This is a genomic window from Chryseobacterium lactis, assembly GCF_003815875.1.
Lineage (GTDB): Bacteria > Bacteroidota > Bacteroidia > Flavobacteriales > Weeksellaceae > Chryseobacterium > Chryseobacterium lactis.
This window is the reverse complement of record NZ_CP033924.1, coordinates 230,458-461,143: the sequence shown is the minus strand read 5'-3', so window position 1 is coordinate 461,143 and position 230,686 is coordinate 230,458. Positions and strand designations below refer to the sequence as shown.

The window sequence follows — 230,686 nt, the reverse complement described above, 5'->3', positions numbered from 1 at the left end:
CATCGGCCACTGCTTTAATATCATCAGCATATAATTCGCTTGTCCAGCTTTGTCGGGACGAATCAGATTTACCATGTCCTGCCAAATCCATTTGAAGTATGTGATATTGATCTTTGAAGTAGTTTTGCTGATCGTTCCACCATTCGGAATTGCCCAGCCATCCGTGAACGAATAGTAAGGCGGTTGCGCCGTTGCCGGATTCTTTATAATGTATTTTCTGACCGTCTGAAGAGAGTGTGTATTTTTCCATGGTTTGGTGTTGTTGATTTTTTTTAATAAACTAATTTACAAAAAGCTCGATGAAGGCAAGGTTTTTTGAGATTAATAAAACTAAGCTGAGGTGCTGTGTGATCTTTCGTGGTGGTTTTTAATAAAAAAGTCTCACGCAGATCTGGCAGATTACGCAGATTCTTCCACAGACATCTGCGTAATCCGTTTAATCTGTGTGGCTCAATAGTAGTAGATGGTATTGCAATGATAAATTACCATTTCCAGATCTGCGGCTCATCTTTCCAGATTAATAATCTGAATTCTTCATAATGGTCTGTATTTCCTATGGTATGGGTGTCTCGTAATCCTTTTCCTAATTGCAGCTTATGTAAAATACCGGAATGTGCGCCTACCCAAAGTGTTTGTTCATCATCAGAAAGAGTCATTCCGCTGATAGTGGATCCCAGGAAATGTCTCCAGAGGCGATTCCCGTTTTTATCAAAAGCTTTAATGTAACCATAGGCATCACCAAGAATGTAATAATCCTTTGTGGCAACGCCTGTGTAGACTCTCATTTCTTCATCAATGAGCGTGAAGTCGTCACTTTCGGTATAGGCTTCAATATCTGCTCCAACAAATTGATTGGAGTTAATGCCGATTGTAATCCCGTTATAAAAATGGCAGGAATTGGTAATTAATTGGCTGTCATCTTTCGCAAACAGACAAAAATGCGGATATGAAGATTGTGGTCCAATGGTGCCTAAGGTATTGCCTTCTGCGTCTAATATTCTGTGATCATACCCTTGATCTCCAACGGCGATATAAGAATTATCGTGAGAAAGAGCTGCATTTTCCATATCAATTTGTGAGGTCCATTCTTCATCATTGTCTTCGTTGAGAGGGTGGATTAATTTTTTTTCATTGTTTGAAAGCAGATAAATTCCCTCTGAAGAAACAATCAGAATTCTACTTCCGTCATTGAAAGGAGTCATCTCTGTGATTCCAAAATCCGGGTTTTCATCAAGTTCGAATTCGTTGATGAGGTCTCCGTCCCAGCCTTTATAGATTTCTATTTTATTGTTTTTAGCGATTGCAAAAATGTTTCCTTGCTTGGACTTTCCGATGGCGTTGATGTTTTCGTCAAGTAGAGCCACTACATCATGATCCAACAGGTAGGCTTGTCTCTTTTCGTACGAAGTTCCCGTAATGAAAACCATCTTTTGATCGTTGATAAAATGAAGGTGCTCGATGCTTTGAGATTTGTCTTTCAACAAAGGAATGATGGGCCCGTGAGCCGGAGGAAAGTGTTCTCTGAACCTTTTCGTATCTCCGTTTTTATTCGCTGTTTTAAGAAGTTCAAAAACTTCAGGAGATAAATTCTCTCTTGTATCCTGTGGTTCTTCTCCCTGCCAGTTTTCCCAGCCGTTTTTTTCACCAAATTCAATCATTTTATTGACTTCTATTGCATAGTGTTCTCCTTCCGAGAACCATTCTTTCTGGATTTTAGTGTCGTACATTACTCCTCTATTTTTTTATGATGTGATTTTATTTGAAGGATATCCATTTCTCATGATAGCCGTATATTTTTACATAACTTCCTTTGAGTAGGCGAGGATTAATGACTCCTTCTTTTTGTGCTGTAAATTTAAAGCCTATTTTACTCAATCTCTTTCCTCTTTGAGATAATTGTTCTTTCCCGATTATGTAATTTCCATCCGCATTGATTTTGATCGTGTCTCCTGGTTCTTCTATAAAAGTCTGAATATTGGGTTCTTTGTCATTTTTAATTTTAAAACTTTTAGAGATATAAAGCGTGTTGACCTCATGAAGATTTGACCAGGAAATTGGAAAGTCTTCATCCCTGGATGCTTCCTGAGTGGAAATGATGTTTTTAGGATTGCTTAGCTGTATTGTTGAGGCGCTTCCCAGAAAAATTTTTTTCCCATTTTTCAATTGGATATCAAGAGTATATTGTTTGTTTTCCGGTAGGATATTTTCAATGCGGTAATAATAATTTTTGGAATAGTACAGGTGCTGCATAACCTTGTACTCGGTTTTCTTCTGATTGACCCATACAATGATGGAGTCGCTGCCGATTTCTTTCCCTTTTTGGTCATATAAAATAACGGAGACAGAATTATCTTTTTCGTTTGATAAACTCTGGTAGATATCAATGTCAGCTTTTACCTGTGAAATGTCTGTGATTTTTGAAGCAGGAGCCGGGCCTGAACATGAGGTGAACAGAAAATAATTACAAAGTAGTAAAAAAATAAAAAGAAGCCTTTTCATTATTTTGAGAGTTGGTATTTACGAAGGTTAAGTTACGGAAAAGATACAAGTCGAAGTGTGTCTGGAAAACTTATCCACATAAGTTATCCACATGGTTTTTTATTTGTGGAAAAGTCTCTGTTCAGATTAGTATTTGAAATAAGATATTGTTTATAAGCTAAATTTGCATTGTTTCAGATGCTTTTAAAAAAGATATTCATATTTTATCCCCACGGATTTTGAGGTTTTTTAAAAGTTATCCACAATTCAATCGTTGTTTGTATTTTCGGTGAATCTTATTTCTGATAATAATTTTTAAAATCTTTTCTTTCGATTATTTTCCAGTTTTTCCTGGTGATGTCAAATGTACTTCCTTCATATACTTTTCCATCTGCCTTTAATTCATAGAAATCACATCCCCAGTTTCTGTTCATCATGGTAAAATGAGCTCTGACAAGATATTTGAAGTCATACAATTTTTTGACAGGTTCATTTTTTATTTTGATAAAAACAGTGTCGGTTAACTTAATCTCATTTTTGAGGTAATAGGTTCTTTGATGCCGTAAAGAATCTGAAATGATCGTTGGAATGGGATCGGAATAGTTTTTAACAATATTATTGCCTCTCTTTATCTGAATACTAACAGAATCCACATCTTTCGGAAAGTATCCAAAGAAGGAAATTGTAAGACCGTCAATTTTAGTTTTGGCAGCACACTCTTTTTCCGCTCTGGCTAATTTTGCTTCATCGCTTTCACACGAGAAGCAGCATAAAAGCAGTAAAAACAGAAAGAATGCAGTTGAAGCTTTCAATATGAGATTTTTTCTAGTTCTGATCTTTATAAATATTCCAGAAATTAAAATCAGTCATCGGAGCATCCGTTATCCCGACATTTCTTCCCATCGTTACAATCTGACCTCTGTGATAAGTGCTGTGAAGTATGGCATGCTGGATGTATTCATACTTTGAAAAATCACATTGAAACCATTGGGAATCAATTTTTACATTTTTTGAAAGATCATCTTCGGACAAGTTTTCCACATAGTCTACCAATCTTTGGGAATTGTTTTTAATAGCGTTGAAAATATCCTCTTTAGTATGTAAGGCTGTTGTTTTCTCAAAATCAAATTCATTGTTTTCTGCGATATGGCTCCACCAATATTCCTGGGTTTGCCAGATGTGATGTAAGGTTTTTAAAATGGTCGGAAAACTTGAAATCACTTCCTGATTAAGCTGTTCGTCGGACTTTGTGGATAACCAGTCGATGTATTTGTTGACTACCCAATTATTGTACTGAACGCTTTTGGTGGTTAATGTTTTTAAGCTCATAATAATTTGTATTTTGTTGATTTGGATGTTTTGGTCAATAGGATTATAATCCGAAATGCCTGTCTTTAGTACTATTTTCCGGATTAATAAGGGCTTTGTTGCTGTAGGTTGCTGCCTCGAATTCATTGATATTAACAGAAAGGAAATCGATTTCGGGAAGAATTTCCGTAAGCCGGATACTGATCTGCCTGGATAAGTTGGCTTTTTGTTCTGTATTTCGGCCTTCCATAATATATCCGAAGACATGCAGGAAGTTCTTTTTATGAGTTCCCAACCGATAATGTTGATAAGGTTGCAGTCTCACTTTTATATCATTGGGAGCAAACAATCCGGTTGCATCAGCCGTTTCATATACCGCATTCATAATTTCATCAGGTTTTTTTTGCTGAAGAATATCGTCTGAACATTCTATGATAAAGTGAGGCATGAAAAAAATATTTTGTGTTGATTTTGAGTAATATAAAAGTAATAAAAATATAAATCGGTATGATAAAAAAGTAACCATCCGGAAGAGAATGATTACTTTTTTACTTGTAGCTTACATGAAATCAGGAATTATTTTTTTTCGGTGTAATCTAATAATTCAAAACACAGTTTGTCAACCGAAGCATTAATTTCAGAGACATTAGTGAGAATGATTACCGCCGTTTTATCATTAGTATTAACTGCCATAGAAGATGAATATCCACCAGTTCCTCCGTTGTGCCATACAAATTCTTTCCCCCCTTTTGATTTGAGTATATGCCAGCCCAATCCGATTTTCATTGCCTCATCTATGGTAAAATCGGGTTTTCTTGTTAAGGCCAATTCTTTGTTAGCCGGATCAAATTGGGCGATTGCGAATTTTGCTAAATCTTCCGTAGTAGATAAGATTCCACCGGCTCCAAACAAAACATCAAAATCCCAGTTGGAAGTTGTCTCCCCATTTTTTTTGAGTCCTTTAACGAGTCTTGTTCCGAGATTTTCAGAAATAGTGAAAGAATTAGTCATTTTGTATTTATCAAAAACGGTTTTTTGCAACAATTTCTGAAAAGTGGTTTTTTGGGATAACCCGAGCGTATATCCTAATAATCCTGTCCCCAGATTTGAATACGAATAGCCTTTAGTTTCTATTGTCAAGAGGTCTTTAAGGTATTCTTCCAATTCCTTTTGTTGATAATTTTTATAAGGATTAACCTCGTCTGACAAATCAAGATTGGTAGGCAACCGGGGCAATCCGGATGTTTGATTGGCTAAACTTTCAAAATTTATTTTAATATTATTTTTAAAAGGAAAAGAATAATATGAATTGATATGATCGGTTAATTTAATGGTATGGTTTTCTACAAGAGAGGCCAATACCGATGATGTGAATACCTTGGTAATGGAGCCGATTTCAAAGATTTTATTTTGATTTTCGATGGGTTTTATCATCCCGTTTTCCTTTATCATTCCATAATAATTGGTTTTATTATTTTGAATAATGGCTACCGAAAACTGTGCATTATCCGGTATATCCTGAGATTTTGAATAGATGATTTCGGCAATTTCCTTTGGATAGGTGGTCAGAGCATTTATTGCTTTAGTTTGATGCTCTTTTGTTTCTTCATACGGCTTAATGGAAATCCTATTTATTTTATTCTGACTGTCCACTGCAATATTGATGGCAAGCACTCCCTTTTCAAATTGTGTTTTGTAGACGGCGAAAGATCCTTGCTGATAAGTAATGAACTGTTTACTTTTTATTGCTCCGGCACGGGTTTTCAAATCTGCAAGGAATTGTTTGATATTTACCAAGGGAAATGCCTTCTTCATTTCAGGTGAAAAAGTATTAAAAATATCATCATATTTACCCGCATTATAATTCTCCTGAAATTGTCCGATAGCGGTAGTGTAATTTTCAGTTTGAGCAAATAAATTACTATTTATCATTAGTAAAATTAAAAAGAAGAGTAGTTTTTTCATGTCTGATATTGTATTTTTTGTCCTATATATAATTGTATCGTTGTCATTAGCTACGCCGAATCTTCGATTTCTGACGAAGGAAGAATCTCATTTATTTCACTTCTGAACTATGTTCTCAAACCTTCAGTTTGTATTCAGAATGACAAGGCGAAATAACTAAACAACAATGTAAAATTGTATATAGTTACCCTATTTTTTTACCATTATTTTTATTTTCAATTGTAAACCTATCTTTTAATCTTTTGGCATAGGTATGTGCAAACTTTTCTTTTTCACTTTTTGGAAGACTGAAGTAGTAGTCCATCCTTTGTTCTCTTTTATCATAATCATCATGATCATCTTCTGTTCTTTCTACGATTTCTAAGTAGTGAACGTAGTGGCCAAATTCATGGGGCAAAGTTCTATACAGTTGAGTATTTTTTACAATTTCAGGCTTCAATTCTGTTGTGAAATTTCTTTTTGTTTCTATAAAAAGATGTCCATCTTCTTTTAATCTTTCAAATTCCTGTTGATCTTCAATGCTTTGTTTTCTGGACCAGGATAATTTTTTATTTAAATCAATAGCATCTAAAATTATAGCAGGAAAGTACTCTTCTTCAAATTCATAACTGTAAATCAATCTTCCCCATACAGGCGAGAGTATTTCTTCTTTTCGCTTAGGTTGTCTTAAAATAATAAATCTCAATTCTCCATAATCTTCTGAAGGAATCTGTTCAATTATCTTTTGAATATCATCTACTGAGCAGGAATGGATTGAGTTGTCACGGGTTTCTTCAACAGCAAATACAAATTCATGATTGTTGATTATTCGAATTTCTTTTTGATAATGGGTCAGTCTTTCGTAAAATGACTTTACATTTCCATGCGGTGAGGGAATTGTCAATTTATTGCTTTGCCCATACCCTTGATTTTCTGTTCCTATATTTTTGCTTCTTCTGGTTGGATTGTACATTGTATACTAGTGTTTTTGGGAATTACTTTCTAAATTACATAAAGTCTTACCACGTTTTTTTAATTCTATCAACGATTTCCTCCGCTTTATCTTTTGTAATCCAATCCACAATTCTTGTTTCTTCATCGGTTTTCACAAGAACAACAGAGTAGGTGGAACCGCTCCAAGAGATATGATAACGAACGCCCAATTTATATTCTTCTACGGCAAAGTCTTTTGCCTCAATATGCTCAACTTCTTTTTTCAAATAGGTCTTGGGATTGCTGAATAATTTGTTCTTGTATTGCACCGTAATTGTATCCGGTTTTATATGGAGTTTAGTTTTTCCAAAAGTGTTCCATAGCCAAATATAAAGCAATACCGTAAAAAAGCCGATAAAAGGCAGTACAGAAAAAATATAATGTAAAACAGTAAGAAAATAGGTGTTCTGAGCACTGATAAAAGGAATCACTACTAAAATAATAAACAAAGAAATCAATAAGCCCATACTCGTGATAAAGGTTATGATCCAGTTGGTTTTATTTTTTATTTCAATAGTCATTAGGAGGATTGTTGTTTTCTTTGGTAAGTTCCTGCTTTTTGCACTCTTTTGCCTTATTTATCAGCTGTTTCAATTAAGCTTCATAAATAAGCTGTACCACTCCGGATTTGAAAACATTGGTTTTAATAAGTTTCAGATTCAGTCTTTCTTTAAGATCTGCAAATAAAGGTTTACCGCTTCCTAAAGCAACTGGATGAACTGATATTCTGTAGATATCAACCAAATTATTCTGGATAAATGTTTTGATAAGACTTGCACCACCATACAGCCAGATGTCTTTGCCGCCCTGATTTTTTATTTCCGAAACTTTTTCTACAATATCAGAATTTATAAAAGTTGCTCTGTGATCTTCCCGGTTCTGATTTGAAAATACAAACTTATTTTTTGAATGCACTCCTTTCCAAAGTTTTTGCTCTTCGGGGCCTGCTGTTTGATCAGGTTGATAATTTCCCCATAAATCATAGCTTATTCTTCCATAGAAAATGGTATCAATATTTGATAAGAATCCATCAAAATCCATGTCATCATCCATAATGCACCAATCAACTTCTCCGTTGGGGCCTTCAATAAATCCGTCTAATGTAATGGCCAGGTCTAAGATTATTTTTTTCATTTTTTAGGGGTGATTATTTTATTTTTTACTTTTCAACTGAAACACATTTCCTTCAGGATCCGCTCCGTCGCATAACCAGAAGTCATAGTTTTCGAATGTTTTAATGTCTCTCATTCTGACATTTTTTGACAAGAACTCATTTCTTGCAGACTCAATATCCTTATCAATTTCAAAAACTATTTTTGTGTTGTTATCAAAGATATGATTTGTATCTATTTTTTCAAGGTATTGTTCCCCGATTTTATGCAAACCGATTTTTGCACTACCGGCATTCAACAAAGCCCAGATGGGGTCTTCTTCAAGAATTTTCAGATTGAAATTTTCAACGTAGAAGTTGGTAAGCAGTTCAACGTTTTTTACGTATAAAATAATAGTGTCTAATTTTGCATTCATGATTCTGGATTTCTGTTAAAATATCAATTTACTTTTTCCATTGCAGAAGCTGTTTTCAGATCTTTCATAATGTCTAATAAGGTCTTTTTCATTCGGAAGTATTTCCTGCTGATAAGATAAGGATAAGTATTCATGGCTTTCATAAGAAGTTGAAGGTGGCTCTCCATATACTGGTCATTATTAAAGTATACCAGCTCATTGTCAAGATAATAGTTGAGATCTTTTATATCCTGTTCGTCTAAATCAAGAGCAATTGTACTGCTTTCCAGATAGGGTCTGATTGCATTTTTCAATTTTTCTTCCAGAGGTTTCAGGTTTTTAAAATTTTGTCTGATCTGGTCAAATGCCGTTTTCGCATTCATGAATGCAGTAGCCGCAGCAATTTCCATATAAATATTTGACTTTTCGTCATATTGAAGGTCATAGTCAGCCAAAAGTTGATAAGCTTGTACGAATTCCTTCTTTTTGTCGTCATTCTCATTGGAAATGAAATAGTTGTAAATGTCAGAATCGTTCTGCTGGATGAGGATCTTTATTTCTTTAATAGAGTTTTCGATTTCAGGAATTAATTTTTTAGCTTCCTTAGAGGTGTATTTATTTCCGTCATAATCGAATGTTTTTAAAACCAACTCCTTATTGATAATGGCTTCTATTGTTTTTTTATCATTTTCAAGAGCGATCATGGTGTATACCAATTCCACCTTTTCTTTACTGAAAAGTTCATCAAAGGACAAGTCTTTTGCTGCAGGATTTTCCTGAACGGTAAAATCAGGATTTTTGTTATCATAATAGCTGTTAAACACTTTGTCAAATGAATCTTTTTCGTACTGTTCCTCAAATTCTGTTTTAAAAACATGGAGCTCCAGATCAGTTTTTCCATTCTGATATTTCACCTTTGAAAATAATTTTGCAGTGAGCTTTTCCTCAATCTGATCGAAATCTTTAAACAGCTCTTTTGCAGGTTCATGATCTGCTTCTTTTTGAATATTAAGATTTCTGAGTTTTGCAATACGTTCTTCGTGAGACGGATGCGATGCCCACTGATTTTCAATCACCAGTTTTGATTTGTTAAACAGACCGGATTCAGAAAGTTTTACGTTGGGAAAGCCATGTTTTAATTCCAAATCATTCAGATGCGCAAAGAAATTCATCACAACAGATTGCTCCTTATAGATATTTCTGCTGGATTGATTTTTTGAAATTTTAGTTTCATAAAAATTAAGCACATGATTATAGGAATTACTTGCCAGTTCTATTCTCAACAGAGATTCTTCCAGGGCAGCGGACCCTGCAATATGAGCCGCCACTTCATCAGCGTGAAACTCCATTTCCCTGGAAAGAGCCATATGACGGATGTTGACAAAGGAATACATTTTGGTAAGAACCCACTGTATCTTCTGTGTAATGAAAAGGGAAATGGAAGCAAAAATGGAAAAATATCCACTCATACTCGCCCAGCTTTCAATAGAGTTACGATAAGATTCATCGTCATTCACCAGATTAAAAATGATCTTATTAACATTATAAACATAACTTCCCACTTTCATGGAGCGTTGAGAGAAATGTCCGAACTCATGGGAAAGTACAGCCTTCAGTTCTTGTTTTGTAGAAGTATTGATCAATCCGACCCCGATGGTCAAATTCTTTTTAATGGGAAGAAACATGCTCCAGAAACTTGAATCATAAAAGACACTGGCATTCACATCGTACGATAAATATATTTTTTTCGGAAAGTCAGTTTCTGTTTCTTTTACAATCTCATCGATCATTTTAAAAAGTTCGGGTTCCTGCGTTCGGTTGATCTCTGTAAGGTGGCTTCTGTCATTAATATGTTTTTTAAATAAAAATTTAATGATAAAAAAGAAAATGAAAACACCGGTTCCTATCGCTCCGGCTCCCAGCATTAAGGTTAAAAACATAGGTTTTGCGATGATCAGCATAATTCCTCCGCCAATGCAGGCCGCCGTCAGTAAAACAGTAAAAAGAAACAAAAGAACATAAACAATGACGAAAATGGTAATGGCCAGAATAGCCGATTTGCTCTTCTTTTTGAAGTCTTCAGAAACTTGAATATACATGGAAATAATTTTTTACAATATTACATTGATAATGGTAACAAAACAAACAACCACTCTATTTTTTAGAGCGGTTGTTATCTATTTTCAGGTTTGTGAATCTTTTTCAGCTGTCCAGGTATCAAAAGCAATTTCTGCCCCTCCGATTTCTATAATCCTGTCTTTGTAAGTCATTACGCCTAATCCATGTTCACTATCCCATGAGCAGGAAAATCCAAATCCTATATAGGGATAATCTTCTTTAATGACGGAAGTGACATAGAAATAAGTTGGGGATAAAAGATCTGCAAATCCTTTAATGTTTTGCAAATCGGGCATAAAGTCCGGTTTGTCCTTTTCAGAATAAGAATACTTTTTTTGTAAATCCGGATAACTTACCAATAATGTATTCAATATGTTTTCTAAAATAACGGTCTGATTGTCTTTCAAATAATCTAATCCGTTTTGTTGCTCTTCAGTAGGTTCATCCACGTATTCATCGTCCTCATCAAATATTTCATAGTAAAATTTTTCGTCTTCCTGATTGAAGAATGTTTTCCAATGTTCTAATTCGATGGAAGGATCAGAATATTCGTCCTCATCTTCATCAGGTAATTCTCTCGGAGTCTCAAGGTGTTTGTTGAAAAACTCATAGCAAAACGGAGCTCGTGAAAAAATATATTCCTGATTTTCATCGTAAGATAAGTTGAAATAATCAAGTGCTTTTTCTTCGTTGCCACACTCCAGACAACATTCTCCTTTGTAATAATTCGTAATATAGGATTCGTCTTTCTGAGAAGCAGAATGCAAATCCAGCCTATCCAGCCATCTCATCATATTTTCAAAATCTTTTGCCCGAATGTACTCGTTAACCATCCGGCTATTGATGATATAAGCCTGATAGATACTATACTTCTCATCATCTGCTTCATTCCATTTTTCTTCTATAAAGTTGATGAGTTCTTCCGGAGTGATTTTGGAAGTTTTCAGCATTGATTTATCTAAAAACAAATCGATGTCGTTGATTATCTTTTCTGCGTTTGACATTTTTTAGCTAACTAAAAATTTGGGTCATTGTTTTTATTCTAGCTTTCCATGGACATATAGTCCAGCTGGCCATTTTCATCGGTATTTATCGTAACCAGATAGTCTGTGATTTCCTCACCGATTGAATAATCAAGGATTGCAAAATGATCCTCACTGTCAGGATAAAGTCCTACTCTTACTAATTCCAGTTTGGCCAGCAGTTGTTGTTCAGGTTTTGTGTCCGGATCATCAAAATTAATCAGGGTTGAAAGCTCATCCTGGTCAATTTCTTCTAAATGATGCTCGATGTAATATTTCACGGTATCACCGTCCTGATCATGGTAATCTTCTACAATATAGGTTTTGTTAAGCTTATCGAACTTCTCAATATTTTCAAGAAAGTTTTTTACTTTGTCCAGCTTTGGAGTGTCAATACTTGAGTTTTCAAAATTCAGGTCCAGCAGGATTTCATTGCCTTTGAAATCAATATTAACATCATAATATTCTTCTAAATTTTCTGTTGAGACCTGCCCGAAATGGGGTAATGTGTATTTTGTCATGGTGTTATTTTTGTATGCTTCGACGTAGTGCCGGCATTGGGTATATAATTTTTGCTGCCTAATGTACGGATTTTATCCAAGGCTATTTGATTAATAAATGATTATCTGTAAGGTGTATTAATTTTATCAATTTCTTTTCGTAAATCTCCAATATTGAATTTTTCCGGATCACATTTTATTGATGGAATTTCATGTTCGAATAAAAAATCATTTAAATCATCGCAGTTTTGCAGAATATTAAATTCTTTATTTTCCACATCTAAGACAATTCCTTTTGTTCTTCCATTGATGGAATAGGTGAGTGGGCTTACCGCTCCAAGGAATGCTTTTGACCATGTTCCTCTCATATTTTCTTCAAAATATATAAACCTGCCATAATTGATCACCTTGCAAAATCTTGAATATTGATCCGGGTCATAGCCTCTGTCATCTCTATTGGTATATTTTCTATACGTCTGAAAATAGAGTTCTCCTTTATGGGAAACAGCTAGTGGAATTTTAACCTTTTTATCTTTTTGTTTAAAATAAAAAAACGTTTTTTCCGGCAGATTGATAGAGTCACACTTTTCACAGGCTTTGAAATACACCTCTTCAGTTGATGAAGGAACTTTATTTAAGACATCCTGCAAAGTCATATAAATGCCTTCCGGGAAATCTCCTTTTTTAATCGATGGGTATTCCTTTTTCTGCCCGGCTGCGATATTAAATATTAAAAAAATGCAGATAAAAATATACAGCTTCATGTGATGTTTGTTTTGAATTGGGGTTATTAGTTTTTCAAACGTTAAATTACAAAAAAGCATCATAAAGAGATAAAGCATGAAGCAAGGTTAATGTTTATTTAATGTAGGTGTTTTTTTTTAAATTAAATAAGATTGCATGCTTTTGATTTGTAGTGTTTTATATATGTGTTAATCTAATAAATTGTTATTATGTAAGTAATAAAATATTATTTTATCAACTTCAGATGTTTTATCCTTATCTGAGTAGGAAAGCCACTTCATTTCTTCGATTTCTGAACTTGCCTTTAATTCTCCTGAGTACTTTGCAGCGTAACAGGTCATTTTTACAATTATTCCTTCTGCGTGACCGTGCGCCTGAGCTTCAAATGTTCCGATATATTCTATTGTACTGCGGTCAATTTCTACATTGAGCTCCTCATTGATTTCGCGCATCAGTGCTTGTTCATCATTTTCGCCGGCCTCTCTTTTACCTCCCGGAATATAGTATTTATCTTTTCCATAGCTTTTTGTGGAGAGAATAGATTTGTTTTTTAATTCTATCCAGGCAAGTTTATCAATGACGACGGGCTTTACAGATTGTCCGCAGTTTGGGCATTCATCGAGTTCCGTTTCAATATTACAATTTTTACAATTCATATTTTCTTTTCAGATATTAGTTGATGGATGATTTAGAATCAAATCATCAGTTTTCGAATTTACATATTATCCAGATATCATTGAATATGAAATTTTTTCAATTTTATTCTCATTAAAAATGAAAACCGCCTTGCAAAACAAAGCGGTATCTAAAAATTTATTTGTCGATCATTATTTTATCCTTTTCTTTTTGGAATTCTTCTTCAGACAATACGCCTGAATCTTTTAATTCCTTAATTTTTTTCAGTTTATCATATTTCGTTTCCGATGTTACATTCTGAGATTTTTCTTTGGGTGAAAACTCATCAGGAATGATCAGCTCACCGGATCTGATGGCATTTTCCAGGTCAATTTCATAATTGATGAGACCACTTCCGATTTTAACGTAATAAACAAAGCCATTTCGTTTGTTTCCTCTCAGCATGATTTTCTTGACTTTAAAAGTCAGACCGGAATTGCTCCTTTTAAAAGAATTCGCCTGATTGGCCAAGCCCTGATATCCGATTGTAGAATAATAATTGAACATGGAAGAAGCGTTGGTTCGGATAAATTTAAAATCTCCGTCATTCATGGAACCGGTTCCGATCTTTAAGTCTAATCCTTCATACACCTTAAAACCTGTCGAAGTAGTGAGTGTATCATTTTCAAATTTGGGTGCAGTTTGGGCAGAAGTGATTCCAAAAATCAGAAAGGTAAATAAGAGTACTAATCTTTTCATTGTTTTATTTTTAATGTTCAAAATTGAACACCAAAAGTAAAACAAGCCATGGGGCTTACCTTACGGGAATCCTTATCTGTGGGGAATTCTCCTTTTTAAAATAAAGGTTCTCCATTCATGTCCGTTGTCAGTACTTCACTCATATAATTAAAAAATGGACGCATAGCCAGTAAAGTAAGAAGGACTTCCTTTTGAAAATTATCTGCCAGAACCTCCTTATCGGTAAATTTTCGCATAACGACGAATTGTTTTTTCCGGATTAAATCTATGGCCGGATGATTTTTATCAAAACCTCTCGGAGCTGTTTTCACCGCATCACCTTTAAGCTCCCCGAAATATTTTACGAAGGTCTCATCAGAAGTAATCTTTTCAATTTCTGTGGTGCTGATTTCAAATTCTTTACGGATACGAAGCAAATCCCTGGCTTCAGGTCCCCAAAATCCACCGCCCACAAAACTGTTGCCGGGTTCCAGCTGAATATAATATCCACCTCTTAACATTGGTTTTGAACGGGAATATCCAACGCCAAAATTATTTTTATACGGCGTTTGATCCTTGGAAAAACGAACATCTCTGTAAATTCTGAAAATATGAATTCCTTTTAAATTGTCGTATTCCTGAAGTTCATTGTAAATCTGGGTGAAAAATGTTTTATTTTCTTTAGTTACCGAGTCAAATTCTGTTTTATGCTGGGCAAACCATTCGCGGTTATTGTTTTTTTCCAGCTGTTTAAGAAATTCAAATGTTTTTTTCATATCCGGATTACGATTTTCCTTCGTTAATATAATCTTTATAATCTTGTTCTAAATTATTAATTTCCTGAATTAAAAAATCGTACAAATTTCCGTCAAAAACTTCGTGGTCATCATCATATTTATCATACTCAATTTTTATAATTCCGCTGTCGGTATACGCTCTGTAAAGGTTTCCACTTCGTTTGAAAAATAGCTGGCCCAAAGGGTTTTCTTTATATTCAAGTGCTTCCTGATGTTTTTCTTCAAATCCCATCCATGAAGGCATCTCTTCGTCCTGTGAAAGGCCATACACAAAAAAGCCATATCCAAATTTCCAACTCGGAAGAACGTCAAATTCCTGAGGCCTTTTCCATATTTCTTCTTTAACTTCAAAAACCAAGGAACCAAAGGTGGTCAGAAAGTCTTTAATATCTTCACTGAAAGTAAAACCCGTGCTTTCTTCATACTTTGCAATTTGTTCTTCTGTAGCCGGGTTTGCCACAGAACCCATCACGAAAAAGTCATCGTTTAACTGCTTTTTTCTTGCCCAGAATTCTTCTTGTGTCGCCATGTTTTTTGTTTTAATACCGTTGGTTACTCGGTTATAGAAACAAATATAGGGTAAACTTTAGAGATAAAAAACGGGGAAGTAGAGGAGATGTAGCTGTAGAGAGCTGATAGATTGATTAGCCGTCACTCGATATCCGTAGTTTTGAGACTTTGCGCTTTTATTTCAAATAGATTTGTTCAAGAAGTTCAACTGATTCCGTTTCAGTTAATGCCTCCTTTTTATCTGTGTTATTTGTTAAATTTAAGGAAATAAGGTTATTATTTCGAACAGCATAAAGTAAATATGAAGTTTGATCTTTATGATCATTTTGAGGTGCATTTTTTATGATTATTTTCCAAATAATATAATTTTTTTCTTCGTTTCTTTTTACTTCGGAAACTTCAGCTTTCACTCCATTTGAAGATGCCCAATAATCATATTCCCATTTATAAAATGCATTCAGCAGTTCTTTTTCTGTTAAACCTTCTTTGTAAAATTCGAATTTTTCAGGTTTTCTTACTGAAATTGACAAACTTATTTTTTCAGTTTTATTAGTTAAGTGAAACTGCCCGGATTGTTTAAGCTGGTTTCTATATTCCCATTTTCCGGGAACCTCAAATAATTCTCCATTTATTTGAAAAGGCGTCTTCTTTTGTGCAAAGGAAAATGTTGAAACCAAGAGAAGAATTAAGATTGAAAAAAGGTTAAAGTTTAATTTCATTTTTTCACTTTTTTTTAGTTGAAGACTTAAGGGTTTTAATCCACTTGATGACATTTTCAACGGGTTCCTGGTCTTTTGCAAATGCTGTATTATGACCTAAGTTAGGAAACAATTGATATTCATATCGATTGTTTTTCGATTTCAATGTATTAAGGTGTTCTATTGACAACTGTACCGGAACCTGAATATCTTTTCCACCATAAATCCATAATCCGGGTATTGAGAGTTTGGAAAGAGTAGGCAATGGATCAGTGTCTATAAATTGATACTTGTCCGGGTCATTGAGTGTATGTTGACGGGCATCTTCTTCGGAGTGGGTATCCCAAAAGCCACGATCATTGTTAGTATAAAACTGAAATCTTAATTGTTGCCGAGCGGTAACCAATGCTCCACTGAATATGGCCATGAAATTGACATTGTTATTCTTCTTAGCAGTCAAAGGAATGATCCATCCTGCCTGACTGGCACCTATTAACCCAATTTTAATCTGCTTGTCAGCTAAATCCTTCTTCAAAGTATTGACGGCTGCACTTGCATCTAAAGACAGGAGATTAAGGTTTGCAGAATCAATGTTATTGGTACCCACTTCCGGTCCGGCGTACACACCACCGGATTCTCCAACGCCTCGTTTATCATAAGTTAAAACAGCGATGCCATTTTGGGCTAAAAGAGTGGCGAATTTCATCATCCTTTTTTCCTGACCGGATCCATGCACAATGACCAGGGCAGCAACAGGATGTTCAGGTTTTATAATGGTACCTGCAAGAGTATCTCCATTACTTACAAACTTTACATCTTTTGTCGTAAAGTCAGGAGGGATAGCGAATACTTGAATAGTGGTGAACAATAGTAAAAATAGGGCTAGTATAAAGGACTTGCAATAGAAATTTTTAGCTCTGATGTCTTTTAATAAAGAGTCAATATTTTTTTTGTAAATCATAATAAATTACGGTTTTATAATCCATTTAAAGCTTAATTTGTCCATATTCAGAAGCTGGATAACTTTCAAATCTGGATAAAATGGGGTTAAATTATGTAGGGTGATAAGCTGGCTTGCTGTTATTATCTTACAATTCTAATCTGTTGTAAAACTCCTTTCTCATTTTTAAAACTGAAAATGTAAGTTCCACTTGGTACTTTTGTTAAATCTATATTTCGGTTATAGTAGGCAAAACCTTTGCTGATTAGTTTCCCATCTATTGAAAAAACAGTGAATTCAAACTGATTGCTGTTATTTTTATTACTGATAAAAAAACCATCTCTATGAGCATTGCTATAGACGCGGGTTTTATCCTCATGATCGTCAGTGCTTACATTGGCTGCGAGTACACTATCACTAATATCTGCCACTTGTGTACTTTTAATGGAGGAATTGGAGATAGAAGTTGTATTTCCGCCTGTGATGTATAATTTATTGTTATAGACTTCAGCGGTGGAGTTTCTTCGGGGAATCATATTGGATGATAGTTGATGTAATTCGTTGGTTCTGGTATCAAAATACGCCAGAAAAATCAGATTATCATAATCCCCAACAATAAAAATCTTATCACCGGATACGGCTAATGCGTGGCCGGATATGCCAACAGGCATCTTATATTGATCGGTCCAACGGTTGGCGGTAAGATCGTAGACATTGATCAGATTAGAGGACTTTCCGTTAAAACCACCTATTACATAAAGTTTATCATTAACAATTTTTCCTTTTGTTTCCCTGGCTGTGGGCATATCCGGTAATGAATGCCAGGAATCGGAAGCAATATCATAATACTGAAATTTCTTAGAAAATACATTTTTTGCCCCTCCGTTTAATCCGTTGCCTCCAAACACATATATTTTACCATCATGTATTGCTGAACCTGAATTTCCTGTATCCAAAGGATTATCTGCTCCTTTTGTCAAAGTGTTGGTAGTAAGATCTAAAATTTCAAGACGGTTATTTCCCCAGCCGTTAAAAATGTAAATTTTATTTTGATAAGTTTCCGAATTGGCAAATCTTTTGGGAATCAACTTAGAATTGAGAACGCTCCAACGGTTATCGGTAATATTATATTTCTCAATATAGTTGGTGTCTTTATTCGCTGTATAGCCGTTGGTTACGTAGATGTTGTCATTCACGATGACACTTGTTATGGCGCCTCGGTCTGCAGACATATCTGCGAGCTTTTGAAAATTAAGTGTTTGTGCATGGGCTAAGAAAGACCCGAAAAATGAAAGGAGAAATAATTTTGTTTTCATTGGTATTAAGGCATTCGTTTTTGGTTTTAATCCATGTTCTATAAATGATTCGGGGGATTGTTTTTTGTGCCGAATTTTAATAAAGCATTGTGTTTCAAAGATAGAGAAAAGTTTAAAAGTTTTTTTTAGTTTATTTTAGATTAACATAAAGTTATTTTGAGGAAAACCGTTATATAAAAAATGGATTTACTATTGAATAAGCTTCGTTATCATATTATATCTTCTGTTGCTGCAAAATGGAGAGGCTTTGTACAGCGAGGGAAATTTTGGTTTGGCCAATGAATATTATTGTCTTTAAAATCTTTTTAAACTTTATCAACATTAATTTTGTCTATCACATCAGAATTATAGCTCCAATCCAGCTGTATCTTTTTACTCATTCTCAAAAATAAACCCACTTTCCTTGTCCATTTGTTCGCGCTCTTCCTTTGATATTCTTTTCCTTAAAACTCTCGTAGTATACGCTCCTTTTACAATGTTTTTATCAATATACATCCAATCCGTAATATCTTGAGGATTAATTTCAATAGTATCTCCCAGTTTTACCGCTGTTGTTGAAATGGGCTCCCCATCTACAATTCCGTAGAATTTATGGTCAGCATATTGCACTTCGCTTATCCAGATATGCTCACCTCCGGAATCAGGAGTAGTAAATCTTTCTTTCAAAGCAAAATTATAATAATCCGGATTGTGACTTTCTATTGCTTGTTTAAACTGGTAAAAAGAGTTTTGTGCATTTTGTATTGCAGTATTCATTTCATTGTCTTCTCCCTGTAAAATGTGAATACCGGGCTCATTATCTACTTTTACAATTTGATCCTTTTTCTGACAGCTTAGTATGGTAAGACATGAAAATAGATAGATAGGAAATTTAAAATGCATAATTTAATCTAATAATATTAATTGATTTTCTAAAGAGCTATCCATTCTTCTTATTCGTTGCTTTTTTTATCATATTTTTAATTCGTACTGGGTGATGAGTTGGTTGGCATTCTTTAAAATGATACCGCGGGGATGCTTTTCAGCTCCAAGTTTTTTCTCAATATAATTTTTAAGCTTTCTTTGATCGGAGCGAATGAGTTGCCAATCTAATTGATGAGCTTCTTGTTCATGATCCGGATGTATTGAATCTTTTGTTATGGCTCCTTTTTCGTTAAATCCCATAAACTGTGATGAATTGAGAAAACCATTTTGGATTCCGCCAAAATATAATCTTTGTATTCCCCAGCCTTCACTTGTGTATCGAAATGTGTGACCGTTACAATATTTAGGATCTAACATCACTTTTCGAACGATATTTTTGGTTTTGTCTAGCGGATTCCAAAGGCCAAATGTAACTGCATTTTGTTTACCATTGTTTAAATCAAATTTTTCCAGAATTTCGCTGGTTGAAAAATACTGTTTTAATTCTTCTCCAAATTCAGAATAATGATCAAAAAGCAGATAATTAGTTTCTGAAAATATAAAATCCAATATTAATTTTTTATCCTCTACTATTCCGAAAAAATCTGTTTGCATGATATTGTATGGTTACTAATATTCAAATTTATCCATTGTTTTAATATTATTTATGCACAACTACATTACCATTATATTATTTTTTGCGATCTGAAGCTTTCTAATTTTGGGAGTATGCCTTGGAATTTTTGTTCAAAGTCGGGAGATTTTGCGCAGTGAGTACACTTTCGCTGATATCTGCCACCTGTATGCTTTTAATAGCTGAGCTGGTGACAGACGTTGTACTTCCACCGATGATGTATAGTTTATTGTTATATACTTCTGCTGTGGCATGCCTTCTGGGAATCATATTGGATGATAACTGGTGGAACTTATTGGTTGTCGTATCAAAATAGGCCAGAAAAGCTTGATTATTAACACCCCCCGCAATAAAAATTTTATTATCGGATACTGCTAATGAATGGCCTGATATACCAGCAGGCATTGTATATTGCTTGATCCAGAGATTAGTGTTGAGGTCGTAAACATTGATCAGACGGGATGGAGTACCGTTAAAACCACCAATGACATAAAGCTTGTCATTCACAATTTTGCCCTTTGTTTCTCTGGCTGTGGGCATGTCGGGTAATGGATGCCATGTATTGGAAGCAATATCATAATATTGAAATCTATTGGAAAATTTAGTGGTTGCAGCGCCGTTTAGTCCGGTGCCGCCAAACACATATATTTTACCTTTATGGATGGCAGAACCTGCATTTCCTGTATAAGAATGATTAACAGCTCCTTTCGTTATGGTATTGGTTGCAAGGTCTACAATTTCAAGATGGCTGTTTCCCCAACCGTTAAAAATATAAATTTTATTATCGTAAGTCTCTGAATTAGCAAACTTTTTGGTAAGTAGAGTAGCATTGAGAATGCTCCATTTATTGTCAGTAATATTATATTTCTCAATATAATTGGCATTACCTCCCTTATCCTGATACCCATTGCTCACATAGATATTATCGTCCACAATTACACTGGCTGTAGCACCTCTGCCTGCAGACATATTGACGAGGTTTTTAAAATCAAGAGTTTGGGCTTGGGCTAGTAATGTGCTCAAAAAAGAAAGGAATACTAATTTTGTTTTCAAGGGAAGGCGTTTTAGTGTTTGGTTCTATTTGATTTTTTTTAATTGAATAACGTGGTTTAAAGATAGGTAAAAGTTGAAGAGATTTATTTATTCCTTCTCTTTTCAATAATAAGGTACGCTGCATCCAGCATTTTGATGAGATGAATGTACGGACTTATCAAGTTCCTTTCCGGTAGCTTGTCATAGATTCCCATTGAGAAATAGACCATCCCGGAAATAAAATAATCAAATTCCTTGATGCTGTATTCTTTGAAAGCTTTTTTAAAGACCAGCAGAGGATTTTGATATTCTTTCTCCGAAAGTAAGCCAAGAGCCAGTGGTGAAACATCTTCCAACTGAGTATTGACTGTATATTTCTTTTCCTTCATTGCTATGACATAGCCCGCCCGGATGAAGGACCGCATTGCCTGGTGAAAATGATAAATAACGGGCGGTTCTTCTTTTATCCAGCTATTTCTGTTAACCGCATAATGCATGATATTATTTAGCAGTTCTTTGGAGGCTGTCAGGTCATTGAGCTGAAAAAATATTTCCATTAGCTGTAAGCCGTAATGCTTCTTCCGGCCTTTCCCAAGCCGGGATTGAAAGTCTGTTCTGATTTTTTTCATGAGTGTGTATTTTTAATAATTTTTTAAACCATTAAGAGTTTTTAAGCAATTAAGAATAGTTAAGATCATAGCTGAAGCTATGTATTCAGCGGGCTGCTACATCCATCTTTGATGGATCTTAACTTATCTTATTGTCTTCATTTTTCTTAATGGTTTTAATTTTTTGTTTTTATTGTACGATTTTACTGGCCGTACAGGAGAAATCCTGAACTTCCTTTCCATACAAGCCGAATGAATATGATAGAATTTGTGTTTTTCTAAAAGCCCGAAAGCCGCAATGGATTGTACACCCCATTGTACCGTATCATGATACTTGATGTGGTAAAGCAGGCTTAGAAAAAGATGATTGTAGAAAAGCAGAACAGCATGAAAATAAAAACGGCATGAGACTCTACAATATCCGAACAGAGGTACTGGTATACCATGCATACAGATAAGAGAGCCCACGCCTAGGTCGTGAGCTTCCTGCTTATCGTCTCGTATGCTAAAAATTACCAGTTTTCTGTTCGAGATTCTAAGCAATAGCTTCTATTATTCTTTGAAGTATCGCAAAATTACTCTAATGAGTAATCTTTTCCAAATATAAGAAAAATATCTTTATATTACCGAATTCGGTAATGGTAATTTATGCTAATAATTACAATTTGCGCTAAAGAGTGCAATTATGAACGAGTTCAAGACAGATGAAATAAAAAAAATGGTCTCAGAAAAAATAAAAGAAATAAAAGGAGATACTCCTTATTCTCAGATTTCTGAAAGATGTAATGTTACAGCTGCAAGAATTAGTGATGTGGCTAATAACAAGATTGATTGTCAACTCAGCACTTTCATTGAAATTGCAACTGGACTAAGAATACATCCAAAAGAATTATTTGATATTATTTTTGATTTTGAAGAGTATTATTCTGAATTAGATAAATAAACCAATCTCCGAAGTCTGAAGACTTCGGAGATTGGTTTATAGTAAGTATTTTATTTTACTATATTAATATCAAGCTTGTGCAGTGAATAAAGATCTAGCAGTGTGTTGAAAAAATAGAACCCCACACCCACACGAATCTTTTCGTATGGTTTTAATAATATGAATTAATAATATTATCTAAAAGCTAAAGCCACACGATACAATCGTACAGCAACTCAGAAGTAATATCAAAACCTACTGTCAATATTTACTTCCCTAGTAAAACTATCTAGGAGTGATTTAAACGATTCGCTTGTAGATTTACCTGCAGAGATGTCATAAATTAGTTTTTCGACGTTAAATTTACAATATGTTCCTTTTCTTGGATTATATAAACCTGCATATTTCCATTTATTGCTATATTGGACATGGGATAATGCTAAATAAATAATAAGTTGTTTAATATCTGAGGAACGAAAACTTCTTTGTACTGTCTTGATTTCATATAATGTATCATCAATCTCTAAGTCGCCAACTAAATCTGAAATGATACCATATCCTGGAAATTTTGGTTTAAATGAATTAGAAGTAATTGTTACTTTATCTTGAAATTCGAAAATATTGTTACATATATTTTGGCAATCATTTTTTTCATTTTCTGAAAAATTAATTTCTTTATAAGTTAAGGTTTCATTTCTCCAAATCTCATATGCGGTTTGTTCAAGAACTGGCGTTAGATTTTTTTCTTTCCAAATATCATTATAATTCACTTTCCTTGACGAAACTTTTTCTACAATATTAAATGCTAACTGTGATACTAAATCATATCGTATTTCTATAGAAGGATTAATCATAACCCCTTTGTTTATAGTTATGATTTTAGACTCATTAAATACTTTCATATAGCTTGCAGTTAACAATGGAAAATGTTGTTTCCAAATATCAGTAAACTTTTCAGCTAAATCTCTTTCACTAATCATACTAATATTTTTTGTTTTGCTTGACTTTTTTTACTAAACCATTCTTTGATAAGATTTTCTTCTATAGTAAAACGCTTCTTATTGTGATCTCGCCAATGTTGGCCTTCATCTCCTAACACATAAGAAGAAAACATGAAAGCTCTTCGTTCCCACATAGATAAAGTAGAAAAATTACTTTTTACATCAATAAGCCAATAGTGACAATCCCAGTTTGACATTGCAATAATTATTTGTCTACGTAATAAGTGATTCGTTGTTGTGTCATATAGTTTAATAAATAGTGATTCTTTACTATAAGAATGCCTTAACGATAAAATTTGAACAATATAATTAACATTTAATTCAATTTTTGTTAAGTAGCTATCAATTTGAAAAAGATTAAATAATTCTTTGTCAATAAAATCTTGAATGTAAGTATCTAAATCATCGTAAATACCTCGGATTAGTCTGAGTATAGAAGGAAATACAGGTGATAATGTTAAGAGATTACTACTATCAAGTAAAATTTTTATTGCAGATATTTGATGATGAGAATCCATAACTTTTATAGCATTTATAGCTTGTTTTGTAACAGTTTGATCTATTGTTGATTTATTAACTTCTTTGGAAAGAATGCCAATTATATCAATCTCTTGTACTGCTTTTTTAAGATCTTCGTAATCATCAATAGCTGTAGGAGAGTATGGATCAAATCTAATTGAGATATTTAACAATTTTTGTTCATCATCACTTTCAATAGATTCAATATTTTGTGGATCTAAGAATTTATGTATATCTTGAAATTCCTGTGATGTAAGAATTTTTGTTTTGCCTTTTTGTAATTCTAATTGGTCATTAGCTAATTTTTCTGAAAGAAAAATTAAATTTTTATAACCTTCTGATTCTGAACTGCAAAAAATAGTATAGTCATCTGCATATCTGCAAAATACAATATTCTGAGATTTTAGATGTTTATCAGCATGATTTAAAGATAATTCCGCTAAAATGCGAGCTGCGGGTCCACCAACAGGTAAACCATAAGAAATAGTACCCGAAAAGTGGCTTAAAAGTGTAGAAATTTTTTCAGTAGTATTTGAACTATTTAATCTCTTTAATTCATTTTCTAGTTTGTGATGGTTAATTCGAGGATAAAAGTTTGATATATCTGTTTGAAGTACAAAAGGATATTGTAAAGATAATTCAATGCACTTTTTCTTATAGTCAATCCATGTAGTATTTTGGAACAATGTGTTTTTTGTTTTATCCCATTTATAACGATAAGAAAATATTTTATTTTCTGAAATAGGTATTCTAATGTCTTCTATCTTTTGTGCGATTGAAATTACTAAACCTAAAAAATAAGCGTTCCAAAAGGGTTCTATTAATGTTGCGCGTCTAAATCCATAGTAACCTACTTGACTAGCTTTAACAATAGTTAATGGTGGGGAGCTTATTAAATGACTGGAGAAATTTTTGTGAATATTTTCTAAAATATTTAATGTATCTTCAATTTTATCTTCAAATAAATTTCTTTCAAATGGAAAAGGAAATACGTCTGTATCTCCATGAGCAATGATATTTTTTAAAGCTTTTCTAAAGTTTTCTCTCATTTTAAAGTTTTACATGGTTATAAATTTATTTCAGCATTGTTTATTGATATTAAATTTTAAATCAGTTTATTTTACTAAGTTAAAATATTTCTGTGGTATTCTATTATGGTAAACCATAATTCAAACGAAAAACCGCCCTATAAAATAGAATAGTTAGTATATTAAATTGCTTCGGTCGCTGACCATTACATCATTCCTAGCATTCCACCACCAATTGGCATAGCTGGTTCAGCGCTCTTGACTTCAGTGATTACACATTCAGTTGTTAAAAGCATTCCAGATACTGAAGCTGCGTTTTCAAGAGGAGCTCTTGTTACTTTAGTCTTTATAAATTGCTAATCTTATTTGATCGAACCCATTTTTTCCCCTAAAACGAAATAGATAGGCATTCAATTTCTGACTTTGCCATTTGATATCATCTCTTACCGTTTCTTCTTTAGATTTTTCCAAATCTTCATATATTTCCAGGTATGGTTGTCCAAGATTTTCATTTAAATATTTTTTGATTTCTTGGAATTTTTCATCAAACTGATTAGTAGATATTTCAGCTTTTTCATTTTCATTCCATTCATAGAACTTGAAAAGGGTTTGGTCATCTTTTGAAAAAAAATAATCTACTTTAAGAATGAAGTTATTTTCATTTCTTTGATAAGATTTAGGAATTTCAAATGTATGCTTTTCAAAAGTTGGATAAATATCTTGTCCAATTTCCCAAAAATATCCAAGCGTGATATCTTTTGATTTTTTACTTATTTCTTCTTTCTTAATTTCAGAGAATTTTTTAAAAGAAAGATCAATTTCATTTTGAACAGGAACATTATTGAATCTACCTAATGAACAACTGTAAGATATTAGTATAATAAAGACAAAGAGAATTGTGGATTTCATTATAGCATTATGTTGTTGTGAGATACTACGTATATTTTTTTCATAGTTAGACTTTTGTACTTATAATTAAAGTTACTTATGATAACCCAATATACAAAAACTCAATATAAATCTAAAAAACAAAAAAACCGCTCTACAAAAGCAGAACGGTTTATATATTAAATTTGTCTTAGCGACTTGCTACTACATCATTCCTGGCATTCCACCACCCATTGGCATAGCTGGTTCTGCGCTCTTCACTTCAGTGATTACACATTCAGTTGTTAAAAGCATTCCAGATACAGAAGCTGCGTTTTCAAGGGCAACTCTTGTTACTTTAGTTGGGTCAATGATTCCTGCTTCAAGCATTTGAACATACTCGTCAGTTTTAGCATTGTATCCGAAGTCTCCTGTTCCTTCTGCTACTTTAGCAACGATTACAGAACCCTCACCACCTGCGTTAGCAACGATTTGTCTTAATGGCTCTTCGATCGCTCTTTTCACGATTTTGATCCCTGTAGTTTCGTCAGAATTGATTCCAGTAAGGTTTTCTAAAGCTGAAATTGCTCTTACTAAAGCAACACCACCTCCAGCTACGATACCTTCTTCAACTGCTGCTCTTGTAGCGTGAAGGGCATCATCAACTCTGTCTTTTTTCTCTTTCATTTCTACTTCAGAAGCAGCACCTACGTACAATACAGCAACACCACCAGCTAACTTAGCTAATCTTTCCTGAAGTTTCTCTCTGTCGTAGTCAGAAGTTGTAGTTTCCATCTGAGCTTTGATTTGAGCTACTCTTCCTTTGATTTTCGCTTCGTCACCACCACCGTTTACAACAGTTGTGTTGTCTTTGTCGATCGTTACTTTCTCAGCAGTTCCAAGCATATCTAAAGAGATGTTTTCCATAGTGAAACCTTGCTCTTCAGAAATTACCTGTCCACCTGTAAGGATAGCGATATCTTCTAACATTGCTTTTCTTCTGTCTCCGAATCCTGGAGCTTTTACAGCTGCAATTTTAAGAGAACCTCTTAATTTGTTTACTACCAAAGTAGCTAAAGCTTCACCTTCAACTTCTTCAGAGATGATTAATAGAGACTTACCACCCTGTGCAATTGGCTCAAGAACTGGAAGTAATTCTTTCATTGAAGAAATTTTCTTCTCTACTAAAAGGATATATGGGTTTTCAAGTTCAGCTAACATTTTTTCAGGGTTAGTCACAAAGTAAGGTGACTGGTATCCTCTGTCGAACTGCATACCTTCTACAACATCAACTGTTGTATCGATACCTTTAGCTTCCTCTACAGTGATTACTCCTTCTTTTCCAACTTTTCCGAAAGCTTCAGCGATTAAAGCACCGATTGTTTCGTCGTTGTTAGCAGAAACAGAAGCTACTTGCTTTACCATTTCTGTAGAATCTCCAACAGTCTGAGACTGAGTTTTTAAGTTTTCAACAACAGCAGTTACTGCTTTGTCGATTCCTCTCTTAAGATCCATTGGGTTAGCACCAGCAGCTACATTCTTAAGACCTTCTCTTACGATAGCCTGTGCTAAAACAGTAGCGGTAGTAGTACCGTCTCCTGCGATATCATTAGTTTTGGACGCAACTTCTTTTACCATTTGCGCTCCCATATTTTCTACTCTGTCTTCAAGTTCGATTTCTTTTGCAACAGACACACCATCCTTAGTTACGTGTGGAGCACCGAAAGATTTTTCGATTACTACATTTCTTCCTTTAGGACCTAAAGTTACTTTTACTGCATTAGCCAATGCATCTACACCTCTCTTTAAAGCGTCTCTTGATTCAATATCGAATTTTATTTCTTTTGCCATGTTGTTAAATATTAGATAATAGACGTCAGATAATAGACGCCAAGCATTATTTTGAAATTTTTAAATCTGGAAATTTTTGTCTCGAAGTTTATCCGATTATCCCTAGTAAGTCAGCTTCTTTTACAATTAAGTAATCTTTTCCTTCTAACTTCAATTCAGAACCTGAATATTTTCCATAAAGAACTTTGTCACCTACCTGAACAGTTGTAGGCTCATCTTTTTTACCAGGACCTACTGCCACTACAGTACCTTCTTGCGGCTTTTCTTTTGCCGTGTCCGGAATAATAATACCTGAAGCTGTTTTAGTTTCTGCAGCGATTGGTTCTACCAAAACTCTGTCTGCTAATGGTTTAAAGTTTACTGACATAATATGTTTATTTATTAATTATTTCTGTGTTGAAATTCTCTAAATGTATGCCATGAGACACTGATGGCTGAAATGGCAGACTTTTATTCGTGAATGTGAAAATTTGGCAGAAAAATAAAAAACAGAAAGCCGGAAATTTTCCGGCTTTTATCTCACTCATGAGTTGATTTTTACTATGGACAACTTTCTCCAGGTCCTATCCAAAGGATACATCTTCCTTTGTAGTCTCTTTCGCAACAGTAGCGCTCTACAGCACCACCGTTGATTGCCTTTTGAGCATCTCTGCTTAAAACTTTAGCATTTTTCATAGTTAATAATTTTTGGTGTGTACAAAATTCCTGAACATTTAAAGTCAATCAGATTCTTGACATTTGGTGTAAAAGAAGTAGTTCAAATATAAAACTTTTTCCTTAATTGGTGATATATTTTATAATTTTTTATAAAAATAATTAACTGGTTGTCAGATTTTAATGGATTTTATTTTTGTTTTAATTTAAATGTATACTGATAAGATATAAAAGAGAAAGCCGGAAAACTTCCGGCTTTTATTCTAATTGTTATGGGATAATTATATTACGGGCAAAATTGTCCCGGTCCGATCCAGCGGATACATTTCATATGGTCGTCGTAATCACAACAAACAAGTCTTGCAGCTCCTCCGTTAATGGATTTCTGAGCATCTCTGTTTAATAGTTTAGCGTTTTTCATAAATAATACCTTTGAGTTTTTTAATCCTGAACATTTTATGTCAATCAGGCATTTTGACAATTGGTGCTTTATAGTTGAATCAAAGGTAATTGTTTTTAAAACAGGTGGTTATGTTGTTTGTAGACAGAAAAGTAGTATTGATACTTTGATGAGTTATTTTTTATTTGATTACCTCTAAAAACATTTTTCTTCCTTTCATATCCATCTCCTGTTTCACAACTTTTCTGGTTTCAGGATCAATATAGTATGTCGTTGTAGAAGTTTTGTTGGATATATCATCGGTCGTTTGTACAGCCCACACCGGTTTGTCTTTGTATTCTGCTTTTTTGACACTTGTAACGTAAGCTTTGATGACTCCGTTTTTTTCGGCTTTTGGATTATAATCGAAAATAGAAATTTCAGAAGAATAGTTTTCTTGTAAAGGTAAAAACCTGATCAGTATCGGATAGCTGCTGCTATCGAAATAATGCACAGCTTCGGTATCAATAAGATCTTTTTTTCCGGACTTTTTATCAAGATAATATCCGGTTACTTTATTTTTCCCGGATTTCAGGACCATATCTCTCATTGAATTATAAGATGAATGGTAGGAAGGTAGGAAATTAGCTGTTTTCACAATGGTTGAATCAGTCCATTTGGCATCCGGCATCTGTTTCATCTTTACCATTGTTTTGATGAGCAGATCAGTTTTATTCAATTTTTTAAGCTCTGTGATAATGCTACCTATTTCTATTTTCTGTCCTGCATTTTCAGCATACCACACCGACTCGGTGGTTTCGTCTTTTATCATCTTCTGATCAATATTGACGTTTTCGGGGGTAATAATTTTTTGTGAAAATAAAGAGGTGCTGCTTATCAGTAAAAGTACAATAAATGATTTCATAGCTTTTTTAACAATAGGTAGTACTGATTTTCAAAAAGTTACACATACCGTTAAGGCTCTTAAATTATATTTTTCTGACGTTGATTAACCTTGGAAATAACGGCCGCTGAAATGGCAATCCCTATAAAATTGGTAACTGATCTTGCTTCATTCATAAAACGATCTACGCTATACAGCAATGCCAGATCTGTTACAGGGATTTTTCCAAATCTACTGAGCGTAAACATCAAAGCCAGAAAACCTGATCCGGGAACTCCTGACGCTGTTTTTGAAGCCAGGGAAATAATGATAAAAAGCCAGAAATAATCTGCCGTTGTAAGAGAAAGATTGTAAAACTGAACCAGAAAAATGCATGAAATAGAAAGATAAATACAAGCACCAGCCAGATTAAAATTATATCCGAGAGGAATTACAAAACGGAGGATTTTCAGATCATAGCCCTGGGATTCCATTTTTTCAAAGATCATCGGAAAGGCTGTTTTTGAAGAAGAAGTAGCGACTACAAGGATAATTTCTTCTTTAATGCTGATTAAAAAATCCCACAGATTGATTTTAAAAAAAGCAGTTAATGGACCTAATATTCCAAATATAAAAACCAGACACGCAAGATATACGGTGGCCACTACTTTACTTAAGGGAAGTAGAGTATTGATGCCATAGACTGCAATTCCATAGGAAATATTACAAAAAATAACTACCGGAAGAAAAATGTATACATATTTTATGAGTTTAAAAAAAATATTTTTACCCTCGTCTAAAATACGAAGCAGCCTGTTTTTACCTTTGGACAGGCCAATAATCACTCCGGCAGAAATGGATATGAAAATAAAAATGATATAATTGATAACATACAAAGGATTTGTAGTGTTGGTCAGAAAACGCTGCGGAATTTCTTTATGGATCGCAGCCATGGAGATTCCCGTATCGGCACCCGGCTTTAAGAGAAAGCCAAACCCAATTCCCAAGGCAATACTTATGGAAGTAATGATCAGAAAATAGAGGATCATTTGTCCTACGATTTTAAAAGCATTTTCAATACTGAAAATATAGCTGACTCCGTAGGTAACGGCAATAAAAATAACGGGAACGATCAACACCTCCAGAAGCATAAAAAAATAGTGACTTACCTTTTCCAGATGCCTGCCGATCTCAGGGAAATAATAACCTGTTAATGCTCCACCGATAATAGCAGTGAATACATACAGGCTAAGATTCCTCAGATATGAGTCTGTAAACGTTTTTTGTTTGGATAAGGAATTCATCACTTGTTTTTATACAATAAGGATACAAAATTAATAAATAGTTCGTGATAGAAAATGAAAGTTCCTGGTTCAGAAATTTCTTTCTTCTGACTTTCAGCTTCCTTTCTTAAATAATATGCAGTATCAAAGCTCCCAGCAACATTACAATAGATGATCCGATTGCCCATTTTAAAGTAAATTTTAAATGATCTGAAAATTCTACACCGGCTAATGATACCAACAAATAAGTGGAAGGAACCAAAGGACTTAGTAAATGCGAAGCCTGGCCAACAAGGCTTGCTCTTCCCAAGACATCAGGAGAAATCCCGAGCTGATGCCCCGTGGCGGTAATCACCGGTAAAATTCCAAAATAATAAGCATCATTCGTAAGGAAAAAGGTCAATGGTACACTGAATACAGCAGTAATAATATTCAGATAGCCGCCCCAACTTTGTGGAATAATATTAATAATGCTGTTTCCCATAGCCTGCATAATACCGGTACCATTCAGAATTCCTGTAAAGATACCGGCTCCGAAGATCATTCCCGCTACGGATAATGCATTTCCGGCATGTTTTGAAATAATTTTTTGCTGATCTTTAAGCTTTGGATAATTAATCACAGAAGCAATACAAAAAGCAATCATAAAGGCAATTCCTAAAGGGATAATATCCAGAATCATTACGCTTAAAAGAACGATTGTCAGGAGAAGATTGATGATAATCAATTTGGGACGGCGTAATGCCGGGTCGGCTTCTCCTATAATATCCTGTGGATTGTATCGGGTATATTTTCCGTGTTTATTGATTCTTTTTCTTTCTTTAACTCCTAAAATATAAGCGACCAAAAACACCCAGGCAAGTCCGATTAACATGACAGGAATCATGGGGACAAATATTTCCGTATGGCCGAGTTTCAAAGAACTCATGACTCTTGCTGTGGGGCCGCCCCAAGGTAAAATATTCATAATTCCACCGGCCAGCATAATAATACAGGTCAATACAAGCGGGTTCATTCCCTGCCTTTTATACAGCGGAAGCATTGCTGCTACTACAATGATGTAGGTGGAAGAGCCGTCGCCATCCAGAGAAACCAATGTGGTAAGAATAGCTGTTCCAATCGTTGTTTTTACAGGATTATCTCCTACAGCTTTTAAAATGGCATTCACCAGCGGCTCAAAAAGCCCGGTATCAATCATCAAACTGAAATATAAAATCGCAAAGATCAGCATGACACCGGTAAGTGCAATTTCTTTCACACCTTCTTTCATCATTTTACCAAGATCAGGCCCGAAACCAGCCACTATGGCTATAAGAACAGGAACAAGTACCAAAGCGGTGAGTGGGGTCAGCTTTTTGTTCATGATGAGAATCATGAAAATGAAAATCATTAAGAAACCAAGAAATGTAAGCATAAGTATAGAGATGTAGGTGAGGTTATTATTGTTCTTTTTTTCTCCAGTCGAATGTATTGCGGAAACCGACGTAAGCGTAATTGTCGGTTCTCTGATTGCCGAGCTGGTTGATATAGGCGACTTCAATAGCGGAAGCTTTGCTTAGTTTTATCCCAAGCCCTGCCGTGATACGATTGCTGTCGAATATATCTGTTTTGGTAGCATTGATACGGATTTCATTTTTTACAATCCCATAATATTTTCCCAGTTTTCCAAAGGGAATTCTCATGGAAAGGAGATATCTCAATCGTACTTTAAATTCATCAGGATTACTGAGGAAACGTTCTTCTACCCGAAAACGATGATTGACCAGCGTTCTTCCTATATTTCCTGTCAGAGTAACCTGTTGAAAAGGTCTTGTTTCATAGCGGGTTACTTTTTCTCTTTTGGAGTTGTAAGAATTCAATATGAGAAACATGGCACCGGCACCGGGTTCTACTCCGGGAGCAACCTGATATTCAAGGTAGGCATTCACGAGAAATAATCTTCCGTCCGCAGCAAGATCAAATGACCGGTATTGGGAAAGAGCTGTCAACGTAGTTTTATTAGTAAGCTTTGCGTTCATAATGTATTGATACCACATATTGTAATTATCAATACTTTGGCTTTTTACGTTAATACTGTTGATAAGAATTAATAAGAAAGTGAGAATTAATTTTATGGTAAGGTTCATATAATATTTGATTAACATTGGAATGTTTCAAATATATTTATTAGAAGAAGCGGCTTTTGAATTTTTCAATCAATGACAGTTTTTATCAACGAACTGCATTTTGAGATAAAAAGATATTATATTTGATGAGGCCCAAAATACGGCTTACAATATGTTTTTAATCATAAATTTTATTATTATATTATTGATTATCAGGGTTTTATTTAGTGGTAAAATTCTTGAAAGCCTGATGAAATACCGCTGGAAGTTTTTATTGAGGTTTCAGCACGTTTTTTTCTTTTTAGTCTTCATTTTGATGACTTATTTTACCGAAAATTACTTCCTTGATTCCTTTGAGCTGATCTGGAGTATTATTTTGAACGTATTTTTCAATATCGGAATTTATTATCTCGTCTATTATTATCTCGTTCCCTATTTTTATTTATCCAATAAATATCCTGAGTTTATATTATATGCTTTAATCTGTTTTTTGGTTTCCAGTCTTTTTAGAATTCTTTGGGAACCGGCAGTTTTTGAAATGAATTTTACTCCCAAAGGATTTCATGTCAGTTTTCTTTATAATATTTATATTTCTCAGGGAATTGTGATTCTTGTGGCCTCTTTTTTGGGGATTACCAAAGATAAATTTTTAATAGAGCAGGATGTCATCGACCTCGGCGAGGAAAAAGAACAGCTTTATCTTGACCTGTTAAAATCTAAGCTCAATCCGCATTTTCTATTGAACACCCTCAATAATATGTATGCCAACAGCTTTACCCATTCAGAGAAAACATCAGATTCTATTTTGCAGCTGAGTAAACTTTTGCAGTATATTATTTATGATAGCGGAAAGGACAAGATTAGTCTTACCCAGGAATTTTCTTCTTTAAAAGCCCTGGCTGCCTTATATCAGTTAAAATATAATGATCAGCTTGATATCGTTTTTAATATAGAAGATCAGGATGAGTTTGATATTGTTGAAATTCCGCCTTCTGTTTTTCTTACTTTGTTTGAAAATGCTTTAAAACATTCTGCTATTGGAATAGAGGAAAATAGTTTTATCAAATTATCCTGTACCATTAAAAATTCAGATTTATTTTTTGAAATTGTGAACTCTGTAGCCCAAAATCGGGAATATTCTGCCGAAACAAATTATAAAGGATTGGGAAATGATGCGGTTATTCATATATTAGAAAAATATTATTCGGGAAGGTTTGATTTTATTTCAGAACCTCAAGAAAATAATCAATATAAAATGTTTTTAAAAATTAAAATACATGGCTAATCTGACCGTCGTAAATGTTGATGATGAATATCCCGCATTACAGCTGGTCAGACAATATTGCAGCCGGATTGAAGGGGTAGAACTGCTGGAATCATTTCAGGATCCAAAGAAAGCCCTGGAATTTCTGAAGGAAAATAAAGTAGATCTGGTCATCTTCGATATCAATATGCCCGGAATAAACGGAGTAGAGCTTTTACAGCAGCTTCCCGAAAAACCCTTATGTATTTTTCTCACGCTGGAGTCCAAATACGCCGTAAAAGCTTTTGAATTGGATGTCGTTCATTATCTGGTTAAACCTGTGGATTTTGATACCTTTAAAAAAGCAGTTTATAAGGCTAAGGATTTTTTGCAATTTAAAAATTCTGCTCCTCAGCAGGAAGATTATATCATGTTTAAATCCAATTATGTGATGAACAAGGTATTTCTGAAAGATATTTTGTGGATACAAGGATTTGGAGAATACATCACGCTAATTACCCCATTAAAAAAATATATGATCCTGGAAAGAATGTCCAATTTTGAAGAAAAATTTCAGAGTTTCGGATTTATCAGAATTCATAAATCATACATCGTTTTATCATCCCATATCAAGTCTTATGATGTTGGCCATGTATATTTGAATGGGGGAGAGCAGCTTCCACTAGGCAGAACTTATAAAAAATTAGTAAAAGAGTATTTGGGATAATAAAAACAAAAAAGTCCACTTAGTGAAAAGTGAACTTTAAAGTTAATTGTATTGACAAGTATTTTTATATTCGTCAAAGAATTTTTTAGCTTTTTCCTCCTGCCTGCATCGGGTTTACTTTCCCATTAGCACCTCCTCGAACAGACCCTGCCTCCTGTTTTTGCTTGAATAACTGGAATTTTGAAACTTCCGCATTACCTCCTGCATTGCTCCAGAAGTTATTAGAGGTATCAATATCCGCTGTTTCTCTCATTGGATCAAGCTGAATAGAGGTTAATTTTTTATCAAAATAATAGGTCTTGGAAACCTTTTGTTCATTGAGTCTCCAGATTTGTGCAGATGATTTGTCATATAATTTTGAACCGTCTGCAAAAGTGAATTCAAGAATAATAGGCATTACCAGACCTCCCTTATTGGTAAAGTCTATCTGATAAGCGGTAATATTTTTAAACTTCTCTTTATCCTTTGCTTCTAAAGGAAGAGTTGCCTCAGTTTTAAGCGAATATTCTTTATTCGGATCTACTTTTTCCTGGCCTCTGTCATATCGGTAGTAGAAGTCCTGAGCCTCTTTATCTTTATCAACGTAGAAGGTAATATTTTTATCCTCTCTGTTTCTGATTTTTGAAATATCTTCAAAACTGCTTACTAAAGGCTTTTCTACCTGATATTTCATTTCAGCTGCTGCTTTCGGATTGGTTTCCAGATTGGGAGTGGCTACTGTTACTTTATCGATGGCAATATCCACAGGATCTGTTCCGTAGAACCAACCTCTCCAGAACCAATCCAGGTCTTCGCCACTGGCATCTTCCATAGTACGGAAAAGATCCGCAGGTTCAGGATGTTTGAAAGCCCATCTTTTAGCATATGTTTTAAATGCTTTATCAAAAAGTTCTCTTCCCATGATGGTTTCACGAAGGATATTCAGACCTGTTGCAGGTTTTGAATAAGCATTCGGGCCGTACTGAACAATATTTTCAGAATTACTCATAATCGGTTCCAGCTGGTCTTTCGGGAGTTTCATATAATCTACGATAGTCCATGCCGGTCCTCTTTTAGAAGGGAATTTATTGTCCCATTTTTCTTCGGTAAGATATTCGGTGAAAGTATTTAACCCTTCATCCATCCATGCCCATTGTCTTTCATCTGAATTGATGATCATCGGGAAAAAGTTGTGGCCTACCTCATGAATTACAACACCGATCATTCCGTTTTTGGTGGCTTCGGAATAAGTTCCGTCTTTTTCTGTTCTTCCGAAGTTGAAACAGATCATCGGATATTCCATTCCGTTGGCTGCTTCTACAGATTGTGCTACAGGATATGGATAAGGAATTGTAAATTCCGAATATGTTTTAATGGTATGTGCAACGGCTCTTGTGGAAAACTTTCTGTAAAGTCCATAAGATTCCTTAGGATAAAAGCTCATTGCCATTACTTTATTGTTGTTTTCAGGAATCGTGACACGCATTCCGTCCCAGACAAATTTTCTGGAAGAAGTCCACGCAAAATCTCTTACATTATTGGCTTCAAAAACCCATGTTTTTCTTTGCTTGGAATGGTTTTTCTCCGCTTTTTTCGCGTCATCTAAAGTGACGATTTCTATAGGTTCAGCAGCACTTTCTGCTTTTTTATATCTTGAAAGCTGATCTGAAGTTAATACCTGATCATAGTTTTTACATTCACCTGTACCTCCTACAATGTGATCAGCAGGTACATTCATGGAAACTTTAAAATCTCCGAAAACCAGCGCAAACTCACCCCTTCCGGTAAACTGATGATTTTGCCAGCCCTGAAAATCACTGTAGACACACATTCTCGGATACCATTGAGTCATCGTGTACAAATCATTGCCATCTTCCGGGAAATTTTCATAGCCGCCACGGCCACCCATTTTTATTCTGTTGGAAATATTATAATTCCAGTCTACTTTGAATATAAATTTTTCTCCCTTCTTTAAAGCCTTCGGAAGATCAATGCGCATCATGGTTTTATTCACTGTATACTTTAGGGGAGTTTCCGAAGCATCAGTTACTTTTTCAAGACTTACACCATATCCGTTATCTTTTGCCGGAAGCTCTGTAACTTTGAGTTGCTGATCATTCACAGACGGACGTAGTACAGAAGAATTTTCATACCCTGCATTTCTTACGTTTGAATGCTCATTCTCATCCAGCTGAAGCCAGATATAATCCAGTTCGTCCGGAGAATTGTTGTGATAAGTTATCGTTTCAGAACCTTTCAGATTTCTTTTGTCTTCATCAAGATAGGCAGAAATAGTATAATCTGCTCTGTTTTGCCAGTATCCGTGTCCCGGAGCTCCTGAAGCAGTTCTGTAAATATTGGGTGTTGGAAGAATGCTTCCCAGCTGCTCAAACTTATTTCCATGATTGCTGCCAGGATTATTCTGAATATTTTGTGCGGTGAAACCTGTACAGGTCAATACAGAAAGCGAAAGTGTAACAACTTTTAGTTTCATAACCGAAATGATTTAATAATTGTCAAAGATAATAATAAGCGGTTGAAATAATGAAAATATTTCACATTTAGAAAGGAATTCTTTCCAAAGTCATTTTTAAGGATAAAGCAAATACTCCGGAAGAGACAAAAAGCACCCAATCCTTTTTATTAACCTTGAAAATATTGAGCAAAATAAACAGCACTGCCAGAATCGCGAGAACAATAACAATTTGTCCCAATTCCAGCCCGATATTAAAGCCTAATAAGGGAACAGCAATACTTTGGCTTTTTGCAATCATCACTCTTGCCGTATTGGCAAATCCCATCCCATGAACGAGCCCAAAGATAAGCGCGAGATAATAATTGGCCCGCATCAGGGTTTGTTTTTGATTTTTCATAATGATATTATCCAATGAAGTCACCACGATAGTCAATGGAATTAAAAATTCCACCCAATCAGAAGAAACCCGGAAAATATCAAGAATACTAAGAGCTAAGGTAATAGAGTGCCCGATTGTAAATGCTGTAACAAGGATCAGAATTTTTTTCCAGTCACTGTACGAGTAAACAGCAATTAATACGAGTACAAACAATTGATGATCCAGGGCATCAAGGGAAATAATATGCTCCCAACCCAGGTTTAAATAAAAAAGAAAATCCTGCATCATAGCGTAAAAATATAATGCGTACGAAAATAATGATTAATTTTGGACAAATTTTATTTCTATGTTAGGGTTTATGAAGAATTTTTGGATGCTTTTAATTCCTGTTGTTGTTTTAATGTCGTTCACGACAATGAAGCATCCATATCATGTGGGTTCCGTAGAAATTAATTATAACTCAAAATCTAAAACTTTTGAAGTTACAGGGAGGTTTTTCCTTGATGATCTGGAAAATGGGTTAGGTAAAAAATATGGTGGATCTTTTCATTTTAATGATGAAAAATATAAAGCCCGGCTCAACGAAGCTTTACAAAAATATTGTTCGGAATATTTTAAATTAAAAACTGACAATAAATTTTTGAAGGTTAACTATATTGGTTACGAAGAAGATGAAGAATCAGTCAATGTTTTCCTGGAATCAGAGCCTGTGGCCAATCCCAAAAAAGTAGAGACCGCAGTAAGTTTTCTCTATAATTTATTTGATGATCAGATTAATATTGTGCATATCATTGTCAATGGTGATCGGAAAAGTGAAAAATTAACCTATCCTAATCGTTATCTATACAAACAATTTTAACAGAAAAGAGAATTAAATAATAGTAAGTGATGCTGCTTTTATTGAAGTGGAGTGAAATTGTCTGATTTTAATTCACTTTTAATGGATTAATTTTGTATTATTGTTATTTCGTAAAATTTTCATGTAAATTGTTTTAACTAAAACACATTTATTGCTTTTTATTTTTAATTTATTAATATTATTTAATGTTAATTGTTGTATTATTAATTTGATTATTACGTTTATTTTTTATATTTGTTTAAAATATGTTGAATGAATTTTGTGTTGATTTAATAATTTATTGATGAAAAAAATTATAAAGTAAGTCTGAATAGTTTTAAGTAACCGAATCAAATCAATCATATTATGAAAATGAAACATTACTATTCTGCAATAGCAGTGCTTATGCTAGGCTTTTCCTCTTTTGCGCAGGTTGGGGTAGGAACGCCAAACCCACAAGGTGTCTTTAATATTGATGGAGCAAAAGATAATCCCGCTACCGGAGCGCCTAATGCGACTCAACAAGCCAATGATGTTGCTGTTACAGCAGCAGGGAATATGGGAATCGGAATTACAGTTCCTACCAACAAACTTCATGTCAATGGGACCGACCCCTTGCGATTACAGGGAACCACAGCCGGAAATACTACTACAGATCCATTAATGGTTTTGGATGCTACGGGTGTCGTGAAGACAATAGGTACATTGGGCGCTTTGTCTATCCCCAATCCTGCGGTATTCCGACTGGAAACAGCACAGGCCAATTTTTTAAATGGAGTGGGAGCGGGTGGTTCACAGGTAGTTCCGATGTCTGTTGTGAAAAACTCAATTCCCGGTTTAACTTATAATGCCGGAACGAGTACAATTACTTTTCCTGCAGGAACTTATCAGATGACCGTAGTATATGAAGCTACTCATAATAATACCGGATGTACAATCAGTTCTTATTTTGTAGATTTTCCCCTCGATGCTACAACAACAAGAATCCACAATACGGCAGCTCACTCTGAAGGTGCTTTATCCAATCATGGAGGTACCGTTACCTATGCTACCACAATTCCGCTTAACAGAGCCTGGCAAATTCAGTTAGGAAGAGGACAGTCGGGTAATTGTAGTGGTACAGGAATGAGTTTGGCTGCCAATTCTACCCAGTTATTGGTTTTCCGAATAGGAGATTAAACCGGAGATTAATTCTTTAATGAAAGATTCAGGCTACGAAGGTAAAAGTTCCCATTACCTGCCTATATGTAAGGTGAAAATTCTAACAACACAAATACGTAAACACTTGCTTAATGCAGGTGTTTTTATTTTTACAGATTAATTTTCCAGTTGCAGCAAGGTATTTATTCCTTTAGCATGAGCCAGCAGATCAGGAAAGAAATCATCATAACATTTCTGAAGTTCAGTCTTATGGTCTAAAAAAGCTTCAAATACAGGAATATCTTTATCCAGATATTTTGCTTTATTAAGAACATTCTGAATGCTGAATTTAATGCCCCAATCTTCGCGGTAGTTATAAAGCCAGTCATCCTGTTCCATTTTTATCAGCATTCTTTTAAAATTTTCAGGAAGCCATTGTTCGTGAGCATTCAATACTCTATAGGCACGAAGTGAATGGGCTTTCCATGCTGCAGGAGAGTTCAGGGAGAGATCATTCGCCACAAAATAATCCATAGAAACATCTACAAAAGCACCCGCATATAGCCTTACCAAAGGAGCGAAAACTTTTTTAGCTTCGTGGATAGCAGGGTGGGAATCTGTAAAAGTATCTATGGCTCTATGCATGGTAATCCCGTCCTGGATATCTTTCGGAAATGTAAAACGATCTCTGTTACGAATAAAGTCTTCGAGAAACTGTCCCACGATCTGCCCGTCGGTAAAAGAAAGAAAAGAATGCGCCAGGTAATTCATAAATTAAAGGTATGAATTAAAAGATAAAAGATAAAAGATAAAAGATAAAAGATAAAAGATAAAAGATAAAAGATAAAAGATAAAAGATAAAAGATCTTGTCCTAAATCTCAAAATTGGCTTGGCTCCATCAATAGGGCTGGGCTTTAGCCCAGCCAAACAAATGAAATAAACAAATAATTCCATTTGGCTTTAGCCAAAACTTAAAAAATAAAACATTATTTTTCAACTATCAACTATCAACTATCAACTATCAACTATCAATCATCAAAAAAGTCTCTCATGAAAATCTTCAATCTTACTCACTTCTTCAATCTTGATTCCGAATTTTCTTTTGGGTATTTTATTAAGATTAGACACAAATATCTTTTCATAGCCGAGTTTTTCGGCTTCTGTAATTCTTTGTTCGATTTGTGCTACCGGTCGGATTTCCCCGCTTAATCCAATTTCACCGGCAAAGCAGTAATGTTCAGATATGGCAATATCTTCGTTGGAGGACAGAACAGAGGCTATGACAGCCAGATCCAGTGCTGGATCATCTGTTTTTATTCCACCTGTAATATTTAAGAATACGTCTTTTGCTCCTAATTGAAATCCGGCTCTTTTTTCCAAAACAGCAAGAAGCATATTCAGTCTTTTGGAATCAAATCCTGTACAACTTCTTTGTGGAGTACCATAAACAGCTGTGCTTACCAAAGCCTGAATTTCCAGAAGCATAGGTCGGTTTCCTTCCAGGGTTACCGCCACAGAATTTCCGGATAATTCCTCAAATTTTTTGGTGATCAGAATCTCAGACGGATTTTTTATTTCTTTTAAACCTTGAGAAACCATTTCATAAATTCCAATCTCGGCAGTGGAACCAAAACGGTTTTTATTTGCTCTCAATAATCTGAAAAGATGATTCCTGTCTCCATCGAAATTTAAAACGACGTCTACCATGTGCTCCAATACCTTTGGTCCGGCAATTTGACCATCTTTTGTGATATGGCCAACTAGAAATACCGGGGTATTATTCTCTTTAGCATACTTGATGATCTCATTGGAACACTCCCGTATCTGAGAAACGGTTCCCGGAGAACTCTCGATCAGTTGAGACTGAAGAGTTTGAATAGAGTCGATGATCATAAAATCCGGTTCGAGCTTTTTAGCCTCATGAAGGATCTTTTCCAGTGATGTTTCAGTAAACAGAAAACAGTTTGGGTTTTGGATATCGGTAAGCCTGTCGGCTCTCATCTTAATCTGAGAGGCACTTTCTTCCCCGGAGACATAGAAGATTTTCTTCTTCATCTTTAGGGCAAGCTGAAGCAAAAGAGTTGATTTTCCGATTCCGGGTTCCCCACCAATTAATGTAACGGAGCCTAAAACGATTCCGCCACCCAGAACGCGGTTAAGCTCCTCAGAAGGTGTTTTTATTCTCGGCTCCTCGCTGGTTTCCACTTCAACGATATTGATGACGTGTTGTTTGTTTTTTGAAAAAGGAGGTGTTTTATGGGAAGTCTTTTCAACAACTTCTTCCACTAAAGTATTCCATTGTCCACAATTTTTACATTGCCCCATCCATTGAGAATATTGGGAGCCGCAGTTTTGACAGAAATATGCTGTTTTCAGTTTTGCCATACCGCGAAGTTATAAAAAAGCATTTTTCTTCCGAAATTTAACTTGATCTAATATTTAAATTATACATAAACCATGTTAGAAATATCTTTCATAAATTAGCTTTGTTTAAATCAAAATATTAATGTAAAATATAATTACAATGAAAAAAGTCTTTTTATCCTTCGTATTTGTATTGTTCAGTATGATGAGCTTTGCACAGAATAATTGGGAAATCGATCCGATGCACTCTTCTGTAAACTTCAATATTAAACATATGGGAATCAGTTTCGTTCAGGGCAGATTTGATAAGTTTAATGGAAAAGTAGTAACGAAAGGTGCTAATCTTGATAATGCAACGTTCAATATAGCGATCCTTGCCGAATCCATTAATACCAACGTGGAAATGAGAGATCAGCACCTTAGAAGTGATGAGTTTTTCGCTGTGGGAAGATATCCCGAAATCTTGTTTGAAAGCACTTCCGTAACAAAAGATAAGGAAGGCTCTTATACATTTAAAGGTAAATTAACGATTAAAGGAAATACAAATGATGTAAGTATACCGGTAACATTTGGTGGAATCACTAAAAATAAAAGCGGTAAAGAAGTAATGGGACTACAGGCAAAATTCAATATTAACCGTTTAGATTATAAAATTGATTACGATCCTTCAGGAGCAGGAATTGCAAAAGATGCTGAACTTAGCGTATATCTTGAATTGGTTAAAAAATAAATTTTTATATTTTGTTTTAAAAAGGTTTTCCAATCTCATGGAAAACCTTTTTTTGCTTGATGGAATTAAAGTCAAAGGAATACTACTTTTAATTACCTATTTAAAAAATGGATAAAAAAAATTCAGGTTTAATAGTTGTTTGAAGGTTGTTTTCTTATTTTCAAAATCTAAAAGATTGCTTTGTATTTCTTTTTCCCCTAACTTTGCACAAACCTAATCTAATGAGTAAAAAGAATACAAAGTACATCTTTGTGACAGGAGGTGTAACTTCATCTTTGGGAAAAGGAATCGTGTCTGCTTCTCTGGGGCTATTGCTAAAATCACGCGGTTTTAACGTAACCATCCAAAAACTTGATCCTTATATCAATATCGACCCGGGAACATTGAATCCTTATGAGCACGGAGAGTGCTATGTGACTGAAGATGGTGCGGAGACGGATCTGGATTTAGGCCACTACGAGCGTTACCTTGATGCTCCTACATCCCAAAACAACAACGTTACTACAGGAAAAATCTACCAGACTGTAATTGAAAAAGAAAGAAAAGGAGACTTCCTTGGAAAAACAGTTCAGGTAATTCCTCATATCACGAACGAAATTAAACGTAGAATTAAAATCCTTTCAAAACAGAACTACGATATCATCATTACTGAGATCGGAGGAACGGTAGGAGATATTGAATCTTTACCATACATTGAAACTGTTCGTCAGTTGAAATGGGAACTGGGAGAAAGCAATTCTATGGTAATCCACCTTACATTGTTGCCATATCTGGCTTCAAGTGGAGAATTAAAAACAAAACCATCACAACACTCTGTACGTCAGTTGATGGAAAGCGGAATCATGGCAGATGTCCTGGTTTGCAGAACAGAGCATAAAATTCCAAAAGATCAGAGAGCAAAACTGGCTCAGTTCTGTAACGTACCTTTAGATAACGTTATCGAATGTAAAGATTTGGAAACGATTTACGAAGTTCCAATGTACCTTCAGAAGCAAAACTTTGATGATGTAGTCTTGAAAGAGCTGGATCTGAAAAGTGATAAAACAGCTGATCTTAAGGACTGGAAGAACTTCCTTAAGAAATTCCAGAACCCTAAAAAGACGGTTGAAATTGCTCTGGTAGGAAAATATATTTCTCTTCAGGATTCTTATATCTCTATTGCTGAAGCATTCAAGCATGCAGGAGCAGATCTTGAAACTGAAGTAAAAGTGAGATGGGTATACAGTGGAGATATCACTGAAGATACTATCAAAGATCAACTGAAAGGAGTAAACGGTATTCTTGTAGCACCGGGCTTCGGTGACAGAGGAATTGAAGGAAAGGTGCTTACCGCAAAATATGCAAGAGAAAACAAAATTCCAATGTTGGGTATCTGCTTAGGAATGCAGATCATGACGATTGAATTTGCAAGAAATGTTCTTGGACATACAAAAGCGAACTCAATGGAATTTGATACTGCTACTCCGGATCCTGTAATTTCAATAATGGAAGAGCAGAAGAATGTAGTAGATAAAGGAGGAACGATGCGTCTTGGTGCATGGAAATGTGCTTTGAAAAACGGTTCGAAATTATTTGATATCTATGGAAATAAAAATATTTCTGAAAGACACCGTCACCGTTATGAATTCAACAGTGAATATCTTCAGGAATTTGAAAAGAATGGTTTCCTTGCTACCGGTACAAACCCGGAAACAGGTTTGGTAGAGGCGCTTGAAATGCCTGATCACCCATTCTATGTCGGGGTACAGTATCACCCGGAATATAAGAGTACGGTGGCTACACCACACCCTTTATTCAGAGCTTTCATCAAAGCTTGCGAAAAGAAATAAGGTAAATATTTATCATAAACGTCTACATATAAACTCAGGCTGATTATTCTCAGCTTGAGTTTATTATATACTAACGTATTATAGTATAAAGATTTGATAAAAAAACAGTATTTTTGTCAGCTCAAAATTGCTGCAAATTTATAAGTCTTATTATACTTTGGTAGTAAATTGAAATAGGGAATTTTAATTATAACAAAAATAAAATGCAACAAAACAACGGAATCGATAAGAAGCAAATGATTAGTTTCGCGGTTTTATGCCTGGTTCTCTTTGGTTTTATGTTCTATTTCCAGAACAAACAGGCTAAAGAAGAGCAGTTGAAAGCGCAACAGCAGAAAACTGAACAGGTGAAAAACGCTGTAAAACAAACTCAGGTAACCAATATCAATCCAAATGTAACTCCGAATGCTATTCAGACAGCCAGTCTGGGAAATAATGAATTGAAATTGGAATTTTCAAGCCTAGGAGGACAGGTTTCAAAAGTTGAACTCGTAAAGTATAAATCATACAACCATAAAACAGATAATGCAGATCAACCTCTTTATCTGATCAACAAAAACAATTCAAACTACGGTTTCCAGTTTAAAGACAAAACAGGTAAAGTTATTAATACTAAAAATTTAGTTTTTACTCCAACTGTTAATGGAAATGCTGTAACTCTTACCGCTGATTATAACGGAGCTGTGATCCAGTTTATCTATACATTACTTCCAAAATATACTGTAGATTTTAAAGTAAGAACACAAGGGCTTTCTAAAGTTACTGCTGATAATAAAGCCGATTTTATCTGGGATTATAACGTAAGAAACCTTGAGAAAGGTAGAGCTCAGGAGCAGTCTCACTCAGAATTCTCATACGCATTCAATAATTATAAAGATTATGATTATGATGGAAGAACGACGATGGATGAAGAAAAAGAGACGCTTAACTGGATTGGAGTGAAGCAACAGTTTTTTACTTCTGTAATCGAAGCTAAGAACGGATTTACTCAGAGTAAAGGAAATCAGGAGTCTGTTGAAGAAGGAGAATATTTGAAGAAATTCAATTATGAAGGTTTTGTGCAGATGACAGGAAGCGAGCTTAATCAGGACTTCACGTGGTATTTTATGCCATTGGATTTGCCATTGCTTAAATCATATGATAAGAATTTTGATGAAATTCTACCATTAGGATGGTCTTTCATCGGATGGATGAACCGTGGTTTCTTCATTCCAATGTATAATTTCATTGCATCTTGGGGGTTAACTGCAGGTTGGGCTATTTTCTTATTAACGATTATCGTGAAACTGATCTTATCACCAATCATGTACAAACAGCATAAGCTAAGTGCAATGATGAAGGTGATTCGTCCGGAAATTGATGAGGTAAATGCTAAGCTGAAAGATGCTGATCCAATGAAAAAGCAGCAAGCTACGATGGAGGTCTACCGTAAAGCCGGAGTGAATCAGATGGCGGGATGTTTACCGGCGTTAGTTCAGATTCCTATCTTCTATGCATTATTCCGTTTCTTCCCGAACTTTATTGATTTGAGAGGACAGGGATTCTGGTTTGCAAAAGACCTGACAGCATATGATGATATTATCAAGCTTCCATTTAAAGTTCCATTCTTGGGAGACCACTTAAGTATTTTTGCATTAGCATGTACCGTAGTTATTTTAATTTATACGGTAATGACTTCGGGAAATATGCAGCAGCCACAACAGGAGGGAATGCCAAATATGAAAGTATTGATGTATATTTTCCCTATTACATTCTTATTCTTCCTGAATACTTCAGCATCGGGTCTTTCATGGTATTATTTTGTATCGAATGCAATTAACATTTTGATTATCCTTGTTATTAAATATGTGATTCTGGATGAGAAGAAGATTCATGCTCAGATTCAGGCCAACAAGGAAAAACCAAAAACAGAAGGTAAATTCCAAAAGAGAATGAGAGAAATGATGGAGAAAGCTCAGGAGCAACAAAAGACTCAGGAGCAGATTAAAAATAAAAAGAAATAATCTATATCACCATATAAAAAAAGAGAAGCAAATATTGCTTCTCTTTTTTTATATGGTGGCTTATCCTTGCCAAGGTTTTAAACTTTGTCAAGGATACTAATCGTATTTAAGTCTGAAAGATTGTCTGTGATATATCGTAGGTCCGTGCTTGATCAAGGCTTCCTGATGTTTTTTAGTGGCATACCCGAAATTCGTATCCCAGCCATATTCTGGGAATTCTTCATGCAACTCTATCATCAATTTATCTCTGTAGTTTTTGGCAAGAATAGAGGCGGCGGCAATAGACAATACCTTTGAGTCTCCCTTGATAATACATTGATGAGGAATATAATTATAAGGATGAAACTTATTCCCATCCACTAAAATAAGTTCAGGGATGATAGTGAGCTGGTCAAGAGCGCGATGCATCGCATGAATGCTTGCGTTAAGAATGTTATGTTCATCAATAAATGAAGGTGGCAGCTCTGCGATTGCATAATTTTTGACATTATCCTTTATGTAGCTGTCGAGTTCCATTCGGGTCTTAAACGTTAGCTTTTTTGAATCATTCACAAGGTTTTGTTTAAAGCTTTCATCTAAAATAACTGCAGCTGCAACAACCGGCCCGCTTAAGCAACCTCTGCCTACTTCATCACATCCTGCTTCGATGTAAGTATCCGTCCATTTTTGTAATAATTCCATTCTTGTATTCGAAAATAAGAGCTGTAAAATTAGAAAAAACAAATTGATTAATGGTCTGTTTTAATTCATTTGTGAAACGACTAATGAAATCAATTTTTATCTTGTTAATTCTTGTTTTATAGTGTATATTTTTGCGTTTTTAATGGTTGTTTGTGCCTTGTTTCTTTTATATTATTTTGTTAAAATTAAGTATATTTTTAAGTATTGATATGAATGTTTTTATTGTGTTATAGTATTCCTATTTTTTTAATTTTAATGTTGTAATTATTTTGTTTTGACGACGATTTGTAGATTTTTTTTCTCTTTCTGGTGAAAATAAAATATATGCATACCATTCTATATTTTTAAATTAAGATTGTGTTTTTTATCTTTTTTGATTTTTAAATAGCTTATATTCAGTTATTTAAGTGTTTTGTTTTTTAATTTTCTTCGTGTTTGATGGCTTGATTGATCTTATTGATAATTATTAAAAAAAATATCAATTAAATTTTCTTGTTTTTGTTAAAAACATCAACTTTAACTTAAAATGTTAATTTTTTTAATCATATTACTGGTTTATGTTAAAAAATTAATATTTTTTTAAGAAATTGTTTTGTGATTTTAAGAAAGTTTTACAAATTTGTAGGAATACAAAATTAATTTGATATGAAGAAACTAACAACCAGTCTTCTAGTTTTGATGTTGACTTCTTCTGTGGCCATTGCAAATGCCCAGGAAAAAAAGAATGATACCGTGAAGACGAAAGAAATCGAGGGGGTCGTAGTGACTGCACTCGGGATCAAAAGAGAGAAAAGATCTCTTGGTTACGCTACCCAGGAAGTAAAAGGGGACGCGGTCAACAAAAATCCAACAACAAACTTTTTGAATAACCTTTCCGGTAAAGTTGCCGGTCTGGAAATTAAGCAGAGTACTAACTTTGGGGGATCTGTCAATGTTGTGATGAGAGGTTTTAAATCTTTATTGGGTAATAACCAGGCTCTATTCGTTGTGGATGGAATTCCTATTTTGAATAATAATATCAATACAAGCTCCCAGAACACAGGTGGTGGTGGATATGATTATGGTAGTGCGATTTCGGATATCAACCCTAACGACATTGAAACGATGAACGTTCTTAAAGGAGCAGCTGCAACTGCGCTTTATGGATCCAGAGCTCAAAATGGAGTTATTTTAATTACAACTAAAAAAGGGAAGAAAAATAAAGAAGGAATTGGATTGGAATTTTCAAGCTCCATTACAATGTCATCTGTAGATAGATCAACTTTTCCTAAGTACCAAAGCCAGTATGGACAAGGATATAGAGGGACCAGTTTTGCCGGTACTTTAGATGGTAGTCCAATTGTTGATTTTGGAAATGATGCATCTTATGGTTCTCCGTATGATGGATCATTGGTTTGGCAATACGGTGCTTTTACTCCGGGATCACCAACAGAAGGACAAAGGACTCCTTGGCAAATGGCAAAAAATGGCCCGATTAAGTTCTTTAATGTAGGGGCTACCTATGTGAATAATATTGCTCTAAGTGGAGGAGATGATAAGGCAACTTATCGTTTAAGTTATTCAAATACCAATGCTTCTGATATTTTGCCAAACAGTACGCTAATGAAAAATAACTTTAGTGGAAGTGCTTCATATAAATTGACTGATAAGTTGACGGCAAATTTCTACGCTAATTATGTGACTCAGAAAACTAAAGGTAGAAATAGCACGGGGTACAATGATAACATTATGACTAATTTCAGACAATGGTGGCCAACTAACGTTGATGTTAAAGATTTACAATATCTGTACAGTACCTATAAAAAGAATTATACATGGAATATAAACGGTACTGATGATCTGACGCCTGCATTTTGGGATAACCCTTATTTCCAGAGGTATGAAAATTATCAAAATGACTCAAGAGACAGATTTGCCGGAAACTTTAGTTTGAACTATGATGTGAGTAAGGAGTTTAACTTATTACTTAGAATGGGTACGGATGGGTATACTATGATGACAGAGGACAGAAAAGCTGTTGGATCATACATTGGAAATACCTTTGGATTGAATACAGTTGTTCAGCCTTCAGGATATGCTTTAAGCAATTATAAATTCAATGAAACCAACTATGACCTTATCGCTACTTATAAGAAAAATGTAACTGAAGATTTCAATGTTACAGCTTTATTAGGAGGAAACGTTAACGTTCAGAAAGCTTTTTCAAACCAGCAGTCAACATCCGGTGGTTTGTATACCCCCGGAATATATACTATTGCTAACTCAAAATCTAACCCGGTAAGACCATTGATTTCTGATGTTTCAAAATATGTTTATGGTGTTTTTGCTCAGGTTTCATTAGGATATGCTAATACTTACTATTTGGAAGGTACAATCAGGAGAGATCAATCAACAGCATTACCTAGTGTTAACGCTGTTTACTGGTATCCTTCGGTGTCTGGAAGTATTGTGTTTTCCAATTTAGTTAAGGCCAACTGGTTGAATTTTGGTAAAGTACGTGCTGGGTATTCTCAGGTAGGTTCAGATACAACTGCAGATCTATTGAGAGATAGGTATTTTTCACAACCTTCATATGGTGATGTTCCTGTGTATGCATATAATGCGGTGCTTAGAAACTTTGATCTTAGATCTCAAGGACTTAAAAATATAGAAGTGGGTATTGAAACTAAAATGTTTAATAATCGTTTTGGTTTTGATATATCTTGGTTCCAGAATAGGGCATTCGATCAGATCATTGCACTTCCGGTGTCATATGGTACAGGAGCTAGTGCTAAAAATCAAAATGCCGGAGAGCTTACAACAAAAGGTTTTGAAGTAGCGGTTAATGTAACGCCTATTAAAACAACGGATTTTTCGTGGGATCTTAATTTAAACTGGTCTAACCCTTGGACTAAAGTTACTGAGTTAAGTCCGGGTATTGAAAATATTTCAATCGGTAGACTTCAGGGAGGTGCCAGTGTAAATGCCCCGTTAAATGGAGATTATGGTACACTCTGGACATCTGATTTTGTATACGATTCAAACGGACAAAAGATTGTTGGACCAAACGGAGCTTATTTGGTGTCCGATAAAGCGATTTATGATCAGGGAAGTTTCCAGGCAAGATGGAGTGCAGGTTTAAATAATACAATCAATTATAAAAACCTTTCATTAAGCTTCCTGATCGACTGGAGACAAGGAGGAAAGGTGTATTCATTAGATCAATCTTACGGTTATGGTACTGGTCTTTATCCTAACTCTGTAGGATTGAATGACTTGGGTAATCCTGTGAGAAACACTATTGCTAATGGTGGTGGTATAATTCAACCGGGAGTAATGGCGGATCCTAATAATCCTGGTCATTATATTCCAAATACAATTAGATTGGATAAATCTCAATCAAGCCAGGTTTTACAAACGGATTTACCGGGAGCAGCCTATGTGTACGACGCAAGTTTTGTAAAACTTAGAGAAGTTGCAATAACATATAAATTTAATAAAAACATCTTTAATTCTAAATTTATACAAGGAATGTCGATGAGTCTAGTAGGAAATAATCTATGGATTATTCATAAAAATCTACCTTATTCAGATCCTGAAGCAGGTTTGTCAGCAGGAAATATACAGGGGTATCAATCCGGTCCGCTGCCAACTACAAGGAATATCTCGTTTAATGTGAAAATTAATTTTTAAGAAGACATGAAAAAATATATATTAACATCCTTAGTCGCGATGCTGTTCGTTGGATGTCAAACAGCTGATGATGTAAACTCGGATCCTCATGCTACATATGAAACGACTCCTGAGGCTTTAATTACTTATGCGCAAAAGGAATTGAGCGATTATATGACTACACCTAGTGTTAATGAAAATAACTTTAGGTTAACGATGCAATACTGGCAGGAAACGATCTATGTAAATGAAAGTAATTATGATTTTACCAATAGAAACGTTTCTAATAACGTTTGGATCGATAATTATGTGAACGTATTAAAGAATTTGGATCAGGCGAAAAGAATTATAAATGCGTATGTGCCTACTTTTCAGGAAGCTGCAACTTGGCCTGGGATAAAGCAGAATCAATTAGCTGTAATTGATATAATGCAGGTGTATACATTTCAGATTTTAGTGGATACCTATGGAGATATTCCTTATACACAGGCGCTGGATATTGATAAGTATCCATTACCAAAATATGATAAGGCTTCCGATATCTATACCTCACTTATTGACAGATTGAAAACTGATATCACTAATTTATCCGAAGATTCTGATGCTTTTGGAAGTGGAGATGTTTTTTATAAAGGGGATATAAGCAAATGGGAAAAGTTTGGTAACTCTTTATTGCTTAAGTTGGGGATGTCTCTGGCAGATGTTAATCCTACTTTGGCGCAAGCTACAGTTAACCAGGCGATCTCAGGTGGTGTAATGAATGCATCCGGAGATGATTGTAAATTCCAGTATTTAGATTCTTCTCCAAATGAAAATCCTGTTTACCAGGAGGTGACTTCCAGAAATGATTTTATTGCCGGTAAGACATTGGTAGATTATATGAAAAGCACGAATGATACAAGAATAAGTGTTTATTATAGAGGTCCGATTGGTGGTCAATATATAGGGCAGATCATTGGAGCACCTGGAGCATTTGGTAGTTTTTCAAAACCTGGGACTTTTACCAGGGATGCAACTACTCCGGGTATTCTTTTGAGTTATACTGAAGTAGCCTTTTATTTAGCTGAAGCTGCTGCAAGATGGGGAATTGGAGGAAGTCCTTCAGCCTTGTATACCACAGCTGTTACTTCTTCTTTTAGTGATTGGGGTAAAGATGCAGATGCTGCAGCGTATTTAGCAGCCCATCCATATGATGCTTCCAACTGGAAAAAATCAATAGGAGAGCAGGCTTGGGTAGCGATGTATAATCAAGCGGTAACTTCTTGGAACTTTTACAGAAGACTGGATTATCCACAGTTGGTTGCTCCTACAACGGCTATTCCTAATGCTGGTGGAAAAGTTCCTGTTAGACTGCAATATCCTCCAGCTGAAGCTACAACAAATGGTAGCAACAGTGCAGCGGCAAGTGCTGCTATTGGAGGTGATAAATTAACGACAAAAATATTCTGGGACGTTAATTAATAACCGACATTCATTTAACATTCATATTATACCGCCTTCGGGCGGTTTTTTTATTTTCTGGACTGTTAAAAAATGGTGTTGCTCGAAGTTTTGCGGGTTAATAAAATTAATATGCATAGCATTGTATTTTTATTATCTCATTTTTCGTTTTTATCTGTTTTTATTTCATTTGATTGATTAACAGTTGTTTATTAATTTAATCTTTCGTTAATATATAGATAATATCGATTTTATTGATTGTTATTGTTTCTTAAAAAAAAATAATGTTTACTTATGGGGTTTTTGTTAAAAGTTTCTATTTTAACTTAATTTGTTATTTTTTTGTTTAATTAATTTCTTGATTTTTGAATAAATGATAATTTTTTTTATTTTTTCTTTGTGTTGTTAAGAAAGTTTTACAAATTTGTGAGGTACAAAATTAATTTAGATTAGATATGAAGAAACTAACAACAGGTCTTCTTGTTTTAGTAGTGTCTTCCTCTGTTGCTGTTGCTCATGCGCAGGAAAAGAAAGACACTCTTAAAACAAAAGAAATCGAAGGAGTGGTGGTGACTGCACTTGGGATCAAAAGAGAGAAAAAATCATTAGGATATGCTTCTCAGGAGATTAAAGCAGGTGCATTATCAGATGGAACAACTAACACAGGGAACATTGCTGCCCAGTTATCCGGTAAAGTAGCAGGTCTTAATGTTACTACCAATAACAACTTTGGAGGGTCTTCCAATTTGGTAATCAGAGGAGTAAAGTCACTAGCAGGTGGTAATCCGCTAATTGTTATTGATGGATCACCAGTTAACAACACCAGTACTCAGGCAAACTCAATTGACTATGGTAATGCTCTTTCCGATATTAATCAGGAAGATATTGAATCAATCAACGTATTAAAAGGAGCTGCGGCTTCTGCATTATATGGCGAAAGAGGACTAAACGGGGTGATTGTAATCACTACTAAAAATGGAAAAGGAAAAGATGACGGGTCTTGGGGAGTAACATTCTCTTCTGCTGTACAGGTCGGATTTATTGATAAATCTACTTTCCCGGAATATCAGACACGATATGGTGCGGGATATTCTCAGAAATTCGGATCACAGGCATCTGACGGTTTAAATTACGCTAACTTTTCTGCTGATGCATCATGGGGACCAAAATTTGACCCTAATTTGATGGTGTACCAATGGGATTCTTTTAATCCTTTATCCCCTAACTACCAAAAAGCAACACCTTGGGTAGCTGCAAAAAATGGACCTATTAAATTTTTCGAAAATCCGGCTTCTTATATCAACAGTGTAACCTTAGAAAAAGGACAGAAAGGGAAAAACATCAGTTTTACGTATGAAAATATGATGTCTGATGGGTTAATGCCTAATTCTCACCTTAATAAAAATAATTTCTCTTTAAAGATTAATTATGATCTGACCCCTAAATTACACTCTTCTTTTTATTCTACAATGACTTTGCAGGATACTAAAGGGAGAAGTATTACAGGGTACTCAAATAATATCGCAACCGGCTTCAGACAGTGGTGGCAAACCAATGTTGATGTTAATGATCTTCAAAATTTATATTTTGCAAACGTAGATCCGCACGTTGCTAATGCATCCAATAACTATGGTAACGTTACCTGGAGCAGAAAATCGGCTGCAAACGGAGCTCCGGCCTATTGGAACAACCCATATTTCCAGGCCTATCAAAATTATTCTTCAGATAAGAGATACAGAAGCTTCACCTATGGTCAGGTAACGTATGATCTGCTAGATAACATCTCTGTTACTGGAAAGGTTTCTTATGACAGATCAAACCTTATGGCTGAAAGCAGACTGGCTGTTGGATCTTTACCTCAAGCTTTCGGACAATCAAATAACTCTATTGGTTCAGGATATGGGAGACGTGATATTCTACAGACGGAAACCAATTATGACTTAATGGTGAATTATAAATTTGATATTACTGATAATATTAACCTTTCAGGAGTTGTTGGAGGAAATATCCGTAGAAACTATTACAATTCACTGTATGCTTCAACAGAGGGTGGATTGGTCGTACCTGGAATTTATGCTTTATCCAACTCTAAAAAGGCACCTTTAGCACCTGATGAAACTGAATATACAGTACAAACCAATTCCTGGTATGCAACAGCTTCATTTGATTTCTATAAAAAATTCTATTTGGATGCAACATTTAGGGTAGAAGAGACGTCAACATTGCTAAAGGGTAATAATGTTTTTAATTATCCTTCAATAACAGGATCATTAATTATGTCCGAAATTCTAGATACCAAAAGATGGATGAATTTCTGGAAAATCAGAGCAAACTATGCGCAAGTGGGAGGGTCTGCATCTTCTTACCAATTAACCAATAATTACAGATCTGCCGGAATTCTATTTAATACAGGAATTTATAACTCAATCTTAAATCAACCTTATCCGGGGCTTCAGCCTCAAAAGGCTAATGAATTTGAAGTTGGGACTGAAGCTCATTTCTTGAGAGATAGAATTACGCTTGATGTTGCTTATTATAAGACAAAAACTACTCCTCAGATTCTTCAACCACTTCCGACATCTGCAGCGATAGGGTATACTGGTAAAGTATTCAATGCGGGAAGAATAGATAACAGTGGGGTTGAAGTACAATTAGGTTTAGTTCCGATAAAAACAAAAGATTTCACTTGGAATATTGATGCCAACTGGTCTAAAAACCAGAATAAAGTGGTGGAATTATATCCGGGGATCAACAATTATTTATTAAATAGTTTCCAGGGTGGAGTTTCTTTAAATGCTAGAGTAGGTGAAGCTTGGGGAGCATTAATTGGGTCTGATTATACCTATGTGAATGGTCAAAAAGTTATTGACCCGAATACTGGAAAATATTTACAAAATCCAAATCAGGTAATTGGTAATACTACCCCGGATTGGATTGGAGGTATCCGAAACAGCTTTAGTTACAAAGGATTTTCTTTAAGCTTCTTAATTGATATGCGTAAAGGGGGTGATATATTCTCAACAGATATGTATTACGGATTATCATCAGGTCTTTATAAAGAAACTGCTATTGGAGATTACAGAGATAAGCCTATTGTTTTGCCTGGTGTTCTTCCTGATGGTACTCCAAACAATATCGCATTATCTCCGGTTGACAACAGTGGTTCTACAGGATATAAAACACAACCTTCAAGCGCATTTGTTTATGATGGATCTTTCATTAAGCTAAGAGAAGCAAGTATTGGATATACACTTCCGAAATCCTTATTGGCAGGTACTAAGATTTATGATGCGAAAATTTCAATTGTAGGTAGAAACTTATGGATTATTCATAAAAATTTACCATATGCAGATCCTGAAGCCATGGTAGGTGGCGGCGTTAGCTCCTATGGATGGTCTATTGGTTCAATGCCTACGACAAGAGATCTTGGTATCAATGTCACATTTAAATTCTAAATTACTTTAAAAATGAAAAATATTATAAAAATAAGTTTGGTGTCTGCATGTATCGGGTTGGCTTTAAGTTCATGTCAAAGTGATTTAACTTCTCTGAACGAGGATCCTAAGCATCCATCAGTTCTTCCATCAGATAACTTATTAGCTACTGCATTATATCAGTCATCCTATTATATGGATAACCCTAGTGTGAATTTTAATAATTATAGATTTTTTACGCAACAATGGGCTGAAACTCAGTATCCGGATGAAACTCAATATAACCTGGTAACCCGTAACCAGCCACGTAATCATTTTAACAGAATGTATGTGTACAGTATTAATAACCTGAGACAAGCAAAAACCAATCTGAAAAATGAAGTAGAGACGGATGATATCCGTGCTAACAAAATGGCTACTTTAGAAATTGAAGAAATTTTTATCTGGGAGAATTTGGTAGACACTTTTGGTGATGTTCCTTATTCTGATGCATTTAAACCTGATGAAATTTTAACTCCTAAATATGACGATGCCAAAACAATTTATTTGGATCTGATCCGAAGAATTGATGCTGCTACGGCTACTATTAAACCTGCAGCCACTGGTTATGCTGACTTAGTGTACGGAGGTAATATGACCAAGTGGAAGAAATTCGCTAATTCTATTAAACTAAGATTAGGAATGAATTTGGCAGATGTTGATCCTGCATTAGCAAAGACAACCATTGAATCTGCAATTGCCGGCGGAGTTATTGCTTCTGATGATGATGCTTACAAATTCAAGTATGATGGAGGAACATTCTCCAATCCGGTATTTGATAATTTAGTAGCTTCTAACAGAAATGACTTTGTGCCTAGTGAACTAACTATTAAAACGATGAGTACGCTTGCAGATCCAAGAATGGATGTTTGGTTTACCAAAGTTGGAGGAGTTTATAAAGGAGGCGTTTTTGGAGAATTAAATGATCCTTATACTAATTTCTCTCAATTAAGCTCTTACTTCAGAAGTGCGACTACCGCATCAAACTTATTAAGCTATGCAGAAGTAGCATTCTTAAAAGCTGAAGCTGCAGCGAGAGGGTATTCTGCTGGAGGTACAGCAGTAGATCTTTATACAGCAGCTGTTACAGAATCAATGAGAGAAAATGGAGTAAGTGCTGCAAATACCACAACATATCTGGCAGCTAATCCAATTAACATCGCAAACTGGAAACAGTCTATCGGTACGCAAGCATGGATCGCAATGTTCAACAAAGGATTTGCCAGCTGGAACTTTACAAGACGTCTGGATTATCCGATTCTTGTGAATCCTCCAAAATCCAATTTATCTTCAGTTCCATACAGAATGCCTTATTCTGATCAGGAATATGTATTGAATGGGGCTAACGTTAAAGCGGCCGGTGATAAAATTGGCGGTGATAAAGCAACCACGAAACTTTTCTGGGACAAAAACTAGAACACACTTTAATAACATTCATATTATACCGCCCTCGGGCGGTTTTTTTATGCATTAAATCTGACCATCTTTTTTCATAAATGAGACCTATACTTTGATGGTAATATTAACTTTTTTACTAGTATTCAACTGTTTATAGCAGTTTTTTAGTCTTTTTTATAGAAAAAATATAAAAGAATCTGATTTTCTTCACTGTTGATTACTTGTGTTTTTTCTTGATATTTCAAATTTTAGTTTATTTTTTTAATTATTTGATAATATTTTACATGTTTTAATGTTTATTTTTCATTATTTATAATTTTTTCCTTTGACTTGTTAATAATGTTTAACAAATTTGTGCGGATACAAAAATTATTTTGATATGAAAAAACTAAGAACAAGTCTTCTTGTTGCCGTGTTGTCATCTTCTATTGCTGTTGCCCATGCCCAGCAAAAGAAGGATACAATCAAAACAAAGGAGATTGAGGGTGTGGTGGTGACGGCACTCGGAATTAAAAGAGAGAAAAAATCATTGGGATATGCGTCTCAGGAAATTAAAGGGAGTACCCTTTCAGAAGGAACTACAAATACAGGAAACATTGCTTCGCAATTATCGGGTAAAGTAGCAGGTCTTAATGTTACAACGAATAACAATTTTGGTGGATCGTCCAATTTATTGATTAGAGGAATAAAATCACTAAGTGGAGGCAATCCATTAATTGTTATTGATGGTTCACCTGTTAATAATACATATACACAAGCAGGGGGTATCGATTATGGAAATGCTTTGTCAGATATTAATCAAGATGATATTGAATCAATCAACGTATTAAAAGGAGCGGCAGCATCAGCTTTGTATGGTGAAAGAGGATTAAATGGTGTAATCGTCATTACGACTAAAAATGGAAAAGGTAAGGATGATGGATCATGGGGTGTTACCTTATCTTCTGCAGTACAGGTAGGTTTTGTAGATAAATCTACTTTTCCTGAATATCAGACAAGGTATGGAGCCGGATATTCTCAAGAATTTACTGCACAAGGAGCTAATGGTTTGAACGATGTTAACTTTGGTGATGATGCTTCATGGGGACCAAAATATAATAGCAGTTTGTTAGTTAATCAGTGGGATTATTATGATCCTACATCGTCTAATTATGGAAAAGCTACTCCTTGGGTTGCTGCTAAAAATGGACCTATTAAATTTTTCAATCATCCAACTACATTTACAAATAGTATAACATTAGAAAAGGGACAAAAAGGGAAAAATATAAATTTCACTTTTGATAATATGCTTGTTGATGGGCTGATGCCTAACTCTCGCATTAACAAAAATACTTTTTCTTTAAAAGTTAATTATGACTTAACCCCAAAATTACATTCCTCATTCTATTCTACCATGACTATACAAAATACTACTGGACGTAGTATAACAGGATATAATGATAATATTGTTACGGGATTCAGACAATGGTGGCAAACTAATATAGATGTAAAAGAGCAGCAAAGAGCATACTCGCAGAATATAGCAAGTCCTAATGCTGATAATTATTATGGTAATGTTTCCTGGAATAGAAAATCCGGTACTGAAGGGAATGCCGCATATTGGAATAATCCATATTTTCAGGCATATGAAAACTATACTAGTGATAGTAGATTCCGGACTTTTACATATGCTCAACTTACCTATGATCTATTAGATAATGTATCTGTTACAGGAAAGGTTTCATATGACAGATCAAATCTCTTTGCTGAAAATAGGATAGCAGTCGGATCAATTGCTCAAAGTTTCGGTTTATCAGAAAATTCAGTTGGCTCTGGTTACTCAAGACGGGATGTAACAAGGACTGAGACCAATTATGATTTAATGTTTAATTATAAATTTGATATTACCAACAATATCAATGTTTCTGGTGTTTTAGGGGGAAATGTAAGACGAAACTATGTGAATTCTATATATGCTTCCACAGAAGGAGGATTGGTTGTACCAAAAATTTATGCATTATCAAACTCTGTAAAAGGTCCATTAGCACCCGATGAAAATGAATGGACCACCCAAACTAATTCAGGTTATGTAACAGCATCATTTGATTTTTATAAAATGTTCTATTTAGACGGAACATGGAGGATTGATCAAAGTTCTACATTGCCAAGCGGAAATAACGTTTACAATTATCCATCAGTAACAGGTTCAGTTATACTCTCGGAAATTTTTAAAATAAAAAACTGGATGAACTTCTGGAAATTAAGAGCTAATTATGCCGAAGTAGGTGGTACTGCAGATCCTTATCAACTTACTAATTATTATTCATCTGCAGGAATTTTTAGTGGAGCACAAGGTGGTATAGGAATATATAACTCTCTTTTGAAGAAGGCAAATAGCGATTTGAAGCCTCAAAGATCTAAAGAATTTGAATTAGGGACCGAAGTACATTTTCTAAGAGACAGAATTACGTTAGACTTTGCTTACTATAAAACAAAGACGATCAACCAAATCATTCCACTTGCTATATCTTCAGGAACTGGATTTACATCTAAAGTTATTAACGCTGGAAGAATCGATAATACAGGTTATGAAGTACAGTTAGGCTTGGTGCCAATAAAGTCAAACGATTTTACTTGGAATATAGATGTCAATTGGTCCAAAAATACAAATAAAGTAATTGAACTTAATCCTGGTATTGATAACATTCTCTTGAATAGTTTCACAGGTGGAGTTTCTTTAAATGCTAGAGTAGGTGAGGCATGGGGAACGTTGGTAGGGAATGACTATACATATTTAAATGGGCAAAAAGTTATAAATCCAAAGACCGGAAAGTATTTACAAAACTCTAATCAGATTATCGGTAATACTACTCCAGATTGGATTGGAGGTATTAGAAACAGTATCAATTATAAAGGATTTTCTTTAAGTTTCTTAATTGATGTACGTAAGGGAGGGAATGTATTCTCTACTGACATGTATTATGGCTTGTCTTCAGGTCTTTATAAAGAAACTGCAATGGGAGATTTTAGAGATAAAAATGTTATACTTCCTGGAGTGCTTCCAAATGGAACTCCAAATAATATTCCGTTGTCGCCACTTGATAATGGAAGTAGTACTGGATATAAAACTCAGCCGCCTAGTGAATTTGTTTATGATGGCTCATTTGTGAAATTAAGAGAAGCAAGTGTCGGATATACACTTCCCAAATCTCTGTTAGCAGGAACTAAAATTTATGATGCGAAAATTTCAATCGTAGGTAGAAACTTATGGATTATTCATAAAAACCTTCCGTATGCAGACCCTGAAGCCATGATAGGAGGGGGGCTTAATTCTTATGGATGGTCTATCGGCTCGATGCCAACAACAAGAGATATCGGTGTCAATGTAACGTTTAAATTCTAAATTACTCTAAAATGAAAAATATTATAAAAATCAGTTTGGTATCTGTATGTATTGTATTAGGGGTAAGTTCGTGCCAAAGTGACTTAACTTCTCTCAATAACGATCCTAAACATCCATCCGTTCTTGCGTCTGAAAATTTGCTGGCTACAGCTTTATACCAGTCTTCATCCTATATGGATAGCCCCAGCGTAAATCTTAACAATTATAGATTTTTTACACAGCAATGGGCAGAAGTTCAATATCCGGATGAGACTCAATATAATCTAGTCACCCGCAATCAACCACGCAATCATTTTAATGGAATGTATGTTTATACTTTAAACAATATAAAACAAGCAAAGGCAAATTTACGACAGGAAGCTAATTCTAATGATGTTAAAGCTAATAAATTGGCAACTTTAGAAATCGAAGAGATTTTTGTGTGGGAAAATATAGTAAATACTTATGGAGATGTTCCTTACTCTGATGCATTGAAAGCGGACGAAATTTTTTCGCCTAAATATGATGACGCAAAAGCAATTTATGTTGATTTGATTAAGAGAATTGATAATGTAATTTTAACAGTAAAACCGGCATTTTCAGGATACAGTGTTGGGGATTTGGTATATTATGGAAATATGTCAAAATGGATAAAATTTGCTAATTCCATTAAATTAAGATTGGGGATAAATTTGGCTGATGTTGATTCGGTATTATCAAAAGCTACTGTAGAATCAGCTGTTGCTGGAGGAATTATCTCTTCTGATGACGATGCTTATAAATTTAAATATGATGGAAACACATTTATCAATCCGGTATTTGATAACCTAGTAGCTTCAAACAGAGATGATTTTGTTCCTAGTGAAATTGTGATTAATACCATGAATAATTTATCTGATCCTAGAATGGAAATGTGGTTTACTAAAGTTGGAGGAATTTATAAAGGAGGAATTTTCGGAGAGCTGAATACATACGCTAATTTTTCAAAATTAAATTCTTATTTCAGATCATCTACCACTCCATCTAATTTATTAAGTTACGCAGAAGTTGCTTTCATTAGGGCTGAAGCGGCTGCAAGAGGATATTCAGTAGGAGGTACAGCTGTAGATCTTTACACTGCGGCAGTGACAGAATCTATGAGAGAAAATGGAGTGAGTGCGGCAAATACTGCGACGTATTTGGCTTCAAATCCTTATAATGTAACAAACTGGAAACAATCTATCGGAGTGCAAGCTTGGATAGCTATGTTCAACAAGGGATTTGCAAGCTGGAATTTTACACGACGTCTGGATTATCCGATTCTTGTGAATCCTCCGAAATCTAATTTGTCTTCAGTTCCTTACAGAATGCCCTATTCTGATCAGGAATATGTGTTGAATGGAGCTAATGTTAAAGCTGCAGGAAATAAAATTGGTGGCGACAAAGCAACCACAAAACTTTTCTGGGATAAAAACTAACACACATTTTATTAACATTCATATTATACCGCCTTCGGGCGGTTTTTTTATTTCCGTATATTTGTACTTCAAAATTCTGAGATGAAACATGAAGTTAAAATATTACATCTCGGACCATTAAAATTGAATCTAAGAACATGAATATTAAAGATATTATAGAACAAAAGCTTTCAGAGGTTATTTTAAATGTCTATCAGTTAAAAGACATCAAGCTGGAAGTTCAGGAAAATAAAACGGAATTTGAAGGTGATTTTACTATCGTTACCTTTCCGTTGGTAAAACAATTAAAGAAAAACCCTGAAAGCATTGGGGTTGAGCTAGGTGAGGCTTTAACGGAGCAAACAGAATTGTTCGAGAGCTTTAACGTAGTAAAAGGGTTTCTTAATGTGAAAGTTAAAAACCAGTTGTTCATCGATAACTTCAGATCGGTAAGCGATAATTTTTCGACGATAGAAAAGAAAAATGCAACTGTAATGGTTGAATATTCATCCCCAAATACCAATAAACCTCTGCACCTGGGGCATATAAGAAATAACCTGTTAGGATTTTCTGTGGCTCAGATTTTAAAGGAGGCAGGATATGATGTGATCAAAACACAGATTATCAACGACAGAGGGATTCATATCTGTAAATCGATGTTGGCGTGGGAGAAATTCGGAAATGGAGAAACTCCTGAAACAACGAATACCAAAGGCGACAAATTTGTTGGAAACTACTACGTAGAATTCGATAAAAACTATAAAAAAGAAATCGCTGACCTTGTAGCACAAGGAGTAGGGGAAGAGCAGGCTAAAAAAGATGCTCCGATGATCAAAGAAGCCCAACAAATGCTTGTGGACTGGGAAAACGGAGACGATAAAGTAAGAGCACTTTGGGCTGAAATGAATTCTTGGGTATACAAAGGATTCAACGAAACCTATAAAAGATTAGGCGTAGATTTTGACCAGGTTCAATACGAAAGTAATACCTATATTTTAGGAAAAGACCTTATTCAGGCAGGCCTGGATAAAGGAGTTCTATATCAAAAAGAAGATGGTTCCGTTTGGTGCGATTTGACAGATGAAGGGCTGGATCAGAAATTATTATTACGTTCAGACGGTACTTCAGTCTATATGACTCAGGACTTGGGTACAGCAGTAGAGCGTTTTAAACAAGGTAATATCCAGAAGCTGATCTACACCGTAGGAAACGAGCAGGATTATCACTTCCAGGTTTTATTTAAAATATTAAAGAAACTGGGCTATGAGTGGGCAGATCAGTTATTTCACCTTTCATACGGAATGGTAGAACTTCCTGAAGGTAAAATGAAATCCCGTGAAGGAACTGTTGTAGATGCTGATGATCTGATGCAGGAAATGTATGCTACTGCAAAATCAAAAGCTCAGGAACTTGGGAAACTGGAAACGTTGTCTGAAGAAGATAAAGAAGCATCATACGAAACCGTAGGATTGGGAGCCTTGAAATATTTCATGCTAAAAGTGGACCCAAAGAAAAAAATGCTTTTCAACCCTGCAGAAAGTATTGATTTCAACGGAAATACAGGACCGTTTATTCAGTATACCTATGCCCGTATTCAGTCATTGTTAGCTAAGGCAGGTTATGCACAACAAGAAACTGCAGATATTGTCTTAAACCAATTTGAAAAAGAATTGATTATGCAATTGGCTAATTTTAAAACGGTAGTTGCCAAATCAGCAGAAACATTAAGTCCTGCGCTGGTAGCCAACTATATATATGACCTTGTAAAATCATACAACTCATTCTATCAGAATAATCCAATTCTGAATCAGGATGATGAAAATGTAAAACAATTCCGTTTAAATTTATCGGATGTCACTGCGAAGACCATTAAGAAGTCTTTAGAGCTTCTGGGAATCGGAACAGTAAACAGAATGTAAAAAACAGACCTCCTGAACTTTCAGGAGGTTTTTTATTTTTGTGAAAAGTAAATATATAATTCCGGTTAATCGAATCAGAAAAATCTAGCACCCGAGCTTTTATCCCTTTTCATTCTCACCATGCATTTGTTTCAGACTGTCAGCATACAGCTTGGCTGCATTCCATCTTGCATGTTTGGAAAGAACTACAGGATATCCTTTTTTATAGGTATAAACCTTGGTGAATTTTGCTCCAAAAAATATCAGCATACAGGAATAATTAATCCACATCATAATCAGAATAACCGTCCCGGCAGCTCCAAAAGTGGAGGTTGGTTTCATCTGGCTGAAATATAAGCTTAGCAAAAATTTTCCTAATGTAAATAACACGGTTGTAAGGAAAGCACCTCTCCAAACCGATTTCCAGGTGATCTGAACATCCGGAAGAACTTTAAACATTAAAGCAAATAAAAGCATAACAAGTCCAAAGCCTATTGAAAAGTTGACTAATTCTACCAGCATATAGGTTTCAAAACCGAAATATTGGGTAATGATGGTATTAAAAAGGCTGATTAATGAAGAAAGAATCATGGTAATCATCAATAAAAAGCCGAGAATAAGAATCATACCCAGAGAATTGGCTCTATCCAGTAAAAATTTTAATAATGCTTTCTTCGGAGCAGATTCCACATCCCAAAGTGAATTTAATGTATGCTGAAGCTGAAAGAATAGGGTTGTAGAACCGAAAACCAATGCGCCTACTCCTACGGCTTTCATAAAAATATTCTTTTTATCAATGAGTGCTCCGGCGAGCATGCCTTCAATACTTTTAGCAACATCCGGTCCCATAATCCCGCTGATCTGAGTGCTGATCTGTCCCCGGATAGCCTCTTCACCAAAAAAATTACCCAATACCCAAATAATAATGATCAATAATCCCGGAATTGAAAAGATCGCATAATAGGCAAGACTTGCCGAATCTTTTGATGCGGAAGAACTATTCCATTCTGTAAAGGTGTCTTTTAAAACTTCCCAGAAAAATTGAGCATTTTTGATCATATTAAAAAGGATATCCGATGGCAATATTTAAAATAAGATTATCTTTTCTCCAGCTAGGATCTCCGAAATTAATTTTATCGAAAGTCCATCTGTCCCCTTTTTCATAATAAGGAACTCTCAAAGGCATGGCTAAATCCAGCCTTAAAATCAGGATAGAGAAATCAAGTCTCAGACCAACTCCGGCACCCACGGCAATTTCGTTTAAAAAATCTTTTGAAAATGCAGCGCCCGGTCTGTCCTTATCGCTGTTGATTAACCAAATATTTCCGGCATCAACAAAGGCGGCAACATTTAAAAATTTATAGAGGTTGGCTCGGTACTCTGCATTTAATTCCAGCTTAATATCTCCGGACTGATCAAAAAAGCCTCCCTCCGGTAATGTTCTGGGGTCAAAGCTTCCCGGTCCCAATGTTCTTGCACGGAATGCACGGATACTGTTGCTACCTCCTGAGAAAAATTGTTTAGAGAAAGGGATATATTCTGAGTTTCCATAAGGGTAAGCAATTCCTGCAATTAGCCTTGTGGCAAGAGACGTTTTCTCCGTAAATTTATGATAGAATCTTAAGTCATTTTCAATTTTGGCGTATTGACTAAAGGGAATTCCGAAGATTTCTTTTTCCTTGCCTTTTTTGGCATTGGCACCTGTAACAAGCCCTGTAATATTTCCTGCAAGATCCAAAGTTCCTTTATAATAGAAGGTATTTTTTCTCGGAAGCATGGTATTGGTATAAGTATAAGAGTAGGTAGGCCCGAAAATAAGCTGCTCTTGCACAACTCTTTGCATGGCTGCGTTATTGGCGGAGATCGAATCATATAATTTGGTGACCTTAGCGGGCGAAACCAACGTAATATCGATTACTTTCAATTCATGTTCTTTTCTTATATTTTCTTTCCACACATATCCGAATGAGCCGGTAAAATTATTAAGAGTATAATATTGAGTACGGTTCTGGAATTCATATCCCAATGTAATATTGGTTCTTGGTACAAAAGCACTCGAAGAATTAAAACGGAATGGTGCCACAATTCTCGGAATGGAAAGCTGTACATTCGTCCCCGCCCGGAAAATGTTGTTGGCATCTTTGGGTCCTCCCATCTGAAAATCAAAAGCTCCGTAAATTGCTGCTTTAAATTGTTCTGCTCCTCTGAAGAAGTTTCTGTGCGTCCAGTTCAGATTGAGCTCTCCACCTCCATAGTTGGCAGAGTTTGTTCTTCCTAAAGCCTCTAACCGTAGTGACTGGATTTGTCTTGGAGTCAATAAATAATAGGTGTCAAATTTATGATGTAAAGAATCTGAGGTTACAAACTCATTTTTCACAAACTTGAAAACACCAAGACTGATTAATCTATTTAAGGTTAAATTATGATTGGAACGGTTGTAAAGATCTCCCTTTTTAAAATATAAAGCTCTGTCAAAGATTTTTGGTTTGAATTTATGCTGCGGATCAATCACATAAATGTCGTCAAAGGCATATTTTGAAAGAGAATCTTTATTCATCGGAATGCTGTACTTCCCATCTTTTACATCCTGAATATTATAATTAGGAAATACAATAACATTATCAATGCTAAATTGTTGAGTCGCCAGATCAGGAGTATTATCTTTAAGTTTTACGTTAAGCTCAACCTTATGATTTTTGTTTACCGTACTGTCTGCCTGTACAATAATATTATCAGGGTGGAAATAATAGAATCCCCTTTCTTTTAATCCATTATCAATTCTCTCTCTTTCAGTTTTAATGACATCCAGATCAAAAGGCTTTCCATTTTTTAACAATGTTTTTCCTGTTAAATTCTGAATTTCCTGATTAACCAAAGTAGAATCTTTCTGAAATTTAACACCATCGATCAGGTACCTGGCTCCGGGTCTTACCGTATAAATAACTTTGGCTCTCTTATTTTTTGAAACGGTGTCATAGGTTGCTTTTGCATTGAAATATCCTTTGTTTTCAGAATAATTCTCAATAATATCTTTATTGAATTCACGATCTACGTCGCCCAGCAGAACCGGCTTTTCACCTACTTTATATTTGAGCCAATAATTAAAACCTTTATCTTTCTTAGGCTCTTTAGCGATATTGTAGAAATATAATTTGGGACGCAACCCCAAAAATGTAGAATTTGGCTTAGGTCTCAAATTGTCTTCCAGGGCAGACTGAAGGTCTTTTTTCTCCTGTTTTGAAATTGTATCGTTTGCAATTTTTACTTCAGCACCTGTGTACAGCATCTGACCTTCTTTCAAAAATCGGGTATTGCTGCAGGAAATTATTGTAGATACCAATCCGGAAGCCAACAGATATTTACAATATGTATGGAACTTGTTATTCATTATTTAAATTCTACCACTTGGTTATTTTGATTCTTTTTGGTTTTCTTCTCTTTTGATTTTTGGAAAATCTCCCGGAATTTATCGTAATCCAACGTGATGATAAATCCAAGTCCGGTTTCTATGATTTGTCCTTGAAGTGCCACCTGATATTCATCTTTACGGTAAGCACGTAACATATACCGTCCGTCTTTAGAAAGGCTATAATCTACGGAAACATTACCTGCTATATTAGTCATACTTTCATTTTGACGGGCTTGTCCTTCCAATCCGAAATTACTTCCTACGGTTACCTTTAATCGGTCATTGAGTAATTTTTTACTGATATCCACATTAAGGTCGGTTCTGGTATTTTTTTGTCCGGTTGAATAATCTTCTGAAGAATCAAGTCCAAAGTTAAGATCAACTCCTTTAATTAAATCTGCTGCCAGATTATTTAATTGTTGAGAAAGTATTTTACTCACACTTTGTCTTGCCATGGTTTCAGCAGACATTCCGGCACCACTTTCAAATGGATTTTCTCCGATGAAACGATTCAGAAGCAACAGAGCAAAAACCTGTTTATTCATTTCAGACTCCTGAGTTCTGAGCTGAGCTAGTTTTTGATCAATAACATCCTTTACATTGCTCGATATAGAGTTGTTCTTTTCTTCAGTAGTAATGTCAAAACTAAGCTGAGGTTTTAACAGTTCTCCTTTCATTTTTAATAAGGTGTTGAAAGGCACTCTCTGCTTATACTGATTCATTTCCGATGCACTGCGGCCAGTGATTTGCTGTTCCACAAGATCAATTGGCGGAGCTTCAGTTTTATATACAGCGGTAATATTCATCTGGGCCATTGTTGGTTCTCCTGTCCAGGTAATCGTACTTCCTTTCTGAATATCAAACTTACGCTTCAGGAAACTTACTGTTAGGTCATAACTTCCTTTATTTACTTCATAAACGCCTACCAAGGTTGTTTTTCCGGAAGGATCAATTCCTCCGGTTAATTCAGCTTCCCCCTGTAACTGTACAAAATCACCATTGGCCTTATCGATAACTACCGAAAGTTTTGCCTCTTTGTTTACCTCAATATTGACACTTACGTCCATTCCTTTGATACGGCTTTGGGCATTAAGAGAATCTGTTTTGATGGTTTTATTTAAAACCACCTGATCCTGGTCCACAAATTCTACAATACCATCTCTTTCCTGTAGTGACGGATTAGATTGAGGAAGTACAAAAGTGAAATCAGTATCTTCTGAAACACTCAATCTGCCATCTACTTTTGGTAGATCCAGATTTCCACGGATATGAAGTCCGGCATCAATGGCAAGAACACCATACATCATGGCATCGTTCGATTTTTGGGAGTTGACCACCTTGAAATCTTTAGCATTTACATTAAGGTTAAATGCAAAATCTCTGTAAGTCTGTGTAAGAACCTGTCCGTCAACAATCAATGAATTTCCGTCCTTATCGTTGATTTTAAACTTATTGAATTCAATCCCACGGCTGGTGAAATCAATTTCATCGTTGAGCTTTCTGAAATCACTGCCGGTTTTTGCAATTTCCAGACCTGCATCATTCAGTTTTACTTTTCCTAAAATATTCGGTTTATCTGTACTGCCGGTCACTTTTAAATTTCCTGAAAGATAACCTTCGGTATTCGTAATGGCATTCATTGAAAAGCCCTGAAGCGTTTTCATCTGAAGCTTATTGATGGCCATATTCAGATCAAATGAGCTTGAAGACGTATTGTAATCTCCAAGAATTTTCACATCATTATTATTTCCGGAAAGGGCGATATCGGCATTTAAAACATTCGGTGAAGCGTTATTTACTTTTACGGCAAGATTTCCTACAGGACTTCCATATACAATCAAATCGGAAATATTTAAATCAGAATTAAAAGTCATTTTTTTTGTCACATCCCTTAATTGAGCCGTTCCGTTGATGGTTCCTCTTGCCAGTACCGTATCCTTTTTAATCAGTTCTGTAATGGTTTCAATTTTAAAATCTTTCAACGAAACATTTAAAGGACTGCTTGGGCTATTCGTTTCAGACTGAAGTGAAATCTGGCTGTTTCCATTTGACAAAATAAAATTGTCTGCCAGAATTCCTTTGCTGCTGATCTGGATTTTATTGTTTTCGGCAACATTCCAGTCGGTGTAATTCAGTTTTAAACCGTTTGGATTTAAAGATATTTCAGTAATGTCATTCAATGATTTTGCATTTCCTGCAATGAGGAACTGGGTGGCGTCTTTGTTATCCTTTGTAGTGACATTGTAGTTGATGGTATTGTTGGCAACATCTCCGCCAATATTAATTTTATTTAATGAAAAGCTGGAACTTTTTAAAGCGGCAACATTAAGATTATACTGTAAAGCCTGGTTTTCATTGGTGACTTTTAAAGTCCCTTTTTCAATGGAATTTTCACCATACAATAAACGCGGAATCTGCCCGTCAAGCTCAATTTTCTGCGAATCGGCATCATAGTTTCCTGTTATATTGATGGTTTCAAAATCTTTCAGATCAGGTACGAATTTTCTGATTAAATCATCATTTTTGACCTTTGCGGTAAAGGCAAAGTGTTGTCCCGGATCAATTTTTTGCTTTTTGTCAGGCTTCTGAAACTGATAATACTGATTGATGGTCTGCGTTAACGCACCAAAAATCTGGGTTAGTTTATATTTACCTTTCAGCTCAACATCTGCAACTTGTGAGTTGAAAAGAATTTGTGTAGAGTCTTTGGTTGAAGAAGCTTTCAGATTAACTTCCTGTACAGGATATACCTCTTTGGTATCAGAAAAAGCAAAGTCTTTAAGGTTAAGATATCCGTTCAGGTTGTTCGGATCTAAACTTGTGAAATCACCATCTATTTTTCCTGCAATAATCATAGGTTTTTCGTAGAAACCAAGTTTATTGACATCCAGTTTGATGACTTCTCCATTTACTTTTACGGTAGGATTTTTTTCGTCATAAATCCCTGAAGCAGTCAATTGTAAATTGGCATTAGGATCTTTTGAATCTAAAATAACATGATAAGCTCCTTTATTGATTTTACCCGTTAAATTCATATTCTGATAACGATACCCTTTGTAGACTGCAGAGGCAACATGTCCTTTCAGATCTGCATTGGCATTTTTAAAATCAAAACTTTCTCCTTTTGCATTAATTTGTGCAGTGACCGGCCCTATATCTTTATTTTGAATGATTTTTCCAACCTGTATTCCCTGAAGATTGGCTTTTACATCATATAATTCGTGATTTTTTCTACGCATATCGACATTGGCAACAATAGCCGCATTTCCAAGGGTAGAGTAGAGGTTAAGATCCGTGGTAACCATTTTAGTTGTTCCCTTTGCATTCCCTTTTATACTGAAGTTCGATGGAAGGGAAATATTGGAAGGAATGGTATTTTTCGGAACAAGATTGAAAATCGTTTTGGCATTGGAAGAAAGTTCGCCGATTCTCAGATCATAATACAACTGATCAGGATTCATTGCATTTTTGATTTTTCCTGATGCTTCCACCCTTAATTGATCCAATCCAGAAACCTTAAGATCCCGAATCAGAAGATCATTTACACTTCCTTTTACATTGGCGTTTACGTTTAAGATTGTGTTTGGATATTTGTTGAATGGAACCGTATTTTTTAATGTAGGAACCAGGTTTAAAATATCAGAAAAACCTATTCTGGAATCTTTGATATTGGCTGAAATTTTTACAGCGCCCAGATTGGAAGTAAGTTCATCTATTGAATTGTAATTCAGGATAACCTCATTACGTAACAACGTTTTTGGAGTTTGCAGATACAAATCTTTCAGATAAGCCTCTTTTTCAGCATACACAAAATCTGTATTGAACTTTTGAATATCAAGCCCTCTTGATTCCTTTATTTCTGCAGAGTTTACCGTTCCGGCAAAGGTGTTGTTTTCCATTTTGAAACTTCTGACCTCAACATTCATTTTTGAAAAATTCATGTGATTGAAGTCCATTCCCTGTTTTGTAGGAGCAATGGCGGTATTGTTGTAGGTTGCTTTTACATCATTCAAAACTAATTTTCCTAAAAGAAGATGCATTGCTTTATCCTGATCTGAAGCTTTTGAAACTTCCGGTTCTGCGGATTTTTTTGGATTGGCATTTTGGGCAGGAAGATAAAGATTGGCATTAATATCTGCCCCAGAAAGAAATACATTGGCTACGTTGTAAGAATTGTTTTCAAGGTCAAGCTTATTAACTTTCGTACTTAATTCTTTAAATAAAACTTTTGCAAATGTTTTGGTATTTTCATCACCGTAGTCAATGTCAAAATTGGTAAGTTTGATGCCTCTCAAACCAATATTCATCGGTTGCTTTTTATTCAGAGAGTCTACTTTTTTCTCAACTTTTTTGGTTACTTCTTCTACAATATCCTGCTTCAGTTTTAATTTCAATCCGTCCAGATTAATATCATTAACGGCGTAAGTGTTTTTACTGAGATCAAACTTTTTAACCCGGGTATCAAATGATTTAAAGTATAGATTGATATCGTTTTTAGATTGCTGATCATTAAAAGTTACCCCGATATCTTTTAAATTAATTTTATCAAGAGAAATGATAAACGGCTTGGAAGAACTCTCTTCTTTATCGTTAGTGGCAAAAGCATCAATAATATAATCAAAATTGAATTTTCCATCTGCTTTTCTGACCACATTGGCACGGGCACCCTGCATCTCTACGGAAGTGATGTCTGCTGTAGAATTGATGAGCTTCAACATATGGAGACCAACATCCAGCTTTTTGACTGCCAGAAGTGTATCAACATCTTGTCCTTTGAGGTAAAGATTCTCCATGACAAGACTGTTCGGAAATCCTATATAGACCCTTTCGAGGCTTACTTTAGTTTTGATTTTTTTCTCAAGATAAACAACAAGCTTGTCCTTAATAAAGTTTTGAACAGCCGGAAGTCTTAAACTTAAGATCAGTAGGGTAAGTAAAACCACTATTGAAATAAAGGTTATTACAATACGCCTTAAGAGTTTTGTGGTGTTGATTTTCAGTTTCAAATTCGGTGTGGTTTCTAACAAAGATAATAATACTAAATTATTTACACTTTGTTGTGGTACCCTTTACGAATGCAAAAATCCTGCCTTGGCTGCCTTATTATGGAATTTTTAGTTTAGTAGTTGTCAAGTGAATAGTTGAGTAAGACGAGCCAAGGTGTGGATTTTATTCTTTAAAAAAGCCCCCTTTATATCATTTTTTAATGTTGAAAAGGTTAGTTAGCAAAAATGAAAATTCAAATGTTAGTGTAGTTGTAAAGGGGGCTGGCATGGTTTGTTTATATCATTGAGGTAATAAATTTTTAATTGTTTCCGTTTTCCCATTTCACTTCTTCTCCCTGCGGTGCGGCACCACCTTGTGCTGCTGTGATTGGAGAAGATTCCTGATTGATGTGATAAATGTAAGCCGCAATTTTTTCAGCATCTTTTCCTGTGATTGTTCCCTCTTTAATAAAAGGCCTCATCGTAGGGTTGTTGGGTGAACCATTCTCAAGCATCCAGAAAACATTTTTGAATAAGCTTTTTTCTTTGATGTTGATCCAATGCGTGTCGGTAAGATTAGGGCCGATTCCTCCCTTACCACCGTCACCATGACAGGTTACGCAATTGGTTTTGAAAAGTTCCTGACCTTCTGCAATATTGTCTGCGCTGTATTTTGCCGTTTCCAGATTGATCTGGGGAGCTGTTTTTTCATATTCTGCGATGGAAGCCAGCATGGTTTTCGTTTCTTTGGTATATTCGGCTTCCGGATGGGCATAATCTGTGAAAGAAAATGCTGTCAGATATACTACGCAGAAAATACATCCGAACCAGAACAGGCCGATCCACCATTTTGGAAGTGAATTATCAAGCTCCGTGATTCCATCAAAACCGTGGTCAATAAGAATATCTTTTTCTTCAGTGACTGATTGTTTTTTGAAGGCAGAATTCCATAGTTTCTGATAATAAGGAACACTTTTTTCTGCCAGGTACTGTTTTTTTTCTTCCTCTGAAAGTCTGCTGAAGCTTTCATTTTCAATCATATCTCCGATAGAATTCATGATCATCAGAAGAATGATGGCAATTAATATCAGCGCCCAGAAAAACGGCGAAGTAAAATATCCTGAATCACTGGCAAACATTTCAAAGGCCATGATCGTTAAACCTATCGTTACTGCGATATATACTGAAATTGGGGTTCTCGTTTTCATTGCAATACAATTTTAATATTACTCAACACTCGCTGTTTGAATCTGTGTGGTTTTGATATCCGTACCTAATCTTTGCAGGTAGGCAATCATGGCTACAATTTCTCTCTGTTCAAGAGGTACATAAGCAGATCCTTTTGCTGTTTTTTCTTTTACCATCTGATCTTTTACGTCTGTAGCTTCTGAATAAATTCTTTCTACAATTGCTTTAGACTGGTTGTCTGCCCATTGATTGGCAGAGTCGATCTGAGCTTTTGTATAAGGAACATCGAAGGAGTTTTTCATCAGCTTCATTTTATCTACCATTTGAGTCCGATCCAGTTTGTTGGTAATTAACCATGGGAAACGTGGCATGATAGAGCCTGCAGAAGTAATTCTTGGGTTATACATATGTTTAAAATGCCATGAATCCGGGTTTCTGCCACCTTCTCTGTGAAGGTCCGGACCTGTTCTTTTAGATCCCCATAAGAATGGCCTGTCATAAATAAACTCTCCAGCTTTAGAATACTGACCATTTTTTCCTTCAAATCTTAACACTTCATCACGGAAAGGTCTGATCATCTGTGAGTGACAAGAATTACATCCTTCACGAACATATAAATCTCTTCCTTCCAGCTCCAATGGAGTGTATGGTTTTACCGAAGTAATGGTAGGAACACTTTGTTTTAATGACAGAGTAGGAACAATTTCCACAAGCCCACCGATTGCTATGGTAATGAATGCCAGGATAGAAAGCAGTACAGGTGTTCTCTCCAGCCAAAGGTGTACGCCTTCTCCTTCTTTTCTGTTGGTGCCAATGTTAGCCAATGCAGGTGCTTCTGCGGGAACTTCTTTCTGGAATGAACCGGCTTTGATGGTTTTAATAACATTGATGACCATTAAAATGGCTCCGGACAGATAAAGAATTCCGCCCAGGAATCTCATTTTAAAGTAAGGAATAATCGCTGTAACCGTATCCAGCCAGTTTTTCCATAACAAGGTGCCGTCCGGGTTGAATTGTTTCCACATCAATCCTTGGGTGAATCCTGAAATATACATGGGTACTGCATAGAAAATAATTCCTAATGTTCCCAGCCAGAAGTGCCAGTTGGCCAATTTTTTAGACCAAAGTTGAGTTTTCCACATGATCGGAACCAGATAATAGATCACCCCGAAGGCCATGAAACCATTCCATCCAAGAGCTCCCAAGTGTACGTGGCCAATTACCCAGTCGGTATAATGCCCGATTTTATTTAAAGATTTTGTTGCTAATAAAGGACCTTCGAAGGTTGCCATCCCATAGCAGGTAACGGCGACTACAAAGAATTTAAGGATAGGATTTTCTCTTACTTTATCCCAGGCTCCTCTTAAGGTAAGAAGGCCATTCAGCATTCCTCCCCATGATGGTGCAATCAACATGATAGAGAATCCGGTACCTACAGCCTGGGCCCAGGCAGGTAATGCTGTATATTGCAGGTGGTGAGGGCCGGCCCAAAGGTATACGAAAATCAACGACCAGAAGTGGATAATAGATAATTTGTATGAAAATACCGGGCGTTGTGCCGCTTTTGGCATAAAGTAATACATCAGACCTAATACAGGGGTAGTCAGTACGAATGCTACTGCATTGTGCCCATACCACCATTGTACTAAGGCGTCTTTTACACCTGCATATACAGAATAAGATTTCCAGCTTGTGAAAGATAACGGAACCTCCAGGTTATTAAAGATATGCAGCATCGCTACGGCAATCCATGTAGCCAGGTAAAACCAGATTGCAACATATAAATGTCTTACTCTTCGTTTAGCAATGGTTCCGAACATATTGATTCCGAAGATGACCCATGAGAAGGTAATTAAAATGTCGATTGGCCATTCGTGTTCGGCATATTCTTTAGAAGTATTGATTCCCATCAGGAAAGTAATAACGACACTGATAATCATCAACTGCCATGACCAGAAATGAATCCATGAAAGAGTATCACTATACATTCTTGTTTTCAGCAGCCTTTGCATACTGTAATAGGCGCCACAGAAAAAGGAATTACAAACGAAAGCAAAAATTACGGCACTTGTATGGAGCATTCTGATTCTTCCGAAGCCCATCGCTCCCTGAGTATTGATTAATCCCTGAATATTGCCCGATGCTAAACTTTTAATCGTAGTGTCGTCTGTACCGAATAAAAATTCAGGTAATTCAGGATAAAAAAGCATCAATGCGGCAGTAAGCCCCAGCAGAAATCCGACAAGTCCGAATACGATAGTAGCATAGAGGAATGCCCTGACAATATTATTGTCATAATTAAATTTTTGCGTCTCCATAAATTCCAATAGTGTTTACCGAAGTGATATTTTCTCTGAAAGAAGCTTATTTTCGCCTTTTTCTATATTGAAAATAAATATCATGTAACGTGTATAATGTTTTGCCAAAGGTATTTATTAACTTTGTTGAAGGCTAATAGATAATCTTCTAAAGTATACCGAAAACTACTAAAACAAAAACGATGAAAGTATGTGGACAAAATATCAGAAAAATCCGTAGGAGCAGAGATCTTACGCAGGAGTACATGGCCTTTGAAATGGGAATTTCCCAGAAAGCCTATTCCGATATTGAAAACTCCAAGGTGAAGATTAACCTGGATATCCTGACTAAAATATCTGATATTTTAGAGATCAGGCCATCTGATATCTGTAGCATCTCTCATAAATGTGGAGTGGATGACGTATATGAAGATAAATATCAGGGATTGGTAGAGTATATGAAAAAAAATAATATTTCAATTCCGAAAGAATACCTGTAGCTTTTATATTAAATTTTAGTAATATAAAATAACAACCTCCTCATATACCTGAAGGAGGTTATTATTTGTTGCAAAGCTTGTGTTTCTAGTGGTAAGCCTGATTTAAACGCCTGAAGGGGGAACAAGTATTTATTGTATTAAATATATTATAATAGATATAGTATTCATAAATAATTATGTAGAAAAAAATTCACATAATTGTGGATAAATATTTACAATAATTATAATTTTCTATAATATATTTGTCTTGTAAATAATGCCGGCCTAACTGAATGAAGCTCCTGTCCTTTATTTTATTGATGCTTTTTCTATCTGTCAACGGACAAAGCTATACGATTCAATCGTATAATATGGATAACGGTTTGCCTCAAAACAGTATCAAAGACATTGTGAAGGATAGGTATGGCTTTATCTGGCTGTCTATGGAGGGGCGAGTTGTTCGCTATGATGGAAGTCGATTTACGCAATACAATAATTTTAAGTTTGAAAATTTAAGCTTCGGGGATTTCTATGGTAACATTATCAATGACAGGATCACTATTTTTAATGATTCCGAAAAAGACGGGTTGCTGATTTCCCAAAGATATCCTCATCCCGCATCTTCTAATATCGTTACCAACCCGAATACCACTGCGACAACGCACGGCAAAATAGGGAAGAGGCTTGTCAAAAATAATATTACCGTAAGATTCGTTTCCTATATTGATTCTTACTTTATTCAACTGGAAAAAGGTGCTTACTATTTTGAGAACAACAGTATTATTTATGTTGATCAAAAAAATAAAAAAGAAACAAAAGTAGCCCTGGAGTTTTCACGTAATCGGTTAAAACGATTGTTTGTTCATGGTGAATATGTTTTTATTGCTGATCCCGAAAAGAAACAGATATTGCAATTGTATCAGGGGAAATATTCTTATATCAATGCTCCATCTCTTTATACCGATCCCGATACAAAAGTCTACTGGCAGCAGATATCCGGCCAGGTTTTTATGATCAATCATGGGAAGATCTACAAAAGTCAGTTTTCGGATGGCAATCTGAAGCTTTCTTATGTATTAGAATATAAAGAGATTGATAAGGAAATTTCAGGGGCTATGTTCTATGATGAGGTTTTTAATAAATTATATATTGGAAGCTCTATTAATGGATTGAAAATTTTAAGTCTTTCTGATTTTTCTGTTTCTGTAAAAAATCTGCCGTACCAGGATGAGGTCTGTTATGCATCAATTCCGTATGGTAATAGTTCTATACTGACTCAGGAAGGAATCACATATTATAAAGACAGGTCCGAAAGATTGTATAAAGTTCCTCAATCTTATGATAAGCGATATATTTTTCGGGATAATTCAGGAAATCTTGTGTACAGAGAAAACAATTCTATTCATGTACGATATAAAAATACCGGTTTTACTAAGTATGATTCCATTTCGTTTAAAGAAAAAGAGATTGACGGAATATATAAAAGTGGAGGATTGTATATGGCATCTGTTGTAAGTGGAAAGCAGCCGTATCTTTATCTATTTAGTCACGATAATTTTAACAAAATTGAGAGGCGTATTCCCTGTCATGATAATATTGACACGGTTTTAAGGTACAATGAAGATCTTCTTTACCTAGGAGGCAGTAGTGGAGTTGATGTTTTCTCTCTCTCGCAGAATAAAGTAGTGGAGCATATAGGAAAGGGCCTTCCTGTAAAACAAATCATACAAACCGGGGATGGAAATATCTGGTTCACGACCTACAATCGTGGAATTTATCTGATAAAAAATCAGAAAGCAATTAAGCTTCCTGTGGATAAAAATAATTTCCTGGCCAATGCTCATTATCTGTTGGAGGATAAGAATTCCAATGTATGGATCTCGTCTGATAACGGATTGTTTAGAGTCAATAAAAACATACTCCTCCGGTATATGGAGTTTCAAAAAGGAATTGTTACCTACTACCGCTACACTAAAGATCATGGTTTTTTGAATAATGAATTCAATGGCAGTGCTTATCCTTGCGGTCATATTCTTGAGGATGGGCAATTTGTTTTTCCTTCGATGGCCGGGTTTGTATTCTTTACCCCTCAAAATGTTAAAACCTATTATCCCGGAACACAAGATATCTATCTTGAGAAAGCAAGAGTAAAAGGACAAATAGTTCAGATAGGAGATAAGCTTCTTCTAAAACCCGGGTATAAAAATGCTGATATATACATTGATCTTCCTTATTATGCTGATCTGGAGAATATTTATCTTCAGGCAAAATTGATGGGAGGAGAAGACAATCAATGGGTTAATATTAAAAATGATAAGACTTTCAGATTAGCCAATATAGAACCCGGGAAATATAGTTTGCAGATTAGATTTTTATCTTCAGAAGGCGGAAAATTTGTGTATAAAAGTCTGTCGGTGGAGATTGAAGCCTATTTTTATCAGACGCTTACCTTTAGAATATTGATAGTAGGGCTCGTTATGTTGGCTTTTGTCATTATCCTTCAGATCAGAACTAATTTTTTAAGATTAAAGAATAAAGTATTAAAAAATACTCTTGTTCACAGAGACAGGGAATTAAAGGAGACTCATAATAAGCTTAAAAATGAGTCCGATTACCAAAAAAAACTGATAGAGAGCATAAGCCATGATATTACCACCCCGGTAAAATTTATTTCCCTTTTGTCACAGGAATTATACGAATCTGAAGATCCCAAAAATCAGAAAAAATATTTTGACAGTATTTATAAAACTTCCGAACAGCTGTATAAGTTTACTTTAAGCCTTAAAGAATATACGGAATTGTATAAACAAAAAAATACAGAAGAAGAGGAACATATTATTCATGATTTAATTGAGGCTAAAAAGCTCTTGTTTGAAGAGATTGCTGCCCGGAAAAATACATTTATCTATAATTTTTGCGATCATCATGCATCAACAACTGTTAATAAAAATATTCTTCTGGCCATTTTCCATAATATCATTGATAATGCAGTAAAAAACACAACAGATGGAGAGATCGTGATAACATCATCCTCAACTCATTCTCATCTGGAAATCTGTATTGCCGATACGGGCAGTGGGATGTCTGATGACCAGAGAACCTATTATTTCGGTTTGTTTCATAAAAAAGAAAATCTGATTTTCAAAAATTATGGACTCGGATTACACATGGTCGTTCAGCTCATGATGAAAATTGATTCTGAAATGACTTTTCATAAAAATACTCCGAAGGGAACAATCATTAAAATCATTATTAAAATATGACAAAAAAAATATTAATTGCAGATGACCATCATGTGGTAAGAATCGGGACAGCCATGATTCTGGAGAAAAATTTTGATTATTTTGAAATCGGTTTTGCGGAGACCTATCAGGAAGTTAAACAGAAAGTAGAAACAGAAAAATTTGACCTGGTCATCCTTGATATTGAACTTCCGGGAAGTATTCTTAAATCAATGGTTAAAGAAATTAAAAACATATCCGAAGATACCAAGGTTTTAATATTCACTTCCTATAAAGAAAATATTGCCATTCAGTATATTGAAGAAGGTGCCGATGGTTTTTTAAATAAATTGAGTGATTCCGCAAGCTTTGTGAAAGCAATTGAAGGTATTTTTAAAGATGGCTACTATTATACCCCTGAAGTACTGAATGAAATGGTGAAAGGGGCGAAAAACAAAAAAGCGTCGGAACTCCTATCCGAAAGAGAATTGCAGGTTTTTAACCTTCTGGCAAAAGGAAACGGAAATCTTGAGGTGGCCAACATACTGGATATTCAGGAGTCAACTGTTGGAACTTACAAAAGAAGGATTTACCAAAAATTAAAGATTACCAATATAGTTGAGTTACTGGCAATTTACAACGAATTGCATTAACTGTACCACTCAATAATGTCATAATACCAGTACGATCTTGTAAAAAAATGCGTACAGAATCTATAAGCAATATCCTCATTTTTCGCAGTAAGTTGGTCCTGTGAAAAATCCTGTTGCATCAATGAAGTGACGGGTTGATAGTATGATTGATATTAAATTCCCTTAGATTCTAGATTATGAGAAAAAAATTACTTTTCATGACCTTCTTAACAGGTTTAGGCTGTGCGATGGTCAATGCTCAGAGTGGTAATATAGGAGTAAATACTCCCAATCCCGGCAGTAGTCTGACGGTAAACGGTTCTTTTGCAGCGGCATATAAAACAGTCTCTACTGGGGGCTTGGTAGGAGCTAATGATTACTATATCGCTTATAATTCAGCTGGCAACGGAACTCTTACTTTACCTGCAGCGATCAATGGAGCCGGTAATTTTGCAGGACGCACTTACCATTTTAAGAATACAGGAACAGGAGATCTTTTTATTGCTGCTAATGGTTCGGAGCTCATCGATAATCAAAACGGCATCGGTGCCGGAGTTTCTACCCTTACAATTCCTACCGGATATTATGCATTTCTGGTAAGTAAAGGAACTACAACTGGTTCCACATGGGAGCTGGTATTATATTCGAATTCGAATACGATGCCTTCGTCAGACAATACCTATCCTTTTGCTACCCAGGCTACCCAAATCCGACAAAGCTGTGACGCAACTCCCAATCCTTCCAGTCCATGGATTCGAACCGCAATTGTTTACCAGAACACTATTCTTAACAAAGGCGGAGTTGTAAATACAGCTACAGGAGCGTTTAAGGCCCCTACCGATGGCTATTATGTAATTAATGGAAGCACCCAATTTGATAATGGAGGAATGCCAGCTCCTCCTCCAACTTTTACCTGGACAACCTTGTACTTGATTAAAAATTACGCTCCTAATAATGTGGGAACTGTATTAGTTCAGTCTTATCAACCTACGGCAACCGTAGTTTTTGGTTCAAGTGTTTCAACGATGACTTATCTGGCTGCCGGAGATACTGTAACAATGGCTTCCGTAGCGGGTGTATCCACAGGAAGTAAATATGAGGTGGTAACGAGCTCAATGTATGGATATAAAATAGCAAATAAATAATTTTTTTCTAAAATAAGAATAGGCCTCAGCAAATTGTTGAGGCTTTTATTGCACTCTAAAAATTAGATTAAGTAAGAAAATGCAGCTTATCTTTGATTGATGAATTGTCAATTTACCCCATAGAATGTGAATTTCTCTGAAAAGTTTTTATATATTTAGCGACCGAATAATTCATTCAATGAGCAACGAAAATAAAACAGGACAAAACGAGACTTTAGTTAGAGGATTAACAAATCGACACATACAATTAATTGCCCTTGGAGGTGCCATAGGAACCGGATTATTTCTGGGAATCGGGCCTGCTGCCGTACTGGCGGGACCATCGGTTATTTTAGGATATGCCTTAGCAGGAATCATTGCCTTTTTTATCATGCGTCAGCTTGGTGAAATGGTTGTTCAGGAACCTGTTTCAGGAAGTTTTAGTTACTTTGCCTACAAATATTGGGGAAATTTCCCGGGTTTTGCCTCCGGATGGAACTACTGGATTCTCTATATTCTGGTGAGTATGGCTGAACTTACAGCAATCGGGCACTATATTCATTTCTGGTGGCCGGAAATTCCGCTTTGGGTGTCCAGTTTATTTTTCTTTATCATCATTAATGCGTTAAATCTTGCTTCTGTAAAGGTATATGGAGAAACAGAATTTTGGTTTTCCATTATCAAGGTAGTCGCCATTATTGCAATGATTATCTTCGGGGTGTACCTTTTGATAAGCGGAACCGGAGGTGAGAAAGCAAGTATTACGAACTTATGGAATGATGGCGGGTTTTTCCCGAAAGGATTATTCAATAAAACGGAAACCGGATACTCGGGATTATTTGCTGCAATGGCTATGGTCATGTTCTCTTTCGGAGGATTGGAGTTGATCGGGATTACAGCAGCAGAAGCAAAAAATCCTGAAAAAACAATTCCACAGGCAACCAATCAGGTAATCTACAGAATTTTAATTTTCTACGTAGGAGCCTTGGTGATTTTATTTTCATTAAGTCCGTGGAGAGAGATTACGGAGGGATCAAGTCCGTTTGTAATGGTATTTCAGAATTTAAATGGACTGGAATTCAGTGTTTTTGGAAAGATAGTTCAATTCAATACATTGATTGCAAATGTCCTTAACTTAATTGTTTTAACCGCTGCATTATCCGTTTATAACAGTAGTGTTTACAGTAACAGCCGAATGCTTTTCGGGTTGGCTCAACAGGGAAATGCGCCTAAATTTCTGAAAAAATTAAATAAAAATTCAGTACCCACCAATGCAATCATTGTGTCATCATGTTTTGCAGGAATCTGTATTATTATCAATAAACTGGTGCCGGAAAAGGCTTTTGAATATTTAATGGCACTTGTTGTTTCTACATTGATTATCAATTGGTTGATGATATGCTACACTCACTTAAAGTTCAGGAAATCTATCAATGCTTCAGGCATTCAATCGAAATTTCCATCTATATTTTATCCTATATCCAATTATATTTGTATTGCATTTTTAGTATTGATATTAGGATTAATGAGTATTACAGGAATGGAAATTCAGGTGATCTTAATTCCGGTTTGGATAGCATTTTTATTTGTAATGTATAAATTGTATAAACCTAAGTAAAATATAAAGATCCGTAAAAACGGCTTGAAAGATGAAAATCAACTATTGATTTTCATCTTTTTTGTTTTAAGTGAACCTCACGATATAAAGTTTTTCAATTCAAAAAGAAAAATAATAATCGGATTGCTATATTTGGTATTAAAATAGTTTCTTCCTCATTGCCATTTTAAAATAATATAAAATGTACACCAGTATTAATGAGATCCAAAAAATTGTTGATTATATTGAAGTCAATTTCGATAGGGAAATTACAGCTCATGAAATAGAATCAATGTCTCATTATTCTTACCGGAATTTTCAACGGGTCTTTTTCAAAATTTTCAATGAGACTATTTCCGGATTTCAAAAGCGGCTACGCCTTGAAAATGCCTATAAAAAGCTTATCTATACAGAGGATAAACTTTCAGAAATTGCATGGCAGGTGGGTTATTTTAATATTCAGTCTTTTTCAAAAGCATTTAAAAAACAATACTCAATCTCTCCTGTTGAAGCAAGAAAACAAAAGCAGGATATCTTCAAAACCTTTATAGAAAGTAGTAGTGCAAATGTGAATTTTGAAATAAAATATAAAGATGCTATTTCTGTTTATTGTAAATTTATTAAAGCTAAAGATTATAATAATCAGGATATTAATGCTTTGTGGAAAGAAATAGAGCCGGAAGATGAAATATTTGAGGCTGCTTTCGGAATTATCCTTGATCAGCCACTGATTACCAGCCGTTCTCATTGCAGGTATGGTGCCGCTGTAACTTATGAGCATCTATTAAAAGGATTTTTGAAAAAAGAAATTTTTGGAAGGAAATACGTTATGTTTACCCACTATGGAGCGTACGAAAATATTTTAGAAACGTACCGTTCATTTTATCGATTTTGGTTGGAAGAACAGCAATTATTACTGGATAATTCTGAAGTTATTGAGGAGTATTTCTATTCTGAAGACGGAGCACTTACCACTCATATTTATTTTCCTTTGTATGAGTAGAATGTCCTTTTAGGACAATATTTACTTTTCTGGAGACCTAATTTTGCACCAGTAAATGATCATAATGATGGAATTTACCTAGTTAAATTAAGAAGACAGAGCACAATGAAAAAATATGTATTTCTCCTGACTTTATTATTCCCTTTTTATGGACAATCCCAGATTTCTATCCAGGCCTATGGAGGAAATAAAGAATCAGAAATTCTGGGAATTTATAGTAAAGACTTTAAAAGCAAATGGAATTATTTCGCTTCGGGAACTATTGCTTATACCTATGATTCCAAAAAAGTAACTCCGGAGCTTTATCAAAATCTTAATTATGGAATCGGAAAAAATTGGGGCGTTTCGGCGGGAGTCCATATTTCGGATCAGGATATCATGCCATCAGTAGGATTAGCATACGGAAAAGAAAATGACGTTTTTGGAATCAGTATTTTCCCTGCAGTTACCTATTCTACAGATGCGAAACAGTTTGGGCTTGGCTTATATACTTTATTGGAATATACACCGAAAATCAATGAGCGATTCAATTTTTATAGCATGTTGATTGTAGAATCTGATTTTAGTTTTAAGGAACATCAGTCCAGCAGTCAGGTGATCCGTTTGGGCCTGGAAACCAAAAAAAAGATGCAGTTTGGGATAGGAAGCAATATTGCCCAGACCGGAAGTACCTTTGAATCCGAGGCTAATTTCGGAGTATTTATCGGAAAGAAATTTTAAATCATATGAACAAATTATTCACACTCACTTTTGTAATGAGTTTTATAGTAAGTATGGCACAGACCTATCATTTTCCTGAAGAATCGTCCCGCCATGAAGGGACCTGGCTGCAATGGCCTCATCATTATCAGCATGGAGTTACCTATCTTAAAAGAGTGGAACAGACATGGATTGATATGACAAAAGCCCTTCAGACAGGAGAAAAAGTTCACATTATTGCCTATAATAATGAGGAGAAAAACAGAATTGTAAGCCTTTTAGAACAAAATAAAATTCCATTGAAAAATGTTGATTTCAGAATTTATCCTACAGATGATGTATGGGTCAGAGATAACGGACCTATTTTCGTAAAAGACAGCAAAGGAAATGTTGTCATTGAAGATTGGGGTTTCAATGGTTGGGGGGAGAAGTTTGAATCTGAAAATTGTGATCAAATTCCACAACGTATAGGAAAAGACCTCGGAATGAAAGTAATCGACTTGAATGAAGAAATGGTAAATGAAGGAGGTTCTGTAGAAACTGATGGAAACGGTGTTTTAATGGCTTGTAAAAGTTCAGTGATCAGTCAGAAAAAAGGGGCCATCAGAAATCAGGGAATTACCCAGCAGGAAGCGGAAGAAATGTTTGAAACCTATTACGGGGTATCCAAAGTAATCTGGCTCGATGGTGTGACAGGGCTGGATGTGACAGATATGCATATTGACGGTTTTATGAAATTTGTTAATCATAATACAATGATTACAATGAATGAAGATGATCTTCTTGATCTCGGACTTTCTGAAAAGGATGTGAATACGTTATATACAGCTTCCAATACGGATGGAAAAGAATATAAAAAAGTGTATCTGCCGGCTACCAAAAATAAAGTAAAAACTGCCTACGGTAAGCAGTTGGATGAAAAAGGTTCATATATCAATTATTATGTAGCCAATACCGTAGTACTGGTGCCGAATTATGGAGATCCTAATGATCAGATTGCCAACACAATCATTCAGAAACAGTATCCCGGAAGAAAAGTAATCGGAATAGATGTAAGAAACCTTTATGAAAATGGCGGAATGGTACATTGTGTTACCCAGCAACAACCTGCAGGAAACTAATTTTTTTAAATAGATTTTACAAGTAGAATACCTTTAAGCTCTGATAGAATGAATTAAATTACATAATTTATTCCGTCAGAGTTTTTTTTGAATACAACGCTGCTGCTATTTATTATTGAAAAAAATAACAGATAAGCTTTTTTTCTTGGTGAATTATTCACAAAATGTCATCATTGGCTCAGGTATTTTTCGTAAATTAGAAAAAGATATATTTCAAATTTGTGTGAAAATTATACTTTATTTGAAATTTCTGCGGACAGGCCGAACACCGTTATACAAAGTAGGCAGAATTAAAAAACACACCTATGGCCAATTTATTTCAAACTTTTACAAACACGGTAAAACATTGGTATATTCCATTAATCTTTGGAATTTTGTTTCTGATTTGCGGTTTCTATGTATTCAGTGTACCGCTGGCAACTTATGTGACGCTATCTGTTTTCTTTAGTGTCTCATTTTTGTTCTCCGGAATTACGGAAATATTTTTCTCTATACAGAACAGTAAATCCCTGCAAGGTTGGGGATGGTTTCTGGTGAGTGGACTATTGACGACAGCAATTGGTATTTATCTCATTGCTTATCCGCAAATTTCAATGTCTATTCTTCCCTTTGTGATAGGGTTTACTTTATTATTCCGTTCTTTCCAGCTGCTGGGATTTGCCTTTGATTTGAAAAGTATGAAAATAATGAGTTGGGGAAATGTAGCTCTAGCGAGTGTAGGAGGAATTATATTCTCTTTATTATTGATCTTCAATCCAGTATTCACTGGGATTTCTTTAGTGACACTCACCGGCGTTTCTTTTATCTTTATAGGAATAGCTTCCATTATGCTGGCACTGGATTTGAGAAAGGTTAAAAAGATTCCCGGAAAAGTCAGTCAGGAATTAAGAGACAGAATCAAATCGATCCAGGACGAGATTGATGATTTGAAAAAATAATAAACATCGTTTTTATAAACCAAAGCTACTTCGATAAAGGAGTAGCTTTTTTATTGCCAAAACAAGAATTATAAAAATGAATTGGAAATATTCCTAACAAAAAAATGATATTAAAATTAGCTTTTAATAGTAAAAAATAAATGACAGGAAGAATTATCGTTTTGTTTTAAAAAAAAATTTATTATTTATTTCATCGTGATAAATATTTTATCGTTTAAACCTTGTTGTGTTGTTGTGTTTTTATTTAATCTAGTGGATTGAATTTTAAAATTCATTGATATATTCATATTTTCAGAGGATTTTTTAAGACACTAGAAAGTGTAAAAACATGTATTAAATCACGTTAATACGAGTTAATTTTCGTTAATGGAATGTTAAATTTGCGCCTGAAAAAAATTAATAAGTATGAAGAAAACATTACTGTTTGCCGGACTGGCAATTTCAAGTGTGATGTATGCGCAAAATGCACCGGGTTTAACGATTCTTGACACCCGAAATACCAATGATTTGCCGGCTGCTTACAGCCATATCGTTAAGGCGGAATTTAAACTTAGAGATGTAGTTGGAGTTCCGGGAAAAGGAAATTACTCGGGAATGTTGACGATTGCACCCTGGTTTGATAATTCAGGAAATAAACGTCATCAGCTTAATTTTAATGATGGAGGAATCTTTTACAGAAATGGACTTTCAACTGACCCACAATGGGGAACTTGGAGTAAATTATTATTACAATCCAGCGAAGGGAAAGTAAGAATTGGTTCAAATGATCCTGATACTACTTCTGCAGCTCTACTAAGAGTGTATGATCAAAATGATGTTATGATGGAAGTTACCAATTCATATGGCACATTTCAGATTGCTAAATCTGCCTGTAATGGCTGTTATGGAGGCCTTCCTGGTGACACCGTTTTAAGAAATCTGGGGAGTTCTCACAACATCATTATTGCTCAGCCTAACGACAATAACGACGGTAAAACTTTTGTAGGATTCCAGGATGCTACACGTGGTATTTGGATTAAATTCCTGAATAACGGAATTGCCAAATTTGATGGAAAAATCCAAGCTAAAGAAATTGAGGTAAAGGCTAATGTATGGGCGGATTATGTTTTTAAAAAGGATTATCAATTAAAATCTTTAGAAGAAGTAGAACAGCATATTGCCGAAAAAGGACATCTTCCCAATATTCCATCTGCTGCCGAAGTGATTGAAAACGGGATCAATGTAGCTGAAATGAACACTAAATTTCTTGAGAAAATTGAAGAACTGACTCTTTATTCGATTGAACAAAATAAGCAATTAAAGTCTCAAACTGTACAACTTCTACAGGTTCAGGAAGAAAACAAAGCTTTAAAACTACAGATTGAAGAAATCAACAAAAAAATACAAAAATTATAAATAAAAAGTAATATGAAAAGAAAATTACTGCCACTAGCCTTATTGTTTTCATCTTTTGTTTTTGCTCAGCAGCAGATATTTCCTGACATTACCATTCAAAGTTATTCACCAACTTTGTTTTTGAAAAGAAATACTGATGAAGGGGGCTTTACCCGAGGGATTCAAACCCAATACCTCAACGGAGATAAGGGGTGGTTTTTCGGAGATTTACATGGTTCGCAATGGATTGTTTCAAAAGGAGATTATAAAGATCAGAAATTTGTCATTAATGAAAATGGAGATGTGGGTATAGGAACATCTTCACCTTCGACCAAACTTGATGTGAATGGTAACGCAAGATTCTCGGATCTTATTAGTGGGGGAAGTAACTCCTGGGTATTTCATACTCCGGATGACAACAGGAAAACTCTGCATATTGCACCACGAAATACAGCAAATAGTGATTGGGATTGGGGTAAATCATTTGTGATTAACGGTGAAAACGGAAATGCTTTATTAAATGGAAAACTTGAAGCAAAAGAAATTAAAGTAACCTTAATTCCTACTGCGGATTTTGTCTTTGATGAAAAATATGATCTTCCAAAACTTGAAGATGTTGAAAAACATATCAAAGAAAAAAAGCACCTTCCTGAAATTGCTTCTGCTAAAGTAATGGAGAAAGAAGGTGTAAATATGGGAGAATTTCAAATTCAACTTTTACAAAAAATCGAAGAACTTACTCTTTATTCAATAGAACAAAATAAGCAGTTGAAATCTCAATCGGAACTCTTAAAGTCTCAAAATGAAAAAATTGAAAAGCTTCAGGAAGAAAACAGCATCTTAAAAGCGCAGTCTGAAGAGATTAAAAATTTAAAAAAACAAGTACAACAAATTCTTTCTATAAAAAAATAATACGCATGAAAAGAAAATTACTTTCGTTATTTTCTTTGTTAATCGGTTTTCTGGGTTTTTCACAAACCGAGGTCTATTTCAAATACGACGAAGCAGGAAATCAACGATACAGAGGGACTAATGCAACCGGCAAAAAGACTGATGAGCTGATAACAAAAGAAGTTAAGGTACAGGAATTGGCAAAAACCGTTGCTGTTACCCAACAGGCTCCAGCTATGGATGAGAAAACATTCTTGAAAAATATCAGACTGTATCCTGTTCCGGTGAATGATTATTTAACCATCGATTGGACGGAAGAGGTAGACAGTTTAATTGAATCTGTTTCACTCTACCAGCACAGTACTGTTCACTGGAAATTCCAGCAACAGAATACGCCGGGATTAAACCGTCAGGTAAAAATCAATATGACCGGATATGATTGGGGAGTATATATTCTGCGATTTACATTGAAGGATGGAAGAGTCTTTGGCAGAAATGTTACCAAAAGATAAAGTTTAGCGGAAATATAAAAACTAAGGCATTCAATAATTATTCTTTGCTTGTCATAGTATTTCAATTAATTAAAGATTATTAATACAACAAACTAATAACAAAATGAAATTTTTTTCATCATTGATACTGTCTTTGTGTTCAGTAATGGGCTTTTCGCAGACCATACTGTACCAGACAGAAACGGCATCCAGGACGGTGCAGGATCCACAGACGGTGGTTCTGGCTCAGGGATTTCAAGCGCGGGGAGATGTTTCAAATCCATTTGTAGCAAAAATTGGCCCGGCCACGGAGAATCCTGGTGGAGGACCCATAACTTCAAATGCAGGAGCAAATAATCCAACGGGAACATCCGCACCAGATAAACAATCTTTTCATGATACAAAAGGAGAGGTGGATGTTACTGCAGGGGGACAATTGCAATTTACATTGCCCATTGCTTTACCTCCGGGAGTGAAAAGTGTCGCTCCACAAATTAATCTGGTATACACCAGTGGTTCCGGGAATGGAATTGCAGGATATGGTTGGAATATTTCAGGAATTACGGCTATTTCAAGAGTCGGAAAGAATATTGAGAAAGACGGAAATGTCAAAGGGATACAACTTGATTATTCTGATATTTACAGTTTTAACGGGCAACGATTGATTTTAAAATCCGGAGAATATGGTAAAGACGGAGCTGAGTACGTTACTGAAAAATATTCCAGCGCCAAAATTAAATCAATTGGAAATAGTTTGGGAATTTCAGGACCTGACTATTGGGAAGTAACCTACGATGACGGTTCTCAGGCTTGGTATAAAAGAACATTTACCAATCGTCAGGGGGATACGAGACCTGCCTTGGAATATAACATTACCAAATGGAAAGATGCACAAGGAAACTATATCACTTATGAATATAGCTCATTAAGCGGATTTGTAGGACCATTGGACGGCAGGAAGTCACTGCTTACTTCTATATCATGGGGAGGAAATGAAACCTTAAACAAACCTCATTTTAATGATATTCTACTCAACTATACTGATAGAAAGCTTAAAGAGATTAATTATTTACAAGGTGAGGAATTCCAGCAAGATAAATTATTACAAAATGTTGTTGTAATGTCTAATGGAAAACAGTTTAAAAGATATAAAGTTGAATACGAAGAAAACGGGACAACCTATCAGTTTGCCAAAACAGTTACTGAATATAATGCAGAAGATCTTCCGGCTAATCCTGTAACGTTTACCTATGAACAAAATAATACGACCGAATATATTCCTTATGAATCGTTTAGTTCAACCAACGGAACTAAAAAATATGCAGACTTTAATTTGGATGGTGAAACAGATTATATAGAATTTGTTTCTAACGGAGTATTAAAGTATAAAAGCTCTTTATACAAACCGGGATCTGAAGTTACGCTGACCTATGATGCTTCAAAATTTACTTCTTATAATTTTGACAGATCGAGTGCTATTACATTCAGAAAAGATAATTTTATTAAAAGTAATATTGGATTAGTAGTTCCGGTTATTAAAGATAGTTCCGAACCTGATTTATCTGATATTGAACTTCAGGTTTATTCGGTAGACTTGTCCAGTCAGAAGCTTGTTTTTGAATATTCTAAAACACTTCAACATGATCAATATAATGTAGGAGATGCAACAGATAAGATTGGAGGGTGGTTTTGTAACTATGATTTCTTTTTAGCTTCTACTACCTCTTATGATTATAACGGAGATGGGGTTTCTGAAGTTATTTTGAATATAGAAAGAACCTTAAACTGTTCAGATCCGGGTGTTTTATTGCCTACAGATCCGGGTAATCCGGGTTCCGGGTTCCCGTCACAGCCTAGTAATCCTGATGATGATTTGATTACTACTCATTTTTATAGTACGATATTGTATGATCTTAATCAGCAAACTCCTTCAGCTGAAAGTTTCTATGTAATTGGTCAAGGTAGGTGGCAGAAATTTTTTGAAGATACCCGTCCTGACAGACTTTTTGCCGATTTAAATGGAGATGGGGTACAGGATATTATTGAGATCAAACCTTCTACTGGTGAAATTCAGAGTGTTTACAACATTTTAAAATCACCTTCAGGAACCTATGCAAGATCTGCTGTTGGAAACTTTGCCGGACAGTTACTATCAAATATGTATGGACGTAGTTTCTTTGGTGATTTTAATGGTGATAATAAAGCTGATATTATGATGCCTGTAAGCAACCAAAGTAATCAGTGGAAATTATTCATATCAGATGGTAAAAGTTTTAATACATCGACTATTTTACTGGCTCCCTATCTGGCGAACGGAACTGTCTACTTTAAAGATAAACATAGTGGTCTTTTTGGAAATAGCTGTAATAGACAAAAGATCGGATACTTTAATTATGATGTTAATGATATTGATGGAGATGGAAAGTCCGAGTTAATCGTTACAGAAGTTATCTATGAAGAACATGAATGGGAGCATCATAATGATAATGAAAATACACAAACTCAGGTTTCGGTGTATTCACTTAATAAAATAGATAACTATAGTATGCATCAGGGAACGGATACAAGTGGTAAGTATACGTTTTATAAAACAAGAGTATGGACTAACAACTATCCACAAAAAGCTATTGCTTTTAGCCAAATTACAATGAACAACACACACCAGCAGCTGATTCTTGTTGGGAAAAAGGTGAATTGTTCCGGATGTACTGAAAGTTATGCACAGTTTTATAACCATCCTTCATTAAGTACTATTTCAAGAATTAATACAATCGAACAAGGAGGAGTTAAGCTTAATGTAGTTTATAAAGAACTGAACCAGGATGTGAATCCTAACTTTTATCTTCCTGTAAAAAAAGAAAAATATCCTTTTTATGAATCCCCTAAACTACCGAAATCATTTGCTGTTGCCCAGTTAAATAAGACCCTTCCACAGGGGCAGGTATATCAGGATTTCCGTTATAGAGGACTTGTGAATCACAATACCGGAAAAGGATTTATTGGTTACCGTCAAACTGCAAGATCTTCATGGTATGCAAATGGGTTTGAAAATACCAAAATCTGGTCAGGGACAGAAATCGATCCCTTACAAGAAGGCTTACCAGTAAAAGAATGGAGCATACGAACCAATGATGAAAGTAAAATATTTCCTGCTGATATTTCAAAGGATAATACACAATTACTTACTTTTAAATCTACAACTTATCAAGCAGATAAACTATTAAATGGACAAATCATTACCGGTTCCGTTTCATCGGCAGATAGACCAAAAGTTGTTACAGCTATTATTCCTACAAGCACTTATAGTAAAGATTTCTTAACGGGAATAGTATCTTTTGGATCAACAACATACGGCGATTTTTATCTTCCGAAGCAAAGTACGACGAGTATCAATGAGGGATATGCTATTACCACTTCTGACTTTGAATATACTCACAATCTATCAGGCATTGGTAAAGATTATTTTGTAGGCCGTCCCATATCTAAAACAGATATTATCAAGGCTTATGGTGATACTAAATCTTTCAAAAAAGAGTATGAATATGAAGGGAACTTCTTAAAAACATTTAAAACGTGGAACAGAGATAATACCGGTTATATAGCAGAGACTTATGAATATGATGGATTTGGAAATCTTAAAAAGAAAACAGTAAGCAACAATATAGATTCTCAAACTCAGACTGATGCAAATGAATATGATTCTCAAGGAAGATTTGTAATCAAAAAAACTGATAATTTAGGATTAGAAACCAATATTGTTTATAATGATTTCGGACAGATTACTAAAGAGACCGACCCATTAGGTAATATTCTTGAAAATGAATTCGATCGTTGGGGTAAGTTGATGAAATCTAAAGCAAATTTAGGAGGAGTTACTACTTATAAATATGAAAGGGACTCGGATTTAAATGTGAAGATTATCCAGTATGATCCTGATGGTGATGTATCCATAAAATATACTAATAAATGGGGGCAAAATTATAAAACCTCTACTAAGGCTTTTGGACAAGGAAAATATTTTTCAAAAGAAGTTCAATTTGATATATTAGGAAGAAGAATAAAAGAGAGCGAGTCTTATTTTGAGGGAGGAACTGCATCTCAATGGAATATAACAAAATATGATGATAATGTTTTCCCTCCTAAGATTAATGCGATTGCTTTCACAGGCAAAGAAATGGAAACTTCTGTTTCAGGATTAATTACTACAATCGCAGAAGTAAACGGTAATGCAAGGGTTACTTCAAATGCAAGGGATGCCTTGAATAATATCATGTTTTCAACAGATAAGGGAGGAACAATTGTTTTTTCCTATAACGCTGCAGGAGAACAAATCAAAGCTCAATATGCCGAAAATATTGTAACCACAAAGTACGATGCATGGGGGAAAAAATTAGAATTTAATGATCCTTCGAATGGCATTTACAAGTATGAATACGATGGATTTGGGAAGGCTAAGAAAGTTATAAGCCCTAAAGGAACAAAAGAATATACATACAATAATCTTGGACAACTTATTGCTCAAAAAGAAATTTCTACGGTAGATGGTGGACAGGCTACAAATAAGTTAATTTCTTTTGTATATGATGATAAAGGAAGAGTTATTTCAAAAACAGGAACTTCGAAAGGAAAGGCTTACAGTTCAAATGTTGTTTATGATCCGCAAGGAAGAATTTTATCTTCTTCTGAAAACAGTAATGAAAAATATTTTATTCAGAAAGGAATTACTTATGATGATAAGGCAAGAATTATTTCTTACGAAAAGCAGCTGTTCTCTTCAGGAGTATTGACTAAAGTTCAGATAGAAAATATATATAGTGCATGGAACGGAGAATTATATCAGGTTAAGGATAAAAATTCAGGGAAGGTTTTATGGGAACTAAAAGATACAGACTCAAGAGGGGAGGTGCTTAAAGCTCAATTGGGAGCTGCTGAGATTATCCAGACTTATGAGCCTGATGGAACCCTAAGTCAGGTAAATCATGGTTCAGCAGTGAAGCCACACATTTTAAGGCTTTCGTACAATTTTAATCCCATTAAAAATGAACTTGAAACCCGAACTACTGAAGGTGATTTCTATATTACAGAATCATTTGATTATGATAATAATAACCGGTTGATTAATTGGACGAACCCGGCGACAGGCGTTAAAGCACAAAATGGGATACTCAATTCTTATGATGATAAAGGCAGAATTTTAGAAAATGATCAGGTAGGAAAGATTAAATTTGGAAACTCAGCGAAGATTTATCAGCCAACAGGAATGACATTAAATGCTGCAGGAATTCAAAATTATAATAATGATTTAATCCAAAATATTACATATAATGAGAACAATGATCCCGTACTCATTGATGGAATGAAAGGAGATGTTGCTTTCCAATATGGATTGACAGCCATGAGACAACGTGTTACCTATGGAGGTGATTTCAGTAATGACGGAGAAGGGAAATTTACCAAGTTTTATAGTGAAGACGGAAGTTTTGAAGTATTGAAAGACAATAGCACAGGTAAAGAAAAACATATTCTTTATATTGGTGGGTCCCCTTATGAAAGTAGTATAGTATACTTAAAGAATTTTGATGAAACTTCCGGTTCTTATAAATTTTTGCATAAAGATTATTTAGGAAGTATTCTGGCAATCAGTGATGAAACAGGAAATAAACTGGAGCAAAGACATTATGATGCCTGGGGTAACCTGACACATCTTCAGATTGGGACCGGTCCGATTATTACGGATAAGAATACAATTGAGAGTACATCATTATTAATAGACAGAGGATATACCGGTCATGAGCATTTTGCAGAGGTGGGAATTATTCACATGAATGGAAGACTGTATGATCCATTATTAAGAAGATTCTTGAATGCCGATGAAAATATTCAGGACCCTTACAATACCCAAAACTATAATAAATATGGGTATGTAATGAATAATCCTTTGATGTTTAATGATCCTAGCGGAGAATTTTTTCAATTTATAGGATTAGGGGTTTTATTCTGGAAAGCTGTAATAATTGGTGCGTATATTGGCTTTACGTCTTATATGATCACAACAGCAATCACCAATCAGGGAGTATCTTTGGCAGGAGGATTGAAAGCAATATTCTTTGGAGCTGCCTCCGGGGCAGTCACATTTGGAGTGGGAAGTATATTTAGTAGTACGGCAGGAGTTGCAACCCAATTTGCAAAAAGCCTTGGAGAGGCAGCCGTTGTGGCAAAAGCCATTGTACATGGAGTGGCTCAGGGAGCTTTATCTTTAATGCAGGATGGTGGATTTAAACAATCTTTCTTTTCCGGAGCATTGGGAAGTCTTGGAGCATCTGCTTTTGGGGCTGTTGCAGGAAAATTTGCTGACACTGCAGTGGGTACAATTACTTTTGGAGCTTTGGCCGGAGGGATTGGTTCTGAACTTTCAGGAGGGAATTTTTGGCAAGGAGCTTTAATTGGTGGAATTGTAGCAGGACTAAATCATACCCTGCATGAAATGGATGGCGCTTTAGAAGAAAACCTGGGCGATAATGAAGGAGATAAAAAAGGAGATAGTACAAGAGATACGAGACATCATAAACCTGCACCAAAGAATTTAAAAGGATTTCCAGATGCAAAAAGAGTTCCTAATAAAGGAAGAGCGAGATGGAAAAATCCAGATGGACAAACGTTGGAATGGGATAAGCAGCATGGAGATGTTGAAGTGTATAATAAAAAAGGAGGTCATATAGGATCTGCAAGACCAGATACAGGCGAAATTTATAAAGACCCTGTCCCGGGAAGAACATTAAATAAAGTTATTAAAGTAGGAGTTGGAGCAACAATTATAGTTGGAGGAATAAAACTATTAGATTGGGCAGCAAGTAGAATTTCACCTTTTTTGATGACCCCGATAATGCAAATGCAAATGAATCAGGAACCTAATTATAAAATGTATGAAAAATATGGAACATAAAATACGAAGAGTCATAGAAGAATATAGTATAATTGATGAGTTTGTTCATAAAGATTATACATTAAATATTACTGCAAAAGAAATCTTAAAAGTATTAGATGATTTAATACTTTATGAAGATGACAATGAAAATGAAATTTATGACCAATATGACTTAACAAAGGAACAAATTGAGAAATTAAAACCTTTCCTTGAAAATACTTTCAATGAAGATTTTGATAAATATATATATCAATTAGCCTGCTATGGAGAAGATGAATAGCTCCGAAAATTGAGAATACAAGACGTAATGTTTACTATAAATGATAGACACTTAAATATACTATCCATAATATGAAAATGGGAAAGTGTCTTCTTTTTGTAAAGAGAAAATCTTAAAGATAACGTCTATTACTAAACAGCCATTGTAAAAAATTACAATGGCTGTTTTATTCTTTTGTTTATAAATTTTATATAGAATAAAAAATAAGTTAAAATTATATTAGCTCGATTTAGCTCGAGAAAAAAAACTAAATTGCATAGTGAAAAACTAAATTAAAACCATGAGAACAAAATTATTATACTTTCCCCTAAAATTATAGCGGGCTGTCAATACCATACAGCAACCATACTATAATCTTTCTTTATTAGGAAGATTTAGATCTTTTGTGGAATTATTTCACTAAGGAATTACTAAAAATACTAATTTAAAAAACTAATAAACATGAAAAAATTATTGTCAATTATTGGATTAATGGCATTCGGATCTCTATTTTCTCAAGATATCCCTTTCAGCAAATTATATGGAAATTCAGATCCTGCCAATTATTATTTAACCCATTATCCCGTATCCGGTTCAGATGGATTGGATATTAAATGGTACGGAGGAATAAGACTTCAAACCACCGGTACGGTTGTTCAATTACTAAACAACGGAAATGTAGGAATAGGGACTACTACTCCAACGACCACCCTTGATGTCAATGGAAATGCAAGCTTTCTCGATTTTATTAGTGCAGGAACTAATTCATGGATTTTTCATACCCCTGATGATACAAGAAAAACGTTGCACATTGCACCAAGAAATACTGCAAATAACGATTGGGACTGGACAAAATCATTTGTAATCAACGGTGAAAACGGAAATGCCTTATTAAACGGAAAATTCGAAGCTAAGGAAATTAAGGTAACCTTAACTCCGACCGCTGATTTTGTCTTTGATGAAAAGTATAACCTTCCTAAATTGGAAGATGTTGAGAAACATATCAAAGAAAAAAAGCATCTTCCGGAAATTGCTTCAGCTAAAGTAATGGAGAAAGAAGGTGTAAATGTGGGAGAATTTCAAATAAAACTGTTGCAGAAAATCGAAGAACTTACTCTTTATTCTATTGAACAGAATAATAATATCAAACAGCTTAAGGAAGAAAACAAAAATTTACATTCTCAGGCTGAAGAGATTAAAGAGCTAAAAAAACTAGTGCAGAAACTTTTAACCAACAAAAAATAAAACCAATGAAAACAAAATTATTTTCCCTACTGTCTCTTTTAATAGGAGCTTTGGGGTTTTCACAAACTCAGGTTTACTTCAAATATGACGAAGCCGGAAACCAACGATACCGAGGTCCGGACGCAGCAGGTAAGGCAGCTCCCGAAGAAATGGTGAAGAAGGAAGAAAAAAAGGTTGAAGAGCAAGTACAAACTGCCTCAATTGTAAAACAGGAATCTGTAATGGATGAAAAAGCCTTCTGGAAACAGATCAGACTCTATCCGGTTCCGGTGAACGATTATTTAACCATCGACTGGACTGAAGAGGTAGATAGCCTTATAGAATCTGTGTCACTTTATCAACATAGTACAGTTCACTGGAAATTCCAGCAACAAAATCTTCCCGGCTTAAATCGTCAGATTAAAATCAATATGACCGGATATGACTGGGGCGTGTATATTTTGCGCTTTACATTGAAAGACGGAAGAGTTTTTGGTAGAAATGTTACCAAAAGATAAAAGTTAGAAAAGAGAATGTAGTAATAAAAGTATGAAGAGTTATCAAATTATTCTTCACATCAGTTATCATTTTCTAAAGATTATTTATCAATTAAAAACTAATACTTACATGAAAAAACTTTCATTAATCATACTGTCCTTTAGTTCTGTATGGGGTTTTTCTCAGACCATACTAAACCAGGCAGAAACAACATCGCGTACGGTGCAGGATCCACAAACTGTAGTATTGGGTCAGGGATTTCGGGCTGCGGGGGATATTTCTAATCCTTTTGTGGCCAAAATCGGCCCGGCCACTGAGAATCCGGGTGGTGGTCCTTCCAATTCAAATGCGGGAGCTACTAATCCAACCGGAACAACATCGCCGCCAGGCCAAAGCTTTCATAATACAAAAGGAAATATTGATGTTACCGCAGCAGGGCAGCTACAATATAATCTTCCAATTGCATTACCTCCGGGAGTAAAGGATGTGGCTCCAAGTCTTAATCTCGCTTACCTGAGTAATACAGGAAATGGAATTGCTGGCTATGGATGGAGTGTTTCTGGTATCACAACAATATCCAGAAGTGGAAAAATATTTGAAAAAGACGGTGAAACAAAGGGACTTCAACTTGATTATTCAGATTATTATAGCTTTAATGGGCAAAGACTTATTTTAAAATCCGGAGAATATGGTAAAGACGGCGCAGAATATGTAACGGATAAATATTCCAATACCAGAATCAGATCGATCGGATCTGTAACCGGTCAGGCATGGCAAGGACCTGCGTATTGGGAGATTACATTTGAAGATGGAACACAGGCATGGTACGGAGCCCTTAGCTCAGGAAACAATACCGGACGAACTCCTACAGAATACAATATTGTAAAATGGAAAGATAAAAAAGGAAATTATATTACCTACAATTATCTGCAGAATAATAATATAGCTATAATTAATACGATTCAATGGGGAGGTAATGAAACACTTGGAAAAGCTCATTTCAACCAGGTGGAATTTTATTATTCACCCAGAAATCTTCAGGAGTCTTCCTATATTAGAGGTGTTCCTTTAATACAGGATAAAATCTTGAGTACCATTGTTGTTAAAGCAAGTGGAGCTACTTATAGAAGCTATTCTATCAATTATTCAATAGAAACGGTTAATAATGACCCAAACAACAAGGTAAATTATCAATTCGTTAAAAGTGTAACTGAAGGAAACAGTGTTGGAGATGCAGCCAATCCGGTTACATTTGCAACAAAAGCATTAACAACCGGAAGTAGCGAAAGTGGTTTTGGAGATTATACTGATATTACAACAACCGGAGATTATAACGGTGATGGATTGGTTGATTTTATTGTAAGACAGCCGGCACAAAACGGAAGGCCTGAAGGATATTATATCTATTTTGATGCCGTTAACAGTACCAATCCTTCATTTGTCTATTTAGGAGCTACCAGTACATATTGGCCAAGCAGCAGCATGGCTACGGTGAATATAAAACCGGCAGATAACTATATTAAACCAAAACAGGGGCTGGTTATTTATAAAGGCAATACCGGTTCAAATCCTCCTTCAACCGGAAATATAGAATTAAAATTCTATTCAATAAAAAGTGATGCTTCAGTTTTAAATACGTTTAACAATCCTCTAGAACTGGAATATTCTAAAACAATACCAAGTAATACCTATGAGTTTGCGAGTTCTATATATCCACCTGAAACTGATCCCGATTATATGGGTGGGCTTAACAGATCTTCTTTGCAAAGCCTAAAAGAAGTAGATATTGATTCTGACGGGATGTCTGAACTGATTATGGCGGTAGCAGATAATAAATGTAAATATCGGATTATTGTTCCGGATCCTCCAAAAGGAACATGGATGTGTAAATCGTTAGGATACAGGTATATGGTTCTCGATAAAGATAATATACAGAATAATACGATTCAGATTATTCCAGATACAACTCCTAAAAATATTCTTGATAAAAGTGGGATCATGGATTTTGACAATGACGGTACGCAGGACGTTGTTTTTGTAGATCCTACCGGAGGAAGTACATCAGTTACTTTCGCTACAAAAGAATACATGAATGAAAATGCACCTGCCACCAACAGAACTTTTACAACTCCCTTGAATAATGCCAGACAATATGAGTTGAAAAAACAAAATAATGGCTATACCCTAAATCTTAAAAATACTTTTACAGTAAAAGGGTTGATTGACGGAATGCAATTTGGTGATTTAAATGGGGACAAAAATTTTGAAATACTTCTGCCATTACATGAAAATGCAACAAATGACATCTACACAACCGGATGGGCGATCTATCTGAATACCGGGATTTCATTATCAGAAAGCCTTCAGGGACTAATGTATTACAGAAAGCCTTCTATGAATCCTACCTTACTGACCAATTATTCCAAAACCGGACTTATTGATTTGGATAATGATGGTAAAACTGAAATCTTAAATTCTACAATCATATTTGCACCTGCTAATAATCAGTTATCTACCTGGTTTATGGATAGCTATTCAGAACCATATTATAACCCTGCGAGTACAGATTTTAAATGGAGGTTTGTAAAAAAACAATTATCCTACTCTCAAAGACCAAAAGTACTTGTAGAACCTTTATTTGGCGATTTTAGAGTAAACAATACATCCTCTAAAATACTGTTCCTGCTAAAGGCTACGGATACTAGTGAAAGAAAACTGATAAGCTATCAGCATTACAACCTTAATATTGATAAGAATATTTCATCAATAACCCAGGCAGAACTCCAGTACGATATTGAGTACAAGGAACTTGATCCTGTTGTGAATCCTAACTTTTATGCTCCTGTAAAGAAAGAACAGTATCCATATTTGGAAATGGAAAAACTATCTCAAATGTATGCCGTATCTCAAATCAAGATGATGGATAGGAAGCAAGATTTTAGATATAGAGGGTATATAGCCCATTTACAGGGAAGAGGTCTCATTGGATTCCGTCAGACAGCAAGGTCCTCCTGGTACGCAGATGGCTTTGAAAATACTAAAATTTGGGCAGGGACAGAAATAGATCCGTTAAACGAAGGAGTTCCGGTAAAAGAATGGACAATCAGAACCAATAGTGAAAATTTGGTTTTCCCAGCTGATATTTCTGAAAATAACACCCAGTTATTAAGTTTTAAATCTACAATATATCAAACCGATAGATTGGTAGATGGTCAGCTGGTGAGTTCATTGCCATCCATTGACAAATCAAAGGTTGTTACTGCAATTATACCAAAAAGTAATAAAACGAAGGACTTTTTAACAGGAACAGTTACAGACAGAACAGTAAATTATAATAATTATTACCTTCCTACTCAAAGTATATCCAATGTGAATAGTGGCTACGGAATAACCACTACCACATATGATTACATCAACAATCCTTCTGGAATCGGGGTTGATTATTATATAGGGCGCCCGACCTCTAAAATAGATGTAGTACAAGCATATGGAGACACAAAATCATCCAAAGAAGAATACTCTTATGAAAATAACTTCTTAAAAACCCTAAAAACGTGGAATAGAGATAATACAGGATGGCTGCAGGAATCTTATACCTATGATGGTTTTGGAAATATTGCTGAAAAGACGGTAAGTAATAACGTAGATTCTCAGACACAAACCACTAAGTCAGGATACGAACCAAAGGGTAGATTTATTGATAAAAAGACGGATCATTTAGGGTTGGAAACAAATATGACTTATAATAATGACGGACAGATTCTGACGCAAACCGATCCAATTAATAACACAATTGTTAAAACATATGATAATTGGGGTAAATTACAAACATCAAAATCAAATGTAAGCGGAACGATTACGTATACTTATGAAAAGAAAACGTGGACAGGCGATATTTGGAGCGGCTTTGAACCTCCAAGATATATAGTTACCGAATTTTTACCAGATGGAGATCTGAATATAACCTATTCTAATATTCTGGGACAAAATTATAAAACTACTACAAAAGCATTTGGACAAGGACAATATCTTTCAAAGATTTATTCTTACGATATTCTGGGTAGAAAGATTGCTGAAAGTGAACCTTATTTTGATACTCAGACTGCTACAATCTGGAATGCTTTGACTTATGATGACTCCGTATTTCCAACTAAAATAACAGCTACCTCATTAGCGTCAATTGATTTTTCTGGTGCAGTTATTTCATTTAGTGGTAAGCAGGTAGCTACTACAGTTTCAGGTTTCACAACTACAACTAAAGAGATTAATGGGTATGGCAGAACAACTACCAAAACTACTGATGCTCTTGGAAATACTGTATCTAGTACAGATGCGGGAGGTACTGTTGCGTTTACTTACAATGCAGCGGGAGAACAAATTAAAGCACAGTATGCACAAAATAGTGTTACCACCAAATATGATGCCTGGGGGCGAAAATCAGAGTTTAATGATCCTTCCAATGGATTGTACAAATATGAGTATGATGGGTTTGGGCAGGTTAAAAAAATAACCAGTCCTAAAGGAACCAAAGCATATACCTACAATAATTTGGGACAACTGGCCTCTCAAAATGAGATTTCTACAGCAGATGGAGGACAGGCTACTAATAAAACAATTTCCTATACTTATGATAACAAAGGCAGGATAATTGAAAAATCAGGTACCTCGAAAGGTAAGGCCTATAGCTCCAATATTGTTTATGACCCTCAGGGAAGAATTGCTTCTACATCGGAAAATAGTAATGGTAAATACTTTATAAAAAAGGGGATTACTTATGATGATAAGGAAAAAGTTATTTCCTATGAAAAACAGCTGTATTCCTCAGGTGTATTGACAAAAGTACAGATTGAACATGTCTATAATGCTTGGAATGGAGAACTTTCTCAGATTAAAGATAAAAATTCAGGAAAAGTACTTTGGCAGCTCAATGAAACAAATGTAAGAGGACAGGTGACCAGTACTAAATTGGGAGAAGTAAATATCACCAATGACTATGACGTAACCACTGGCTTCCTGAAGGGAATTAAACATGCTTCCACCGTTAAGCCTAATCTTCTGCAGATTAAATATCAGTTTGATGTTATTAGAAATAGACTTAATCAAAGAACTACAGAGGGAGATTTTAGTATCATAGAAACATTCGATTATGATAACAATAATCGATTGATGAAATGGACGGATCCTGTCAGCACGACTTCTCATACAAATGAATATGATGTAGCAGGTAGAATTAAAGATAATGATCAGGTAGGTAAAATTAAATTTGAAAATGCTGCCAAGTCCTACCAGGCAACATCAATGAATCTTAATGCAGAAGGTACTAAGAACTACAAAAATGACCTGATTCAGAGAGTTGTTTACAATGAAAATAATGATCCCGTATTTATTGATGGTGAAATTGGAGACGTGGCTTTTCAGTATGGACTAACTAATATGAGACAGATAGTAACGTACGGAGGAAATTTCGATGCTGAAAATGAAGGTAAATTTACCAAATTCTATAATGAAGACGGAAGTTTTGAAATTGTAAAGAATAATACTACAGGACAGGAAAAACACGTTATTTATATCGGAGGAACTCCATATGAAAGTAATATTGTATATTTAAAGAACTTCACTGAGAATAATGGTTCTTACAAGTTCCTACATAAAGACTATTTAGGAAGTATACTGGCTATCAGTGATGAAGCAGGAAATAAACTGGAGCAAAGGCATTTTGATGCATGGGGGAACTTTACCCATCTTCAACTGGGAGCTGGCGCTATTATTACAGATGCTAAAAAGATTAAATCAATAGTAAGTTCAGGTGATTTGCTATTGGAAAGAGGATATACTTCTCATGAGCACTTTACAGAAGTGGGAATTGTTCATATGAATGGAAGGCTTTATGATCCGTTACTAAGAAGATTCCTCAATGCCGATGAGTTTATTCAAGATCCATACAATACTCAGAGTTATAATAAATATGGATATGTATTAAATAACCCTCTGATGTATAGTGATCCTAATGGAGAATTCTTTTTTGTAATTAGTTTTTCTGCTATCATTATCAGTGCATTACAAGCCGTAGTCATTGGGGGGCTTATCTACACAGGTATGGCAATACTGACAGGAAATGCAAGTAAGTCCGGATTTCTGAAGAGTACACTTACTTCCTTTATAACAGGTGCAATATCGGGAGCTTTGGGCGGAGCCGGTATATTTGGTAATGGTTTCTGGGGAACGGTAGCAAAAGGAGTAGCTATTGGTGCTGCAGGTGGTACTGTTGATGCAATTGTTAATCAGAAGAACATCCTTCAGGGATTATTAAAGGGAGCTATCATCGGAGGAGCTGTTTCTGCGGTTAGTTATAGCATTAATTATTTGTTGACTCCGGCTAATGAAAATAAAATTACGGAGAAAGATCTTGCAGAAGATACAAGTAGCGATTCAAGCACAGATTCAAATACAGCTTCAAATAATAATACAAGTACAAATGCAAACGGGGGGTCATCTGAATTACCATATAATGACAAAACTCTTAGTAATATGAGACAAAAGAACTTCGGTCCTGAACAAATGAAAAAATGGGGTGTTAACTATGATACTGTAAAAAGTGAAACATATAAACAAAATGCGGCAGGTAAGTTTTATGATTCCAGTGGAGAATTTGTAGCATATACAGATCCTAAAGCGAACTTTTGGAATGGAAGAAGTACTATCTATTACTCGAAAAGTGTATTTGCCTCTCCTGAAAGACTTTTAAAAACAATGAGGCACGAAACTGTTCATGCTTTTGGAAATACTCCTGGAGGAATGACCTTCAGACTTGCCAGAAAAAACATTATTCGTTTTGGTAATGATGAATGGATTGATCTTGAGCATCTTGCAATCAGAAAAGCTGAGTGGTCGTTTCTAAGTGCTAATAAAGTAGGTTCAGAGGGGATGAATGTTTTGTCTCAGAATATGATTGAATTATACTACAGTCGTTTGGATGAAGCGCAAAGGAATATATTCAAAATTATGTTTAACTACATTAATCCAATGTTTGCACAAAAAATAGTAAAATGAGAAATTTAGTTTATTGTATATTATTATTAGCATGCTCATCAAAAAATGAAAAAAAATCAATTTCATATGATGTAGATATTACTGATAAAAAAATTATTGAAATGACAATATCTAATACAACAGGAAAGGATTACTTTTTTGCTCATCCACAATTATTTTTTATTAAAACAAGACATAACAGTAATAAAAATATTGTAACAGAAGATGTGATTACAGAAATTGAATATAATTATAAGCAAATAGTAATGGATAAAAAAAATGACGGAAATGCCCTTATAGTTAATTCTAATACTAATTGTAATTCAATATTTTTCAAATTGAAGAACGGAGAACATATTAAATTAAAGTACAATATTAGCAATAAAAAAGATCTGTCTACCGGTATTTATTCTGTCGTTGCTAATGATATTAATTGTAATATTGATTCAATAGAGAAAGAAAGTATAAGTGATTATTCCTATTACAAAGGAATACTGTCTTTGCCGGATAAAATAATTATTAAATGATAATTGTTGAATAAACAATAATGAGCCTATCTTTTGATGGGCTCATTTTATTTTATGGGATAAGCAAACTAATTTATAAAAAAACAAAAAACCACCCTTAAAAAAGGATGGTTTGTAGACCCACAGGGATTCGAACCCCGACTGACGGTACCAAAAACCGGAGTGCTACCGTTACACTATAGGTCTGATTATTTTTGGTGATGCAAATTTATAGATTTTTTTTAAATGTACAAATACCTTCCTGAAAAAACTGTTCTTTTAAAATAAAAAATAGAGAAAATACAGAATATTAGATAGTGAGCTTATGAAGATATTTACATTTTATGGTGATAGATAGGGTTGTACTAAAAAACAAAAACCACCCTTAAAAAGGATGGTTTGTAGACCCACAGGGATTCGAACCCCGACTGACGGTACCAAAAACCGGAGTGCTACCGTTACACTATAGGTCTGTTTTATTTTGGTGGTGCAAATTTATAGCTTTTTTCTTTATATACAAGAACTTTTTAAATTTTTTTTTAAATTTACTGTAGATTTTATTTACGAAAACATGCTGATAGACTTCAATAATCTCAATATTAATCAATTATCTTTCAATACGGATTTTGAAAGAAAAGTTGAATCTTTTTTAAAAGAATGGCTTACCGATGAAACAACGGTAAAAGTTCAGACTTCCGGATCTACGGGGATTCCTAAAATCTTTGATATTGAGAAAAAGAAAATGATCAATTCCGCAGTGATGACCTGCAACTTCCTGGAATTAAAAAAAGGCAACACGGCTTTGCTCTGTCTGCCTGTAGAATATATTTCAGGAAAAATGATGATCGTACGGTCGATGGAAAGGAGCCTGAGGTTGGTCATCACGGATCCTTCTTTACAGCCTGTTAAAAACCTGGAAAAAGAAATAGACTTTTGTGCAATGACTCCTCTTCAGGTTGAAAATTCCCTGGATAAACTCCATTTGATCAAAAATTTGATTATTGGCGGAGCTGCCGTTTCAGAAAGCCTTAAAAATAAAATGCTTCAAATGAACCTTAGTCCTTCGAACAGGATCTTTGAAACCTATGGAATGTCTGAAACTCTTTCTCATATTGCGCTGAGACAAATATTGCCGCAACCTGAAAATTATTTTACGGCCTTTGAAAATGTATCTGTTTCTTTGGACGACAGAGGTTGCCTGAAGATATTTGCTCCCAATGTCAATGTTGAGGTTTTACAAACTAATGATTTAGTTGAAATTAAAAACAATAATCAGTTTCGCTTTTTAGGACGAATAGATAATGTAATCAATTCCGGGGGTGCTAAAATTTTTCCGGAAGCACTCGAAGCATTAGTTAAAAAGGAAATACCCAATGAAGCAGTCTTTATAGGAATGAGAGATGAAAGCCTGGGACAAAAATTGGTATTGATTATAGAAGGAAATGAATCGGAAGATTTGAAAACAAAAATTAAAGAAATTCCTTTTGAAAAGAATTTTCATAGCCCGAAAGAAATTCTTTTTATCAAAGAAATTCCGAGAACTTCCAATGGTAAAATCAACAGACTGGAGCTTCATAAAATCATGAGTGAAAATAAATAGGATCACTCTTACATTCAAAATCTAATACAATGAAAGACTTTTCAAAAGAACTCAGTTTTAAAACATCCAGGAGCAGTGGAGCAGGAGGGCAAAATGTTAATAAAGTAGAGACTGCCGTTACCGTACTTTGGGAAGTAGTGGCATCCGGATTTTTCAATGATGATGAAAAAGTATTAATTCAAAATAAATTAAAAAACAGAATTAATGCCGATGGATATTTATTTATGACTGTTTCAGAAAGCAGAACCCAGCTGATGAATAAAAATAAAGCGATTGAAAAAATAACAGAAATAGTAAATAAAGCACTTATTGTTCCCAAAAAAAGAACAGCTACAAAGCCATCGAGAGCCCAAAAACAAAAGAGATTAGACAGTAAGAAAAAGCTTTCCGACAAAAAAGAAAACAGAAAATTTAAATTCTAGTTGGATCTTTCGCAGAAAATCCTATTTTTGCCGAAAACTTAAAAAATGATAAAAAAATTACTTGTATTAGGAGCTATTTCGGGCTCTCTACTTTCTTTTGCACAACAATTTTCTTTTGTTCCATCCGTAGGATACGGTTGGAGAGTTGCTGAAACACCTTCGGGGCTTTCCAGAGAAGAAAGAAACTACGTTAAAGGGTTAAAAAGCGGGCTTCATTTTGATATTGCTGCTTATTACAATATCAGAAACATTGGAATAGGATTGAAATTTTCCAATTATAGTGCATCGAGTAACGGGATATTGTCAGGACGTGATTCTCAGGGTTACAATGTTTACGTTCCGGTGAGTACTACCGATAATATTACATTCTTTGGGCCTTCCATTATGTATTCCAATTATAATGAGCCTACAAAGCACAAACTATTTGTGGATGCGGCATTGGGAGTTATTTCATATACTACAAAAACAGGAAATGTAAAAGGAACGGGTTCTAATCTTGGACTGGATGCCGGTTTCGGATATCAATATGCACTTTCTGACAGGATTTTTATTGGACCAAAAGTGAGTGTAACAGCAGGAACATTAAACAAAATGAAATTTAATGGAACAACAGTTGACTTTGGCGATAATGAAAAAGAGGGATTAACCAGAGTTTCCCTAAGTGGAGTGGTGACATTCCGTTTTTAAGTTATATATTTGTTAGAGTTCAAAATAACAATATCATGACAGCAACAATTCTTTTATCTGCAGTGCGCCGGAGACCAGGGTTGTTGCTGTCATTACTTTATCTTCATACAGATTCTTTTCTGAAAAGTTCTAAGGACTTTATCACGTAAGCCCTGTCAGGATCCAAGACAGGGAGATCATTCCGGATTTTTATTTATTGTTTTTGCGGTTTTCCATAGAAAGAGATATTTTGATATCTGATTCTACATTGGATCATCGGGACTGCTGCATTTTAATTTAAAAATTAAAAAAAATGTCCAATCATATTATTGTAACCACAGGAATTTATGACGCTATAAAAGATACCCTAAGAAGAAAAAAAGTAAGCATCAATGAAGAGAAAAGGCTTGCTGAAGAACTTAGAAAAGCCAAACAGGTGCTAAGAAGAGACCTGCCGGCAGATATTGTAACAGTTGATAGAAAAGTGACTTTAAAAGACCATACACTTGATTTTGAACATGAATATATTTTTGTGCCCTCAACCAGAGAAAAGCTTAAAAAGAATAAACATTCCATACTTTCTGACATTGCCCTTGCTGTGGTAGGATATAGAGTAGGAGATATCATCGACTGGCCTTTTAAAGACGGAGAAAGAAAAATCGAAATTATGAAAGTGGAAGCCTGGGAAGGATAAAACTTTTGTTGAATAATAAGTAAACAATAGGCACAGTTCATTTTGAGCTGTGCTTTTTATTTTCCTGTAACAAGCAAAATAAGTAAGAGTAATGTTGGACCGATGTATGTGAAATGAATGATCGGTATACAATTTTATTGCAGATAAAATCATTGTGCCTTGAAACAGTATATATAAAAAAGAACTTTCGCTATTGCGTTTTCCAACAAATTTGTGGATACAATTTTTTAGAATATTTTGATTTAACTGAAACAGATAATCTATTTAACAAATGATAAAAAATAATGCCTCTACCAGACTTTCTTCAAGCGAGTTGACAGCATTCCATTTTTAAGTTTTATCTTTGCAAAAATTAAAAAAATGAGCAAACCGATTTCTGAGTTTATAGAGAAATATTACCTGCACTTCAATGCAGCAGCGTTGGTAGATGCATCTAAAGGATATGTTGCACACCTTAAAGAGGGTGGGAAAATGATGATTACTCTTGCCGGAGCGATGTCTACAGCTGAATTGGGTAAGATTCTTGCAGAAATGATCCGTCAGGGGAAAGTTGACTTTATCTCTTGTACAGGTGCTAACCTTGAAGAAGACCTTATGAACCTTGTGGCTCACTCTCACTACGAGAGAGTTCCGCATTATAGGGATCTGACTGCTCAGGATGAGTGGGATCTTTTAGAAAGAGGTTTAAACAGAGTTACAGATACATGTATCCCTGAAGAAGAAGCTTTCAGAAGATTACAAAAACATATCGTGGAGATCTGGAAAGATGCAGAAGCTAAAGGAGAAAGATATTTCCCACACGAATTCATGTATAAAATGATCCTTTCAGGAGTATTGGAGCAGTACTATGAAATTCCTAGAGAAAACTCATGGATGATCGCTGCTGCAGAAGCAAACTTACCAATCGTAGTTCCGGGATGGGAAGATTCTACAATGGGTAATATTTTCGCTTCTTACTGTATCAAAGGAGAGCTTAAAGCTACTACAATGAAATCGGGGATCGAATACATGACTTACCTTGCTGACTGGTATACTAAAAATTCAGCTGGAAAAGGAGTTGGGTTCTTCCAGATTGGTGGAGGTATTGCAGGAGATTTCCCTATCTGTGTTGTACCAATGTTGTATCAGGATATGGAAATGCATGACATTCCGTTCTGGTCTTATTTCTGCCAGATTTCTGATTCTACAACATCTTATGGTTCATATTCAGGAGCAGTTCCAAATGAGAAAATCACTTGGGGTAAACTGGATATCACTACACCGAAATTTATCGTTGAAAGTGATGCAACTATCTGTGCACCATTGATGTTCTCTTATATCTTAGAAAACTAAGAATACAATATCTCAAAGAGAGTAAAAATATAGCGCTTCAATTGATTTGGAGCGCTTTTTATTTTTAAACTTATTTTTTTTCTCACGCAGATTTTGCAGATGAATATAAAAATCTGCGTAATCAGCTTGATCCGCGAGAAAATTTAATCTAAGCATGTTGTGTTAAATGCTTGCTGAAAATCTGAGATTTTCTTGCGCCTTAAAGTAGCATAATAAATATTAATTGCGCCTTTGCGTTTTCCAACAAATCTGCAAAATCAGCGTGAGAGAAAATAAACTATGAAATATCAAATTTTATCGCAGATAAAATCATTGCGCCTTAAAGAAGCATGTATATAAAAGAATTTGCGCCTTTGCGATTTCTAACAAATCAGATCTTAACATAAAAATAATAATCTGCGTCATCACCTAAATCTGCGAGCCAATAATTTATTTTAATTATCTGTGAAAATATTAATTATCAGTGGGAAATAAATCAATCCAATGAATTTACCAGCACAAAATACCGATATGCCAGGATACCTTTCTCCACCTTTGTTAAATGATTGGGATCTTTATTACTCAACTTCGGAAGCACCTTTTTATTGACTGTATTCAACAGTCGGAAAAATGATTTTTTCATATCTTTATCTTTTAATGAAACATCATTGAGCTTACAAGAGTTCAAAAATGGTGCAAAAAAAGAAAGCCAGCTAAAAACAATGAATTGATATGGACGAAATTTTCAAACAACAGGTATACGAAGTCGCAAGACTTATTCCAAAGGGAAGGGTCTCTACTTATGGCGCTATAGCCAAAGCCGTGGGCTATCCGAATCATTCCCGTCATGTAGGAAAAGCGATGGGAGGCTGTCCTGAAGATGTCCCCGCACACCGTGTTATATCAAGTTCCGGTACATTATCAGTTCCTGAATTTCAGATTAAACTGGAAGCTGAAGGAATTGTTATTGAAAATTTCAGAATAAAAAATTTCAAAAAATTGTTTTGGGATCCGCTGAATGAGATTTAATAATATATATTTTACTACTCAGACTGGGAAACTTACAGATCAGTCATCTATTTTTTCAAATTGAGACGCCTTACAATACCTTTGGTTCATAATTAAAAACAATACCTATGAAACCAAGCTCAATTTTTACTTTAGCATTCCTTTTAGTAGCTGCATTTTCAAAAGCACAAATGGATGATAAGTTCTATCAACCTAATAAAGCGATGAATCCCTTTGAAATGAAGATTTCAGATACCATTAAACTTCCGGTAGATGATAATGTAATTACAGCATTTATTGCAAAACCTAAACAAAAGGAAATTAAGAAAACCATTTTTTATTTTCATGGAGCTGCGGGAAATGTGACGACGTATCAATTTATGACAAAACCACTAGTAGATGCCGGATATCAGATAGTAATGATTGATCTGAGAGGCTATGGATTGTCTACAGGAAAACTGACACATAAAAATGTAGCAGAAGATGGTCAGAAATTTTTTGATGAACTGATCAAAAGAGAAGATATTAAAAATACTAAAGTGTATCTTTATGGAGCTTCATTAGGAACCCAGGTAGCTGCTCATCTGGCTAAAGACAATGTGTCAAAAATTTCAGGCCTGATTCTGGATTGCCCAATGGCTTCTTTTACAGATATCGCCGCTCACTTTGCTCCACAATATAAAGATTTTATTTTGCAGACAATGATTTCTCCCTATTCTGCTAAAGAGGATGTCAAAGCTTTAAACAACCTTCCGGTTCTTGTGATTCATGCTAAAGATGATAAAACGATTCCCTACGAACAAGGAAAGCTGGTTTTTGACAACGCATCAGGAAATAAAGTTTTTATTGAATCGAAAGGCGATCATTTAGAAGGAATGAAAAATAACCGGGAAGAAATTTTAAAAGCAATTGATCAGTTATAAAGAAAGACTCCAGCGGCGAAGCCGCTGGAGTCTTTCTATCTTTCAAGCTGTAAATGCTTATTTTTTAATCCTTAGAGTAGTTTTTGCCTCCTCCTTTAGCCTTTCATTTTCTTCTTTTAATAAAGCAATATATCCTTGCAGGCTTTCAATAACAGCCCCTGGAATATTATCATAATTATTCTGTGTAGTGATTACTCCTGCAGAGGTGGATCTATCATTAAATACAGGATGATTATTATTAACAACCACTGTAGCTTCCTCTTCTTCATAAATTTCTTCTACCGGAACATCTAAGAAACGGGCAAGCTTGTCCCATTCATCTTTTATGATCTTTACATCACCACTTTCTTTTCTGCTGTAATTAGATACATCAGTTGCGATAAAATCGGCTACCTGCTGTTGAGTGTAACCTTTTTGTTTTCTGATGAGACGTAATTTTTCTTTTTGCATGTCCGACATTTTATACAAAAATGGCAAAAAAGCATAATGTATACAATAGAAAACAGAAAAAATGTACACCAAAATAATCAAGGCTAAGGGAAAGCCCAGAAAAGGGTTATAATATCAATATTATTTGGATTAATTGCTGATGAATTTTTGCTATTGAAGGAGGATGAACCACAAAAGCCACAAATGCGTTATGATTAAACTCTTTACTTCACTTAAGAAATTTAAAATAATACTGCATAAAAGTACATATCAGCAGAAAATCTTCGATTTTTAAAAACTTAAGTGCTCTTTTCAACAGAATCATATTTACTTCATAAGACTTAAGTATTTAAAATCTTTTGTGCATAAAAATATTATTCATAGAAATTGTTTTGACTTTAATGTTGGAAAACGCGAAGGCGCAAAGGTTTTATTTGCTGAGAATATTTTTAAGACGCAAGAAGATCAAGAATCTTCAGCAAGAGTTATGCTTATTTTTTGTCATCATATTCACTGTTTCTATTGGGTTGAAAAAAATAATTACATAGAAATATAGGTTGATGAGCTTTTTTATTAGCGAATTCGTAATGATTATTCAGCAGCCTTCAATTTTATCTTAGATAAAATCTTTGCGCCTTCAAACATTATTAATGTAAAAATCTTGCGTCTTAGCGTTTTCCAACAACACCATAAAATTACTAAAGACTGTCTCATTCGAAACAGTCTTTAGTTCCTAAAAGTATTATTCATAGAAACTGTTTTGTGGTGATTTTACTGTTGGAAAGCACTAAGGCCTAAAGGTTTTATTTACATTGAGAATATTTTAAGGCGAAGATTGGATAGTTATTTAGATTAAACTTCCTCACAGATCAAACAGATACGCAGATTTTTATTGATCTGCTTCATCTGCAAAATCAGCGAGATAAAATCCTGGTACCTTAAAGCACATCGCATTCAAAAATCTTGCGCCCTAGCGTTTTCCAACTTTAAAGCAAAAAAAAAGCTGTTTCAATTTGAAACAGCCTTTCTATATTATTTTTCAAGTTGCTTATAGCTTCTTTGTATAAAATCCGTCAGGTCTTTCCCTTTCAGTAAGTTTTGAGATAACTTAGCAAGATCTAAAGCATATTTGATTAAGCTTTCCTTCTGTTCCTCATTTTCTGTTTTTAAAATCTGATTAGAAAGGTCACTATTGGAGTTCACAACCAAGTTATACATTTCCGGGAAACCTCCCATTCCGAACATACCGCCTCCGCCGGTTGCCTGCATTTCCTTCATCCTTCTCATAAACTCAGGTTGAGTAATCGTAAACGGAGCGTCATTGCTGTCAAGATCTTCAAGCTGAACGGTGAATTTGGAATCCTTGATGGCTTCTTCCACATTTTTCTTTAAAGATTCTTTTTCCGTTTCATTCAATTTTGAAATAACAGGTTCATCTTTTTTGATCAGATTGTTGATATGATCAGCATCCACTCTTGCAAATGATGTATTCTCTTTCGACGTTTCCAGTTTTTGGATAACATGAGGAGTAATAGGGGTGTCCAATAAAAGAACTTCATAGCCTTTTTCCTTTGCAGACTGAATATAGCTGTGTTGCTCATCAGCATTGGTTGCGTAAAGAATCACTAATTTATTGTCTTTATCAGTTTGTGATGGCTTGATTTTTTCAACCAATTCATCCCAAAGGAAATATTTTCCGTCTGTCGTTGGATATAGGGTGAATTTATCTGCTTTTTCAGCAAATTTTTCTTCTGTAACGATTCCATACTCAATAACTACTTTGATGTCGTTCCATTTTTGCTCATAATCTTCACGGTTTTCGTTGATTAAAGAGGTCATTTTATCACCTACTTTTTTGGTGATGTAAGAAGATATTTTCTTTACGGCTCCATCTGCCTGAAGATAAGAACGAGATACATTCAATGGAATATCCGGAGAATCAATTACTCCTCGCAAAAGCATCAGAAAGTCAGGAACAATCCCTTTTACTTCATCTGTTACAAATACCTGGTTTTGGTATAATTGGATTTTATCCTTTTCAATATTTAAGTTGTTGCTTAATTTAGGGAAGAATAGAACTCCCGTAAGGTTAAAAGGATAATCAACATTCAAATGAATATGGAACAAAGGTTCCTCAAATTGCATTGGATACAATTCGTGATAGAACTTCATATAATCCTCATTATTCAATTCACTTGGAGCGATAGTCCAGGCCGGAGTCGGATTATTGATGATATTGTCTACCTCTTCAGTTTCGGCTACAGCATCTTCAGGAGCGTCTTCTGGTAACGGTAGAGTATGTGTTTTTGTACCAAATTTAATTGGAACAGGCATGAATTTGTTATATTTTAATAACAGCTCACGAATTTTTGTTTCTTCTAAAAATTCTACAGAATCATCTGCGATGTGAAGAATGATTTCTGTACCTCTTTCTATTTTATCTGTTTCTTCTAAAGTAAATTCAGGGCTTCCGTCACAGATCCAACGCACTGCAGGTTCATCTTTGTAAGACTTGGTAAGGATTTCCACTTTTTCTGCTACCATAAATGCAGAATAAAATCCTAGTCCGAAGTGGCCGATAATTCCTGAATCTTTTGCCGTGTCTTTATATTTTTCCAAAAACTCTTCAGCTCCGGAAAAGGCAACCTGATTAATATATTTTTCAACCTCTTCACCAGTCATTCCAATACCCTGATCGATAATACGCAAGGTTTTTTGCTCTTTGTCGATTTTAACTTCAAGCTTTGGATTTCCATATTCCACTTTTGCCTCACCAATACTCGTTAAATGTTTTAATTTTAAAGTAGCATCAGTTGCGTTAGAGATTAATTCTCTTAAGAATATTTCGTGATCACTGTAAAGAAATTTTTTAATTAGTGGGAAAATATTTTCCACCGATACATTAATATTTCCTTTAGTCATAATATTTTAGATTTTTTAATTTTCAAATATTTCACAAAAAAAATACCACGAAGAGGAATGTGACAGAATGACATTGTTTAGACTTATAAAACCAGAGCTTCATGTGGATTTGTCAAAGAAATATCATACTTTTAATCCTTAAAAAAATATTAACAATGAAGTTGAAATGTACCATTTTCATTCTGCTCATGATGGCTTGCTGCTTGTATGGACAGAAAAAACCCTTAGATCATTCTGTCTATGATAACTGGCAGAATATCGGTTCAAGAAAAATCTCAAATGACGGAAAACAGATTGCCTATTCTGTGGACGTTCAGGAAGGAAATCCTAATCTTTCTTTATACTCAGTCAAAAATAAAACTACAAAGAAGTTTGCAAGAGGAACAAAAGTAGATTTTACGAATGATTCCAGGTTTGCTGTTTTTCAAATCCGTCCTTTGTATAAGGATATAAAAGCAGTAAAAGATAAAAAGCTTAAAAAAAATAAATTAACAAAAGACAGCCTGGCAATAGTTGATTTTTTGAATGATAAAACAGAGAAAATTCCTAATGTAAAATCATTTAAAATTCCTGAAAAAGCAGGCTCTTATGTTGCTTATCTATTGGAAAACACAAAAGATAAATCTTCGGATGATGCTTCTGACAAAGAAGATGGAGATGATACTAAAGATGATGATAAAAATACGAAACCATTACAGTTGGTAGTACGAAATCTTTTGGACGGAAAAAGTACAACATACGATAATGTGATTCGTTATGAGTTCAGTAAAAATGGGAAGCAACTTACTTTTGTAACTAAAAAGCCGGAAGAGAAAGCCGACAAGGGTAAAAAAGACTCTGCAGATGAAAAAAAATCTGCTGATAAAAAGGATACTGACAAATCAAAGCCCAAGAAATATGCATTACAAACCGTACAGGTAGTAGATCTGCAAAAGGGTGTTCTAACTAAAATTTCTGAAATGGAAGGCGATTTTTCACAATTGTCTTTTGATGAAGAAGGAAATCAATTGGCATTCGTTGGAACTTCTTCTGCACAGAATGATTTGGTGAAATTATATCAGTTGTATTACTTTAATTTTAAAGGAAATAAAAATGAAATTGTCACTAATGAAAATGCCCAAATGAGAAAGAACTGGGTAATTTCTGAAAACAGATTACCATTATTCAGCAAAAATGGAAAGCAATTGTATTTTGGTGTAGCCCCAAAACCTATTGCAAAAGATACCACAATGATTGCGAATGACCATGCTGTGGTAGATATCTGGAATTATAAAGATGATTATCTGCAAACCGTCCAGTTAAAGGAATTGAAAGATGATCTTAAAAAATCTTACGCAGCAGTAATGCAAACGGAGAAACCTGATTTCTTTAAAAATATTGATAATGAAGACCTGGATACTTTACGAGTGGTAAACGAAGGGAATGCTGAATTTACGCTGGGTGTTACCAGTTTGAACAACCGTATTTCGTCACAATGGGAAGGATCAACAAAGAAAACCTATTTTCTTATCGATAATAAAACAGGAGAAAGAACTGAAGTTATTAAAAATCTTGACGGATCGGTTTCAGTATCTCCACTGGGGAATTTTGTTTTAATTTTTGATAGAGAAAAAGCAAAATGGCTGAGCTATAACGTTAAAACAAAGCAAACCCTTCAACTCAATGTGGGATTACCGGTTTCCTTCGTTGATGAGGAGTTTGATATGCCGGATTTCCCGGATCCTTATGGTATTGCATCCTGGACAGATAATGATGAATCTGTAATTATCAGAGATCGTTTCGACCTTTGGGAGTTTTTCCTGAAGAGTTCGAAGAAACCAAGAAATATCACGAATGGATTTGGACGTAAGAATAAAATAACATTTGATACTTACAATCTGGATAAAGACATTAAAAGCTTAAACCGAAAATCTTCCATCTATTTATCAGCATTTGATAATACCTCTAAGGCAAACGGAATTTTTAAAACATCCATTCAATCAAATGGTGATCCGGTAAAAATTCAAATGGAAAATGTCTGGGGGTATCGAAGTATTCAAAAGGCAAAAAATGCAGAAGAATATATTGTAATAAAAGAGTCATACACTGATTCTCCAAATATTTTTGTAACATCAGATTTCTCGGAACAACAAAAGCTGAGCAATACCAACCAGCAACAAAACCACTATAATTGGGGGACAGATGAATTGGTACACTGGACAACGCCAAAAGGAAATACGTCTACAGGAGTTTTATACAAACCTGAAGATTTCAATCCTAATAAAAAATATCCGATGATTGTCTATTTCTATGAAAAACTTTCGGATAATCTGAATCGTTATGTGGCACCATCTCCAACGCCTTCAAGATTAAATATCTCTTATTTTGTAAGCAACGGATATCTGGTTTTTACTCCTGATATCTCATATATAGATGGTTTTCCGGGAGAATCGGCAATGGAATATATCAATTCCGGAGTTGAAAAACTAAAACAAAATTCGTGGGTAGATGGTACAAAAATAGGAATTCAGGGACAAAGCTGGGGTGGTTATCAGGTAGCCTATCTTATCGCTCATACTGATATGTATGCCGCCGCATGGAGTGGCGCTCCTGTTGTGAACATGACTTCAGCATATGGAGGAATCCGATGGGGTTCAGGGATGAACAGACAATTTCAGTATGAAAAATCGCAAAGTAGATTAGGGAAAAATTTATGGGAAGCTCCGGATCTTTATATTAAAAATTCACCACTTTTTACGATCGATAAAGTAAAAACGCCGGTAGTTATTATGAGTAATGATAAAGATGGGGCAGTACCTTGGTACCAGGGAATTGAAATGTTTACCGCATTACGCCGTCTTGGAAAACCGGTGTGGCTTCTGAATTATAACGGTGATGACCATAATTTGGTAAAACGCCAGAACAGAAAAGATATCCAAATCCGTGAACAGCAGTTTTTTGATTATTACCTAAAAGGTGCTAAAGCTCCGGTCTGGATGACAAAAGGCGTTCCGGCCACCCAAAAAGGAAAAGATTGGGGGTTTGAATTAACAGATGATAAACCTGAATAGTAAAGTTTCGGCGGAGCCAAAGGCTCCGCCGAAACTTTTATAACTTAAAGGTTCAGATAAATTCTATTCAAAAAAACATCATATAAAAGGAAGTGACAGAATGGCATTTTTTTAATGATGCGCCAATTCATCGGTTTTATTATATTTACCGCCAATTATAATAACAAAATGGGAATCTTAGATTTTTTTAAGAAAAAGAGTAGCGGACAGGAGAATAGCAGTATCCCGGTTCAGCAATATGAAGCACCAAATGTAGAGGTAGCGGAACCAGAAATTGATGAGGTAATAGAAGAAGTGGTAGATATTGTACCCGAAGTTTCTTTACCACCGGTTGAGGAGAAAAAAGTAAACGAGCAGTTTGAAAAAATCAAAATTTATAATGATTACATTGTACATTCTATAGCATTTCAACTTAGAGGTGAATATAGTCCGGTTTCAGCTTTTGAAAATGAAAATGGAGAGATAGAAGGTTTTGTATATACTGTAACAGAAGATACGTATGCATTTTCTCCGGAGCAGGCAGTTACAAAAATGGAAGAAAAATTTGAAACTGAGCTTCAAGAAGGGAAGATCAAATCTTATATGGTTTTATATCATTCTCAGTTTGATGGTAACGGTAACGACCATAGTCCGGCAACTCAGCCAGGAGAATTTAAAGCAATTTCGCTTTCCTATCATTTTAAAGATGAAGAAAAAGGCCAAACAGGATTGCCTTACATTTTTGAAAACGAGAATATCACCTACAAAGGTTTTTCAGAGTTTTCTCATGAAGAAAATAATGAGATCATGAATACTCAGTTGATCGATGGTAAAAATTATTTTCCTCATGCTGAAGGGATCAAGGCTCCTGAAACAACTAATGAAGCAGGAATTATAGTAAGAAAATCTAATGTACACAATCTTGCCAATATCTGGGGGGGTATTTTTGGGCATGAAAATTTCCAGACTAAAGATTATTCCGGCTATATGAATCCTCTTACAGTTCATGATCCATCCGGAGAGAACAAAAGCAAAGCGGAATTTGAAGATGTAAGATTTAAAACTATTTTTACTGAAGAATTTAACACAATACTTCCTGAGGTGAAAACTGATTATACTTTAGATTTTGAAACAAGATCTGTAAGAGAATGGGAAAATGCACTTGATTTACATGCCATCGTAGCAGGTCCGGCCAGAAATACTTTTGGAGTGTGGTTTTTTGCTACAGATTATGCGGAAAATAAAAATACATATTTAACGCAACCTCATTTAAAGGTAAATCTGAGCGGAATAGTTTTCATTCTGGATGTTCATACCAATACAGAGCTTCCTGACGGTACTAAAATGAGTGAAGATTTTACAACGTACGCCCCAAGCCAGGATCTTCCTAATTATGCATGTTTTGACTTTATTGCTGAACTTGTAGACTTTAAAGAAACAGAACTGCTTGAAGATGGAAGTGCTAAAGGATATATTCTAAAGCTGAAACTGATTACAAACGAAGAAAATGAAGATTTCTTTACAATTGATGCTTTCGTCAATAAAGGAAATATGAGATTTGAAACCTTAACCAAAGGAATGAAAGTGACTGGAGCGCTTCAGCTTCAAGGAAAAATCGCTGAATAATTTTTAAATAAAAGCTTAAAAGAGGTTGTCCAAAAGGTCAGCCTCTTTTATTTTGGATTTAAGAGAAGTCTTATTTAGGAAGAAGAGGAGTGGCTTCGCTCTTTTTAAAATTGTACAGCTTGTAAATAAAAACTTTGCGTTTAAAAAGCAAAACCATTTAAAAACAAAAAAGGCAATCCTAAGATCGCCTTTTCTATTATTTTTTTGAAAACTTATTTCTTGTTTTTCAACTCTTCTTTGATTTTGTTTTCCAATTCCTCGGAAAGATCTGGATTGTCTTTTAAAACATCCTTCACAGCATCACGTCCCTGACCTAATTTAGTCTCTTCGTAGCTGAACCAAGAACCGCTTTTCTTCACAACTCCCATGTCTACAGCAGTATCCAGAATTTCTCCTACTTTAGAAACTCCTTCCCCGTACATAATGTCAAATTCAGCCATCTTGAATGGTGGAGCTACTTTGTTTTTCACAATTTTCACTTTTACACGACTCCCGATTGCTTCATCTCCATTTTTGATTGGCGCACTTGCTTTTCTGATATCAATTCTTACCGAAGCATAGAATTTAAGAGCATTACCACCGGTAGTTGTTTCAGGATTTCCAAACATTACCCCGATTTTTTCTCTTAACTGGTTGATGAAAATTACCGTACATTTCGTTCTTGAAATAGTAGCAGTCAGTTTTCTTAATGCCTGAGACATCAATCTTGCATGAAGACCCATTTTAGAATCACCCATTTCTCCTTCAATCTCTGCTTTTGGAGTAAGAGCTGCTACAGAGTCAATAACAACAATGTCAATAGCTCCAGAACGGATTAAGTTATCAGCAATTTCTAAAGCCTGCTCACCATTGTCCGGTTGAGAAATGATAAGGTTTTCCAAATCGATTCCTAACTTCGCGGCATATGTTCTGTCGAAAGCGTGCTCAGCATCAATAAATGCTGCAATACCACCTGCTTTTTGAGCTTCAGCAATAGCGTGAAGCGTTAATGTTGTTTTACCTGAAGATTCAGGACCATATATTTCAATGATTCTTCCTTTTGGATATCCTCCTATACCTAATGCGATATCTAATCCTAAAGAACCGGAAGGAATTACCTCTATTGTATTGTCAATAGAATCATCTCCTAAAGTCATTACTGTTCCCTTTCCGTATGTTTTATCTAGCTTGTCAAGCACCAATGCCAGTGCTTTTTTCTTATCATCAATGTTACTCATCTCTATAAAATAATTTCTCAAAAATACATAATTTATAGATCAAAAGCTAATATTATTTATTCTCGAAACCGGTTTTTAGAGTTAAAAAATAATAAAGTTTTGGGAGTGATAGTATTCATAACGAGATAGATGTGACATGATGGGTTGAGGAATGTTGAAAAGAATAAATTTAGGTTAAGAAAGTTATCGTCTTAAGCCAGAAGCGAGAGGCTGGAAGTTGTTTTGCATGGATGATTTCTAGCAGTTATAGTTTTGTTTTATCCATCCAATATAAAAAATGCTTATCTTAAAACATTGTTTTTTAAGATCATTCTATGGACAGAAAATTAAAAATATTCCTGATTAAATCTTTTGTTGTATTAGCTGTTATACACATGGCTTACTTTATTTACGGATATGTAAAATTTAAAGGACTTCAAAAAATTAATATCTATACAGAATTTTATAGGTTCAAATTTTACGATGATGTCTCCATTTCTCACTTTTTCGTATCCGGTCTCTTTTTGTTTTTCTTTGTTATTTTTCTTCTTAGAAATCATTCCAAAAAAAGATATGAACTTTCAAAAACTTTGGGAATCGGTATTATACTTCTATTGGTGTCCTTTTTTTCTCTGACTTTTTTCATCAGTTATAGTTTTGGATTAAATGCAAAACTGCGAACTGAATTGCCGGAAAAGAATCTTAATAAAGACAAAACGCTATTGAATGTCTTACAGCCTTTTTTATATAACTATACGTCCTACAGTTCAGAGAAACTGTTTAATCCCAAAAATATTTTATATCCCAAACCTTACCCTGTGATTGAAGTGAGAGATACGGTGTACTACGAACCGGGTAATAAGGATTATTCTTCAACAGAATCCAGATATTACAGTATGGATACCCTGAAAATGCTGACTACCGATCATAAAAAATTAAGCAATAAAGCGAAATCGGTGCTTGACATTCTTGGGCTTGATGATGGGGAGCTGGGAAAAAGAATTATTTCTAAAAAAGAGATAGGGGACAGTACCGAAATTATATTTCAGGGAAGAGAAGTACATCCTCAATACGATGAAAAGATGTGTATTTTTCTTGAAAGCAAGCTTTTGTTCTCTCCATTACATAAAGTTCCTGAAAGGCAGCAGCAGTATCAAAATGCTGTCAAAAGGTATAATTTGCTTTATAAATATAGTCAGGATTCACTGCTTTCCTCATTTCAGAAGTTGGATGTACTTTTAAAAAAATACAATATAGAAACACAGATCGTTCCGAAAGAGCTTACTAAAGATGTTTTTTATTACCGGGATCATCAGCAGGAACCTCTGAATGCGATACGAAATACTTACGAAAGAAATGAGCTCAAAGATAAATTTGCAACCCTTGACCGATTGTTCTACAAACCGAATTATCTTCATCCTTCCATCAGTGGAATTTTCATCGGCGTAGTCATTAGCGTTTGGTTGATCTTATTTTTATTGTATCTGATCTGGAATTTCTGGAACAGAAAACCTTCTCCAGATAAAGGAAATGGACAAATATAGTATTGCCTCTTTTTTCCTTAAAAAAAGATTTTAATGAAAATTTGAATTTTTTGTGATGTTTAAATAATCTTTCAATACCTTCATCTGATCTTTATTTCCCCTTTTAATTCTGGCATCACGACTTACAAGTCTGTCATAAATAGTATTGAAAAGTATCTTTGATTTCGGAAATAACTTTTTGTTGGAAGCATCAGGAATTTGTAATCTTTTACAGACTTCGTCATCCAATAAGAACCAGGTGCAACAAACATGGAGATACTTTAAGCTTTTCCGCTGAAATTCAAACTTTAGAATAGGATTTTCCAGTGATTCATTCAATAAAGAATGAGCCAGAAGAACGGAATCATTATCAGAAGGCGGTTGGATGGAAGTCCATAAATAAAAATATTCCGTAGCCTGTTTTTTATCATCAGGAAGAAGTTGTTCGGGAATTCCCAGTAAATATCCCACATACTTCCACAAGTGGAAAATTCCTTTTTCTTCCTCTTTTGAAAATGTATTTCCCAGTTTTTGCAGGCTATGGAGAAAAACTAAGCTGAAGCCAATATAGGTGGCCATCATATCCCAGGAATTGATCGGTTCACCCCAATTTTCAGTATCCCATTCATTATAATGCTTTTTTATGGAAAGCCTTGCGTAAGAATGAATCAGTCGGGTTTTTATAGCAAACTCATATCCTTTAGCATGAATTTCGAGTGCATCATACCGGGTTGCGTTTACCCAAAAGTCCAATGTTTCTGAAAGACGTTTCACAGCTCCTTTCTTTAAGGCTTCTGTAACAATAAGAGGTTTATTAAGGTAGGCGTAATCATAGCCTCCGATAAGGCAATAATCTCTCAATGAAATCAAAGAGTCCAGATTACTTCTCATGCAGAGTTCGGCACCGCTTTTTAAAAGATTGTAGTCTAGCCAGGCAGGAATCTTCTGTGTTTGAGCAAACAATTTTTTGACACTCTCTGGAACAACATCAGTCTCAGAAACTCCATTTCGGATATAGCCTTCAATTTCCTTTGATGCTTCGAGAAAGTTTTTGGTGAAATAAACATCCTTTACCACCTGATCTCCCATTTCGTCAACGTGATAAAAGAAAGGTGAAAAGGTTTCAAAATCCTTAAAACTCACTTCGGCTCCGGAAAACTCAATCAATTGTTTGCCGTTGCCATGTTCCCAAAAGTTTTTGAAATGGGGAAAGTCTTTAAAACGGGGGTGTAGCACTGTTCGTTCCATGATAGATAAAAGTACAAGTTTTACACCGAAATTCTATCGTGAGATTTATCAGTCTTATGATGCCTTGATTATAAGTAGCCCCATTCAAAAGCCATTTTGATAAGTTCGGAACAATTTTTACAATCAGATTTTCTTAAAATATTTTTTCTGTGCGTTCGTACGGTTTCTTCCGAAATATTCAATACGTTTGAAATTTCTCCGGCAGAAAAGCCTCTGGCAATATAGGTGATGATTTCCACTTCTCTTTTGGTGAAGATTGCAGGCTGAGACTCCGAAATTTTATTATATTTAGACCATTGCATCTGATGAAAATCTTCCCGTCCATTAATGCCGGAGAGTAAGACGCTATAGGAATTTTGATGGGTAATATGTTCAATGTTGGTATGAATATTAACAGCTTGCATCAGCTTGCCATTTTCATCTTTAAGGGTATGCAGAGCCTGATGATGAAACAGCTCGTAATTACCTTTTGATGTTCTCAGCCTGAAACAATAGCTGGATTTTAATTCCTGAATATAATCAAAACCATTAATATCTTTCATTTTTTCTATGCACATTCTTTCGGCTTCCATAACAAATTCAATATCATCGGGATGGAGGAGGTCAATAATTTCTTTGAGATGCACAGGATACTTATGAAATCCGTGTATTTCCAAAATGTTTTCATGATGATGAGACAAGGTACTATCTACAAGATTAATAACGTAATAATAGAATTTTCCTGGAGCGAAAATTTCTCCAATGATACGCTCAATAGAAGGTGCAGGTAATGCCATCGTAGTTGTATTCTGGAGGAATTCTGGATAACTATTCCACACCTTAATGAGGGGATGGTGTTTTTTGGGAGTTAAAAATTTTTTATCCATGGTTGATGTTTTCCTAAAATTAATCAAAATATGTTAAAAATCACCCTTTTGCGGTATTTTATCTGGTAGGAAAGTATTGTAGTTTTATGTAGAATTAATAACCATGGAAGCTCAATTTCTAAAGCTACTGCGCTTAAAGGTTGAAGTCTCCTATTCTTTTATTCTAATAAAAAAAACTTTAACCTGAAAAACAAATAATCATGAAAACAAAAATTGTATTACTGTTCCTGCTCGGATGGATGGAAGTAATGTGGGGACAAGAAAGTTTTAATTTAAGATACCGAATTTATAACCAACTTGGTGAATATAATCTTAAGAAAAAGATTATGAAAAGATATGATAGCTTATCAGAAAATGAACAAAAAAAGATTAGAAATAAGTATAAAATTGGAGATAAGCTATCCATTGAAGATAAAATTATTATTCAGAATAAAGAAACCAAAGTAATACGAGAGATTATTATTGATGAAAAATTTTTCAAGAATTATAAAATTGATACCATTGTTAGTGCTAATATAGGAAATATGGAGCACGGAAATGTTAGAATAGATAAGAACAAATTACTGGTTAATCTTTTACTAAAATGTGGAAAAAGTAGTCCTGCTTATTTCTATGAATTAGAAAATAGAAAAAGCCCATCCTTACCTTTTACCTCAGTCACTGTGAGTGCGATTACAATACCGATCAAATATAGATTCAAAGGTAAAGATGGATTAGGAGAAGAGTTTTCAACGGCGATAAATGGTAATTTGTTTTTAGGCTATACGTATGGTAAAAGTACTTTTTTTTATCAAGAGGAAATAGAAACAAAAGTCAACACTTGGAAAGTTACGGGAGGTCTTTTGTTTGGAGCATCTTCAGTGAAATTGGATAAATCAAATTCAGATCCAGTACCAATTGATGACCATTCGTTGCCTCCAGAATATGTAGATGCAACAAAAGGATTAGCTTCCATAGCAATTGGAATAACGTATTCATACAATAATATCAATGTAGGAGCATTTTTTGGTTTTGATTATGCTATTGGACAACATGCAGATTTATGGAAATATAATAAAAAACCTTGGTTGGGTATAGGAATTGGATATAAATTATTTAGTTTTTAATATTGCTGCAGGTGCCTGTATAGACATATATAAGGCCCTTAAATTATCTTGAAAACTGCAGATTATATTCAAAATTTCTTTCTTGAAAATATAGTGTAAAACATTATAAAACAAAAAACCTTCCCATCGGGAAGGTTTTATATTATTCATTGCTGATTATTCATTACTTATTACAAAGAAGCAGCATGTACAAGCATATCCACTAACTTGTTAGAATAACCCATTTCGTTGTCATACCAAGAAACAAGTTTTACGAAGTTAGGAGAAAGCATAATACCAGCATCTTTATCGAAGATTGAAGTTCTCTTATCTCCTACGAAATCCTGAGATACTACTGCATCTTCAGTATATCCAAGGATACCTTTCAATTCACCTTCAGAAGCAGCTTTGATTACTGAACAGATTTCTTCATAAGAAGCAGCCTTTTCAATTCTCACTGTTAAATCTACTACAGAAACGTCAACAGTTGGTACTCTGAAAGACATACCTGTTAATTTTCCGTTCAATGAAGGGATTACTTTTCCTACCGCTTTAGCAGCACCTGTAGAAGAAGGGATAATGTTGTTCAAAGCAGCTCTACCACCTCTCCAGTCTTTCATTGAAGGACCGTCAACAGTTTTCTGAGTAGCTGTTGTAGCGTGTACAGTTGTCATTAAACCTTCTACAATTCCGAAGTTATCGTGGATTACTTTAGCTAAAGGAGCTAAACAGTTGGTAGTACAAGAAGCATTTGATAAAATTTTGATATCATCAGTAAGTTCCTTGTGGTTTACCCCCATTACAAACATTGGAGTATCATCTTTAGAAGGAGCAGAAAGGATTACTTTCTTTGCACCTGCATTGATGTGAGCCTGAGCAGTATCTTTAGATAAGAAAAGACCAGTAGATTCTACGATATAGTCTGCACCGATTTCATTCCACTTTAAGTTGTTAGGATCTCTTTCAGCAGTTACTCTGATTCTTTTTCCGTTGACTACAAGATCGTTTCCTTCTACAGAAACTTCACCTGGAAAAATACCGTGTACAGAGTCATATTTTAACATGTAAGCCATGTATTCTGCATTGATTAGGTCATTGATTCCTACAACTTCAATGTTGTCTCTTTCAGTCATTGCTCTGAAAACAAGACGTCCAATTCTACCAAAACCGTTGATACCTACTTTAATTGTTGACATAATAGTTTGTTTTTATTAGATTTAAAAAATAATTTAGAGTGCTAAAATTTCTGAAATCAGTAAAAGATCTTTATTGATTTCGTTATGTTTTTTAATGGCTTCTTCTATCGGAGTATACGTCAGATCATTAGAACGCATTCCTGCCATTACATTGGTTTGTCCTTCCATTAATCCTGTTACGGCACCATAACCTAATCTGCTTGCCAAAACTCTGTCTGCACAACTAGGAGAACCTCCTCTTTGCATATGCCCCAGAATGGCGACACGAATGTCATAGTCAGGGAATGTTTTCTTTGTTTTTTCTGCAAGTTCATAAACGTTGGCCAACTTTTCACCTTCCGCTACGACTACAATGCTTGATGCCTTTCCTGTTTTTTCAGCATTTTTGAATTTTGCAAAAAGCTCATCGATGCTGTCTTTTTTCTCAGGAATTAAAATATCCAAAGCTCCTGCTGCCAGCCCGCTGTTTAAAGCAATAAAACCTGCATCACGACCCATTACTTCTACAAAGAAAACTCTGTTGTGGGAAGTTGCCGTGTCACGGATTTTGTCAATTGCCTCCATGGCGGTATTCAGTGCCGTGTCATAACCGATGGTATTATCCGTTCCAAAAATATCATTGTCAATTGTTCCCGGGATACCGATTACTCTGATTCCAAATTCTTCATTAAAGATTTTTGCACCGGTAAACGTTCCATCTCCACCAATACATACCAATCCGTCTATTCCAAGCTTTACACAATTGTCGTAAGCTTTCTGACGGCCCTCTTTCGTCCTGAACTCAGCAGATCGGGCAGATTTTAGAATGGTACCACCCTGGTTGATTATATTTTTTACGGAACGTGCTCCCATTTTCAGGAAATCATCGTTGATAAGGCCGTTGTAACCTTCTCTTACTCCGTAGCATTCGATATTATAGTAATTGGCGGTTCTTACTACCGCTCTTAATGCCGCATTCATACCCGGAGAGTCACCCCCTGAAGTAAGAACTGCAATCTTTTTTACAGCACTCTCTTTCATCAAGTAAAAAATTTCGAACACAAATTTACAAAAACAAGTTCAGATTATCGTAGTAAGTTTCCAATAGTTTTATAGATATATGATCAAAAGCTTCTGAAGTTTGTAGGTTTAAAAATATATCGCGCTGTTTTGGTCTCCGGTGCGTTAACATCAAGATCGTACCAAGGCGAAATATTCTTGTTAAAAGGATTGGACAATAAGTGGATAGACTGAGCAGGCGTAAAACCTTCGGCCAGTAAGAATAATTTTTTACCAGCTGTATTTTCACAAACTCCTGCAACGAAAACCACATGTCCTGGACTTCCCGGCGTTATAAGAATATCTCCGGTTTTTAAATGTGAATTTTCCGTTACCGGTTTTGTTTCCTTATTTAATGAAATAGTTCCCGCATAATTAAAGATGAGTTCGAGATAATTTCTGAAATTCTGATAAGAATCATCGAAGCCTGCTGTTTTTCTGAAACTGACGGAATTGCCATTAACAAAAGCCCTTGTGCCATTTTTATAATCATTCCAGCTTAGAAGATCACCACTGGTAAAATGAAATTTGATGTCGTCCGCTTTTTTGATCTTATACAAATATTCCGCTCTCATTCGGATAACCGCATCTGCACATTGTTGCAGATCTTTATTTCCGGTATCAATATCAAAAACAGCTTCGTGAAGATGTTGGGTAGAAATAGAACTGCCATCATACTTTAGAATTGGGCTGCCATAAGGTTTTAGTTTAAAATTTTCAATAAAATATCCGAAGGAGTCCGATTTTTCTTTAATCCACTCATATCCTTCAGGAGGAGAAAATCTTTCCTTGACCGTATTTTTATCTTTGTTAACAGATACAGCATTTTCCGGAATAAAACTCTGATTTTCCGAAGCAGTATGATGAGATGATGTTTTATCTTGGGTACAGTTAGATAAAGTCAGGGCTACAACTAGTCCTGAAATAACTTTTTTTATATTCATTTGATTCGGTTATAATTATGTTTTTTTTGAAAGATAATAAATAAATATATTGTAGTTTATTTTATAGCACACATTTTTTATATCGCGCTGATTTTGCAAATCTCGCAGATGCATATCAAAATCTGCGTAATCTGCTTTATCTGCGAGAAAATTTGTAAACCGTCCTTGCTGAAAATCTTGATTTTCTAGCGTCTTAAAATATTCTCAATACAAATAAATCTTTGTACCTTAGCGTTCATCCGATAATTAAGTTACCAGCTACAACAAAAATCTGCTTATAATCGGCAATATTCAGAATCATTTTTTAAAACTTCCGAATTTTCTTCTGCCGGAATCAATAATTTTCCCCAATCATTCAATTGCCAGAGAATCTCAACCAGTTTTTCACCAAGCTCCGTCAATGTGTATTCAACCCGTGGAGGTAATTCGTTAAACGATTGTTTCTCCAAAATGCCATCCTCTACCATTTCACTAAGCTGTTGATTGAGCACTCTGCGATCAACTTTTGCTATTCCACGGAGGAATTCACTGGGACGTTTTTTTCCTTCATTAATTTGCCAGACGATTGGAATTTTCCATTTCCCACTAATGGTATTCACTGCAACCTCCAACGGACATATTTTATTTTCTTCAGCTCTTTCCTTTGTTTCCATAAAATTGACTTTTTTATCCCTATGGGTGAAAAATATGCGGTATTGCCTATCTTTACTATGTTTCAGACTTTTGTAAAAGTAATCATTAAAGCATTATGACAGAAAAACGAAAAGGAGCCCGTTCCATTAAAGATATCCCACCAACTATTTTAGAACAACTCAACCGTGGAGAAATTGAAACAGCAAACCTTACCGAATGGCTGGCCGTAGATCAAAAATCTTTATTGGAAAACTTGCTTCAACAAAATAACCGTTCAGAATATCTGAAGCCGATTTTAAAAAATGTTGGTCAGCTAAAAAAGCAGACCGTTAATACCATCAATGAGGCCATCGGGGTTGGGTTACTCAGTCTGGCAGTTAAAAATCAGGATGAGAATTTTCTCACTCAGCTTTTAACACATCAGGCCGATCTGGTGCGCTGCTGGGCAGCTTATACAATTGGTAGAAATAATGCATTGAGCCTTAAAGAAAAATTGAATCAGATACAACACTTTGCCTCTGATTCCCATTTTGGCGTAAGGGAAATCTGCTGGATGACCGTACGGCCGGATATTTCAAAAAACCTTTCCGAAAGCTTATCTCTTTTATCGGAGTGGACAATTCATGAGGATGAAAATATCAGACGCTTTGCCAGCGAATCTACCAGACCACGAGGGGTTTGGTGTGAGCATATTGCAGAATTAAAACAAAATCCCGGATTAGGACTGGAGATTTTAGAACCCTTACGGTCAGATCCATCCAGATATGTACAAGATAGTGTGGGAAACTGGTTGAATGATGCCAGTAAGTCACAACCTGAGTTTGTTACAGAAATTTGTGACGAATGGCTTCGGGAAAGTGCAACGAAGGAAACTCAATATATCGTTAAAAAGGCGTTGCGAACCATCAGTAAATAAACGTTATCCACAATCTCGGAATTTTGATTTAAAATTTATAGTAGATTTCTGTTAATTAAAACGTTATGTAAGTCCTTTGAATACGGCATCTGTGAAATCGTACTCTCTTTATTCAGATGAAAAAAGTTATCCACAATATGGAAATGTCGAATAAAAAGTAGAGTAAGTGTTTGATAACTATATTTTTGTAAGAAACACCTGCCAGAAGCATTTTCCGAAATGTAAATTTTTGTAGTAGACAAAAAGTTATCCACAATATGAGATTTTGACTAGATTTTCCGGGAGATCATCTGAATTTGAACGATACATTAAGAAAGATTTTTTTTCAGATTTTTTTTCAAAATAAGATTACCCGGACAAAAAATAAGGACAGTATTTTGTTGTATTGTTTTTTGGAAAAAGTTATCCACAATATGGAAATGTCGAAAAAGAAAGTGTTGTAAGTTTTTCATACTTAATAATTTATGTGAACTCCCTGTTTAAAGCATTTTTATAAAATCCAAATCATAGGTAAATGACAAAAAGTTATCCACAATTTCGGAATGTTGATTGATGTCTATTGTAGTCGTTTGATATCTACACTGTTATGTGAGAAGCTTGTGGAAAAGGTTTTGTGGTTCAGTAATATAAAAAAGTTATCCACAAAGTCGGAAATTTGTGCTAAAAGCTACCATTTCTCAGTCAGATACTTCCAGTACCTTTTCGGAACATGCTGAATATGCAGCTTTATATTTTTTCGTTCCACAATATTGGTCCTGGTAAAATACCTTTGCCAGAGAGTCTGATAATTCTTTTCATCATCATGGAATTTTTCCTGATATTGATTGAGACTCAATTTTTCATCAGGATAAAAAAACTCACAATCTTCCAGATCATACAGAATCCCATAATTTCTGCGTAAATCGTAGATCATCCATTTCTGATCCTGATATCTGTCTTTAAAATGTTTTCTAATCAATGGAATAACGTTGAAGTCGGGATCTATTTTGGCGAAAAATATTCCATCCTGAAGTTTCTCAAACCTGACGAAAGCAGTCATTCTGTGGCTTTCTCTGCCTACAGATTTATTTATTTTTGAAATTTTTAAAATGTCAGCATCTGCAAAATTTCCCAGGATATTGTCTGACGGATGCGTAATACTCTGTTGTACTGCAGATAATATCAGTTTTTCAAGTTCCACATCTTCAGATAAAAAAACTTTCAACAATTGATGGATTCCTTGTTTACCCATATTATGTTCCAGTTTCTTTAAAACCCTGTCAGATTTATCCGTTTGGGTAACCACCTCATGGATTTCTGCAAAAATATTTTCCTGGTAAAACCTTTCTCTGCTTATAATTTCAACCTCTTTAAAGCGGTATTCGAAGACTTCAAATATCGCTGTAAAAAGACCGTCAAAACTTCCGTCGTAGAGTAAGGTAGTCATCATGCTAAATTAGTCAAAAAATAAAAGATAGATGTGGATTGTTCATATTAAAGACAGAGCGAAATCATCTGTTATTTTGTAGTCAGTTAACTTCCTTATTTTTGATAAAATACTATTTATTATCTTTGGACAGTAACGCGATATCATTATAATATGTTCAAAAGAATATCCATTTCAATCTTTGCCATCATGTGTTTAAATACGTATGCTCAAAAAAGAGTTCGTGACCTGGGATTAAAACCAGGAGTTTTACAGCCGGGAAAGCAGAATAGTATTACAGATGTAGCAGGAGTGCTGGTAGGTCATAAAACATTGATAAAAGGAGACAGTGTGAGAACAGGTGTTACAGCGATACTTCCTCACAATGGAAATATCTTTCAGCAAAAAGTACCTGCTGCTGTTTTTGTTGGTAACGGCTTTGGAAAATTAGCAGGCAGTACCCAGGTTCGGGAATTGGGCAATATTGAAACTCCTATTATATTAACGAATACTTTAAATGTAAGCACAGGAGTAAGTGCTGTCATTAATTATACACTTCAGCAGAAAGGAAATGAAAAAATACAGTCTGTAAATGCAGTAGTAGGAGATACCAATGATGGGTGGCTTAATAATATTCGGGGACGTTATGTTCAGGAAAAAGATGTTCTTGATGCAATAAAAAATGCCGGGAATTTTGTTACCGAGGGAAATGTTGGTGCAGGTACAGGAACTGTATGTTTTGGTTTTAAGGGAGGAATTGGAACTTCTTCCCGTAAGCTTCCACAAAGTCTTGGTGGATATACTGTTGGAGTGTTGGTACAGACTAATTACGGTGGCGTTTTACAGATTGATGGTGTTCCTGTAGGAAAAGAACTTAAAAAATTCTCTTTCAGCAATCAGTTATTAAATAATGTTGATGGCTCATGTATGATTGTTATTGCCACAGATGCGCCTTTAGATCACCGTAATCTGGAAAGATTAGCTGCACGTGCTATGTTAGGTTTGGGAAGAACAGGGGGAATAGCATCACATGGAAGTGGAGAATATGCAATTGCTTTTTCCACAGATCCTGGTTCGCGGATATTGCATCAGCCTGAGAGTCCTGTTACAAATGTGCCTGTTCTTCATAATGATTATACTTCACAGATATTTATGGCTGCTATAGAAGCAACAGAAGAAGCAGTCCTTAATTCTTTGACTATGGCTAGCTCTGTAAAAGGCTATGAAGGTCATCAGGTAGAAGCATTGCCTTTAGATAAACTGCGGGAATTATTAAAAAAATATAACCGTATCCCATAAAAGCTGAAGCATTTAAAACAAAGTCAGCTGCTGTGAAAACTGATTGTGAAACTTGGAAGAACTTCCGGCCACCAGCAATTTTCTTAAATTTTTATCTGTCAGATACCGGAGATAGGCATTTCCGGCATTAAAATCAATAAAATATTTAGCCCGGTTTACCGCCGCGCCCAATTGCTTCAAATGATCCATCGTTAAAGTCTGGAAACGTCTTGCACTCACAATTTTTTGAGCTGTTTTTACTCCAATTCCAGGAATTCTTAAAATCATCTGATAATCACTAGTCTGAAGATTAACCGGAAACTGGTCCAGGTGGCGCAATGCCCAGCTTAATTTCGGATCTATTTCCAGATCGAGAAAAGGAATGTGAGGATCTAAAATTTCTTCTGCTTTAAAACCATAAAATCTCATCAGCCAATCAGACTGGTATAGCCTGTTTTCGCGGAGCATAGGGACTTCCGTCGTTAAAGAGGGTAGTCTTTTATCCTCTAAAACCGGCACGTATCCTGAATAATAGACTCTTTTAAGGTTAAAATTCTTATAGAAATGATCAGCCACTTTAATAATCTGGAGATCATTTTCATTCGTAGCTCCTACAATCATTTGGGTAGATTGCCCTGCCGGAGCAAACTTAGGCACCTTCTTTAAAATTTTCTTTTCATCCTGATACTGTGTGATTCCTTTTTGAATATAACGCATCGGACTAATCATATCTTGCCTGTTTTTCTCAGGCGCCAGTAGTTTTAAACCACTTTCTGTAGGAATTTCAAGATTCACGGATAACCTGTCTGCATATAAAGCAGCCTCCTGCATCAGCTCATCACTCGCTCCCGGAATAGACTTCAAATGAATATAGCCATTGAAATTTTCTTCCGTCCGCAACTTTTTGGCAACACGTACCAATCGCTCCATCGTTGTATCTGCATTTTTGAAAATTCCCGAGCTTAGAAATAATCCTTCAATATAGTTTCGGCGATAAAAATTAATCGTCAGATCAACAACTTCTTCAACCGTAAAAGCGGCTCTTTTAATATCATTTGAACTTCTGGATACACAATAAGCACAATCATAAATACAGTGATTCGTCAGTAGAATTTTAAGCAAAGAAACACAACGCCCGTCTTCCGTATAGGTATGACAGATTCCACTTACAGAGCTATCGCCCAAAGCACCTTTTTTATTCTTCCTGGTGCCTCCGCTTGAAGAGCAGGAAACATCATACTTTGCTGCATCTGCAAGGATTTCGAGTTTTTCTTTAAGGCGTTCAAAATTCATATTTGATATTGTTTGTATCCGATTGGTATTTTAATTTTGTTCAAATTTAGTTCCAAAATTGATAAATGTCAACCTTTTTTCATAGAAGTTATCAACAAAAAAGAGTCTCAAAATCATTATATTTACGGCTCATTAAAGTTTATATTATGAAATCGCCATGATTTGCAGGCACAAATAAGAATGAAAACGACGCGATTGCATATAACCTTTAAAAAAATAAATATTTATATATGAATCATAAACCAATCGAAGGTTTTTCCAAGCTTCCAAAGCAAGGAAAAATCGACTGGCTCGTAAACGAATATCTTGAAGGAAATCAGGAATACCAAAATATATTAAGACAATATTGGAACAATGATGCCGATCTTCAGAAACTTCACGATGAGTTTTCTGAAAATACCATCTCCAATTTTTATATGCCTTACGGAATTGCTCCCAACTTTTTGATCGACGGAAAACTGTTGGCACTTCCAATGGCTGTTGAGGAAAGTTCTGTAGTAGCAGCCGCTTCTAAAGCTGCGAAATTCTGGATTGATAAAGGAGGTTTTAAAACTACCATTATCAATACTGAAAAATTGGGCCACACCCACTTTATTTTTAATGTGGAACCTCACAAATTATTGCATTTCTTTAATTTCAGTTTAAAGAAAAAATTATTTGAAACAACAGAAGATATCACCTCCAATATGAGAAAACGTGGCGGTGGTATTCTTAATATCAGCCTGGTTGATAAAACAGCGGAAATGCCAAATTATTACCAGTTGAAAGCCAGCTTCGATACGGTAGATTCAATGGGAGCCAACTTTATTAATTCTTGCCTTGAGCAGTTTGGAAAAACTTTAAGACAGGAAGTGGCCACCAGTGAAGATTTTACAGAAGAGGAAAAACATTCATTGCAAATCGTGATGAACATCCTTTCCAATTTTACTCCTGATTGTATCGTAAGAGCTGAGGTTTCATGTAAAATGGAAGATTTAAAAGACGACAGCGGAATTTCTCCTGAAGAATTTGCTGCTAAATTCAAACAGGCAGTTACCATCGCAGAAATTGAGCCTTATCGTGCAACAACTCACAATAAAGGAGTAATGAATGGGGTAGATGCAGTAGTGATCGCCACCGGAAACGATTTCAGAGCAACGGAAGCTTGCGCCCATGCGTATGCCGCAAGAAATGGCCAATACAGATCTTTGACGCACTGTACAACGGATAACGGAGTTTTCAGATTCTGGATTGATCTTCCGATTTCTGTGGGAGTTGTAGGAGGCTTAACGAATCTTCATCCTCTGGTAAAATTCTCTCTGGCTCTTCTTGGAAAGCCTTCAGCACAGGAATTAATGAGTATTCTTGCTGTTTCAGGTTTGGCTCAGAACTTCGGAGCATTGCGTTCTCTGGTGACCACCGGTATTCAGAAAGGACACATGAAAATGCATTTATTGAATATTTTAAATCAATTAGGAGCGACTGAAGAAGAAAAGCAGCATTTTGTGACATATTTTAAAGATAAGACAGTAAGCCATCATGAGGTGATTCATGAGTTTAACAGAATGAGAGGAAACTAATGTTACAGATCATTTTGCCCATCGTATTTCTTCTTTTTGGATTCTTTTTAAAGAAAACCAATCATCCGGGTTTCAGAAGTTCCAAGAGATTTGCCAATATGTTTCTCATACTGGGAATTTCTACATTGGTAGCCAAGTTTATTTTAATGTATTTAAAATCGAAACAGTGAAGCAGGCAGTCTTATTTTTCATGTTGGTCTCCGGTTTAAGTTTTTCTCAACAGAAAAATTTAAAGATAAGTGACTTGCAGCCAAAAACGAAAGACTTTGTTTTTCCTGTTATTTCCTATTCCGATAATTCCAGAATAGAAAAGAAGATTAATCTTTTTCTTCAGGTAAGTGAACTGGAATATATTCCCGGATCAGAAGGAAATCCTTCTAAAAAGGTGAATGCAGGAGCTACTTCATATGCAAACTATGTATATTTCTATGATTGGAAAAAACTGGAAACTCCCAAAAATATTCTAAGTATCAGTATTGATGGTGAAGCTTCAGGAGCTTATCCCGAAGAATTTTCAGACTGGAAAAATTTTGACCTGAGGACAGGGAATTATATCAATGCTGAAGATTTATTTCAGGAAGGTGCTGTTAAGACAATTAATGGTTTGATTCAAAAAAAGATCAAAAAAAGAGTCGATAATTTTCTTGTTAAATTGAAGTCTCAAAAAAATGCTTCAGAAGAAGTTCAGGAACAGATTGGTTTATATGAAGGATGCTTCATAGATTATACTTTGAATGGTATCAGATATTTTTTCGGAAAGGATAAACTCACTTTTGTAGCCGGAAGATGTTCCAATCATGCTATGAGAGCCCTGGATGATCTGGGAAGTCATGAAATAGAATTTTCTTACAAAGAACTGGAAAAATATTGGAGTCCTTATGCCAAAAATCTGATTTCAGGTTCTGAAAAGACTGATAGAACAAGTCCTGGGAATAAATTGTACAAAGGAAAAATTGATGGAAAATATCCGATTACGGTTTTGTTCAATGAAATCAATGAGGATGATTCCTTTTCAGCGACTTATTGGTATGATAAGAATAAGAAACAGATCAACTGGAGAGGAGAATTTGTTCATGGCCATTTTTCAATCACAGAAGATGATTACCATAGTGAAGAATTGAAACAATGGATACCAAGAGCCTTAGTGGAAGCAGATTTAAAAGGAAATAAAATCATCGGAACCTGGCAGGATGCGAAAACAAAAAAATATTTAACCTTAGAATTAGAAGAGTTATAAAAATGAAAACGATTACTTTAATTTTTGGAGCGGTCTACGGAATGGTGTCTGTGATCCTTGGTGCTTTTGGTGCACATGCTTTAAAGAAAATATTAGCTGTGGAAAGACTGGAAAGTTTTGAAACAGGAGTACGATATCAGATGTATGCAGCATTTTTCCTGCTAATCATCGGCTATATCTTAAAATTTGAAACTTCGGCTGAAAAATGGACTTCCATTTTAATGATTGCGGGAACACTTTTATTCTCAGTAAGCATTTACTTTTTAAGTATGCAGGATTACTTAGGAATGAATCTTAAATTCCTGGGGCCTATCACTCCGCTTGGTGGTTTGATGATGATCTTGAGCTGGGGAATGCTGATCCTTTATTTTGCTAAAAATAAAATCTAAAAATGAAAATTGACAGAAGAAGGAGGTTAATACGAACTTTTAATCTTTTAGATCAACCTATAAGATTTAATCCCTTTGTGTTCAGCCGAACTTTTTTCATGTGGGCGATAACAGGTCTTGTAGGCGGTATTATTGCCGGCGGTTATTGGATCGTACTGGAACACTTTACAGAATTTCTGGCTCATTTTCAAGGTTGGCAGGTAATTCCGACGATGGCAATTTGTGGATTGTTGGCGGGTCTGGTAATTCACTTTATCGGTGATCCGGGAGAAATTCACCTGATTGTTAATAACATCAGATTCAATAAAGGAAAACTGGATCCAAAGAATAACCCTTCGATGATCCTTTCATCACTTTTTTGTGTGGCTTCAGGAGGAAGTCTGGGTCCGGAAGCGCCTTTGGTACAGGTTACCGGATCTACCGGAACCTGGTTGGGAAAGGTATTCCGATTAAAAGGAGAGGAATTACGTTCATTAAGTATTGCCGGAATGGCTTCCGGTTTTACTGCATTATTTGGAGCTCCACTGGGAGGAAGCCTTTTTTCTCTGGAAATCCTCCATCATAAACATGCGGTTGAATATTATAAAGCCATTATTCCGGCGCTGGTAGCAAGCTGTTTCAGTTATCTGATGTTTGCATTGATTATCCATCTTGGAATAGGAGCAACCTGGGATTTGAAAGCGTATCATTACACAGGAGTATACGATTTTGCCTATGCTACTGCTTTTGGAATCATTGGAACTTTATTTGGATGGATCTTCATTTTTGTAGTTAAATTTTTTAAAAAAGTTTTTGAATACAAAAAGTTTCCTATTTATATAAAAACATTTGTAGGTGGAGTTATTTTAGGGGTGATTGCTTACAATTTTCCTATTACAAGATACTTCGGGCATAATGAGATTAATCAGCTGATCGGTGGAAATTTTGGACTAAACTTCCTGATCCTGATTCTTGTTTTTAAAATACTGGCTATAGCTATCACAGTAACTTCCGGATGGAGGGGTGGTTTTATTATCCCTTTATTTTTTGTGGGAACAACCTTGGGATTAATTATTCATAATTTATTTCCATCTGTAGACACCACACTAGCTATTGTAAGCTGTATGGCCGCTATTAATGCCTGTGTCACAAGAACACCGATGAGTACAACAATAATCCTTGGAACATTGACTGGGTTTACCTACTTTGTCCCTATTTTATTTGCCAGCCTTACAGGGTATTTTCTGGCTCCGAGAATTCCTTTTATTGGTTCTCAGTCTGAAAAATTGGCGGAAGAATAAAGGAAAATTGAATGATATGTTAAAAATCAAGTCAATCGGACTTTAAATTTTAGGTCAATAAACTTGAACTTCCGTGTCTTTTTAGTAAATTTGTCAACCTTTAAATATTTAAATAAAATAATAAAAATAATATGAATCTTCACGAGTATCAATCAAAAGAGATTTTATCAAAGTACGGAGTAGCTATCCAACGTGGTTTCGTTGCAAACAACGTAGACGAAGCTGTAGCAGCTGCAGAAAAATTGACTGCTGAAACCGGAGCACAAGCTTGGGTTGTAAAAGCACAGATTCACGCAGGTGGTCGTGGTAAAGGTGGAGGTGTTAAGTTCTCTCCAAACATGGATAAGCTTAAAGAAAATGCTCAGAATATCCTTGGAATGCAGTTGGTAACTCCACAAACTTCTGCTGAAGGTAAAAAAGTACACTCTGTTTTGGTTGCAGAAGATGTTTATTATCCTGGAGAATCTGAAACTAAAGAATTTTATGTTTCTATTCTTTTAGACAGAGCTGAAGGAAAAAATACAATCGTATATTCTACAGAAGGAGGTATGGATATTGAGCACGTTGCAGAAGTAACTCCTCACTTAATCCACAACGAATTGATTGACCCGGCTATCGGTCTTCAAGGATTCCAGGCTAGAAAAATTGCTTTCAACCTAGGTCTTGAAGGAAATGCTTTCAAAGAATTTGTGAAATTTATTTCATCTCTATACAATGCTTACACAGGAATTGATGCTTCTCTTTTCGAAATCAACCCTGTATTAAAGACTTCTGATAACAAAATTATCGCTGTAGATGCTAAAGTAACTTTGGATGACAACTCATTGTTCCGTCACAAAGACTTAGCTGAACTTAGAGATACAAGAGAAGAAGATCCAATGGATGTTGAAGCTGGTGAAGCTGGTCTTAACTTCGTGAAATTGGATGGTAACGTTGCTTGTATGGTAAACGGTGCCGGTCTTGCAATGGCAACTATGGATATCATCAAATTATCAGGTGGTAACCCTGCTAACTTCCTTGACGTAGGAGGTACTGCTGATGCTCAGAGAGTACAGACTGCTTTCGGAATCATCTTAAGAGATCCAAACGTAAAAGCTATCCTGATCAACATCTTCGGAGGTATCGTAAGATGTGACAGAGTTGCTCAAGGTGTTGTGGATGCTTACAAAGCTATGGGTAGCCTTCCTGTTCCATTGATCGTAAGATTACAGGGAACTAACGCTGTAGAAGCTAAAAAATTAATTGATGAGTCTGGTCTTCCGGTTCACTCTGCAATTACTTTAGAAGAAGCTGCAAACAAAGTAAAAGAAGTTTTAGCTTAGTCTGAAATTTTTAAATAAAATAGAAAACCGTTTCACTTTGTGGAGCGGTTTTTTTGTGAGCTAAATCCTCATTTTATCAAAAAAGAGAGAAAATAACTCACCTTGCCATCCTAGGTTTGTTGGAAATCGCAAGGGCGCAATGATTTATTATGTATTGTGGGTATTTTTATGGCGCAAGAAAATCAGAGATTTTCAGCAAGGATAGGATAAAACATCGGATTGAATTAATTTTCTCGCTGATCAAGCAGATCGGGCAGATTTTATCATCAACATCAGCGTAATCTGCAAAATTTGCGTGAGTAAAATAAACACAACAGCCTACAATTTTATCGCAGATAAAATCCTCGCGCCTTAAAAACACTCACTATCCTAAAATCCTTGCGCCGTTGCGTTTCCCAACAAAAAAGCCGTTCCAAAATTAAAATAGCTTTTTAGATTCTAATTTGATCTCAAACATTTATGAAATTAGTGAGGTCCAAGAGCTTACTTATCATTATTCGCAGATGGAGATACTTTTGCTGTTGGAAATCGCAAAGGCGCAATGATTTATTATGTATTGTGTGTATTTTTGTGGCGCAAGAAAATCAGAGCTTTTCAGCAAGGGTACAATAAACATCGGATTGAATTAATTTTCTCGCCGATCAGGCAAATCGAGCAGATTTTATCATCAACATCAGCGTAATCTGCAAAATCTGCGTGAGATAAATAAAACTCGACCGCCTATAATTTTATCGCAGATAAAATCCCTGCGCCTTATAACAGGAAGTTTTAAATCTTTTTTTGCGCCGTTGCGTTTCCCAACAAAAAAGCCGTTCCAAAATTGAAATAGCTTTTTAGATTCTAATTTGATCTCAAACATTTATGAAATTATTGAGGTCTGCGAGAAGCCAAGAGCTTACTTATCATTATTCGCAGATGGAGATACTTTTGTTGTTGGAAATTGTAAAGCCGCAAAGATTTATTATGTATTGCGTATATTTTTATGGCGCAAGAAAATCAGAGATTTTCAGCAAGGATAGGATAAAACCTCGGATTGAATTAATTTTCTCGCTGATCAGGCAAATCGAGCAGATTTTATCATCAACATCAGCGTAATCTGCAAAATCTGCGTGAGATAAATAAAACTCGACCGCCTATAATTTTATCGCAGATAAAATCCCTGCGCCTTATAACAGGAAGTTTTAAATCTTTTTTTGCGCCGTTGCGTTTCCCAACAAAAAAGCCGTTCCAAAATTGAAATAGCTTTTTAGATTCTAATTTGATCTCAAACATTTATGAAATTATTGAGGTCTGCGAGAAGCCAAGAGCTTACTTATCATTATTCGCAGATGGAGATACTTTTGTTGTTGGAAATTGTAAAGCCGCAAAGATTTATTATGTATTGCGTATATTTTTATGGCGCAAGAAAATCAGAGATTTTCAGCAAGGATAGGATAAAACCTCGGATTGAATTAATTTTCTCGCTGATCAAACAGATCGGGCAGATTTTATCATCAACATCAGCGTAATCTGCAAAATTTGCGTGAGTAAAATAAACACAACAGCCTACAATTTTATCGCAGATAAAATCCTCGCGCCTTATAACGGAAAGTTTTCAATCTTTTTTGTGCCTTAGCGTTTTCCAACAAAATAAAAAAAGTCGTTCCAAAAATTGAAACAACTTTTTAGATTCTAATTTATCCACAAACATCAGCGAAATCTATGGGAAATATATTTGAATGTAAACAAATAAAAAGCAGAATGAGATTCTTCCTTCGTCAGAATGACAGTGCGATAAAATATATGAACTTATCCAGAACTACTTATCCTGACTCTCCTGTAAATTATTTTCTCCATTTGTAATGCTGATACTGGTAGGTGTTACCAGCAGAATTTTATCCATATCAAAACGTTCTTTAATGCCTAAATAAGCTTTGCTTTTCACCTGAGCAAGGTTAGCTCCTATCTTAATCCAGAACTTTACCTGAAGATTAAATGAGCCTTGTTTAAGATCGGTAAAAATTACTTCTGCAGTATCCAGCTTGTCTACATTATCAAGGTTTTTAACAACATCAAGAATTCCTTTCTGTGCTTTGCTGATATCTTCATCTGCGGGAATTTCAAAGTTTAAAATAATCCTACGTTGCGGCGAAGCGGTGATATTATAAAAAGGTGCATTGAAAACCACCTGATTGGGGATGTAAGCCTTTTTCCCGTCATCGGTAAGAATTTTTGTTGTTAAAAAACCGATTTCCTGTACGGTTCCGGAGTGATTTCCGATGGTAATATAATCTCCTACTTTAAAAGCTTTATCAATCCCGATCAGCATTCCTGAGAACATACTTGAAACAAGATCTTTCAGAGCAACCCCTGCAATGACCCCTGCCACTCCCAGACTTCCGATAAACTTCCATAGAAAACCACTGAATCCCATAATTTCAAGGGAAATAAATGTTCCCATCAGCATAATCAGAAATCTGAATACGCCTACCAGGGTTACCAAAGAGCTTTCTTTTTTGCTTTTCGGGAAGAATTTATGAAATAATTTTACAGCAATGATACTCAGGTATTTACTGGTAATAAGAAAAAAAGTAAATACCAGAATTCCGACAATTAACTTCGGAGTAAGTTCAGCAAATGTCACATACCAATTTTCCAATACCTTATAAACAAGGTCCACATAGCTGAGTCCGGTTTTCTCCATGGATATTTTTTTTAATTAAATATATAAATTTTTAACAAAAAATTTGCCAGTTCCAAAAAGTCTACTAAATTTGTAGACTATAAGAACGAAATATTATGTCAATTAAATTAGGAGATACAGCACCCAACTTTCAGGCAGAGTCATCTTTAGGTGACATCAATTTCTATAATTATCTGGGAGATTCGTGGGGAATTTTATTTTCACATCCTGCAGATTATACCCCGGTTTGCACTACAGAATTGGGATATACTTCAAAATTGAAGTCAGAATTTGACCAAAGGGGCACAAAAGTTATTGCCCTTAGTGTTGATGCAGTAGAAGACCACCAGAGCTGGATTAAAGATATTAATGAAACTCAGGATACAAATGTAGAATTTCCCATTATTGCGGATAAAGACAGAAAAGTTTCTGAGCTGTATGATTTCATTCATCCGAATGCTTCGGCAACTGCTACCGTACGTTCTTTACTCATTATTGATCCTGCTAAAAAAGTGAGATTGATTATTACCTATCCTGCTTCTACCGGAAGAAACTTTAATGAAATATTGAGGGTTCTGGATTCCTTACAGCTCGTAGATGCTCATACAGTAGCTACTCCGGTTAATTGGGAGAATGGAGAGGATGTTATTATACCACCCTCGATTTCTACAGAAGATGCCAGGAAAATATTTGCGAAAGGCGTCACAGAAATAAAACCTTATTTAAGATATACACCTCAACCCAATATTTGATTTTATTTGATTTTTTATAGTTTAGTTTTAATTTGTACGAAAAGCGCCCCGAAAATATTTCGGGGCGCTTTCATTTTTTTATAAGTATTCAGTGATTACTTAACGTCGTTGATGATTTGTTTTCCTTTAGATGTTGGAAGATAAATCTGGAAACCTAAACCAAAAGTGATTTTGTTGGTATATCCACCGCTTCCGAATCCTGCGTTAGCATCATATTTAATTAAACCTTCTAAACCGATGTTTGGAGTAATGAAATATGAATAACCAGGACCGAATCCAAAGTTAAGTCCGTTAGAAGAAGAACCTCCTTTAGAGATTGATGTTCCTCCAATTCCTAAGTTACCTTCTAAGAACCATCTTCCGTGGTGTAACAGGTTGTTTACTCCCTGCTCTCCCGGGTTAAGATAGTAACGTCCTAATGCTCCAACATTGTACGTGAACGTAGTTGGTGCATCTTTAGCTCCTTTGAAGCCTAAATCTACATATCCCCCAACTGCAATATTATCTTCGATAAAGTAAGCTCCTTTAGGCTGGATGTTAAAATCATATCCTCCTCCTTTGTTTAACCCGAAGTTAGCACCTGCCAGGTTACCTCCTACCATCCAATTACCTTTTTGAATCTGAGCGTTTGCAGTTGCTGTTAAGCCTGCTACAGCTAATATCCCCGTTAAAATAAGTCTTTTCATAATTTATTATTTTAATAATTAAATGTTTATTATTCACGAATTATAGAAAAAACAATAAATGTGCCAGACTCTTAATTTTAGACAATTATTCAAAAAAAGTGTTAATTTTTGTGTCGAGTATATTTTAATCTTTTAACAAATATGTTGATGATTTCATAATGAAAGTGATTAAAAGGAAAATTCTGCTATCAGGAATAAGGAACTAGCTGAGCTTCAATAGCCTTATAATTTCTCATTTTATTAATCTTTTAAACTAAATGATAACAAACTATTAATAACATAAAGTACTCTCCGTTTTATTTATTCTTTTTTCAATTAAATAAAAAGTAAGATGATAGAGATAATTAAGCCCGCAATTGTAAATTTGATCCCACGTTTGAATGCTTTTGTTTTAGGATTAAACATCCAGAAACTCGAAATCACAAAAAAGAAAAGAGAAACCCCGAAGAAGACACTTAGCGGAGAAATCGCATCTTTGGATTGTGATTTGTGAAGAGAAACCATTTTATCCAATACAAAAGGCAGTTCCATTTTAGAATATTGTGCTTTTCCGGTGGCTGCATCATAAGTTCCCTTTTTGAAATAAAGAATACTCCCTTCTGTTTTCTCTACTTCAAGGCCTTTCATCTTCAGTTCTTTTTTCAGCTGCTTCTCAGTAAGATCTTTCGCAATGGTCTTTTCATACTTTTTTTCATTTTTCAAAAAATCAGTGTCTCTGTACACCAGAAGAATTCCACTTAATGCATAAACAGCCATAATACCGGCCATGAAGTACCCCAGATACCGGTGCGTAATTCGCATGAAACTTCTTGTGTCTTTAATCTTATCCATATCGTTTTTGTTTTGTTTTTTAAATTTCAAAAGTGGAAACTGCAAAATAGGCAGATTCCACTTTTAATGTTGAACTAACTTTATATGTAGTTTTACAGTCTGTAGGTCAGTGTAAAATAATAGTTTCTCGGAGTAATCGGGTTCACGGAATAGTTTTCGTGAACGTTGTAATTAACCACATCAAATAAGTTACCCACTTTGCCCTGGATAGAGAATTTTTTCCATTCGTAGCCAACTGACACAGAAACAGTAGTATAGTCTTTTAGGTCAAACATTCTACTCACGTTGTTTCTACTTGTGTTTGTAGATTTTGTATCATTCCAACCGGCGATTCTATCTCCTATGTAATAAATTCCAGCACCAATTTTCAAACCTTTTACATAGTTTGTGAATTTATAGAAAACTGAAGCATTCGCTGTTGTAGCTGGTGTTCTTACCAGTCTTTGGTTTTCAATATATCCCTTTTCCGGAGTATTAAGGTAAACGGAATTGTTATAAGAAAAACCTCCAATTATGGATAAGTTTTCTGTAGGATTTCCTGTAATATCTAATTCTACACCACGGCTTCTCATATTTCCTGCAAATTCTTTAAGATTGGTATCTGTCGAATTTACCGGTGCACCGTTTGTAGCAGAAGCGAACCAATATGTTTGATAATAATTATTGTACATAATCTGGTAAGCCGTTAAGTTAACAGCTAAGGCATTGTTCCAGAAATTCTTTTTAATACCAATTTCGTACTGATCAACTGTTGAAGGTTTTATGCTTTGTCTTGATAAAGTATTTAGCTGATTTTGAACATCTTTATCGGGTTGATTGGCATTTACTGTACCAAATTGATCCGAAGTATATCCTGCATTTGCGGCAAACGAATTAGTATAAGTTGCAAATACCGAAAGGTTTTCATTCGGTGCATAAACCAAACCTACTTTTGGAGAAAATGCATTGTCAGACGTTGAAGAATTTGCAACTTCAATTTTATCATTTAATGTAAAACGAGTTGTCAGCGTAGGCATATTTTCTATATAAGACCATCTCAATCCTGCAATTACTTTTAGTTGCTTTGTTAAGCTGATAAAATCTTGTGCATAGATCCCGATTCTTCTTGTATTGATTCTATTTCTTGTAGTAAGAGTAGAACTTGGCATCCCCACATTTCCCCATGTTGAAGGGTCGTCCAGGTATAAAAGATTTGTTGGACCCGTGATATTATAAGCATATGCATCTGCCTGGCTATAATCTGCATCTGCACCAATTAAAACTTTATGGTTGATTTTTCCGGTATTGAACTCACCATTGATGTTTACTTGTGCAGAAGTGTAATTTTGTTCGTTGTAAGTTTTACCAAATGGTCGTTTCCAGGATAATCGGTTAGGATCTACCTTTGGATCTTTAGTTTCATATATCCACTGTACTCTTTCAGAAGAAAAATAATCTTTCGTATAGTTTTGGTAAGAAGCGGTAGCATTTAAAGACCATCTTTCGTTAAACTGGTGATTAAAGGTTACATTCGTAGAAGCTTGTTGTACATTTTGATATTGCCAGTCAGTTCCAAAGAAAACATTTCTGGAAAGAGCATCATTCAATCTATAGCTTTGGTTTTTTTCAGTAATGGATCCAAGACCAAAATCAGGTGTGAAATTATTTTTAAGATAATCGGCCTCTACAATTAACTGAGATTTTTCACTTAAGTTAAATAAGAATGAAGGATTAAAATAGTATTTTTCAGATTGTACCACATCTCTGAAACTTTCAGCATACTCATAAGCACCATTTACTCTGAACGCAATATTCTTTGATAAAGGACCATAGATATCCACTGTCGGTTTATAAGAATTCCAGCTACCCCCATTTAAACCTATACTTCCTCCAAAATTGAATTTAGGTTTTTTCGTGATCATATTGATGACACCTCCTGCAGCTGTATTACCAAACAACATAGCATTGGCTCCTTTTAAAACTTCCACTCTTTCAAGACCACTTACTTCAGGAAAAACTCCACTATTTATTCTTGACCCATTTTTGAAAATGTTATCATTTCCTAAAATAAATCCACGCCCACCAAAACTATCCTGAGAATTTCCTCTGGAAGAGGTTACATACATCCCGTTTACATTCTGAAGAACATCACTCAACTGCTTTGCCTGCTGCTGCTCAATAATTTCGTGAGTAACAATAGCGATCGGCTGAGGATTTTCCATTACCGTAAGGTTTGACTTTGTAGAAAGTGGCCTTGCCTGGTTTGGATTCCCGGTTTTATGAAGATTAATATCTTCGATAGTTTGAGTTCTGATAGTGTCAGCCTCCATGTTTTTCAGCTGTGCACCTAGTGAAACAGCGGTAAATAGAAGACCTAAAGAAAGTAGTTGTCTTTTCATTTTATTTTTATGTAGAACAGTTTTAAATAACGCGCAAATGTAAGTATTTGTTTAGAATAGATAAAAATAAATATGTGATTTTTATCATGTTTTTATGCCTGAGATAGATGGATTATTTCTATCGTTTTTGTAGATCTGCAGTCGGTCGTTTTTTATGAATATATTTGTTAAAAATTAAAATATGCAATTGGTAAAAACAGGGCTTTGTGCCTTCGGAATGAGTGGTAAAGTATTCCACGCTCCCTTTTTGAAAGAGCATCCGGGATTTTTTATTTCGGCCATCGTAGAAAGAAGTAAAGAGGAATCTAAGGAGAAATATCCTGAGGCCACTATTTATCGATCGATCGAAGAAATGCTTCAGCACGCGGATATTGAACTGGTCGTCATTAATACTCCGGTTCAGACTCATTATGAGTATGCAAAAAAAGCACTGGAAGCCGGGAAGAATATTATTGTTGAAAAACCTTTTACCGTAAATGTTTCAGAGGCTGAAGAACTGGTAGCACTTGCTGAAGAAAAAGGATTGTTTTTGAGCGTATATCAGAACAGAAGGTTTGATCGTGATTTTTTACAGGTACAAAATATTTTAAACGGAAATAAACTGGGAAACATAAAAGAAGTTGAGATTCGTTTTGACAGATTCCGTACAACTCCCAGTGGCAAACAACATAAAGAAAATCCTGATCAGATCGGCTCGGGATCGCTTCATGATCTTGGAGCTCATCTTGTAGATCAGGCGGTACAGTATTTTGGCTATCCGGAAAAACTGTTTGCCGATGTATTTTCCATGAAAGGATCTGAATTTGCCAATGATTATTTTGAGATTCTTCTGTTTTATAAGAACCATCTTCGGGTAAGATTGAAATCATCCGTATTCATTAAAGAAGCTCATTATGCTTACATGATTCACGGTGAAAAAGGTAGTTTTTTACAGGAAAGAACCGACAATCAGGAAAATGAATTAGTTGCCGGAGCAATTCCTGTCTATGGTAAAGAATGGACTAACCCTTTGAAGGAAGCAGACGGAATTTTAAATATTTTAAATGAAAACTCCGAAACAGAAAGACTCCTGACATCCAGTGAAGCAGGAAATTATATGGATTACTATCAGCAAATCTACGAACACATCGTTTTTGGATATCCTTTACCATCACCCGGAATAGAAGTTATCCAAAATATGAAAATTATCGATGCCTCTCTGGAAAGTACAAAAGAAGAAAAAGTGATTCACCTATAAAAAATAGGTTGTGAATTATGAGTTGATTGAAAGGTTAAATTTTAAGTTCATAGGTTGATGGTAAAATATTTTCGTCTTTTTACTCTCAAACCCTCCGAAACTCAAACTCTCTGACTTGTCAACTCATAATTCATAACTTTTTATTATTAAAGCTCTTCCTGTAATTCAAGCCATCTCATCTCGTGATTTTCCAGTTTTTCAGAAACTGTTTCCAATTCTGCTGAGAGCTTGGCTATTTTTCCGTAATCTGTTTCATTATTAAGCTGATCAAGAATTTTTGAACGTTGATTTTCCAGTTCAGGCATTTCTTTTTCGATGGTTTCCAATTCCCGCTGTTCTTTAAAGGACAACTTTCTTTTTTTAGTATTGGAAGACGGTATATTTTCCGCTGTTGGAGCAATTTCTTTTGGAGATTCTGCTTTTGCGGCTGTATTTTTCTCCAAAGCATCTTCTCTGCTTTTTGCCTCTCTGTATTCTGAGAAGTTTCCTACGAAATCTCTTATTTTACCATTTCCTTCAAAAGCCAGAACATGATCTACAATTCTGTCCATAAAATATCTGTCGTGGGAAACGATAATCAAAGATCCCTGGAATTGCTGCAGGAAGTTTTCAAGAACCGTCAATGTAGGAAGATCCAGGTCATTGGTAGGTTCATCAAAAATCAGGAAGTTAGGATTCTGATACAAAATATACATCAGGTGAAGCCTTCTTTTTTCCCCTCCGGATAATTTTGAGATAGGAGAATATTGTGTTTGATCATCAAATAAGAATAATCTCAGGAATTGCGAGGCAGACAAACTTCTTCCATTAGCCAAAGGATAAAATTCTGCAATTTCCTTGATAAAATCAATAACACGTTCGTCTTCCTTATAAGTAAGACCTTTTTGCGAAAAATATCCGAAGGAAATGGTTTCCCCTGTTTCAATTTCACCTTTGTCGGCCTTTTCAAACCCCTGGATAATATTTAGTAAAGTCGATTTACCGGCTCCGTTTTTTCCAATAATACCTACTTTTTCTCCACGCTGAAACTGATAGCTGAAATCCGTTAATAATACTTTGTTTCCAAAGCTTTTATCAATATTTTTTAATTCAAGAATTTTATTACCCAGACGTTTCATTTCAAAATCCAGTTCCAATCCTTCTTGTCTGGTATCGGTTTTAGCTACTTTTTCTGTTTCATAGAAGGAATCAATTCTGCTTTTTGATTTTGTGGTTCTGGCTTTTGGTTGTCTTCGCATCCATTCCAGTTCCTTTCTGTATAAATTATTGGCCTTGTCAATCGTTGCATTCAAATTATCTTCACGAATCATCTTGTTTTCCAGGTAAGTCGCATAAGATCCGTTGTGGGTATAAAGATTTCCATCTTCCATTTCCCAGATAATATCGCAGACGCTGTCCAGGAAATATCTGTCGTGGGTTACCAACAGTAAAGTAATTTTTGCTTTATTCAGATAATTTTCAAGCCATTCTACCATGTCCACGTCGAGGTGGTTGGTAGGTTCATCCATGATCAACAAAGTATGTCTGTGTTCTGCTCTTGTTTCTGTCAATAGCTTTGCCAGGGCCACACGTTTGATCTGTCCTCCTGAAAGAGTTCCCATTTTTGCTTCCAGATCCGTGATCTTTAATTGGGAAAGAATTTGTTTCATTTCATTTTCCAGATCCCATGCTTTGTGAGCTTCCATGTCAGCCAACGCTTTTTCAATAAAAGAATTATCGGTTGAATGAAGAGACTTGTGATAATTTTTCAGCGCAAGAATAGGTGCCGAATCCAAAGTCATCATAAATTCATCAATAGTCAGGTTGGGGTCATAATAGATTTCCTGGTCAAACAGAACTACCTGAATATCCTTATTGATAATTGCAGCGCCGCTGTCTGCAATTTCTTTACCCATTAATATTTTAAGAAGGGTAGATTTTCCACTTCCGTTTTTGGCAACAATAGCAATTTTGTCTCCTTCATTGATGTGAAAAGAAATGTTTTCGAACAAAACTTTGATACCGTAAGATTTGGTAAGATTTTCGGCAGAAACGTAATTCATTGGAAATTAATGGTTTGATTTTGATTTTGAATTGAATGGCAAAAATACGAAAATACAGGCATAAAAACTTTCCGAAGCACTCTTATTAAAAATGAATATTTATGATTTTTTAATAAACTGGATCCGTTGTCTGAAAAAACTATTCAGTAAATTTGATAAGATCTAATGATCAATAACAAATAATACAAAATCTGATTTGAAGAAATGAAAAAAGTAATTGTCGATATGGACGGGGTAATGGCAGATGTATATCATCAGCTGGTACAATTTGAAAAAAGAGACTCAGGAAACGAAATACAAATCGGTGATTTAGCCGGAAAACCTGAAATAGAAGCATTTCCCAATGGGAAAAAACATGTAAATGAAGTAGGGTTTTTCAGAACTTTACCACTTATGAAGGGAAGTCGCGAGGCAATAGAATACCTGAACAACAAATATGAATTATATATTGTATCTGCAGGAATGGAATTCCCAAACAGCTTAAGAGAAAAATACGACTGGCTGGAAGAGCATTTCCCATTCATTACCTGGGAGCAAATTGTTCTTTGCGGAAGCAAAAGAGTCGTTTCAGGAGATATTATGATTGATGATTATCCGAAGAATTTAAATCACTTTTCAGGACAACGACTGATCTTTACCCAGCCTCATAATGAATTTGTAGAAGATGAAACGTATGAGAGAGTAAATTCATGGGAAGAAATCATGAATATCCTATAGAAGTACAATGCTATTTAAATGTTTTTTAGAGTTTTAACAGTAAATCATAAAATACTTAGAATAACTTTAACTAAAAAGGAATTAAATTTAATAAGGCCTTATGAATGTTGATCGTTCTAAATAGATAAGTTTGCATCAAACTTTTAACATGAAAAAACTTAGTATTTTCCCCTTTCTTATTGCGGTATCTGCCTTTAATGGCCAGGTGATTTCCGGAACTATTATTTCTAAAAATGAAAGCCAGCCTATTCCTTATGTGAAAATTGGGGTTGAAAAGAAAACGTCCGGAACAATTTCTGACGGCAATGGAAATTTTTCAATAGACCTTTCCGATATAGACCCCTTACAAAAGGTAAAAATTGAAGTTCCGGGATATGAAGTATATGAGGAGACAGTCCGGGATTTTAAGACGCATCATCTGCAAAAGATATTTTTAAATGAGAAAACTAAGAATATAAAGGAGATTGCAATTAAGCCTAAAAAACTGGTGGATAAAAACTGGGGTGTTAATACTAAAACCAAAAATGTTTTATATTCCGTTAATCCTGAATTAAATAAAGATAATTTTCTGGGAGAAACGGCATTAGAATTTAATGCTAAGAAAAGGTCAAAAATCAGAAATATCAACCTGAATATTGCTCGTTACACCTCTACAGAGCCGGTTCTGATGCGATACAGTATTTACAGTGAGAAAGATGGCTTCCCGGATAAAAATATCCTGGATGAAGAAATTACCGTTCGGCTTACTGAAGATATGATTAAAGACGGAACTTACACACTCGATGTCAATGATCATAACATCTGGATTAAAGGAAAGTTTTTTGTGGGAATTCAGTTTTTAAAAGAATTTAACGGAAATATTAAGATCAGTGCGGCGTTATTTAAAACAGGATTTATCAGAGAGTTTTATGGCGACTGGAAAAAAATGACGATTGCAGCGCCGGCTATTAATATCGATGTGAAAATGGATAAAAACGGAAAAGATACCAAGGATGATGATGGTGGCTACGCAGACGACGATGCGGCTCAGAGCTGGATTGCCGATAACTCAAAAAATATACAGGAAGCAGATCAATCTATATTTGGGAAAAATGAATCTGCAGGAAAATATCTGAAATTAAAAGATACCGACCTTTATTATGAAGTGTATGGTGAAGGCGAACCTTTGGTTTTGCTTCATGGCAATTCGGGAAGTATAAAAGATTTTTATCAGCAGATTCCCATACTTTCCAAACACTATAAAGTCATTGCAGTAGATACAAGAGGGCAGGGGAAAAGTAAAGATATTTCCAAAAAAGATTTTACCTATAGATTATTTGCAGATGATGTAAAAGCATTGGCAGACGATCTGAAGCTTGATAAAATTAATATTGTCGGCTGGAGTGATGGAGGAAACACTGGGCTTGAATTTGCCTTGAAATATCCCGATCACCTTAATAAATTGGTCACCATAGGAGCTAATGCCTTTCCTGAAGGGGTAGAAAGTAAACTCATTGAACGTTTCACAACTCAGATGACACAGCTGAATCAATTAAGTCCTGCTGAAACATTAAATGAGCGTCGGCTTTTAAAAATCATGCTTACAGAACCTCATATCAGTAAAAATGATTTGAATACAATAAAAAGTCAGGTTCTGGTTATTGCAGGAGACAGAGATGTAATAAAACCAGATCACACTGAGTTTATTTCTAAACAGATTCCCAATGCAGAAATGAAGATTTATAAAGACACTACCCACATGGTTCCTTTTGAAAAACCGGATCAGCTTAATACAGATATTATGAATTTTATCGGGAAAAAATAAATAGGAGGAAGCAGGAAGATGGAGGCTGGAAGTTATTTTGGATCATTATGAACAAAACTTAAAGTTTTTTTTCAGACTTCAAAAACTTCTATCTTCCCGCTTCCTTACTCATTAATCCAATGTCAGTCTTTTCAAAGACCAGGAATTACCATTGTAAATATCCAGGTCAACTTTGGCATTAATTCCATGTACAATTCCATTTTCCGTAAACTGCCAGAAATCCCACTGATCATCAGGCGAAGGAGACGGAACATCATTGTAGTTGGCCAGCCAAAGAGGATATCCTTCAAACTCACCCTTGAGGAAATCCTTATAATAATGATAATAGGTATAAATGATAGGTTTTTCACCATAGGTTTCCTCTACAATCTTACACCAGACCTTTAGATCTTCTATCAGCTTTTTGTTGGTTTTACGTTTCGGGATTTTTTCAATATCTAAAATAGGAGGCAGATCACCACTTTCCAGCTTTACATTAGCCAGAAAATTGTTGGCCTGAATGACCGGATCTTCATCAGCTCTGTAAAAATGGTATGCACCACGGATGAGATTATGCTTTTTAGCCTTTTCCCAAAATTCATCGAAATGTTTGTCGGCACTTTTGTTTCCCATTGTGGCCCGCATGACCACAAATTCCAATGGGATGGTTTTATTTCCAATACTTAAACTATCCCATTTGATATCTTCTCTGTTCTGATAATGAGAAACATCAAACCCATAGGTTTTATCAAGATTATTCGTGAGGATTCTTTGAATTCTTAACGCTTCTTTTTCACTGTTATGAAGCTTTTTATGCGTAAATTTATTGAAGTACAATGCGTAATAGTAGCTGATGGATTGTTTCAGATAAAAACCGGTACCAATTAAAGCCACAATTAAAATAGCCAATAGGACCCAGCGACGGAAAAAATAGTTCTTTCGTCTGTGCTTATGGATCTGTTTGGCAGTTTTTTTGGTGTACTTTTTTGGTGTCATAAAGTTTTGCAAAACTAACTTTTTTCACTACTAAATGCTAAATAAAATCAGTAAATTTGTGTATTATGGAAACACGCGAAAAAATCATCATTATAGGAGGAGGATTTGCGGGGCTGCAGCTTGCAAAAACATTGAATAACAAGAACAAAAAAGTCATTGTTCTGGATCGGATGAATCACCATATGTTTCAGCCGCTTTTTTATCAGGTAGCCTCAGGCAGGATAGAGCCTTCCAACATTTCTTTCCCTTTTAGAAAAATTTTTCAGCAATCCAGAAATACGCAGTTCCGTATGACAGACGTCAAAGAAATTGATACTGCCAATAATAAAGTCATTACCGATGAAGCTGAATTCACTTATGATAAATTAATTATTGCAACGGGCTGTAAAACCAATTTTTTCGGAAATAAAGAACTTGAAGGAAAGGCTTTCGGAATGAAAAATACTCAGGAGGCCATCAGCATCAGAAATCATGTGCTGATAACCTTTGAAAAGTTAATTTTGGAAAAAAGCCGAAGTGACGATGGAAACTGGAATATCGTTATCGTCGGAAGCGGACCAACCGGAGTAGAACTTGCAGGAGCTTTTGCCGAAATGAAAAAAGATATCCTTCCCAGAGATTATCCGTATATGAACTTTGACCATCTGAAAATTATTTTGGTAAGTTCTACGGAGAAACCACTTGCAGTGATGAGTGCTGAGGCTCAGGATAAATCTGAAAAATACCTGAAAGATCTTGGGGTAACTTTTATGAGTGGAGAAGTAGTAACAGACTACGACGGCGATAAGGTACACCTGAAAAGCGGAAAAGAAATCCCATCCAATAATGTAATTTGGGCAGCAGGAGTTACCGGTAATGTCGTAGGCGGTTTTCCGGAAGAAAAATTAGTCAGAAACAGATATATCGTAGATCGGTACAATAAAATAAAAGGGTACGAAAACGTCTATGCTATTGGAGATATTGCCTATATGGAAACACCTAAATATCCACAGGGACATCCACAGGTAGCCAACGTAGCTATTAATCAGGCAAAAAATTTAGGTAAAAACCTTCTTAGAAAAAATCCAAGTGAATGGAATGAGTATGAGTATGATGATAAAGGTTCATTGGCAACAATAGGTAAGCACAGAGCCGTTGTTGACCTGCCATTTATCAAGTTTCAAGGCTTTTTAGCATGGTACTTCTGGATGTTTCTCCATTTAATGCTAATTTTGAGCGTTCGAAATAAGCTTGCCATATTCTTCAACTGGATGTGGAGCTATATCAACAAAGATTCTTCTTTAAGATTAATTATTTTACCTACTAAGAAAAACGAAACATTACAATGAGAATTGATATCATAAGCGTACTTCCTGAATTGATGGAAAGTCCATTTCAAACTTCTATTTTGAAAAGAGCAGTGGACAAAGGACTGGTTGAAGTACATTTTCATCAGTTAAGAGACTGGGCAATCAACAAACACAGGCAAATTGATGATGAACCTTATGGAGGCGGAGCCGGAATGGTCATGATGATAGAACCACTGGATAAATGTATATCGGAACTTAAATCTCAACGAGAATACGATGAGGTTATTTATCTGACACCGGATGGAGTTACTTTAAACCAAAAAATAGCGAACACTCTTTCTATAAAAAATAATCTGATCTTTCTTTGTGGTCATTATAAAGGAATAGACCAAAGACTGCGTGATCTTCATATTACAAAGGAAATTTCAATTGGCGACTATGTTCTTACAGGTGGTGAATTGGCGGCGTGCGTTTTGGCAGACTCTGTAATCAGACTACTTCCGGGAGTTTTAAATGATGAACAAAGTGCTTTAACAGACAGTTTCCAGGATGATCTTTTATCGCCACCCATTTATACAAGACCCGAAAGTTATAAAGGTCTGGATGTTCCTAAGATTTTATTAAGTGGAAATTTAGGGAAAATTGAAGAATGGCGCCATGATGAAGCAGTAAGGATAACTAAAGAAAAACGTCCCGATTTACTATAAAAAGAATTACTTAAATTTTTTAATTATTGTTTTTTTCACTTATTCCATTTATTAAGATATTAAATGGAATAATATTTGTTGCAAGTGTAAAAGCATAGGAAAATATTAGTGTTTTTAGCTTCATATTAAAATTTTATTTTCATTATTCTAAATTTCCCAAGTTGGGATTATTTCGATTAATTCTATAATATTGATAAATAATTGAAAATTTAATTTAAAATATTTGGTTTTATTGATTTTTTTATTATATTTGAAATATCTTATTGAGAAAAATATTTTTAATAGTTTGATAAGAATCAGTGAAATTTGAAAAAAATAATGGCGATATAGTTAAAAGAAAAAGAACAAAATAAATAAAGTATAGAATTGATGTTGACGGAACTGTTCTCTTTTTACAATGTTGAAAATTTATTTTTACCAGATCCGAAGCCTGTTCACAAATTAGATCCTACAAAGTCAGGTTTAAGGAACTGGGATGAGAAGAGATATAAAAACAAGCTTTTTAAAATCTCGCACGTATTTCAATTGATGAAGGAGGAAAATGGTGTACTCCCATTTATGATAGGATTGTCTGAAGTTTCCGGAAGGAAAGTTTTGGAAGATCTTGTACAAATGGAGCCTTTTAATTCAGAATATGGGATTGTACATTACAATTCTATGGATGAAAGAAAGGTTGATGTAGCAATGTTATATGATAAAAATAAAGTAGAGGTGATCGATTCTGAAACCATTACTTTCTTTTTTGAAATAATAAATAAAAACACAGGAAATTACGACACAACCAGAGACGTACTTTTTTCAAAAGTTAAGTATAAAGGGGAAATTATCAATGTCTTTATCGCGCATCTTCCCTCTAAGCGTGAAAGAGATATTAATAAACCAAAAAGAGCCTTTATCCTGAATGAGATTCGCGAGCGGATCATGAAAATTGTAGATGCTGATAAGGAACATGTTATATTGTGTGGTGATTTTAACGAAAACCCGGATGATGAAAATTTAGTCCAAATTCTCTATGACAACGATCATGAGAAGGTATTGATGAATCCTTTTCAGGAGTTGTTTTCTACAAGAAATTATTCTACTTTTCATTATAAGTCTGGATTGCTGTATGATCAGATCATTATGTCAAGATCACTTCTTGATAATAAGACGCTGGCTTTTCAGGAAGCCTGTATTTTTAATTCTGAAAAAATCAGCAGCAGAACCAGAAACTTTGAAGGAAGGCCTTTTCGAACTTATGCCGGTACACGGTATTTAGGTGGATACAGCGATCACTTTCCGGTTTTTGTAAAATTTAAAAATTTACAGTAAAAAACATAAATAATAAAAAAGTAGAAAATGAAAAATTCGAGCAACACAAGCTATCACTTAGATTCAATCGACAAAGAAATCATCTACATGTTGATGGATAACGCTAAAACTTCTTTAGCTCACATCTCAAAAAATGTAGGAATTTCCACGACTGCAGTACATCAAAGAATCAAAAAACTGGAACACGCGGGAGTAATTGAAAATTCAATTTCATTCCTTAATCCAAAAAAAATCGGATATAAGGTTATCTCTTACATCGGTGTGTTTTTGGATCAGCCAAGCCACTATCCTGAAGTGGTAAAATCTTTGCATGATATCAACGAAGTAGTGGAAGCGCACTATACAACCGGAAATTATACAATATTCTTAAAGGTTCTTTGTAAAGATAACGATCATTTGATGCAAATCCTTAGCAAACTTCAAAAGTTGAAAGGAGTAACAAGAACAGAAACTTTCATATCTTTGGAACAAGGTATTTATAGACAATTGAAAGTATAACGATATGAACATAGCCCAATATTTGGATTCAACTTATTTGAAAACACCGGAACAATCAGGTATTTCCAACGAAGAAACTCTTCAAAAAGATAAAGAACTTGCTCAGGTAGCTATTGACAATGGTATTTTTGCAGTGATGATTCGTCCGGATTATGTATCAGAAATCAAAAAGTATATTCAGGAAAGAAATTCAAATGTTGCAGTGGGAACTGTAATAGGTTTTCATGAAGGAACGTATTCAGTTGATGAGAAACTTGCAGAAGCTTCAAAAGCAATTGAAGACGGTGCAGATGAGCTGGATTTTGTGATTAATTACAACGCTTATCTCCAGGGAAACACAGAGTTGGTAAAAGATGAATTTGTAAAATGCACCCGATTAGCACTGGAAAATCAAAAGATTGCCAAGTGGATTATTGAAATTGCAGCTCTTACAGATGAGCAGATTGCAGATCTTACCAAAAATATTTCCAACTGGGCAGAAGAAAATTTCTCAGAAAATGATTTACCCCATATTTTTGTGAAATCATCAACAGGATTTTATGAAACTACCGGCGGAAAGCCTAACGGAGCTACATTCGAAGGAATAAAGATCATGCTTGATAATGCTGGTCGACTTCCTGTGAAAGCAGCCGGGGGAGTGAGAACCCCTGAAGATGCCGAAAGAATGATCAACATGGGTGTCAAGAGAATCGGAACATCTTCTGCATTGGCATTAATCAAAAACGAATCTTCATCAGGAGGATATTAAAAATTTTAAACTCAATAAAAACCATCAATTCAAATTGATGGTTTTTATTTTATACTTGTGCTTGATATTCTTCGTAGAATTCTTGGGTTTCTTTAATTAAGATGTTCATTTCTTCCAATGTGAAGACTTCCAGGAATTTTTTTCTGAATTCTTTGAAATGAGGGACACCACGGAAATAATTACTGTAATGTTGTCTCATTTCTACCAATCCTAATCTTTCCCCTTTCCATTCTGCACTCCATTCCGCATGTTGACGTACGGCTAATAAACGGTCGGAAATTGTGGGAGCAGGTAAATGTTCACCTGTTTTAAAGAAATGCTTGATTTCATTAAATATCCACGGATAACCAATTGCTGCACGACCAATCATGATTCCGTCGCAGGCATATTTTTGTTTGTATTCTAATGCTTTTTCAGGAGAATCTATATCACCATTTCCAAAAATTGGAATTTCAATATTTGGATTTTGTTTGATTCTTGAAATATGTTCCCAATCCGCTTCTCCTTTGTACATCTGTGCACGGGTTCTCGCATGAATGGTCAAGGCTTTGATTCCTGTTTCCTGTAAACGTTCTGCCACTTCATCAATATTAATGCAGGTACTGTCCCAGCCCAAACGGGTTTTAACCGTTACCGGCAAATGTGTAGAACTTACAACGGCTTTAGTAAGGCGAACCATCAGGTCAATATCTTTCAAAACACCTGCTCCGGCTCCTTTACAAACCACTTTTTTTACAGGACATCCGAAATTAATATCTACCAGATCAGGATTTACCGTTTCCACAATTCTTGCAGACATAGCCATTGCCTCTTCATCTCCACCAAAAATTTGTATGCCCACCGGTCTCTCATAATCAAAGATATCCAGTTTCTTACGGCTTTTAATAGCATCACGAATTAAGCCTTCAGAAGAAATAAATTCCGAATACATTAAGTCAGCACCGTGCATTTTACACAAACGTCTGAACGGAGGATCACTTACATCTTCCATCGGAGCCAGCAAAAGTGGAAATTCCGGCAGTTCTATATTGCCTATTTTTATCATGGTGCAAATTTACAAAATTCTAAATATCCGGAAATATGATATTATCTATCAGTGTAAATGATGAATTTAAATAAATTGTTTGAGATTGGGAGTGCTTGATAGTGAGGATCAAAGGATGAATTTTCAACTCTTAAAAGCTTGCCTTCACCTGCATACTTCCAATGTGAATCGTTCGTTCTCCCGAGTTTCTTCCTTCATAATTTAAATTTAATTGAATGAAAGAATTGATCGCTTGCTGGATAAATACACTCCATACCTGGTTTTTTCCCGGTTTCAGACCGTCCAGCATTTGATTTCCTACGATACTGAAGTTATTCCCATTGAAATTATTATTAATAAATGAGAAGTTTCCACGGATGGATGTCTTTCTGCGTTCCCATTGGATCGTTCCCGTAACATCAAAAGCTTTTAACAATTCTTCACCGTCCAATCTTTGTTTTTGGCGGTAAGCAGAAGAAAGTTCAGCCTGGATAGCATCTGTAAATTTGTAAGTAGCTTTCGGTTTTGTTTCAAAATTATTCAAACGATAATCTCTCGTTGTGAAAAGCTGCGACGAATTTTTAATGTCATGAACGGAATTTTCCCAATCTACCCTGAATTCTTTATTGAACCAGTATCCTACATTCAGGAAATGAGAAACCTGCTCACGTTCTTCATTACTGAAATTGGCATTGATAAGGTTATCATTGCTGATGAATCGGTAATTTCCGTTCCATCCCGATTTATCGGTTGGGTTAAACTGTATTGACGCTAAAATATTCTGATTTTTAAGAATCTGATCGCTGCTTTTTTCAAATGGATTCAATACTAAAACTTTATCTTTTTTATAGAAAGAGTTTTGGGAATTTAATGAAACATTGAAATTCCATCGCTTTAAAAATGCATTTTCAGAATTGAAAACAATAGCAGGATTTACAAATAAAGCAAGCTGTAATTTATTTTTATTGGAAGGAATATATCGTACAGAGTTGGTATACACCCTGATGTATTTGGCCAGATCGGAATATTCTGCAATTTCAAATTCATCCAATTGCTGTATGCCATCACCATTATAATCCGTCCATTTGTAGATTCCTTGTCCATCAGTTACTTTAATATACTGGAATTCTCTTTGAGCTTCCTGACCATTTCCAAGTTCATAAAATGCCTGCAAGCGCATCCCGTTTCTGAAAAGCTGCTGATTATACAGAATATTTCCTACCACGAAATCATTATTTCTGGTCGTTACGCTAGGATCTACGTTCTGATAGAAAAATTTTCTGTAGTGGATCAACGCATTTAAACTTGTTTTTTCTGTCTTGATAATCTGACTTTCAGCCATGATCCCCAATATATTATTCATATTCTGAAGTCTGTTATCACGTACCGAGTCGTTATCTCTCATATACACTTTGGCAAGTAATTTTGTACGGGTGCTGTCACCGATTTTCTTTTGTACAAAAATTTCTTTCCAACTAAAGCTGGTAACATCCATAAGTTGAGTGTCATTATACTTTTTCTCATTATGTTCCATGCTTCCTCCGATGGCCCAGCTTCCTTTTTTACCTGTATATTCTGTGGAAACACCTCCTCTGATAAATTTAGTATCCTGAAGAGTAGCGGTGGTATTAAGATAAGACAGATTTCCTTTTGTAAGAAATTTTCCTGTAATCCATCCAAAATCAAGATCATTTTTAATACCCTTGTATGAATCTTGCTCATTCAGGTAGTTGATGCGGTAATTCAAAGTCGATTTATTATTCCATTTGTTTAAAAAGCTGAAAATAAATCTGTTTTGCGTTTTCTTATTAAATTCCTGAACCAGGTTGAAATCTCTTGAGAATTCGACATCATTGATACGGTCTAAGATATGGAACTGTTTGTCAATGTATTGATACTCAAAACTTGGAGTTCCTTTCCATGAGTTTTTAGTAAAGCTTTTATTTCCGAAAATACGGTACGCATAGCCTATATTCTGATCAGAATCTTTTGACGAAAATAAATTCACATCATAATTACTCAGGGAAATATCGGCACCTATCTTTCCTTCATTTAATAAATATTCCGTGTTAAGTGAAAATACCTGTGATTTCTGTGGCGAAGGAAGTTTTCTAACGGCTCTGTAATCTCCGGCATTAGGACCTACATATTCAAAAACACGTCCATTATTGGTGGTTTGTGCCGTTTTATAATCTCCCTGATTGACTCCAAAGTAAGTGAAAGAAACCTGATAAAGCGGTTCATTTTGATCTGTCGAAAATTCATAATTTCCTGCAGGATTCTTACGATACAAAATTTTATTAACATCATATTCAGTAAGAACACCGGAAGGTGCATACATCAGGTTAGGATCATTTCCGGCATCAGCCAGGATTTGTTCATCTTCTTTAGATAAATTTAAAGATAGTGGTGCATTTTTGTTATCATTTTCAAGGAACCAATTAAGTCCTACTTTAAATTTTTCTCTTTGATGTTCAATCTTACCTGTAAATAAATATCTTGAATAATTTCTGTTGGCATAGTTATAAGAAATCGTCACGAAGTTCTGCTGGAAAATGGGACGAAAACTGGTAAAAGTAACTTCCCCGGTATTGTAATTGATGACGTAATCCTGGTTTTCTCCTCGCTTCATTAAAATCCCGTCAATGAAAACCTGTTCAGAACCTGAGATCAGTGTAATAAACTGTTCTCCGTTTTTCCCTGTCAGACGGTAAGGTCCCTGGTTACCTTCCACTCCCTGAAAACGAACTCTGTGAAACTCACTCCGGGCAACGCCTGCAGAGATGTCTATGAAGGTTTTATTCTCTTTCCCCAATTCGGTCTGAAACTGGATTCCCATGCTTCTTCTTTGGTACTTGGCAAAATAATTTTTCGCTTCTACAAGATCCAGATGGCCTGCTCTAAGGATGGATTTATCTTTAATATTAAGCTGTATGTAAATCTTATCAAACTCCTCTAAAGTTTGGGTATATCCATCAGCCTGAATAGGAAGGTTATGATCTGAAATACTTGCTAAAATAGTGACATCTTTGGATAATCGTCCCGAGATTTGTAAATCCATCGAACTTTGTACAGATTGTCCCTGGTTATTACCAAATGTAATTCCACGGATAATGGAACCTTTGGAATTAAGCTCGCCCAGAAATCTTTTTTTATCGTTTTTCGCCAGTACAGCCTCATCTACAATGATCCTGTTTTGCGTTCTTATAAAGTCTAAAGTGTCTTTTGCAAAAATGTCCTGTTCCAGCCTTGCAGCAAGAATGCTGTCCCTTTTGATACTGTCTTCCGCAACGTTGGGATTTTTCCACGAAAAGACCTGAGCATTTCCTGAAAATATGCCTAAGAACAACAAAACGAATAGAAGGATAGAATTCCGCAAGCTGTGAAAATAATTCGTAAAAATAATTAAAAAATGTTAATACTAAGAGGTCTAGAATTATTAACAGAAAATTAATCTAATTATTGCGAAGTCCTTAAAATTCAATGTATTTTAGTCTTTGAAATTATTAACACATTAAATTTTGAATCATGAAAAAACTTTATTCGTTATTTGCAACAGCAATGTTTGCAACAGTATCTTTTGCACAAACTACTATTTTCAACGCTACTTTTGACGACTTAGCAGGCACTGGAGGCAATGATAATACCTGGTCCGGTAATGTCGGAACAAGCTCATTAAGTACCTATACAACGGCAGGCTGGGTATTCTCAGGAGCTGGAGGTGCTTCACAATGTATAAAAGCAGGTTCTTCCAGTACGGTAGGTGCCGTAACAACTCCTGCATTGAACGGACTTTCCGGAGATGCAACTTTAACATTCAGAGCAGGAGGCTTCAATACAGATAATACTACTTTGACAGTAAGTATTACCGGTGGTGGCACTATTAATGGAACAAGCAGTTTTACTTTAACGAATTCTGCATTTTCCAATTATTCAGTAAATATAGTTGGAGGTACTTCAACAACAAAATTGAAATTCTCGGCAGCAGCTACTTCAAAGCGGTTTTTTATTGATGATATAAAAGTTAATATGAATGGATCGTTAAGTGTGACTGATACAAAGATCTCTTTAAAAAACTTTGTTAAAAATACATCCGTAGAAGATGATATTTATTTTGGTGCCCAATCACAGGTGAAAATTTATAATGTAAACGGGCAACTGGTAAAAACAGGTTCAGTAATTGAAAATGGAACATTAAGTGTTACAGAACTTCCAAAAGGAATTTATTTTGTAACCGGAACCATAGCCGGAAGAATTGTTTCAGAAAAAATAAATAAGAAGTAAACTTTAACTTATTGTTAAATATATACCGCAAATTAAGTGGATTGGCGGTTTTTTTGTACTTTTATCCCAGAAATTAAAAAAAAATTATTTTATGAAAAAGGTCTTTACTATTTTTGGAATTGCTGCTATGGCTTTTGTAGCTAATGCTCAGCAAACAGTTGCTTTATCTGAAGATTTTGCTGCTTATTCAGCTGGAGGGAACACAGCTTCAACTGGTACTAACGCTCCTAACGGGGTAGATGTTTACAACCCTGGAACAGCTACTAATCCTATTGCGCCGGTAGCTAACTTTCCTGCTGGTTCTAAAGCATACAGTGCAGGTGGTATGGTGAAATTAGGTACATCTAGTGCTACTGGAAGCATGACTTCAAAGACATTAGATTTGTCTACTGACGGAGGAAACGTAGTAATCACTTTTGATGTAAAAGGGTGGACTGGTACTCCAAGTACTTTAACTGTGAAAGTTACTAATTTAGCAGATCAGACTGTAACTTATGCAGCCGTAATGTCTGGAACTCCTGAATCTAAAACAGTAAACTTTACAGGTGGACAAGCTAATTCAACAGTTACATTTGAAACTACAAATGCTTCTTTCAGAGCTTATTTAGATAACATCGTTATCAAAACTGTTGGTGGAACATTAGCTGTTTCCGATGTTAAAAATAAAAAAGCTGGAAACTTCGTTAAGAATACTCTTGTTAAAAACAACGAAATTACTTTCGGATCAGATGCTAAAGATGTAAAAGTGTTCAACATGAACGGACAAGTTGTAAAAGAAGCTTCTGTAAAACAAAACGGATCAGTAAACGTTGCTGAACTGACAAAAGGAAACTATATCGTAACAGGTACAGTAAACAACCAGTTGGTATCTCAAAAAATCTTGAAAGACTAATCTTTCTACAGATAAAAATTAGAATCCGGCCACTTCGAAGAAGTGGCCGGATTTTTTTAAGGATAATGTATTAATTGATACTCAATTTTTACCCAATTTTTTGTTGATTTTTTCAATCCGCTGGTATTATTTTTGATATTTTTATCATAAATTTATTCCTAAAATTGTACGATGATGAAAAAAATCTTTACTCTTGTTGGATTAGTGTCAATGGCTGTTTTTGCCAATGCTCAAATCGTTATTAATGAAATTTATGGCGGTAACGGAAATTCCGGTGCCGTTTTAAAAAACAATTATATTGTCCTTAAAAATATCGGAACCAATCTGGTTTCTTTAACGGGAGCAAGTATACAATATGCCCCGGCAGTGGGAGCTTTCACTGAATATCATACATTACCGGATTTTACTTTAGGCCCCAATGAGACATATCTCATTCAGGAAGCAGCAGTAGACGGAGGTACTGAAAACTTACCAACGCCAGATTTTATAGCCACTACAATCACCAATTTTGACGGAACACCCAATAAATCTTCAGGGTTAAGGATTTCAAATGTCTCCGGTAAAGTAGCATTAGCTGGAAGTATTGTTCAGGTTGCCACACCTACTTCTTCCAATGTTTTGGATTTTGTAGGATATGGAGCTAATGCAGATCAGTTTAAAGGAGATGGACCTGCACCTTCCCCCACAACAACGACAGCGATAAAAAGAACTTTGAATGAAAGCAATGATAATATGTCAGATTTTTCACTTGAAGGAACCGCAAAATCAGGTTTTGTACAAAATCCATTTATAAAAGATGGTAAAGTGCTCTTTGGAACAGAAGTAAAGGATGTGAAAGTGTATGATACCTTCAGGCAGGTTGTCAAAAAATCACCTACAAAACTGGCTTCGGCTTTAGATATCACAGAACTTCCGAGAGGAACATATATTGTAACCGGCACGATTAATAACGTTCCTATCTCACAAAAAATTATAAAAGATTAATTTTGATAAAAAATAACAGCCCATCGATGATGAGCTGTTATTTTTTTATGTGATTGTAAGATCATAAAAATGATACTGGCAATTTTCAACTTTCCATTAATCTAATACCATCCTCTTCTTGCAGCGTTAATAATTGAACTCAGGTTAAGAACCAATGTATATCTGATTCGTTTTGCATAATCTTTAAATGCCGGTTCAAATCCTAATGAAGACTGAATCGGGAAATAAATTTCCAGGAAATCAGGGATGATTCTTACTTTAATACCACTGTCCCAGATAAATTTTGTAGGAAAATCTTTGTTTTTATACATCCCTGCATCTGCATACACATGGAATATTTTCCACACACTGGAATCTACATTGAAAGAAGTAATCCATTGGTTGACCGTTCCGGGAATAAAGGATTTAAACCCTCCGTCAGCTAAAATAAACTGTTGCGAAAGGAGGCCGCTATTGGCACTTTCTCCTAAAAGTGTATAAGAAAATGCGTAATTGGATACCCTTGAAATTCCATAATCAAACAAATCATTTCGGGTGTTATTTCTTAGAAAATATCCTGCAAATAAGCGAAGACTCAGTTTTTGCTTTGGAGCAAATTCCCATCGGTAAAAACCTTCTGCCGTAATTTTATTGAAATCCTCCATTCCCTGCGTACTAAGACTCAAGCTTTTCTCATGGATCATCTGATTGTCGGTGTATCCGTATCCCAGACTCCATAGATTATACTTTTTATAATCATCATTAGCAATCATTTTAGGGCTCAGGTCTCTTTCAAAATAGCTGTAAGATAAGCCTAAACCTCTGCTTACCGTACTTCTGGGGTTCTTTCTGAAATTGATGTTGGAAGATAAAGTCGCTTTTCTGTAAGCCAAACCATAATCATAATGAAAGTAAGAACCGGAAACTCCTAAAGTAAGACTTCGGATAATGCTTTCAGCTGGTAAAAAAGAGTAGGCAACTGCCCCGGATCCCGTAAGTTTTCCAGTTCCGGTACTGTATGTGGGTGTAACGGAATACAGGAATTTCTGATCAAAAAATGATTGATTTTTAAGATTGACTCCCAAAAGGAACTTATCATAAGTGTTGTTGAAACGAACCCTTGGACTTACGTAGATTTCATTATATTCAGGATCAGGAATATCTTTTATTAATTTTATCTTGATTCTTTTTGCATTTGAGAACAATCCTTTTGCATACAGAAAATTATCTCTATACTTTGATTCCGGGAATATATAACCGCTGTTTAATGTGACTTTATAAATGTTATCAGAAGCCGGTAGGTTAACGCTGGTTATGTTTTTATTTTCTTCAGTATCAATCCAATATGTTTTTTTATGGCCTTCTTTGGTTTCCGTTTCCAGTTTTACAGGAATGGAAGCGGATGTATTTTTTGAAATGTTGATCTGTAAAGAATCATTTTTTTTATCAATATGCCCCAGCTTAAAATTAATCCTGTTTTTATGGTTGAGAAAATCAGAAAGATAAGTTGTGGATTTATCCTTTTGAGAAAGAGTTTTCAGAAATTCATCAGGATTTACTTTTTTGCCGGAGTTTTGAGAAATATAGTTTTTTACAGTATCATTAAAGGTATTTTCGCCCATTTTTGCTGCAGAATAGCTGAACAGGCTTCCTGTTTCGAAACTGCTGATGGTCATTTCATTAAAGTTGCTCAAAGAAGTAAAGTCTTCATCAATCTTTTGATCAAGATTTTGTAGCATAATGTACTGATAGGCAAGTCCGTAACGGTCGAGTAGTTTTACTTTGGAAGCATGGAATAATTTTAAAGGTTTAATCCCAAATATTTTTGTTTCCGGTAGTGAGCCTAAAAGTTTGGTTTCTCCATAGAATTTTTTGAGATACTGGATTTCGAGATAGGATTTTAAACCATTTTTAAACCAATGATCTTTCTGCTTGTCGGCAATAACGCTTTCATCAAGAATTTTCTTGGTAATCATTCCAAAATAATCAAGATCTGTTTTTTCACCATCAGTAAATAACTGAAACCTGAATTTCCAGAAAGTAATATCATTATTTCCGAAAAAATCTTCCTTAGCTCTGAATTTATCTGAAATATAGATGCTTGCCGGAAGATATCCTATTTTCTCTTTAATAAACTTTAAATGCAGTGGCAGATAAAATTCCAGGTTTTGCCTTTCTTCCGGTTTTAAGTTGTAACCGAATTTAACTTCAGTAGTGCTTCCGTCAATATCAGTTTTTATTGATGGATATGTACTTGGCGAAATTAAAAACTCAGGATCAGAATCCAAATATCCTTTAAAAGAATTCATCTGAGTTTGCGGAAGGTTACCGTCTACAAAACTATTGACAGGAATATCAAAATTGACTGTCCAAAAAGTATTAAAACTTACCGGCTCTTCAATGTCATGATATTTTCTTGGAGAAATATTGTCCGGATCAAAATGATCCGGAACAATAAAGAAGTATTTTAATGCAATATTCTGATCAGAAGTTCCATATCCCGTAAATTTTTTATCGGGAAGCTGGAGTCTGTATTGTAATTGCAATGTAATGCTTTTACCTGGCTGTAAAGCCTCTTTCAGAGGAACAAAAAGGTTTTCTTCCGAAAGTTTATCAACAGGAATTACCTGATTGTCTGAATTTTTAACGCTCAGATCCAGCAGTTTTCCCAGTTGATTGCTTTTTGCAAAATGCAAATCATTATTTCGGTCTTCCAGTTTTCTGTAGACTAATGAGGTCCCCCGTTTATTATACGCGGAAATCCAATTCAGAAGTTTTACGCTAGTAAGATCTTTATCAGAATGATTGTAATAAACAATCTCCTGATTGACCTCTATAGTTTTTCTGTCAGAAGATAACTTTGCTCCAATATAGATGCTGTCCTTCTGTGCAGAAACTTGTCCGACTCCCCAAAACAAAATAAGGCAAATGCTGATCTTTTTCAAATATTCGTGATAAAGCCCAAATATAGCTTATTTTGTCATATAGTTTACAGGATTTTAGTTCTGAATTGCTTTTTTTTCTAAAGAATTAATATATGCGTTCCACCCTTCAGTTTTATAAGTTACCGCAGCGGCTTCAGGATCGTTCGATTTATAAATTCCCCTTCCTACAATGATAAAATCTGTGTGTAAAGTTTTGAAAACATGCTCCGGCGTGTTGTATTGCTGTCCTTTGCCATCTCCAGAATCTGCAAGATTTACTCCCGGAGTGAATAATAGAAGATCTTCAAGAATTTTATTCTGAGATACTCCACCGATAACATTAGGGTGAGATGAAACGATTTTCAAGGCTTCTTCACGATAGCTCGCAGTAGTTAATGCGCCTTTGGAAGACATTCCAACGATGGCTACCACTCCTACGTTGTTGAAACAGTCTAATGATTCAAATCCTCCGATCACCTGAGACGTTACAAAATCTGCCCAGTTTGTGATTTTAAAAACACCGCTGGTGAATTGCAATTCCTGAGTATTTCCAATGTCTGCAAACTTTCTGTCTTCCATCAATAAAAATTGATGTTTTGCAGCGATTTCTTTTAAAGGTGTGATTGTTTTTTCGTACTCAAAATCCGAGATAATATCAATATGCGTTTTTAAGGCAATAATATGAGGACCTACTTTTTCAGCCAGGGCTAAAAGTTCTTGTGTCGTAGTAACATCAGCAGATGCAATAAGATTAGATTTTTTTGCCAACGCTGTTTCTAATAACTTTTTTGAAACCGAATGTTGTGCATTTTGAAGTTTCTGTTCATAAGAAGGTCTGATTTCTTCTTCAAACTGAATGTGATTTCCTTGTAAGAAATCCTGAATTCTTTTCACTTCCTCATCTGATAACTCCCCGGTTTCCTGAAGAATTTCGCAAACCTCTGAAATATTGAATAGCGTATGAACTCTGTATCCTTTACTTTCCAGCAGTTGTTTTCCTCCCTGCTCTCTGTCTAATACCACAACAATATCAGCAACTTTTAGATCTTCCTGTTCTACTTCAGCAATAGTTTCTACCAAAGATTTTCCTGAAGTAATTACGTCTTCTACCAACAGACAGTTTTGCCCTTTCTGGTAAATTCCCTCGATCAGTTTCTTGGTTCCGTAGCTTTTTGCCTCTTTTCTTTTAATAATTAATGGAATATAACTTTCCAGTGACATCGCAGTCGCCATCGGAAGTGCAGCATAAGGAACGCCACAGATTAAATCGAAATTATCCAGTGGAAGCATCTCCAACAAATAATTAGCGAGATTTTTTAAAATTTTAGGATCTGAAGCCAAAGGTCTCAAGTCTACATAAAAAGGACTTTCAATGCCACTTTTCAAGGTAAACCTTCCAAATTTGATGATGCCCAGTTTGTAACACTCTAAGAAGAATTCTTTTTTACTTTCCATTATTTTTTATTAGATATTGCAAATTTAAGGATTTGAAATAAGGCTTAAAAATTTATCACTCATTTGTCAATAAAAAACCACCCTGAATTTCTCAAGATGGTTTTAAAATATAATAAACTATTATTTTAAAATTTCAGCGTCAATGACCTGGGTGCCGTTATATTTTCGTTCAGCCTCCCAAAGTAAAAATTTATCTACCTCTTTGATAAGTTTAGGAATCGTGAGCGATAATACCGCCAGATCATCCATTACTCCCAATATAGGTATGGCAAACTCAGGAAGAAGGTCAATAGGAGAGATGACATATAAAATTCCCAGCAAAGGCAGGATAATGTCAATGGATTTCATTGGATAGACTCCTTTTCTCCACATTTTGACCATTCTGAAAATATCAGGGATCTTTTTTACAAAGCCCTTGTGATTGATAGCTTCTTTTGCAAGATTTAATTTTGAATATTTCATTTTGTGTTTGGATTTAAACAAATTTTTCAACGCTATAAATTTCACAAATCCTGTACCAACAAATTATAAATTTAGTTAAAAAATTATTTAATGATGTTGTCAATGAACTGATGCACAGTCTCTGTGTCCCAATCTTTGGTGGCATCTTCCTTAATCAGAATCCTACCGGTCTTGTCTAAAAGGAACGTTGTAGGGAATACTCTTGGAAGAATTTTTTCTGAAATAGGACTTTGTGCGATATAAACAGGAACGGAATAATTATTTTCTTTTAAAAATTTTCTTACATCCTCTTCTTTATCATTCATGGCGATCAGTACAAAATCTACGTTCTCTTTTCGGGAATCATATAATTTCTGAATAGAGGGCCATTCTTTTCTGCATGGCGGGCACCATGTTCCCCAGAAGTTCAGGAAAACAGGTTTGTTTTTAAAATTCTTAAGATTGGTGCTCGGTGCATTTATTCCTTTCAGTTCTATATCGTAATCCTCATCGCTTATATGAACGGCATTTTCAATAGTTGCAATAGGGAAGAAGGTATCTTTCAGAAAATTCCTTATCCCCGGTACAAATGCTACAACGCCGATAATAACGATTACTACAATATAAATGAGACTTTTTTTCATATTCTGTTTTTATAGCAGATCTAAAATTTCCTGAACAGCATCTTTTCCTCTGTTTTTGGCATAATATATCTGCAGATCATTGTAGAAACTATCTTTCGGATATGCTTCAGGATCTGCCTTATATTTCATCAGTAACTCATAACCGTATTTCGGACGAGGACCCCATGAATTTTTTACATTAAAATCTTTATCCAGAATCAGAACCTTAGGAATAGATTCTGTACCATTGGTTAAAAACTGATTGATTAAACTTTTATCACTGTCTCTCAGAAAAACTTTTACGTCATTATGCCCCTCAAAGAATTTGAAAAGAGCTGGAACTGTTGCACTGGCATCACCGCACCATGCTTCAGAAATAATCAGGATCTTTCCATCAAAGTTTTTGGATTTCAGTTCATTGAGCTGATCTTCATTCGGGACGTATTTTTTTACCGTTCTGTCCATTCTCTGAAGTCCGAGCTCGTAATATTGTTTAAAATCAGCCTCCTGTTGGTTAGCAGGATTCTCTAATCTTTCTTGTGCAATTTGAAGGTATTCTTCAAAAGAAATTCCTTTATCCCAGTAATTTTTCATTACGAAAAATGTTTATATTAAAAATTATTGATATTTCTTGTTTTGTTGATCAAAAAGAGATCGGCTAATACAAATGCTGCAAGGCTTTCCACAACAGGAACAGCTCTTGGAACCACACAAGGATCATGGCGTCCTTTTCCTTCTACGACCACAGGATTTCCTTCTTTGTCAATACTGTCCTGAGGTCTTAAAATCGTTGCCACAGGCTTGAATGCTACGCGGAAATAAATATCCATTCCGTTGGAAATTCCTCCCTGGATTCCCCCTGAAAGATTAGATTTTGTGGTAAAATCTGTGTTAAAAGCATCATTGTGCTCCTTTCCTGTCATTTTAGCACCACAAAAACCGCTTCCATATTCAAAACCTTTGCAAGCATTAATATTCAGCATTGCTTTTGCCAGTTCTGCCTGAAGTTTTGAGAATATAGGCTCACCAATTCCCACCGGAACATTTTTAATGACGCAGGTTATTGTTCCGCCAATGGTATTACCTTCTTTTTTGATCTCTTTGATTCTTGAGATCATTTTTTCTGCTGTTTCAGCATCAGGACAACGAACGTCATTACTTTCCGTTTGAGAAAAGTCTAAAGCCTGATAAGGTTTTTCACAGAAGATATCGCCCACAGAAGAAACGTAAGCATTGATTTCGATGTCCGGTAATAATTGTTTGGCTAAAGCACCTGCTACCACCCAGTTCATGGTTTCTCTCGCAGAAGATTTTCCACCACCGCGATAATCTCTTAAACCAAATTTTTGGTCATATGTAAAATCTGCATGACTAGGACGATATGCTTGTGCAATATGATCATAATCCTTTGATTTCTGATTTTCGTTTTCAATAATAAAACCAATGGGCGTACCCGTAGTTTTTCCGTCAAAGAGTCCTGAAAGAAACTTTACAGTGTCACTTTCCTTTCTTTGAGTAACAATCGCAGACTGTCCTGGTTTTCTTCGGCTCAATTCGTATTGAACCTTATCGAGATCTACCGTTAAACCTGCCGGAAAATTATTGATGATACCGCCATAAGCCACTCCGTGACTTTCTCCAAATGTTGTAAGACTAAGAAGATTACCTAATGTGTTGAACATAATACAAAATTACCTTTTTTTCTTCATATAATAAAGTTTCAGGATTTGTTCTATTTATCAGTGTTTTTGATATTATTGATAATCTTTTCCAATTCCATTTTTTCCTCGGGATTGAGCTTTTTCCAGATAAATCCTTTTCTAACATCATTTTTGTCCTTAAGTTGAGGGAAAATACCTGCTCTTTTATCATCAAAAATATAACCTGGAGAAATTGCAGGAAGGGGAGTGTCAAAATTGTAGGGATAATTTTTGGAAATATTAAACTTTAGATTCCCCAATTTAAATGTTTGAAACTGATTATATTCATAGGTCGACGGTTTATAAAGTTGTTCTTTTTCAAATCCTGCCATGAAATTTCCCAGTCTGAAACTCGGTACATATTGCTGTATAAAGCCAGGAAAAGATAATAGAGAAATGAAAAATAAGCTTGCCGCTGAAAATACAATGATTGATTTTCTTTTATCAAAATACCTGTAGAACAATACAAAAAATAATACAAAAAAAACATCAATAAAAAATCTGTACTGAGCTGAAAATGCCAGTACCAATATGCTTTTGATCAGTAATGAAATACAAATTAAAGTGATTGTTTTTCTTTTCTTTATACAGGCAAAAACGATGAAGAATATCAGGCTCAGGATGAACAGTATATTTATTTTCGATTTGATACCATTCAGAAAAAACCAGTTTTTTATATGATCCCATGTTGAAAATTGTTTAATTTCCTCATAAGAATACTGCATGTCATACGTTTTCTGAATGGCATAATGCGAGGACGTTTTTAAAATTTCAGCATTCGGTTTCCAGGGTATCCCGAGATCACCCAATGCAACAGGAAATAACGGATATCCAAATGTCCAGATATTTTTAATACAGAATAAAAAGAGAATTAATATTCCGAAAGTAAGTTTTCTGAAATTTGATTTAATAATTAATGTAAAATACAAGAAAGCCAGTACCGGGAGCCATATCATAGTTGGCTTAATGGTAAAAGCTAAAATAGATAAGGCAAAAAGTAAAACCGTGTTTTTGTGACCTGCAATAAGTTCATTTAAAACAATCAAAGAAAAAACAATGGCCGGAAGATCAGGGCTTGGAGATTGTGAGAACAGGAGAAGAACAGGAATAAAACACAGATGGATCCAGGTTTTTGTTTCAATACTATAGAGAGCATAAATAAGCAGGAGAATCGTATTGATCCTCAAATAAGGATCTGAGAAATTTGAAAATCCAGCCTGAAAAATATGCCATACCGACATTTGTCCCAGTGTAAGATCGAGATTGGAAATTCCTTGAATCAGACCATATTCGGTAAGCCACCTGATGGTAGGTACATAATATCCAAAATGATCTAATATATAAGGATAATAAGATCCCGCCAATAAAATAGTCCCCGAAACAATTGCTATCAGGCAATATTCTTTTTTTGAAAATTGATAAAAAGCATGATAAAGTTGATTCTTGAAAAAGAAAAACAAGCCCAACAAAACAGTAATAATTTCTACATAAATGTTTAACGGTGTAAAAAAAGAAATGATCGCCCATCCCAGACTTAAAACGAGAGTTCCCGACAACATTTTTGCTGAGATGCCCTGAAATAGACTGCCGTATACATTTTCCACGATTTTTCCCCAGCCCATTAAGACCGGAATAATGAAGATCGAAGAAAGTAGAATCAATATCATAAAAAAAGATTGCCTAAAAATAAGCAATCTTTATATGTTATAGTTAAAAATATTATCTGCGAGGTTGTACTCTTCCATCTTTTCTGTCCTGTGATCTACCGATTGTATATCCGGTAGCTCCACCTACCACACCTCCGATTACAGCACCAAGACCTCTGTTATTCTTAGCAACAATAGCTCCTACCGCTGCTCCACCAACAGTACCAATGATTGTACCTTTAGCTGCTTTACTCATTCCCTTTTTCTTTGTAGTTCCTTGTGATGTACCAGTTCCGTTGTCAGCATAACCTCCGTTACTGCCGCCTCCGGAATTAGAGTTTGATCTTCTGTCTCTATATACAGTTCTTGTCTCTCTTATCACCTGTGGTTTTGAATTATTTTCAGCAGTAGCTTTTGCTCTTTTTTCTGAAATGCTATCTGCTTTTTTCTGAGCCTCATAGACTAGTTTTTCTTTTTCAATAGCCAGTTTCTGCTTTTCTATTTCAAGCTGTCTCGCCTGAAATTCAAGTTTCTGTTCATCCAGAGACTTCTCAGCTGTTCTGTCATCCTTCTTGCAGGCCGTTATCAAAAAAACGGATAAGAAACCTGCTAATATTATCTTTTTCATAATTCAAATTTTAATAAGCTTAAGTCACAACGACTTTAGTTTTAGTTTTATTTTCAATTATGAAGCCAAGTTTTAGTTAAAGAGTGTTAAAGTTAATTCTTGAAAAAGGACATAATGATAAATTTCATATAAAAATAGGGGGTTAACACCGGTTAAGGCATAAAGTTTGTCATTAATATACTGGTTTTCATATCAGAAAATTAATCTTCTAAACGAGATTCATCATAGTTCCCTGGCTCGGTCAGGGAATTTTTTGTAATTGTAAGTTTTATTTAATTAATAATTTCCATTGAATTCATATAAGTTGCGTATTTTTGAGATACCAAATTTCTTTAATATGAAAAAATCAATTTTTACAGTATCGGCTTTTATTGGGCTGCTGACTATCACAACTTCTTTTTCTTCTCAAGATGCAGTGAAGACTTTATCTAAAGAACGTTCAGAAGTATCTGATAAAGAAACGAAGGAACAGACATATAAAATTCGCTATGGTCTTCTGGCAAAAGATGGAACAAAAATTCTATCAGGAAGCTACGACGTAGGAAGTTTTATTGCTGAAAATATGGCTACCGGAGATATGTATGACACTTATTACAGTGGAGGACTTCAAACGGTTCCGCAATATTATGATGGTCTTCCGGAAGGAACTTATACTTTCTATGCGATGCAGGGACAAGGAGGTTGGGTAGGATATGGTTCAGTTGTAGCAACAGTGTCCGATGCAAGCGTAGATGCAGACGGTTATGTTACAATATATATTCCGATAATTTGGGAAGAATAACTTTGTGAAAAACAAAATATTTAACTACATTTACAAATCCTCATTATGAGGATTTTTTAATCAACATATAGTTTATACTAGTTTTTCATATTGTATTTAATGATTACTATTAAATTTTAATTATAAAAACTAAAAAAAACTGTATGATAATGGAAATTATTGATGATTCATTGATTTTGGAGTTGGGTATTTTGTTTGCCTTATCAATGCTTATTATTTCTGGATGTTGTTGTGTTCTTAAAAAAATTAATCATAAATCTGGATTTTGGTGCTACACTTATGATTTTCCGTATTGGAAAAAGTACAATAAGAAAAGATACCAATAAGCCTTATACAATATTCTGTTTGGATTTTTCTAAATAGATTTTTTTCATCATTTGTGTTTTTTAGGCCTCCGAATGGAGGCCGTTTCTATTTTATATATCCTCACCTAAGATTTTGAAAATAAAAAACTCCTCAATTGCTGAGGAGTTTGTACTTATAGATTTAAAGTAACCTTTATTTTATTGATGAGGCGATGAATTTTGTTGGTTTGATAGTCAAGCAATTCATAGATTTCCTGAGAGCTGGTATAAGATTCGGGGACCAGTTGGTTGTTTATTTTTTTTATACCTCTTCTTTTCATGGTGTCGTGGATTACTCTTGCAAAGGACTCTTTTGCATTTTTCTTTGCGCTTTGCTGTGAGATCCCATTAGAATGAAGACGGTATAGATAGAGAGGTTCTTTTATATATTTTACATCACCATACTCCAGTACTTTTAAATATAAATCCTGATCTACGGCACTTTTTAATTTTGGATTAATACCTGAGGTCTTTAAATAAATTTCTTTTTTAAAGGTAAAAAAGTGAGCAAACTGAGTCGGGCAATTAAAAAAGTAGCGGCTGTTGTAGATTTGCTTGGTGCTGGCAAAAACTTTGTCGGGTGTAAGCTCATTATTACATAACATCATTTGAGAGTAGGCTGCTACAATCTCATGATCACTGATGAATTCATGTGCCGTTTTTTCCAGGGCTTCCGGATAGAGGGCGTCATCCGGATCTAAGTAGGCGCAGATTTCACCTTCTGCATATTTCATGCATTCTCTTTTGGTAAAGCCACAACCTTTATTTGTTGAATTGTAATACAGCTTAAACCGGGGATCATTATTAATGAATGATCTTATCACTTCTACCGAATCATCAGTAGAAGCATCATCTACAATAATAACTTCCCAATTTTCATAGCTCTGACCGATTAACGAGTCATAACAATCCTTAAAATACTTTCCATTATTATAGTGGGCTATAAGTATAGAAAATTTTATCACAATATTTTGAATTAAATTATAGGTAAAACTATGACTTTATCTACTTTAAAAATATAACCTCGATCATAGCTTATGTTGTATTTTTTTCTTATATTATGGAGATTATTAGTGTAAATTTTATTTTTAAACTTTTATATGAGTGTGAATGTGGTAAAATATATCAATCTTTTTTGTTGTGAGACAATAACATAGATAAAATATTGAATGAAGCTGGACTTATATAATCAAAACCCTTTCGTAGCCTCAATAAATAAAATGTAAAGCTCAAATTTTATGAGTGGAGTCATAAAATAGATAAAAAAGACTGTATAATTTTGAGATAGGATTAAACGATTAAATTTTTATTTCTGATATAAAATTTTTTTTTCATCATTTGTGTTTTTTGAGGCCTCCATTTTGGAGGCTTTTTTTGTAAGTACTAAAACACTTAGTTGTCAAAAAATATTCTTCCATCAAATGGCTTATCCCAAACGATAAACACAAAGTCATCAAATCTTCGTATTTGAACCTGGACTGTTTCATATTCGTTTTTTTCATTGAGTCTTTCTGTAATGAGATTAGAACCTTCACCTATTTCTGACACTTTAAACTGTAGTTCGTACTCATTATCTTTATTTCTGACGAAATCTTCTTTCATGAAAATTTTATTTTCCATAATATTGAAATTTAATGATTTTATTAAATAGAAGAATAAATTATGCCATTTTCCGTTTTTTTAATATCAATTATTTTGTAGTATATATAATTGTGCTAATTTTTTTAGGAAATGCAAATTTTTAACTTAGTTGATTTTCTATTATGAATTTTTTATTAATTTTGTCGAAGGCTTGTTTTTATTTAAAACTCCTGTAATTAGTATCGAAAACTTTTTAATAATATTAAAAAAACAGAAGAAATTATTGAAAAATATCGGTTGGTTTCAGAAAAATATATTTAAAAATATTTTTTCTAAAATTGCGATTCTGGCACGATTTTTCAATATACAAACGCAACTCATGTTTAATTTGAGTTTTCATGGTTATTAGTTTTTATCCTCGGAATTTCCGAGGATTTTTTTTTGCCTATATAAAATGTGAAAAGAGATCGTTTTATAAGATTTGAGAATGAAAATAATAAAATCAGAATGATCTTAACAGGACATAAAAAAACCTCTAAAATAAATTAGAGGTTTTTGGAGGTACCTAGCGGATTCGAACCGCTGTAGATGGTGTTGCAGACCACTGCCTAGCCGCTCGGCCAAAGTACCATTTTTACCATTTTTGAGGTGTGCAAATATAGCAAAAATTCTTTATGAACAAAAGTTTTTATGCAATTTCTTTCCTTCCAAGCTCATCGATTTCGCTTTTTGCCTGTCTTTCAGCTTTATAATTTTTAAGGTTAATTACCCTTGTTTCACTCCAGCTGTCGTGCCAGCCATTTTCTCCAATGAAAGAAAATGCATCCAGGGGGACAAATCTGGAAATATTCCGGATAAAATAATCTTTAAAAGTCGGTTCGCTTCCATCAATACAAATCACTTTGCTTCCTGTGATGTATTTTCCGATAGATCTTCCTTTGGTAAAATATTCAATAAGGAAAATGTATATAAAATAAACTGAAGCCGTGATCAGGATATCTGTGACTTTACTTACGGAAGCCATTTTCTGAACAATCTCGAAAAAGAAAGCGATACCTGTCAGTTCATAAAGTAAGGATGAAAAGAATCCAAAGGCAATAAAAATGAAATATATGACAAGTCTGTCAATGATAAGATGTGCCAATCTTACCATTTTCTGTGACCTGTTTCTGTCTACAACGGCTAAATATTTTCTCATGGTGGTTATTAGTTGATGCTTAGTTTTTTAGTTTAAATTTTAAAATCCATTAACAAGTAATTTTAAAGCTGCATTGGTGTCAATGACCGCTGTGATACCGGTATCGCTCAATAGAATTTTGCTGGGTTTGAGGTTGAAAACTTTTCCGGTCATTTTTAAACCTTTGTAATATTCTTTGTTGAATGCGTCTTCAATACTTTTCCTTGATGCTTCTTCCAATTCCTGAGTTGGAATTCCGTATTCTTCTTCAATCATTTTTACGATTTTTCCCTGAAACAGGAGAGATGCGGTTTTCTGCAGAATATTGGTCGTCTTGAGTTTAAATTTCGTATCAGACAAAACGATTTTCCTTTTTGCTTCATCATAAACCGGAATTCCCGAAATAATGGATGTTCCCTTAATATAACCGTCCGTCTGGGCTTCAATCACAACTCTGTTGTCAACACCATATACCCTGATGTCTGTCACTTTAACCTTGGAATCACGAATATCAAATTCTTTATTTAAAAAAGTTTTTCTGGCCATACCACTTGCTTCTGTAAAAGGAATATTGGCCGTAGTCTGCAATACAAAACGATCCGCCACAGTAGGGGAAAAATTAAAATTGGCAGCTGAAGTTACCGGTAAAGAAGCTCCCGGCTTATTTCCTGTAAAAGTTTCGGAGTAGATATCAAGCCCAAGGGTAGCCGTGATCTGGTTTCCATAGAATTTTAACGGAGTAATATTAACTCCGACAGGGCTTATTTTCAACCAGGTATTATATTCTTCTGAAATATTGAACGGTTGTAAAAAAGTATTCCAGGCCATTACGGCATACTGCTGGAAGTTTAATTGGGTAGCCATTTGCTGATCAATCGTTTTGCAGAACTTTTCCTGTTGCTCTTTCAGATTCTTTTCAACAATTGGAGTGATTGGAATCTGAATTTTTCCATAATCCAGAACGGGTTTTGTGACCCATCTGAAACCATTGGGACGGGTAGTGGTAGTAATTGTCCAGTTGTTTTTAAAACTTACCGTAGTGTTGAAAGACATGACCGTTTCAAAAGTGGTATTCTGATAGGTGTATACACCCAGAGTTCCTATTCCTTTCTCTGCCCATATTTTTAAAGGAACTTCAATCAAAAGATTTTGACTGGTACCTCCAACCAGGCGAATGGGTCTTGTTTTCCATACTTTTACCTTGAACTGGTCGTTATTGTTATCTGTATAAGAATCGTCCTGATAAATCAGATCTTTCACAGAAGCATTAACCATATTACTCAGTTCCGAAAGTGGAATCGTTACAGGCATTGTAATACTCGATCTGATTTTTGGAAAATTGTAATGGGCTAATTGATTATCAACACCGGTTTGTCCAAAAACGTTGATACAGGTAACTAAAAATAATATTTTAACGAATTTCAATTTGTATATTTTTTATAGAACGAAAATAAGAATTTAATTTTCAGGCTTAAAACTTTTTTCCAGTTCAATGCTGGCTCCTTTCATCTCTCCCTGCATCGGTGGGGCAGTTTTTGTGATTTTAAGCTTAATATAATCAATCTGTGGAAAGCTATTATAAATTTTTGAAATAATTCTACCTGCTACATGTTCCAGAAGTTTTGATTTTATTTTCATCTCCTGATGAAGGATATCATTGATGTCTGCGTAGCTTATCGTATCATTAAGATCATCGGATTCTGATGCTTTCCAGAGATCGGTATGAAGTTCCGCATTGATAATATAATAGGTTCCTATAATATTTTCTTCAGGCAGAACTCCATGATAGGCATATATTTTTACATCTTCAAGATATATTTTGCTCATTGTTTTTAATTTTGATGAAGCAAAAATCGTCTTAATTCTTCAAAATCTGGATTTATTTCTACAGTTTTTTTCTCCTTTGTCATTAAGTCATTTAATGCTTCCGGAATATCGATTTCCAGATGTATTGCCTTTTCTACTGCTTCCGGGAATTTTACAGGATGAGCGGTTCCCAGGATAAACCCCTTTTTATCCGGATTTTCCTCCAGATATTGCTTCAGGGAGGCAAAGGCTACGGCAGTATGCGGATCAAGAATATAATTGTATTTTTTATAAACTTCTTTAATGGTATTCATTGTGTCTGTGTCATCAGTGGAGTAGGCTGAAACTTTATTTTTAAATGAATCAAATTGATGCCCGAAGAGTTCCAGAATTCTTACAAAATTACTTGGATTTCCCACATCCATAGCATTGGATAAGGTGGGCAAAGCTTCTTTTGGTTTAAAATTTTTAGTCTGTAAATATTCGGGAATGATATCATTTGAATTACAGGCGGCAATAAAATGTTCTGCCGGAAGTCCCCTGAAATGAGCCAGAAGTCCTGCGCAAATATTACCAAAATTACCACTCGGAACACAAATAACAGGTGCTTTTTGTTCAATTGACTGCCATTGCTTTAATGCTAATAAATAATATATCTGTTGTGGAAGCCATCTCGCAATATTAATAGAGTTTGCCGAAGTCAGAAATAGCCTGTTATTTATTTCCTCATCAGAAAATGCTTGTTTAACAAGGTTTTGACAATCATCGAAACTTCCGTTGACTTCCAGGGCAAAGATATTTTTGCCCAAAGCAGTCAGTTGTTTTTCCTGAACATGGCTGACCCTGTTTTTTGGATAAAGGATGACAACTTCAATTCCAGGAAGATCATAGAATCCATGGGCAACTGCGCCGCCGGTATCTCCTGAAGTTGCCACTAAAACAGTTACTTTTTTATTTTGATCCTTTAAAAAATAAGACAGGCACCGGCTCATGAACCGGGCGCCAATATCTTTAAACGCCAGTGTAGGTCCGTGAAAAAGCTCTAAAACGGAAATGGTATCATTTATTTTTTTTAAAGGAATTTCAAAATTCACTGTTTCATCAACAATGGTCTGTAATACTTCGGAAGGAATTTCATCCCCTACAAAGTCTTTCATACAACGGTAAGCAATTTCCTGATCAGAGTATTGAGACAGATTGGTTATAAAATCTTCTTCAAACTGAGGAATATTTTCAGGGAAAAATAAACCTTTGTCTTTACCTTGGCTTTTTATAGTTGCTGTCTTGAAATCGACCGCTTCAAACTTGTCTTTTAAATTATAATATTTCATTATTTTTTATGTGGATTATTTTATGATTCTTCAATAATTTCAATTCCTGTCGGATTTATTTTTGAAACGTAGGTATAGCTTTCAATCTCCATCTGATTGTAAACAGATTTCATGAGATGGGCTATTTTTTCAGCCGTTTCTTTTTTTTCTGCAAGCATAAAGATGGAAGGCCCGGATCCTGAAATTCCTCCTCCAAGCGCACCGATTTGCAGGCTTTTTGTTTTGATCTCATCAAATTTTGGAATTAAAATACTCCGTATAGGTTCTACAATCACATCGTTCAGACTTCTTCCGATCAAAGAGAAATCATTTTTTTCTATTCCGGCTATGAGTCCTGCAATGTTTCCCCATTGTTCTACCGCACTTTTCATAGGGATAGTTTTCTTTAAAATCTGCCTTGAATCTGATGTTTTTACCTCAACCTGAGGATGTACTGCTGCGACAAATAAGTCAGGAGTATTCAGTGGAATAATATCAATTGGAACCGTGGATTTCACCAGTGTGATACCTCCGTAAATACAGGGTGCAATATTGTCTGCATGGCGTACTCCGGATGCCAGTTCCTCCCCAAACATGGCAAAATGAATCATTTCATCATCAGATAAAATATTTCCCAATAATACATTGGCTCCAAAGGCGGCTCCGGCGGCACTTGCCGCACTGGAGCCGAGCCCGCTTCCCGGTTTGATATGTTTTCGGATCGTTACCTCAAATCCGGTAGTAAGTTTAAGGTGTTCGTGAATTTTTTGAAGAACCACGCCGGCAACATTTTTTGAAGCTTCTTCAGGAAGTCCAAAGGAATCCACATGTTTTATAATGATTTCGGGGATGTCAAGCAATTTGATTTCCATTTCATCGTAAGGCTCATGGATGGCCATTCCCAGGATATCAAACCCGCATACCAGATTGGCAACGGTGGCCGGGACTTTTAGTTTTACTTTTTTCATATTTTTTTGTTTTTTAAACGGAACGGATAATATCTGCGAAAATTCCACTTGCGGTCACTTCGGCACCTGCACCGGCGCCTTTTACAACCAATGGTTGCTCAGAATACCTCAATGTTTTGAAAATAACAATATTGTCTTTTCCGTACAGGTGGAAGAGATCGCTTTCCGGAGAAACATGCTGAAGACCAACTTTTGCTTTTCCATCTTTAAATTCAGCTACATATTTCAATATTTTACCTTCTCTCTGGGCGTCTGACCATAGTTTTTTAAAATGGTCTTCATGTTCTGTAAGTTTTTCATAGAAGTTGTCTACACTTCCCAGCATGCAGGCTTCAGGAAGAAATCCTACGTTTTCAATTTCGTCAAATTGAAGGGAATATCCAGCTTCTCTGGCAAGAATTAAAATTTTACGGGCGACATCAGTTCCGGATAGGTCGAGTCTTGGATCCGGCTCTGTATAGCCTTCCTTTTGTGCCTGAGCTACCACTTCAGAAAACATTCGGCTTCCATCATAATTATTGAAGACAAAGTTTAAGGTTCCACTAAGTACCGCTTCAAGAGAAGTTATTTTATCTCCGCTTTTAATCAGATCATTAATGGTTCCTATTACGGGAAGGCCAGCTCCCACATTGGTTTCAAAGTGGAAATTGCAGTTGTGATTTCTGGCGGTATCCTTTAATGTTTTATAATTGTCAAAATCTGATGAAGCTGCAATTTTATTACAGGCTACAATATTGATACTCCTTTTTAATAAACCTTCATACACTTTCGGAATTTCGGAGCTTGCTGTAATATCTATGAAGACAGAGTTTCTTAGGTTCCGGGATATAATTTCCTGTGCAAAATCGTGTACTGAAGCTTCGTGGCCGTTTTCATTCCAGGTGATATAATCTTCCGGGGAGATTCCCTGATCAGAAAACAGCATTTTACGGCTATTGGAAAGTCCGGCTATTCTCAGGTTGATGAGAAGGTTTTCTCTCAAATATTGATTTTGATCATAGATCTGCCGGATCAATTTTGAGCCTACGTTACCGGTTCCACAAATATAAAGATGTACTTGTTTAATTTCCGATTCAAAAAATTCTTCATGCAGAATATTGACTGCTTTTCGGGTATCTTTTTCAGAGATGACAATGCTGATATTTCTTTCGGAAGATCCCTGTGCAATTGTTCTGATGTTGATCCCATTATTTCCCAGGCATCCAAACATTTTAGCACTTACTCCGCTTCTGCTTTTCATGTTTTCTCCCACAAGTGCCACAATGGAAAGTCCAGTTTCAATCTTTACGGGAGAAATTCTTTTTAAACTGATATCATCTGCAAATGAAGCATTAATGACATGCTCGGCAGCCTGCCTATCTTTTTCATGAATAGCAATGGTAATAGAATGTTCTGAAGATCCTTGTGTAATCAGGATCACATTGATATTCCCATGCTGAAGTCCCTGAAACAATTTTGCAGAAATGCCGGGAATTCCCACCATTCCACTTCCTTCTAAAGTAAGTAAAGCAATATGACTCATATTTGAAATTCCCACCACAATTTGTTTTTTTTCATTTTCTGAACTTTTCAGACGATGAGAAACCAATGTCCCATGAGCATCCGGATCAAAAGTATTTTTGATTTTAAGATCAATGTGTTTTGTCATGACGGGTTGAATGGATGGCGGATAGAGAACTTTTGCTCCAAAATGCGACAGTTCCATAGCTTCATGATACAATATTTCTGAGATTGGTTTGGCATGTGATGCAAGACGTGGATCAGCAGTCATCATTCCGCTTACATCGGTCCATATCTGAAGTTCTTCTGCTTGAATGGCAGCAGCAATAAGAGCCGCTGTATAATCCGAGCCACCTCTTCCCAAGGTGGTTATATTGTTTTTTTCGTCCTGAGCAATGAAACCAGGGCCAATGATAATTTGATTAGGATGAATATCCAGGTACTGTTGGATATTTTTTTCAGTGAGATCAATATGTACTTTCGCCTGGGTAAAGTGGCTGTCTGTTCTGATTAGCTGTGAAGAATCCATCCATGTACAATCCAGATTCTGATATTGAAGTCTTGCGGCGATAATGTTGGAAGATAAAAATTCACCGTATGAAGTAATTTTATCTTTTGTTCTGTCAGTAAGCTCACCCAGAACAAAAATCCCGTTGTATAAATCTTCGATATCGTTAAAGTGCTTTTTAACAAAGCTTAGCCATGAACTCTGTTCTAAAACAGGGATCAGTTCCTTGACCAGTTGCAGATGTTTTTCTTCAAGGTTTTTAATGATTGATACATAAGAATCATCTTTAGCAGCAGCATATTCAGCCGCTTTGATCAGTTGGTCAGTAACACCATGCAATGCCGATACAATGACTACAATTCTATTTTGCAGAGATTCTTTTTTTATAATTTTTTCGACCAGTAAAATATTCTGTGAGTTGGCGACGGAAGTTCCGCCGAATTTTAAAATTTTCATCAATTATTTATTTGAGATTGAATAAAAAGGAAGTGTTTACTCTTTAGAAAAAGAGTACAGGAGCCCAAAATAATATGTGAAAATTTACCCCGTTATGGGGTAGTTGTTGTAGTTGTAATTGTAGAAACAGAAGATATGCCTGAAATAGGTGATTTCAGAGCAGAAATATCAGATATGTTTCTTAATAAACTCATTGTTAAAGAACAAATGTACAAATTATTTTGAAATAGCAAGGGTTTTTAAAATAATTATTGTAACTCTTATTATAGAGAAGTAATTAATAGATTATTTGTATTAACTAACTAAAAATCCTACATTTATCATCTGAACTATAACAAAAAAATCATGAAAAATTCAAAAAAAATGAGCAGATTGAGCTTAAAATCAATCAACGGTGGTGGAATCGGAAATTGTAATGAAACTTGCCCAGACGGTCCATATGGACCAAATGAACAAAAATCATGCGGAGACTTTGCAGCCCTTTCTGAATGCTGTAAAAAAAGAGTGTTGGCTAGCTGGGAATGTTTTGAACCTTTTTAATTTATTTATCATAAAAGAGTACTGTAAAAGAATGCTCTTTATTTATAATTTAAAAAACTAAAATAATATGAAAACAATTAAAAAATTATCAAAATCCAGCTTAAAGAATATCTATGGTAAAGGAATATCTGGTTGTGGGGGATGTCCTACAGGTGGTAATTATGGTGAAGGACCGGAGTATACTAATAGCTGCTGGAGCTACTGGGCGTTATCTGCAAATTGCAGAAACTGCGTAGATGTAAGTGCAGATTGTTACGGTCCTGATTATTCTGACTTCTATAAGTAAACTAAAAATATAGGCTATCTCATCGAGATAGCCTATTTATTTTTTAACAATCAACAGGGAAGTAATGCAACTTTGGAATACACACAGGCTGTCCATAACATCCTATATCGCAAATTTCACTTATTCCGCAACGGCTGCAAGAACCTCCTCCGGCTCCGTTTACATTTTTAAGATTTTCTCGGTTTAATCTCTTTAAATTTTTCATATTTATTATTAGTTTAGATTCCAAATATAATAAATATTCAATAGTGAAAAAAAATTATTTTATGCTTTTTGAAAGATCAAGCATAGCCTCAATAGGTTTTAGTGCCCTCAATCGTAATTCTTCGTCGATCAGAATCTCAGGAAGTTCATACTTCATACATAAGTATAATTTTTCCATGGTATTACGCTTCATGTAGAAACATTCTGAGCAATTGCAGCTTTCATCAAAAACAAGTGCCGGAATCAATTCTTTGTGAGGAGCACGTTTTCTCATTTCGTGAAGAATTCCCTCCTCAGTAGCAATGATAAATTTTTGACAATCGTCTTTTTCCACATAATTCAATAGGGCAGAAGTGGATCCTATAAAGTGGGCAAGCTTCAATACTGCTTCTTCACTTTCAGGGTGAGCAATTAATTTTGCATCCGGATTATCTGCAAGCTGCTGAGCAATTCTTTCCATTGAGAAAGCTTCGTGTACCACACAGCTTCCATCCCAAAGGATCATATCACGACCGGTTTTTTTAGATAAATATCTTCCTAAGTTTTTATCCGGAGCAAAAATGATCGGTCTGTCTGTTGGAAGTGCTTCAATAACCGTTTCAGCATTTGAGCTGGTTACGATGATATCACTTTCTGCTTTGGTTTCTGCATTACAGTTGATGTAGGTGGCAATTAAAGCATTAGGATGCTGCTCACGCATTTTTCTCAAGCCTTCACCGGAACATCCGTCTGCCAGAGAGCATCCAGCCATTGTATCAGGAAGAACTACTTTTTTAGTTGGGTTCAGAATTTTAGCAGCTTCTGCCATGAAATGTACTCCACAGAATACAATCATATCAGCATTGGTATCTTTTGCCTGTCTTGCCAGCTGTAAAGAATCACCCAGGAAATCAGCGATATCCTGAATTTCTCCCGGCTGGTAATAATGGGCAAGAATTACAGCATTCTTTTCTTCTTTAAGCTTAAGAATTGCTTTTACCAATTCTTCTCCTTGAGGAATTGCTATATCCTTTATATCCAGAAACCCTTTTACAGGAATCGCAGATTTAGCTTTTTCTAATGTTTCGGTACTCATATCAACCTCAGTTTTTTTATTATCAGAAGTCAGTGGTTAGAAATCAGAAGTCAGATGGAGAGTGTATGGTGGTACTTTCATCATCCTGTTTCCATTTCACAGCCCTTAGTTACTGATAAAACTTTTTATTAAACTTTCTATTTCTTTTTTTGCTATATCAAGATCGGTATTGATCACAATCATGTCAAACCCGGTGGCATAGGACATTTCTTCCTCAGCCTTTGCTACACGGGTTTTGATGGTTTCTGCATCATCAGTATTTCTTGAAATCAATCTTCGTTCCAATTCTTCAATGGATGGGGGTTCTATAAAAATAGATAACGCTTTTTCAGCAAAATATTTTTTTAAAGAAATACCTCCTTTTACATCCACATCAAAAATAACAACTTTTCCCTGATTCCAGATTTTTTCTACTTCAGATTTTAAAGTACCGTAATATTTATCAGTATATACTTCTTCATATTCTACAAAAGCATCTTCTGAAATTTTCTGTCTGAACTCTTCAGGCGTCAGAAAATGATAATCCACGGCGTGAATTTCACTTCCTCTTGGCTGTCTTGTAGTACAGGAAATTGAAAACTTAAGTTCCGGAAATGTTTCCAGTGCATGCTTTACCAATGTAGTTTTTCCGCTCCCGGATGGTGCTGAAAATATAATTACTTTGTCCATATTTTTTCGTTTCACATTTCGGATTGCGAGTTCCGGGGTTATTTTACCTTTTTCCGGTGTAATTATAACCTCGGCTCTCGCACCTCGTAACTACAGTACGTTTAATGTCTGTTCTTTAATTTTTTCCAAATCATCTTTCATCATAACAACCAGTTTCTGAATGGCAGCATGATTGGCTTTTGAGCCTAAAGTATTGATTTCTCTTCCGATTTCCTGGGAAATAAAACCTAGTTTTTTTCCATTAAAATCTTCATTATCCATCACTTCTTTGTAGTACTTAAGATGCTGGCCAAGTCTTACCTTTTCTTCTGAAATATCCAATTTTTCAGTAAAATAGGCCATTTCCTGGTAGAAACGTGTTTCATCAACGTTTTCAAATTCTTTGAGCGTTTTCTGATAACGTTCTTTTACACTTACAATTCTTTCTTCCTCAAAAGGAATGACTTCACTCAGATATTTATCAATATTCTGAATGTTTCTGTTTAATTCTTCATGTAAAATACTGCCTTCAGTCTTTCTGAACTCTTCGAAACGATCTATAGCTGCATAGACGATTTTGGCTAATGATTCCCATTCACCCTCCGTAAGCTCATCAGGTCTGGAAGTAATAGCGTCAGGAAGTCTCACTGCCATTTTCAGATATTCGAAGTCGGGACCGTCTGATGCAATATTTTTAAGTTCCTTGACATAGGAATCAATTAAACTCTTATTAATTTTTACATCGTTAGATTCTTCAAGGTTTTCCAGGTTAACGTAGCAGTCTACTTTTCCACGGATAATTCTATCGTTAAGAATTTTTCTGATTTCAAATTCTTTTTCTTTATAACGTAAAGGAATTTTAATATTTAAATCAAAGCTCTTGCTGTTCAATGATTTAATATCTATTGTTATTTTTTTTCCTTCAAAAACACCTTCGGCTCTACCGAAGCCGGTCATTGATAAAATCATAGTTTTTTATTGTTGTACAAAGATAAACATTTAAAGTCTATAATGTAATAAGATGAAACTTCAACATACATGATCTGATTATTCAATGTTAAATTCATTGTAAACCATTAAGATTTTAAGTAAGAAGTTGAGAATATAAAGATGAACTTCGCTTTTAACGTAATGCCTATGAAAAATCTATTTGTCTTCATTAAACTTAATGACATAAATGTTCTTACTAGTTCAAAATAAATCATAGCTTTTTTTGTAGATTTTGTCTTTAAAAATAAAAATTCAAATAAACTCATTTTCGTAAATTAGCGCTGTGAAAAAGAAAAATTTGATTTCTGTAGTAGGACCCACCGGAATTGGTAAAACGAGATTGGCAATTGATTTGGCTCAACATTTCAATACGGAGATTGTTTCCTGTGATTCCAGGCAGTTTTTTAAAGAAATGAAAATAGGTACCGCAGCACCTTCAGAGGAAGAACTTGCCGGAGCACCTCATCATTTTATAGGAAATCTTTCAATAGAAGAATATTATTCCATAGGGCAGTATGAAGAAGATGCTCTGCAAAAACTCAATGAACTTTATAAAACTCATGATACCGTTATTCTTGTTGGCGGCAGTATGATGTATGAAAAAGCAGTCATTGAAGGTTTAAATGATTTGCCTGAAGCAAATGCTGACAACCAGGAGAAACTTCAGAAAATATTAGAAGAGGAAGGAGTAGAAAAACTTCAGGAAATTCTAAAAGAACTCGATCCGGAATATTTTGGAGTGGTAGATATTCACAACCATCGCAGACTTTTAAGGGCCATTGATGTCATCTGGCAGACCCATAAGAAATACTCGGAACAGATTGCCGTTTCTCAGGATTCCAGAGATTTCAATGTGATCAGAATTGGAATTGAAGCATCGAGAGAAGAACTCTACGACAGAATTAATCGCAGGGTTGATATCATGATGGAAAATGGACTGTTGGATGAGGTAAAAGGTCTTGAAAAATTTAAAGGACTCACTGGATTGAATACAGTAGGATACTCTGAATTGTTCAAATATTTTGACGGAGAATGGGATCTTGATTTTGCAGTGTCTGAGATTAAAAAAAATAGTCGCAGGTATGCGAAACGTCAGTTAACGTGGTACAGAAAAGCGGATGATATTCATTATTTGCAGTTGGGATATACTCAACAGGATTATGAGGATTTACTTCACTGGATTTGTGAGCAGTTTCAAAAATAATTCTGAATAGGTGTAAGCTGTTTTATCCGTTCAATTTATGATATTTTATTATTTCACGCAGATAATGGAGATTTCGCAGATCTGTATGTTACTTTGTAAGAAAATAAAAATGCGGCTCCTGAGAACCGCACTAAAACAATATAATTTATTTACTTACTACTTCCAACCGCCGCCCAGCGCTCTGTATAAATCTACAATGCTGCTTAATCTCTGTCTTTTAATGGAAGCCAGGTTGAGTTCCGCCTGAAGCGAATTTCCTTGTGCGGTAATTACTTCAAGATAATTGGCTGAACCTCCTCTGTAAAGAAGTTGTGCACTTTTAATTCCATCCTTTAGGGTGGTTGCCTGTTCGGCAGCTTTCTGTTCCTGAGTCTTTAAACTTTCGTTAGAAACCAAAGCGTCGGAAACTTCACCAACGGCATTCAGGACAGACTGACGAAATGCCAGTACATTTTTCTCCCGCTGTATTTTGGCTACTTCCAGATCTGTTTTCAATTGCTTTTTCTGGAAAATAGGTTGTGTCAGTCCTCCTAATACTGAACCAAATAACGATGCCGGAATCTGGAACCAGTTATCAAATTTGAATGAATTTACTCCTCCGTTTGCTGTGATTTTCAATGCCGGGTACATGCTTGCCTGTGCAATTCCTACCATAGCATTAGATTCCAGCAATACAAGTTCCTGCTGACGGACATCCGGTCTGCGGCTCACCATTGCTGCTGGAAGTCCTGCACTGATGTTTTGAGGAAGAGAGCTGTCAGACATTTCCAGCGTTCTGTTTACTTTATTCGGAGTCTCACCAACCAGAATACTCAATGCATTTTCCTGGATAGCAATGTTTTGTTCCAATTGAGTAATCAGAAGTTCGGTAGCCTGTTTCTGAGCACTTGCCTGTTGTACTCCTAAAGAAGTGGTATCACCACTTTCCCACATTTTTTGAGTGATCAGTAAGGTGTTATTTGTTAACTCCAGATTTGATTTTGCAATACCTAATTGTTTGTCAAGCATCAGAAGATTATAATATCCCTGGGCAATCGCTGCTACAACCTGAGTCTGAATCGCTTTGGAACCTTCATAAGTCTGCAGATACTGCATTCTTGAAACTTCCTGCTGATTTTTGATTTTCCCCCAAATATCAGCTTCCCAGGAAAGATTGAAGGCTGCATTATAATCTTCAACGTGGCTTTGTCCTAAAAATAAATTTAAGCTTTGCCCGTTCATGCTATTTTTAGAAGGCTTTGAAATCTGACCTGTTACCCCGAATCCTACATCAGGATATTGCATGTATTTGGCTTGTTTCAGTTTTTCCTGTGATGCAGAAACCTGCTTTAAGGCAATCTGAAGGTCATAATTATTTTTAATTCCTTTCTCAATCAATCCCTGCAAAATAGGATCGTTGAAAAATTGTTTCCATTCCAGATTAGCAACACTGGCGGTATCGGCAGTCGCGGTGTACTGGAATTTTTCGGGAAGCGGCAGGTCAGGTTCCTTGAATGCCATTTTAGACACACATGAAACAGCTCCTAAAGCTATCGCGAATGTTAGAATTATATTTTTTAGTCTTTTCATAGTTTTTAAACTTTTAATTGAATACAAAACTTTGAGAGGTTTTTATATGCACAGTTTGTCTTTAGTAGGAGAAAATACTTTGCTTTTGTAAACCATTAAAAAGAGGTAAGGCGTACGTTTGATAAATCAGCTTACGACCCTTAGCTTTTTAATGAAATTTTAAATCAATTTTTTGTTTTAAAATTTCCTCAAAGTTTTGTAGTTCATTTTTTATTAATGAGGACTTGATAAAAGTTCTGCCTCCAGTTTTTGTCTTTGAAGTCTTTTCTTCTTTCTGCTTGGCATTTTTTCATGCAGGTACTGGAATATTACGTACATTACCGGGATGATAAAAATTCCGAAGATAACTCCTGTCAGCATTCCTCCCACGGTACTGTAACCGATTGAATGGTTCCCTTTTGCAGACGCTCCCTGAGTCCAGACTAATGGCAGCATTCCTACGATAAAGGCAAAAGAAGTCATCAGGATCGGTCTTAAACGTAATCTTGAAGCCTGAAGAGCAGATTCTATCAATGATTTCCCTGCTTTTCTTCTTTGTACGGCAAATTCCACAATCAGAATGGCATTTTTGGCCAAAAGTCCTACAAGCATGATCAATCCAACTTGTACATAAATATTATTATCAATTCCAGCCAGTCCTGTGAAGGCAAATACCCCAAATACTCCAGTAGGAATGGTAAGAATAATGGCAAACGGAAGGATGTAACTTTCATACTGTGCCGCCAGAAGGAAGTACACAAACAAGATACTTAGCAAGAAGATAAATACCGTTTGGCCTCCTGTTTTAATCTCTTCACGGGTAATCCCTGTCCATTCATATCCATAACCTCTTGGCAGTGATTGTTGAGCAACTTCTTCTACGGCTTTAATGGCATCTCCGGTACTATAACCTGGTTTTGGAGTTCCGTTAATTGTCACAGCGTTGAAAAGGTTATTTCTGGTTACCGTTTCAGGGCCAAAAGTTCTTTTTAAAGTCACCAACGTTTTTGCAGGAACCATTTCGCCCGTTTTATTTTTTACATAAATACCTTCCAGTGAGTTGGCATCTGTACGGTATGGAATATCCGCCTGAGCCATTACGCGGTAGTATTTTCCAAATCTGTTGAAATCGGATACAAAACTACTTCCGAAATAAATCTGCATGGTTTGCATCAATTCTGTCACTGAAACTCCAAGCTGATTGGCTTTATCTGTATCCACATCAATGGTGTATTGTGGATTTCCTGCAGCATACGTTGTAAATGCGAAGGCAATTTCAGGACGTTTCATCAGCTCACCAATAAATTTCTGAGTGGTTGTGCCTAATTGTTCAAAAGAACCGTTCGTTTTATCCTGAAGCATGAATTCGAAACCGGAAACGTTACCAAAACCTTGTACGGTAGGGAAGTTGAAGAAGAATGCATTCGCATCTTTCACCTGACTTACTTTTCCTGTCAGTGTCCCTGCAATCTGATCCGGATCTTTCATATCACCTCGTTTGTCATAATCTTTAAGCTTAATAAAACCTGCAGAATAAGGTGATGCATTGGCATTACTGATGAAGTTCATTCCGTCTGCCACCCATAGGTGATTGGTTGCTTTTTCACCATTGATAATTTTATCGATCTGTTCGGTAGCTCTGTGGGTTCTTTCCAATGAGCTTCCGGGAGGCGTATTCACCGCATACAATACAAATCCCTGATCCTCCGTAGGAATGAACCCGGATGGAGCTTTTTTAATCAGGAAGATACTTGTTGCTGTAATAAGCGCAAGACCTCCGATGGCAACCCATTTATTTTTAATTAAAAACTTAAGGCTGTAAATATATTTTCTGGTCATGTTGTTGAAGCTCGCATTAAAAGCATTGAAGAATCTTGCTCCAAAACCTGTTTTATGACCGTGTTCACCATGCTCTCCCTGAGGGTCATTTAAGAACATAGCACATAATGCCGGGCTTAATGTTAATGCATTTACAGCAGAAATAAGAATGGCGATGGCTAAAGTGAAGGCAAACTGTCTGTAAAATACTCCTGCCGGCCCTTGCATGAAACCTACCGGAATAAACACGGCACACATCACCAATGTAATGGAAATGATCGCTCCGGAAATTTCACTCATCGAATTCGTCGTTGCCTGTTCAACCGGCATTCCCGTTTGTTCCATTTTGGAATGGACGGCTTCCACTACCACAATCGCATCATCCACTACAATACCAATGGCGAGTACCAATGCAAATAAAGTAAGCATGTTGATACTGAATCCAAATAATTGAAGGAAGAAGAAAGTCCCAATAATCGCTACCGGCACTGCAATGGCCGGAATTAATGTAGATCTGAAATCCTGAAGGAAAATATAAACTACAATAAACACAAGAATAAATGCTATAACCAGCGTTTCCACTACCTGATGAATAGAAGCATCAAGGAAATCCTTGGAATTATACATGATAATTGGCTTCACTCCTTTAGGCAGAGTCGTTTCCATTACTTTGACCTGCTTTTCAATTTCAGTAAGAATTTCGTTGGCATTAGAACCGGCAGTCTGTAAGATTGCAAATCCGGCAACCGGTTTTCCATCTACTCTGTTGGTTGCCGTATATGTATAAGAACCAAATTCTACTCTTGCTACATCTTTTAATCTAAGGAATGATCCGTCACTATTGGCTTTAATAGCAATATTTTCGTAATCTTCACCTTTGTTTAGTTTTCCTTTATATTTAAGGATATATTCATACGTTTCCTTACTTCCTTGTCCAAGACGACCAGGAGCCGCTTCAAGGTTATGATCTTTGATTGCTGCAAGAACTTCCTGTGGAGAAAGATTATTAGCAGCCAGTCGATCCGGTTTCAGCCAGATTCTCATCGAATAATCTCTCGTTCCGAATACCTGAGCCTGAGCGACCCCAGGAATACGCTGTATTTGAGGGATTACGTTAATTTTCAGGTAGTTTTGCAAGAATAGTTCGTCGTATTGTTTTTCATCTTCGCTGGTAAGTCCCATAAACATGATCATACTGTTCTGAACTTTCTGCGTCGAGATTCCAGCCTGTACAACCTCTTGAGGAAGTTGACTCATTGCCTTTGATACACGGTTCTGAACGTTTACTGCTGCATTATCAGCATCAGCTCCCTGTTTGAAGAATACACTCAGGGTCATTGTACCGTCGTTACTTGAGTTTGACGTCATGTAAGTCATGTTTTCAACCCCGTTCACCGCTTCCTCAATAGGAGTGGCTACAGAACGTGCCACTACCTCAGCATTCGCTCCCGGATAAAAGGCGGTTACCTGAACACTTGGCGGTGCAATATCCGGAAAGAGGGCAATGGGTAAATTAAAGAGAGACAAAGCTCCCAATAATAAAAGTATTATGGAGATGACCGTTGAAAGTACCGGTCTTTCTATAAATTGTTTTAACATAAGAAGTTTATTTTTTAATGTTGTTTAAACTTTTTTAAAACACTCAAGTTGATGGAATGGGGCGCTTGAAAATATCAAAGGCACTTTAGATGAAAATTATCTGAATCAACATATCGTTGATTGCTTCAAATAACTTAAATGTTAAAAAAGAGATATAAAGTTTAAACTGCTCTTAAATAGTCATGTGAGACTCTATTACAAAGGTCTTGCATTCAGTAAGCTATCAGATGACATGTTTTTCGGCTTAATTGATGCTCCGTCTTTCAAGTTTCCAATTCCGGTGTATACGATTTTTTCTCCCGGAGAAAGACCTTCAGAAATAAAGTAATAGTTGTCTGTTTTTCCGGAGATTTTAATCGGTTTTCCGGTTACTTTCTGATCTTTGCCCATTACATATACATAGGTTTTATCCTGAATTTCAAAAGTGGATTCCTGAGGAATAACTACTGCATTTGAGATCAATTGCGGCATACGTATTCTTCCGGTATTTCCGGTTCTCAGCGTTCCGTTTGCATTGGGGAAAACAGCACGTACGCTGATGGCACCTGTAGTTTTGTCAAACTGTCCGTCTACAATACTCAGTCTTCCTTTTTCAGGATATGTACTGTTATCAGCGATCACCAATTCAACCATCGGCATATTTTTTAGCTTTTCATCCAAAGTAGCCCCCGGATATTTATTTTGAAAAGCAATAAAATCAAGCTCACTTAGAGAGAAGTAGGCGTAAATTTCACTGATGTCAGATAATAAAGTCAATGGACTAGGATCTGTTCTGGAGATCAAACTTCCTTTTTTATAAGGAATTCTTCCGATATAACCGCTTACAGGAGCCGTGATAGTGGTAAATCCTACGTTTATTTTTGCATTTCCTACAGAAGCTCTTGCTTGTGAAGCGGCGGCAACAGCTGCAGCATAATTAGCTTTTGCAGTTTTCAGTTGTACATCAGAAACTACTTTTGCTGCTACCAGAGGCTGAAGTCTGTCTACTTCTACTCTTGCTTTTTCAATATTTGCATTGGCGGCCTGAAGATTAGCCTGAGCCATATTCATTTGCTCACCATAGCTTCTTGAATCTATTTTAAATAAGGGTTGTCCGGCTCTTACATAAGCACCTTCCTCTACATAAATTCTGTCCAGATAGCCATCTACCTGAGATCTGATTTCAACATTATTTTTTCCTTCCAGGGCAGTAGGAAATTCTTGATAAGTAGTAGCAGGAGAAGAGATAACGGTATAAACCGGAAGTTCTGGAGCTGGTGGCGCGGCATTGGATCCTTCGGCAGCTTTTGTACAGCTCTGTAAAAGAATTATACTTGAAATAAGTACAATAAACCTTGTTTTTCCAGGTATTTTCATTTTGGTTTAATTTTTTTAATGAAGTGTTAGATTTAAGTAATGTTTTTGTGATAAATGCTGTTTTTTTTCCTAACAGTGTTAATGATTTGTTCAAAAAAAATTACAGAATTTTTAATGTCCGATCAAGTCGATAGTTTCCATAATTGAAAATTTAAAATGTTGGTTTATATATAAAAAAGATGAGGTGTAATAAGTGTTATATTTGCTAACGGTGTTAATTAATAAGGGAAAAAATGGCTACCTTAGCAAGTGAATTTGTAAACGTTTTGCATTACTGATTTTTTGTTTTTTAATGAAGTTTAAAAGAGTGAGTTAAATTAATTGAGTGTTAAATTTCCTAACGGTGTTAATATTTAGTTCAAAAAAAAATTATAAAGACTTAATAAAAGATGAAACAGTTTCGTCCAATGACGTTTTATTCATAGTAGATGGTATATCTGCATTACGCATCATCATAATAGAGATCATCCCATGTACTGCAGAAAATAAAGCATGTGACATATGACAGGCATTATCCGGGTTGGATCCGTTTTTCTTAATAATCTCGTAAGTACACTCGTAAATCAACTCCTGAAATGATGAAAATTCTTTTTTCATCTGTCCCTTTCCACAACATTGCATTCCCAAACCAAACATCAGCTGGTAGTATTCTTTATTTTTAAAAGCAAAATTCCAGTAGGCATCTACAATCGCTACAAGTTGCTCTTCCGGAGTGTCATATTTCTTTTGAGCTTTTAGTAACTCAATGTGCAGGTTATGAAATCCGTCCAAAGAAATTTCAAATAAAATAGCCTCCTTGTTTTCAAAATAATCATAAACTACGGGTGCACTGTATTCAATGGCATCAGCAATTTTCCGCATGGATAGGGATGCCCAGCCTTCAGTTTTAGCCAAAGTAAAGGCCGCCTGCAAAATATTTGCACGGATGGATTCTTTTTCTCTTTGACGGCGTTCATGTAGGCCCATATTTATTTACTAACAGTGTTAGCAAAACTACAAACTTTTTAAGATATCTTCCAAATGAAATTTGTCTTTTAACGTTAAAGACTGGTTTGTAAAATTAGTTGAGAGCTGAAAAAATGTTTATTGGAAGCAGTTTAAGTAGGTCTTGTTGAAGTTATTGTAAAAATTAATGTGGTAAATAGCCTGAGTCAATCATTCAATGGGAGAACTAATTTTTTTTATATAATTAATGATTTAGCTCTTTCGCTCTCTATCTTCCTTATCATATAATCAAAGAAATTTTTATCTTTGCATCTAAAGAAAAAAGATATGAATACTCCTTCAAATATGTTGGCATTAGGAACGAAAGCTCCATTTTTTGAGCTTCCAAACCCGTCAAAAACAAATGAACTTCAGTCTTTGGAAGAACTGAAGGGAGAAAAAGGGACGTTGGTCATCTTCATGTGCAACCATTGTCCGTTTGTTCTTCATGTGATTGACAAGATCAATGAATTGTACGAAGACTACAATGATAAAGGAATCGAATTCATTGCTATCAATTCTAATGATATTGAGAAATATCCGGCAGACTCTCCGGAAAAAATGATTGAATTTCAGATTGAAAGAAAATTTGATTTTCCTTATTTATTTGATGAAAGTCAGGCAGTGGCCAAAGCTTTTGATGCGGCTTGTACCCCTGATTTTTATTTCTTTGATGATAAACTGGATCTTATCTACAGAGGCCAGATGGATGATTCAAGACCGGGAAATAATAAAGATGTGACCGGAGAAGATTTAATTATTGCTTTTGAAAATCTTTTAGCAGATGAAGCTCAGGACGAAATTCAGAGACCAAGTATGGGATGCAATATTAAATGGAAATAAGTAGAGGTTACTAGTGATTTAGTTGCTAGTTCGTTATAATATAAAGCTGCTCTTTTTGAGTGGCTTTTTTGTTGATTGCACGCATTGTACACAGCTTATCCACACACTTTGCCACTCCGCAGGAGTCTCAGCATAGCTTTTTTGTAAACCTCAAAAAGTTTTTATAACTAAGAAATCTGGATTCCTACGGAATGACAAATACGAAAAATGGTCTATTCATTCCCCTTGTCACTCCGTAGGAGTCTCAGCGTAGTCTTTTAATTAAAAACTTACCTTAGCTTTAGTCTCATTTTCAACCTTCAAATCTACATTGACTTTATTATGAGAATAATTCTTAATAAACTCCGACGGTGTTTTTCCAGTATATTTTTTAAACATCCTATTGAAATAGGTCACATTATTGAAGCCACAACTATAACTGCATTCTGAAATAGTTTTGTCTTGTGCCATCAGCAGACATGCTTTATTGATCCGATAACGATTAACAAATTCTGTGAAAGTGATTTGGGTGGCCTTTTTAAAAAAGTTACAGAAAGCCGGCAATGTCAGGTTGGCAAGTTTCGCAACCTCTTCAATGTTGATTTCTTTATCATAATGATGTTCCACATAGGTGAAGATATTTTCAAGACGCGTTTTGTTCTTGGAGATAATCGTGTACGGCATGATTTCTTTATTCAAAAGATCATAATCTTTACATTTAGACAATTCAAAAAGAATTTCAAGAAGGAGTAAATATCTCTTGTAACCTTCCGATTCCAACATAAGCCTTAGTCTGGGTAAGAGCGATTTTTTTTCTTTATGATGAAAATGAATCCCATACTTTGAAAGTTCCAGCAAATTTTTGATAGACCTGGCTTCGGTCTCCTGTTCCGGGAACTGAAGAATTTCTTCTTTAAACTGCAGCACAATCTCTTCGTGCGGATCAATAGAATTCAAACCAAATCCGGAGTGGGGAATATTGGAGCCAATCAGTACAAGATCACCGTGGGTATAATTGCTTTTATGGTAGCCTACGTGTCGGGTTCCGCTCCCGGAAATGACACATACAAGTTCAATTTCCGGATGATAATGATATTCCCATTTGAATTCTGAAATAGGAGAGTTATTATGAATGGTGCGAAAGGAGCTTTTCTCATTGGGAATTACTCTTTCAAAAGTAACTTTCATTTAATTAATCATATTTATTCACTAAAAATACTAATTATATTAATATTGTTCAAATATTGATTTACTGTGTTAAATTATCGTTAACAGAAATGCTTCTATCTTAGCCGACAAGAAATGATCTGGATGAAAAATTTCAACATTAAAGCTGTATTATTTTTAAATTATTTTGTTTTCGCAATTCTTTTGAATTCTGTGGGAACGGTTATTTTGCAGGTACAGCAAAATTTCGGAATTTCAAAATCTTCAGCCAGCGTGCTGGAGGGATTTAAAGATCTTCCGATTGCTATTTGTTCGTTTATTCTGGCTTCATTTCTTCCAAAAATCGGGATTAAGAAATCCATGCTCATTGCATTGTTTCTGGTAAGCTGCATGTGTTTTGTGATGCCTTTTGCCAATGCTTTTTGGTTTTTTAAAATATTATTTACCATTGTTGGGGTTTCTTTTGCTTTGATTAAAATCTCAGTTTTCACTTCTATCGGGCTGGTTACCGAAACCGATAAGGAACATTCCAGCTTCATGGGATTTTTGGAAGGCTTTTTTATGATCGGAGTATTGGCAGGAAATGTTTTATTCAGTTTATATATTGATGATCATAATCCGAGGTCGACGCATTGGTTGAATGTGTACTGGATCCTGGGTGTACTTTCAACACTATCTTTTTTATTCCTGTTCTTTTCCAGATTAAATGAAAAAGATGCAAAAAGTGAAAAGACCGATTTATGGGGAGATTTAAGAAACAGTGCAAGCCTGTTCAGCTATAAAAAAGTATTATGTTTTTTATTGTGTGCCTTCCTTTTTGTACTGGTAGAGCAAAGTTTTCAAACCTGGACACCTACATTTTATAAAGAAATTCTAAAAGTACCAACTTCAATGAGTATTCAGGCAGGAGCCGTATTAGCGGGAGCCTTTGCGTTAGGACGATTTTTATCAGGATTCTTTTCGAAAAAATTCAGCTGGATCTATGTGGTTTCTTTTTGTGTAATCGGTTTTGCGATCAGTTTATTATTGGTTCTTCCATTGACACATAACATCAACATAGATACCCAGACAAATTGGTTGAATGCTCCTTTGGTGGTATACATATTCCCTTTGATGGGTGGCTTACTGGCACCTATTTATCCGAGTATTAATTCAGTGATTCTGGCCTCAATTCCCAAATATTTGCATAGTGCAATGTCCGGATTGATCGTTGTCTTTTCTGCGATTGGAGGAACGATAGGTTCTATTATTACCGGTTTTGTATTTCAGGAATTTAGTGGCCAACAGGCTTTTTACCTTTCCTTAATCCCACTTTCATTATTGATTACATCGGCCGTTTTCATGAATAAATTAAAAATAAATGCTAAGAAATAAAATGAATAATCCACTTTATATAAATGAAATCCAGGCCCTTTTTGATGATGTACAGAGGTCAAAAATTTTTGAAGATCAAAAAATGATGACTGATGCCGTTCCTTTATTTTCCATTGCTGAAATCAATGATACATATGAAAAGGAGAAAAATGCGGCTGGGTTTGACCTGAAGAATTTTGTGATGACTCATTTTGATTTTCTGGGAGCAAGAGTTTCTGTTCAAAGAGAAAATCATCTTCCCATTAAAGAGCATATCGAAAAGCTTTGGGATGAGTTGACCCGCACGGCTTATGAAGAAAAAGGCACTCTACTGAAATTACCCAAACCTTACATCGTACCGGGAGGTCGTTTTAACGAATTTTTCTACTGGGATAGCTATTTTATTATGCTGGGATTAAAGGCTTCCGGAAGAGTAGAGATGATGGAAAATATTGTGGAAAATTGTTCCTACCTGATCCAGCATGTCGGTTTTGTCCCCAATGCCAGCAGAACTCACTTTTTAAGCAGGTCTCAACCTCCGTATTTTTCATTAATGCTTGATCTTCTTGTTGAGACCACTCATGATGAAAGTATTTATACCCGATATCATGATACGTTGGAAAAAGAATATGCCTTCTGGATGAATGGAGAAGAAAATCTTGAAAAAGATTCAGACATAAAAAGAGTAGTTAAAACAAGTAGTGGAGACATTTTAAACCGTTATTATGACGCAGAAAATGAACCCCGTCCTGAGAGTTATTTAATCGATATTGAAGATCATGAAAATGCTTCAGGAGATGAATTTTACAGAAATATAAGAAGCGCCTGTGAATCCGGCTGGGATTTTTCCAGCAGATGGTTTGCGGACGGCGAACATATACAAACAATAGAAACGCTGAACCTTGCACAGGTAGATCTGAACTGTCTTTTATGGCATTTGGAAAAAACTTTGGCTCAATCTTCAGCACTTCTAAAACTTACAGAAAAAGAAAATTATTTTACTGAAAGAGCAGCAAAGCGCAGACAGATGATCAATAAATACTTCTGGGATGAACAAACTAAGAATTACAAAGATTATCACATTAAAAAAAACACAAACACTCCGTCTGAACATATTGCTGCTCTTTACCCTCTGTTTTTAGGCCTTGCAGATCAACAACAGGCGGAAGCCGTAGCTCAGATTATTGAAGAAAAGTTTTTGTATCAGGGCGGATTGGTTACTACCACAAAGAAAACAGGCCAGCAGTGGGATTTACCCAATGCCTGGGCACCTTATCAATGGCTGGGTTTTAAGGCAATGAAAAATTATGGGTTTGATGATCTGGCAGAAAAAATAAAAAACAACTGGTGTTCCAATGTAGAGAGAGTCTATAAAAACACCGGAAAGCTAATGGAAAAATACAATGCCTTAGATACGGAAACAATAGCAGGCGGCGGGGAATACCCCAATCAGGACGGATTCGGTTGGACGAATGGAGTGTATTTGCAATTACAACAAAACTGAAACTAACAATAAAAAATAAGGCTATGAAAAAAATATCAACCTTTTTAGTCGCCGCTACAGCTACGTTATATTTTAATAATGCTTATGCTCAGGAAACTCCGCAAGACTCTGCAAAAGTTTCTTCTATCGACCAGATTGTCATTACGGGAAATTCAAATCCGAAGAAAAAAATAGAATCCAGTACGGCAATCTCTACGTTCAGTGCTAAAGAAATTCAAAAGCAAAATCCTATCAGTGCTGCTGCTTTATTACAGCGGGTACCGGGTTTTGCTGTTGAGACTTCAGGAGGTGAAGTAGGAAATAACCTTTTTGCAAGAGGGATTCCTTCTGCGGGAGCGTATGAATTTGTACAAGTGCAGGAAGATGGTCTTCCGGTTTTTGAAGACGGAGCACTTCAGTTTGCCAATGCGGATAATTTTTTCCGTGTAGACAATTCGGTAAGCAGATTGGAGGCTTTGAGAGGAGGCTCAGGTTCTATTTATGCCAATAATTCTCCCGGTGGTCTTATCAACTTTATTACCAGAGAAGGAACCAATGATTTCAGAGGTACAGCGAAACTGGAAACGAGTACTTACGGATTGATGCGTACAGATATTAATCTCGGAGGAGCGTTGGTAAAAGATAAATTGTTTTTCAATGTAGGTGGTTTTTACAGGGTTGATGACGGTATCAGAAAAACAGGTTTTAAAGCCAATAATGGAGGCCAAATCAGAATGAACCTGAAATATGTCTTTGATAAAGGCTATGTTAAAGTGTATTATAAAAAACTGGATGACAGAAATACATTTTTCCTTCCTATTCCTTTGGTGCAAAACGGTGATAAGTTGAAAGGATTTGGTGGTTTTGATCCAAACTACGGGACATACAGTTACAGAGCTATCAGCCAGTTGAATATTCCACAGGCAGGAGGTGGCTTTTTCAGCAGAAACTTAGAAGATGGAATTCATCCTAAAGTTGATGTGTTGGGAGCTGAATTTAAATATGACCTTGGAAATAACTTCAGTGTGTTAAACAAAACAAGATATACCAATATCAACATGAATTACACAGGGATTTTCCCAGCCGGAGGTCCCAAGCTCGCCTCTAAATATGCCACTGACGCAGTGAAAGACGGAGGTCTTGGAATGAGCGATTATCAGTATTCTCTTGTAAGCAACGGCACGGTTGTAAATCCTGAGTATGTGCAAAAATTAGGATTCTGGGCGATCGACAAGCAGATGAATAATTTTGTGAATGATCTACAATTCAACTACAAATTTGATAAAGGAAATGTGACTGCCGGTTTCTATAAATCCAACTGGAAATCCCAACAATACTGGAACTGGAGTAATATTTTGACAACCGCCACAGATCGGCCTGAACTTTTGAACTTGGTTAATCCTTCTCTTAGTCCATCTGATACAGGATATTCCAAAACCTACAACGGGGTAATGGATATGACGTTTCTGCAAAGAAATACACAAACTCAAGGAAGTTTAAATGATCTCTATGTAAACCTTGATTATAATGTTACCGATGCATTGAGCCTAAACGGAGGAATTCGTTACAGCCATGATTATTATAAAGGAAACTTCGCCAATACAACAACTTCGAATTTAAATAACTCCGGATTAACAACAGATGGGACTCATAGTTTTTTAACCACTACAGCGGATGACAATATGAGTGTCCTTGGAAATAAATTTACCTATTGGAACTATAATATTGATAAAGTTTCCTTCACGTTGGCCGCTAATTATAAAATTAACAGAGAAAATGCGGTATATGCCCGTTTCTCTAATGGTTTCAGATCGCCGAATGAAGAAGCATATTATAATTACTTTTCCAATCCGACACCTGATAAACCTTTAAAATCGGTATCTACCAATCAGCTGGAAGTAGGGTATAAATATTACTCCCGTACTTTCGACTTAGCGGTTATTCCATTCTATTCATCATTGAAGAACCTTTCATTTACTGATGTTTTCTCTGATGGAAGATCAGAAAATATATTTGCCAATACAGAAAATTTTGGGGTAGAATTGGAAGGATATGCCCGTTTATTTAATAATTTATTGGAGGTAACTTTCAACGGAACGATTCAAAATCCTAAATATAAGAATCTTGAAGCAGGAAGTCTGTTAGAAGGAAATACCGTAAGAAGAATGCCGAAAATTTATTTTAATATTTCGCCTGCCGTGAATATTACAAAATCATGGAGAGCTTATGTGAGCATGAATTACTATGGAAAACGTTTCCAGGATGAATTGAATGTTCAGACCTTACCTTCGTTCACAGAATTTGGTGCAGGAATGTCTTACCAGCTTGGAAAGATTCGTTTTGCAGTAGATGGAACCAATATATTTAATACAATTGGTATCACAGAAGGGGACCCTAGAGCAGGATCACCTACAGGAGATGGTATTATCATGGCAAGACCTATCATGGGAGCCGCTGCCAGAGCTTCCATCACTTTGGATTTTTAAACTCTATTTCTTTATAACATGAAACCGTCAGGAAAATAATTCTGACGGTTTCTTTTTATGCTTTTTTTGTTCTCGCAGATTCAGGGGATTTCGCAGATGTTTATGCTATAAAACCGGTACAATTTTTGTTTAAAAAAAATCTGCTTTATCTGTTAGATCTGCGTGAGATTATCTTTTTCGCAGGAATATTTAGTTTTTTCGCTCGCAGATTTAGGGGATTTCACAGATGTTTATGCTATAAAACCGCTACAATTTTTATTTTAAAAAAATCTGCTTTATCTGTAGATCTGCGTGAGATTATCTTTTTCGCAGGAATGCATGTTTTTTTTGTCCTCGCAGATTCAGGGGATTTCACAGATGTTTATGCTATAAAACCCTTGCAATTTTTATTTAAAAAAAATCTGCTTTATCTGTTAGATCTGCGTGAGATGATCTTTTTCGAAAGAATACGTAGTTTTTTTGTTCTCACAGATTCAGGGGATTTCACAGATGTTTATGCTATAAAAACCGCTACAATTTTTACTTAAAAAAATCTGCTTTATCTGTTAGATCTGCGTGAGATGATCTTTTTCGCAGGAATGCATAGTTGTTTTTGTTCTTGCAGATTCAGGGGATTTCGCAGATGTATATGCTATAAAATCTCTTCAATTTTTACTTAAAAAAATCTGCTTTATCTGTTAGATCTGCGTGAGATTATCTCTTTCCCAAGAATCCATATTATTTTAAAGACAATAATTTATATTCTCTTAAAATGACAAAGATCTGTGTAACGCTTATACACTTACACTCTAAGACCCTAAAATTCTCCGACTCCAAAACCCGTCTATTTCAAAAATGGATTATACTGTTTCTCAAATCCGATGGATGTAGGATTTCCATGGCCGGAAAAAACCTGTGTTTCAGGATCCAAAACAAAAAGCTTCGTTCTGATTCCGTCGATTAGCTGATCATAATTTCCTTTGTAAAGATCCGTTCTTCCGATGCTTCCTTCAAAAAGGACATCTCCGGAAATCATGAATTTTTGATTTTCATTGTGATAGACAACACTGCCCGGTGAATGTCCCGGAACATGATAGATTTTGAATTTTTCGCCATCCAGTTCCAACTCATCACCTTCGTTTATATATTCTACGTCTACTTTTACAGGATCAATACTCATTCCGAATCTTATCCCGCTGGCTTGAAGCATGTCCAGTACTTCCTGATCTTCCTGATGCATATTCACAGGAACTTTAAAGGTATCAAAAGCCCACTGAAGTCCAAAGACATGATCAATGTGAGCGTGGGTAAGAAGAATTTTCTGGATTTTTAAGTCCTTTTCGATGATAAAATTATTGATGGCCTCGGTTTCCTGGGCATTCATATTTCCCGGATCAATTAACCATGCATTTTTATTTTCGTTGTAAAGGATGTATGTATTTTCGCTCGCAAAATTGAAAACGAAGCCTTGAATCTGAAGCATATCTGAATATTTTTTATTTCAAAAATACGATATTATTAAGAAAATGGCTATTTTTCGTTATCTTCGTCATAATGAAAACTTTGCGAATACTTTTACTTTCTTTGGGAGGGTTGGTGTACGGACAGAATATCCAGAGTATCCAGCTTTTTAACCCGCAGACTAACGATGAAACTCCTGTTATCAAGATCGGGGAACAGTTGGTTCTGAGTTTTGATGATCTTACCAATCGTAGTGATATCTACCGGTATACCATCAAACATTACGACCGAAACTGGAATGATGATAATCTGTTCTTTACAGAATTTGCCAATGGAAGCATGAATGCGCTTTTAGACCAGTTTCAGTATTCTTTCAATACACTGCAGGCTTATACTCATTATAAACTGACTTTTCCGAATGATAAAATCCAGCCAAAAATTTCGGGAAATTATGAACTGATTGTTTACAAAGATTCTGTGGATAAACCTCTTTTCAAAAGAAGATTCTATCTGGTGGAAAATGGGGCATCGCTGGCTTTAAATGTCTCCAGAATAGCAGATGCCAAGAATCCTAATGTCAATCAGAGGGTAGAAATAAAAGCAGCTCCGGCCGCGGGAGATATTTCCTCAAATGTCAACTCCATGAGCTTGAATGTAATGCAGAATAACAATCCCAATATGGTTATTCCCAACTTAAAGCCAAGTTCAGTTTTAGGGAATCAGTTGCTTTTTCAGCAAATGAATCTGACTTTCCCCGGGGATAATGAATTTTATTATTTCGATAATAAAAACATGAATATGCCGGCAGATATGGTTCGTGCGACTGAAATAAAAGATGATGCGAACCAGACTTATCTGCATCCTGTTTGGGCTTTTCCTTTAAATTATCAATATCAGCCTGACGTAAACGGTGCATGGTATTACAGAAGGAATGACCTGGGCAGAGAAAGAGATGCCGAAAGGGAAGCAGATTATTCATGGGTGTATTTCTCTCTCGAATCGGATCCTGTAGATAAGGAAATCTATGTGTTGGGAGGGTTTAATAATTTTCAACCCAGCAAAGAAAATCAGATGCAATACGATGCCGCTACCAAGCAATATGTAGCAAGAATATTTTTAAAACAAGGGTTTTATAATTACGTTTTAGCAACAAAAGAAGCTAACGGACCTTTGAATTTTGGTGAAGTAAACGGGAATTTCTGGCAGACAGAAAACCTCTACCAGGCCTTTCTTTATTACGCTCCGTTTGGAAGAAATTATGATGGGTTAATGGGATATGGTGAATTCAGAACCCCTGTTGCGAATAAACGATAAGAATTTTATTTAAATAAAAAATATACACAAAGAAGCCGTCTCGTAGGAGATGGCTTCCTTTTTTTTGAAGTATATGATGAACACTGAGTTCTTTAGTGAGTTGATCGCTTTTGAGGTTATAAAATATAATGCACAACATAGTGAAAAAAAATAATTCACAAAATTTTGATTTTTATTAAATATTTTAACTAAAAATACCAATACAATAAAAATTTTCATTGATAATTTTTCTTTTTTTTAAAATCATTATTGTGATTTATTAATTGATTTATAATATCTATTGAATTTTATTCAATAAATTATCCCTTTTAAGTGAAAAGTTTATAAATTCGTTTTCACATTTAACAAATATTATATTATGAAAACAAATTTTATTTTAGTGGCAAGTGTTGCTGCCTGCTCTTTTGTTTTTGGACAAAACACACCATCAAAAGTAATTTCCGGTAAAAGTGGATTGCACGCAGAGTTAATGAGATTTGATAAAAACGGACCAACTTTCCAGGGAAGCCCGGTTTTATTTGATGAAGCATCTCAGAGATTATCGCAAGGGCAAGCCCGCAAGTTGGGATTAGAGAGAGACAAACTAGGATTTGAAACTCACAGATTTCAACAAACCGTTAATGATATTCCGGTAGAATACGGAATGATGGCCGTACAGACCAAAGACGGAAAAATCGTGGGAGAATCAGGAAAATGGATTCTTGAATTGCCAAGTAAAGGTATTGAGAAAAAAGCCAATCTTTCTGAAAACATCGCACTGCAAAATGCTTTATCTTTTATAGGAGCAGAGTCATACAAATGGCAAAATAAAGAAGAAGAAGATTTTCTTAAAAAAGAATCCAATGATCCTCAGGCAAGCTATGCTCCAAAGGGTGAATTGGTATACTATTCAGATCCTACTGACGAGAAGTTGAACGATTTAAAGCTAGCTTATAAATTCGATATTTATGCAGAAAAGCCATTAAGCAGACAATATGTTTTTGTGGATGCTAAAAACGGGAAAGTACTTGGTATAGATGCAATCATTCATGAAGTAAATGCTCCGGGAACAGCAACAACAGGTTACAGCGGAAACAGAAACATCGTCGCTGATTCTTACAATGGAAGCTACAGATTAAGAGAAACCGGAAGAAATGCCGGAACAGCTGTAGAAACCTATAACTTGAAAAAAGGAACCAATTATTCTTCTGCTGTAGATTTTACAGATACGGATAATGTGTGGAATAATGTGAATACAAACAAAGACCAATATGCCACCGATGCACACTGGGGGGCAGAGATGACGTTAGATTATCTGTATACAAAATTCGGAAGAAAGAGTATTGATAACAATAATTTTGCAATCAAATCTTATGTTCACTATTCAACCAATTATTTCAATGCATTTTGGGATGGATCCAGAATGACTTATGGTGATGGAAGCGCTTCTACAAATGGAGGGAAACCCTTAACTGCGATTGATGTTTGTGGTCACGAAATTACCCATGGGATGACGTCTAAGACGGCAAATCTTGTGTATCAAAGAGAACCGGGAGCTTTGAATGAAGGGTTTTCTGATATTTTTGGAAACTCTATAGAACGTTGGGCAAGACCTACGCAGGCGAGCTGGACGCTGGGCGAAGATTTCAGTTACGTCATCAGAGATATGTCAAATCCTAATGCCTACAGTCAGCCGGATACCTATAAAGGAAAGTATTGGAAAGATGCAACAACAACAGGTTGTGCAGTTCCGGGACAAACCACGAATGACTACTGTGGAGTTCATACCAATTCAGGAGTTCTTAATTTCTGGTACTACTTACTGGTAACCGGAGGATCAGGAACAAACGATAACGGTTTTGCCTACAATGTATCAGGAATCGGACTGGATAAAGCAGGAGCGATTGCATACAGAACGTTGACGACTTACCTTACTTCATCGTCTAACTATGCCAATACAAGAACATACTCTCTTCAGGCAGCGGCAGATTTATATGGTGCTACCAGCAATGAGGTAACACAGGTTACCAACGCATGGAATGCAGTAGGTGTTGGAGGAGGAACTTCTCCTGCAGGACTTATTGCAGCTACACCAAATGCTTCAGCTTATACTATAAGCCCAAATCCTGCAACCGACAGATTTGAAGTGGTATTTGAAGGGAAAACAGGAAAAGGAGTTGTAGAACTGATTAGTCTGACAGGAAAAAGAGAAGTTTCTGAAAAAGTGGCTCTCACAGATGGAACAAATAAAATTACTATTCAATTGCCATCCAATCTTCTTCCTGGAGTGTATGTTGTAACGGTAAACGGTCAGAAAGCCGGAAACTTAATGAAAAAATAATCTCTTACATATCTTGAATATAGAGTCTGTCTCCTGGTCGAGGCAGACTCTTTTATTTAAGGCATCGTTTGATAACTCTTTAATCAACGACTATTAAGATAAAGTCATAAAAAGCAAAATGGCTGTCTTAATTTTAAGACAGCCATTTTATATTTTGACAAAATGATTATACTAAATAAAAATCATTCAGTTTTTCTTCGCAAAGTACTTTTACGACTTCAATCCATCGGTCTTCATCATTAAGGCAGGGAATGTAATGGAAATTTTCGCCGCCGCCATGCATAAACTGCTCTTTTCCTTCCACAGAGATTTCTTCTAATGTTTCGAGACAGTCTGAAACAAAGGCCGGGCAAACAACAGCCAGATTTTTCACTCCCTTTTCAGGAATGGTTTCAAATGTTTCGTCCGTATAAGGTTCAATCCATTTGTCTTTTCCTAATCTTGACTGGAAAGAAATAATTGTTTTTTCCTTTGGAAGTCCCATTTTAGCAATAACAGCCTCAGTTGTTTTATAGCATTGATGTCTGTAGCAGTAGGCATTGTGAGTATCCACCTGACTGTTGATACAATTGGCATCATCAATTTTACAGGTTTTCGAAGGATCTGTTTTATAAAGGTGTCTTTCAGGAACTCCGTGGTAAGAGAACTGAAGAGCATCAAAATTCTCAGGAAGCTTTTCCTTAATACTTTCTGCCAGACAATTGACATAGATATCTCTGTTGTAGAAAGGTTGAATATAATTGATTTTTACCTTTGGAAACTTCTTCTTTCTTACCTCTTCCGCTTGTTCGATCACCGTTTCCGTTGTACTCATGGCATATTGCGGATATAAAGGGAAAAGCACGATCTCAGAAATTCCCTGATCCACTAGTTTTTGAATACCGGTTTCAATGCTTGGCTCGGCATACCTCATTCCGATTTCTACAGGAACATCTACCAGTTTCTGAAGTTTTTTCTGAATTTTTTCTGTGATGACAATCAGTGGAGAACCCTCATTCGTCCAAACCGTTTTGTAGGCTTCAGCAGATTTGGCTGGCCTGGTTTTTAAGATAACTCCACGAACAAGAAGAGCTCTGAAAATCCAACGATAATCGATTACTCTTTCGTCCATCAAAAATTCGTCAAGATATTCCTTTACATCATTTACAGCCGTAGATCTTGGAGATCCAAGATTAACCAGTAAAATTCCTTTTTTACTCAATATTTCTAGTTTTAATTATGAAACAGACTTTTCAAAATCTGTTACCAATTGTAGTACTTTAGCAAAGGTATTGTTTTCCACTGAGCCATCAGGCTCAAACTTACCCTTTATTCCTCTTATTAAAAGCTGATGTTTATCAACAATTTTAGCTCCGAGAGTGGTTAAAAGCAATAATAATTCTTCATGGCCTTTTTCTCCGCTTGCAGAACCTGTGATACAAGCAACAGGTTTATCTGAAAAGACTTCGGTAGAAACACACCATTCCAGTACATTTTTTAACCTGCTTGGAATGCTGAAAATATATTCCGGAGTAGAAAATATAACGCCGGCCGATTGATCTATCTTTTCTCTGATTTTTAAGATTTCTTCCGGTGTATCAACATCTGTGAATGACGTGTCAAAATGAGGAAGAATAGAAAGATCATCGTAAATCTGAAAATCAATATGGGTACTTTTTACAAATACCTGTTCCATAAGTTTCTGATTACTGGAATTCTTTGTAGCACTTCCAATAATAACCAGTATTTTATTTCCGGAGGCCATGGGTACTTTTATCCGTTTACTGCTTCTACTTTTTCTACCAGATCCGGAACAAATTGTTTTAAGATATTCTCAATTCCGTTTTTCAAGGTTGCAGTAGAACTAGGGCATCCCGAACAAGCTCCCTGTAACAGCATTTTTGCTGTTTTGCTGGCCTGGTCGTATTCCATTAAAGAAATTTTTCCACCATCATTTTCAACAGCCGGAGCTACATATTCATTTAAGATGTCTGAAATTTTCTGCTCATCTTCGGTATAATCTCTGTTAATGATTTTTTCAACCGGATTTTCATGCTTCTGAGGTTCAATTTTTGATATTTCGCCTCCGTTTTGCAGATAATCCGCAATAAGAGCACGTACAGTCATCATCACCTGATGCCATTCTACCGAATGATTTCTTGTGACAGCAACAAAATTATCAGAAATAAAAACTTCTGTTACAAAATCGAATTCTTTAAAAATAGCCTGAGCCAAAGGAACTTCTTCGGCAGCTTCTTTCGTTTTTACTTCTACGAAACCTTCCATCAGTAATTTGCTTGATACAAACTTCATTACATTTGGATTAGGAGTCATTTCAGCATAAATCTGATACATTTCTTTTTTCTTCTGAAGATAAATTCTTGGGTTAGCCAATAATTCGTCTTCCACTATATTTTTCAGACTTTCCACAACATGTTCCCATTCTACGGTATCTTGTTTAGCTACTGCAACAAAATTAGCCGTGATGAAAATTCTTTCCACGAACGGATAATTAAACAGTTCCTGAGCTAAAGGAATCTCTGAAACATCTGAGGTTCTGTCCAACTCCAATGATCCGGGAATGAGATTGTAATCAGTAACAAATTTCATTACTTTCGGGTTTTCGGTTGGTTCTATAAGTACGGTACGCATTTTTTCGTTAAATTTGAGATACAAAAATACGCATTAGAAGTTAGAAGCTGAAAATTGAGAGTTAGATTTTTGCTATCGCTTTAATTTAGAAGGTAGATACTAGAAGTTAGAAGGTCGTAAAAATCTAATTTTCATATGGCTTATTTTTAAATTTTCAAATTAAAACTATGGCACTTGTAAAAGAACTTTTAGGAAAAAGACCACAGATCGGAGAGAATGCCTTCTTGGCTGAAACAGCGACCATCATTGGAGATGTTACAATGGGAAGAGACTGCAGCGTTTGGTATAACGCCGTGATCAGAGGAGATGTAAACTATATCAAAATGGGTGATAAAGTGAATGTTCAGGATAATGCAATGTTGCATTGTACATACCAAAAATATCCATTGAATATTGGAGATAATGTTTCAATCGGGCACAATGCTATTGTTCACGGATGTACTATTAAAGATAATGTATTGATCGGAATGGGAGCTATAGTAATGGACGACTGCCTGGTGGAAGAAAATTCTATCGTTGGAGCAGGTTCAGTAGTAACTCAGGGAACACATATCAAATCCGGAGAAGTCTGGGGCGGTGTTCCGGCAAAGAAAATTAAAGATATCAACGCTCAGTTGCTGGAAGGTGAGGTCAACAGAATTGCTGATAATTATGTGAAGTACTCATCGTGGTATAAAGAAAATGTGAAGGATTACGAATTGTAAGAACGATTTGTTATCACTAATAAATATAAAAGCTTCATCCACGGATGAAGCTTTTTTTGATTTGATATTATATTGAGCCTTTGCTTTCTTTTATTATTTTAATTGCTGTCTGCCGTAATCATTCGTATTTTTCCGTGAACACATTTAAGAGATGTAGGCGGAGGAACCACCGTACAATCAGAGGTAACATTGTATTTTTCATTAAAAATCCTGACCTTATCTGTGTATTCATTGATTCTTGGAAGGATAGAGGTTTCCAGTTCTTTAGGGTAAGCAATGTATTGCTGAGGTCCACCGCACGATTTGATTCCCATCGGGCTAAAAGTCCACTCATTAGCATCTGTACACTTTTCTCCGGAAACTTCAGACTCGATAGACGCTTTAAGTTTATCCAACTGAGCCTGATCATATTTCTGACTGTCTTCATTTGCAGGTCGATCTGCAATATCTATCGGCAAATTGGTATTTAAATTTTTAGAACTATTACATGAAACGATGAAAAGCGTAGTGCATAATGCCAGGACAGGGAAGTAAACATGAATCTTTTTCACAACAATTTTTTTTCTTTTTAAAAATTTTCAAAACTTATGCCAAGGTAAGAAATTCAATTCATTTCCGTATTTTTGACGACGATGAACAATCATTTTTTTGACTTAATAGAATATACCAACAGAAGTGTTTTTCTGACCGGGAAGGCCGGGACAGGTAAAACCACGTTTCTTAATGACTTTGTAAGACGTACTAAAAAGAAACATATAGTAATTGCTCCAACCGGAATTGCAGCTATCAATGCAGGTGGGGTTACAATTCACTCTATGTTTGGATTACCGTTGCGAACCTTTCTTCCTACTACAGAAAGGATAGATACCAGTTTGGCGAATAATATTGCCGATCTGATGCCTCATTTTAAATATAGAAAAGATAAACTCAAGCTTTTAAGAGAGGTTGAGATTATTATTATTGATGAGGTTTCCATGTTGAGAGCAGATGTTCTTGATATGATGGATTTTTCTTTGCGATTTATCAGAAGAAATAATCAAAGATTTGGAGGAGCACAAATGTTGTTCATTGGAGATTTGTTTCAGCTTCCACCGGTGGTGAGGGATGAGCATATTTTAAAAATGTACTACAATTCTCCATTCTTTTTTGATAGTCATGCCATTAAAGAAATTCCTTTGGTTACCATTGAACTGACGAAAGTTTACAGGCAGTCTGACCAGGAATTTCTGGAGATTCTGAATGCTATCCGTGACGGTGATGTAGGAAGTATCGACTTTGATCATCTTAATAAAAGATATGATCCTGACTTTGATATGGGCAAAGAATCCTATGTCTATCTGTGTTCACACAATAAAATGGCGGATGAGATCAATCAGGAAAAATTAACTGAGATTAAGGTTGATGCTAAGACTTACGAAGCAAAACTTGTCGGAGATTTCAAGGAGAACCAGTTTCCAAATGAACAGTTTTTAGAATTGAAAATCGGATCGCAGATTATGTTTATCAGGAACGATATTTCCGGAGAAAAGAAATATTTCAACGGTAAGCTTGGTGAGGTCATAGGTTTAGATGAAGATGAGATTCGTGTTGTTCTGGAAGGCAGCGAACAGGAAATTACCGTTAAAAGGGAAACCTGGGAACAAAAAAAATATTTTCTCGATACTGATAAAAATATCAAAGAAGAAGTATTGGGAAGTTTTGAACAATTTCCGATAAAACTGGCCTGGGCGGTTACTATCCATAAAAGTCAGGGGTTAACATTTGATAAAGTAATTATCGATGCAGGAAAAAGTTTTACTGCCGGTCAGGTATATGTTGCGTTATCACGTTGCCGAACGATGGAGGGAATTGTTTTAAAATCAAAAATTACTCCTGAAGTTATTTTTAAAGATAACAGAATCCTTCATTTCCATACAGACACCGTGGTTAATGATCAGGTCGAGGCTATCCTTAACCAGGAGAAATATGATTACAGCATCAGAAAAGTTCTTCGTACGATCGATTGTTTATGGTTTTTAAAAGAAGTTGAAGATTGGAACAAACTTTCCGTTGTTACCAAAAATATTGATCATGTGAAAACCAATCAAATGTATCTTCAATTAAAGCATGAAGCTGTAAATCTTGGAAAAATCTTTGAAAAACTGGAGCGTATTATTTTCCAGAAAGTCAATAATTTTATTGAACAAAAAGAAGAATGGTCAGAAATTGAAAATAAAACCAAAGGAGCCGTTAACTTTTTCTTTACGGAAACCAGAGATAAAATATTCAATCCTTTAAAAGAGTTTTATGCTGAAATAAAAGGAGCAAAAGGGTTGAAACAATATAACGAAGAATTCAGAGACTGGCTCGAAGATGTAGAAGAATATCTGAATAGTCTGAAAGAAATTCATTTGCTTGAAACTAAACTTTTAGATGAAAAAAATGATAAAGAAATCAATCTGAAGATCGCAAAAGTTCCTTCGCAGGTGTTGACTTTTCAATTATTTGAACAGGGTAAAACTATCGGTGAAATTGCTTTGGAAAGAGGGCTGGTAAAAGAAACTGTTATTGGACATCTTGCTAAATTTGCTGAGCAGGGATTGTTGGACATCTCAAGAGTTATCACCTCAGACAAGATCAAGGCCTTTGAAACAGAATTCTATAAAAATTCTCATGAAACGCTGACAGAGTGGAAGAATGCTTTGCCAAGCACTTTTGAATTTAATGAAATCAGGATTCTGATCAATCATTTTAATTTTAAAAAAGAAAAAGGAAAGGAATTATAAAAAATTCCTTTCCTTTTAATAATATAATAGGCTTGTTTAAGGATACATCGCATTGATAGTATTAATATCTCCGGTTGTAAACCCGTTTCTGTTGTAAGTGAAATTAGTATTATCAGCTCTCTTAATTGTTGGTTGCCCATTTTTAGAATAAGAATTGGGCCAATACATCATCACTGAATTTATATTGAAAACACCTATATCTGTTCCGGAATTATAGATGTTGAAGTTATAAGCCTGTCCATCCTGAATATTATTCCACTGGATACTTACATATTGATCTCTGTCTTTACGGGCATGCTCGTGATAAAGTCCAACGGCATGACCCATTTCATGAATGACCGATCCTACAGAAATATATTGATCCAGAGAAATAGTCTGTTTTCCACCCTGATATCCAATGTTAGCCCATCCATCTGCTCCTGATGAACTTCCAAAAATAAATTGTACATAATTTGTCTGATTGGTGCGGGGGATCCATTGGACATTCGTCTTTGTATTATACTCACTTACTGCAGAGGTAATTTTATTTGCGTTTATAGAGCCCATATTACTGGCAACCGTATAATAGATTTTACCACCCGGCCATCTTGAAAGGGTTGCTCCTCCTTTATTAGCTGAATTATCTCCCGCTAATTGCTGATCGGTAAGAACAATATCTCCCTGGAAAAAATTCTTTCCGTCTTTCTTGATATAAGTAATTGCCTGTCCGTTGAGTTGACCCTTTTGTATGCTTTCAATATTTAAAGCATTAGCCTGAGTCTCTGCCGTGATTTCCTCATTGCTTTTACTGCAAGAGGTAAGGGCTGCAAAAATGATAAAACCAGCAAAAGCTGCCTTGTTAGCTTTGAATAAGCCATAAATTTTTTTGTTCATATACGTATTTTTAATGGTGTGAAAAGGCAATCTGTTTTTTCTTTTTCTATACGAATATACTATTTTATTTCTCTTTTTAATGATTTATTAATGTTAAAATATTGATTTGGTTATGGATTGTCGTATTTGGGTTTTTGTATTGATTTACAAAATTATTTATATGATGACTTTTGTTCTTAAATATACTGATGACGGCGAAATTTGTCCTACAAATAAAATTGATAATAAAAATTATTTTTTAATAGTTTTTTCATGAACTCATCAATCAATCCTATCAATTACAAAAAGTAACTAATGCAATTTTTATGTTATACATTTGTCTGGTTTTTTAAGACCCAATTTATAATTATGAATTTCACAAAGGAGATTCCTTATCACCTTTTGAAAAAATTAATATGTCGATATGAAAAATTTTGAAATTTCTGTTTTAGATCTTGCTCCGGTAAAACAAGATAAAAGCATTCATGATACTTTTCAGGATAGCCTGTCTCTGGCTAATCATACTGAAAACTTAGACTATAAAAGATTCTGGCTTGCTGAGCACCATAACATGGAAAGTATTGCCAGCTCGGCAACTTCGGTTTTAATCGGTTTTATCGCCAATGGAACAAAAAAAATCAGAGTAGGATCGGGTGGTATCATGTTACCTAACCACAGCTCTCTGGTTATTGCAGAACAATTTGGAACCCTGGAATCTCTTTTTCCGGGAAGAATAGATCTCGGACTGGGAAGAGCACCCGGAACTGATGGATTAACGGCTCAGGCGTTGGGAAGAAATCCTGCCATTATCAACGAGCAGTTTCCAAGGCAAATTCTTGAGCTTCAACGGTATTTTTCCAAAGAAAATGCTGATGCAATGGTTCGTGCGATTCCCGGAGAGGGCCTTGATGTTCCGCTTTATATTTTAGGATCCAGTACAGATAGTGCGTGGCTGGCTGCTGAGCTTGGTTTGCCATATGCCTTTGCAGGACATTTTGCTCCTGAACAGATGGAAATGGCTTTTAAAATATACAGAGAAAATTTTGAACCTTCAAAATACTCAGATAAACCTTATATCATTGCCTGTGTCAATGGAGTTGCTGCGGATACTTCTGAAGAGGCACACAAAATTTCAACAACATTATTTCAGGCGTTCATTAATATTGTAAGAAATGACAGAAAGCCTTTTGCCCCACCGGTTGATGATATGGATGACATATGGTCGCCTATGGAAAAATCGATGGTTTTGCAGAAGTTGAGATATACATTTATTGGGGATCGGGCTGAAATTCAGGAAAAGCTTAAAGATTTTCAGGAAAAGTTCAATGTAGATGAGGTGATGATCAATTCCCATATTTATGATCACCAGAAAAGACTAAGATCTTACGAAATTTTCAGAGAGGCAGCCAACTCATTATCCAAAGCCTAATAAACCGTTCATATTAATTGGCAGATGCTTATTTTTATAAGTATCTTTGCACAAATAAAAAGTAAAAATGTCCGATATTAAATTAAATACTATTCCGGAGGCTATAGAAGACCTTAGAAATGGTAAAATAATAATAGTAGTAGATGATGAAGACAGAGAAAATGAAGGTGATTTTCTTTGTGCGGCAGAGTTAACAACGCCGGAAATTATCAATTTTATGGCTCTTCACGGAAGAGGACTTATCTGTATGCCACTTCCTGAAAAAAGATGTGACGAATTAGGATTAGAGGTAATGGTAAGCAGAAGCAGCGATCCTAAAGAAACTGCTTTTACAGTATCTGTTGACCTTTTAGGTAACGGAACTTCTACAGGTATTTCTGCTGGAGACAGAGCAAAAACAATTTTAGCTTTGATGGATGAAAAATCCAAGCCTACAGATTTTATGAGACCCGGACATATCTTCCCGCTTCGTGCAAGAAAAGGAGGGGTACTAAAAAGAGCAGGACATACTGAAGCAGCGATTGACCTTACGCACTTGGCTGGCTTGAAAGAAGGAGGAGTAATCTGTGAGATTATGAATGAAGACGGTACTATGTCCCGTCTGCCTGAACTTCACGCTTTCGCTCAAAAGCACGATATGAAGATCGTTTCCATTGAAGATTTGATTCATTATCAACTTAAAAAAGGAAACTTGGTAGAAAGACTTGAGGAGAAAAAAGTGAAAACGCACTACGGTGAGTTTGATTTCTATGCTTTCAGAGAGACTTCTAACGACCAGATTCACTTTGCACTGACAAAAGGAGCATGGACTGTTGATGAGCCTGTTTTGGTAAGAGTACAGTCTTCCGATTCTTATTTTGATGTATTGACAAGATTGAATAATGGTGAAAAGCCCTTATTGGAAAAAGTAACCGGTATGGTAAATGAAGAAGGAAAAGGAGCTATTATTTTTATTAATAATGTTTCTAATTCTGAAAATACATTAAGAAAACTTCAGCAATTCCTGAACTATCAGGATGGACAGGAGCAGCATCCTACATTAGCTTATAACTACAGAGATTACGGTATCGGAACACAGATTTTAAAAAATCTGGGAATTAATAAGTTTAAAGTAATCACTCAAAACCCAAATATCAAACCTCAGGTTGGAGGATATGATGTAGAGGTGACGGAGCTGGTACAATTATAATAAGAAAATAATCAATGATGAATGAACTTTGCTGGGAATTTATTGATGAATAATAACAAAAAGGTTTAGGATTTTTCTAAACCTTTTTTTATTTTTAAATCATGACTGAGTCTTTAAAAAAACACATCAGAGAATACATTGATATTTCAGACGAAAAACTGGAGAAATATTGCAATGCCTTTACCGTGCAGAAAGTGAAGAAAAAAGAATTTCTTTTAAGAGAAGGAAGTATTTGTAATTATGAAGGATTTGTAATAAATGGTTGCTTTAAAGTCTTTCATACGGACCGCAATGCAGATGAACAAATTTTATACTTTGGAATTGAAAACTGGTGGATTTCGGATATCGACAGTTTTATCAATAATATTCCTTCTAAACTTAATATTCAGGCTCTTGAAGACAGCGAAATCCTTATTATTTCTAAAGTAGATAAAGAAAAGCTTTATTCCGAAATTCCGGAAATTGAAAGACTGATGAGACTTAAGTTTCAGATGTCAATCATAGCATTGCAGCGTAGGATTATTGATAATTTAAGTAAATCTTCAGAAGAACGTTATCTTGAATTTTTAAAGAAATATCCCCAAACAGCACATCGCATTACCAATATTCAGATGGCAGCTTATCTCGGGGTAACTCCTGAATCTCTGAGCAGGGTTCGCAGGAAAATTGTAAAAAGCTAGTCTATAACCAATATTTTAACCACAGAAGTTTTCGAACAAAAGTTGTGTCTTTTGTGGTTAAAAATTGAGTATCAGTACATATTACAGGGTGATTTCATCAAAATTTCTGAAACCATTCAGTAAATCTTTCACGGTCATTCTTTTTTTTCCTTCCAATTGAAGTTCCTGTGGAAAATAAATTCCGTCCTGCGTATAAATTTTAAATTCGTTTTTAGAAATATCTAATGTTCCGGCAGGCTTCCCATGATTTGAAATTTCGAATGTACCTCCAAATATTTTTAATCCTTTCTCTTCCGTTCCGATTTTTAAAATTGTAAAAGCAGCAGGATACGGTGACATTCCCAATATGAACTGATGTATGGTTTTTGAAGAAGCGTCCCAATTGATTTTGGTATCTTCTTTAAAAATTTTATATGCATTTTTAGGATGCTCAACTTGTGGCTGAGGTTTTTCCTCAATAGTATTTTCAGCAAGGCCATCCAATGTTTTTACAACTAATTTTGAGCCCATTTCCATAAGTCTGTCATGAAGGCTTCCGGCATTCTCATCAGGTAAAATTTCCAATTCTTCCTGTAGAAGAATGTTTCCTTCATCGATCTTTTCGTTAATAAAGAAAGTAGTAGCTCCGGTTTTTTCTTCACCATTAATGACTGCATAATTGATAGGTGCAGCACCTCTGTAATCCGGTAATAAAGAAGCATGAAGATTGAAAGTTCCCATTGCAGGCATTTCAAAAAGAATTTTGGGCATCATCCTGAACGCTACTACCACAAAAACATCGGCATCCAGCTTTCTAAGCTCTTCTAAGAATTCAGGATTTCTTAATTTTTCAGGTTGAAAAACAGGAATATTATTTTCTGCAGCATATACTTTTACCGGTGACTGGTTAATTTTTTGTCCACGTCCGCTGGCTTTGTCAGCAACGGTTACAACACCTACTACATGATGATGAGATTGATGGATAGTCTCCAAAGAGGTTTTAGCAAATTCGGGAGTTCCTAAAAAAACGACTTTCAATGATTTCATACTACAAAGATAAGTTTTTACTTAATAGTTGAAAATTGAAAAAGAGTAAGAGCTAAGACGGTAACGAAATTTTGTGAAAATATTTGTTACAAATTACTCATTATTCATTACTCATTACTAATGATTAATTGCATAGGTTCTGAAGTTCAGCATTTTTATCTTTCCGGAATCTAAAAGAAAAATAAGGTTTTCCAGGATATTATTTTTAGAATGATAACTCAGTTGTACAGAAAGTTCCTCGATGGTTGAAGGCTTCTTAGATAATAAATTAATAATCTGCTGGGAAATATTCTTTCCGAAAATGGATTGTTTATTTTTTTCACAAACAGAACACTGTCCACAATTTTTTGAATTTTTCTCTCCAAAATAAGCCAGGATAAGTTTCATTTTGCAGTAGTCGTTATTTTCTACGTAAAATTTCATCTCTTCCCATTTCTGGATTTTATTTTTCTGAATGTGTTCAAACAGTTTCCAGTAAGCATTCTGAATAGCTCTTTCATCCCGAGGTTTTAAGAACTTGATGCTAGACAAAGCACCGTCGATGTATTCAAGGTAGTTTTTCTGTTGAAGTTCTTTAAGTCGTTCTTTTATTAATGGAAGACCAACTCCGATTTTATTACTTACCTGTTGTTCGCTAAATAATACTTTGTGCGTAGTGATTCCGGACATGGTACGGAGAAGAAGCTCTATGAAATAAGCATCTTTTTGAGGTAATTGATCTATTTCATCAGCCTTAATAAAAAGCTCCAGAGAAGACAGGCTTTTATTGTCATTATAATAAATGATTTCCTGATTATGCAAAAAGCCAAGAACATTATTGATTTTTGCCTTTGATAATCTTGTGAAGTTTTGTATTCCTGAACTATTAAGCTGGAATGTTTTTTCCGGCAACTCAAATTCTGCGACCTGAAAAATAGAGTAGAGGTAGCTGATAATTCTTAAAAATTCAGCCTTATTCGGAGTTTGATTTTTTAAAATCTCATCAAAATTCGAAAGCTCCTGCTTATTCCAAAGCATAAACGCAAAACTGTCTTTTCCATCTCTTCCTGACCTTCCGATTTCCTGATAATAATTTTCTAAAGATGCAGCAGGTGAGTAGTGGATCACAAAACGTACATTGTCCTTATCGATTCCCATTCCAAACGCGTTGGTGGAAATCAACACATGATTATCACTTTTGTTCCAGGTAGCTTGTCTGGTGTTTTTTTCTTTTGTAGTTAGCCCGGCATGAAAGTAATCAACATTTTTTAATTGATTTTTTTTCAAAAATTCATCCAGTAATTCTGCTTCTTTTCGGGTTCTTACATATACGATTCCCGAATCATTGTTGTATTTAAGGATATCAAGGACACGTTGGAATTTATCGGAAACTTCTTCTGAAAAAATTCTGATATTATCTCTTTTAAAACTTTTTTGGAAAACACCTGGATTTTTCAGTTCCAGTTTATTTTTGATTTCTTCCAGTACTTTTGGAGTGGCCGTAGCAGTTAAGGCCAAACAAGGAATTTCAGGATTGTTAGTTCTGAAGTTTTTAATATTCTGATAACTTGGACGGAAATCCTGTCCCCATTCTGAAATACAGTGGGCTTCGTCGACCGCGATGAATGATAGCTGAATTTCTTCAATATTCTGTAGAAACTGACTATTTGTTAATCGTTCAGGAGAAACATATAAAAGTTTCGTAAGCCCTTCCTTACAACGGTTATAAATGTTTTCAGCATCATATTCATCCAATTCTGAAGACAGATACTCAGCATCTATCCCACGGAACTTAAGCTGGTTTACCTGATCCTTCATTAAAGCAAGCAATGGCGAGATAACGAGGCAGGTTCCTTCTTTTAATAAGGCAGGAAGCTGGTAACATAAAGACTTCCCGGCACCGGTAGGAAGTAGAACCAGCGTATCTTTTTCATTAAGAACGGAATTGATGATTTCTTCCTGAGAATCCCTGAAGCCGGTGTAGCCCCAAAAATACTTAAGAGTATCATATTTTAATTTTTGAAAATCCTGCGAAGAAATCATGACGTAAAAATAGGGAAAGTATTAAAATAAAAAAAGCCACGCATGGCGTGACTTTTATATAATAATTAAAAAGTTTATTATTTAGCTTCGAAGTAAACTCTTCTGTTTGCTCTGTTTTTCCATTCAGGGCATTTTGTTGCTGGTTCGCACTCAGGATATTTAAGGTCTTTTTTACCTTTTCCTATTGAATTTAGTTTACCAGATTGAACACCGTTTTTAATTAAATAATTTTTAACGTTGTTTGCTCTTCTTTGAGATAGCTTTTGGTTGTAAGCATCAGTACCTCTTGTATCAGTAGCTCCGATTACATTGTAAGCACCTGTTGAAGAATTGATATAGTTTACAGCATTGTTCAGGATTGGTGTATTTGATGGTAAAATTCTGTCAGAATTTAAGTCAAATTCAATTCCTTCTAATTTAGTTTCTGTTTCAATTACAGGTCCTGTAGTTACTGGGCAACCGTTGTTTTCAACAGGTCCAGGAACCGTTACACACTTATCGTAAAGGTCAATTACACCATCTAAGTCAGTGTCAAGAGCAACTCCGGCACCATCAACTCTTGCTCCGGCAGGAGTGTCAAGTTGTCTGTCCCAATCGTCGCATACTCCATCGTTATCAGCATCTCCTTTTTTACATACCTCGATATCCTGATTTTTGTTGGCCAAAACATCAAGCTTGTAATAGATTTCCTGAAGTGGATCATGCCACATTAAGTGAGATTCGTGTTTTCCTAATTTCAAAGATACCCCTAAAGTTGCGTTAAAGAAGTTGTCGGAAACTTGAGAAGAACGTCTGTTAACTTGGCTGTATGGATCACCGCCTCCGTCAAATGTATCATCACCGGTTATCACATACATTAATCTACCTTCGATGTCGATTCTTCTGTTAACTTTGAACTTTAAACCGGCACCAGCCTGTCCGAACAGTGAACCAAGCTTGAAAGGTTTTACTTCAGTCATCAGTTGTTGTCCGTTGATATCTTTCTGATAGGCTCTGTAGGCAATTGTACCAACACCGGCATATCCATGAAGTGCCCATCTGTAAGGAGAATGATTATCAACTCTTCTCAATAGGTTCGAGAAGTTGATATCTCCTAAAATAGAGATCGCATCATATTGAGTTCTACCAGCTATTGCTTTTGCATCAGGAGCAGCATCTTTGGTATTGAACCAACCTTGTCTGGTTTCACCTCTGTCATATTGTAAGTTAATTCCAAAAGCATGAGTAATGGCTTTGTCAATACTTACATAAGCGGAATATCCAAAAAGGTTTTTACCGTTACCATTCTTGATAGATGTTAAATCTGCAGATTGCATCAATGGAACACCAACCCCTGCGGAAATAGCCCAGTCATTAAATCTTTTCGATTTATTGTTAAATGGGGAAACATTGGCAGATCCGGAAGAAAAAGTATTAGGGTACGTTCCATTTGAAACTGCCGTCGAGTCTTGTGCATAGATAGCAGTGGGAATTGCCAAAGCTAATGCAACAATTGCTAAACTTAATTTCATAGTGTTATTTTTTTAAGTTAAGTTATTTTAAATGATTTTTTACGTTAAAAAAGTGATTTTGTATAATTTTTTTCAGAGCAAATGTGCTGGCTTTTAGCTGTTTTAGTACGCAATGCCCGTAAAATGATATAAAGGTATGTAAAATATTCCGTAGTAGAAAAAAAATGAACCGAAAAGAAGAATTCTTTTCGGTTTAAGTCATATAATAAGGAATTACTTCTTCTTTTTCTTAGCAGGTGATTTTTTCACAGCTTTCTTCACTGGAGCGTCTTCATAGTCTTTCTTTTGAATAGAATTCCACTCTGAACCCTCTACAAATCTTACTGTTACTTTTCTATCTGCCAATCTTTCGGCGTCTGAAGCGGAAGCAGGAATTTTTGCTTCTGCAGAACCTACACCTTTGGATTTTAATACATTATCACTAATACCTCTACTCTCTAAAGCTGATACAACAGCAGCTGCTCTTTCTTTAGATAATCTCAGGTTGTAAGCTGCACTTCCTTTGATATCAGTATGTCCTGTTAACAGATAATTTCCTCCGTTTTCTTTAATAATAGAAGCTGCGAGATCCAGTTTGCTGTTAGACTCTGGTCTGATCGTAGCTTTATTAAAGTTGAAGTAGATATCTTTTAATGTTTTTTCTACCTCTACTGCAGTTTGATTATTGTCTTTTTTCACCGGACAACCATTATTTTCAACAGGTCCAGGAACCGTTACACACTTATCGTAAAGGTCAATTACACCATCTAAGTCAGTGTCAAGAGCAACTCCGGCACCATCAACTCTTGCTCCGGCAGGAGTGTCAAGCTGTCTGTCCCAATCGTCGCATACTCCGTCGTTATCAGCATCTCCTTTTTTACATACTTCAATGTCTTGTTTTTTGTTGGCCAAAACATCAAGTTTGTAATAGATTTCCTGAAGTGGATCATGCCACATTAAATGTGATTGATTTTTTCCTAGTTTGAAAGATGCTCCTAAAGTAGCGTTAAAGAAATTGTCGGAAACTTGTGAAGAACGTCTGTTAACTTGGCTGTATGGATCACCACCTCCGTCAAAGGTATCATCACCGGTTATCACATACATTAATCTACCTTCAATATCAACTCTTCTGCTTACTTTAAATTTCAAACCAGCACCAGCCTGTCCGAACATTGAACCAAGCTTGAAAGGTTTTACTTCAGTCATGAGTTGTTGTCCGTTGATATCTTTCTGATAGGCTCTGTAGGCGATTGTACCAACACCGGCATATCCATGAAGTGCCCATCTGTAAGGAGAATGATTGTCAACTCTTCTCAATAGGTTAGAGAAGTTGATATCTCCTAAAATAGAGATCGCATCATACTGAGTTCTACCAGCTATTGCTTTTGCATCAGGAGCAGCATCTTTGGTGTTGAACCATCCTTGTCTGGTTTCACCTCTGTCATATTGTAAATTAATTCCAAAAGCATGAGTAATAGCTTTGTCAATACTTACATAAGCAGAGTATCCAAAAAGGTTTTTACCGTTACCATTTTTAATAGATGTTAAATCTGCTGATTGCATCAATGGAACTCCTGCTCCTACTGAAATAGACCAGTCATTAAATCTTTTTGATTTATTGGTAAATGGGGAAACATTTGCAGATCCGGAAGAAAAAGTATTGGGATACTTTCCGTCAGTAGCTACAGTTGAGTCTTGTGCATAACTTACCGCTGGCATCGTTAGAGCCAGTGCAGCAATTGCTAAACTTAATTTCATCGTGTATTATTATTATGATTTTTTGTGAATGAAGTACAAAGCTGTTTTAGCAGCTTTGTTATTTAACTGGGCATCCGTTGTTTTCAACTGGTCCTGGAACGGTTACACACTTATCGTATAAGTCTATAACTCCATCAAGGTCCATATCTAATGCAACTCCGGCACCGTCAACTCTTGCTCCTGCAGGAGTGTCAAGCTGTCTGTCCCAATCATCACATACTCCGTCATTATCTTTATCGCCTTTTTCGCATACAACAAAATCAGTAGAAGCATTCTCAAGAACGTTAGTTCTGTAATAGGCTTCCTGAAGTGGATCATGCCATGCCAAGTGTGTTAACTGTGACGCTTTTCCTAGTTTGAAAGATACTCCCAGAGAAACAGTCCATGCATTGTAAGATCTCTTGTTGTTCAATATAGTGTATCTGTATTGTGATTCTACAGGTGCGGCAGGATCATAACTTGAGTTATTATATCCACTTCCGTCAAACGACTGTTCTCCACTGATCAGATACATGGTTCTGGCTTCAACATCAATAAGTTTAGAAACGTTATATTTTAGTCCTAAACCAAACTGATAGTATAAAGATCCAAAATCAAGTTCTTTTCTAACAAATAGAGGAACTCTTTTAGGATTATCACTCCATCTGTTTCGGTCATTGTCATGCAGAGAGGTTCTGTATGCCTGAAGTCCGATTCCACCATAACCATGGAAAGCCCATCGGTATGGAGAATGATTATCAACTCTTCTTAATAAATTGGAAAAGTTAATGTCTCCTAATAGGGAAACCTGATCAAACTGAGTGGTAGCGGTTGCTACACCTGCCAATTGTCCTGGTAATCCAGGAAGTTGACCTGTTTGTTTTGTTTCTCCTCTGGTGTACATAATGCTTGCCCCGAATGTATGCGAGATTTGCTTATCAATACTGATGTAAGCATTATATCCCCAATTAACCTTATCCTTATTAATGGAGGTTAAAGCGGAGTGTACCATAAATGCCGGACCACCACCAACAGAAATAGACCAATCTCTGAAACGCTTGGCTTTGTTGTTAAATGGTTGCACGTTTGCGGAACCCGAAGAAAAAGTATTAGGGTACTCTGTAGAAGAGTTTACTGTAGTACTGCTATCTTGTGCGTAGGCAGCTATAGGCAGTGTCGCCAATAATAATAAACCTAATTTCATACAATATGTTTTATGTTTTAAATAAAATCCTTTAATAATATTCTGGAAAAATCCCTTTCAAAAAGATGTTTTTTATGAGGGATTTCTAATCTTTCTGATACAAAGTTTAATTCATTATACTTAATGATATCAATATCTATTATTCGGTCTGTGTAGCCTCCGGATACGATTGAATCATTAATTCTTCCCATTTCAACTTCTATACTTTTAATACAATCAAGCAGCTGAATTGGTGAAAGATGCGTGAATATTACTGTTGCAATATTACAAAAAATATTGGAACTAACAAATTCTACAGGGTCTGATATTAAAAATTCGCTTATTTGTGAAATGTTATTTCCGGCATTCTCTATTTTCTGTAATGCAAGCTCTATATTTTTTTTTTGCTCTCCGAGATTACTTCCTAGTAACAAAACTACCCTTTGCTGCGACATATTGAAAAAATTGATTGATTTATGAGAAGTTTCTTTAAAAACGTTTTGGCAAATATAGTCGCAATTGTCATACTTTGCGTCTTATTTTTCTTCTTTTTCATTATAATGCTTGTGTTTAGTTCGATGGGGAGTGATAAGTCGGTAGTGGTGAAAAAGAACTCGGTTCTGACGATTAATTTAAAAACTAAAATAATAGATAGTCCTACTGAAGAAGAAATGGGACTGTTCGGAATCAGTGGTCAAAATAAGAACATCCTCTTATATGATGTATTGGAAGCTATTAACAAAGCTAAAACAGATGATAATATTAAGGGAATAAGTATTGAGGCAGATGATCTGAACGCCGGGCTGACCCAGATTGATGATCTTAGAAATGCGATCCAGGATTTTAAAAAGAGTGGAAAGTTTGTGTATGCTTACGGAAATGGAGTTTCACAATCCGCTTATTACTTAGGGTCTGTAGCAGATCAGTATTATCTTAATCCTTCAGGAGGTATAGAATTAAAAGGTCTTTCTACTGAAGTGACATTCCTGAAAGGCTTTGCAGACAAATACGGAATTGGGATCGAGGTAATACGCCATGGTAAATTTAAATCTGCAGTAGAACCTTTTTTACGAAATGATATTTCTCCTGAGAATAAGGAACAGCTCAGCACACTTCTGAACGACCTTTGGAAAAATACATCCAATAAAATGGCAGCTTCAAGAAAAATTGATACTGCCCAGTTCAGAACAGTTGTAGATAGTTTATACGGAATGATACCTGAATTAGGATTAAAATATAAACTGGCAGATAAACTTATTCAAAAAACAGAGTACGAAGATCTGATTAAGTCAAAATTAAGCTTAAAAGATAAAGAGAAGCTAAATAAGATTTCAGTAGCCAGCTATATCAGCTCTTATTCTGATGATGATGCTTCAGGTGAAAAGGTAGCGGTATTATATGCTTCAGGATCTATTAATAATGGAGATGGATATAATGATATCAATTCTGAGAGATATGTAAAGTATATTAAAAAGCTTCAGGATGATGATAAAGTGAAGGCTGTTGTTTTCAGAATCAATTCTCCGGGGGGAAGTGCTAATGCTTCGGATGAAATTTTATTTGAATTGCAGCAATTGAAAAAGAAAAAGCCTTTGGTTGTTTCTTTTGGTGACTATGCCGCTTCTGGTGGGTACTACATTGCAATGGCAGCGGATAAAATTTATTCAGAACCCAACACTCTTACAGGTTCCATCGGAGTTTTCGGAGTGATGCCTTATTATAAAGATATTGCGAACAAGAACGGAATTCGTGCGGATATTGTTTCTACCAATGCTAATTCTATGTATTACTCGGGGTTAAACGGAGTTTCGCCTTACGGGGT

Annotated in this window: 185 protein-coding genes and 3 tRNA genes (2 of these 188 running past the window's edge); 80 read left to right on the top strand and 108 right to left on the bottom strand. The window is 35.4% G+C overall.

The features are described from left to right. From EG342_RS02000 to EG342_RS01870, 27 genes are all read right to left on the bottom strand, one after another. On the bottom strand, nucleotides 1-250 hold the 5' portion of the coding sequence (locus tag EG342_RS02000; protein WP_103291945.1) for an alpha/beta fold hydrolase. It extends 530 nt beyond the left edge of the window; 250 of the gene's 780 nt are visible here — the first part of the coding sequence; it begins with the start codon at nucleotides 248-250; the stop codon falls past the left edge of the window. Between the two features lie 232 nt (nucleotides 251-482). Then, the gene (locus EG342_RS01995) at nucleotides 483-1,727 is read right to left on the bottom strand and encodes a hypothetical protein (RefSeq protein ID WP_103291946.1); all 1,245 of its coding nucleotides are present in this window, start codon (nucleotides 1,725-1,727) and stop codon (nucleotides 483-485) included. 28 nt (nucleotides 1,728-1,755) lie between these two features. Further along, a complete protein-coding gene (locus EG342_RS01990; RefSeq protein WP_103291947.1) occupies nucleotides 1,756-2,499 on the bottom strand; it encodes a hypothetical protein in 744 nt (247 codons plus the stop codon). A gap of 275 nt (nucleotides 2,500-2,774) precedes the next feature. Next, nucleotides 2,775-3,290: a hypothetical protein gene (locus EG342_RS01985; protein ID WP_103291948.1), complete on the bottom strand. Its 516-nt coding sequence runs from the start codon at nucleotides 3,288-3,290 to the stop codon at nucleotides 2,775-2,777. 13 nt (nucleotides 3,291-3,303) lie between these two features. Beyond that, on the bottom strand, nucleotides 3,304-3,807 hold the full coding sequence (locus EG342_RS01980) for a DinB family protein (RefSeq protein WP_103291949.1): 504 nt from the start codon (nucleotides 3,805-3,807) through the stop codon (nucleotides 3,304-3,306). 43 nt (nucleotides 3,808-3,850) lie between these two features. Next, nucleotides 3,851-4,234, bottom strand: coding sequence for a 5-carboxymethyl-2-hydroxymuconate Delta-isomerase (locus EG342_RS01975; RefSeq protein WP_103291950.1), 384 nt, complete (start codon nucleotides 4,232-4,234; stop codon nucleotides 3,851-3,853). 128 nt (nucleotides 4,235-4,362) lie between these two features. Beyond that, nucleotides 4,363-5,751 carry a serine hydrolase gene (locus tag EG342_RS01970; RefSeq protein WP_103291951.1) on the bottom strand — a complete coding sequence of 463 codons (1,389 nt, stop codon included), beginning with the start codon at nucleotides 5,749-5,751 and terminating at the stop codon, nucleotides 4,363-4,365. Nucleotides 5,752-5,935: 184 nt separating this feature from the next. Beyond that, nucleotides 5,936-6,703 (bottom strand): hypothetical protein, encoded by a 768-nt coding sequence (locus EG342_RS01965; RefSeq protein WP_103291952.1) that lies wholly within the window; start codon nucleotides 6,701-6,703, stop codon nucleotides 5,936-5,938. 46 nt (nucleotides 6,704-6,749) lie between these two features. Further along, nucleotides 6,750-7,244 carry a hypothetical protein gene (locus EG342_RS01960; protein ID WP_103291953.1) on the bottom strand — a complete coding sequence of 165 codons (495 nt, stop codon included), beginning with the start codon at nucleotides 7,242-7,244 and terminating at the stop codon, nucleotides 6,750-6,752. Between the two features lie 73 nt (nucleotides 7,245-7,317). Continuing rightward, nucleotides 7,318-7,857, bottom strand: a complete 540-nt coding sequence (locus tag EG342_RS01955; RefSeq protein ID WP_103291954.1) for a dihydrofolate reductase family protein — start codon at nucleotides 7,855-7,857, stop codon at nucleotides 7,318-7,320. A gap of 18 nt (nucleotides 7,858-7,875) precedes the next feature. Then, on the bottom strand, nucleotides 7,876-8,250 hold the full coding sequence (locus EG342_RS01950) for a VOC family protein (protein ID WP_103291955.1): 375 nt from the start codon (nucleotides 8,248-8,250) through the stop codon (nucleotides 7,876-7,878). Between the two features lie 23 nt (nucleotides 8,251-8,273). Continuing rightward, a complete protein-coding gene (locus EG342_RS01945) occupies nucleotides 8,274-10,328 on the bottom strand; it encodes a M48 family metalloprotease (RefSeq protein WP_103291956.1) in 2,055 nt (684 codons plus the stop codon). An 84-nt stretch (nucleotides 10,329-10,412) separates the two neighbouring features. Then, on the bottom strand, nucleotides 10,413-11,351 hold the full coding sequence (locus EG342_RS25340; protein WP_185126902.1) for a DUF6985 domain-containing protein: 939 nt from the start codon (nucleotides 11,349-11,351) through the stop codon (nucleotides 10,413-10,415). Between the two features lie 38 nt (nucleotides 11,352-11,389). After that, complete coding sequence (locus EG342_RS01935) at nucleotides 11,390-11,890, bottom strand: DUF2004 domain-containing protein (RefSeq protein WP_103291957.1); 501 nt, start codon at nucleotides 11,888-11,890, stop codon at nucleotides 11,390-11,392. A gap of 101 nt (nucleotides 11,891-11,991) precedes the next feature. After that, nucleotides 11,992-12,633 (bottom strand): hypothetical protein, encoded by a 642-nt coding sequence (locus EG342_RS01930; RefSeq protein ID WP_103291958.1) that lies wholly within the window; start codon nucleotides 12,631-12,633, stop codon nucleotides 11,992-11,994. Nucleotides 12,634-12,801: 168 nt separating this feature from the next. Then, complete coding sequence (locus EG342_RS01925) at nucleotides 12,802-13,269, bottom strand: NUDIX hydrolase (protein WP_103291959.1); 468 nt, start codon at nucleotides 13,267-13,269, stop codon at nucleotides 12,802-12,804. A gap of 157 nt (nucleotides 13,270-13,426) precedes the next feature. Further along, nucleotides 13,427-13,987: an SHOCT domain-containing protein gene (locus tag EG342_RS01920; RefSeq protein WP_103291960.1), complete on the bottom strand. Its 561-nt coding sequence runs from the start codon at nucleotides 13,985-13,987 to the stop codon at nucleotides 13,427-13,429. A gap of 95 nt (nucleotides 13,988-14,082) precedes the next feature. After that, nucleotides 14,083-14,742, bottom strand: coding sequence for a DUF2461 domain-containing protein (locus EG342_RS01915; RefSeq protein ID WP_103291961.1), 660 nt, complete (start codon nucleotides 14,740-14,742; stop codon nucleotides 14,083-14,085). Between the two features lie 7 nt (nucleotides 14,743-14,749). Beyond that, complete coding sequence (locus EG342_RS01910; RefSeq protein WP_103291962.1) at nucleotides 14,750-15,292, bottom strand: SMI1/KNR4 family protein; 543 nt, start codon at nucleotides 15,290-15,292, stop codon at nucleotides 14,750-14,752. A gap of 157 nt (nucleotides 15,293-15,449) precedes the next feature. Further along, nucleotides 15,450-16,052, bottom strand: coding sequence for a hypothetical protein (locus tag EG342_RS01905; protein WP_123868014.1), 603 nt, complete (start codon nucleotides 16,050-16,052; stop codon nucleotides 15,450-15,452). Then, complete coding sequence (locus EG342_RS01900; protein ID WP_103291964.1) at nucleotides 15,997-16,932, bottom strand: alpha/beta hydrolase family protein; 936 nt, start codon at nucleotides 16,930-16,932, stop codon at nucleotides 15,997-15,999. The genes EG342_RS01905 and EG342_RS01900 overlap by 56 nt, the downstream gene beginning before the upstream one ends. A gap of 122 nt (nucleotides 16,933-17,054) precedes the next feature. Beyond that, complete coding sequence (locus EG342_RS01895; RefSeq protein WP_103291965.1) at nucleotides 17,055-18,227, bottom strand: Kelch repeat-containing protein; 1,173 nt, start codon at nucleotides 18,225-18,227, stop codon at nucleotides 17,055-17,057. Between the two features lie 372 nt (nucleotides 18,228-18,599). Next, a complete protein-coding gene (locus EG342_RS01890) occupies nucleotides 18,600-19,109 on the bottom strand; it encodes a YegJ family protein (protein WP_103291966.1) in 510 nt (169 codons plus the stop codon). 69 nt (nucleotides 19,110-19,178) lie between these two features. Continuing rightward, complete coding sequence (locus EG342_RS01885) at nucleotides 19,179-19,745, bottom strand: hypothetical protein (RefSeq protein ID WP_103291967.1); 567 nt, start codon at nucleotides 19,743-19,745, stop codon at nucleotides 19,179-19,181. A 100-nt stretch (nucleotides 19,746-19,845) separates the two neighbouring features. Beyond that, nucleotides 19,846-20,817, bottom strand: a complete 972-nt coding sequence (locus EG342_RS01880; protein WP_123868013.1) for a Kelch repeat-containing protein — start codon at nucleotides 20,815-20,817, stop codon at nucleotides 19,846-19,848. An 83-nt stretch (nucleotides 20,818-20,900) separates the two neighbouring features. Then, a complete protein-coding gene (locus EG342_RS01875) occupies nucleotides 20,901-21,425 on the bottom strand; it encodes a hypothetical protein (protein WP_103291969.1) in 525 nt (174 codons plus the stop codon). Nucleotides 21,426-21,548: 123 nt separating this feature from the next. After that, on the bottom strand, nucleotides 21,549-21,947 hold the full coding sequence (locus tag EG342_RS01870; protein WP_123868012.1) for a hypothetical protein: 399 nt from the start codon (nucleotides 21,945-21,947) through the stop codon (nucleotides 21,549-21,551). A 142-nt stretch (nucleotides 21,948-22,089) separates the two neighbouring features. On the opposite strand from EG342_RS01870, the gene EG342_RS01865 reads away from it, so the two are divergent. Next, nucleotides 22,090-22,347 (top strand): helix-turn-helix transcriptional regulator, encoded by a 258-nt coding sequence (locus EG342_RS01865; RefSeq protein ID WP_103291970.1) that lies wholly within the window; start codon nucleotides 22,090-22,092, stop codon nucleotides 22,345-22,347. A 227-nt stretch (nucleotides 22,348-22,574) separates the two neighbouring features. Here EG342_RS01865 and EG342_RS01860 read toward each other — a convergent pair whose 3' ends face one another. The 11 genes from EG342_RS01860 to EG342_RS01820 all read right to left on the bottom strand — a co-directional run bounded on the left by EG342_RS01860 (nucleotide 22,575) and on the right by EG342_RS01820 (nucleotide 32,917). After that, entirely contained in the window at nucleotides 22,575-23,306 is a 732-nt protein-coding gene (locus EG342_RS01860) for a hypothetical protein (protein ID WP_103291971.1), read from the bottom strand. Further along, nucleotides 23,303-24,895, bottom strand: a complete 1,593-nt coding sequence (locus EG342_RS01855) for an RNA-directed DNA polymerase (protein ID WP_103291972.1) — start codon at nucleotides 24,893-24,895, stop codon at nucleotides 23,303-23,305. Before EG342_RS01855 ends, EG342_RS01860 begins: the two co-directional genes overlap by 4 nt. Before the next feature lie 318 nt (nucleotides 24,896-25,213). Then, nucleotides 25,214-25,783 carry a hypothetical protein gene (locus EG342_RS01850; RefSeq protein WP_103291973.1) on the bottom strand — a complete coding sequence of 190 codons (570 nt, stop codon included), beginning with the start codon at nucleotides 25,781-25,783 and terminating at the stop codon, nucleotides 25,214-25,216. Nucleotides 25,784-25,966: 183 nt separating this feature from the next. Further along, nucleotides 25,967-27,592 carry a chaperonin GroEL gene (gene groL, locus EG342_RS01845; protein ID WP_103291974.1) on the bottom strand — a complete coding sequence of 542 codons (1,626 nt, stop codon included), beginning with the start codon at nucleotides 27,590-27,592 and terminating at the stop codon, nucleotides 25,967-25,969. A gap of 88 nt (nucleotides 27,593-27,680) precedes the next feature. Further along, nucleotides 27,681-27,959, bottom strand: coding sequence for a co-chaperone GroES (locus EG342_RS01840; RefSeq protein WP_045500963.1), 279 nt, complete (start codon nucleotides 27,957-27,959; stop codon nucleotides 27,681-27,683). Between the two features lie 173 nt (nucleotides 27,960-28,132). Further along, entirely contained in the window at nucleotides 28,133-28,267 is a 135-nt protein-coding gene (locus EG342_RS25590) for a hypothetical protein (RefSeq protein ID WP_260232367.1), read from the bottom strand. 265 nt (nucleotides 28,268-28,532) lie between these two features. Continuing rightward, nucleotides 28,533-28,667: a hypothetical protein gene (locus EG342_RS25585; RefSeq protein WP_260232368.1), complete on the bottom strand. Its 135-nt coding sequence runs from the start codon at nucleotides 28,665-28,667 to the stop codon at nucleotides 28,533-28,535. 160 nt (nucleotides 28,668-28,827) lie between these two features. Next, entirely contained in the window at nucleotides 28,828-29,550 is a 723-nt protein-coding gene (locus tag EG342_RS01835; protein ID WP_103291976.1) for a DUF3108 domain-containing protein, read from the bottom strand. A gap of 59 nt (nucleotides 29,551-29,609) precedes the next feature. Beyond that, nucleotides 29,610-30,812: a dicarboxylate/amino acid:cation symporter gene (locus EG342_RS01830; protein WP_103291977.1), complete on the bottom strand. Its 1,203-nt coding sequence runs from the start codon at nucleotides 30,810-30,812 to the stop codon at nucleotides 29,610-29,612. A 106-nt stretch (nucleotides 30,813-30,918) separates the two neighbouring features. Beyond that, the gene (locus EG342_RS01825; RefSeq protein WP_317126836.1) at nucleotides 30,919-32,331 is read right to left on the bottom strand and encodes a CitMHS family transporter; all 1,413 of its coding nucleotides are present in this window, start codon (nucleotides 32,329-32,331) and stop codon (nucleotides 30,919-30,921) included. Further along, nucleotides 32,231-32,917, bottom strand: coding sequence for a DUF2490 domain-containing protein (locus tag EG342_RS01820; protein ID WP_103291979.1), 687 nt, complete (start codon nucleotides 32,915-32,917; stop codon nucleotides 32,231-32,233). Before EG342_RS01820 ends, EG342_RS01825 begins: the two co-directional genes overlap by 101 nt. A gap of 295 nt (nucleotides 32,918-33,212) precedes the next feature. On the opposite strand from EG342_RS01820, the gene EG342_RS01815 reads away from it, so the two are divergent. Further along, nucleotides 33,213-34,181: a sensor histidine kinase gene (locus tag EG342_RS01815; RefSeq protein ID WP_246008719.1), complete on the top strand. Its 969-nt coding sequence runs from the start codon at nucleotides 33,213-33,215 to the stop codon at nucleotides 34,179-34,181. Next, nucleotides 34,174-34,866 (top strand): LytR/AlgR family response regulator transcription factor, encoded by a 693-nt coding sequence (locus EG342_RS01810; RefSeq protein WP_103291980.1) that lies wholly within the window; start codon nucleotides 34,174-34,176, stop codon nucleotides 34,864-34,866. Before EG342_RS01815 ends, EG342_RS01810 begins: the two co-directional genes overlap by 8 nt. An 85-nt stretch (nucleotides 34,867-34,951) precedes the next feature. Here the strand turns inward: EG342_RS01810 and EG342_RS01805 are convergent, their stop codons facing one another. Both EG342_RS01805 and EG342_RS01800 read right to left on the bottom strand, forming a co-directional pair. Further along, complete coding sequence (locus EG342_RS01805) at nucleotides 34,952-37,339, bottom strand: M1 family metallopeptidase (RefSeq protein ID WP_103291981.1); 2,388 nt, start codon at nucleotides 37,337-37,339, stop codon at nucleotides 34,952-34,954. 67 nt (nucleotides 37,340-37,406) lie between these two features. After that, nucleotides 37,407-37,985 carry a HupE/UreJ family protein gene (locus tag EG342_RS01800; RefSeq protein WP_103291982.1) on the bottom strand — a complete coding sequence of 193 codons (579 nt, stop codon included), beginning with the start codon at nucleotides 37,983-37,985 and terminating at the stop codon, nucleotides 37,407-37,409. A 73-nt stretch (nucleotides 37,986-38,058) separates the two neighbouring features. Between EG342_RS01800 and EG342_RS01795 the strand changes: the two genes are divergently transcribed. Further along, the gene (locus EG342_RS01795; RefSeq protein ID WP_103291983.1) at nucleotides 38,059-38,559 is read left to right on the top strand and encodes a DUF6702 family protein; all 501 of its coding nucleotides are present in this window, start codon (nucleotides 38,059-38,061) and stop codon (nucleotides 38,557-38,559) included. Nucleotides 38,560-38,904: 345 nt separating this feature from the next. After that, nucleotides 38,905-39,717, top strand: coding sequence for a hypothetical protein (locus tag EG342_RS01790; RefSeq protein WP_103291984.1), 813 nt, complete (start codon nucleotides 38,905-38,907; stop codon nucleotides 39,715-39,717). Nucleotides 39,718-39,855: 138 nt separating this feature from the next. On the opposite strand, the gene EG342_RS01785 is transcribed toward EG342_RS01790, so the two are convergent. Then, a complete protein-coding gene (locus EG342_RS01785; protein ID WP_103291985.1) occupies nucleotides 39,856-40,449 on the bottom strand; it encodes an acyl carrier protein phosphodiesterase in 594 nt (197 codons plus the stop codon). Nucleotides 40,450-40,714: 265 nt separating this feature from the next. Further along, on the bottom strand, nucleotides 40,715-42,064 hold the full coding sequence (gene radA / locus EG342_RS01780) for a DNA repair protein RadA (RefSeq protein WP_103291986.1): 1,350 nt from the start codon (nucleotides 42,062-42,064) through the stop codon (nucleotides 40,715-40,717). A gap of 139 nt (nucleotides 42,065-42,203) precedes the next feature. Between radA and EG342_RS01775 the strand changes: the two genes are divergently transcribed. From EG342_RS01775 to yidC, 3 genes are all read left to right on the top strand, one after another. Further along, nucleotides 42,204-42,773, top strand: coding sequence for a YceI family protein (locus tag EG342_RS01775; protein WP_103291987.1), 570 nt, complete (start codon nucleotides 42,204-42,206; stop codon nucleotides 42,771-42,773). A gap of 221 nt (nucleotides 42,774-42,994) precedes the next feature. Next, nucleotides 42,995-44,602, top strand: a complete 1,608-nt coding sequence (locus EG342_RS01770; protein ID WP_103291988.1) for a CTP synthase — start codon at nucleotides 42,995-42,997, stop codon at nucleotides 44,600-44,602. A 203-nt stretch (nucleotides 44,603-44,805) separates the two neighbouring features. Then, nucleotides 44,806-46,605 carry a membrane protein insertase YidC gene (yidC, locus tag EG342_RS01765; RefSeq protein ID WP_103291989.1) on the top strand — a complete coding sequence of 600 codons (1,800 nt, stop codon included), beginning with the start codon at nucleotides 44,806-44,808 and terminating at the stop codon, nucleotides 46,603-46,605. Nucleotides 46,606-46,701: 96 nt separating this feature from the next. Here the strand turns inward: yidC and EG342_RS01760 are convergent, their stop codons facing one another. Next, nucleotides 46,702-47,286: a ribonuclease HII gene (locus tag EG342_RS01760; protein ID WP_103291990.1), complete on the bottom strand. Its 585-nt coding sequence runs from the start codon at nucleotides 47,284-47,286 to the stop codon at nucleotides 46,702-46,704. A gap of 645 nt (nucleotides 47,287-47,931) precedes the next feature. Between EG342_RS01760 and EG342_RS01755 the strand changes: the two genes are divergently transcribed. The 7 genes from EG342_RS01755 (at nucleotide 47,932) to argS (ending at nucleotide 63,964) form a co-directional block, all read left to right on the top strand. Continuing rightward, nucleotides 47,932-50,958, top strand: a complete 3,027-nt coding sequence (locus EG342_RS01755; protein ID WP_103291991.1) for a SusC/RagA family TonB-linked outer membrane protein — start codon at nucleotides 47,932-47,934, stop codon at nucleotides 50,956-50,958. A 6-nt stretch (nucleotides 50,959-50,964) separates the two neighbouring features. After that, nucleotides 50,965-52,398, top strand: coding sequence for a SusD/RagB family nutrient-binding outer membrane lipoprotein (locus tag EG342_RS01750; RefSeq protein ID WP_103291992.1), 1,434 nt, complete (start codon nucleotides 50,965-50,967; stop codon nucleotides 52,396-52,398). Nucleotides 52,399-52,832: 434 nt separating this feature from the next. Next, complete coding sequence (locus EG342_RS01745; RefSeq protein ID WP_103291993.1) at nucleotides 52,833-55,832, top strand: SusC/RagA family TonB-linked outer membrane protein; 3,000 nt, start codon at nucleotides 52,833-52,835, stop codon at nucleotides 55,830-55,832. Nucleotides 55,833-55,844: 12 nt separating this feature from the next. Next, nucleotides 55,845-57,266 carry a SusD/RagB family nutrient-binding outer membrane lipoprotein gene (locus EG342_RS01740; protein WP_103291994.1) on the top strand — a complete coding sequence of 474 codons (1,422 nt, stop codon included), beginning with the start codon at nucleotides 55,845-55,847 and terminating at the stop codon, nucleotides 57,264-57,266. Nucleotides 57,267-57,627: 361 nt separating this feature from the next. After that, nucleotides 57,628-60,630: a SusC/RagA family TonB-linked outer membrane protein gene (locus EG342_RS01735; RefSeq protein ID WP_103291995.1), complete on the top strand. Its 3,003-nt coding sequence runs from the start codon at nucleotides 57,628-57,630 to the stop codon at nucleotides 60,628-60,630. Between the two features lie 11 nt (nucleotides 60,631-60,641). After that, a complete protein-coding gene (locus EG342_RS01730; protein ID WP_103291996.1) occupies nucleotides 60,642-62,066 on the top strand; it encodes a SusD/RagB family nutrient-binding outer membrane lipoprotein in 1,425 nt (474 codons plus the stop codon). 137 nt (nucleotides 62,067-62,203) lie between these two features. Next, nucleotides 62,204-63,964, top strand: coding sequence for an arginine--tRNA ligase (gene argS / locus EG342_RS01725; protein WP_103291997.1), 1,761 nt, complete (start codon nucleotides 62,204-62,206; stop codon nucleotides 63,962-63,964). A 99-nt stretch (nucleotides 63,965-64,063) separates the two neighbouring features. Here the strand turns inward: argS and EG342_RS01720 are convergent, their stop codons facing one another. From EG342_RS01720 to ccoN, 5 genes are all read right to left on the bottom strand, one after another. Continuing rightward, on the bottom strand, nucleotides 64,064-65,002 hold the full coding sequence (locus EG342_RS01720; protein WP_103291998.1) for a YihY/virulence factor BrkB family protein: 939 nt from the start codon (nucleotides 65,000-65,002) through the stop codon (nucleotides 64,064-64,066). A gap of 1 nt (nucleotide 65,003) precedes the next feature. Next, the gene (gene tamL / locus EG342_RS01715) at nucleotides 65,004-67,331 is read right to left on the bottom strand and encodes a translocation and assembly module lipoprotein TamL (RefSeq protein ID WP_103291999.1); all 2,328 of its coding nucleotides are present in this window, start codon (nucleotides 67,329-67,331) and stop codon (nucleotides 65,004-65,006) included. Next, entirely contained in the window at nucleotides 67,331-72,358 is a 5,028-nt protein-coding gene (locus EG342_RS01710; protein ID WP_103292000.1) for a translocation/assembly module TamB domain-containing protein, read from the bottom strand. The genes tamL and EG342_RS01710 overlap by 1 nt, the downstream gene beginning before the upstream one ends. 299 nt (nucleotides 72,359-72,657) lie before the next feature. After that, a complete protein-coding gene (locus EG342_RS01705) occupies nucleotides 72,658-73,545 on the bottom strand; it encodes a cbb3-type cytochrome c oxidase N-terminal domain-containing protein (RefSeq protein WP_103292001.1) in 888 nt (295 codons plus the stop codon). An 18-nt stretch (nucleotides 73,546-73,563) separates the two neighbouring features. Further along, nucleotides 73,564-75,843: a cytochrome-c oxidase, cbb3-type subunit I gene (gene ccoN, locus EG342_RS01700; RefSeq protein WP_103292002.1), complete on the bottom strand. Its 2,280-nt coding sequence runs from the start codon at nucleotides 75,841-75,843 to the stop codon at nucleotides 73,564-73,566. 182 nt (nucleotides 75,844-76,025) lie between these two features. On the opposite strand from ccoN, the gene EG342_RS01695 reads away from it, so the two are divergent. From EG342_RS01695 to EG342_RS01610, 18 genes are all read left to right on the top strand, one after another. Beyond that, nucleotides 76,026-76,322: a helix-turn-helix domain-containing protein gene (locus EG342_RS01695; RefSeq protein ID WP_103292003.1), complete on the top strand. Its 297-nt coding sequence runs from the start codon at nucleotides 76,026-76,028 to the stop codon at nucleotides 76,320-76,322. A 272-nt stretch (nucleotides 76,323-76,594) separates the two neighbouring features. Continuing rightward, on the top strand, nucleotides 76,595-79,564 hold the full coding sequence (locus EG342_RS01690; RefSeq protein ID WP_103292004.1) for a sensor histidine kinase: 2,970 nt from the start codon (nucleotides 76,595-76,597) through the stop codon (nucleotides 79,562-79,564). Continuing rightward, nucleotides 79,561-80,175, top strand: a complete 615-nt coding sequence (locus EG342_RS01685) for a response regulator transcription factor (RefSeq protein WP_103292005.1) — start codon at nucleotides 79,561-79,563, stop codon at nucleotides 80,173-80,175. The genes EG342_RS01690 and EG342_RS01685 overlap by 4 nt, the downstream gene beginning before the upstream one ends. A 176-nt stretch (nucleotides 80,176-80,351) precedes the next feature. Further along, nucleotides 80,352-81,299: a hypothetical protein gene (locus EG342_RS01680; protein WP_103292006.1), complete on the top strand. Its 948-nt coding sequence runs from the start codon at nucleotides 80,352-80,354 to the stop codon at nucleotides 81,297-81,299. A 178-nt stretch (nucleotides 81,300-81,477) separates the two neighbouring features. Beyond that, nucleotides 81,478-82,896, top strand: coding sequence for an amino acid permease (locus tag EG342_RS01675; protein WP_103292007.1), 1,419 nt, complete (start codon nucleotides 81,478-81,480; stop codon nucleotides 82,894-82,896). A 181-nt stretch (nucleotides 82,897-83,077) separates the two neighbouring features. Next, nucleotides 83,078-83,878 carry an AraC family transcriptional regulator gene (locus EG342_RS01670; RefSeq protein WP_103292008.1) on the top strand — a complete coding sequence of 267 codons (801 nt, stop codon included), beginning with the start codon at nucleotides 83,078-83,080 and terminating at the stop codon, nucleotides 83,876-83,878. 105 nt (nucleotides 83,879-83,983) lie between these two features. Next, nucleotides 83,984-84,598, top strand: coding sequence for a hypothetical protein (locus EG342_RS01665; protein WP_103292009.1), 615 nt, complete (start codon nucleotides 83,984-83,986; stop codon nucleotides 84,596-84,598). A gap of 5 nt (nucleotides 84,599-84,603) precedes the next feature. Beyond that, nucleotides 84,604-85,698, top strand: coding sequence for an agmatine deiminase family protein (locus EG342_RS01660; protein WP_103292010.1), 1,095 nt, complete (start codon nucleotides 84,604-84,606; stop codon nucleotides 85,696-85,698). A gap of 305 nt (nucleotides 85,699-86,003) precedes the next feature. Continuing rightward, on the top strand, nucleotides 86,004-86,636 hold the full coding sequence (locus EG342_RS01655; RefSeq protein ID WP_103292011.1) for an HdeD family acid-resistance protein: 633 nt from the start codon (nucleotides 86,004-86,006) through the stop codon (nucleotides 86,634-86,636). A 405-nt stretch (nucleotides 86,637-87,041) separates the two neighbouring features. Then, the gene (locus EG342_RS01650; RefSeq protein WP_103292012.1) at nucleotides 87,042-88,031 is read left to right on the top strand and encodes a cell wall anchor protein; all 990 of its coding nucleotides are present in this window, start codon (nucleotides 87,042-87,044) and stop codon (nucleotides 88,029-88,031) included. A 12-nt stretch (nucleotides 88,032-88,043) separates the two neighbouring features. Next, entirely contained in the window at nucleotides 88,044-88,922 is an 879-nt protein-coding gene (locus tag EG342_RS01645) for a hypothetical protein (RefSeq protein WP_246008718.1), read from the top strand. Nucleotides 88,923-88,927: 5 nt separating this feature from the next. Beyond that, nucleotides 88,928-89,413, top strand: coding sequence for a hypothetical protein (locus EG342_RS01640; RefSeq protein ID WP_103292013.1), 486 nt, complete (start codon nucleotides 88,928-88,930; stop codon nucleotides 89,411-89,413). A gap of 103 nt (nucleotides 89,414-89,516) precedes the next feature. Beyond that, nucleotides 89,517-96,335 (top strand): colicin E3/pyocin S6 family cytotoxin, encoded by a 6,819-nt coding sequence (locus tag EG342_RS01635; protein ID WP_103292014.1) that lies wholly within the window; start codon nucleotides 89,517-89,519, stop codon nucleotides 96,333-96,335. Next, nucleotides 96,316-96,597: a DUF7683 domain-containing protein gene (locus tag EG342_RS01630; RefSeq protein WP_103292015.1), complete on the top strand. Its 282-nt coding sequence runs from the start codon at nucleotides 96,316-96,318 to the stop codon at nucleotides 96,595-96,597. Before EG342_RS01635 ends, EG342_RS01630 begins: the two co-directional genes overlap by 20 nt. 441 nt (nucleotides 96,598-97,038) lie before the next feature. Next, nucleotides 97,039-97,821 carry a hypothetical protein gene (locus EG342_RS25420; RefSeq protein WP_246008717.1) on the top strand — a complete coding sequence of 261 codons (783 nt, stop codon included), beginning with the start codon at nucleotides 97,039-97,041 and terminating at the stop codon, nucleotides 97,819-97,821. A gap of 5 nt (nucleotides 97,822-97,826) precedes the next feature. Then, complete coding sequence (locus EG342_RS01620; RefSeq protein WP_103292016.1) at nucleotides 97,827-98,318, top strand: hypothetical protein; 492 nt, start codon at nucleotides 97,827-97,829, stop codon at nucleotides 98,316-98,318. 109 nt (nucleotides 98,319-98,427) lie between these two features. After that, nucleotides 98,428-105,348: an RHS repeat-associated core domain-containing protein gene (locus tag EG342_RS01615; protein ID WP_164465142.1), complete on the top strand. Its 6,921-nt coding sequence runs from the start codon at nucleotides 98,428-98,430 to the stop codon at nucleotides 105,346-105,348. Next, nucleotides 105,345-105,854, top strand: a complete 510-nt coding sequence (locus tag EG342_RS01610) for a hypothetical protein (protein WP_103292018.1) — start codon at nucleotides 105,345-105,347, stop codon at nucleotides 105,852-105,854. Before EG342_RS01615 ends, EG342_RS01610 begins: the two co-directional genes overlap by 4 nt. Before the next feature lie 115 nt (nucleotides 105,855-105,969). On the opposite strand, the gene EG342_RS01605 is transcribed toward EG342_RS01610, so the two are convergent. Continuing rightward, nucleotides 105,970-106,040, bottom strand: a tRNA-Gln gene (locus EG342_RS01605). A gap of 195 nt (nucleotides 106,041-106,235) precedes the next feature. After that, nucleotides 106,236-106,306: transfer RNA gene (locus tag EG342_RS01600), tRNA-Gln, on the bottom strand. 98 nt (nucleotides 106,307-106,404) lie between these two features. On the opposite strand from EG342_RS01600, the gene EG342_RS01595 reads away from it, so the two are divergent. The 5 genes from EG342_RS01595 (at nucleotide 106,405) to EG342_RS01575 (ending at nucleotide 110,547) form a co-directional block, all read left to right on the top strand. Beyond that, nucleotides 106,405-107,433, top strand: coding sequence for an AMP-binding protein (locus tag EG342_RS01595; protein WP_103292019.1), 1,029 nt, complete (start codon nucleotides 106,405-106,407; stop codon nucleotides 107,431-107,433). Between the two features lie 29 nt (nucleotides 107,434-107,462). Beyond that, on the top strand, nucleotides 107,463-107,855 hold the full coding sequence (gene arfB / locus EG342_RS01590) for an alternative ribosome rescue aminoacyl-tRNA hydrolase ArfB (RefSeq protein ID WP_103292020.1): 393 nt from the start codon (nucleotides 107,463-107,465) through the stop codon (nucleotides 107,853-107,855). A gap of 45 nt (nucleotides 107,856-107,900) precedes the next feature. Further along, nucleotides 107,901-108,542, top strand: a complete 642-nt coding sequence (locus EG342_RS01585; RefSeq protein WP_103292021.1) for a porin family protein — start codon at nucleotides 107,901-107,903, stop codon at nucleotides 108,540-108,542. A 292-nt stretch (nucleotides 108,543-108,834) separates the two neighbouring features. Further along, entirely contained in the window at nucleotides 108,835-109,215 is a 381-nt protein-coding gene (locus EG342_RS01580; protein WP_103292022.1) for a GreA/GreB family elongation factor, read from the top strand. 360 nt (nucleotides 109,216-109,575) lie between these two features. Then, nucleotides 109,576-110,547, top strand: coding sequence for a deoxyhypusine synthase family protein (locus EG342_RS01575; RefSeq protein ID WP_103292023.1), 972 nt, complete (start codon nucleotides 109,576-109,578; stop codon nucleotides 110,545-110,547). 475 nt (nucleotides 110,548-111,022) lie between these two features. Here the strand turns inward: EG342_RS01575 and EG342_RS25045 are convergent, their stop codons facing one another. Then, entirely contained in the window at nucleotides 111,023-111,169 is a 147-nt protein-coding gene (locus EG342_RS25045) for a hypothetical protein (RefSeq protein WP_164465141.1), read from the bottom strand. An 89-nt stretch (nucleotides 111,170-111,258) separates the two neighbouring features. Between EG342_RS25045 and EG342_RS01570 the strand changes: the two genes are divergently transcribed. Both EG342_RS01570 and EG342_RS01565 read left to right on the top strand, forming a co-directional pair. Next, complete coding sequence (locus EG342_RS01570) at nucleotides 111,259-111,555, top strand: MGMT family protein (protein WP_103292025.1); 297 nt, start codon at nucleotides 111,259-111,261, stop codon at nucleotides 111,553-111,555. 107 nt (nucleotides 111,556-111,662) lie between these two features. After that, the gene (locus EG342_RS01565; protein ID WP_103292026.1) at nucleotides 111,663-112,457 is read left to right on the top strand and encodes an alpha/beta hydrolase; all 795 of its coding nucleotides are present in this window, start codon (nucleotides 111,663-111,665) and stop codon (nucleotides 112,455-112,457) included. 57 nt (nucleotides 112,458-112,514) lie between these two features. On the opposite strand, the gene EG342_RS01560 is transcribed toward EG342_RS01565, so the two are convergent. Together EG342_RS01560 and htpG are read right to left on the bottom strand one after the other, a co-directional pair. Beyond that, nucleotides 112,515-112,907: a helix-turn-helix domain-containing protein gene (locus EG342_RS01560; RefSeq protein ID WP_103292027.1), complete on the bottom strand. Its 393-nt coding sequence runs from the start codon at nucleotides 112,905-112,907 to the stop codon at nucleotides 112,515-112,517. 1,011 nt (nucleotides 112,908-113,918) lie between these two features. Beyond that, nucleotides 113,919-115,808 carry a molecular chaperone HtpG gene (gene htpG / locus EG342_RS01555; RefSeq protein ID WP_103292028.1) on the bottom strand — a complete coding sequence of 630 codons (1,890 nt, stop codon included), beginning with the start codon at nucleotides 115,806-115,808 and terminating at the stop codon, nucleotides 113,919-113,921. Between the two features lie 155 nt (nucleotides 115,809-115,963). Here htpG and EG342_RS01550 point away from each other — a divergent pair, with 155 nt between their 5' ends. Beyond that, a complete protein-coding gene (locus EG342_RS01550) occupies nucleotides 115,964-118,858 on the top strand; it encodes an alpha/beta hydrolase family protein (RefSeq protein WP_103292029.1) in 2,895 nt (964 codons plus the stop codon). 114 nt (nucleotides 118,859-118,972) lie between these two features. After that, the gene (locus tag EG342_RS01545) at nucleotides 118,973-120,463 is read left to right on the top strand and encodes a hypothetical protein (protein ID WP_123868011.1); all 1,491 of its coding nucleotides are present in this window, start codon (nucleotides 118,973-118,975) and stop codon (nucleotides 120,461-120,463) included. 212 nt (nucleotides 120,464-120,675) lie between these two features. On the opposite strand, the gene recA is transcribed toward EG342_RS01545, so the two are convergent. Then, entirely contained in the window at nucleotides 120,676-121,680 is a 1,005-nt protein-coding gene (gene recA / locus EG342_RS01540; protein ID WP_103292031.1) for a recombinase RecA, read from the bottom strand. Nucleotides 121,681-121,994: 314 nt separating this feature from the next. Between recA and EG342_RS01535 the strand changes: the two genes are divergently transcribed. Continuing rightward, nucleotides 121,995-123,203 carry a hypothetical protein gene (locus EG342_RS01535; RefSeq protein ID WP_103292032.1) on the top strand — a complete coding sequence of 403 codons (1,209 nt, stop codon included), beginning with the start codon at nucleotides 121,995-121,997 and terminating at the stop codon, nucleotides 123,201-123,203. 30 nt (nucleotides 123,204-123,233) lie between these two features. Here the strand turns inward: EG342_RS01535 and EG342_RS01530 are convergent, their stop codons facing one another. Both EG342_RS01530 and EG342_RS01525 read right to left on the bottom strand, forming a co-directional pair. Beyond that, nucleotides 123,234-124,430, bottom strand: a complete 1,197-nt coding sequence (locus tag EG342_RS01530) for an oxygenase MpaB family protein (RefSeq protein WP_103292033.1) — start codon at nucleotides 124,428-124,430, stop codon at nucleotides 123,234-123,236. 68 nt (nucleotides 124,431-124,498) lie between these two features. After that, nucleotides 124,499-125,296: a response regulator transcription factor gene (locus tag EG342_RS01525; protein WP_103292034.1), complete on the bottom strand. Its 798-nt coding sequence runs from the start codon at nucleotides 125,294-125,296 to the stop codon at nucleotides 124,499-124,501. 200 nt (nucleotides 125,297-125,496) lie between these two features. Between EG342_RS01525 and EG342_RS01520 the strand changes: the two genes are divergently transcribed. Continuing rightward, on the top strand, nucleotides 125,497-126,402 hold the full coding sequence (locus tag EG342_RS01520) for a hypothetical protein (RefSeq protein ID WP_103292035.1): 906 nt from the start codon (nucleotides 125,497-125,499) through the stop codon (nucleotides 126,400-126,402). Nucleotides 126,403-126,572: 170 nt separating this feature from the next. Here the strand turns inward: EG342_RS01520 and gap are convergent, their stop codons facing one another. The 4 genes from gap to EG342_RS01500 form a co-directional block, all read right to left on the bottom strand. Next, nucleotides 126,573-127,577, bottom strand: coding sequence for a type I glyceraldehyde-3-phosphate dehydrogenase (gene gap, locus EG342_RS01515; RefSeq protein ID WP_103292036.1), 1,005 nt, complete (start codon nucleotides 127,575-127,577; stop codon nucleotides 126,573-126,575). 33 nt (nucleotides 127,578-127,610) lie between these two features. Continuing rightward, the gene (gene pfkA, locus EG342_RS01510; RefSeq protein WP_103292037.1) at nucleotides 127,611-128,597 is read right to left on the bottom strand and encodes a 6-phosphofructokinase; all 987 of its coding nucleotides are present in this window, start codon (nucleotides 128,595-128,597) and stop codon (nucleotides 127,611-127,613) included. Between the two features lie 83 nt (nucleotides 128,598-128,680). Beyond that, complete coding sequence (locus EG342_RS01505) at nucleotides 128,681-129,559, bottom strand: DUF4846 domain-containing protein (RefSeq protein WP_246008716.1); 879 nt, start codon at nucleotides 129,557-129,559, stop codon at nucleotides 128,681-128,683. Nucleotides 129,560-129,834: 275 nt separating this feature from the next. Further along, nucleotides 129,835-130,212 (bottom strand): winged helix-turn-helix transcriptional regulator, encoded by a 378-nt coding sequence (locus EG342_RS01500; protein WP_103292038.1) that lies wholly within the window; start codon nucleotides 130,210-130,212, stop codon nucleotides 129,835-129,837. 95 nt (nucleotides 130,213-130,307) lie between these two features. Between EG342_RS01500 and EG342_RS01495 the strand changes: the two genes are divergently transcribed. After that, nucleotides 130,308-131,108, top strand: a complete 801-nt coding sequence (locus tag EG342_RS01495; RefSeq protein ID WP_103292039.1) for a DNA alkylation repair protein — start codon at nucleotides 130,308-130,310, stop codon at nucleotides 131,106-131,108. A 667-nt stretch (nucleotides 131,109-131,775) separates the two neighbouring features. On the opposite strand, the gene EG342_RS01490 is transcribed toward EG342_RS01495, so the two are convergent. Next, the gene (locus EG342_RS01490) at nucleotides 131,776-132,537 is read right to left on the bottom strand and encodes a TIGR03915 family putative DNA repair protein (RefSeq protein WP_317126835.1); all 762 of its coding nucleotides are present in this window, start codon (nucleotides 132,535-132,537) and stop codon (nucleotides 131,776-131,778) included. A gap of 186 nt (nucleotides 132,538-132,723) precedes the next feature. Here EG342_RS01490 and EG342_RS01485 point away from each other — a divergent pair, with 186 nt between their 5' ends. Then, nucleotides 132,724-133,812, top strand: coding sequence for a DmpA family aminopeptidase (locus EG342_RS01485; protein ID WP_246008715.1), 1,089 nt, complete (start codon nucleotides 132,724-132,726; stop codon nucleotides 133,810-133,812). Nucleotides 133,813-133,824: 12 nt separating this feature from the next. Here EG342_RS01485 and EG342_RS01480 read toward each other — a convergent pair whose 3' ends face one another. Then, nucleotides 133,825-135,084: a putative DNA modification/repair radical SAM protein gene (locus tag EG342_RS01480; protein WP_103292042.1), complete on the bottom strand. Its 1,260-nt coding sequence runs from the start codon at nucleotides 135,082-135,084 to the stop codon at nucleotides 133,825-133,827. Between the two features lie 230 nt (nucleotides 135,085-135,314). Here EG342_RS01480 and EG342_RS01475 point away from each other — a divergent pair, with 230 nt between their 5' ends. From EG342_RS01475 to sucC, 5 genes are all read left to right on the top strand, one after another. After that, nucleotides 135,315-136,643, top strand: a complete 1,329-nt coding sequence (locus EG342_RS01475; RefSeq protein WP_103292043.1) for a hydroxymethylglutaryl-CoA reductase, degradative — start codon at nucleotides 135,315-135,317, stop codon at nucleotides 136,641-136,643. 166 nt (nucleotides 136,644-136,809) lie between these two features. Beyond that, nucleotides 136,810-137,880 (top strand): hypothetical protein, encoded by a 1,071-nt coding sequence (locus EG342_RS01470; protein WP_103292044.1) that lies wholly within the window; start codon nucleotides 136,810-136,812, stop codon nucleotides 137,878-137,880. Nucleotides 137,881-137,882: 2 nt separating this feature from the next. Beyond that, nucleotides 137,883-138,269 (top strand): DUF423 domain-containing protein, encoded by a 387-nt coding sequence (locus EG342_RS01465; protein WP_103292045.1) that lies wholly within the window; start codon nucleotides 137,883-137,885, stop codon nucleotides 138,267-138,269. A 2-nt stretch (nucleotides 138,270-138,271) separates the two neighbouring features. After that, a complete protein-coding gene (locus EG342_RS01460; RefSeq protein WP_103292046.1) occupies nucleotides 138,272-139,549 on the top strand; it encodes a chloride channel protein in 1,278 nt (425 codons plus the stop codon). Between the two features lie 131 nt (nucleotides 139,550-139,680). Continuing rightward, nucleotides 139,681-140,871 (top strand): ADP-forming succinate--CoA ligase subunit beta, encoded by a 1,191-nt coding sequence (sucC, locus tag EG342_RS01455; protein ID WP_103292047.1) that lies wholly within the window; start codon nucleotides 139,681-139,683, stop codon nucleotides 140,869-140,871. A 1,798-nt stretch (nucleotides 140,872-142,669) separates the two neighbouring features. Here sucC and EG342_RS01450 read toward each other — a convergent pair. Next, complete coding sequence (locus EG342_RS01450; protein WP_103292048.1) at nucleotides 142,670-143,554, bottom strand: mechanosensitive ion channel family protein; 885 nt, start codon at nucleotides 143,552-143,554, stop codon at nucleotides 142,670-142,672. Between the two features lie 95 nt (nucleotides 143,555-143,649). Here EG342_RS01450 and EG342_RS01445 point away from each other — a divergent pair, with 95 nt between their 5' ends. Then, nucleotides 143,650-144,285, top strand: a complete 636-nt coding sequence (locus EG342_RS01445; protein WP_103292049.1) for a peroxiredoxin — start codon at nucleotides 143,650-143,652, stop codon at nucleotides 144,283-144,285. A gap of 95 nt (nucleotides 144,286-144,380) precedes the next feature. Here EG342_RS01445 and EG342_RS01440 read toward each other — a convergent pair whose 3' ends face one another. From EG342_RS01440 to EG342_RS01430, 3 genes are all read right to left on the bottom strand, one after another. Next, nucleotides 144,381-144,971, bottom strand: a complete 591-nt coding sequence (locus tag EG342_RS01440; protein WP_103292050.1) for an outer membrane beta-barrel protein — start codon at nucleotides 144,969-144,971, stop codon at nucleotides 144,381-144,383. Nucleotides 144,972-145,286: 315 nt separating this feature from the next. Then, a complete protein-coding gene (locus EG342_RS01435) occupies nucleotides 145,287-145,802 on the bottom strand; it encodes a hypothetical protein (RefSeq protein WP_103292164.1) in 516 nt (171 codons plus the stop codon). Between the two features lie 92 nt (nucleotides 145,803-145,894). Then, on the bottom strand, nucleotides 145,895-148,180 hold the full coding sequence (locus EG342_RS01430; RefSeq protein WP_103292051.1) for a TonB-dependent siderophore receptor: 2,286 nt from the start codon (nucleotides 148,178-148,180) through the stop codon (nucleotides 145,895-145,897). Nucleotides 148,181-148,361: 181 nt separating this feature from the next. On the opposite strand from EG342_RS01430, the gene EG342_RS01425 reads away from it, so the two are divergent. Beyond that, entirely contained in the window at nucleotides 148,362-149,417 is a 1,056-nt protein-coding gene (locus tag EG342_RS01425) for a Gfo/Idh/MocA family oxidoreductase (protein ID WP_103292052.1), read from the top strand. 146 nt (nucleotides 149,418-149,563) lie between these two features. Here the strand turns inward: EG342_RS01425 and EG342_RS01420 are convergent, their stop codons facing one another. Next, nucleotides 149,564-151,459 carry an ABC-F family ATP-binding cassette domain-containing protein gene (locus EG342_RS01420; RefSeq protein WP_103292053.1) on the bottom strand — a complete coding sequence of 632 codons (1,896 nt, stop codon included), beginning with the start codon at nucleotides 151,457-151,459 and terminating at the stop codon, nucleotides 149,564-149,566. Nucleotides 151,460-151,663: 204 nt separating this feature from the next. Here EG342_RS01420 and EG342_RS01415 point away from each other — a divergent pair, with 204 nt between their 5' ends. Next, a complete protein-coding gene (locus EG342_RS01415; protein ID WP_103292054.1) occupies nucleotides 151,664-152,176 on the top strand; it encodes a 5' nucleotidase, NT5C type in 513 nt (170 codons plus the stop codon). Between the two features lie 148 nt (nucleotides 152,177-152,324). Next, nucleotides 152,325-153,980, top strand: coding sequence for an alpha/beta fold hydrolase (locus tag EG342_RS01410; RefSeq protein WP_103292055.1), 1,656 nt, complete (start codon nucleotides 152,325-152,327; stop codon nucleotides 153,978-153,980). Nucleotides 153,981-154,091: 111 nt separating this feature from the next. Here EG342_RS01410 and EG342_RS01405 read toward each other — a convergent pair whose 3' ends face one another. Further along, the gene (locus EG342_RS01405) at nucleotides 154,092-154,955 is read right to left on the bottom strand and encodes a glycoside hydrolase family 25 protein (protein ID WP_185126903.1); all 864 of its coding nucleotides are present in this window, start codon (nucleotides 154,953-154,955) and stop codon (nucleotides 154,092-154,094) included. 65 nt (nucleotides 154,956-155,020) lie between these two features. Between EG342_RS01405 and EG342_RS01400 the strand changes: the two genes are divergently transcribed. From EG342_RS01400 to deoC, 5 genes are all read left to right on the top strand, one after another. Then, the gene (locus tag EG342_RS01400) at nucleotides 155,021-156,283 is read left to right on the top strand and encodes an NAD(P)/FAD-dependent oxidoreductase (RefSeq protein WP_103292056.1); all 1,263 of its coding nucleotides are present in this window, start codon (nucleotides 155,021-155,023) and stop codon (nucleotides 156,281-156,283) included. Continuing rightward, nucleotides 156,280-156,951, top strand: coding sequence for a tRNA (guanosine(37)-N1)-methyltransferase TrmD (trmD, locus tag EG342_RS01395; RefSeq protein WP_103292057.1), 672 nt, complete (start codon nucleotides 156,280-156,282; stop codon nucleotides 156,949-156,951). Before EG342_RS01400 ends, trmD begins: the two co-directional genes overlap by 4 nt. A 369-nt stretch (nucleotides 156,952-157,320) precedes the next feature. After that, nucleotides 157,321-158,262, top strand: coding sequence for an endonuclease/exonuclease/phosphatase family protein (locus tag EG342_RS01390; protein WP_103292058.1), 942 nt, complete (start codon nucleotides 157,321-157,323; stop codon nucleotides 158,260-158,262). A gap of 27 nt (nucleotides 158,263-158,289) precedes the next feature. Then, nucleotides 158,290-158,760 (top strand): Lrp/AsnC ligand binding domain-containing protein, encoded by a 471-nt coding sequence (locus tag EG342_RS01385; RefSeq protein WP_002976659.1) that lies wholly within the window; start codon nucleotides 158,290-158,292, stop codon nucleotides 158,758-158,760. Between the two features lie 4 nt (nucleotides 158,761-158,764). Next, nucleotides 158,765-159,508 (top strand): deoxyribose-phosphate aldolase, encoded by a 744-nt coding sequence (deoC, locus tag EG342_RS01380; RefSeq protein ID WP_103292059.1) that lies wholly within the window; start codon nucleotides 158,765-158,767, stop codon nucleotides 159,506-159,508. Nucleotides 159,509-159,557: 49 nt separating this feature from the next. On the opposite strand, the gene dusB is transcribed toward deoC, so the two are convergent. Both dusB and EG342_RS01370 read right to left on the bottom strand, forming a co-directional pair. Further along, nucleotides 159,558-160,553: a tRNA dihydrouridine synthase DusB gene (gene dusB, locus EG342_RS01375; RefSeq protein WP_103292060.1), complete on the bottom strand. Its 996-nt coding sequence runs from the start codon at nucleotides 160,551-160,553 to the stop codon at nucleotides 159,558-159,560. Between the two features lie 130 nt (nucleotides 160,554-160,683). After that, entirely contained in the window at nucleotides 160,684-163,881 is a 3,198-nt protein-coding gene (locus EG342_RS01370) for a hypothetical protein (protein ID WP_246008714.1), read from the bottom strand. A gap of 179 nt (nucleotides 163,882-164,060) precedes the next feature. On the opposite strand from EG342_RS01370, the gene EG342_RS01365 reads away from it, so the two are divergent. From EG342_RS01365 to EG342_RS01355, 3 genes are all read left to right on the top strand, one after another. After that, on the top strand, nucleotides 164,061-164,816 hold the full coding sequence (locus EG342_RS01365) for a T9SS-dependent surface endonuclease, AS87_RS02955 family (protein ID WP_103292062.1): 756 nt from the start codon (nucleotides 164,061-164,063) through the stop codon (nucleotides 164,814-164,816). A gap of 91 nt (nucleotides 164,817-164,907) precedes the next feature. Further along, nucleotides 164,908-165,708 carry a T9SS type A sorting domain-containing protein gene (locus EG342_RS01360; RefSeq protein WP_103292063.1) on the top strand — a complete coding sequence of 267 codons (801 nt, stop codon included), beginning with the start codon at nucleotides 164,908-164,910 and terminating at the stop codon, nucleotides 165,706-165,708. A gap of 171 nt (nucleotides 165,709-165,879) precedes the next feature. Continuing rightward, entirely contained in the window at nucleotides 165,880-166,692 is an 813-nt protein-coding gene (locus EG342_RS01355) for a lamin tail domain-containing protein (protein WP_246008713.1), read from the top strand. A gap of 101 nt (nucleotides 166,693-166,793) precedes the next feature. Here the strand turns inward: EG342_RS01355 and EG342_RS01350 are convergent, their stop codons facing one another. The 8 genes from EG342_RS01350 to EG342_RS01315 form a co-directional block, all read right to left on the bottom strand. Then, nucleotides 166,794-169,616: a BamA/TamA family outer membrane protein gene (locus EG342_RS01350; RefSeq protein WP_246008712.1), complete on the bottom strand. Its 2,823-nt coding sequence runs from the start codon at nucleotides 169,614-169,616 to the stop codon at nucleotides 166,794-166,796. 54 nt (nucleotides 169,617-169,670) lie between these two features. Further along, nucleotides 169,671-171,050 (bottom strand): orotidine-5'-phosphate decarboxylase, encoded by a 1,380-nt coding sequence (gene pyrF / locus EG342_RS01345; RefSeq protein ID WP_103292065.1) that lies wholly within the window; start codon nucleotides 171,048-171,050, stop codon nucleotides 169,671-169,673. A gap of 120 nt (nucleotides 171,051-171,170) precedes the next feature. After that, on the bottom strand, nucleotides 171,171-171,512 hold the full coding sequence (locus tag EG342_RS01340) for a YkvA family protein (protein WP_103292066.1): 342 nt from the start codon (nucleotides 171,510-171,512) through the stop codon (nucleotides 171,171-171,173). An 83-nt stretch (nucleotides 171,513-171,595) separates the two neighbouring features. Then, nucleotides 171,596-172,135: a TlpA family protein disulfide reductase gene (locus EG342_RS01335; RefSeq protein ID WP_103292067.1), complete on the bottom strand. Its 540-nt coding sequence runs from the start codon at nucleotides 172,133-172,135 to the stop codon at nucleotides 171,596-171,598. 9 nt (nucleotides 172,136-172,144) lie between these two features. After that, a complete protein-coding gene (locus EG342_RS01330) occupies nucleotides 172,145-172,708 on the bottom strand; it encodes a thioredoxin family protein (RefSeq protein WP_103292068.1) in 564 nt (187 codons plus the stop codon). Between the two features lie 17 nt (nucleotides 172,709-172,725). Continuing rightward, nucleotides 172,726-173,796, bottom strand: a complete 1,071-nt coding sequence (gene aroC / locus EG342_RS01325) for a chorismate synthase (RefSeq protein WP_103292069.1) — start codon at nucleotides 173,794-173,796, stop codon at nucleotides 172,726-172,728. 50 nt (nucleotides 173,797-173,846) lie between these two features. Next, nucleotides 173,847-175,481, bottom strand: coding sequence for an LIC_10190 family membrane protein (locus tag EG342_RS01320; protein WP_164465140.1), 1,635 nt, complete (start codon nucleotides 175,479-175,481; stop codon nucleotides 173,847-173,849). Between the two features lie 52 nt (nucleotides 175,482-175,533). Next, the gene (locus tag EG342_RS01315) at nucleotides 175,534-176,088 is read right to left on the bottom strand and encodes a YMGG-like glycine zipper-containing protein (RefSeq protein ID WP_103292070.1); all 555 of its coding nucleotides are present in this window, start codon (nucleotides 176,086-176,088) and stop codon (nucleotides 175,534-175,536) included. A gap of 337 nt (nucleotides 176,089-176,425) precedes the next feature. Between EG342_RS01315 and EG342_RS01310 the strand changes: the two genes are divergently transcribed. Next, a complete protein-coding gene (locus EG342_RS01310) occupies nucleotides 176,426-176,869 on the top strand; it encodes a hypothetical protein (RefSeq protein ID WP_103292071.1) in 444 nt (147 codons plus the stop codon). 478 nt (nucleotides 176,870-177,347) lie between these two features. Here the strand turns inward: EG342_RS01310 and EG342_RS01305 are convergent, their stop codons facing one another. The 9 genes from EG342_RS01305 to thrA form a co-directional block, all read right to left on the bottom strand. Further along, nucleotides 177,348-178,178, bottom strand: a complete 831-nt coding sequence (locus tag EG342_RS01305; RefSeq protein WP_246008711.1) for a glycosyltransferase family 2 protein — start codon at nucleotides 178,176-178,178, stop codon at nucleotides 177,348-177,350. 427 nt (nucleotides 178,179-178,605) lie between these two features. Continuing rightward, nucleotides 178,606-178,833 (bottom strand): glutathione synthase, encoded by a 228-nt coding sequence (locus tag EG342_RS01300; protein WP_103292073.1) that lies wholly within the window; start codon nucleotides 178,831-178,833, stop codon nucleotides 178,606-178,608. A 517-nt stretch (nucleotides 178,834-179,350) separates the two neighbouring features. After that, nucleotides 179,351-179,424, bottom strand: a tRNA-Cys gene (locus EG342_RS01295). 58 nt (nucleotides 179,425-179,482) lie between these two features. After that, nucleotides 179,483-179,992 (bottom strand): RDD family protein, encoded by a 510-nt coding sequence (locus tag EG342_RS01290; protein ID WP_103292075.1) that lies wholly within the window; start codon nucleotides 179,990-179,992, stop codon nucleotides 179,483-179,485. A 39-nt stretch (nucleotides 179,993-180,031) separates the two neighbouring features. Further along, complete coding sequence (locus tag EG342_RS01285; RefSeq protein ID WP_103292076.1) at nucleotides 180,032-181,396, bottom strand: DUF4403 family protein; 1,365 nt, start codon at nucleotides 181,394-181,396, stop codon at nucleotides 180,032-180,034. A 33-nt stretch (nucleotides 181,397-181,429) separates the two neighbouring features. After that, nucleotides 181,430-181,798, bottom strand: a complete 369-nt coding sequence (gene folB, locus EG342_RS01280) for a dihydroneopterin aldolase (protein WP_103292077.1) — start codon at nucleotides 181,796-181,798, stop codon at nucleotides 181,430-181,432. A 5-nt stretch (nucleotides 181,799-181,803) separates the two neighbouring features. Then, nucleotides 181,804-183,108 carry a threonine synthase gene (gene thrC, locus EG342_RS01275; RefSeq protein WP_103292078.1) on the bottom strand — a complete coding sequence of 435 codons (1,305 nt, stop codon included), beginning with the start codon at nucleotides 183,106-183,108 and terminating at the stop codon, nucleotides 181,804-181,806. Between the two features lie 20 nt (nucleotides 183,109-183,128). Continuing rightward, entirely contained in the window at nucleotides 183,129-184,055 is a 927-nt protein-coding gene (locus EG342_RS01270; RefSeq protein ID WP_103292079.1) for a homoserine kinase, read from the bottom strand. A gap of 13 nt (nucleotides 184,056-184,068) precedes the next feature. Further along, nucleotides 184,069-186,519 carry a bifunctional aspartate kinase/homoserine dehydrogenase I gene (gene thrA / locus EG342_RS01265; protein ID WP_103292080.1) on the bottom strand — a complete coding sequence of 817 codons (2,451 nt, stop codon included), beginning with the start codon at nucleotides 186,517-186,519 and terminating at the stop codon, nucleotides 184,069-184,071. Between the two features lie 345 nt (nucleotides 186,520-186,864). Between thrA and EG342_RS01260 the strand changes: the two genes are divergently transcribed. Next, nucleotides 186,865-187,059, top strand: a complete 195-nt coding sequence (locus EG342_RS01260) for a hypothetical protein (protein ID WP_103292081.1) — start codon at nucleotides 186,865-186,867, stop codon at nucleotides 187,057-187,059. A gap of 67 nt (nucleotides 187,060-187,126) precedes the next feature. Next, the gene (locus tag EG342_RS01255; protein ID WP_103292082.1) at nucleotides 187,127-187,345 is read left to right on the top strand and encodes a hypothetical protein; all 219 of its coding nucleotides are present in this window, start codon (nucleotides 187,127-187,129) and stop codon (nucleotides 187,343-187,345) included. 43 nt (nucleotides 187,346-187,388) lie between these two features. Here EG342_RS01255 and EG342_RS25040 read toward each other — a convergent pair whose 3' ends face one another. The 4 genes from EG342_RS25040 to EG342_RS01240 all read right to left on the bottom strand — a co-directional run bounded on the left by EG342_RS25040 (nucleotide 187,389) and on the right by EG342_RS01240 (nucleotide 190,241). Next, nucleotides 187,389-187,550 carry a bacteriocin-like protein gene (locus EG342_RS25040; RefSeq protein ID WP_164465139.1) on the bottom strand — a complete coding sequence of 54 codons (162 nt, stop codon included), beginning with the start codon at nucleotides 187,548-187,550 and terminating at the stop codon, nucleotides 187,389-187,391. Nucleotides 187,551-187,604: 54 nt separating this feature from the next. Further along, nucleotides 187,605-188,624, bottom strand: coding sequence for a quinolinate synthase NadA (nadA, locus tag EG342_RS01250; protein ID WP_103292083.1), 1,020 nt, complete (start codon nucleotides 188,622-188,624; stop codon nucleotides 187,605-187,607). Between the two features lie 105 nt (nucleotides 188,625-188,729). Further along, complete coding sequence (gene gmk, locus EG342_RS01245) at nucleotides 188,730-189,293, bottom strand: guanylate kinase (RefSeq protein WP_103292084.1); 564 nt, start codon at nucleotides 189,291-189,293, stop codon at nucleotides 188,730-188,732. A gap of 90 nt (nucleotides 189,294-189,383) precedes the next feature. Continuing rightward, a complete protein-coding gene (locus tag EG342_RS01240) occupies nucleotides 189,384-190,241 on the bottom strand; it encodes a YicC family protein (protein ID WP_103292085.1) in 858 nt (285 codons plus the stop codon). Nucleotides 190,242-190,545: 304 nt separating this feature from the next. Between EG342_RS01240 and miaA the strand changes: the two genes are divergently transcribed. Then, nucleotides 190,546-191,466 carry a tRNA (adenosine(37)-N6)-dimethylallyltransferase MiaA gene (miaA, locus tag EG342_RS01235; protein ID WP_103292086.1) on the top strand — a complete coding sequence of 307 codons (921 nt, stop codon included), beginning with the start codon at nucleotides 190,546-190,548 and terminating at the stop codon, nucleotides 191,464-191,466. Between the two features lie 156 nt (nucleotides 191,467-191,622). Here miaA and EG342_RS01230 read toward each other — a convergent pair whose 3' ends face one another. The 4 genes from EG342_RS01230 to EG342_RS01215 form a co-directional block, all read right to left on the bottom strand. Beyond that, on the bottom strand, nucleotides 191,623-193,035 hold the full coding sequence (locus EG342_RS01230; RefSeq protein WP_103292087.1) for an efflux transporter outer membrane subunit: 1,413 nt from the start codon (nucleotides 193,033-193,035) through the stop codon (nucleotides 191,623-191,625). Nucleotides 193,036-193,248: 213 nt separating this feature from the next. Next, a complete protein-coding gene (locus EG342_RS01225; RefSeq protein ID WP_103292088.1) occupies nucleotides 193,249-196,431 on the bottom strand; it encodes an efflux RND transporter permease subunit in 3,183 nt (1,060 codons plus the stop codon). Between the two features lie 195 nt (nucleotides 196,432-196,626). Continuing rightward, complete coding sequence (locus EG342_RS01220) at nucleotides 196,627-197,787, bottom strand: efflux RND transporter periplasmic adaptor subunit (protein WP_103292089.1); 1,161 nt, start codon at nucleotides 197,785-197,787, stop codon at nucleotides 196,627-196,629. 369 nt (nucleotides 197,788-198,156) lie between these two features. Beyond that, on the bottom strand, nucleotides 198,157-198,753 hold the full coding sequence (locus tag EG342_RS01215) for a TetR/AcrR family transcriptional regulator (protein WP_103292090.1): 597 nt from the start codon (nucleotides 198,751-198,753) through the stop codon (nucleotides 198,157-198,159). A gap of 306 nt (nucleotides 198,754-199,059) precedes the next feature. On the opposite strand from EG342_RS01215, the gene EG342_RS01210 reads away from it, so the two are divergent. Beyond that, entirely contained in the window at nucleotides 199,060-199,614 is a 555-nt protein-coding gene (locus tag EG342_RS01210; RefSeq protein ID WP_103292091.1) for a thioredoxin family protein, read from the top strand. Nucleotides 199,615-199,875: 261 nt separating this feature from the next. On the opposite strand, the gene EG342_RS01205 is transcribed toward EG342_RS01210, so the two are convergent. Then, nucleotides 199,876-200,781, bottom strand: a complete 906-nt coding sequence (locus EG342_RS01205) for an AraC family transcriptional regulator (RefSeq protein ID WP_103292092.1) — start codon at nucleotides 200,779-200,781, stop codon at nucleotides 199,876-199,878. 123 nt (nucleotides 200,782-200,904) lie between these two features. On the opposite strand from EG342_RS01205, the gene EG342_RS01200 reads away from it, so the two are divergent. The 4 genes from EG342_RS01200 (at nucleotide 200,905) to EG342_RS01185 (ending at nucleotide 206,609) form a co-directional block, all read left to right on the top strand. After that, complete coding sequence (locus EG342_RS01200; protein ID WP_103292168.1) at nucleotides 200,905-202,134, top strand: MFS transporter; 1,230 nt, start codon at nucleotides 200,905-200,907, stop codon at nucleotides 202,132-202,134. Beyond that, nucleotides 202,121-203,617 (top strand): trehalase family glycosidase, encoded by a 1,497-nt coding sequence (locus EG342_RS01195; RefSeq protein ID WP_246008710.1) that lies wholly within the window; start codon nucleotides 202,121-202,123, stop codon nucleotides 203,615-203,617. Before EG342_RS01200 ends, EG342_RS01195 begins: the two co-directional genes overlap by 14 nt. Nucleotides 203,618-203,640: 23 nt before the next feature. Beyond that, nucleotides 203,641-206,082, top strand: a complete 2,442-nt coding sequence (locus EG342_RS01190; RefSeq protein ID WP_103292093.1) for a TonB-dependent receptor — start codon at nucleotides 203,641-203,643, stop codon at nucleotides 206,080-206,082. 125 nt (nucleotides 206,083-206,207) lie between these two features. Continuing rightward, nucleotides 206,208-206,609 carry a hypothetical protein gene (locus EG342_RS01185; protein WP_103292094.1) on the top strand — a complete coding sequence of 134 codons (402 nt, stop codon included), beginning with the start codon at nucleotides 206,208-206,210 and terminating at the stop codon, nucleotides 206,607-206,609. A gap of 296 nt (nucleotides 206,610-206,905) precedes the next feature. Here the strand turns inward: EG342_RS01185 and EG342_RS01180 are convergent, their stop codons facing one another. Continuing rightward, nucleotides 206,906-207,544: an MBL fold metallo-hydrolase gene (locus tag EG342_RS01180; protein WP_103292095.1), complete on the bottom strand. Its 639-nt coding sequence runs from the start codon at nucleotides 207,542-207,544 to the stop codon at nucleotides 206,906-206,908. A gap of 71 nt (nucleotides 207,545-207,615) precedes the next feature. Between EG342_RS01180 and EG342_RS01175 the strand changes: the two genes are divergently transcribed. Both EG342_RS01175 and EG342_RS01170 read left to right on the top strand, forming a co-directional pair. Continuing rightward, nucleotides 207,616-208,836 (top strand): type IX secretion system plug protein, encoded by a 1,221-nt coding sequence (locus tag EG342_RS01175; protein WP_103292096.1) that lies wholly within the window; start codon nucleotides 207,616-207,618, stop codon nucleotides 208,834-208,836. A 358-nt stretch (nucleotides 208,837-209,194) separates the two neighbouring features. Further along, the gene (locus EG342_RS01170) at nucleotides 209,195-211,156 is read left to right on the top strand and encodes a M4 family metallopeptidase (RefSeq protein WP_103292097.1); all 1,962 of its coding nucleotides are present in this window, start codon (nucleotides 209,195-209,197) and stop codon (nucleotides 211,154-211,156) included. Nucleotides 211,157-211,322: 166 nt separating this feature from the next. On the opposite strand, the gene hemH is transcribed toward EG342_RS01170, so the two are convergent. From hemH to EG342_RS01155, 3 genes are read right to left on the bottom strand one after another with little or no spacing between them, the layout of a single operon-like run. Then, nucleotides 211,323-212,357, bottom strand: coding sequence for a ferrochelatase (hemH, locus tag EG342_RS01165; RefSeq protein ID WP_103292098.1), 1,035 nt, complete (start codon nucleotides 212,355-212,357; stop codon nucleotides 211,323-211,325). A 15-nt stretch (nucleotides 212,358-212,372) separates the two neighbouring features. Then, entirely contained in the window at nucleotides 212,373-212,900 is a 528-nt protein-coding gene (locus EG342_RS01160) for an NADPH-dependent FMN reductase (RefSeq protein WP_103292099.1), read from the bottom strand. An 8-nt stretch (nucleotides 212,901-212,908) separates the two neighbouring features. After that, nucleotides 212,909-213,787, bottom strand: coding sequence for a NifU family protein (locus EG342_RS01155; RefSeq protein WP_103292100.1), 879 nt, complete (start codon nucleotides 213,785-213,787; stop codon nucleotides 212,909-212,911). A gap of 167 nt (nucleotides 213,788-213,954) precedes the next feature. On the opposite strand from EG342_RS01155, the gene EG342_RS01150 reads away from it, so the two are divergent. After that, complete coding sequence (locus EG342_RS01150) at nucleotides 213,955-214,491, top strand: gamma carbonic anhydrase family protein (protein WP_103292101.1); 537 nt, start codon at nucleotides 213,955-213,957, stop codon at nucleotides 214,489-214,491. 98 nt (nucleotides 214,492-214,589) lie between these two features. Here the strand turns inward: EG342_RS01150 and EG342_RS01145 are convergent, their stop codons facing one another. Beyond that, nucleotides 214,590-215,042: a hypothetical protein gene (locus EG342_RS01145; RefSeq protein WP_103292102.1), complete on the bottom strand. Its 453-nt coding sequence runs from the start codon at nucleotides 215,040-215,042 to the stop codon at nucleotides 214,590-214,592. A gap of 81 nt (nucleotides 215,043-215,123) precedes the next feature. Between EG342_RS01145 and EG342_RS01140 the strand changes: the two genes are divergently transcribed. Next, nucleotides 215,124-217,256 carry a helix-turn-helix domain-containing protein gene (locus EG342_RS01140; RefSeq protein WP_103292103.1) on the top strand — a complete coding sequence of 711 codons (2,133 nt, stop codon included), beginning with the start codon at nucleotides 215,124-215,126 and terminating at the stop codon, nucleotides 217,254-217,256. Nucleotides 217,257-217,292: 36 nt separating this feature from the next. Here EG342_RS01140 and EG342_RS01135 read toward each other — a convergent pair whose 3' ends face one another. Beyond that, nucleotides 217,293-218,129, bottom strand: coding sequence for a M12 family metallopeptidase (locus tag EG342_RS01135; RefSeq protein ID WP_103292104.1), 837 nt, complete (start codon nucleotides 218,127-218,129; stop codon nucleotides 217,293-217,295). A 403-nt stretch (nucleotides 218,130-218,532) separates the two neighbouring features. Here EG342_RS01135 and EG342_RS01130 point away from each other — a divergent pair, with 403 nt between their 5' ends. The 3 genes from EG342_RS01130 (at nucleotide 218,533) to EG342_RS01120 (ending at nucleotide 221,406) form a co-directional block, all read left to right on the top strand. Then, on the top strand, nucleotides 218,533-219,537 hold the full coding sequence (locus tag EG342_RS01130) for an LLM class flavin-dependent oxidoreductase (RefSeq protein ID WP_103292105.1): 1,005 nt from the start codon (nucleotides 218,533-218,535) through the stop codon (nucleotides 219,535-219,537). Nucleotides 219,538-219,604: 67 nt separating this feature from the next. After that, nucleotides 219,605-220,726 (top strand): 3,4-dihydroxy-2-butanone-4-phosphate synthase, encoded by a 1,122-nt coding sequence (gene ribB / locus EG342_RS01125; RefSeq protein ID WP_103292106.1) that lies wholly within the window; start codon nucleotides 219,605-219,607, stop codon nucleotides 220,724-220,726. Between the two features lie 101 nt (nucleotides 220,727-220,827). Then, nucleotides 220,828-221,406 (top strand): Crp/Fnr family transcriptional regulator, encoded by a 579-nt coding sequence (locus EG342_RS01120; RefSeq protein ID WP_103292107.1) that lies wholly within the window; start codon nucleotides 220,828-220,830, stop codon nucleotides 221,404-221,406. An 81-nt stretch (nucleotides 221,407-221,487) separates the two neighbouring features. Here the strand turns inward: EG342_RS01120 and fmt are convergent, their stop codons facing one another. From fmt to folK, 6 genes are all read right to left on the bottom strand, one after another. Then, nucleotides 221,488-222,432, bottom strand: a complete 945-nt coding sequence (fmt, locus tag EG342_RS01115; protein WP_103292108.1) for a methionyl-tRNA formyltransferase — start codon at nucleotides 222,430-222,432, stop codon at nucleotides 221,488-221,490. Nucleotides 222,433-222,549: 117 nt separating this feature from the next. Next, complete coding sequence (locus EG342_RS01110) at nucleotides 222,550-224,454, bottom strand: RecQ family ATP-dependent DNA helicase (protein ID WP_103292109.1); 1,905 nt, start codon at nucleotides 224,452-224,454, stop codon at nucleotides 222,550-222,552. 77 nt (nucleotides 224,455-224,531) lie between these two features. Continuing rightward, nucleotides 224,532-225,965 (bottom strand): OmpA family protein, encoded by a 1,434-nt coding sequence (locus EG342_RS01105; RefSeq protein ID WP_103292110.1) that lies wholly within the window; start codon nucleotides 225,963-225,965, stop codon nucleotides 224,532-224,534. Between the two features lie 213 nt (nucleotides 225,966-226,178). Continuing rightward, entirely contained in the window at nucleotides 226,179-227,702 is a 1,524-nt protein-coding gene (locus tag EG342_RS01100) for an OmpA family protein (RefSeq protein WP_103292111.1), read from the bottom strand. Nucleotides 227,703-227,760: 58 nt separating this feature from the next. Beyond that, the gene (locus tag EG342_RS01095) at nucleotides 227,761-228,885 is read right to left on the bottom strand and encodes a flagellar motor protein MotB (protein WP_103292112.1); all 1,125 of its coding nucleotides are present in this window, start codon (nucleotides 228,883-228,885) and stop codon (nucleotides 227,761-227,763) included. Nucleotides 228,886-228,902: 17 nt separating this feature from the next. Next, the gene (folK, locus tag EG342_RS01090) at nucleotides 228,903-229,319 is read right to left on the bottom strand and encodes a 2-amino-4-hydroxy-6-hydroxymethyldihydropteridine diphosphokinase (RefSeq protein WP_103292113.1); all 417 of its coding nucleotides are present in this window, start codon (nucleotides 229,317-229,319) and stop codon (nucleotides 228,903-228,905) included. Between the two features lie 21 nt (nucleotides 229,320-229,340). Here folK and sppA point away from each other — a divergent pair, with 21 nt between their 5' ends. Further along, a protein-coding gene (sppA, locus tag EG342_RS01085; RefSeq protein WP_103292114.1) for a signal peptide peptidase SppA crosses the window boundary here: on the top strand, nucleotides 229,341-230,686 show its 5' portion. The gene runs 409 nt beyond the window's last position; the window shows 1,346 of its 1,755 coding nt (coding positions 1-1,346); the start codon lies at nucleotides 229,341-229,343; its stop codon lies off the right edge, out of view.

Bases quoted from the DNA above. Each gene is read 5' to 3' on its own strand.
- EG342_RS01660 (WP_103292010.1), top strand. From the start codon at position 84,604: ATGAACAAATTATTCACACTCACTTTTGTAATGAGTTTTATAGTAAGT.
- EG342_RS01415 (WP_103292054.1), top strand. From the start codon at position 151,664: ATGAAAAAAGTAATTGTCGATATGGACGGGGTAATGGCAGATGTATAT.
- yidC (WP_103291989.1), top strand. From the start codon at position 44,806: ATGCAACAAAACAACGGAATCGATAAGAAGCAAATGATTAGTTTCGCG.
- EG342_RS01385 (WP_002976659.1), top strand. From the start codon at position 158,290: ATGAAAAATTCGAGCAACACAAGCTATCACTTAGATTCAATCGACAAA.
- EG342_RS01760 (WP_103291990.1), bottom strand. From the start codon at position 47,286: ATGGAATTATTACAAAAATGGACGGATACTTACATCGAAGCAGGATGT.
- EG342_RS01475 (WP_103292043.1), top strand. From the start codon at position 135,315: ATGAATCATAAACCAATCGAAGGTTTTTCCAAGCTTCCAAAGCAAGGA.
- EG342_RS01705 (WP_103292001.1), bottom strand. From the start codon at position 73,545: ATGAAAACGAGAACCCCAATTTCAGTATATATCGCAGTAACGATAGGT.
- EG342_RS01340 (WP_103292066.1), bottom strand. From the start codon at position 171,512: ATGAAATATTCAAAATTAAATCTTGCAAAAGAAGCTATCAATCACAAG.
- EG342_RS01480 (WP_103292042.1), bottom strand. From the start codon at position 135,084: ATGAATTTTGAACGCCTTAAAGAAAAACTCGAAATCCTTGCAGATGCA.
- EG342_RS01820 (WP_103291979.1), bottom strand. From the start codon at position 32,917: ATGAACCTTACCATAAAATTAATTCTCACTTTCTTATTAATTCTTATC.
- EG342_RS01890 (WP_103291966.1), bottom strand. From the start codon at position 19,109: ATGCATTTTAAATTTCCTATCTATCTATTTTCATGTCTTACCATACTA.
- EG342_RS01155 (WP_103292100.1), bottom strand. From the start codon at position 213,787: ATGCGTACCGTACTTATAGAACCAACCGAAAACCCGAAAGTAATGAAA.
- EG342_RS01195 (WP_246008710.1), top strand. From the start codon at position 202,121: ATGCTAAGAAATAAAATGAATAATCCACTTTATATAAATGAAATCCAG.
- EG342_RS01690 (WP_103292004.1), top strand. From the start codon at position 76,595: ATGAAGCTCCTGTCCTTTATTTTATTGATGCTTTTTCTATCTGTCAAC.
- EG342_RS01640 (WP_103292013.1), top strand. From the start codon at position 88,928: ATGAAAAGAAAATTACTTTCGTTATTTTCTTTGTTAATCGGTTTTCTG.
- EG342_RS01335 (WP_103292067.1), bottom strand. From the start codon at position 172,135: ATGAAAAAAAGTCTCATTTATATTGTAGTAATCGTTATTATCGGCGTT.
- EG342_RS01635 (WP_103292014.1), top strand. From the start codon at position 89,517: ATGAAATTTTTTTCATCATTGATACTGTCTTTGTGTTCAGTAATGGGC.
- EG342_RS01120 (WP_103292107.1), top strand. From the start codon at position 220,828: ATGACTGAGTCTTTAAAAAAACACATCAGAGAATACATTGATATTTCA.
- EG342_RS25045 (WP_164465141.1), bottom strand. From the start codon at position 111,169: ATGAAAAAATCATTTTTCCGACTGTTGAATACAGTCAATAAAAAGGTG.
- EG342_RS01740 (WP_103291994.1), top strand. From the start codon at position 55,845: ATGAAAAATATTATAAAAATAAGTTTGGTGTCTGCATGTATCGGGTTG.
- EG342_RS01505 (WP_246008716.1), bottom strand. From the start codon at position 129,559: ATGAATATAAAAAAAGTTATTTCAGGACTAGTTGTAGCCCTGACTTTA.
- EG342_RS25340 (WP_185126902.1), bottom strand. From the start codon at position 11,351: ATGTCAAACGCAGAAAAGATAATCAACGACATCGATTTGTTTTTAGAT.
- EG342_RS01200 (WP_103292168.1), top strand. From the start codon at position 200,905: ATGAAAAATTTCAACATTAAAGCTGTATTATTTTTAAATTATTTTGTT.
- EG342_RS01685 (WP_103292005.1), top strand. From the start codon at position 79,561: ATGACAAAAAAAATATTAATTGCAGATGACCATCATGTGGTAAGAATC.
- EG342_RS01895 (WP_103291965.1), bottom strand. From the start codon at position 18,227: ATGAAAACAAAATTATTTCTCCTTTCATTTTTCGGGTCTTTCTTAGCC.
- EG342_RS01420 (WP_103292053.1), bottom strand. From the start codon at position 151,459: ATGAATTACGTTTCTGCCGAAAATCTTACCAAATCTTACGGTATCAAA.
- EG342_RS01100 (WP_103292111.1), bottom strand. From the start codon at position 227,702: ATGAAATTAAGTTTAGCAATTGCTGCACTGGCTCTAACGATGCCAGCG.
- EG342_RS01500 (WP_103292038.1), bottom strand. From the start codon at position 130,212: ATGGAAACAAAGGAAAGAGCTGAAGAAAATAAAATATGTCCGTTGGAG.
- folB (WP_103292077.1), bottom strand. From the start codon at position 181,798: ATGAGCAAAATATATCTTGAAGATGTAAAAATATATGCCTATCATGGA.
- EG342_RS01440 (WP_103292050.1), bottom strand. From the start codon at position 144,971: ATGAAAAGACTTATTTTAACGGGGATATTAGCTGTAGCAGGCTTAACA.
- EG342_RS01775 (WP_103291987.1), top strand. From the start codon at position 42,204: ATGAAAAAAGTCTTTTTATCCTTCGTATTTGTATTGTTCAGTATGATG.
- EG342_RS01930 (WP_103291958.1), bottom strand. From the start codon at position 12,633: ATGAAGCTGTATATTTTTATCTGCATTTTTTTAATATTTAATATCGCA.
- EG342_RS01745 (WP_103291993.1), top strand. From the start codon at position 52,833: ATGAAGAAACTAACAACAGGTCTTCTTGTTTTAGTAGTGTCTTCCTCT.
- EG342_RS01655 (WP_103292011.1), top strand. From the start codon at position 86,004: ATGGCCAATTTATTTCAAACTTTTACAAACACGGTAAAACATTGGTAT.
- EG342_RS01300 (WP_103292073.1), bottom strand. From the start codon at position 178,833: ATGGAAAATAAAATTTTCATGAAAGAAGATTTCGTCAGAAATAAAGAT.
- EG342_RS01875 (WP_103291969.1), bottom strand. From the start codon at position 21,425: ATGAAAAAAATCAGAACAGACTTTCAATCCCGGCTTGGGAAAGGCCGG.
- EG342_RS01795 (WP_103291983.1), top strand. From the start codon at position 38,059: ATGAAGAATTTTTGGATGCTTTTAATTCCTGTTGTTGTTTTAATGTCG.
- EG342_RS01160 (WP_103292099.1), bottom strand. From the start codon at position 212,900: ATGGCCTCCGGAAATAAAATACTGGTTATTATTGGAAGTGCTACAAAG.
- EG342_RS01755 (WP_103291991.1), top strand. From the start codon at position 47,932: ATGAAGAAACTAACAACCAGTCTTCTAGTTTTGATGTTGACTTCTTCT.
- EG342_RS01310 (WP_103292071.1), top strand. From the start codon at position 176,426: ATGAAAAAATCAATTTTTACAGTATCGGCTTTTATTGGGCTGCTGACT.
- EG342_RS01460 (WP_103292046.1), top strand. From the start codon at position 138,272: ATGAAAATTGACAGAAGAAGGAGGTTAATACGAACTTTTAATCTTTTA.
- EG342_RS01865 (WP_103291970.1), top strand. From the start codon at position 22,090: ATGAACGAGTTCAAGACAGATGAAATAAAAAAAATGGTCTCAGAAAAA.
- EG342_RS01730 (WP_103291996.1), top strand. From the start codon at position 60,642: ATGAAAAATATTATAAAAATCAGTTTGGTATCTGTATGTATTGTATTA.
- EG342_RS01595 (WP_103292019.1), top strand. From the start codon at position 106,405: ATGCTGATAGACTTCAATAATCTCAATATTAATCAATTATCTTTCAAT.
- EG342_RS01675 (WP_103292007.1), top strand. From the start codon at position 81,478: ATGAGCAACGAAAATAAAACAGGACAAAACGAGACTTTAGTTAGAGGA.
- arfB (WP_103292020.1), top strand. From the start codon at position 107,463: ATGAAAGACTTTTCAAAAGAACTCAGTTTTAAAACATCCAGGAGCAGT.
- EG342_RS01435 (WP_103292164.1), bottom strand. From the start codon at position 145,802: ATGGATAAGATTAAAGACACAAGAAGTTTCATGCGAATTACGCACCGG.
- EG342_RS01430 (WP_103292051.1), bottom strand. From the start codon at position 148,180: ATGAAAAGACAACTACTTTCTTTAGGTCTTCTATTTACCGCTGTTTCA.
- EG342_RS01910 (WP_103291962.1), bottom strand. From the start codon at position 15,292: ATGGCGACACAAGAAGAATTCTGGGCAAGAAAAAAGCAGTTAAACGAT.
- EG342_RS01950 (WP_103291955.1), bottom strand. From the start codon at position 8,250: ATGAATGCAAAATTAGACACTATTATTTTATACGTAAAAAACGTTGAA.
- aroC (WP_103292069.1), bottom strand. From the start codon at position 173,796: ATGTTCAACACATTAGGTAATCTTCTTAGTCTTACAACATTTGGAGAA.
- EG342_RS25585 (WP_260232368.1), bottom strand. From the start codon at position 28,667: ATGAAAAACGCTAAACTATTAAACAGAGATGCTCAGAAATCCATTAAC.
- deoC (WP_103292059.1), top strand. From the start codon at position 158,765: ATGAACATAGCCCAATATTTGGATTCAACTTATTTGAAAACACCGGAA.
- EG342_RS01105 (WP_103292110.1), bottom strand. From the start codon at position 225,965: ATGAAATTAAGTTTAGCAATTGTTGCATTAGCTTTGGCAATTCCCACT.
- htpG (WP_103292028.1), bottom strand. From the start codon at position 115,808: ATGACTAAAGGAAATATTAATGTATCGGTGGAAAATATTTTCCCACTA.
- EG342_RS01610 (WP_103292018.1), top strand. From the start codon at position 105,345: ATGAGAAATTTAGTTTATTGTATATTATTATTAGCATGCTCATCAAAA.
- EG342_RS01130 (WP_103292105.1), top strand. From the start codon at position 218,533: ATGAAAAATTTTGAAATTTCTGTTTTAGATCTTGCTCCGGTAAAACAA.
- EG342_RS01750 (WP_103291992.1), top strand. From the start codon at position 50,965: ATGAAAAAATATATATTAACATCCTTAGTCGCGATGCTGTTCGTTGGA.
- EG342_RS01680 (WP_103292006.1), top strand. From the start codon at position 80,352: ATGAGAAAAAAATTACTTTTCATGACCTTCTTAACAGGTTTAGGCTGT.
- EG342_RS01670 (WP_103292008.1), top strand. From the start codon at position 83,078: ATGTACACCAGTATTAATGAGATCCAAAAAATTGTTGATTATATTGAA.
- pfkA (WP_103292037.1), bottom strand. From the start codon at position 128,597: ATGAAAGAGAGTGCTGTAAAAAAGATTGCAGTTCTTACTTCAGGGGGT.
- thrA (WP_103292080.1), bottom strand. From the start codon at position 186,519: ATGAAAATTTTAAAATTCGGCGGAACTTCCGTCGCCAACTCACAGAAT.
- EG342_RS01485 (WP_246008715.1), top strand. From the start codon at position 132,724: ATGTGTTTAAATACGTATGCTCAAAAAAGAGTTCGTGACCTGGGATTA.
- EG342_RS01525 (WP_103292034.1), bottom strand. From the start codon at position 125,296: ATGGATAAAAAATTTTTAACTCCCAAAAAACACCATCCCCTCATTAAG.
- dusB (WP_103292060.1), bottom strand. From the start codon at position 160,553: ATGATAAAAATAGGCAATATAGAACTGCCGGAATTTCCACTTTTGCTG.
- EG342_RS01850 (WP_103291973.1), bottom strand. From the start codon at position 25,783: ATGAAATCCACAATTCTCTTTGTCTTTATTATACTAATATCTTACAGT.
- thrC (WP_103292078.1), bottom strand. From the start codon at position 183,108: ATGAAATATTATAATTTAAAAGACAAGTTTGAAGCGGTCGATTTCAAG.
- EG342_RS01135 (WP_103292104.1), bottom strand. From the start codon at position 218,129: ATGAACAAAAAAATTTATGGCTTATTCAAAGCTAACAAGGCAGCTTTT.
- EG342_RS01405 (WP_185126903.1), bottom strand. From the start codon at position 154,955: ATGACACCAAAAAAGTACACCAAAAAAACTGCCAAACAGATCCATAAG.
- radA (WP_103291986.1), bottom strand. From the start codon at position 42,064: ATGGCAAAACTGAAAACAGCATATTTCTGTCAAAACTGCGGCTCCCAA.
- sucC (WP_103292047.1), top strand. From the start codon at position 139,681: ATGAATCTTCACGAGTATCAATCAAAAGAGATTTTATCAAAGTACGGA.
- EG342_RS01615 (WP_164465142.1), top strand. From the start codon at position 98,428: ATGAAAAAACTTTCATTAATCATACTGTCCTTTAGTTCTGTATGGGGT.
- EG342_RS01935 (WP_103291957.1), bottom strand. From the start codon at position 11,890: ATGACAAAATACACATTACCCCATTTCGGGCAGGTCTCAACAGAAAAT.
- EG342_RS01575 (WP_103292023.1), top strand. From the start codon at position 109,576: ATGAGCAAACCGATTTCTGAGTTTATAGAGAAATATTACCTGCACTTC.
- EG342_RS01175 (WP_103292096.1), top strand. From the start codon at position 207,616: ATGAAAACTTTGCGAATACTTTTACTTTCTTTGGGAGGGTTGGTGTAC.
- EG342_RS01620 (WP_103292016.1), top strand. From the start codon at position 97,827: ATGAAAACAAAATTATTTTCCCTACTGTCTCTTTTAATAGGAGCTTTG.
- EG342_RS01260 (WP_103292081.1), top strand. From the start codon at position 186,865: ATGAAAAATTCAAAAAAAATGAGCAGATTGAGCTTAAAATCAATCAAC.
- EG342_RS01425 (WP_103292052.1), top strand. From the start codon at position 148,362: ATGCAATTGGTAAAAACAGGGCTTTGTGCCTTCGGAATGAGTGGTAAA.
- EG342_RS01805 (WP_103291981.1), bottom strand. From the start codon at position 37,339: ATGAAACTAAAAGTTGTTACACTTTCGCTTTCTGTATTGACCTGTACA.
- EG342_RS01140 (WP_103292103.1), top strand. From the start codon at position 215,124: ATGAACAATCATTTTTTTGACTTAATAGAATATACCAACAGAAGTGTT.
- EG342_RS01945 (WP_103291956.1), bottom strand. From the start codon at position 10,328: ATGTATATTCAAGTTTCTGAAGACTTCAAAAAGAAGAGCAAATCGGCT.
- EG342_RS01320 (WP_164465140.1), bottom strand. From the start codon at position 175,481: ATGATATTGATTCTACTTTCTTCGATCTTCATTATTCCGGTCTTAATG.
- EG342_RS01885 (WP_103291967.1), bottom strand. From the start codon at position 19,745: ATGCAAACAGATTTTTTCGGAATAGTAGAGGATAAAAAATTAATATTG.
- EG342_RS01205 (WP_103292092.1), bottom strand. From the start codon at position 200,781: ATGAAAGTTACTTTTGAAAGAGTAATTCCCAATGAGAAAAGCTCCTTT.
- gap (WP_103292036.1), bottom strand. From the start codon at position 127,577: ATGTCAACAATTAAAGTAGGTATCAACGGTTTTGGTAGAATTGGACGT.
- EG342_RS01980 (WP_103291949.1), bottom strand. From the start codon at position 3,807: ATGAGCTTAAAAACATTAACCACCAAAAGCGTTCAGTACAATAATTGG.
- EG342_RS01560 (WP_103292027.1), bottom strand. From the start codon at position 112,907: ATGCAAAAAGAAAAATTACGTCTCATCAGAAAACAAAAAGGTTACACT.
- EG342_RS01355 (WP_246008713.1), top strand. From the start codon at position 165,880: ATGATGAAAAAAATCTTTACTCTTGTTGGATTAGTGTCAATGGCTGTT.
- EG342_RS25590 (WP_260232367.1), bottom strand. From the start codon at position 28,267: ATGAAAAATGCTAAAGTTTTAAGCAGAGATGCTCAAAAGGCAATCAAC.
- EG342_RS01400 (WP_103292056.1), top strand. From the start codon at position 155,021: ATGGAAACACGCGAAAAAATCATCATTATAGGAGGAGGATTTGCGGGG.
- EG342_RS01170 (WP_103292097.1), top strand. From the start codon at position 209,195: ATGAAAACAAATTTTATTTTAGTGGCAAGTGTTGCTGCCTGCTCTTTT.
- EG342_RS01360 (WP_103292063.1), top strand. From the start codon at position 164,908: ATGAAAAAGGTCTTTACTATTTTTGGAATTGCTGCTATGGCTTTTGTA.
- EG342_RS01520 (WP_103292035.1), top strand. From the start codon at position 125,497: ATGAAAACAAAAATTGTATTACTGTTCCTGCTCGGATGGATGGAAGTA.
- EG342_RS25040 (WP_164465139.1), bottom strand. From the start codon at position 187,550: ATGAAAAATTTAAAGAGATTAAACCGAGAAAATCTTAAAAATGTAAAC.
- EG342_RS01410 (WP_103292055.1), top strand. From the start codon at position 152,325: ATGAAAAAACTTAGTATTTTCCCCTTTCTTATTGCGGTATCTGCCTTT.
- EG342_RS01220 (WP_103292089.1), bottom strand. From the start codon at position 197,787: ATGAAAATACCTGGAAAAACAAGGTTTATTGTACTTATTTCAAGTATA.
- EG342_RS01720 (WP_103291998.1), bottom strand. From the start codon at position 65,002: ATGATCAAAAATGCTCAATTTTTCTGGGAAGTTTTAAAAGACACCTTT.
- argS (WP_103291997.1), top strand. From the start codon at position 62,204: ATGAATATTAAAGATATTATAGAACAAAAGCTTTCAGAGGTTATTTTA.
- EG342_RS01960 (WP_103291953.1), bottom strand. From the start codon at position 7,244: ATGACTATTGAAATAAAAAATAAAACCAACTGGATCATAACCTTTATC.
- folK (WP_103292113.1), bottom strand. From the start codon at position 229,319: ATGTCGCAGCAAAGGGTAGTTTTGTTACTAGGAAGTAATCTCGGAGAG.
- EG342_RS01645 (WP_246008718.1), top strand. From the start codon at position 88,044: ATGAAAAGAAAATTACTGCCACTAGCCTTATTGTTTTCATCTTTTGTT.
- ribB (WP_103292106.1), top strand. From the start codon at position 219,605: ATGTCCGATATTAAATTAAATACTATTCCGGAGGCTATAGAAGACCTT.
- EG342_RS01580 (WP_103292022.1), top strand. From the start codon at position 108,835: ATGTCCAATCATATTATTGTAACCACAGGAATTTATGACGCTATAAAA.
- groL (WP_103291974.1), bottom strand. From the start codon at position 27,592: ATGGCAAAAGAAATAAAATTCGATATTGAATCAAGAGACGCTTTAAAG.
- pyrF (WP_103292065.1), bottom strand. From the start codon at position 171,050: ATGGAAAGTAAAAAAGAATTCTTCTTAGAGTGTTACAAACTGGGCATC.
- EG342_RS01815 (WP_246008719.1), top strand. From the start codon at position 33,213: ATGACTTATTTTACCGAAAATTACTTCCTTGATTCCTTTGAGCTGATC.
- EG342_RS01840 (WP_045500963.1), bottom strand. From the start codon at position 27,959: ATGTCAGTAAACTTTAAACCATTAGCAGACAGAGTTTTGGTAGAACCA.
- EG342_RS01970 (WP_103291951.1), bottom strand. From the start codon at position 5,751: ATGAAAAAACTACTCTTCTTTTTAATTTTACTAATGATAAATAGTAAT.
- EG342_RS01390 (WP_103292058.1), top strand. From the start codon at position 157,321: ATGTTGACGGAACTGTTCTCTTTTTACAATGTTGAAAATTTATTTTTA.
- EG342_RS01790 (WP_103291984.1), top strand. From the start codon at position 38,905: ATGAAAATGAAACATTACTATTCTGCAATAGCAGTGCTTATGCTAGGC.
- EG342_RS01495 (WP_103292039.1), top strand. From the start codon at position 130,308: ATGACAGAAAAACGAAAAGGAGCCCGTTCCATTAAAGATATCCCACCA.
- EG342_RS01215 (WP_103292090.1), bottom strand. From the start codon at position 198,753: ATGGGCCTACATGAACGCCGTCAAAGAGAAAAAGAATCCATCCGTGCA.
- EG342_RS01490 (WP_317126835.1), bottom strand. From the start codon at position 132,537: ATGATGACTACCTTACTCTACGACGGAAGTTTTGACGGTCTTTTTACA.
- EG342_RS25420 (WP_246008717.1), top strand. From the start codon at position 97,039: ATGAAAAAATTATTGTCAATTATTGGATTAATGGCATTCGGATCTCTA.
- EG342_RS01545 (WP_123868011.1), top strand. From the start codon at position 118,973: ATGATGCGCCAATTCATCGGTTTTATTATATTTACCGCCAATTATAAT.
- EG342_RS01570 (WP_103292025.1), top strand. From the start codon at position 111,259: ATGGACGAAATTTTCAAACAACAGGTATACGAAGTCGCAAGACTTATT.
- EG342_RS01535 (WP_103292032.1), top strand. From the start codon at position 121,995: ATGGACAGAAAATTAAAAATATTCCTGATTAAATCTTTTGTTGTATTA.
- EG342_RS01855 (WP_103291972.1), bottom strand. From the start codon at position 24,895: ATGAGAGAAAACTTTAGAAAAGCTTTAAAAAATATCATTGCTCATGGA.
- EG342_RS01465 (WP_103292045.1), top strand. From the start codon at position 137,883: ATGAAAACGATTACTTTAATTTTTGGAGCGGTCTACGGAATGGTGTCT.
- EG342_RS01955 (WP_103291954.1), bottom strand. From the start codon at position 7,857: ATGAAAAAAATAATCTTAGACCTGGCCATTACATTAGACGGATTTATT.
- trmD (WP_103292057.1), top strand. From the start codon at position 156,280: ATGAGAATTGATATCATAAGCGTACTTCCTGAATTGATGGAAAGTCCA.
- EG342_RS01585 (WP_103292021.1), top strand. From the start codon at position 107,901: ATGATAAAAAAATTACTTGTATTAGGAGCTATTTCGGGCTCTCTACTT.
- EG342_RS01830 (WP_103291977.1), bottom strand. From the start codon at position 30,812: ATGAATTCCTTATCCAAACAAAAAACGTTTACAGACTCATATCTGAGG.
- EG342_RS01330 (WP_103292068.1), bottom strand. From the start codon at position 172,708: ATGAAAAATTACTGGGATAAAGGAATTTCTTTTGAAGAATACCTTCAA.
- EG342_RS01800 (WP_103291982.1), bottom strand. From the start codon at position 37,985: ATGCAGGATTTTCTTTTTTATTTAAACCTGGGTTGGGAGCATATTATT.
- EG342_RS01095 (WP_103292112.1), bottom strand. From the start codon at position 228,885: ATGAAATTAGGTTTATTATTATTGGCGACACTGCCTATAGCTGCCTAC.
- EG342_RS01810 (WP_103291980.1), top strand. From the start codon at position 34,174: ATGGCTAATCTGACCGTCGTAAATGTTGATGATGAATATCCCGCATTA.
- EG342_RS01110 (WP_103292109.1), bottom strand. From the start codon at position 224,454: ATGATTTCTTCGCAGGATTTTCAAAAATTAAAATATGATACTCTTAAG.
- EG342_RS01975 (WP_103291950.1), bottom strand. From the start codon at position 4,234: ATGCCTCACTTTATCATAGAATGTTCAGACGATATTCTTCAGCAAAAA.
- EG342_RS01150 (WP_103292101.1), top strand. From the start codon at position 213,955: ATGGCACTTGTAAAAGAACTTTTAGGAAAAAGACCACAGATCGGAGAG.
- EG342_RS01695 (WP_103292003.1), top strand. From the start codon at position 76,026: ATGAAAGTATGTGGACAAAATATCAGAAAAATCCGTAGGAGCAGAGAT.
- tamL (WP_103291999.1), bottom strand. From the start codon at position 67,331: ATGAATAACAAGTTCCATACATATTGTAAATATCTGTTGGCTTCCGGA.
- EG342_RS01255 (WP_103292082.1), top strand. From the start codon at position 187,127: ATGAAAACAATTAAAAAATTATCAAAATCCAGCTTAAAGAATATCTAT.
- EG342_RS01190 (WP_103292093.1), top strand. From the start codon at position 203,641: ATGAAAAAAATATCAACCTTTTTAGTCGCCGCTACAGCTACGTTATAT.
- EG342_RS01785 (WP_103291985.1), bottom strand. From the start codon at position 40,449: ATGAATTACCTGGCGCATTCTTTTCTTTCTTTTACCGACGGGCAGATC.
- EG342_RS01665 (WP_103292009.1), top strand. From the start codon at position 83,984: ATGAAAAAATATGTATTTCTCCTGACTTTATTATTCCCTTTTTATGGA.
- EG342_RS01365 (WP_103292062.1), top strand. From the start codon at position 164,061: ATGAAAAAACTTTATTCGTTATTTGCAACAGCAATGTTTGCAACAGTA.
- recA (WP_103292031.1), bottom strand. From the start codon at position 121,680: ATGAGTAACATTGATGATAAGAAAAAAGCACTGGCATTGGTGCTTGAC.
- EG342_RS01995 (WP_103291946.1), bottom strand. From the start codon at position 1,727: ATGTACGACACTAAAATCCAGAAAGAATGGTTCTCGGAAGGAGAACAC.
- EG342_RS01925 (WP_103291959.1), bottom strand. From the start codon at position 13,269: ATGAATTGTAAAAATTGTAATATTGAAACGGAACTCGATGAATGCCCA.
- EG342_RS01990 (WP_103291947.1), bottom strand. From the start codon at position 2,499: ATGAAAAGGCTTCTTTTTATTTTTTTACTACTTTGTAATTATTTTCTG.
- EG342_RS01445 (WP_103292049.1), top strand. From the start codon at position 143,650: ATGTCAATTAAATTAGGAGATACAGCACCCAACTTTCAGGCAGAGTCA.
- EG342_RS01900 (WP_103291964.1), bottom strand. From the start codon at position 16,932: ATGATTTACAAAAAAAATATTGACTCTTTATTAAAAGACATCAGAGCT.
- EG342_RS01530 (WP_103292033.1), bottom strand. From the start codon at position 124,430: ATGGAACGAACAGTGCTACACCCCCGTTTTAAAGACTTTCCCCATTTC.
- EG342_RS01315 (WP_103292070.1), bottom strand. From the start codon at position 176,088: ATGAAAAAGATAATATTAGCAGGTTTCTTATCCGTTTTTTTGATAACG.
- EG342_RS01450 (WP_103292048.1), bottom strand. From the start codon at position 143,554: ATGGAGAAAACCGGACTCAGCTATGTGGACCTTGTTTATAAGGTATTG.
- EG342_RS01210 (WP_103292091.1), top strand. From the start codon at position 199,060: ATGAATACTCCTTCAAATATGTTGGCATTAGGAACGAAAGCTCCATTT.
- EG342_RS01735 (WP_103291995.1), top strand. From the start codon at position 57,628: ATGAAAAAACTAAGAACAAGTCTTCTTGTTGCCGTGTTGTCATCTTCT.
- fmt (WP_103292108.1), bottom strand. From the start codon at position 222,432: ATGAAATCATTGAAAGTCGTTTTTTTAGGAACTCCCGAATTTGCTAAA.
- EG342_RS01835 (WP_103291976.1), bottom strand. From the start codon at position 29,550: ATGAAATCATTTATTGTACTTTTACTGATAAGCAGCACCTCTTTATTT.
- EG342_RS01920 (WP_103291960.1), bottom strand. From the start codon at position 13,987: ATGAAAAGATTAGTACTCTTATTTACCTTTCTGATTTTTGGAATCACT.
- EG342_RS01770 (WP_103291988.1), top strand. From the start codon at position 42,995: ATGAGTAAAAAGAATACAAAGTACATCTTTGTGACAGGAGGTGTAACT.
- EG342_RS01290 (WP_103292075.1), bottom strand. From the start codon at position 179,992: ATGAGAAAATATTTAGCCGTTGTAGACAGAAACAGGTCACAGAAAATG.
- EG342_RS01240 (WP_103292085.1), bottom strand. From the start codon at position 190,241: ATGATTTTATCAATGACCGGCTTCGGTAGAGCCGAAGGTGTTTTTGAA.
- EG342_RS01965 (WP_103291952.1), bottom strand. From the start codon at position 6,703: ATGTACAATCCAACCAGAAGAAGCAAAAATATAGGAACAGAAAATCAA.
- nadA (WP_103292083.1), bottom strand. From the start codon at position 188,624: ATGAGTACCGAAACATTAGAAAAAGCTAAATCTGCGATTCCTGTAAAA.
- gmk (WP_103292084.1), bottom strand. From the start codon at position 189,293: ATGGACAAAGTAATTATATTTTCAGCACCATCCGGGAGCGGAAAAACT.
- EG342_RS01225 (WP_103292088.1), bottom strand. From the start codon at position 196,431: ATGTTAAAACAATTTATAGAAAGACCGGTACTTTCAACGGTCATCTCC.
- EG342_RS01915 (WP_103291961.1), bottom strand. From the start codon at position 14,742: ATGAAAAAAACATTTGAATTTCTTAAACAGCTGGAAAAAAACAATAAC.
- EG342_RS01180 (WP_103292095.1), bottom strand. From the start codon at position 207,544: ATGCTTCAGATTCAAGGCTTCGTTTTCAATTTTGCGAGCGAAAATACA.
- EG342_RS01270 (WP_103292079.1), bottom strand. From the start codon at position 184,055: ATGAAAAAAGTAAAACTAAAAGTCCCGGCCACCGTTGCCAATCTGGTA.
- EG342_RS01630 (WP_103292015.1), top strand. From the start codon at position 96,316: ATGAAAAATATGGAACATAAAATACGAAGAGTCATAGAAGAATATAGT.
- EG342_RS01565 (WP_103292026.1), top strand. From the start codon at position 111,663: ATGAAACCAAGCTCAATTTTTACTTTAGCATTCCTTTTAGTAGCTGCA.
- EG342_RS01650 (WP_103292012.1), top strand. From the start codon at position 87,042: ATGAAGAAAACATTACTGTTTGCCGGACTGGCAATTTCAAGTGTGATG.
- EG342_RS01230 (WP_103292087.1), bottom strand. From the start codon at position 193,035: ATGAAAAGACTAAAAAATATAATTCTAACATTCGCGATAGCTTTAGGA.
- EG342_RS01860 (WP_103291971.1), bottom strand. From the start codon at position 23,306: ATGATTAGTGAAAGAGATTTAGCTGAAAAGTTTACTGATATTTGGAAA.
- ccoN (WP_103292002.1), bottom strand. From the start codon at position 75,843: ATGGAGACGCAAAAATTTAATTATGACAATAATATTGTCAGGGCATTC.
- EG342_RS01550 (WP_103292029.1), top strand. From the start codon at position 115,964: ATGAAGTTGAAATGTACCATTTTCATTCTGCTCATGATGGCTTGCTGC.